The sequence below is a fragment of the Rhizobium sp. 01N48 genome (assembly GCF_056399145.1).
In genome coordinates this window covers 1-223,099 of sequence record NZ_JBFTQT010000009.1, presented here as the reverse complement: position 1 = coordinate 223,099, position 223,099 = coordinate 1, and the positions used below count along the sequence as shown (strand labels likewise).

General features: G+C 62.6%; 222 protein-coding genes, 2 tRNA genes and 2 pseudogenes (1 of these 226 cut by a window edge). 115 read left to right on the top strand and 111 right to left on the bottom strand.

Annotated features, from left to right (window positions below):
• From AC1DOG_RS18435 to AC1DOG_RS18425, 3 genes are all read right to left on the bottom strand, one after another.
• Window positions 1–236, bottom strand: partial view of an SDR family NAD(P)-dependent oxidoreductase gene (locus AC1DOG_RS18435; RefSeq protein WP_477930037.1) — the 5' end (the start) only. 532 nt of this gene lie to the left of the window's left edge; only the first 236 of its 768 coding nucleotides appear in the window; its start codon is at window positions 234–236; the stop codon falls past the left edge of the window.
• A gap of 309 nt (window positions 237–545) precedes the next feature.
• Window positions 546–797, bottom strand: coding sequence for an exodeoxyribonuclease VII small subunit (locus AC1DOG_RS18430; RefSeq protein ID WP_047507965.1), 252 nt, complete (start codon window positions 795–797; stop codon window positions 546–548).
• 2 nt (window positions 798–799) lie between these two features.
• Window positions 800–1,735 (bottom strand): histone deacetylase family protein, encoded by a 936-nt coding sequence (locus AC1DOG_RS18425; RefSeq protein WP_477930035.1) that lies wholly within the window; start codon window positions 1,733–1,735, stop codon window positions 800–802.
• A gap of 216 nt (window positions 1,736–1,951) precedes the next feature.
• Between AC1DOG_RS18425 and AC1DOG_RS18420 the strand changes: the two genes are divergently transcribed.
• Window positions 1,952–2,353: an acyl-CoA thioesterase gene (locus AC1DOG_RS18420; RefSeq protein ID WP_477930033.1), complete on the top strand. Its 402-nt coding sequence runs from the start codon at window positions 1,952–1,954 to the stop codon at window positions 2,351–2,353.
• A 2-nt stretch (window positions 2,354–2,355) separates the two neighbouring features.
• Here AC1DOG_RS18420 and AC1DOG_RS18415 read toward each other — a convergent pair whose 3' ends face one another.
• The 3 genes from AC1DOG_RS18415 to AC1DOG_RS18405 are packed head-to-tail and all read right to left on the bottom strand — an operon-like array spanning window position 2,356 to window position 4,226.
• On the bottom strand, window positions 2,356–2,919 hold the full coding sequence (locus AC1DOG_RS18415; RefSeq protein WP_018902054.1) for a biotin transporter BioY: 564 nt from the start codon (window positions 2,917–2,919) through the stop codon (window positions 2,356–2,358).
• Window positions 2,920–2,943: 24 nt separating this feature from the next.
• Window positions 2,944–3,552, bottom strand: coding sequence for an energy-coupling factor transporter transmembrane component T family protein (locus AC1DOG_RS18410; RefSeq protein WP_477930030.1), 609 nt, complete (start codon window positions 3,550–3,552; stop codon window positions 2,944–2,946).
• A complete protein-coding gene (locus tag AC1DOG_RS18405; protein WP_477930028.1) occupies window positions 3,552–4,226 on the bottom strand; it encodes an energy-coupling factor ABC transporter ATP-binding protein in 675 nt (224 codons plus the stop codon). The genes AC1DOG_RS18410 and AC1DOG_RS18405 overlap by 1 nt, the downstream gene beginning before the upstream one ends.
• Window positions 4,227–4,374: 148 nt before the next feature.
• On the opposite strand from AC1DOG_RS18405, the gene AC1DOG_RS18400 reads away from it, so the two are divergent.
• Complete coding sequence (locus AC1DOG_RS18400; RefSeq protein WP_477930026.1) at window positions 4,375–5,565, top strand: winged helix-turn-helix domain-containing protein; 1,191 nt, start codon at window positions 4,375–4,377, stop codon at window positions 5,563–5,565.
• A gap of 117 nt (window positions 5,566–5,682) precedes the next feature.
• Complete coding sequence (locus tag AC1DOG_RS18395; RefSeq protein WP_081620002.1) at window positions 5,683–6,036, top strand: KTSC domain-containing protein; 354 nt, start codon at window positions 5,683–5,685, stop codon at window positions 6,034–6,036.
• 51 nt (window positions 6,037–6,087) lie between these two features.
• Here AC1DOG_RS18395 and ribB read toward each other — a convergent pair whose 3' ends face one another.
• From ribB to AC1DOG_RS18380, 3 genes are all read right to left on the bottom strand, one after another.
• Window positions 6,088–7,188 carry a 3,4-dihydroxy-2-butanone-4-phosphate synthase gene (ribB, locus tag AC1DOG_RS18390; protein ID WP_477930024.1) on the bottom strand — a complete coding sequence of 367 codons (1,101 nt, stop codon included), beginning with the start codon at window positions 7,186–7,188 and terminating at the stop codon, window positions 6,088–6,090.
• A 10-nt stretch (window positions 7,189–7,198) separates the two neighbouring features.
• The gene (gene aroC / locus AC1DOG_RS18385) at window positions 7,199–8,296 is read right to left on the bottom strand and encodes a chorismate synthase (protein ID WP_209189443.1); all 1,098 of its coding nucleotides are present in this window, start codon (window positions 8,294–8,296) and stop codon (window positions 7,199–7,201) included.
• Between the two features lie 170 nt (window positions 8,297–8,466).
• Complete coding sequence (locus AC1DOG_RS18380) at window positions 8,467–11,598, bottom strand: EAL domain-containing protein (RefSeq protein ID WP_477930022.1); 3,132 nt, start codon at window positions 11,596–11,598, stop codon at window positions 8,467–8,469.
• Between the two features lie 285 nt (window positions 11,599–11,883).
• Between AC1DOG_RS18380 and AC1DOG_RS18375 the strand changes: the two genes are divergently transcribed.
• Window positions 11,884–12,144 carry a DUF1344 domain-containing protein gene (locus tag AC1DOG_RS18375; protein WP_018902046.1) on the top strand — a complete coding sequence of 87 codons (261 nt, stop codon included), beginning with the start codon at window positions 11,884–11,886 and terminating at the stop codon, window positions 12,142–12,144.
• Between the two features lie 21 nt (window positions 12,145–12,165).
• On the opposite strand, the gene AC1DOG_RS18370 is transcribed toward AC1DOG_RS18375, so the two are convergent.
• The 4 genes from AC1DOG_RS18370 to AC1DOG_RS18355 form a co-directional block, all read right to left on the bottom strand.
• A complete protein-coding gene (locus tag AC1DOG_RS18370; RefSeq protein ID WP_018902045.1) occupies window positions 12,166–12,756 on the bottom strand; it encodes a histidine phosphatase family protein in 591 nt (196 codons plus the stop codon).
• Between the two features lie 79 nt (window positions 12,757–12,835).
• Complete coding sequence (gene fabI, locus AC1DOG_RS18365) at window positions 12,836–13,654, bottom strand: enoyl-ACP reductase FabI (RefSeq protein WP_026283646.1); 819 nt, start codon at window positions 13,652–13,654, stop codon at window positions 12,836–12,838.
• Window positions 13,655–13,776: 122 nt separating this feature from the next.
• Window positions 13,777–14,994 (bottom strand): DnaJ C-terminal domain-containing protein, encoded by a 1,218-nt coding sequence (locus AC1DOG_RS18360; protein WP_477930019.1) that lies wholly within the window; start codon window positions 14,992–14,994, stop codon window positions 13,777–13,779.
• Between the two features lie 257 nt (window positions 14,995–15,251).
• Window positions 15,252–15,710 carry an RT0821/Lpp0805 family surface protein gene (locus AC1DOG_RS18355; protein WP_113200602.1) on the bottom strand — a complete coding sequence of 153 codons (459 nt, stop codon included), beginning with the start codon at window positions 15,708–15,710 and terminating at the stop codon, window positions 15,252–15,254.
• Between the two features lie 66 nt (window positions 15,711–15,776).
• Between AC1DOG_RS18355 and pdxH the strand changes: the two genes are divergently transcribed.
• Window positions 15,777–16,397, top strand: a complete 621-nt coding sequence (gene pdxH / locus AC1DOG_RS18350) for a pyridoxamine 5'-phosphate oxidase (RefSeq protein ID WP_477930017.1) — start codon at window positions 15,777–15,779, stop codon at window positions 16,395–16,397.
• 219 nt (window positions 16,398–16,616) lie between these two features.
• On the opposite strand, the gene AC1DOG_RS18345 is transcribed toward pdxH, so the two are convergent.
• Entirely contained in the window at window positions 16,617–17,666 is a 1,050-nt protein-coding gene (locus AC1DOG_RS18345) for a polysaccharide deacetylase family protein (RefSeq protein ID WP_477930015.1), read from the bottom strand.
• A 246-nt stretch (window positions 17,667–17,912) separates the two neighbouring features.
• On the opposite strand from AC1DOG_RS18345, the gene AC1DOG_RS18340 reads away from it, so the two are divergent.
• Both AC1DOG_RS18340 and AC1DOG_RS18335 read left to right on the top strand, forming a co-directional pair.
• Window positions 17,913–19,238: a D-alanyl-D-alanine carboxypeptidase gene (locus tag AC1DOG_RS18340; RefSeq protein WP_113008749.1), complete on the top strand. Its 1,326-nt coding sequence runs from the start codon at window positions 17,913–17,915 to the stop codon at window positions 19,236–19,238.
• Window positions 19,239–19,308: 70 nt separating this feature from the next.
• Window positions 19,309–19,620 carry a nucleoside triphosphate pyrophosphohydrolase family protein gene (locus tag AC1DOG_RS18335; RefSeq protein WP_018902038.1) on the top strand — a complete coding sequence of 104 codons (312 nt, stop codon included), beginning with the start codon at window positions 19,309–19,311 and terminating at the stop codon, window positions 19,618–19,620.
• A 3-nt stretch (window positions 19,621–19,623) separates the two neighbouring features.
• Here the strand turns inward: AC1DOG_RS18335 and AC1DOG_RS18330 are convergent, their stop codons facing one another.
• The 3 genes from AC1DOG_RS18330 to AC1DOG_RS18320 all read right to left on the bottom strand — a co-directional run bounded on the left by AC1DOG_RS18330 (window position 19,624) and on the right by AC1DOG_RS18320 (window position 22,294).
• Entirely contained in the window at window positions 19,624–20,121 is a 498-nt protein-coding gene (locus tag AC1DOG_RS18330) for a GNAT family N-acetyltransferase (RefSeq protein ID WP_477930013.1), read from the bottom strand.
• A gap of 14 nt (window positions 20,122–20,135) precedes the next feature.
• Window positions 20,136–21,551: a metalloprotease TldD gene (gene tldD, locus AC1DOG_RS18325; protein ID WP_111561897.1), complete on the bottom strand. Its 1,416-nt coding sequence runs from the start codon at window positions 21,549–21,551 to the stop codon at window positions 20,136–20,138.
• Between the two features lie 137 nt (window positions 21,552–21,688).
• Window positions 21,689–22,294: an invasion associated locus B family protein gene (locus AC1DOG_RS18320; RefSeq protein ID WP_018902035.1), complete on the bottom strand. Its 606-nt coding sequence runs from the start codon at window positions 22,292–22,294 to the stop codon at window positions 21,689–21,691.
• 337 nt (window positions 22,295–22,631) lie between these two features.
• Here AC1DOG_RS18320 and coxB point away from each other — a divergent pair, with 337 nt between their 5' ends.
• The 7 genes from coxB (at window position 22,632) to AC1DOG_RS18285 (ending at window position 29,085) form a co-directional block, all read left to right on the top strand.
• A complete protein-coding gene (coxB, locus tag AC1DOG_RS18315) occupies window positions 22,632–23,525 on the top strand; it encodes a cytochrome c oxidase subunit II (RefSeq protein ID WP_477930010.1) in 894 nt (297 codons plus the stop codon).
• Between the two features lie 17 nt (window positions 23,526–23,542).
• The gene (ctaD, locus tag AC1DOG_RS18310; protein ID WP_477930008.1) at window positions 23,543–25,243 is read left to right on the top strand and encodes a cytochrome c oxidase subunit I; all 1,701 of its coding nucleotides are present in this window, start codon (window positions 23,543–23,545) and stop codon (window positions 25,241–25,243) included.
• A gap of 71 nt (window positions 25,244–25,314) precedes the next feature.
• Window positions 25,315–26,271, top strand: coding sequence for a heme o synthase (locus tag AC1DOG_RS18305; RefSeq protein ID WP_047507921.1), 957 nt, complete (start codon window positions 25,315–25,317; stop codon window positions 26,269–26,271).
• Entirely contained in the window at window positions 26,268–26,396 is a 129-nt protein-coding gene (locus AC1DOG_RS18300) for a hypothetical protein (protein WP_280636991.1), read from the top strand. The genes AC1DOG_RS18305 and AC1DOG_RS18300 overlap by 4 nt, the downstream gene beginning before the upstream one ends.
• A gap of 9 nt (window positions 26,397–26,405) precedes the next feature.
• Window positions 26,406–27,011, top strand: coding sequence for a cytochrome c oxidase assembly protein (locus AC1DOG_RS18295; protein ID WP_113200609.1), 606 nt, complete (start codon window positions 26,406–26,408; stop codon window positions 27,009–27,011).
• Between the two features lie 57 nt (window positions 27,012–27,068).
• Entirely contained in the window at window positions 27,069–27,947 is an 879-nt protein-coding gene (locus AC1DOG_RS18290; protein ID WP_112945801.1) for a cytochrome c oxidase subunit 3, read from the top strand.
• A gap of 349 nt (window positions 27,948–28,296) precedes the next feature.
• On the top strand, window positions 28,297–29,085 hold the full coding sequence (locus AC1DOG_RS18285; RefSeq protein ID WP_477930006.1) for a glycosyltransferase family 2 protein: 789 nt from the start codon (window positions 28,297–28,299) through the stop codon (window positions 29,083–29,085).
• Between the two features lie 75 nt (window positions 29,086–29,160).
• Here the strand turns inward: AC1DOG_RS18285 and AC1DOG_RS18280 are convergent, their stop codons facing one another.
• Together AC1DOG_RS18280 and AC1DOG_RS18275 are read right to left on the bottom strand one after the other, a co-directional pair.
• Complete coding sequence (locus tag AC1DOG_RS18280) at window positions 29,161–29,382, bottom strand: hypothetical protein (protein ID WP_477930004.1); 222 nt, start codon at window positions 29,380–29,382, stop codon at window positions 29,161–29,163.
• Window positions 29,383–29,391: 9 nt separating this feature from the next.
• On the bottom strand, window positions 29,392–30,333 hold the full coding sequence (locus tag AC1DOG_RS18275; protein WP_477930002.1) for an AraC family transcriptional regulator: 942 nt from the start codon (window positions 30,331–30,333) through the stop codon (window positions 29,392–29,394).
• A 107-nt stretch (window positions 30,334–30,440) separates the two neighbouring features.
• Between AC1DOG_RS18275 and AC1DOG_RS18270 the strand changes: the two genes are divergently transcribed.
• The 4 genes from AC1DOG_RS18270 (at window position 30,441) to AC1DOG_RS18255 (ending at window position 35,364) form a co-directional block, all read left to right on the top strand.
• Window positions 30,441–31,643 carry an MFS transporter gene (locus tag AC1DOG_RS18270; protein WP_477930000.1) on the top strand — a complete coding sequence of 401 codons (1,203 nt, stop codon included), beginning with the start codon at window positions 30,441–30,443 and terminating at the stop codon, window positions 31,641–31,643.
• A 128-nt stretch (window positions 31,644–31,771) separates the two neighbouring features.
• Window positions 31,772–32,743 carry a DMT family transporter gene (locus AC1DOG_RS18265; RefSeq protein ID WP_477929998.1) on the top strand — a complete coding sequence of 324 codons (972 nt, stop codon included), beginning with the start codon at window positions 31,772–31,774 and terminating at the stop codon, window positions 32,741–32,743.
• Between the two features lie 103 nt (window positions 32,744–32,846).
• Window positions 32,847–34,301 carry a DUF1214 domain-containing protein gene (locus AC1DOG_RS18260; RefSeq protein WP_477929996.1) on the top strand — a complete coding sequence of 485 codons (1,455 nt, stop codon included), beginning with the start codon at window positions 32,847–32,849 and terminating at the stop codon, window positions 34,299–34,301.
• Between the two features lie 19 nt (window positions 34,302–34,320).
• Window positions 34,321–35,364 carry a DUF1254 domain-containing protein gene (locus AC1DOG_RS18255; protein WP_477929994.1) on the top strand — a complete coding sequence of 348 codons (1,044 nt, stop codon included), beginning with the start codon at window positions 34,321–34,323 and terminating at the stop codon, window positions 35,362–35,364.
• A 780-nt stretch (window positions 35,365–36,144) separates the two neighbouring features.
• On the opposite strand, the gene AC1DOG_RS18250 is transcribed toward AC1DOG_RS18255, so the two are convergent.
• Window positions 36,145–36,852: a nucleoside/nucleotide kinase family protein gene (locus AC1DOG_RS18250; RefSeq protein WP_477929992.1), complete on the bottom strand. Its 708-nt coding sequence runs from the start codon at window positions 36,850–36,852 to the stop codon at window positions 36,145–36,147.
• A gap of 177 nt (window positions 36,853–37,029) precedes the next feature.
• On the opposite strand from AC1DOG_RS18250, the gene AC1DOG_RS18245 reads away from it, so the two are divergent.
• Window positions 37,030–37,413 carry a glyoxalase superfamily protein gene (locus tag AC1DOG_RS18245; RefSeq protein ID WP_477929990.1) on the top strand — a complete coding sequence of 128 codons (384 nt, stop codon included), beginning with the start codon at window positions 37,030–37,032 and terminating at the stop codon, window positions 37,411–37,413.
• Between the two features lie 162 nt (window positions 37,414–37,575).
• Here the strand turns inward: AC1DOG_RS18245 and AC1DOG_RS18240 are convergent, their stop codons facing one another.
• Window positions 37,576–38,217 carry a chloramphenicol phosphotransferase CPT family protein gene (locus AC1DOG_RS18240; protein ID WP_477929988.1) on the bottom strand — a complete coding sequence of 214 codons (642 nt, stop codon included), beginning with the start codon at window positions 38,215–38,217 and terminating at the stop codon, window positions 37,576–37,578.
• 134 nt (window positions 38,218–38,351) lie between these two features.
• Here AC1DOG_RS18240 and AC1DOG_RS18235 point away from each other — a divergent pair, with 134 nt between their 5' ends.
• The 5 genes from AC1DOG_RS18235 to rnhA all read left to right on the top strand — a co-directional run bounded on the left by AC1DOG_RS18235 (window position 38,352) and on the right by rnhA (window position 42,328).
• Window positions 38,352–38,735 (top strand): DUF983 domain-containing protein, encoded by a 384-nt coding sequence (locus AC1DOG_RS18235; RefSeq protein WP_477929986.1) that lies wholly within the window; start codon window positions 38,352–38,354, stop codon window positions 38,733–38,735.
• A complete protein-coding gene (locus tag AC1DOG_RS18230; RefSeq protein WP_477929984.1) occupies window positions 38,704–39,483 on the top strand; it encodes an SURF1 family protein in 780 nt (259 codons plus the stop codon). Before AC1DOG_RS18235 ends, AC1DOG_RS18230 begins: the two co-directional genes overlap by 32 nt.
• Before the next feature lie 213 nt (window positions 39,484–39,696).
• Window positions 39,697–40,698: a 4-hydroxy-3-methylbut-2-enyl diphosphate reductase gene (gene ispH, locus AC1DOG_RS18225; protein WP_112534479.1), complete on the top strand. Its 1,002-nt coding sequence runs from the start codon at window positions 39,697–39,699 to the stop codon at window positions 40,696–40,698.
• 227 nt (window positions 40,699–40,925) lie between these two features.
• Window positions 40,926–41,891, top strand: a complete 966-nt coding sequence (locus AC1DOG_RS18220) for a homoserine kinase (protein ID WP_477929982.1) — start codon at window positions 40,926–40,928, stop codon at window positions 41,889–41,891.
• On the top strand, window positions 41,888–42,328 hold the full coding sequence (rnhA, locus tag AC1DOG_RS18215; RefSeq protein WP_018902017.1) for a ribonuclease HI: 441 nt from the start codon (window positions 41,888–41,890) through the stop codon (window positions 42,326–42,328). The genes AC1DOG_RS18220 and rnhA overlap by 4 nt, the downstream gene beginning before the upstream one ends.
• A 291-nt stretch (window positions 42,329–42,619) precedes the next feature.
• Here the strand turns inward: rnhA and AC1DOG_RS18210 are convergent, their stop codons facing one another.
• Entirely contained in the window at window positions 42,620–43,558 is a 939-nt protein-coding gene (locus tag AC1DOG_RS18210) for an AEC family transporter (RefSeq protein WP_477929980.1), read from the bottom strand.
• Between the two features lie 99 nt (window positions 43,559–43,657).
• On the opposite strand from AC1DOG_RS18210, the gene AC1DOG_RS18205 reads away from it, so the two are divergent.
• A complete protein-coding gene (locus AC1DOG_RS18205) occupies window positions 43,658–44,560 on the top strand; it encodes a LysR family transcriptional regulator (protein WP_477929978.1) in 903 nt (300 codons plus the stop codon).
• Window positions 44,561–44,766: 206 nt separating this feature from the next.
• On the opposite strand, the gene AC1DOG_RS18200 is transcribed toward AC1DOG_RS18205, so the two are convergent.
• Together AC1DOG_RS18200 and fdhA are read right to left on the bottom strand one after the other, a co-directional pair.
• Window positions 44,767–45,156, bottom strand: a complete 390-nt coding sequence (locus AC1DOG_RS18200) for a VOC family protein (RefSeq protein WP_477929976.1) — start codon at window positions 45,154–45,156, stop codon at window positions 44,767–44,769.
• Window positions 45,157–45,645: 489 nt separating this feature from the next.
• On the bottom strand, window positions 45,646–46,836 hold the full coding sequence (fdhA, locus tag AC1DOG_RS18195) for a formaldehyde dehydrogenase, glutathione-independent (protein ID WP_477929974.1): 1,191 nt from the start codon (window positions 46,834–46,836) through the stop codon (window positions 45,646–45,648).
• Window positions 46,837–47,081: 245 nt separating this feature from the next.
• On the opposite strand from fdhA, the gene AC1DOG_RS18190 reads away from it, so the two are divergent.
• Window positions 47,082–47,390 carry a Dabb family protein gene (locus AC1DOG_RS18190; RefSeq protein WP_026283108.1) on the top strand — a complete coding sequence of 103 codons (309 nt, stop codon included), beginning with the start codon at window positions 47,082–47,084 and terminating at the stop codon, window positions 47,388–47,390.
• A gap of 31 nt (window positions 47,391–47,421) precedes the next feature.
• Here the strand turns inward: AC1DOG_RS18190 and AC1DOG_RS18185 are convergent, their stop codons facing one another.
• From AC1DOG_RS18185 to AC1DOG_RS18160, 6 genes are all read right to left on the bottom strand, one after another.
• Complete coding sequence (locus AC1DOG_RS18185; RefSeq protein ID WP_477929972.1) at window positions 47,422–48,321, bottom strand: metal ABC transporter solute-binding protein, Zn/Mn family; 900 nt, start codon at window positions 48,319–48,321, stop codon at window positions 47,422–47,424.
• Window positions 48,322–48,336: 15 nt separating this feature from the next.
• The gene (locus AC1DOG_RS18180; RefSeq protein ID WP_112945783.1) at window positions 48,337–49,209 is read right to left on the bottom strand and encodes a metal ABC transporter permease; all 873 of its coding nucleotides are present in this window, start codon (window positions 49,207–49,209) and stop codon (window positions 48,337–48,339) included.
• On the bottom strand, window positions 49,206–49,946 hold the full coding sequence (locus AC1DOG_RS18175) for a metal ABC transporter ATP-binding protein (protein ID WP_477929970.1): 741 nt from the start codon (window positions 49,944–49,946) through the stop codon (window positions 49,206–49,208). Before AC1DOG_RS18175 ends, AC1DOG_RS18180 begins: the two co-directional genes overlap by 4 nt.
• Window positions 49,943–50,068 carry a hypothetical protein gene (locus tag AC1DOG_RS18170; RefSeq protein WP_477929968.1) on the bottom strand — a complete coding sequence of 42 codons (126 nt, stop codon included), beginning with the start codon at window positions 50,066–50,068 and terminating at the stop codon, window positions 49,943–49,945. The genes AC1DOG_RS18175 and AC1DOG_RS18170 overlap by 4 nt, the downstream gene beginning before the upstream one ends.
• A 472-nt stretch (window positions 50,069–50,540) precedes the next feature.
• Window positions 50,541–51,026, bottom strand: coding sequence for a peroxiredoxin (locus AC1DOG_RS18165; protein WP_018899065.1), 486 nt, complete (start codon window positions 51,024–51,026; stop codon window positions 50,541–50,543).
• A gap of 81 nt (window positions 51,027–51,107) precedes the next feature.
• A complete protein-coding gene (locus AC1DOG_RS18160; protein ID WP_477929966.1) occupies window positions 51,108–51,944 on the bottom strand; it encodes a protein-disulfide reductase DsbD domain-containing protein in 837 nt (278 codons plus the stop codon).
• Between the two features lie 139 nt (window positions 51,945–52,083).
• Between AC1DOG_RS18160 and AC1DOG_RS18155 the strand changes: the two genes are divergently transcribed.
• The 3 genes from AC1DOG_RS18155 to AC1DOG_RS18145 all read left to right on the top strand — a co-directional run bounded on the left by AC1DOG_RS18155 (window position 52,084) and on the right by AC1DOG_RS18145 (window position 54,134).
• On the top strand, window positions 52,084–52,689 hold the full coding sequence (locus AC1DOG_RS18155) for a YqgE/AlgH family protein (protein WP_018899063.1): 606 nt from the start codon (window positions 52,084–52,086) through the stop codon (window positions 52,687–52,689).
• 87 nt (window positions 52,690–52,776) lie between these two features.
• Window positions 52,777–52,968 carry a CsbD family protein gene (locus tag AC1DOG_RS18150; protein ID WP_111561915.1) on the top strand — a complete coding sequence of 64 codons (192 nt, stop codon included), beginning with the start codon at window positions 52,777–52,779 and terminating at the stop codon, window positions 52,966–52,968.
• A gap of 80 nt (window positions 52,969–53,048) precedes the next feature.
• Window positions 53,049–54,134 (top strand): zinc-binding metallopeptidase family protein, encoded by a 1,086-nt coding sequence (locus AC1DOG_RS18145; protein WP_477929963.1) that lies wholly within the window; start codon window positions 53,049–53,051, stop codon window positions 54,132–54,134.
• Between the two features lie 36 nt (window positions 54,135–54,170).
• Here AC1DOG_RS18145 and AC1DOG_RS18140 read toward each other — a convergent pair whose 3' ends face one another.
• Genes AC1DOG_RS18140 through thrC form a run of 4 tightly spaced genes read right to left on the bottom strand, consistent with a single transcriptional unit; the run spans window position 54,171 to window position 60,450 of the window.
• Window positions 54,171–57,083, bottom strand: a complete 2,913-nt coding sequence (locus AC1DOG_RS18140) for an EAL domain-containing protein (protein ID WP_477929961.1) — start codon at window positions 57,081–57,083, stop codon at window positions 54,171–54,173.
• Entirely contained in the window at window positions 57,080–57,694 is a 615-nt protein-coding gene (locus AC1DOG_RS18135; protein ID WP_018899059.1) for a GNAT family N-acetyltransferase, read from the bottom strand. The genes AC1DOG_RS18140 and AC1DOG_RS18135 overlap by 4 nt, the downstream gene beginning before the upstream one ends.
• Before the next feature lie 29 nt (window positions 57,695–57,723).
• Window positions 57,724–59,022, bottom strand: coding sequence for a M16 family metallopeptidase (locus AC1DOG_RS18130; protein ID WP_026283105.1), 1,299 nt, complete (start codon window positions 59,020–59,022; stop codon window positions 57,724–57,726).
• Between the two features lie 27 nt (window positions 59,023–59,049).
• Entirely contained in the window at window positions 59,050–60,450 is a 1,401-nt protein-coding gene (gene thrC / locus AC1DOG_RS18125) for a threonine synthase (protein ID WP_111561918.1), read from the bottom strand.
• A gap of 232 nt (window positions 60,451–60,682) precedes the next feature.
• Here thrC and AC1DOG_RS18120 point away from each other — a divergent pair, with 232 nt between their 5' ends.
• Window positions 60,683–61,342, top strand: coding sequence for a hypothetical protein (locus AC1DOG_RS18120; protein ID WP_477930061.1), 660 nt, complete (start codon window positions 60,683–60,685; stop codon window positions 61,340–61,342).
• Between the two features lie 268 nt (window positions 61,343–61,610).
• On the opposite strand, the gene AC1DOG_RS18115 is transcribed toward AC1DOG_RS18120, so the two are convergent.
• A complete protein-coding gene (locus tag AC1DOG_RS18115; protein WP_018899055.1) occupies window positions 61,611–62,300 on the bottom strand; it encodes an HAD family hydrolase in 690 nt (229 codons plus the stop codon).
• A 195-nt stretch (window positions 62,301–62,495) separates the two neighbouring features.
• Here AC1DOG_RS18115 and AC1DOG_RS18110 point away from each other — a divergent pair, with 195 nt between their 5' ends.
• The 3 genes from AC1DOG_RS18110 (at window position 62,496) to AC1DOG_RS18100 (ending at window position 64,374) form a co-directional block, all read left to right on the top strand.
• Window positions 62,496–63,167, top strand: a complete 672-nt coding sequence (locus tag AC1DOG_RS18110; protein ID WP_112982180.1) for a GntR family transcriptional regulator — start codon at window positions 62,496–62,498, stop codon at window positions 63,165–63,167.
• A 201-nt stretch (window positions 63,168–63,368) separates the two neighbouring features.
• Window positions 63,369–63,947, top strand: coding sequence for a biotin transporter BioY (locus AC1DOG_RS18105; RefSeq protein ID WP_477929957.1), 579 nt, complete (start codon window positions 63,369–63,371; stop codon window positions 63,945–63,947).
• Between the two features lies 1 nt (window position 63,948).
• Window positions 63,949–64,374, top strand: coding sequence for a DUF1284 domain-containing protein (locus AC1DOG_RS18100; RefSeq protein ID WP_477929955.1), 426 nt, complete (start codon window positions 63,949–63,951; stop codon window positions 64,372–64,374).
• A 77-nt stretch (window positions 64,375–64,451) separates the two neighbouring features.
• Here the strand turns inward: AC1DOG_RS18100 and AC1DOG_RS18095 are convergent, their stop codons facing one another.
• Window positions 64,452–65,150 carry an ArsR/SmtB family transcription factor gene (locus AC1DOG_RS18095; protein WP_477929953.1) on the bottom strand — a complete coding sequence of 233 codons (699 nt, stop codon included), beginning with the start codon at window positions 65,148–65,150 and terminating at the stop codon, window positions 64,452–64,454.
• A 101-nt stretch (window positions 65,151–65,251) separates the two neighbouring features.
• Here AC1DOG_RS18095 and AC1DOG_RS18090 point away from each other — a divergent pair, with 101 nt between their 5' ends.
• Together AC1DOG_RS18090 and AC1DOG_RS18085 are read left to right on the top strand one after the other, a co-directional pair.
• Complete coding sequence (locus tag AC1DOG_RS18090) at window positions 65,252–65,581, top strand: NIPSNAP family protein (protein WP_477929951.1); 330 nt, start codon at window positions 65,252–65,254, stop codon at window positions 65,579–65,581.
• Complete coding sequence (locus AC1DOG_RS18085; RefSeq protein ID WP_477929949.1) at window positions 65,578–65,931, top strand: antibiotic biosynthesis monooxygenase family protein; 354 nt, start codon at window positions 65,578–65,580, stop codon at window positions 65,929–65,931. The genes AC1DOG_RS18090 and AC1DOG_RS18085 overlap by 4 nt, the downstream gene beginning before the upstream one ends.
• A gap of 1 nt (window position 65,932) precedes the next feature.
• On the opposite strand, the gene AC1DOG_RS18080 is transcribed toward AC1DOG_RS18085, so the two are convergent.
• Window positions 65,933–66,379, bottom strand: a complete 447-nt coding sequence (locus tag AC1DOG_RS18080; RefSeq protein ID WP_477929947.1) for a hypothetical protein — start codon at window positions 66,377–66,379, stop codon at window positions 65,933–65,935.
• Between the two features lie 4 nt (window positions 66,380–66,383).
• Window positions 66,384–66,569 (bottom strand): hypothetical protein, encoded by a 186-nt coding sequence (locus AC1DOG_RS18075; protein WP_477929945.1) that lies wholly within the window; start codon window positions 66,567–66,569, stop codon window positions 66,384–66,386.
• 184 nt (window positions 66,570–66,753) lie between these two features.
• Here AC1DOG_RS18075 and AC1DOG_RS18070 point away from each other — a divergent pair, with 184 nt between their 5' ends.
• Window positions 66,754–67,884 carry a DNA methyltransferase gene (locus AC1DOG_RS18070; protein WP_477929944.1) on the top strand — a complete coding sequence of 377 codons (1,131 nt, stop codon included), beginning with the start codon at window positions 66,754–66,756 and terminating at the stop codon, window positions 67,882–67,884.
• A gap of 171 nt (window positions 67,885–68,055) precedes the next feature.
• On the opposite strand, the gene AC1DOG_RS18065 is transcribed toward AC1DOG_RS18070, so the two are convergent.
• From AC1DOG_RS18065 to mutY, 4 genes are all read right to left on the bottom strand, one after another.
• On the bottom strand, window positions 68,056–68,967 hold the full coding sequence (locus AC1DOG_RS18065) for a hypothetical protein (RefSeq protein WP_477929943.1): 912 nt from the start codon (window positions 68,965–68,967) through the stop codon (window positions 68,056–68,058).
• Window positions 68,968–69,211: 244 nt separating this feature from the next.
• Complete coding sequence (locus AC1DOG_RS18060) at window positions 69,212–69,577, bottom strand: nuclear transport factor 2 family protein (RefSeq protein WP_477929941.1); 366 nt, start codon at window positions 69,575–69,577, stop codon at window positions 69,212–69,214.
• 2 nt (window positions 69,578–69,579) lie between these two features.
• Window positions 69,580–70,188: an HAD family hydrolase gene (locus AC1DOG_RS18055; protein ID WP_477929939.1), complete on the bottom strand. Its 609-nt coding sequence runs from the start codon at window positions 70,186–70,188 to the stop codon at window positions 69,580–69,582.
• Complete coding sequence (gene mutY / locus AC1DOG_RS18050; RefSeq protein WP_477929937.1) at window positions 70,189–71,283, bottom strand: A/G-specific adenine glycosylase; 1,095 nt, start codon at window positions 71,281–71,283, stop codon at window positions 70,189–70,191.
• A gap of 97 nt (window positions 71,284–71,380) precedes the next feature.
• Here mutY and AC1DOG_RS18045 point away from each other — a divergent pair, with 97 nt between their 5' ends.
• From AC1DOG_RS18045 to ppdK, 5 genes are all read left to right on the top strand, one after another.
• The gene (locus AC1DOG_RS18045) at window positions 71,381–71,869 is read left to right on the top strand and encodes a DUF721 domain-containing protein (protein ID WP_111564363.1); all 489 of its coding nucleotides are present in this window, start codon (window positions 71,381–71,383) and stop codon (window positions 71,867–71,869) included.
• A 36-nt stretch (window positions 71,870–71,905) separates the two neighbouring features.
• Window positions 71,906–72,085 carry a hypothetical protein gene (locus tag AC1DOG_RS18040; protein ID WP_477929935.1) on the top strand — a complete coding sequence of 60 codons (180 nt, stop codon included), beginning with the start codon at window positions 71,906–71,908 and terminating at the stop codon, window positions 72,083–72,085.
• Window positions 72,086–72,250: 165 nt separating this feature from the next.
• Window positions 72,251–72,943, top strand: coding sequence for a DsbA family protein (locus AC1DOG_RS18035; protein ID WP_112944516.1), 693 nt, complete (start codon window positions 72,251–72,253; stop codon window positions 72,941–72,943).
• Between the two features lie 135 nt (window positions 72,944–73,078).
• A complete protein-coding gene (gene smc, locus AC1DOG_RS18030; protein WP_477929933.1) occupies window positions 73,079–76,540 on the top strand; it encodes a chromosome segregation protein SMC in 3,462 nt (1,153 codons plus the stop codon).
• A 395-nt stretch (window positions 76,541–76,935) separates the two neighbouring features.
• Entirely contained in the window at window positions 76,936–79,608 is a 2,673-nt protein-coding gene (gene ppdK / locus AC1DOG_RS18025; RefSeq protein ID WP_477929931.1) for a pyruvate, phosphate dikinase, read from the top strand.
• 3 nt (window positions 79,609–79,611) lie between these two features.
• On the opposite strand, the gene AC1DOG_RS18020 is transcribed toward ppdK, so the two are convergent.
• Window positions 79,612–79,887: a hypothetical protein gene (locus AC1DOG_RS18020; RefSeq protein ID WP_477929930.1), complete on the bottom strand. Its 276-nt coding sequence runs from the start codon at window positions 79,885–79,887 to the stop codon at window positions 79,612–79,614.
• 92 nt (window positions 79,888–79,979) lie between these two features.
• The gene (locus AC1DOG_RS18015) at window positions 79,980–80,177 is read right to left on the bottom strand and encodes a hypothetical protein (protein ID WP_477929929.1); all 198 of its coding nucleotides are present in this window, start codon (window positions 80,175–80,177) and stop codon (window positions 79,980–79,982) included.
• Between the two features lie 105 nt (window positions 80,178–80,282).
• On the opposite strand from AC1DOG_RS18015, the gene AC1DOG_RS18010 reads away from it, so the two are divergent.
• A complete protein-coding gene (locus AC1DOG_RS18010; protein WP_018899034.1) occupies window positions 80,283–80,528 on the top strand; it encodes a hypothetical protein in 246 nt (81 codons plus the stop codon).
• A 6-nt stretch (window positions 80,529–80,534) separates the two neighbouring features.
• Here the strand turns inward: AC1DOG_RS18010 and AC1DOG_RS18005 are convergent, their stop codons facing one another.
• Entirely contained in the window at window positions 80,535–80,921 is a 387-nt protein-coding gene (locus AC1DOG_RS18005; protein ID WP_477929927.1) for a hypothetical protein, read from the bottom strand.
• A gap of 243 nt (window positions 80,922–81,164) precedes the next feature.
• Between AC1DOG_RS18005 and AC1DOG_RS18000 the strand changes: the two genes are divergently transcribed.
• On the top strand, window positions 81,165–82,103 hold the full coding sequence (locus AC1DOG_RS18000) for a DUF1499 domain-containing protein (RefSeq protein ID WP_209232897.1): 939 nt from the start codon (window positions 81,165–81,167) through the stop codon (window positions 82,101–82,103).
• On the opposite strand, the gene AC1DOG_RS17995 is transcribed toward AC1DOG_RS18000, so the two are convergent.
• Genes AC1DOG_RS17995 through AC1DOG_RS17980 form a run of 4 tightly spaced genes read right to left on the bottom strand, consistent with a single transcriptional unit; the run spans window position 82,055 to window position 84,409 of the window.
• On the bottom strand, window positions 82,055–82,702 hold the full coding sequence (locus AC1DOG_RS17995) for a DUF4166 domain-containing protein (protein ID WP_477929925.1): 648 nt from the start codon (window positions 82,700–82,702) through the stop codon (window positions 82,055–82,057). The genes AC1DOG_RS18000 and AC1DOG_RS17995 overlap by 49 nt on opposite strands.
• A complete protein-coding gene (locus tag AC1DOG_RS17990) occupies window positions 82,699–83,148 on the bottom strand; it encodes a thiol-disulfide oxidoreductase DCC family protein (RefSeq protein ID WP_477929923.1) in 450 nt (149 codons plus the stop codon). The genes AC1DOG_RS17995 and AC1DOG_RS17990 overlap by 4 nt, the downstream gene beginning before the upstream one ends.
• A gap of 4 nt (window positions 83,149–83,152) precedes the next feature.
• Window positions 83,153–84,070: an MBL fold metallo-hydrolase gene (locus AC1DOG_RS17985; RefSeq protein WP_477930059.1), complete on the bottom strand. Its 918-nt coding sequence runs from the start codon at window positions 84,068–84,070 to the stop codon at window positions 83,153–83,155.
• A 42-nt stretch (window positions 84,071–84,112) separates the two neighbouring features.
• Entirely contained in the window at window positions 84,113–84,409 is a 297-nt protein-coding gene (locus AC1DOG_RS17980) for a cupin domain-containing protein (protein WP_477929921.1), read from the bottom strand.
• Window positions 84,410–84,596: 187 nt separating this feature from the next.
• Between AC1DOG_RS17980 and AC1DOG_RS17975 the strand changes: the two genes are divergently transcribed.
• Window positions 84,597–84,671, top strand: a tRNA-Gln gene (locus AC1DOG_RS17975).
• Window positions 84,672–84,814: 143 nt separating this feature from the next.
• On the opposite strand, the gene AC1DOG_RS17970 is transcribed toward AC1DOG_RS17975, so the two are convergent.
• Complete coding sequence (locus AC1DOG_RS17970; protein ID WP_477929919.1) at window positions 84,815–85,231, bottom strand: hypothetical protein; 417 nt, start codon at window positions 85,229–85,231, stop codon at window positions 84,815–84,817.
• 270 nt (window positions 85,232–85,501) lie between these two features.
• Here AC1DOG_RS17970 and AC1DOG_RS17965 point away from each other — a divergent pair.
• A tRNA-Pro gene (locus AC1DOG_RS17965) sits at window positions 85,502–85,578 on the top strand.
• Between the two features lie 128 nt (window positions 85,579–85,706).
• Here the strand turns inward: AC1DOG_RS17965 and AC1DOG_RS17960 are convergent.
• Window positions 85,707–87,881, bottom strand: coding sequence for an Ig-like domain-containing domain (locus AC1DOG_RS17960; protein WP_477929917.1), 2,175 nt, complete (start codon window positions 87,879–87,881; stop codon window positions 85,707–85,709).
• Between the two features lie 510 nt (window positions 87,882–88,391).
• On the opposite strand from AC1DOG_RS17960, the gene AC1DOG_RS17955 reads away from it, so the two are divergent.
• Both AC1DOG_RS17955 and AC1DOG_RS17950 read left to right on the top strand, forming a co-directional pair.
• On the top strand, window positions 88,392–89,210 hold the full coding sequence (locus AC1DOG_RS17955; RefSeq protein WP_112982161.1) for a bifunctional allantoicase/(S)-ureidoglycine aminohydrolase: 819 nt from the start codon (window positions 88,392–88,394) through the stop codon (window positions 89,208–89,210).
• 29 nt (window positions 89,211–89,239) lie between these two features.
• Window positions 89,240–89,764, top strand: coding sequence for a GNAT family N-acetyltransferase (locus AC1DOG_RS17950; protein ID WP_477929915.1), 525 nt, complete (start codon window positions 89,240–89,242; stop codon window positions 89,762–89,764).
• Window positions 89,765–89,983: 219 nt separating this feature from the next.
• Here the strand turns inward: AC1DOG_RS17950 and AC1DOG_RS17945 are convergent, their stop codons facing one another.
• The 4 genes from AC1DOG_RS17945 to AC1DOG_RS17930 all read right to left on the bottom strand — a co-directional run bounded on the left by AC1DOG_RS17945 (window position 89,984) and on the right by AC1DOG_RS17930 (window position 94,545).
• A complete protein-coding gene (locus AC1DOG_RS17945; RefSeq protein WP_477929913.1) occupies window positions 89,984–91,015 on the bottom strand; it encodes a DMT family transporter in 1,032 nt (343 codons plus the stop codon).
• A gap of 57 nt (window positions 91,016–91,072) precedes the next feature.
• Window positions 91,073–92,557: a sulfate adenylyltransferase subunit CysN gene (gene cysN, locus AC1DOG_RS17940; RefSeq protein WP_018899022.1), complete on the bottom strand. Its 1,485-nt coding sequence runs from the start codon at window positions 92,555–92,557 to the stop codon at window positions 91,073–91,075.
• Between the two features lies 1 nt (window position 92,558).
• Window positions 92,559–93,512: a sulfate adenylyltransferase subunit CysD gene (gene cysD, locus AC1DOG_RS17935; protein ID WP_111564372.1), complete on the bottom strand. Its 954-nt coding sequence runs from the start codon at window positions 93,510–93,512 to the stop codon at window positions 92,559–92,561.
• A 289-nt stretch (window positions 93,513–93,801) separates the two neighbouring features.
• Window positions 93,802–94,545 (bottom strand): phosphoadenylyl-sulfate reductase, encoded by a 744-nt coding sequence (locus AC1DOG_RS17930; RefSeq protein ID WP_477929910.1) that lies wholly within the window; start codon window positions 94,543–94,545, stop codon window positions 93,802–93,804.
• Window positions 94,546–94,957: 412 nt separating this feature from the next.
• Here AC1DOG_RS17930 and AC1DOG_RS17925 point away from each other — a divergent pair, with 412 nt between their 5' ends.
• The 3 genes from AC1DOG_RS17925 to AC1DOG_RS17915 all read left to right on the top strand — a co-directional run bounded on the left by AC1DOG_RS17925 (window position 94,958) and on the right by AC1DOG_RS17915 (window position 96,152).
• The gene (locus AC1DOG_RS17925; protein ID WP_026283096.1) at window positions 94,958–95,401 is read left to right on the top strand and encodes an RrF2 family transcriptional regulator; all 444 of its coding nucleotides are present in this window, start codon (window positions 94,958–94,960) and stop codon (window positions 95,399–95,401) included.
• Between the two features lie 170 nt (window positions 95,402–95,571).
• Window positions 95,572–95,847, top strand: coding sequence for a YlcI/YnfO family protein (locus tag AC1DOG_RS17920; RefSeq protein ID WP_477929907.1), 276 nt, complete (start codon window positions 95,572–95,574; stop codon window positions 95,845–95,847).
• A complete protein-coding gene (locus AC1DOG_RS17915; protein WP_477929905.1) occupies window positions 95,844–96,152 on the top strand; it encodes a type II toxin-antitoxin system RelE/ParE family toxin in 309 nt (102 codons plus the stop codon). The genes AC1DOG_RS17920 and AC1DOG_RS17915 overlap by 4 nt, the downstream gene beginning before the upstream one ends.
• A gap of 3 nt (window positions 96,153–96,155) precedes the next feature.
• Here AC1DOG_RS17915 and betA read toward each other — a convergent pair whose 3' ends face one another.
• The 3 genes from betA to betI all read right to left on the bottom strand — a co-directional run bounded on the left by betA (window position 96,156) and on the right by betI (window position 100,092).
• Window positions 96,156–97,808 carry a choline dehydrogenase gene (gene betA, locus AC1DOG_RS17910; protein WP_477929903.1) on the bottom strand — a complete coding sequence of 551 codons (1,653 nt, stop codon included), beginning with the start codon at window positions 97,806–97,808 and terminating at the stop codon, window positions 96,156–96,158.
• Between the two features lie 177 nt (window positions 97,809–97,985).
• Window positions 97,986–99,449: a betaine-aldehyde dehydrogenase gene (betB, locus tag AC1DOG_RS17905; RefSeq protein ID WP_477929901.1), complete on the bottom strand. Its 1,464-nt coding sequence runs from the start codon at window positions 99,447–99,449 to the stop codon at window positions 97,986–97,988.
• A 55-nt stretch (window positions 99,450–99,504) separates the two neighbouring features.
• A complete protein-coding gene (gene betI / locus AC1DOG_RS17900; RefSeq protein ID WP_477929899.1) occupies window positions 99,505–100,092 on the bottom strand; it encodes a transcriptional regulator BetI in 588 nt (195 codons plus the stop codon).
• A gap of 138 nt (window positions 100,093–100,230) precedes the next feature.
• On the opposite strand from betI, the gene AC1DOG_RS17895 reads away from it, so the two are divergent.
• From AC1DOG_RS17895 to AC1DOG_RS17880, 4 genes are all read left to right on the top strand, one after another.
• Complete coding sequence (locus tag AC1DOG_RS17895) at window positions 100,231–100,782, top strand: HdeD family acid-resistance protein (RefSeq protein WP_112982258.1); 552 nt, start codon at window positions 100,231–100,233, stop codon at window positions 100,780–100,782.
• A 236-nt stretch (window positions 100,783–101,018) separates the two neighbouring features.
• The gene (locus AC1DOG_RS17890) at window positions 101,019–101,246 is read left to right on the top strand and encodes a ribbon-helix-helix domain-containing protein (RefSeq protein ID WP_477929896.1); all 228 of its coding nucleotides are present in this window, start codon (window positions 101,019–101,021) and stop codon (window positions 101,244–101,246) included.
• A gap of 167 nt (window positions 101,247–101,413) precedes the next feature.
• A complete protein-coding gene (locus AC1DOG_RS17885; protein ID WP_477929894.1) occupies window positions 101,414–103,219 on the top strand; it encodes an EAL domain-containing protein in 1,806 nt (601 codons plus the stop codon).
• Between the two features lie 75 nt (window positions 103,220–103,294).
• A complete protein-coding gene (locus tag AC1DOG_RS17880) occupies window positions 103,295–104,290 on the top strand; it encodes an NAD(P)H-quinone oxidoreductase (protein WP_477929892.1) in 996 nt (331 codons plus the stop codon).
• 3 nt (window positions 104,291–104,293) lie between these two features.
• On the opposite strand, the gene AC1DOG_RS17875 is transcribed toward AC1DOG_RS17880, so the two are convergent.
• Window positions 104,294–105,739, bottom strand: coding sequence for an MFS transporter (locus AC1DOG_RS17875; protein WP_477929890.1), 1,446 nt, complete (start codon window positions 105,737–105,739; stop codon window positions 104,294–104,296).
• Between the two features lie 119 nt (window positions 105,740–105,858).
• Here AC1DOG_RS17875 and AC1DOG_RS17870 point away from each other — a divergent pair, with 119 nt between their 5' ends.
• The gene (locus tag AC1DOG_RS17870) at window positions 105,859–106,479 is read left to right on the top strand and encodes a helix-turn-helix transcriptional regulator (RefSeq protein ID WP_477929888.1); all 621 of its coding nucleotides are present in this window, start codon (window positions 105,859–105,861) and stop codon (window positions 106,477–106,479) included.
• On the opposite strand, the gene AC1DOG_RS17865 is transcribed toward AC1DOG_RS17870, so the two are convergent.
• Both AC1DOG_RS17865 and AC1DOG_RS17860 read right to left on the bottom strand, forming a co-directional pair.
• Window positions 106,466–107,689, bottom strand: coding sequence for an MFS transporter (locus tag AC1DOG_RS17865; protein WP_477929886.1), 1,224 nt, complete (start codon window positions 107,687–107,689; stop codon window positions 106,466–106,468). The two genes, AC1DOG_RS17870 and AC1DOG_RS17865, sit on opposite strands and share 14 nt — an antisense overlap.
• Window positions 107,690–107,788: 99 nt before the next feature.
• The gene (locus AC1DOG_RS17860) at window positions 107,789–108,526 is read right to left on the bottom strand and encodes a DUF3750 domain-containing protein (RefSeq protein ID WP_477929884.1); all 738 of its coding nucleotides are present in this window, start codon (window positions 108,524–108,526) and stop codon (window positions 107,789–107,791) included.
• A 155-nt stretch (window positions 108,527–108,681) separates the two neighbouring features.
• Between AC1DOG_RS17860 and AC1DOG_RS17855 the strand changes: the two genes are divergently transcribed.
• Window positions 108,682–109,689, top strand: a complete 1,008-nt coding sequence (locus tag AC1DOG_RS17855; protein WP_477929882.1) for an asparaginase — start codon at window positions 108,682–108,684, stop codon at window positions 109,687–109,689.
• A 140-nt stretch (window positions 109,690–109,829) separates the two neighbouring features.
• A complete protein-coding gene (locus tag AC1DOG_RS17850; protein ID WP_477929880.1) occupies window positions 109,830–110,579 on the top strand; it encodes a hypothetical protein in 750 nt (249 codons plus the stop codon).
• Here AC1DOG_RS17850 and AC1DOG_RS17845 read toward each other — a convergent pair.
• Window positions 110,554–111,309 (bottom strand): DeoR/GlpR family DNA-binding transcription regulator, encoded by a 756-nt coding sequence (locus AC1DOG_RS17845; protein ID WP_477929878.1) that lies wholly within the window; start codon window positions 111,307–111,309, stop codon window positions 110,554–110,556. The two genes, AC1DOG_RS17850 and AC1DOG_RS17845, sit on opposite strands and share 26 nt — an antisense overlap.
• Before the next feature lie 118 nt (window positions 111,310–111,427).
• On the opposite strand from AC1DOG_RS17845, the gene AC1DOG_RS17840 reads away from it, so the two are divergent.
• On the top strand, window positions 111,428–111,793 hold the full coding sequence (locus AC1DOG_RS17840) for a DUF4406 domain-containing protein (RefSeq protein ID WP_477929876.1): 366 nt from the start codon (window positions 111,428–111,430) through the stop codon (window positions 111,791–111,793).
• A gap of 97 nt (window positions 111,794–111,890) precedes the next feature.
• Complete coding sequence (locus tag AC1DOG_RS17835; protein WP_477929874.1) at window positions 111,891–112,511, top strand: glutathione S-transferase family protein; 621 nt, start codon at window positions 111,891–111,893, stop codon at window positions 112,509–112,511.
• A gap of 6 nt (window positions 112,512–112,517) precedes the next feature.
• Here AC1DOG_RS17835 and AC1DOG_RS17830 read toward each other — a convergent pair whose 3' ends face one another.
• The gene (locus AC1DOG_RS17830) at window positions 112,518–112,871 is read right to left on the bottom strand and encodes an MmcQ/YjbR family DNA-binding protein (RefSeq protein ID WP_477929872.1); all 354 of its coding nucleotides are present in this window, start codon (window positions 112,869–112,871) and stop codon (window positions 112,518–112,520) included.
• 381 nt (window positions 112,872–113,252) lie between these two features.
• On the opposite strand from AC1DOG_RS17830, the gene AC1DOG_RS17825 reads away from it, so the two are divergent.
• Window positions 113,253–114,149, top strand: coding sequence for a LysR substrate-binding domain-containing protein (locus AC1DOG_RS17825; RefSeq protein ID WP_477929870.1), 897 nt, complete (start codon window positions 113,253–113,255; stop codon window positions 114,147–114,149).
• Here the strand turns inward: AC1DOG_RS17825 and AC1DOG_RS17820 are convergent, their stop codons facing one another.
• A complete protein-coding gene (locus AC1DOG_RS17820; protein WP_477929868.1) occupies window positions 114,150–114,809 on the bottom strand; it encodes a glutathione S-transferase family protein in 660 nt (219 codons plus the stop codon). It abuts the gene before it with no gap.
• A gap of 159 nt (window positions 114,810–114,968) precedes the next feature.
• Window positions 114,969–116,357, bottom strand: a complete 1,389-nt coding sequence (locus AC1DOG_RS17815; RefSeq protein WP_477929866.1) for a TIGR03808 family TAT-translocated repetitive protein — start codon at window positions 116,355–116,357, stop codon at window positions 114,969–114,971.
• 211 nt (window positions 116,358–116,568) lie between these two features.
• Here AC1DOG_RS17815 and AC1DOG_RS17810 point away from each other — a divergent pair, with 211 nt between their 5' ends.
• The 5 genes from AC1DOG_RS17810 to AC1DOG_RS17790 all read left to right on the top strand — a co-directional run bounded on the left by AC1DOG_RS17810 (window position 116,569) and on the right by AC1DOG_RS17790 (window position 122,520).
• Window positions 116,569–117,579 carry a ligase-associated DNA damage response exonuclease gene (locus tag AC1DOG_RS17810; protein WP_477930057.1) on the top strand — a complete coding sequence of 337 codons (1,011 nt, stop codon included), beginning with the start codon at window positions 116,569–116,571 and terminating at the stop codon, window positions 117,577–117,579.
• A 382-nt stretch (window positions 117,580–117,961) separates the two neighbouring features.
• Window positions 117,962–119,587, top strand: a complete 1,626-nt coding sequence (locus tag AC1DOG_RS17805) for a cisplatin damage response ATP-dependent DNA ligase (protein WP_477929864.1) — start codon at window positions 117,962–117,964, stop codon at window positions 119,585–119,587.
• A 160-nt stretch (window positions 119,588–119,747) separates the two neighbouring features.
• On the top strand, window positions 119,748–120,680 hold the full coding sequence (locus AC1DOG_RS17800; protein WP_477929862.1) for an alpha/beta hydrolase family protein: 933 nt from the start codon (window positions 119,748–119,750) through the stop codon (window positions 120,678–120,680).
• Window positions 120,681–120,788: 108 nt separating this feature from the next.
• Window positions 120,789–121,625, top strand: a complete 837-nt coding sequence (locus AC1DOG_RS17795) for a L,D-transpeptidase (protein ID WP_047507767.1) — start codon at window positions 120,789–120,791, stop codon at window positions 121,623–121,625.
• Between the two features lie 169 nt (window positions 121,626–121,794).
• The gene (locus AC1DOG_RS17790) at window positions 121,795–122,520 is read left to right on the top strand and encodes a L,D-transpeptidase (RefSeq protein WP_047507765.1); all 726 of its coding nucleotides are present in this window, start codon (window positions 121,795–121,797) and stop codon (window positions 122,518–122,520) included.
• 85 nt (window positions 122,521–122,605) lie between these two features.
• Here AC1DOG_RS17790 and AC1DOG_RS17785 read toward each other — a convergent pair whose 3' ends face one another.
• Complete coding sequence (locus tag AC1DOG_RS17785; protein ID WP_477929859.1) at window positions 122,606–122,833, bottom strand: DUF1127 domain-containing protein; 228 nt, start codon at window positions 122,831–122,833, stop codon at window positions 122,606–122,608.
• Between the two features lie 96 nt (window positions 122,834–122,929).
• On the opposite strand from AC1DOG_RS17785, the gene AC1DOG_RS17780 reads away from it, so the two are divergent.
• Entirely contained in the window at window positions 122,930–123,709 is a 780-nt protein-coding gene (locus tag AC1DOG_RS17780) for a LysR family transcriptional regulator (RefSeq protein ID WP_477929857.1), read from the top strand.
• A gap of 32 nt (window positions 123,710–123,741) precedes the next feature.
• Here AC1DOG_RS17780 and AC1DOG_RS17775 read toward each other — a convergent pair whose 3' ends face one another.
• From AC1DOG_RS17775 to AC1DOG_RS17765, 3 genes are all read right to left on the bottom strand, one after another.
• The gene (locus AC1DOG_RS17775) at window positions 123,742–124,488 is read right to left on the bottom strand and encodes a class I SAM-dependent DNA methyltransferase (RefSeq protein ID WP_477929855.1); all 747 of its coding nucleotides are present in this window, start codon (window positions 124,486–124,488) and stop codon (window positions 123,742–123,744) included.
• Window positions 124,489–124,565: 77 nt separating this feature from the next.
• Window positions 124,566–125,276 (bottom strand): gamma-glutamylcyclotransferase, encoded by a 711-nt coding sequence (locus AC1DOG_RS17770; RefSeq protein WP_477929853.1) that lies wholly within the window; start codon window positions 125,274–125,276, stop codon window positions 124,566–124,568.
• A gap of 116 nt (window positions 125,277–125,392) precedes the next feature.
• Entirely contained in the window at window positions 125,393–125,875 is a 483-nt protein-coding gene (locus tag AC1DOG_RS17765; RefSeq protein WP_477929851.1) for a MarR family winged helix-turn-helix transcriptional regulator, read from the bottom strand.
• Window positions 125,876–125,994: 119 nt separating this feature from the next.
• Between AC1DOG_RS17765 and AC1DOG_RS17760 the strand changes: the two genes are divergently transcribed.
• The 4 genes from AC1DOG_RS17760 (at window position 125,995) to AC1DOG_RS17745 (ending at window position 129,387) form a co-directional block, all read left to right on the top strand.
• Window positions 125,995–126,417 (top strand): organic hydroperoxide resistance protein, encoded by a 423-nt coding sequence (locus tag AC1DOG_RS17760; RefSeq protein ID WP_018898985.1) that lies wholly within the window; start codon window positions 125,995–125,997, stop codon window positions 126,415–126,417.
• A 400-nt stretch (window positions 126,418–126,817) separates the two neighbouring features.
• Window positions 126,818–128,149, top strand: coding sequence for an MFS transporter (locus tag AC1DOG_RS17755; protein ID WP_477929849.1), 1,332 nt, complete (start codon window positions 126,818–126,820; stop codon window positions 128,147–128,149).
• Window positions 128,150–128,285: 136 nt separating this feature from the next.
• On the top strand, window positions 128,286–128,669 hold the full coding sequence (locus tag AC1DOG_RS17750; protein ID WP_477929847.1) for an antitoxin Xre/MbcA/ParS toxin-binding domain-containing protein: 384 nt from the start codon (window positions 128,286–128,288) through the stop codon (window positions 128,667–128,669).
• Window positions 128,629–129,387 carry an RES family NAD+ phosphorylase gene (locus AC1DOG_RS17745; RefSeq protein WP_477929845.1) on the top strand — a complete coding sequence of 253 codons (759 nt, stop codon included), beginning with the start codon at window positions 128,629–128,631 and terminating at the stop codon, window positions 129,385–129,387. The genes AC1DOG_RS17750 and AC1DOG_RS17745 overlap by 41 nt, the downstream gene beginning before the upstream one ends.
• On the opposite strand, the gene AC1DOG_RS17740 is transcribed toward AC1DOG_RS17745, so the two are convergent.
• Entirely contained in the window at window positions 129,384–129,830 is a 447-nt protein-coding gene (locus tag AC1DOG_RS17740; protein ID WP_477929843.1) for a MarR family winged helix-turn-helix transcriptional regulator, read from the bottom strand. The two genes, AC1DOG_RS17745 and AC1DOG_RS17740, sit on opposite strands and share 4 nt — an antisense overlap.
• Before the next feature lie 84 nt (window positions 129,831–129,914).
• On the opposite strand from AC1DOG_RS17740, the gene AC1DOG_RS17735 reads away from it, so the two are divergent.
• From AC1DOG_RS17735 to AC1DOG_RS17725, 3 genes are all read left to right on the top strand, one after another.
• Window positions 129,915–130,643, top strand: coding sequence for a DUF899 domain-containing protein (locus AC1DOG_RS17735; RefSeq protein WP_477929841.1), 729 nt, complete (start codon window positions 129,915–129,917; stop codon window positions 130,641–130,643).
• Window positions 130,644–130,733: 90 nt separating this feature from the next.
• Window positions 130,734–131,513, top strand: a complete 780-nt coding sequence (locus tag AC1DOG_RS17730; RefSeq protein WP_477929839.1) for a VOC family protein — start codon at window positions 130,734–130,736, stop codon at window positions 131,511–131,513.
• Between the two features lie 256 nt (window positions 131,514–131,769).
• The gene (locus tag AC1DOG_RS17725) at window positions 131,770–144,948 is read left to right on the top strand and encodes a T1SS-143 repeat domain-containing protein (protein WP_477929837.1); all 13,179 of its coding nucleotides are present in this window, start codon (window positions 131,770–131,772) and stop codon (window positions 144,946–144,948) included.
• Between the two features lie 551 nt (window positions 144,949–145,499).
• Here the strand turns inward: AC1DOG_RS17725 and AC1DOG_RS17720 are convergent.
• Window positions 145,500–146,123, bottom strand: coding sequence for a GGDEF domain-containing protein (locus AC1DOG_RS17720; RefSeq protein ID WP_477929835.1), 624 nt, complete (start codon window positions 146,121–146,123; stop codon window positions 145,500–145,502).
• A gap of 454 nt (window positions 146,124–146,577) precedes the next feature.
• On the opposite strand from AC1DOG_RS17720, the gene AC1DOG_RS17715 reads away from it, so the two are divergent.
• The 4 genes from AC1DOG_RS17715 to AC1DOG_RS17700 are packed head-to-tail and all read left to right on the top strand — an operon-like array spanning window position 146,578 to window position 152,337.
• Window positions 146,578–147,939 (top strand): TolC family outer membrane protein, encoded by a 1,362-nt coding sequence (locus tag AC1DOG_RS17715; protein ID WP_477930055.1) that lies wholly within the window; start codon window positions 146,578–146,580, stop codon window positions 147,937–147,939.
• Between the two features lie 20 nt (window positions 147,940–147,959).
• Window positions 147,960–150,389 carry a type I secretion system permease/ATPase gene (locus AC1DOG_RS17710; RefSeq protein ID WP_477929833.1) on the top strand — a complete coding sequence of 810 codons (2,430 nt, stop codon included), beginning with the start codon at window positions 147,960–147,962 and terminating at the stop codon, window positions 150,387–150,389.
• Window positions 150,386–151,675, top strand: a complete 1,290-nt coding sequence (locus AC1DOG_RS17705; protein ID WP_112944441.1) for an HlyD family type I secretion periplasmic adaptor subunit — start codon at window positions 150,386–150,388, stop codon at window positions 151,673–151,675. The genes AC1DOG_RS17710 and AC1DOG_RS17705 overlap by 4 nt, the downstream gene beginning before the upstream one ends.
• 2 nt (window positions 151,676–151,677) lie before the next feature.
• On the top strand, window positions 151,678–152,337 hold the full coding sequence (locus AC1DOG_RS17700) for a ribbon-helix-helix domain-containing protein (RefSeq protein ID WP_477929831.1): 660 nt from the start codon (window positions 151,678–151,680) through the stop codon (window positions 152,335–152,337).
• A 13-nt stretch (window positions 152,338–152,350) separates the two neighbouring features.
• Here the strand turns inward: AC1DOG_RS17700 and AC1DOG_RS17695 are convergent, their stop codons facing one another.
• From AC1DOG_RS17695 to AC1DOG_RS17685, 3 genes are all read right to left on the bottom strand, one after another.
• Window positions 152,351–152,743: a GFA family protein gene (locus AC1DOG_RS17695; protein ID WP_477929829.1), complete on the bottom strand. Its 393-nt coding sequence runs from the start codon at window positions 152,741–152,743 to the stop codon at window positions 152,351–152,353.
• A gap of 81 nt (window positions 152,744–152,824) precedes the next feature.
• Window positions 152,825–153,277 (bottom strand): hypothetical protein, encoded by a 453-nt coding sequence (locus tag AC1DOG_RS17690; RefSeq protein ID WP_112823254.1) that lies wholly within the window; start codon window positions 153,275–153,277, stop codon window positions 152,825–152,827.
• Between the two features lie 4 nt (window positions 153,278–153,281).
• Window positions 153,282–153,575, bottom strand: coding sequence for a type II toxin-antitoxin system Phd/YefM family antitoxin (locus tag AC1DOG_RS17685; RefSeq protein WP_477929827.1), 294 nt, complete (start codon window positions 153,573–153,575; stop codon window positions 153,282–153,284).
• Between the two features lie 167 nt (window positions 153,576–153,742).
• Here AC1DOG_RS17685 and AC1DOG_RS17680 point away from each other — a divergent pair, with 167 nt between their 5' ends.
• Both AC1DOG_RS17680 and AC1DOG_RS17675 read left to right on the top strand, forming a co-directional pair.
• Window positions 153,743–154,066 carry an ArsR/SmtB family transcription factor gene (locus AC1DOG_RS17680; protein WP_047507735.1) on the top strand — a complete coding sequence of 108 codons (324 nt, stop codon included), beginning with the start codon at window positions 153,743–153,745 and terminating at the stop codon, window positions 154,064–154,066.
• Window positions 154,067–154,070: 4 nt separating this feature from the next.
• Window positions 154,071–154,499: an SRPBCC family protein gene (locus AC1DOG_RS17675; protein ID WP_477929825.1), complete on the top strand. Its 429-nt coding sequence runs from the start codon at window positions 154,071–154,073 to the stop codon at window positions 154,497–154,499.
• Window positions 154,500–154,617: 118 nt separating this feature from the next.
• On the opposite strand, the gene AC1DOG_RS17670 is transcribed toward AC1DOG_RS17675, so the two are convergent.
• On the bottom strand, window positions 154,618–155,415 hold the full coding sequence (locus tag AC1DOG_RS17670) for a transglutaminase-like cysteine peptidase (protein ID WP_477929823.1): 798 nt from the start codon (window positions 155,413–155,415) through the stop codon (window positions 154,618–154,620).
• 413 nt (window positions 155,416–155,828) lie between these two features.
• Between AC1DOG_RS17670 and AC1DOG_RS17665 the strand changes: the two genes are divergently transcribed.
• From AC1DOG_RS17665 to AC1DOG_RS17655, 3 genes and pseudogenes are all read left to right on the top strand, one after another.
• Window positions 155,829–157,061 carry an ABC transporter substrate-binding protein gene (locus AC1DOG_RS17665; RefSeq protein ID WP_477929821.1) on the top strand — a complete coding sequence of 411 codons (1,233 nt, stop codon included), beginning with the start codon at window positions 155,829–155,831 and terminating at the stop codon, window positions 157,059–157,061.
• Between the two features lie 178 nt (window positions 157,062–157,239).
• Window positions 157,240–157,365: pseudogene (locus tag AC1DOG_RS17660) on the top strand (YccF domain-containing protein); the annotation flags it as partial.
• Between the two features lie 18 nt (window positions 157,366–157,383).
• Entirely contained in the window at window positions 157,384–157,671 is a 288-nt protein-coding gene (locus tag AC1DOG_RS17655) for a YccF domain-containing protein (protein WP_477930053.1), read from the top strand.
• A gap of 88 nt (window positions 157,672–157,759) precedes the next feature.
• On the opposite strand, the gene AC1DOG_RS17650 is transcribed toward AC1DOG_RS17655, so the two are convergent.
• The 3 genes from AC1DOG_RS17650 to AC1DOG_RS17640 form a co-directional block, all read right to left on the bottom strand.
• Window positions 157,760–159,286 carry an ABC-F family ATP-binding cassette domain-containing protein gene (locus tag AC1DOG_RS17650; protein ID WP_477929819.1) on the bottom strand — a complete coding sequence of 509 codons (1,527 nt, stop codon included), beginning with the start codon at window positions 159,284–159,286 and terminating at the stop codon, window positions 157,760–157,762.
• Between the two features lie 296 nt (window positions 159,287–159,582).
• Window positions 159,583–159,948, bottom strand: a complete 366-nt coding sequence (locus AC1DOG_RS17645; protein WP_112944433.1) for a hypothetical protein — start codon at window positions 159,946–159,948, stop codon at window positions 159,583–159,585.
• Between the two features lie 55 nt (window positions 159,949–160,003).
• Window positions 160,004–161,560, bottom strand: coding sequence for a helicase HerA-like C-terminal domain-containing protein (locus AC1DOG_RS17640; protein WP_477929817.1), 1,557 nt, complete (start codon window positions 161,558–161,560; stop codon window positions 160,004–160,006).
• A gap of 232 nt (window positions 161,561–161,792) precedes the next feature.
• On the opposite strand from AC1DOG_RS17640, the gene AC1DOG_RS17635 reads away from it, so the two are divergent.
• Window positions 161,793–162,188 (top strand): hypothetical protein, encoded by a 396-nt coding sequence (locus tag AC1DOG_RS17635; RefSeq protein ID WP_477929815.1) that lies wholly within the window; start codon window positions 161,793–161,795, stop codon window positions 162,186–162,188.
• A 245-nt stretch (window positions 162,189–162,433) separates the two neighbouring features.
• On the opposite strand, the gene AC1DOG_RS17630 is transcribed toward AC1DOG_RS17635, so the two are convergent.
• From AC1DOG_RS17630 to AC1DOG_RS17600, 7 genes are all read right to left on the bottom strand, one after another.
• Window positions 162,434–162,862, bottom strand: coding sequence for a hypothetical protein (locus AC1DOG_RS17630; protein ID WP_477929813.1), 429 nt, complete (start codon window positions 162,860–162,862; stop codon window positions 162,434–162,436).
• Window positions 162,863–163,052: 190 nt separating this feature from the next.
• Window positions 163,053–163,181: a hypothetical protein gene (locus AC1DOG_RS17625; RefSeq protein WP_018896989.1), complete on the bottom strand. Its 129-nt coding sequence runs from the start codon at window positions 163,179–163,181 to the stop codon at window positions 163,053–163,055.
• 441 nt (window positions 163,182–163,622) lie between these two features.
• Entirely contained in the window at window positions 163,623–165,146 is a 1,524-nt protein-coding gene (zwf, locus tag AC1DOG_RS17620; RefSeq protein ID WP_477929811.1) for a glucose-6-phosphate dehydrogenase, read from the bottom strand.
• A 61-nt stretch (window positions 165,147–165,207) separates the two neighbouring features.
• Window positions 165,208–165,498: a type II toxin-antitoxin system RelE/ParE family toxin gene (locus AC1DOG_RS17615; protein WP_477929809.1), complete on the bottom strand. Its 291-nt coding sequence runs from the start codon at window positions 165,496–165,498 to the stop codon at window positions 165,208–165,210.
• Window positions 165,495–165,776, bottom strand: coding sequence for a hypothetical protein (locus tag AC1DOG_RS17610; RefSeq protein ID WP_477929807.1), 282 nt, complete (start codon window positions 165,774–165,776; stop codon window positions 165,495–165,497). Before AC1DOG_RS17610 ends, AC1DOG_RS17615 begins: the two co-directional genes overlap by 4 nt.
• Window positions 165,777–165,853: 77 nt before the next feature.
• Window positions 165,854–166,624, bottom strand: a complete 771-nt coding sequence (gene tam / locus AC1DOG_RS17605; protein WP_477929805.1) for a trans-aconitate 2-methyltransferase — start codon at window positions 166,622–166,624, stop codon at window positions 165,854–165,856.
• Between the two features lie 18 nt (window positions 166,625–166,642).
• Window positions 166,643–168,202: a TerC family protein gene (locus tag AC1DOG_RS17600; RefSeq protein WP_018902479.1), complete on the bottom strand. Its 1,560-nt coding sequence runs from the start codon at window positions 168,200–168,202 to the stop codon at window positions 166,643–166,645.
• A gap of 469 nt (window positions 168,203–168,671) precedes the next feature.
• Here AC1DOG_RS17600 and AC1DOG_RS17595 point away from each other — a divergent pair, with 469 nt between their 5' ends.
• On the top strand, window positions 168,672–170,228 hold the full coding sequence (locus AC1DOG_RS17595) for an EF-hand domain-containing protein (RefSeq protein ID WP_477929803.1): 1,557 nt from the start codon (window positions 168,672–168,674) through the stop codon (window positions 170,226–170,228).
• Window positions 170,229–170,262: 34 nt separating this feature from the next.
• Here AC1DOG_RS17595 and AC1DOG_RS17590 read toward each other — a convergent pair whose 3' ends face one another.
• Together AC1DOG_RS17590 and AC1DOG_RS17585 are read right to left on the bottom strand one after the other, a co-directional pair.
• Window positions 170,263–170,697 carry a cupin domain-containing protein gene (locus tag AC1DOG_RS17590; protein ID WP_477929801.1) on the bottom strand — a complete coding sequence of 145 codons (435 nt, stop codon included), beginning with the start codon at window positions 170,695–170,697 and terminating at the stop codon, window positions 170,263–170,265.
• 152 nt (window positions 170,698–170,849) lie between these two features.
• Entirely contained in the window at window positions 170,850–171,899 is a 1,050-nt protein-coding gene (locus AC1DOG_RS17585; RefSeq protein WP_477929799.1) for a patatin-like phospholipase family protein, read from the bottom strand.
• 292 nt (window positions 171,900–172,191) lie between these two features.
• On the opposite strand from AC1DOG_RS17585, the gene AC1DOG_RS17580 reads away from it, so the two are divergent.
• Together AC1DOG_RS17580 and AC1DOG_RS17575 are read left to right on the top strand one after the other, a co-directional pair.
• On the top strand, window positions 172,192–173,079 hold the full coding sequence (locus AC1DOG_RS17580; protein ID WP_112979789.1) for a branched-chain amino acid aminotransferase: 888 nt from the start codon (window positions 172,192–172,194) through the stop codon (window positions 173,077–173,079).
• A 233-nt stretch (window positions 173,080–173,312) separates the two neighbouring features.
• Complete coding sequence (locus AC1DOG_RS17575; protein ID WP_477929797.1) at window positions 173,313–174,239, top strand: bestrophin family protein; 927 nt, start codon at window positions 173,313–173,315, stop codon at window positions 174,237–174,239.
• Here AC1DOG_RS17575 and AC1DOG_RS17570 read toward each other — a convergent pair.
• The gene (locus AC1DOG_RS17570; RefSeq protein WP_477929795.1) at window positions 174,166–175,479 is read right to left on the bottom strand and encodes a multidrug efflux MFS transporter; all 1,314 of its coding nucleotides are present in this window, start codon (window positions 175,477–175,479) and stop codon (window positions 174,166–174,168) included. The two genes, AC1DOG_RS17575 and AC1DOG_RS17570, sit on opposite strands and share 74 nt — an antisense overlap.
• Before the next feature lie 278 nt (window positions 175,480–175,757).
• On the opposite strand from AC1DOG_RS17570, the gene AC1DOG_RS17565 reads away from it, so the two are divergent.
• The gene (locus AC1DOG_RS17565; protein ID WP_477929793.1) at window positions 175,758–176,105 is read left to right on the top strand and encodes a nuclear transport factor 2 family protein; all 348 of its coding nucleotides are present in this window, start codon (window positions 175,758–175,760) and stop codon (window positions 176,103–176,105) included.
• 4 nt (window positions 176,106–176,109) lie between these two features.
• Here AC1DOG_RS17565 and AC1DOG_RS17560 read toward each other — a convergent pair whose 3' ends face one another.
• The 4 genes from AC1DOG_RS17560 to AC1DOG_RS17545 all read right to left on the bottom strand — a co-directional run bounded on the left by AC1DOG_RS17560 (window position 176,110) and on the right by AC1DOG_RS17545 (window position 178,370).
• Entirely contained in the window at window positions 176,110–176,613 is a 504-nt protein-coding gene (locus AC1DOG_RS17560; protein ID WP_477929791.1) for a hypothetical protein, read from the bottom strand.
• Window positions 176,614–176,710: 97 nt separating this feature from the next.
• The gene (locus AC1DOG_RS17555; RefSeq protein ID WP_477929789.1) at window positions 176,711–177,286 is read right to left on the bottom strand and encodes a TetR/AcrR family transcriptional regulator; all 576 of its coding nucleotides are present in this window, start codon (window positions 177,284–177,286) and stop codon (window positions 176,711–176,713) included.
• Between the two features lie 165 nt (window positions 177,287–177,451).
• Window positions 177,452–177,901 carry a M15 family metallopeptidase domain-containing protein gene (locus AC1DOG_RS17550; RefSeq protein ID WP_477929787.1) on the bottom strand — a complete coding sequence of 150 codons (450 nt, stop codon included), beginning with the start codon at window positions 177,899–177,901 and terminating at the stop codon, window positions 177,452–177,454.
• Window positions 177,902–178,037: 136 nt separating this feature from the next.
• Window positions 178,038–178,370, bottom strand: coding sequence for a hypothetical protein (locus tag AC1DOG_RS17545; protein ID WP_477929785.1), 333 nt, complete (start codon window positions 178,368–178,370; stop codon window positions 178,038–178,040).
• A gap of 254 nt (window positions 178,371–178,624) precedes the next feature.
• Here AC1DOG_RS17545 and AC1DOG_RS17540 point away from each other — a divergent pair, with 254 nt between their 5' ends.
• Window positions 178,625–179,227 carry a superoxide dismutase gene (locus AC1DOG_RS17540; RefSeq protein WP_037180608.1) on the top strand — a complete coding sequence of 201 codons (603 nt, stop codon included), beginning with the start codon at window positions 178,625–178,627 and terminating at the stop codon, window positions 179,225–179,227.
• A gap of 97 nt (window positions 179,228–179,324) precedes the next feature.
• Entirely contained in the window at window positions 179,325–180,173 is an 849-nt protein-coding gene (locus tag AC1DOG_RS17535) for a metallophosphoesterase (protein ID WP_477929783.1), read from the top strand.
• 22 nt (window positions 180,174–180,195) lie between these two features.
• Here the strand turns inward: AC1DOG_RS17535 and AC1DOG_RS17530 are convergent, their stop codons facing one another.
• On the bottom strand, window positions 180,196–181,110 hold the full coding sequence (locus AC1DOG_RS17530) for an AraC family transcriptional regulator (protein WP_477929781.1): 915 nt from the start codon (window positions 181,108–181,110) through the stop codon (window positions 180,196–180,198).
• Window positions 181,111–181,270: 160 nt separating this feature from the next.
• Between AC1DOG_RS17530 and AC1DOG_RS17525 the strand changes: the two genes are divergently transcribed.
• Window positions 181,271–182,050, top strand: coding sequence for an SDR family NAD(P)-dependent oxidoreductase (locus AC1DOG_RS17525; RefSeq protein WP_477929779.1), 780 nt, complete (start codon window positions 181,271–181,273; stop codon window positions 182,048–182,050).
• Window positions 182,051–182,095: 45 nt separating this feature from the next.
• On the opposite strand, the gene AC1DOG_RS17520 is transcribed toward AC1DOG_RS17525, so the two are convergent.
• Window positions 182,096–182,800: a helix-turn-helix transcriptional regulator gene (locus AC1DOG_RS17520; RefSeq protein ID WP_477929777.1), complete on the bottom strand. Its 705-nt coding sequence runs from the start codon at window positions 182,798–182,800 to the stop codon at window positions 182,096–182,098.
• Between the two features lie 128 nt (window positions 182,801–182,928).
• Here AC1DOG_RS17520 and AC1DOG_RS17515 point away from each other — a divergent pair, with 128 nt between their 5' ends.
• The 4 genes from AC1DOG_RS17515 (at window position 182,929) to AC1DOG_RS17500 (ending at window position 186,321) form a co-directional block, all read left to right on the top strand.
• The gene (locus tag AC1DOG_RS17515; protein WP_477929775.1) at window positions 182,929–183,567 is read left to right on the top strand and encodes a LysE family translocator; all 639 of its coding nucleotides are present in this window, start codon (window positions 182,929–182,931) and stop codon (window positions 183,565–183,567) included.
• Between the two features lie 141 nt (window positions 183,568–183,708).
• Window positions 183,709–184,161, top strand: a complete 453-nt coding sequence (locus AC1DOG_RS17510; protein ID WP_113196726.1) for a c-type cytochrome — start codon at window positions 183,709–183,711, stop codon at window positions 184,159–184,161.
• A gap of 128 nt (window positions 184,162–184,289) precedes the next feature.
• Window positions 184,290–185,204 (top strand): cytochrome c, encoded by a 915-nt coding sequence (locus tag AC1DOG_RS17505; RefSeq protein ID WP_477929773.1) that lies wholly within the window; start codon window positions 184,290–184,292, stop codon window positions 185,202–185,204.
• Between the two features lie 124 nt (window positions 185,205–185,328).
• A complete protein-coding gene (locus tag AC1DOG_RS17500; protein ID WP_477929771.1) occupies window positions 185,329–186,321 on the top strand; it encodes a phytanoyl-CoA dioxygenase family protein in 993 nt (330 codons plus the stop codon).
• A 51-nt stretch (window positions 186,322–186,372) separates the two neighbouring features.
• On the opposite strand, the gene AC1DOG_RS17495 is transcribed toward AC1DOG_RS17500, so the two are convergent.
• Complete coding sequence (locus AC1DOG_RS17495) at window positions 186,373–186,867, bottom strand: N-acetyltransferase family protein (RefSeq protein ID WP_477929769.1); 495 nt, start codon at window positions 186,865–186,867, stop codon at window positions 186,373–186,375.
• 532 nt (window positions 186,868–187,399) lie between these two features.
• Between AC1DOG_RS17495 and dmeR the strand changes: the two genes are divergently transcribed.
• From dmeR to AC1DOG_RS17475, 4 genes are all read left to right on the top strand, one after another.
• On the top strand, window positions 187,400–187,672 hold the full coding sequence (dmeR, locus tag AC1DOG_RS17490) for a Ni(II)/Co(II)-sensing transcriptional repressor DmeR (RefSeq protein WP_018902506.1): 273 nt from the start codon (window positions 187,400–187,402) through the stop codon (window positions 187,670–187,672).
• Between the two features lie 51 nt (window positions 187,673–187,723).
• Window positions 187,724–188,779, top strand: a complete 1,056-nt coding sequence (dmeF, locus tag AC1DOG_RS17485; RefSeq protein ID WP_477929767.1) for a CDF family Co(II)/Ni(II) efflux transporter DmeF — start codon at window positions 187,724–187,726, stop codon at window positions 188,777–188,779.
• A 157-nt stretch (window positions 188,780–188,936) separates the two neighbouring features.
• A complete protein-coding gene (gene bla, locus AC1DOG_RS17480) occupies window positions 188,937–189,824 on the top strand; it encodes a class A beta-lactamase (protein WP_477929765.1) in 888 nt (295 codons plus the stop codon).
• A gap of 272 nt (window positions 189,825–190,096) precedes the next feature.
• Window positions 190,097–190,315: a hypothetical protein gene (locus AC1DOG_RS17475; RefSeq protein ID WP_477929763.1), complete on the top strand. Its 219-nt coding sequence runs from the start codon at window positions 190,097–190,099 to the stop codon at window positions 190,313–190,315.
• Window positions 190,316–190,581: 266 nt separating this feature from the next.
• Here the strand turns inward: AC1DOG_RS17475 and AC1DOG_RS17470 are convergent, their stop codons facing one another.
• The 4 genes from AC1DOG_RS17470 to AC1DOG_RS17455 all read right to left on the bottom strand — a co-directional run bounded on the left by AC1DOG_RS17470 (window position 190,582) and on the right by AC1DOG_RS17455 (window position 195,933).
• Window positions 190,582–191,040 carry a hypothetical protein gene (locus AC1DOG_RS17470; protein ID WP_477929761.1) on the bottom strand — a complete coding sequence of 153 codons (459 nt, stop codon included), beginning with the start codon at window positions 191,038–191,040 and terminating at the stop codon, window positions 190,582–190,584.
• Window positions 191,041–191,186: 146 nt separating this feature from the next.
• Window positions 191,187–193,523 carry a glucose/quinate/shikimate family membrane-bound PQQ-dependent dehydrogenase gene (locus AC1DOG_RS17465; protein ID WP_477929759.1) on the bottom strand — a complete coding sequence of 779 codons (2,337 nt, stop codon included), beginning with the start codon at window positions 193,521–193,523 and terminating at the stop codon, window positions 191,187–191,189.
• A gap of 311 nt (window positions 193,524–193,834) precedes the next feature.
• Entirely contained in the window at window positions 193,835–195,331 is a 1,497-nt protein-coding gene (locus AC1DOG_RS17460; protein WP_477929757.1) for a protein adenylyltransferase SelO, read from the bottom strand.
• Between the two features lie 65 nt (window positions 195,332–195,396).
• Window positions 195,397–195,933: a hypothetical protein gene (locus tag AC1DOG_RS17455; RefSeq protein WP_477929755.1), complete on the bottom strand. Its 537-nt coding sequence runs from the start codon at window positions 195,931–195,933 to the stop codon at window positions 195,397–195,399.
• Window positions 195,934–196,214: 281 nt separating this feature from the next.
• Between AC1DOG_RS17455 and AC1DOG_RS17450 the strand changes: the two genes are divergently transcribed.
• The 4 genes from AC1DOG_RS17450 (at window position 196,215) to AC1DOG_RS17435 (ending at window position 199,454) form a co-directional block, all read left to right on the top strand.
• Window positions 196,215–197,174 carry a phosphatase PAP2 family protein gene (locus tag AC1DOG_RS17450; RefSeq protein ID WP_477929753.1) on the top strand — a complete coding sequence of 320 codons (960 nt, stop codon included), beginning with the start codon at window positions 196,215–196,217 and terminating at the stop codon, window positions 197,172–197,174.
• Window positions 197,175–197,261: 87 nt separating this feature from the next.
• Window positions 197,262–197,525, top strand: coding sequence for a type II toxin-antitoxin system ParD family antitoxin (locus AC1DOG_RS17445; RefSeq protein ID WP_018902515.1), 264 nt, complete (start codon window positions 197,262–197,264; stop codon window positions 197,523–197,525).
• A complete protein-coding gene (locus AC1DOG_RS17440) occupies window positions 197,522–197,836 on the top strand; it encodes a type II toxin-antitoxin system RelE/ParE family toxin (RefSeq protein WP_477929751.1) in 315 nt (104 codons plus the stop codon). Before AC1DOG_RS17445 ends, AC1DOG_RS17440 begins: the two co-directional genes overlap by 4 nt.
• Window positions 197,837–197,999: 163 nt before the next feature.
• Window positions 198,000–199,454, top strand: a complete 1,455-nt coding sequence (locus tag AC1DOG_RS17435; RefSeq protein ID WP_477930051.1) for a DHA2 family efflux MFS transporter permease subunit — start codon at window positions 198,000–198,002, stop codon at window positions 199,452–199,454.
• A 6-nt stretch (window positions 199,455–199,460) separates the two neighbouring features.
• Here AC1DOG_RS17435 and AC1DOG_RS17430 read toward each other — a convergent pair whose 3' ends face one another.
• Window positions 199,461–199,982, bottom strand: coding sequence for a DUF1697 domain-containing protein (locus tag AC1DOG_RS17430; RefSeq protein ID WP_477929749.1), 522 nt, complete (start codon window positions 199,980–199,982; stop codon window positions 199,461–199,463).
• A gap of 211 nt (window positions 199,983–200,193) precedes the next feature.
• Window positions 200,194–202,302 (bottom strand): S9 family peptidase, encoded by a 2,109-nt coding sequence (locus tag AC1DOG_RS17425; protein WP_477929747.1) that lies wholly within the window; start codon window positions 202,300–202,302, stop codon window positions 200,194–200,196.
• Window positions 202,303–202,584: 282 nt separating this feature from the next.
• On the opposite strand from AC1DOG_RS17425, the gene AC1DOG_RS17420 reads away from it, so the two are divergent.
• A complete protein-coding gene (locus AC1DOG_RS17420; protein ID WP_018902520.1) occupies window positions 202,585–202,989 on the top strand; it encodes a DUF930 domain-containing protein in 405 nt (134 codons plus the stop codon).
• Between the two features lie 84 nt (window positions 202,990–203,073).
• On the opposite strand, the gene AC1DOG_RS17415 is transcribed toward AC1DOG_RS17420, so the two are convergent.
• Entirely contained in the window at window positions 203,074–204,192 is a 1,119-nt protein-coding gene (locus AC1DOG_RS17415; protein ID WP_477929745.1) for an NADH:flavin oxidoreductase, read from the bottom strand.
• A 164-nt stretch (window positions 204,193–204,356) separates the two neighbouring features.
• Between AC1DOG_RS17415 and AC1DOG_RS17410 the strand changes: the two genes are divergently transcribed.
• Window positions 204,357–204,716 carry a winged helix-turn-helix transcriptional regulator gene (locus AC1DOG_RS17410; protein WP_477930049.1) on the top strand — a complete coding sequence of 120 codons (360 nt, stop codon included), beginning with the start codon at window positions 204,357–204,359 and terminating at the stop codon, window positions 204,714–204,716.
• A gap of 147 nt (window positions 204,717–204,863) precedes the next feature.
• The gene (locus tag AC1DOG_RS17405; protein WP_477929743.1) at window positions 204,864–205,763 is read left to right on the top strand and encodes a polysaccharide deacetylase family protein; all 900 of its coding nucleotides are present in this window, start codon (window positions 204,864–204,866) and stop codon (window positions 205,761–205,763) included.
• 300 nt (window positions 205,764–206,063) lie between these two features.
• Here AC1DOG_RS17405 and AC1DOG_RS17400 read toward each other — a convergent pair whose 3' ends face one another.
• The 3 genes from AC1DOG_RS17400 to AC1DOG_RS17390 all read right to left on the bottom strand — a co-directional run bounded on the left by AC1DOG_RS17400 (window position 206,064) and on the right by AC1DOG_RS17390 (window position 210,240).
• Window positions 206,064–207,353 carry an NAD(P)/FAD-dependent oxidoreductase gene (locus AC1DOG_RS17400; RefSeq protein ID WP_477929741.1) on the bottom strand — a complete coding sequence of 430 codons (1,290 nt, stop codon included), beginning with the start codon at window positions 207,351–207,353 and terminating at the stop codon, window positions 206,064–206,066.
• A gap of 7 nt (window positions 207,354–207,360) precedes the next feature.
• Entirely contained in the window at window positions 207,361–208,527 is a 1,167-nt protein-coding gene (locus AC1DOG_RS17395) for an AI-2E family transporter (RefSeq protein ID WP_477929739.1), read from the bottom strand.
• Window positions 208,528–208,728: 201 nt separating this feature from the next.
• Window positions 208,729–210,240, bottom strand: coding sequence for an MFS transporter (locus tag AC1DOG_RS17390; RefSeq protein ID WP_477930047.1), 1,512 nt, complete (start codon window positions 210,238–210,240; stop codon window positions 208,729–208,731).
• 228 nt (window positions 210,241–210,468) lie between these two features.
• Between AC1DOG_RS17390 and AC1DOG_RS17385 the strand changes: the two genes are divergently transcribed.
• A complete protein-coding gene (locus tag AC1DOG_RS17385; protein WP_477929737.1) occupies window positions 210,469–211,395 on the top strand; it encodes a LysR family transcriptional regulator in 927 nt (308 codons plus the stop codon).
• A 118-nt stretch (window positions 211,396–211,513) separates the two neighbouring features.
• Here AC1DOG_RS17385 and AC1DOG_RS17380 read toward each other — a convergent pair whose 3' ends face one another.
• Window positions 211,514–212,491, bottom strand: coding sequence for a VOC family protein (locus AC1DOG_RS17380; protein ID WP_477929735.1), 978 nt, complete (start codon window positions 212,489–212,491; stop codon window positions 211,514–211,516).
• A 245-nt stretch (window positions 212,492–212,736) separates the two neighbouring features.
• Here AC1DOG_RS17380 and AC1DOG_RS17375 point away from each other — a divergent pair, with 245 nt between their 5' ends.
• Window positions 212,737–213,156, top strand: a complete 420-nt coding sequence (locus AC1DOG_RS17375; RefSeq protein WP_477929733.1) for a universal stress protein — start codon at window positions 212,737–212,739, stop codon at window positions 213,154–213,156.
• A gap of 149 nt (window positions 213,157–213,305) precedes the next feature.
• On the top strand, window positions 213,306–213,977 hold the full coding sequence (trhA, locus tag AC1DOG_RS17370; RefSeq protein WP_018901178.1) for a PAQR family membrane homeostasis protein TrhA: 672 nt from the start codon (window positions 213,306–213,308) through the stop codon (window positions 213,975–213,977).
• Window positions 213,978–213,989: 12 nt separating this feature from the next.
• Here the strand turns inward: trhA and AC1DOG_RS17365 are convergent, their stop codons facing one another.
• A complete protein-coding gene (locus tag AC1DOG_RS17365) occupies window positions 213,990–214,556 on the bottom strand; it encodes a helix-turn-helix domain-containing protein (RefSeq protein ID WP_477929731.1) in 567 nt (188 codons plus the stop codon).
• Between the two features lie 26 nt (window positions 214,557–214,582).
• Here AC1DOG_RS17365 and AC1DOG_RS17360 point away from each other — a divergent pair, with 26 nt between their 5' ends.
• Complete coding sequence (locus AC1DOG_RS17360; protein ID WP_477929729.1) at window positions 214,583–215,089, top strand: N-acetyltransferase family protein; 507 nt, start codon at window positions 214,583–214,585, stop codon at window positions 215,087–215,089.
• Window positions 215,090–215,156: 67 nt separating this feature from the next.
• Here AC1DOG_RS17360 and msrB read toward each other — a convergent pair whose 3' ends face one another.
• On the bottom strand, window positions 215,157–215,567 hold the full coding sequence (gene msrB / locus AC1DOG_RS17355) for a peptide-methionine (R)-S-oxide reductase MsrB (protein ID WP_477929727.1): 411 nt from the start codon (window positions 215,565–215,567) through the stop codon (window positions 215,157–215,159).
• Between the two features lie 253 nt (window positions 215,568–215,820).
• Here msrB and AC1DOG_RS17350 point away from each other — a divergent pair, with 253 nt between their 5' ends.
• Both AC1DOG_RS17350 and AC1DOG_RS17345 read left to right on the top strand, forming a co-directional pair.
• On the top strand, window positions 215,821–217,050 hold the full coding sequence (locus AC1DOG_RS17350; protein ID WP_477929725.1) for an AAA family ATPase: 1,230 nt from the start codon (window positions 215,821–215,823) through the stop codon (window positions 217,048–217,050).
• Between the two features lie 59 nt (window positions 217,051–217,109).
• Window positions 217,110–217,613, top strand: coding sequence for a hypothetical protein (locus AC1DOG_RS17345; RefSeq protein WP_477929723.1), 504 nt, complete (start codon window positions 217,110–217,112; stop codon window positions 217,611–217,613).
• Between the two features lie 48 nt (window positions 217,614–217,661).
• Here the strand turns inward: AC1DOG_RS17345 and AC1DOG_RS17340 are convergent, their stop codons facing one another.
• Together AC1DOG_RS17340 and AC1DOG_RS17335 are read right to left on the bottom strand one after the other, a co-directional pair.
• Window positions 217,662–217,913, bottom strand: a complete 252-nt coding sequence (locus AC1DOG_RS17340) for a hypothetical protein (RefSeq protein WP_477929721.1) — start codon at window positions 217,911–217,913, stop codon at window positions 217,662–217,664.
• Between the two features lie 280 nt (window positions 217,914–218,193).
• The gene (locus AC1DOG_RS17335) at window positions 218,194–219,006 is read right to left on the bottom strand and encodes a class I SAM-dependent methyltransferase (protein ID WP_477929719.1); all 813 of its coding nucleotides are present in this window, start codon (window positions 219,004–219,006) and stop codon (window positions 218,194–218,196) included.
• A 237-nt stretch (window positions 219,007–219,243) separates the two neighbouring features.
• On the opposite strand from AC1DOG_RS17335, the gene AC1DOG_RS17330 reads away from it, so the two are divergent.
• The 4 genes from AC1DOG_RS17330 (at window position 219,244) to AC1DOG_RS17315 (ending at window position 222,785) form a co-directional block, all read left to right on the top strand.
• Window positions 219,244–219,459, top strand: a complete 216-nt coding sequence (locus AC1DOG_RS17330; protein WP_477929717.1) for a hypothetical protein — start codon at window positions 219,244–219,246, stop codon at window positions 219,457–219,459.
• Window positions 219,460–219,613: 154 nt separating this feature from the next.
• Window positions 219,614–221,992: a putative monovalent cation/H+ antiporter subunit A gene (locus AC1DOG_RS17325; RefSeq protein WP_477929715.1), complete on the top strand. Its 2,379-nt coding sequence runs from the start codon at window positions 219,614–219,616 to the stop codon at window positions 221,990–221,992.
• Window positions 221,989–222,408 (top strand): Na(+)/H(+) antiporter subunit B, encoded by a 420-nt coding sequence (locus AC1DOG_RS17320; protein ID WP_477929713.1) that lies wholly within the window; start codon window positions 221,989–221,991, stop codon window positions 222,406–222,408. Before AC1DOG_RS17325 ends, AC1DOG_RS17320 begins: the two co-directional genes overlap by 4 nt.
• Window positions 222,408–222,785 carry a Na+/H+ antiporter subunit C gene (locus tag AC1DOG_RS17315; protein WP_047507619.1) on the top strand — a complete coding sequence of 126 codons (378 nt, stop codon included), beginning with the start codon at window positions 222,408–222,410 and terminating at the stop codon, window positions 222,783–222,785. The genes AC1DOG_RS17320 and AC1DOG_RS17315 overlap by 1 nt, the downstream gene beginning before the upstream one ends.
• 185 nt (window positions 222,786–222,970) lie before the next feature.
• On the opposite strand, the pseudogene AC1DOG_RS17310 reads toward AC1DOG_RS17315, so the two are convergent.
• A pseudogene (locus AC1DOG_RS17310) lies at window positions 222,971–223,099 on the bottom strand (IS110 family transposase); the annotation flags it as partial.

The window sequence follows — 223,099 nt, the reverse complement described above, 5'->3', positions numbered from 1 at the left end:
TCGATGTCCGCGACCGTCGCGTTCACCGCCGTCTCGTCGGACACATCCGCCGTCCAGAAATCGGCCTCGCCACCTGCGGCGCGGATATCACGCACCGTCTCAGCCGCCGCGTCGCCATTGCGGTCGATGATCGCAACCTTCGCGCCCTCGGCCGCAAACAGCTTCGACGCCGCTCCGCCCATGCCGGTCGCCCCGCCCGAAATAATCGCGATCTTGCCCTTCAATCTATCCGTCATGCCGTCTCGTCCCCTCTGGTGTTTCGGGGATGATAGACCGCCATTTGGCGGATGGCCAAGGGGTTTAATGGGGTGTGAACAGGGAGGGTGCCATTGCCATTTTAGCGAGGCGCACGCAGTCGAACAAAGTCAGGTTCGCGGGCATCACACTTACCTCCCTCATTCCTGTGCTTGTCACAGGAATCCAGCCGACGCGCGTCCGCGCGGCGAAGAGAGCCTATTGCGATCAAGGACTTGATCGCGCTGGATCCCTGTGACGAGCACAGGGATGAGGGCGGAGTTGGGGCCGCGCACTACCGCTATACGCGCTCAAGCCCCGTCCAGCGGCTCCACCCCCTGCGGTTTTCCCGCGCGGTCGAGCCTGATCTTCTCAATCCGGTTCTCTGCAGCCGAGAGCAGCGTCTCGCAATGCTTCTTCAGCGCTTCGCCGCGCTCGTAGATCTCGATGGACTCGTCCAGCGCCACGTCGCCGCGTTCCAGCCGGGCGACGATGCTTTCGAGTTCGGCGACAGCCTTTTCGAAAGAGAGGCCGGAAACCTCCGGCTTGGCGTTGTCGGTCATGCTCAACCCTTCATCATTCTCAAAACATGCAGCCCGGCCGATTCGGCCAGGCCCTCCAGATCATAGCCGCCTTCCAGAAGGCTGACGACCCGGTTGCCGGCACTTTTGTCGGCCACTTCGAGCAGCCGCCCGGTCGCCCAGTCGAAGTCCTCGCCGACAAGGTTGATCTGCGCCAGCGGGTCGCGGTGATGCGCGTCGAAGCCGGCCGAAATGATGATGAGGTCGGGGCGGAAGTCGTTGAGCGCCGGCAGCACTCGGGATTTGAACGCCTCGCGGAAATGCTCGCTGCCGACATTGGGCGAAAGCGGCGCGTTGACGATCGTGTCGTGTGCGCCGGTTTCGTTCTTGGCGCCGCTGCCGGGATAGAGCGGCATCTGGTGCGTAGAGCAGAACAACACGGACGGATCGTCCCAGAAGATGTCCTGCGTGCCGTTGCCGTGGTGCACGTCCCAATCGACAATCGCGACGCGCTCGGCGCCGTGCCTAAGCTGGGCGTGGCGGGCGGCGATGGCGGCGTTGTTGAAGAAGCAGAAGCCCATCGCCTTGGACTTTTCGGCGTGGTGGCCGGGTGGCCTTGAAGCGACGAAGACATTGTCCGCCTTGCCTGTGAAGACGTCGTCGACCGCCGCCATCGCGCCGCCGATCCCCGTCAACGCCGCCTGCAGGCTTTTCGGGCTGGCATAGGTGTCGGCCTCGAGTTGGTTGATCTCGCCTTCTTCCTCCGGCACCTGCCGCATGACGGAAAAGAGATGCTCTTCCGGATGCGCCAGAAGCACGGCGTCTTCCGATGCCTGCGGCGCCTGCTGGCGGTCCAGCCGGTCGAAATGCGGATGCCCCAGCGCCACGTTCAGCGCCCGCAGCCGGTCGGATCGCTCGGGGTGGCCCTCGGGCGTGATGTGTTCCAGAAAGATCGGATGTTCGTAAAGGCGGGTGCTCATGCAATCACTCTATCTGCCGGCCTCGTCATGTTCCACAGCAGATGGGGTAGGGGCTCGCGATTTCAACAATCGTGCGCTGTCATACGCCTTTCGCGTTCATTTACATAATATTAGCAGGCGATTATTCTTGGGGGACTAAAGCAATTCCAGCAAAAGTGTAGCGCGGTTTTTCGTCCGGAATTGCGCAATAGCAAAGGCTGAGACTGGGGGAAATCGATGAACGCTGCGATGCGCTCCAACATTGTGCAGATCCACGTGCCGTTCCGCGATGTGGACATGAACGGCCAGATGTTCCTCGGCTCCTATATCTCCTATGCCGAATCCGCGCTGGCGAAATTCTGGTCCGAGCGACCCGACTTGGCGGACGAGCCACTCTATGTGGCGAGCAAGATCACCTGCATCCTGCATCGGCCTCTGCGCTACGACGAAATGGTGCTGTTTACCACTGCCGTCGACAAGATCGGCGTGCGCTCCGTCGGCTTCATCATCGCGGTGGATACGGGCGAAGAGCGCGCTGCCGAGGTCGAGATCGTCTGGCAGGCGCAGACGCGCGATGACAAGGCGCCGGTCCCGCTGCCTGAGGTGACGCGGGACTGGCTCTACGGTTTCATGAACTAGCTTTAGTTCTTGACGGGCAGCAGCGGATAGCCGGCCATGACCGCGCGGCCGACCAGTGCCGCAACGAAGGCCTTGATCACGTCACCGGGAATGAACGCCATCGAGCCGGTAAACGCAGCCTTGAGGCCGATCTGCGCGGCAAAGGCGAGATAGACGATGCCGAAGGCATAGAGCACGACGATCCCGCCCATCATGGCCGCGAAGAAGAAGCCGGTCAGCTGCATCCCGGCCGCCTGGCCGTGCTTCACCAGCCGTTCGCTGATATAACCGGTCGTGAAGGCGGCGAAGACCCAGCCGATCAGGAAGCCCGTGGTGGGTGCCGCAAATGCCGCCAGCCCGCCGCGACCGCCGGAGAGGACTGGCAGGCCGATGGCGACAAGCACCAGCACGATCAACACCGCCACCGTGCCGCGCCGGGCGCCGAGCACCACGCCGGCCATCATCACGCCAAGCGACTGCGCCGTGATCGGCACCGGAATGAAGCCGAGCGTGATCGGCGGCAGAATGCCGAGCGCGACGATGATGGCGGCAAACAGGGCGGACAGAACGAGGTCTCGGGTGCTCATGATGGCTCCGTGGTTCAATAGGTGCTAATTCACATGCCGCCGAATACCGCGCGCGTCAATCGCAGCCGCGATGTTATCAGCATCCTTCAGCGTCAGGATGATCAGCGGCACCAGCACGGTCGCCGGCCGCACCTTCAGCCCGCGCGCATGGTGCGCCTCGGCAATTGCGTGGTAACGGCCGATGATTTCAGGCACGAAGCGCACCACCAGCCCGACGGCAAGCCCGACATCGTCGGCCCGCACCAGGCCAAGCCGCTCCAGCGGTCGGGCGGCCAGCGTGATCTCGTCCATGAAGGCGGCGATCGTTGTGGTCGCGGTGACGCTCGCGGCAAACAGCATCAGCGCCGTCAGCCGAAGCAGCGCCACGACCGCGCCATGCCAGGGATTGAAGGCGAGGCTGAAAACGGCGACGATGAGAATGGTGAGAAGGATCGGCTTCAAGCGCGCAAGGGCTGCGCGAACCGGCATGCCGATGCCGAAATAGACGGCGCCGGTGGCGACGACGGCCACGGCCAGCAGCGCTATGTTGGCGGTGGTAAACAGCGCGATGCCGAGCACGGCAAGCACGATGAGCTTCACCCGCGCCGAGATCAGGTGCAGCCGGCTATTGCCCTCGACATAGAGCGATTGCATCAGGCCGCGAGCTCCCGGTAGCGGGCGATCGCCGCGGCGGCCGGCGCATCGGCTGCCAGTTGCCCCTGGTGAAACACCAGCACGCGCGGATAATCGGCGATCAGCTCCAGATCGTGGGTGATGACGATGGCGCTTTCGTGCAGGCTCTCGATCAGCCCCTGCACGAGGCCGCGGTTGCGCAGGTCGAGCTGGTTGGTCGGTTCGTCGAGAATGAGGATGTCGGGCCCGGTGGCGAGAACCGAACATAGGGCCGCCATCTGCAGTTCGCCACCGGAAAGCTCGTGCGCGCGCCGCTCGGCCAGATGCCCGGCGTTGAAGCGATCGAGCACCTCGGTCACCCTGGCCTCGATCGCGGCCTTCGCAAGCCCGCGGCTCTTCAGCCCGAAGGCGATATCATCGCGCACGACAGGCAGGATGATCTGGTTCTGCGGCGATTGGAAGATGAAGCCGACATCGCCGAGCGCTGCCTTCTCGTCCGACGTGTCGCGCCCGTTGACGATGACGCGGCCTGACGTCGGCTTGGTCAGCCCGTTGATCAGCCGCGCGAAGGTCGTCTTGCCGGAGCCGTTCAGCCCGATGATGGCGATGCGCTTTTCGGTGAGCTCGAGCGTCAGCGGCTGCAGCGCAGTCCGCGACCCGTAGCTGACGCCGGCGCTTTCGAAACGGATATTCACTGCGTCCCCCTGAGGTGAAGCGCCGTTCTATAAACGAATGCGGCCGGAGGGAAGATCAAAACGTGGGCTGTTGGAAGCCCATTGCATCCTCGCCCGAACCCGCCATATTCGGGTGGCTAGGAACATTTTCCGGATTATCATCGCTGCCATGACGAAGCTGATCTCCAATGCCGACGCCCGCCGCATCTTTCTGGCCAAGCAGGGCCTGAGTGCCCCGCCCAATCGCGTGCTCACCAAATCCGGCCTGCTGCAGCTGATCCACGATCTCGGCTTCGTGCAGATCGACAGCATCCAGTGGGTGGAGCGCGCCCATCACCAGATCCTCTTCTCGCGCAACCAGACCTACAAGCGCGAGCATCTGACGGCACTGCTCGAAAAGGATGGCGCGCTGTTCGAGCACTGGACGCACGACGCGTCCATCCTGCCGAGCAGCTACTTCCGCTATTGGAAGCACAAGTTCCGCCGCGAGGAGGAGGTCCTGGTGGATCGCTGGCGCAAATGGCGCGGCGAGGGCTTCGAGGACGCCTTCGACGAGACCTACGAGCGGGTGAGCCGCGACGGCGCCATCATGGCGCGCGAGATCAAGGCCGATGGCCACGTCTCCGGAGGCTGGTGGAACTGGCACCCCAACAAGACGGCGCTCGAATATTTCTGGCGCACCGGCAAGTTCGCCATCTCCGGCCGCTCGAATTTCCAGAAGGTCTATGATCTGGTCGAGCGCGTCATCCCGGCCGAGTTCCACGAGCCCGAGGTCAGCCGCGAGGAATTCGTGGATTGGGCCTGCCGCAGCGCGCTGACGAGGCTGGGCTTTGCCACCCATGGCGAGATAGCGGCCTTCTGGGCGCTGGTCTCGCCGGATGAGGCCAAGGGCTGGGTCGTCGCCCACCGCGATGAACTGACCGAGATCCTGATCGAGCCGGCACTGGGCGGCAAGCCGCGCCCCTCATGGGCCTTTACGGATTTCCTCGATACGCTCGACGAATACGCAGCAGCACCGCCGCGCATCCGGGTGCTCAGCCCCTTCGATCCGATGATCCGCGATCGCAACCGCACCGAACGCCTGTTCGGCTTCTTCTACCGCATCGAGATCTTTGTGCCCGAGCCCAAGCGGGAGTACGGCTATTACGTCTTTCCGCTGCTGGAAGGCGATCGCCTGATCGGCCGCATCGACATGAAGGCGGACCGCAAGAAGGGCTCGCTCGACGTCAAGCGCCTGTGGCTGGAGCCGGGCGTAAAACCCTCCGCCGGCCGCCTTGAAAAGCTCGCCGCAGAGCTCGATCGCGTCGCCCGGTTCGCCGGCGTGGAGCGGGTCGAGATGCTGGATGGTTGGCGCGGCTAAGCGATTGTCATCGTTGAGATAGTTCGTATTTTAGATGATTACCGCCTGTTAATCTTGACGGGGGTTTACCATGCTTCTTCGCGAACTTCTTAAGGACCGTTCGCCTACGATTGGAGCATGAAAACACGAGCGATCAGATACGCCGCATGGACGGCATGGAACAGCCTCGCCCGCAGGGTCAGAGCACTGATGCGTAACCGTCGCGACGCCCGCGCCGCGGCGACAGGTTCGATCGTTTCGTTGAGCGAACAGCGTGCGCGGATGAAGCCCGTTACCGTCAAGTCCGCCCTGATCGATGCGGTCTATTTCAGCCAGGAAGACGGCAGATTGCGTGTCTGCCTGAACAATGGCGAGGAACGCATGTTCGAAGGCGTGGCCGAAGCCCATGTCATCGCCATGGTGACGTCTGAATCGCCAGGCAAATATTACATGCAGAACGTCCGGACCCGCTTCAAGCGCATCGCCGCCTGATGACGGTTCAAACCGGCGGGCCTTACCCGCCGGCTGACGATATTATCAGGCTCAGCAGATCTCTGTTTCCGCGATCTTGATGCCGAAGCCTTCGAGGCCGACATAGTGGCGCTCGCTGCGGGTCAAGAGCTTGATCGAGCTGACGCCAAGATCCTTCAGGATCTGCGCGCCGAGACCGATTTCCAGCCATTCGCTTTCACGGTTCTGCGCTTCCGCATGGGCTTCGCGGCCCTGGCCCAGCGCCTTGCGGCCATTGTCCTGGTGACCGACGCCAACAGAACCTTCGCGCAGATAGACGATGACGCCGCGACCCTTCTCGGCGATCTTCTTCATGTAGTGATCGACGGAGCGCTTGCCGAACAGGTCATCCACCACGCTTTCCGTGTGCAGGCGCACCGGAATGTCGATGCCATCGCGGATATCGCCGAAGACGACGGCGAGATGCTGCATCGGATCCCAGGGCAGGGAGTAGCTGTGCGCCTTGGCCTTGCCGAACGGCGTCTCGACATCGAAGCTCGCCTGCAGCTGGATCAGCGTTTCCTTGCGCTGGCGATAGGCGATGAGGTCGGCGACGGAGACCAGTTTCAGGCCGTGCTCTTCGGCAAAGCTCGATACCTGCGGGCCGCGCATCACGCTGCCGGTGTCGTTGACCAACTCGCAGATCACGCCGATCGGCGGCAGGCCGGCGAGCTTGCAGAGATCGACGGCGGCCTCGGTATGGCCCGAGCGCATCAGCACGCCACCCTCGCGGGCGACCAGCGGGAAGATGTGGCCGGGACGCACGAAGTCGGAGGCGCCGACATTCGGGTTGGCGAGGTTGCGCACCGTCAGCGTGCGGTCGTCGGCGGAAATGCCCGTGGTCGTGCCGTGCTTGAAATCGACGGTGACGGTGAAGGCCGTCGTATGCGCGCTATCGTTCTCCGCGACCATGGCGTTGAGGCCGAGGCGCTTGGCTTCTTCCTTCGGCATCGGCGTGCAGACGATGCCCGAGGTATGGCGCACGATGAAGGCCATCTTTTCCGGCGTACAGTGAACAGCGGCAACGATAAGATCGCCTTCGTTCTCGCGGCCGTCGTCATCGACGACGACAACGATTTCGCCGGCCTCGAAGGCCCGGATAGCGTCTACGACGCGCTTCTGATCGTAAGGCATGGGAACGTTCCTATTTCAGCCGGCCGGTCTGGCCGCGGTCTCGAAGGTAGTGGTCGGCGATAGCGCAGGCGATCATCGCTTCGCCGATCGGCACGGCGCGGATGCCGACGCAGGGGTCGTGGCGACCCTTGGTGCGGATATCGACATTCTTGCCGTCGGCATCGATCGACTGGCGCTCGGTCAGGATCGACGAGGTCGGCTTGATCGCGAAGCGGGCAATGACAGGCTGACCGGTCGAAATGCCGCCAAGAATGCCGCCGGCATGATTGGACAGGAAAATCGGCTGGCCGTCATTGCCCATGCGCATTTCGTCGGCGTTTTCTTCACCGGTGATTTCGGCCGCCTCGAAGCCGTTGCCGATCTCGACGCCCTTGACGGCGTTGATCGACATCAGAAGCGACGCGATGTCCTGGTCGAGCTTGCCGTAGATCGGCGCGCCCAAACCGGCCGGAACGCCGTCGGCGACCACCTCGACCACGGCGCCGATCGACGAGCCCTTCTTGCGGATACCGTCGAGATACTCTTCCCAGACGGGCACGATCTCGGGATCCGGCGCGAAGAACGGGTTCTGGTCGACCTGGTCCCAATCCCAATTGTCGCGGTTGATCTTGTGTTTGCCGATCTGCACCAGCGCGCCGCGCACGCGAACGCCGGGAACGACCAGCCGCGCGATGCCGCCGGCCGCAACGCGTGCCGCTGTCTCGCGCGCAGACGAACGCCCGCCGCCGCGATAGTCGCGAATCCCGTATTTCAGATCATAGGTGTAGTCGGCATGGCCCGGCCGGTACTGGCGGGCGATCTCGCCGTAATCCTTGGAGCGCTGGTCGGTATTCTCGATCAGCATCGAAATCGGCGTGCCGGTCGAGATCATCGTCTCGCCGTCGGCATCGAACATCACGCCGGAGAGCACCTTGACGAGGTCATCCTCGCGGCGCTGCGTCACGAAGCGCGACTGGCCGGGCTTGCGCTTGTCGAGCCACACCTGAAGGTCTGCAAGCTTGAAACGCAGGCCGGGAGGGCAGCCGTCGACGACGCAGCCAAGCGCCGGTCCGTGGCTTTCGCCCCAGGTGGTTACGCGGAAGAGGTGACCGAATGTATTGTGTGACATATGCTCCGACCGGATCGCGCCGCCGGGCGTCCCCGGGCCGCGCCATTCTTTAAAAAGGCGCGACACTCATAGGCCAAAAGCCGAGAGGGCAAAAGGCTTTCTTTGCGCCAAACCGTCTCCATTGGGAAACGGTGTTTCCTCAAATCCGAGAACAACCGCGCAATGCCATACTACGAAGCGATGCGCCACGCCGTATGGGTGGCCGCTTCGGTGAAATCGTCGAAGGAGAGGGGGCGCGAGAAGGCGTAGCCCTGCAGCAGGTCGCAGCCGAGTTCGAGAAGCAGGCTGGCATGCGCGACGGTCTCGACGCCCTCGGCCACGGTCTCGACGCCGAGCGAGCGGGCGATGTCGATGATCGAGCGCACCAGCGCGCGTTCCTGCGCAGAGGTGATGATCGGCTGCACCAGCTGCCGGTCAATCTTCAGCCGCTTCGGCTTCAGCTTCAGAAGGCTGACGATTGAGGTGTGCCCCGTGCCGAAATCGTCGATCTCGATATCGATCCCGAGCGCCTTGATCTTATCGAGGTTCTCGGCGGCGACGTCCTCGCTCTCGTCGAGGAAGATCGATTCCACCAGCTCGAACGAGATCTCGCCCGGCCGGATCTGCAGCATGCGCAGCGAATCGGCCAGCGCATCGTCATGCAGGCGCCGGGCAGATACGTTGACCGAGACCTTGGGAACGGAAACGCCAAGCGCCGCCCACCGCATCTTGTCCTTCAGCGCGGTTTCGAGAACGATGCGGTCGAGCGTCTGCACGACGTTGATCTCTTCCGCGATCTTCAGGAACTTGTCAGGCGTCAGCAGACCGCGGGACGGATGCTGCCAGCGCACCAGCGCCTCGACGCCGGTCAGCTGCATGGTGCGGGCGCTGAACTGCGGCTGGTACCAGGTGGTGAACTCGCCGTTCTCGATGCCCGAGAGGATCTCGTCGGCCAGCCGCTTGTTGTTGATGATGTCGGCCTGCAGATTGTGATTGAAGAACTGGAACCGATTGCGGCCCTGGCTCTTGGCGCGGTAGAGCGCGATGTCGGCGTTGATCAGCACCTTGCGGGCATCGACGCGCATCCCGCTTGCCAGCGCAATCCCGATCGACACCCCGCAGCGGCAGGCAAACCCCTGGAAGTCGATCGGCTGGCGCATCTCCTCGACGATCCGGCCCGAGAGCGCCGACATCTCTGCGTCATTGGCATTGAGCGCCAGGATGACGAATTCGTCGCCGCCGATGCGCGCCACGATGTCGCTCGGCCGAATGCTGCGCGAGAGCACGCGGGAGGCATGCACCAGCATGGCGTCGCCCGCCGCGTGGCCCAGCGTGTCGTTGATCTCCTTGAAGCGGTCGAGGTCGATGTGCAGGATCGCGAACTTTTGCCTGGCGTGCTGGCCGGCCTCGGTCAGCTGCTCCAGCGCCTTGTCGAGCTTGCGGCGGTTGGCGAGCCCCGTCAGCGGATCGTGCAGCGAATTGTGCTCGATGCGGTTGTTGGCGAGTTCGAGCTCGATGTTCTTGCCGATCGCCTCGTCCTTCGCCGCCTTCAGCTCCGCCGTCATGAGCGCGTCTTCGGTGATGTCGAAGGCAACGCCGATGATCTTCAGCTGGCCGTTCGATGTCGCATGCACCTTTCCGGTCGAGCGCACATAGCGCATCGTCCCGTCCTCAGTCGGCACGCGACAGACGACGGTATGGGTATCGCCGACCTTCTTGAAGTACCGCGCGCTTTCGATCGCCAATGGACGGTCTTCCTCGAGCACGCAGGAGAGCCACGTCTCCTCGTTCATGAAGCCGGCGCGGGGCTCCAGCCCGTAGAGCTCGTGCATCCGGTCGTCCCAGAAGGAGCCGGCCTTGCCGAGCGTGGCCTCCCAGATGCCGCACTGGTAGGAATCGAGCGCCAGATCGAGCTTGCCGGAGAGCTCGGCGAGTTCGGCCTCGCGATGCGAGAGTTCGTCGAGCGCAAGTTCCAGCTCGGCGTTCTTGATGTCGCTGCTGTCTTTCGCGCGACGCAGCGTCTCGGCGGCAACCGCATCGGCGGTCACATCCCAGACGATGCCGATCGTGCGGATGGTGCCGGCTGCGTCGTGATAGACCGAGCCCACCGAGCGCAGATAGCGCGTGCTGCCGTCCGAAAGCTCGATCCGGTATTGCGTCGTGTAGGAAGAGCCGGATCGGCCATCCTTCAAGAGGTGGATCTTCGCCACCCGGCGATCGTCGGGAACGATCGTTTCCAGCCAGTCGTCGAGCGAGTAGCTGCCCTCGATCGCTTGCTTGCCGTGAAGTGCGGCGGCGCGCCCATCCCAAAACAGGCTCTGGCCACCATTCCTCAATTCCCAGATGCCGATGTTGGAAGTTTCCAGCGCCAGGTTGAGCCGCTGCGACAGCTCCAGCAGCGTCTCCTCGCGCTTTTCCAGCTGCCTGATATTCTTGTTGCGCTCGCCAAGCAGAAGGGTCGCGAAGAACACGGGAATGATGGTGAGGCAGGCGGCGGCCAAGATGATGAACCGCAACGTCTGCTGATTCTCTGGAGGGGCGGTCCAGCCGGTCTTTGGCGCCGCCGCGATCTCCCAGCGCCCGCCCGCGAATGTGATCTTGCGCGTCAGCGGCCGCTGTCCCAGCACCTCCGGCGAGCCGAAGAACGGCGAGACCGCGGCACCCGTGGTTCCGAGATCGCGCAGCGCGATGGAGAGGTGGTCGAGATGTGGATATTTCTCGCGGTTCTCGCTGTCGCGCGCCGGCTTCAGGCCGGTATTCTCGTAGAACATGTCGGCGTCAATGACTGCCTCAACCGCGCCCCAGACCCGCCGCTGGCCGTTCTCCTTGACGAAGACGGGAAAGAAGATCGCGAAAGTGTCCTTGCCGTCGAGCGTCCGGATCGGGCCATAGAACCGCGCCTGCTGGTTGCCGGTGGTGCGCGCCACCGACTGGCGATCCATCAGGAATTCGCGCACGTCGTGACCAAGCCGATCCTTGCCCTCCGTCGCCGGAAATACCGACTGCACGATGAAATCGGGGGCAACGGCGATATGCACGAAATGCGGGTTCTGTATCAGCAGCCAGTTGATCTGCCGCTCCATCTCCTCGGCATTCACCTTCGAGCTGATCGCGACCATGTTGGAGAGGTCGCGCACGATAGTGATGTCCATGTTGATCTGGGCGGTCACGCGCGCGCGAATAAGGCTGGTCTCGTTTTCCGTGCGGATCGTCAATTCGCGAAGATTAGTCGCCGTATTGGCGCGATCCAGGCTGAAACCGACGATGATGACGACGACAGCGACCAGGCAGGAAACCAGAAACGAGATATGGGTATTCCGCAAAGAACTCCGCGTTGCCTCGTTATGTTTCCTGCGGAATAGCAAAACCCCAGTCTCCCCGTTTCCCTATGACTGTAAGTAGCGGGTGTTAATTTACGATTTCTTACAGGTAGTATTGGGAACACGTTTTAAGTGTATGGCTATATTAACAAACCCTCTTGATTGTTGTTAAAATGCGCTTCATCAATTGGGCGGGAATGGTCACGGTTCAGGGCAAATTTCGCCATATTCGGGAGGCTATCTATGCACAATTGGATGTTTGAGTCGTGTTTTCGAAGGAATGCCGTTATGCGCTTCGTAGTTGCTACACTTTTGGCCACAGCGAGTTTTCTGTCGCCGATCAGCGGCTTTGCCGAGAGCGCGGACGTGGAAGCGACGATCAAGAACATCGACATGAGCAATCTCAGCCTCACGCTCGATGACGGCAAGACCTATCAGGCGTCGGAAGAATTCAATTTCGAAGGCTTGAAGGCAGGCGTGAAGGTCATCGTCTTCTACACGGAAGTCGACGGAAAGCGCGTCATCAACGATCTCGATATCGTACAGTAATTCGGCTGGCGCGAAGCAGGCTTAGATCCAGGCGATCTGCTTCGTGTCGGTCTCGATCTTGAGAATCCGATCCTGCGGAATCTCGCCCTCGGCCGCTTCATCCTTCGGCACGTTGGCAATCGTCCTGAACAGGCTGCGAATGACGCCGCCATGCGTGACGCAGACCGTCGGCCGGTCCACCTCGTTCAGCCAGGAAGCCACCCGCCACGACATGATCTCGTAGCTCTCGGCATCGGCACCCGGCGGAATGAAATCCCACTTGTTCAGATTGCGCTCGACGATCCGGTCCTTGGCTGTCGCCTTCAGTTCCTTGACCGTAAAGCCTTCCCAGTCACCGAACGACACTTCGACCAGGCGCTCGTCGGTGCGGTAGTCCTTGGGCGGGAGGTTCATTGCTTCGCGGGCTATCTCCATCGTCGCCCGCGTGCGCCCAAGCGGGCTCGCGATGAAATCGAATTCGATGCCTTCGACTTTCAGGATTTCCGCGAGGTTGATGCCGTTCTGGCGCGCCTGCTCACGACCGATGGCATTGAGCGGAATATCCTTTTGCCCCTGCAGGCGACGTTCCGCGTTCCAGTCTGTCTGGCCGTGACGAATGACGTAGATAAGCAATGATCGGCTCCATATTGCAAACGGCCCCTGATCGCTTCCGCGAGGAGGGGCCGCGAGCATGACTCATAAGAGAGTACGATCAGTCTTTTATGACGGAAATATCCGGCGCGTCCACAGCCTTCATGCCGATAACATGATAACCGCTGTCGGCGTGATGCACTTCGCCGGTGACGGAGCGCGACAGGTCCGAAAGCATGTAGAGGCCGACATCGCCGACTTCTTCGATGGTGACGGTGCGGCGCAGCGGCGCGTTGTATTCGTTCCACTTGAGAATGTAGCGGAAGTCGCCAATGCCCGACGCTGCAAGCGTCTTGATCGGGCCGGCCGAGATCGCGTTGACGCGGATGTTCTTCGGTCCGAGATCGACCGCCAGATACTTCACGCTGGCTTCAAGAGCTGCCTTGGCAACGCCCATGACGTTATAGTTCGGCATGACCTTTTCGGCGCCGTAATAGGTCAGCGTCAGCATCGAGCCGCCATCCGTCATCAGCTTCTCGGCGCGGCGTGCGACCGAGGTGAAGGAATAGACGGAGATCTGCATCGTCTTGGCGAAGTTGTCCGCCGAGGTGTCGACGTAACGGCCGGTGAGCTCGTCCTTGTCCGAAAAGCCGATCGCATGCACGATGAAGTCGATCTTGCCCCAGGTCTTCTCGATGTTGTCGAAAACCTCGTCGATCGATGCTTCATCGCTGACATCACAGTGTCCAGCAAGAATGCCACCGAGTTCAGCTGCCAGCGGCTCGACCCGCTTTTTCAGCGCATCGCCCTGATAAGTAAAGGCAACCTCGCCGCCCTGTGCATGAATAGCTTTGGCAATGCCCCACGCAATCGAACGATTGTTGGCAACGCCCATGATGACGCCGCGCTTGCCTGACATGAGGCCTTGTGCCTGAGCCATGTTTCGCCCCTTAGGTAAATTGATCGATCCTGCCTATGGCATAGCCGGCCAGCCGGTTCAAGATTGCTAGCAATCATCAACTGTTAGGGAACGTAACAAAGGGTGCTAATGTCACCCAAAATTCACAAAAACAGGCCGTTCTTCATAATTCTCATCAAATCCGTGACCTTATCGTCGGGCTTTTCCCACAGGATAATGCGCAGTTCGACCACCAGATCGCCCTTTCCGCCGTCCGATTTGGGCAATCCCTGACCTTCGAAGCGGATTGATTTGTCCGATCCCGACCATGCCGGCACGGTCACCGTCAGTGGTCCGTTCGGTCCGTCGATGCGTGCGTCGGTGCCGAGCACGGCGTTTTCGATGGTGACGGGAAGCACTGTGTGCAGGTCGAACCCGTCGACGGTGAAGTCGGCATGCGGGGCGATATGAATGTTGACGACCGCGTCGCCGCGCTGCATGCCCGTCAGCTTGTGACCCTGGCCCTTGAGGCGCACCGTGTGGCCCTCGGTGGTCCCCGGCGTCAGCGCGAAGCCGGCATCGCGGCCATCGCCGAGATCAACGTTCACCCAGGCGCCCTTCAAGATGTCCTCGATGGTCACTGTCGCGATTGCCAGCTGATCCGGCGCCTTCTCGGGCGCGGGGGCCGCGCCGCCGGTAAAGCGGCGTACGAATGAGGTGAGGAGGCTGAGCGGCTGCAGGACGGCAGCGCTCGCCGCCCCTGTCTCGTCCGCGCCGTGCTCGTCGTCTACTGTCTTGCCGAAGTCGCCGGCCTTGGCGCTCTCGGTAGTCTTATCTGTTTGCTTGTCGGCCTCGGCGCTCTCGGGCTCCGGCCGCTTGGCCCGGCTGGAAGCAAAGCCGCGCGTCCGTCCGCCACCGCTCGCCGTGCGCGCCTGGTTGCCGAAGATCCGCTCGATCATCTCTTCCGCGGGCTCGGCAGCACCTGCCTGCTGCTGTTGTTGCGGCTGCGGCTGCTTGGCGGCCGCCTTCTGTGCTGCAGCCCGTGCCAGCTCTTCCATCACCCGCTCGGCATTCTCCTGCGCCTGCTTGGCGCGGATCGCGGCTTCGCGCGCCGCCTGGCGCTGCGCCATGATGGTGTTTTCGTTCTGCTTCTCATTCTGCTTGGCTTCGGCTGCCCGCGCCGCGCTGTCGAAAAGACTGCGCTTCTTCGGGTCCTTCAGCGTGTCGTAGGCACGGCCGATCTCGGCGAAGCGCGCACCGGCCAGCGGGTCGCCCTGATTATGGTCAGGGTGCACCACCTTGGCCAAGTTGCGCCAAGCTGCCTTGATCTCGTCCTGCCCCGCATCGCGCCTGACGCCCAATATCTTATAAGGATCGCGCATGTTCCAAACCGCCCGGTGTCCAAATGCGAGGTGCCCTGTCCGGCACTCCGCAGCCCCGATTAAACTCATTTGGTGCGCCGAAGTTCGCTTCGCGTGCAGAAAATCTGCGCACATATGCGAACCACAGTCCCGCAAACTTGCTAATCAGTCCTTATTTGGCGTCAGGACACGCCACGGTTTCATGCGGAATGGTTATCTTTTGCTAAATCTGGAAACGAAGCCGAGCGCCGCCGTTAACGACTGCCTGAAAAGGCCGCTCAGCTCTCTGGCTGGAAGCTCAGAAGCTGCCAGTTGCCGCCGCCGACGAGGCAGGTCTTGCCGTAGAATTTCGAGATACCGACATAGGAGTGGCGCGTCGTCTTGAACTGACGGCAGACCTGGCCGGTGTCGTTGTTTTCGACGATCGTGTCGATCACGCCGGCGCTGCCGGTGGAAGCGTTCGCCCAGGGGAGGGGCCGTCCCTGCAGGCCGTTTATGTCGGCCGAGGTGACGGCATTACCCACGGTCATTTCGTCCGAGATGCTGTCGCTCGTCGGCGCCGGCTGCGGCACCGTGCCTGTGGCAACCGAACGGTCGACCTTGTTGCTGCTGAACATATCAAGCCCGCCGGCCACGCAGCCCGAGAGAGTAAGCACTGCCGTTCCGACAACGCAGATGGCCGCGCATTGGCGCATGAGGCCCTTTGTATGACGAACTGACTTTGCTATGACTTCCACCCTGTGTCCTGTCCAGTGGTTTTGGGCTGGGCAATTATCGAATAAACCCGGGGCATTTGAGCTAATATGTCGGAAAATGAGTTAACAACCAGTGACTTCACCGAGCAAAACGAGCCGTTCCAGCTCTTTGCGGATTGGCTGAAGGAAGCCGAAGCTTCCGAGATCAATGACCCGAATGCGGTGGCGCTTGCGACGGTCGATGAAGACGGCCTTCCCAATGTCCGCATGGTTCTCCTTAAGGGATTCGATCAAGACGGATTTGTGTTCTACACGAATTTCGAAAGTCAGAAAGGCCGCGAAATCCTCGGCCAGAAAAAAGCGGCCATGTGCTTCCACTGGAAGACGCTGCGGCGTCAGGTTCGGCTGCGCGGCCCGGTTGAAGTGGTGAGCGACGAAGAGGCCGACGCCTATTACAAGACCCGCGCCCGCGGCAGCCGCATCGGCGCCTGGGCGTCCAAGCAGTCGCGCCCGCTCGAAAGCCGCTTCGCGCTGGAGAAAGCCGTCGCCGAATACACCGCGCGCTATGCCATCGGTGAGATCCCGCGCCCGCAGCACTGGTCCGGCTTCCGCATTAAGCCGACCTCGATCGAGTTCTGGAAAGACCAGAAGTTCCGGCTCCACGACCGCATCGAGTTCCGCCGTGGCACGCCCGAGGGCGGCTGGGACAAGGTGCGGATGTATCCGTAAGCATCGCCTCGGTGGCGTCTGCGATCGCCCGTGCAAGGGCGCCACGAGGCCGTTGCTGCTGACATCGAAACGGAGCGCCGCGCAGTCACGGCGCTCCTCGCGCGAATTTTCATCCTAGGTTGAAAAGATCGTGCCCCCGAGGCGCTGGCGTCACCTGCAAATGGCACGCCGCCTCAAAAGAAAGTGATCGGTGGATAATCTGGCGTCGAGGGGCAGCCCTCAGCCGCGATTGCCCATCAGCTTCAACGGAATTCCCGAAGCAAGGCCGGAGACATAGCGCGGCTTCTGATAGAGCCCGTTGATCGATAGGCGCGGCAGATAGGTGGAGCGCTCAAGCGATTGCCGGCCGATCACGCCGGGCTGCGTCGTCACCGCCAGAGAAAAGCCGAGATCGCTGGCGATCGCCGCCTGCTGCTGCGTCACCGCCTCGCGCGTTCCATATGGATAGGCAAACGCATCAGGCCGGTGGCCGCTGATGACCTCGACATAATCCTGGGAGTGCGTCATCTCATCGCGAACCTCGGCGTCGGAGAGCCGCGCGACGGCACGGTGGCTGACGGTGTGGGCGCCGAGCGAGGCGAGCGGGCTGGCGTCCATGAGGTTGAGCTCCGGGGCGCCCATCACCAGATCGTCGACGATCTCGGTGGGGTCGATCCCGTGCGACCGCGCCAGCGCATCCACGGCCTCTACGGCAGACGTCTCCTCATGCGCATGAATATAGCGTGCGAAGCGGGCAAAGGCGCGGTGCTTGTCAGCGGGCGTCGCGGTGTCGATCGTCTCGGTGCCATCGCCGAAGTCGAAGCGCAGCCTGTCCTCGCGCCGCAAGAGCGCCGTCAGCGTCTCCCACCAGATCGTATGCGTCCGCTCCACCAGCCCCTTGGCCACGAAGATCGTGAACGGCGCCTCATGCCGCTCGAAGACGGGCATGGCGTAGACGAGATTGTTGCGATAGCCGTCGTCGAGCGTAAAGGCCGCGAAGGGCTGTGATGACTTGGGCTCGGCGAGCGCATCGGGAACATCAGCAAGCGACACGAATCGGTAGCCATCGCTCTTCAGCCGCGTCAGCACCGCGTCGAGAAAGTCCGGTGTGATCTCCAGATGCGCATTCGGCGAAAAGACGGAGGGCTCGTGGGGGCGAACGTGATGCAGCGTGAAGATCGCGCCCATACCGCGTGCGCCGCGCATCAGCCCGACCGAGCGCAGGAGGTTGGCCACCTCCAGCCCGCCAGTTATCGCGATCCGCTTTGCCAGCATTCTGGCGTTCATCATCTCCGCTCCGTTTGCGGGGTCGTGAGGAGGGCGACCCTAGCAAACGCGAGGTTAAGCCTTGCTGAATGCCGACTTTGCCTGAATTCTAATATTGCAGGGCGTGTTTTACGGTTTTTTCACCATAAAGGGTAAAATTTGACAAAAATGGTCCACGTTGCCGCAAAGTCGCGCCATATTGCGTCCATCTGTCTAAGAACGGGACAAAATTCGGGCGACGAGGGTCGGCTGTTCATCGAGGGGAAGTGCATGAGAAAGCTGTTGGCCGCGATTATAACCGCGACGTTGGTCGTTGCGGCGCCGTTGTCGGCTATGGCTGGCAGCGCTTCGCTCATCCTCGATGCGAGAACCGGCAAGGTTCTGTCGTCGGAAAACGCCGATGTCCTCAATCATCCCGCGTCTCTTACGAAGATGATGACGATCTACATGGCCTTTGAGGCCATTAATCGCGGCAAGATGAACTGGGATACCCCAATCGTCATGTCGAAATACGCGGCCTCCCGCCCGCCGACCAAGCTCGGCGCCAAGGCAGGAACGTCGATCACCGTGCGCGACGCGATCCTCGGCATGATCACAAAGTCGGCCAACGACGCCGCTGCCGCCATGGGCGAAAAGCTCGGCGGCTCTGAAAGCAATTTCGCCAGGCTGATGACGCAGAAGGCGCGCCAGCTTGGCATGAGCCGCACCACCTTCGTCAACGCGTCGGGCCTGCCGGATGGCCGCCAGATCACCACCGCCCGCGATATGTCGACGCTCGCCGTCGCCTTGATGAAGAATTATCCGCGCGAATATCGCCTGTTCTCGACCGCGAGCTTCAATTTCCGCGGCCGCCAGATTCGTGGCCACAACAACCTGATGTACCGCTACCAGGGCATGGACGGCATCAAGACCGGCTATACCAACGCTTCGGGCTTCAACCTCGTCAGCGCCGTCAAGGATGGCAACCGCCGTGTCGTCGGCGTGGTCCTCGGTGGCCGCACCGCCCGCAGCCGCGACGACAAGATGGCGGCCCTGCTCGACAAGGCCATGGGCCGCGCATCCTCTTCGGGTGGCGCCCGTCTGGTCGCAAGCGTCAATTCGCGAGAGCCTGTCGAAGTCGCCTCCGCGGCCGACGCCAGCGACCTGCCGGTTCCCGCATCCGCACCGCGTGTCGAGGATGTCGCCCCGGTCGCAGCACCCGAAATCGCCCGCAGCGAACTTGCACCGAAGGCGCTCGGCTATCTGAGCGACACCGTTCCGCAGGAGCGTCCCTCGGCGCTCGACGCCGTAACGCCGTCGGCAAAAATCGGCTCTGCAAAGCCACTCGCGTCCGTCGCCTCGACCGGCGACTGGTCGATCCAGATCTCGGCTGCCCCGAGCGACGAAGCCGCCCGCGCGCTTCTCGCCCAGGCCAAGTCCGAAGGCGGCGCCGCGCTGAAGTCGGCCAACCCCTATACGGAAGCCGTCGGCAAGGGCGCCAACAAGGTCTACCGCGCCCGCTTCGTCGGCTTCGAAAGCCGCGACGCAGCGACTTCAGCCTGCGACGCGCTGAAGAAGCGCTCCTACGACTGCATGCTACTCGGCGACCGCGGCTGATCCGCCAGCCATTCCGATTGGACATTGCTGCTGAATCAGGGTTCTCCTACGTAAACGAAAGGAGAACATGATGCTGGATGATCTTGCCCTGAAGTTCGAGCGGGCCTCGAGTGCCTATGCCGGAGAAAACGGCATCACCCGCGATGCCGACTGGTTTCTGCTGAAGCTCCAGGAAGAGATGGGCGAACTGACCCAGGCTTGGAACCGCGTCAGCGGGCGAGGGCGCCCCAAGGGCCGTTCCGGCGAAGACATGGCCCGCGACCTCGAAGACGAGGCCGCCGACGTGCTCGGCCACATCCTGCTTTTCGCGCACCAAAACGATCTCGATCTCGCGGCCGCGATCAAGCGCAAGTGGCTGTTTTCGCTGGATGAAGCTCTCTAAACCTCAGGCGGCGCTGAGGCTCAGCCTGTAGAACTTGCTGTCGACGGCCATGATGGGGAAGCTTGGCGGCAGCGTGCTCTTCTCGACTTCGACGAAGCCGTTCTTCTCGTAGAAGCGATGCGCCGCGAGAAACTTGTCCGTTGTGCCGAGATAGATATCGGCAAGCCCCTGCGCCTCTGCGTGCCGCACCAGCGCCGCAAGAAGCGCCGTGGCAACCCCACGTTCGCGGCCACGAAAATCCGCCGCCACGAACATCTTGCGAAGTGCCGCCCGGTCGTTGCCGATATCCTTCAGCCCGATCGTACCGACCACGGTGTCACCCGACGTCGCCACCCAGAACTGGCCCTTGCCCGACTGGTAGAAATCGGGAATGGCGGCCAGATCCGGCTGATCGGCGGCGGTGATCGCGATCCCGAACTCCTCGCTCTGGATCGGAAGGATGGTCGAGATCACGCCGTCCTTGTCTGACGGCGTGAAGGGGCGAATGCTGATATCGCTCATCGGGCAGCGCCGTCTTACGCCTGCGTGCCGCCCACCGTCACCTGGTCCATCCTCAGATGCGGCTGGCCGACGCCGACGGGAACCCACTGGCCGGCCTTGCCGCAATTGCCGATGCCGGTGTCGAGCTTCATGTCATTGCCGACCATGGAGATCCGCTGCATCGCATCCGGACCGTTGCCGATCAGCATGGCGCCCTTGACGGCCGGGCCGATCTTTCCGTTCTCGATCAGATAGGCCTCGGTGCAGCCGAACACGAACTTGCCGGAGGTGATGTCGACCTGGCCGCCGCCGAAGGAGACGGCATAGATGCCCTTCTTCACCGACGAGATGATTTCTTCCGGCGTCTTGTCGCCACCCAGCATGTAGGTGTTGGTCATACGCGGCATCGGCACATGCGCGTAGCCCTGCCGGCGGCCGTTGCCTGTCGGTTTCATGCCCATCAGCCGGGCGTTCTGCCGATCCTGCATGTAGCCCACCAGCTTGCCGTTTTCGATCAGCACGTTGTAGCCCGAAGGCGTGCCTTCGTCGTCGATGGTGATCGAGCCGCGACGGCTGTCGATCGTGCCGTCGTCGACCACGGTAACGCCGGGGGCGGCGACCATCTGGCCGAGCAGGCCGGCGAAGGCCGACGTCTTCTTGCGGTTGAAATCGCCTTCCAGCCCGTGGCCGACAGCCTCGTGCAGCATCACGCCTGGCCAGCCGGAGGAGAGCACCACGTCCATCGTGCCCGCAGGTGCATCGATCGCCTCGAGATTGACCAGCGCCTGGCGCAGCGCTTCATCGGCGCCATACTGCCAGTTGCCCTCGGCGATGAAATCGCCGAAGCCGATGCGTCCGCCGCTACCATAGGAGCCGCTTTCCTGGCGGTCGCCCTGGCCGACCATGACGGAGATGTTGATGCGCGTCATCGGGCGGATATCGCGGACCCGGTGACCGTCGGCGCGCAGAATATCGACCACCTGCCAACTGGCGGCGACCGAAGCCGTCACCTGCCTGACCTTGTCGTCCTTCCCGCGGAGATAGGCGTCGATGTCCTGCAGAACCTTCACTTTCTCCTCGAAGGTCGGCGAGCCGATCGGGTTTTCGTCGCTATAGAGCTTCTTGTTGGTGCCCTGCGGGGCCGCGGCATAGCTGCCGGTATAGCCGCGCGTCACTGCGCTCACTGCGTCGGCAGCCCGCTTCAGCGCCGAAACCGATAGATCGCCCGCATGCGCGTAACCGACCGCTTCACCGGCCACCGCGCGCAGGCCAAAACCCTGCTCGGTGTTGAAGCTGCCGCCCTTGAGCCGGCCATTGTCGAACATCAGCGATTCGGCCTGCGCGTGCTCGATGTAGAGCTCCCCGTCGTCGGCGCCGGAAAGGGCCTCGGCGACAAGCGAACGCATCTTCGCTTCGTCGGCGTCGAAAAGCGTCAGGAGATCGGTATTCATGTCATTATGCTCCGCTGCGGCAGGAAATGCTTCCTGCCGATGTAGGTCCCGGGGACGGTTCGAGCAAGTGTCGAATTCGTAAGGATCGCAAAAGCGATCAGACGCGGAGCTCAGGAGCCCTTGTCAGGCCCCTGTTATCAGGGAAGCGCGTCGTAGCCTTCGGCGAAGCCCTTCAGGTCGACAGGAATGCCGATACCCTCTTCAGGCGTCTGGAAGACGATGAAGGTGGCGCTGGCGCCGCTGCGGAAGGTCTTGAGCAGTTCGTCCTCGAGCACGACTTCGGCATAGCAGCCGTCGGCGAAGCAGCGAACGAAGTAGGCGCGGCCGATATCCTTGCCGTCGACATTAAGGCCGAGACCGTTGGGCAAAAGCACGCCGAGCGGTGCGAGCACGCGCAGAATCTTCGACTTGCGGTCGGCGGTCTTCAGCACGACCACCGAGAGGCCCACTTCCGGGCGGTCCTCGGCAATCACGTTCTGCATCAGCGCGCATTGCTCGGCCGAAGCGCCGGCCGGCTTGTCGCAGACCACGGACCACGCGCCGTGATTGGAGCGGACGGTGCCGGGCGCCTGCGGTTGCGTCTGTCCTGGTGTCGCCTGCGCGGCAGGGGCGCCGGGGGCGGGCTGTGCTGGCGCGGCCGGAGCTGGTGTCGGCGCCGGCGTCTGCGCGAAAGCCGGAGCGATCGCCGCGGCGGTAACACAAGCCGACAGCACGAACGGCCGCACTAGGGAACGGAAACCCATGAAAACCTCTGCAGTTCGAATCAGTGCCGCTAAGTTGGGGCGGGCCGTCCAAAATGAAAAGCCCCACCCGCTGAAAAGCCGGGGACTACGGCGGAAATGGGACGTTTCTTGATTATTCTTGGGAAGGGTGGCTGGCTCAAGCCAACATTTTCCGTATCATAAGGAAAATCATGGCATGTTTCGATGCGCCCGGAGGAGGGATCATCGGGGCGAAAATGCCGCACGGCCAAATGCTTTGGATTGTTGCGGCAAGTGTTAAACTGTGGTTTGAAGCGCATGAGGATGGCAAGGATTCTGCGTGCAGTGCACGCGGGTCAGCGCTCGAGGGAGATGAAACGTGATTAAGAAGGCCTATGCAGGCATGACCGCGATGGTCTGTCTGCTTTCTGCTTCCGGCAGTTATGCCGACCAACCGATGCCGTGGCAGGCCACTTTGCAGCCCGCCGCGACACCGATCATGCGCGATATTCACTGGTTCGAACAATATACGCTGTGGTTTATTGTTCCCGTGACACTCTTCGTGCTCGCTCTTCTTATCGTCGTCTGTCTTCGCTTCCGGGCCAGTGCGAACCCGGTGCCCTCCAAGACAAGCCATAACACGGCCATCGAGATCGCCTGGACCGTGGGACCGGTCCTGGTGCTGCTCTTCCTGGCGGTTCCGTCGTTCAATCTTTTGACCGCGCAGCTGACGCTTCCGGAAAACCCTGATGTCACCATCAAGGCGACCGCGACGCAGTGGCAGTGGAATTATGAATACGAGGGCTCGGGCGACAATCCGCTCGCCTTCGACAGCTATCTGCTGAAGGATCAGGATCGCGCCGCCGCCGGCAAGGAAGACAAGGCCAAGTATCCGCGCCTTCTCGCCGTTGACAACGAACTCGTGCTGCCGGTCAACAAGACGGTGCGTGTTCTCGTGACCGCGGCCCCGACCGACGTCATTCACGCCTTCGCGATGCCGTCCTTCGGCGTCAAGATCGATGCCGTGCCCGGCCGCCTGAACGAAACCTGGTTCCGCGCCGAGCGCGAGGGCCTGTTCTATGGCCAGTGTTCCGAACTCTGCGGCAAGGACCATGCGTTCATGCCGATCGCAATTCGCGTCGTTTCCGAGGACAAGTACAAGCAGTGGATGGCGTCCGCCGCCTCCGACCTGCCCGGTGCTTACAAGAACCTCATGGCTGAAACCGATGGTCCCGCAAAGACCCTCGATGTCGCCGAAAACGTCGCTCAGTAAAGGAAAAGGAACGGGACATGGCTGGACCTTCCGCACACGATCATTCGCATGATCACGATCATGGCGCGCACGCCCATGACGATGACCACCACGACCACTCGCACAAGCCGAGCTTCGTCAATCGCTGGCTCTTTTCGACCAACCATAAGGACATCGGCACGCTGTACCTGATCTTCGCGATCATGGCGGGCATCGTCGGCGGTGCGCTCTCCGTTGCCATGCGCATGGAGCTGCAGGAGCCCGGCATCCAGATCTTCCATGGCCTTGCCGCCATGGTCTACGGATACGAGGGCGATGCCGCCATCGACGGCGCCAAGCAGATGTTCAACATGTTCACCACAGCGCACGCGCTGATCATGATCTTCTTCATGGTCATGCCGGCGATGATCGGCGGTTTCGCCAACTGGATGGTGCCGATCATGATCGGCGCGCCTGACATGGCCTTCCCGCGCCTGAACAACATCTCCTTCTGGCTCATCGTTCCGGCCTTCATCCTGCTCATCATGTCGATGTTCGTCGAAGGCCCGGCTGGCGCTTATGGTGCCGGCGGCGGCTGGACCATGTATCCGCCGCTTTCCAGCACTGGTACGCCGGGTCCCGCGGTCGATCTCGCGATCTTCGCGCTCCACATCGCCGGCGCGTCGTCGATCTTGGGTGCCATCAACTTCATCACCACGATCCTGAACATGCGCGCTCCGGGCATGACGCTGCACAAGATGCCGCTCTTTGCCTGGTCGGTTCTGATCACCGCCTTCCTGCTGCTGCTGTCGCTCCCGGTTCTCGCCGGCGCCATCACCATGATGCTGACCGACCGCAACTTCGGCACCTCCTTCTTCGTGCCCGAGGGCGGCGGCGACCCGATCCTTTACCAGCACCTGTTCTGGTTCTTCGGTCACCCTGAAGTCTACATCCTGATCCTGCCCGGCTTCGGCATTGTGAGCCACATCATCTCGACCTTCTCCAAGAAGCCGATCTTCGGCTATCTCGGCATGGCCTACGCCATGGTCGCGATCGGCGCCGTCGGCTTCGTCGTCTGGGCCCACCACATGTACACGGTCGGTCTGTCGCTCGACGCGCAGCGCTACTTCGTCTTCGCAACGATGGTCATCGCCGTTCCGACGGGCGTGAAGATCTTCTCCTGGATCGCGACGATGTGGGGTGGCTCGATCACCTTCTCGACGCCGATGGTCTGGGCGATCGGCTTCATCTTCCTGTTCACGGTCGGTGGCGTCACCGGCGTGCAGCTGGCAAACGCCGGTCTCGACCGTTCGCTGCACGACACCTATTACGTCGTGGCGCACTTCCACTACGTTCTGTCGCTCGGCGCCGTCTTCGCCATCTTCGCCGGCTGGTACTACTGGTTCCCGAAGATGACCGGCTACATGTACAACGAGCTCATCGGCAAGCTGCACTTCTGGGTCATGTTCATCGGCGTCAACCTGGTGTTCTTCCCGCAGCACTTCCTCGGCCTCGCCGGCATGCCGCGCCGTTATATCGACTATCCGGATGCCTTCGCCGGCTGGAACTACGTGTCCTCGATCGGCTCCTACATTTCGGCCTTCGGCGTTCTGATCTTCCTCTTCGGCGTATTCGAAGCCTTCGCCAAGAAGCGCGTCGCCGGAGACAATCCGTGGGGTGAGGGTGCTACGACCCTCGAGTGGCAGCTTTCCTCGCCACCCCCTTATCACCAATGGGAACAGCTCCCGCGCATCAAGTAAATGGATGCGAGACATCGTGACCGCCGCCGGAGGAGCGCGGCGGTCACCGTTCAGTTTTCAGGACAATACCAATGACAGTCATCGACGATCGCAGCAGCCTAGGAGACGACAGCGAATTTCGCATGTCGGAAGCCAGCGCACGCGATTACTTCGAGCTTCTCAAGCCGCGCGTCATGTCGCTTGTGGTCTTCACCGCATTCGCCGGCCTGATCGTGGCGCCCGGCCACATCAACCCGATCATCGGCATCATCGCGGTGCTCTGCATTGCTGTTGGCGCTGGCGCATCCGGCGCGCTCAACATGTGGTATGACGCCGATATCGATGCGGTGATGACCCGCACCGCCAAGCGCCCGATCCCGGCCGGCCGTATCGCGCCCAACGAGGCGCTCGCCTTCGGCCTCGTGCTCTCCTGCTTTTCCGTGTCGATCCTCGGGCTCGCCGTCAATTGGCTCGCAGCCTCGATCCTCGCCTTCACCATCTTCTTCTACGCCGTCGTCTACACGATGTGGCTGAAGCGCTCGACGCCGCAAAACATCGTCATCGGCGGTGCGGCCGGCGCTTTCCCCCCGATGATCGGCTGGGCCTGCGTGACCGATAGCGTCACCATCGAAAGCACGGTCCTCTTCCTCATCATCTTCCTCTGGACGCCTGCTCATTTCTGGGCGCTGGCGCTGTTCAAGATGCGCGATTATCAATCCGTCGGCGTGCCGATGCTGCCCAATGTCTCGGGCGAGCGCACCACCAAGAACCAGATCGTCGTCTATGCCGTGCTGACTGCGTTCAGCGCCGTCGCGCCGACCTTCCTCGGCTTTGCCAGCACCGGCTATGGCGTCGTCGCCGGCCTGCTCAGCGCCGTCTTCGTCTACTGGTCCGTCATCTGCTGGCGCATGCCCGATGGCGACGAGAAGATGGTGCCGGCCAAGAAGCTCTTCGCCTATTCGATCTTCTACCTCTTCGCCATCTTCTCGGCGCTGATGTTTGACCGCCTGGCGTCGTTCCTGATGACGCATTGGGGAGCCGGCCTTTGATCGAGACCGTCAAGCTCACCGACGCCCAGCGCAAGTCCCGCCGCAACCGCAACGTTGCGCTCGGCCTCGTGCTGGCCGCTCTTGTCGTCATTTTCTACGCCATAACCATCGTGAAATTCACTTGAGGGCATGAGATGAGCGAAGCGCAAAGCACGCCGAGAAAGCCGCGCAACAATGGCGCCGTCGTTTTCATGTGCCTTGCCTTCGTCTTCGGCATGGGCGCGGCAAGCTATGCCGCCGTGCCGCTCTATCGCATGTTCTGTCAGCTGACCGGCTATAACGGCACGACGCAGCGCGTCGAGCAGGCCTCGACTGTCATCCTCGACCGCAAGATGCGCGTCACCTTCGACGCCAATGTCGCGCCGGGGCTGGATTGGGAGTTCAAGCCGGTGGAGCGCGAGGTCAATCCGCGCATCGGGGAAACGATCCAGGTGAATTTCACCGCCGTCAACAAGTCAGACAAGCCGCAGCGCGGCCAGGCCGTGTTCAACGTCACGCCGGGCGAGGCGGGTGTCTATTTCAACAAGGTGCAGTGCTTCTGCTTCAACGAGACCGAGCTCAAGCCGGGCGAGAAGCTGGAGATGCCTGTCGTCTTCTACATCGACGCCGATATCGTCAAGGCCGTGGAATCCAAGGATATCCACACGGTCACCTTGTCTTACACGTTCTATCCGAAGGAAGGACCGAAGCCGGTGGCTTCGCGCGAGGATGGAACGCAAACGCTTGAAAAGAAACTTTGATACTGGGTTCGTTTCCGGCTAAGCCGGAGCGGAGAGGATAGGTCCGGGGGAGTCCAAATGGCCGAAGCGCATCAGAAACATCACGATTATCACATCATAGATCCGAGCCCGTGGCCGCTTCTGGCCTCGATCGGCGCCTTCATCATGGCCTTTGGCGGCGTCGGCTTCATGCGCTACATCAATGGCGGCTCGCTGCACATCTTCGGCATCGAATGGGCCCATCCCTGGCTGTTCTTCATCGGCCTCGCCGTAGTGCTCTATGTGATGTTCGGCTGGTGGGCCGATACCGTCAAGGAAGCCCATGACGGCGCCCACACCCGCGTCGTCTCGCTGCACCTGCGCTACGGCATGATCATGTTCATCGCCTCGGAGGTGATGTTCTTCGTGGCCTGGTTCTGGGCCTATTTCGACGCCAGCCTCTATCCGCACGAAGCCATCCAGGCCTCGCGTCTGGCCTTCACCGGCGGTCAGTGGCCGCCGAAGGGCATCGAGGTGCTCGACCCCTGGCACCTGCCGATCTACAACACCGTCATCCTGCTGCTCTCGGGCACCACGGTCACCTGGGCGCACCACGCGCTGCTGCACAACGACCGCAAGGGCCTCATCCAGGGCCTGACGCTGACGGTGCTGCTCGGCGTCCTGTTCTCCAGCGTCCAGGCTTACGAATACGCCCACGCGCCGTTTGCCTTCAAGAACTCGATCTACGGCGCCACCTTCTTCATGGCGACCGGCTTCCACGGCTTCCACGTGCTCGTCGGCACGATCTTCCTGATCGTCTGCCTGATCCGCGCGCTCCGTGGCGATTTCACCCCCAAGCAACACTTCGGCTTCGAAGCCGCCGCCTGGTACTGGCACTTCGTCGACGTCGTCTGGCTCTTCCTGTTCTTCTCGATCTACGTCTGGGGCGGCTGGGGCGCACCGCTCGCGGCGGGGTGAGAGCCGCGGGATTGGATTGAAAAGGCGGCCGCAAGGCCTGCCACAGATGCAAATGCGGAGCCATCGAGAGATGGCTCCGCATTTTTTTTGTTTTCGGGGGGAGGGGGCGGCAGACTTTTCCGTTAGCGTCGTCTCCTGCCGAACGCCTCGGCAAGAGACGGCGAGATCAACAGTTCCACACAAGGCAACCGGCTTAGCGGTGGTAGCGTTGAATTGGCTGAAAAAAGGCAAGATACGACGCGCACGCGGTTTCGCGGCCACTTTGGAGCCCCAACTACACGCGCCGGCAAAGACCAACGGCGACCAGGGGGAACGGTCACACATCACTACAGGTTCGGCGAGGCTACCCATGCGTATCAAGCACTTCATTGTCACCTACAACAACAACGCTCTCCTGCACAAAGCCATCGAAAGCATATTCGCGACCGCAACGGATCACGACAGAGCAGTCTTCGTGATTTCAAACCATTCGAAGGACGAATATACCGGACCGCACCCTGTGACGGTTTTGCGTAATGCGACACGTCCCGATTTCTCGACAGGTCACCTCTCCCGAAACTGGAACCAGGCGATAATAAACGGCTTTGTCGATATCAAATCCCCGGATGCCGACCTTCTCATCCTGAGCCAGAATGACTGTGTTTTCGAAGCCGGTTATGTTGATCGATGCTTGGAGCTCCACACCAGGTATGACCTTGTCACCTATGGCATCGGCGACAACTGCGTCAGCTATTCGCCGAATGCAATCGCACGCATCGGCCTCTGGGACGAGCGTTTCTGCAATATCGGGTTTCAGGAGGCCGACTATTTTCTGCGTGCCGCAATCTACCTTGGCGACCGTGCTTCCATCAATGACGGCATACAACATGGGCGAGTACACAACCCGATTTCCGACGCTGCCTCGATCGTAAGGCCGGACGCGACCGGCTTTCAGCGGCGTGATGAAGCCCATCTTCAGTCAATGCGCTACCATGTTCAAAGCAGAGGACTATTCTTTGCGAAGTGGGATGCACAGCCGGAGAAGTGGGGTCCTGACTTCCGACAGGTTGCGCAGCGGCTGAACAACTTCATCTACTATCCGTATTTCGAGAAGAATGTCGAAACCCTGACCGAGCAGCGGTATCTCGCATTTTTCTGAAAATAGACGGTAAGGCGGATCACGCACTTGCGAACCGCCCATCACCCTCCGTCACGGCGCCAAATAAACGCCTAACTACGCCAATTCCTTGAGAATCAAAATCCGGTTCGCAGTCGCAAAGGCAATGGCTCCGTCCTGCTCGAGCGCCCGCAACACCGCTTTGATCTCCCCGGGCGCATATCCATCAACACCCAGCCGGTCGATCACATCCAGCAGGTTGATCGTCACGTCAGGCTTGGCCTTGAGCGCGCGCAGCCGTCCGATCAAGGCGTTTTCGGTATCGTCAAATCGACTCATGGAAGCACCTCAGCCGGCAATCGGCGCAACAGCACCATTCCGCTTCTCGCGAAAATGGCTCGGCGAAGCGCCGATCACCCGCTTGAACGCGCGGCCGAAGGACGCCTCGGAATCGTAGCCGAGCCGTTCGGCGACGGTCGCTACCCGCTGCCCCTCGCGCAGCCATTCATGGGCCTGGTGCATGCGCATCCGCGCCACGTAGCGCGCCGGCGTTTCGCCGACGACGCTGACGAAGCGCTGGGCAAAGCCGGAGCGTGACGCGCCCATGTGGCGGGCCAGTTCGTTCACGCTCCAGTCGTGCGCGGGATCGAGGTGGATCGCGGCGAGCACCCGCCCGACTTCCGGGTTGCGCACGGCGGCAAGCCAGCCGCTTGCGTCGCCGCAGCCATGCTCCACCCATGTGCGGATGATCGTGGCCGTCAGCACGTCGGCAAGGCGCGACAGGATGCCGCCGGCGCCCACGCGGTTCATCTCGACCTCCCGCATCATGGCGTCGAGAAGCGGCGGGATCGTCGGCTCGCTCTTCGCAAGATCGCTGGTGCGCATGACATCGGGCATCAGGTTGAGGAGCGGATGCCGCTTGTCGACATTGAAGCGCATGACCGCGAAAAAGATGAGGTTATTGCTGTCGGTGCATGGACATTGCAGGTCGACGATGCCATCGCAGAGCGGCTTGCGCGGCAGGCAGTCGACCGGGGTCGGCGAAATTCCCGGTTCGCTCGCCAGCACATGCGCGTCGCCGCGCGGCAAAAGCACGGCGTCGCCGGGGCGCATTTCCGTCCACTCGCCATCGGGTGCCTGCAGATAGGCGCTGCCCGCCGCCAGGAAGTGAAATCGCGCTTCCGCCTGCGCGGGATAAGCCGTGGCCCACGGCGCTGATGGCTGGCAGCGACCATATTCGACGCCATCGAGCCGCAGCCCGCGCAGCATCTCGGTCAATGGATCGGTCATATGGCCCTCCGGCAGGTTTGGACGAATTGTTATGCTTTATAGCTTTTCCAGCATGGAAACGCCAGATGCTTGAGCGTAGCCTCGCCGCAGAAATGACGGAGATGCATATGAACATTCACTCGGAGATCAACCATCCAGCCGCAAAGAGCGAGACACCTGCCGCATGGGCAGGCGTTGTTTCGCTGTCGCTTGGTGTATTTGGGCTCGTGACGGCGGAATTTCTACCCGCAAGCCTTCTGACGCCGATGTCGCATGACCTTGGCGTCAGCCTCGGCGCGGCCGGTCAATCGGTGACGGCGACAGCCGTGGTCGGCGCGCTGGCGGGCCCCGGCATCGTACTCGGCACAGCCCGCTTCGATCGCCGCTACACGCTTCTGGCGCTCACAAGCCTGCTCATCATCTCAAGCCTGATCGCTGCCACGGCAAACGGGCTCGTGACCTTGCTCCTGTCGCGCGCGCTGCTCGGCGTCGGGCTTGGCGGTTTCTGGGCGATGTCGCTGGCGCTTGCCATGCGTCTCGTGCCGGAGCGGCTGATGCCGCGCGCCATGGCGATCGTGATGACCGGCGTGTCCGCTGCAACCGTCTGTGCGGCGCCTGTCGGCGCCTGGGTCGGCGAGGCGTTCGGCTGGCGCGCGGCCTTCTGGATCACTTCGGTGCTTGGCGTCGTCGCATTCCTCGTCCAGGCGTTCACGCTTCCGGCCATGCCGCCGACAAGTTCGGGCGGCCTCGGTACGATGGCCGCGGTCCTGCGCCGCCCGGCCATCCGGCTCGGCCTCGTCACCATACTCTTTGTCGTCGCCGGTCATTTCGCGGGCTTCACCTTCATCCGCCCGTTTCTTGAAACGGTGCCGCATTTCGGCGTCGAGGCGATTTCCGGCATCCTTCTCGCCTTCGGCGTTGGCGGCTTTATCGGCAATATCGCCGGCGGCCTGATCGCCGAGCGCAACACGACGCTAGCCATGACGCTTGCCGCCTCAGGCATTGCCATCACCGCCTTCCTGCTTGCCTTCGCAGGCGAGGCGCCGGCGCTGGCTGCGGTCGCCACAGCCCTGTGGGGCTTTGCCTTCGGCGCATTGCCGGTCAGCGTCCAAAGCTTCATCACCGAGGCTGCCGCCGATGAGGCCGAAAGCGCCGGCGCCCTCATGCTGACGACGTTTCAGGTCGCGATTTCGAGCGGTGCCGTGCTTGGCGGGCTGATCGTCGATGTCCAGGGTGCCGCCGGCGTCTTTGTCTTCGCGGGCGTCGCGGCCCTGCTCGGTGCCACGCTGGTTGGCGTCGCCAGCCGCCGCAGGATGGTCGCCGCAGGCTGACAAAACCCGGTACTTGTTTGGCCCCGCGCAGTGATGAGCCGCGCGGGGCCGATCTTTGTCCGCGGTCGACCTTAGGCCGGCACCGCCATCATCTGTGCAGCGCAGGGGAATTGTGGCATAGTTGCCCCATGGCGATACATGTCTTGGCAGTCCATCGCGACACGGTCGGGGCGGAAAAGGGGGCGGGCGGTTCGCTTGCAGCCGCCTATTCCGTGGGTATCTTCTGCTGGCTGCTATCATCAGGCGTCTATATCGCCGCCAAATGGGTCTCTCCTGAAATGCCGCCCTGGGCGCTTTGCTTCTGGCGCGTGCTGATCGCCTGGGCGATCCTGATGCCGATCGTCTTCAGGCATTTCGGCGCCATGGTCGCGCTCGTGCGGGCGCGCGGTCTCGAACTGCTTGTTATCGGCGGCATCGGGCTCGCGATCTGCCAGGGCCTGATTTTCGTCGGCCTCGAACATGCCGACGCCACGACCGCCGGCATCATCATCGCCCTCATCCCGATCATCACCATGATCCTTGCCCGCTTCATTCTGGCCGAGCCGATGGGGCGCTTTCAGGTGATCGGATCGATCCTCGCCTTTGCCGGCATCGTGGTCATCATCATCAAGGGCAGCCCGGCCGCACTTTTGCGTCTCGATTTCAATCCCGGCGAATTGTGGATCGTCGCCGGCGCCTTCTGTTTCAGCCTCTACACGGTCCTGCTCCGACGGGCGAAATTCGACGTGAACCGCCTTGCGCTGCTGGTGCTGCTGCTGGGTGCCGCGGCGCTGACGGCGCTGCCCTTCTATCTGTTCGAGCTTATATCCGACGAACGCTCGACGCTGAACGCCAGCGGCCTCATCGCGCTTGCCTACGTCGCGATCCCCGGCGGCGCGATCATGTATTATCTCTTCAATCGCAGCATCGAGGCGCTGGGGGCGGCGAGGGCGGGCGTGCTGCTTTACATCCAGACGATCTTCATCGCCGTGCTCGCCTACCTCATCCTCGGCGAGCAGCTGCAACGCTACCATCTCGAAGGCGCAGCCCTCATTGTCGCCGGCCTGCTGCTGATCATCCTGCTGAAGCCACCGGCTAGCGTGGAGTCTAGCAAGGGCTGAGGACGGGTGTGGTAGGCTCTTTCGTTGGACCGTAGCAGCGGCTTGCGGTCGGCTCGCGGCCCCAAGCTGACATCTGTTTACGATACCATTTACCGTTGCGTACTTGTATTCCTCTCGCGCGCGATCCCAAACTCTCGCCGGATGTCGGCGGGAGAGCGCGATGAGAACACAAATCTTTCTGATTGCCGCGACCATGATGTTCGCCAGCACCCAAGCCGCATTCTCGATGGATGACATCGCGCGCCGAAGTGCGGAGCGGCGCGCGGCGGAGGTGGTGATTTGGGCGATGCCCGCCGTGAATGCCGACCTAATGCTGCAGGCATTCAGGAAGGCCGGTGGAGCTCCCAACCAGATCGCCTATTGGTCCCGCCTGCCATCGTGGAAGAACCAGACGCTGACGCCCAATCCCGACACTGTTTATTTCATGCCCTTCTTCGATACGAGCAAAGCGGGGCCGATGGTGCTGGAAATCCCTCCGGCCGATACGGGCTCGCTTACCGCCAACATCGACAATTTGTGGCAGGTGGCACTTGAGGATGCCGGTCCATCGGGAGCCGACAAGGGTAAGGGCGGAAAATATCTCATTCTGCCGCCCGGCTACTCCAAGCGGGTACCCAAAGGCTACATAGCGCTGAAGTCGGACACCTATGCAGGCTATGCCCTTATCCGTTCAACGCCGAAGACGGGCAGCGACGCGGACGTCGCCAAGGCCGTTGCCTACGGCAAGCGGGTGAAGCTCTATCCGCTCTCGTCGGCGGCGCGACCGGAGGAAACAAAATACGTTGATGTCATCGATACGCTGTTCGATGCGACGATCCCTTATGATCTGGCCTACTTCCAATCCCTTGATCGCGTCATCCAATCCGAGCCCTGGCTTGAGCGAGACCGGGCCATGATGGATGCCGTGCGGTCGCTGGGCATAGAGAAGGGGAAACAGTTCCAGCCGGACAAAGATATGTCCGCAGCGCTTGTGCAGGGTGCCAAGGACGCGCACGAATGGCTCGATTGGCAGCGAACCGTCGTCTTCGAGCCGTTTTACAGCGGCGCCAAATGGTTCGTTCCGGCCTTGCCGGATGTAATCCAGGGGCATTCCGACAACTTCGCGCGCAAGGACGTCTATCCGACGGACGCGAACGGCGTCACCTATTCAATGGGGTATGTCGGCATCAAGCGCCTCGGTGCCGGCCAGTTCTATCTGATGTCGATGACCGACGCCGCTGGTGCGCCGCTGGAAGGGAGCAAGGCTTACGAGTTGACGGTGCCGCCTCACGCGCCGGCCAGGCAATATTGGTCGGCCACTGTCTACGACAGCAAAACGCATGCTTTCATCCGCGAGGTGGACCGCTTCAGCCGTTCATCGAACAGCCCAGACATCAAGGCGAGTACCGATGGTTCGGTGGATGTCTACTTCGGTCCGGCCGCCCCACAAGGGCAGGAGAGCAACTGGGTTCCGACAAAGCCGGACCAGCGCTTCGAGGTTCTGTTCAGGCTCTACGGCCCGGAAAAGCCGTTCTTCGAAAAGAGCTGGGCGCTCCCGGACCTGGTCGCTGTTCCATAGATGATGACAGGAGAGACGAATGACCATCGCTACATTGCCGCGCATCATCGCTTTTGCTGGGTCTCTGGTGCTAATCGGTCAAACGACCGCTTCGGCGGACGAACCGGTGAAGGTGACCGCTGACAATTTCGTTCGCGCCGAATCCGACTCCTACATTGCGGTCGCGGCAAAACAGGCCGGAAATGTCGGCCGTTTTTTCCACTATCAGGAAGCGATGCCGATCGACAAGCAGACGGTCGTGCGCGCAAACCGGGATACGCTTTATTCGGCAGCGATTTTCGATCTCGACGCCGGCCCGGCGACGATCGCGCTGCCGGAGGCTGAAGGTCGCTTCATGTCCCTTCAGGTGATCAACCAGGACCATTACGTCGTCGGCAACGTCCACTATGGAGCAGGCTCCTACAAGATCGAACGCGAGCAGGCCGGCACCCGCTACGTGCTCGCGGCTGTCCGGACCCTGGTGAACCCGGAAGACCCCGCCGACGTGAAAAAGGTCCATGAACTGCAGGGCGCGATCAAGATCGAGCAGCCGGGCGGGCCGGGAAAGCTTGACCTGCCGCGATGGGATACGAAGAGCCAGAAAGAAGTGCACAACGCGCTCCTGATCCTTGCCTCCTCGCTTCCCGACACCAAACGCATGTTCGGCGACAAGGAGCATGTCGACCCGATCCGGCATCTGATCGGCACGGCTTCGGCCTGGGGCGGCAATCCGGAGACGGACGCGCTCTACCTGAACGTGACGCCCGCCAAGAACGACGGCAAAACCGTTTATGCCCTGACAGTGCCCGCGACTGTGCCGGTCAATGGCTTCTGGTCGATCAGCCGCTACGGCGAGGACGGCTACTTTCACAAGAACAAGCTCGACGCATATACCTTCAACAACATGACGGCCAAGAAGGAGGCGGATGGATCGACGATGATCCAATTTGGAGGATGCAACGCCGAAGCCGATAACTGCCTGCCCATCGAAAAAGGCTGGAACTACATGGTTCGCCTCTATCGGCCAGACGCCACCGTGCTCGACGGTTCCTGGACCTTCCCGACGGCCAAGCCGAAGGAGTGAGGCTCGCCGTCGGGCAAAGCACGGTATCCGGTTTGGTCTTCTTCGGCCAATATCGAGTGCAGGGATGACCGCTTGTCACGCGAAGCGGAAGATCGCAGTCGGATCGAAGCGGCCATAAGGATGGGCTCGGTCGAAAGCGGCGTAGTATCCCATCTATGATGCCCTCTTCGTGGAGCGTCTGTCTTGCAACTATATCCGGCGTACGCGTAGGATGTCTTGCCAGCGCGAATTGTTCTTCGGAGATCAAATGCCATCAGTTCGAATGTATTACCTGGAAAGGCACACTTCGGCCGCCCAGCTCCCGGCTAAACGTCTTCCATGAGCGTCTGGGAGCAGTGGAGCATTTTCTTGATTAGCCTTGTCGCTACATTTCCCGGTGGCACCCTCGGCGCGGCAGTAGCCGGAGGATCGTGGTGGAAAGGGGCAATCACCGTCACCGTGGGTGTTCCTTTGTCCATCGTCTTTTTCCTCTTTTTACCCGGGGCGAGTTGGCTCCCCTTTTGGCCCGCTGCCCAGCTAATATGCTCTGTCGCTATCGTTTGGATTTTGGGTATGATGCTCGCCATGTCCTCCCGTCACATTCTCGGCGCGGTCATTGGCTCGCTGCTATTGGGGGCCGTGGCCGCGGGTGCGAGCATTTGCTATATTTCCCTTCAACATTCCGCAAGCTTGTAGGAAGCTGGTCGAAGGGTTACCTCGACCACCCACCGCCCTTGTAATAGGCGGTAAATGACCGCTTCTGGCGCGAAGCGGCCGACCGGCCGATGTCGGCTGTCGGCCCTAACCGGTCGTCTGACGCCCTGACAATCTCCCATCTGATCTGATCGTCAGGACCGGGTGGGCGACGTCTTCGTTATTGAAAACCGCGTCGGCACTGACGGCAGGCGCACATAGGCTTTCATAGAGCCTATATGCGGGCTGGTATCGAACTGCATAAAGCTGGCGAGCAGCCTCGATGCCGCCTAGAAGCTGCGTGTCTCGTCCCACGCCGCGCTGCTCGGAAGTCGCCTCTGTGGTTTCGATGAAGATTGTCAAATCCCAATTTTCAACCAATTCCGGTCGCTGCAAGAATGTTCCATCCACAATCAGTATCGCGTCTGAGGGTGCCGTTTTCGCAGTCTGTTCAATGGCATGATCGTTCAGAAGATCAAAAGATGCTGTCCGGTACTCACGGCTTCCGCCCGCCCCGAGCGGCAATAGGAGCATAGAATTGATCGCGTCGAGGTTCCGCGCGTCATAATAGTAACCTTCAGCCGAATGCCGCCCTCTGGCGTACCGCTCCGCCCTCGGCCTGTGGAAGCCGTCGATTGATGTTCGAATTACATCACGGCCTTCTGCATTGAGAAGCTCGGCAATTTCATCCGCGAGTGTTGTCTTCCCCGAGGCCGTTCGCCCATCAATCGCAACTCTGATTGGTCGGGCTAAATGTATTGAGGCAATTGTTTTCGCAAATGATTTCAATACGGTGTCGCGAGTCGCAGGGGACAAGGCAAATTCCTCTTGTAAAATGCCCCCGTCTCTATGGCCCGTCTTTTACAGTTTTAAGTCACCTTGTCCGCTTTTGGCGCTTTGCAGACAATGCGCTCTCGTTTGCTCGGCCCCTTTGCAGGCACATGAAGCGACCTGTACACTCAGCCAGCGGATATCGAGGCAGCGGAGACTTGCATGAGCGAAATAGCCCTGACGTCCATCGTCCCGATCCTCTTCGTGCGTGATGTGCCGGCGAGCGCCCGATTCTTCAAAGAGAAACTCGGATTTGGCGTCGATTTCCTCCACGGTACGCCGCCGTTTTACGGCGCTGTGTCGCGCGGCGCGGCCTGCCTGCATCTTAGGTGTGTCAGCAAACCGAATTTTGCCGATCTGGCATCACGCGAGCTCTCGCTTATTCTCGCTACAATTGAGGTTTCGGACGTGCACGGGTTGTTTGAGGAGCTGCGCGGCCGCGGCGCGGAGTTTGCGCAGGAGCCAACCCGGCAGCCCTGGGGCGGAACGGACTTCCATGTCCGTGACCCGGATGGGAACGTGATCTCGTTCGTCGCCTACGAGTGATGGAACCGTAGCAGCAGTTGTGAAATGACCGCTTCCGGCGCTTAGCTGCCAATGCATTCCGAAACGTCTCCAGCCATGGGCGATGCCCCCGATAACCGAAGCTGCAGGGACATCGCTGAACACCGTCAAAGCGTTTCACAAATGAGCGGCTGCTTGCGTGCCCTACCGCGCTTCCGCGATCCGCTCGAACGCCGACGGCCGGGGTATCCCGAGGTCGAGCGTCTGCCGGATGATCTCGGCGCATTCCAGCGGCGTCAAAAGCGACGTATCCACTTCCAGATCGTAGATGCCCGGCTGGTGCACGTAGTCCTGCCAGCGCTGCACCGAATCGGGGATCGGGTCCTCGGCGCTTGCCTGGTCGTAGAGCCCCTCGCGGCCCGGCATGCGGATCTCGCGGCGGCGCATGATCGTATCGAGGGGACAATGAACGCCGACGAAGAGAACCGGAAAACCTTCCAGCCGGCGGGCGCAGTCGGTGAGGATGCCGAGCGGTTGCGAGTAGAAATCATGGTGCCCGAGATCGGCGACGACGTTGAGGCCGAGGCCGACATGGATGGCGATGGTCTCGTAGAGTGCGGCGTAGAAGAACGGCACCATCTCCTCGAGATCGGGCCGCTCGCCGCCGGGACGCAGGCCGATGCCGGGCAGATAGCGCTCCGGCGTCATGCCGTTATAGGCATCGACGCCGAGGTTCATCCACGGGCCGTCGAATTCGTCCTGGATCGCCTTGGCGATCGATGATTTTCCGCTGCGCGGTGCGCCGTTCAGAATGACGATCTGAGCGGCTGGGTTTTCCTCGGACATGTGTTTTCTTCTTTTGTTTGGCGCGAATCACTGAGGCGAAATCGCGCAGGCATTTCACTTCGCATTTCGATTAGATTATGGGTGACTTTAAGGCGGTGACTTCAGGCTGTGACTCACCGCGTCGGGAGGATAGCATGAACGAGGACAGCGCGCATTTCCCGCCTGTGGATCCTTTGAAAACAGGTCTGCGCGGCTGCTGCCCGCGCTGCGGCAATGGCAAGCTTTTCAATGGCTTGCTGGACTTGAAGCCGCGCTGCGCCGCCTGCGGTCTCGATTATGCCTTTGCCGACGCCGGCGATGGCCCGGCCGTCTTCGTCATCCTGATCGTCGGCTTCATCGTCATCGGCTCGGTGCTGTGGCTGGAAGTGAACTATGCGCCGCCGATCTGGCTGCACATCCTGCTCTTCGCGCCGCTGACGATCATCCTTTCGCTGCTGGCGCTGCGTTGGTGCAAGGGCATCCTCATCGCCATGCAATACCGCCACAATGCCCGTGAAGGACGTCTCTCCCGTGATTGATGCCACAGCCGCTGCCCCCCGCCGCACACGATCCGTTCTGACCGCCATCGCGGTCCTCGTAGCACTCGCCATCCTGATCGCGCTCGGCACCTGGCAGGTCGAGCGGCTGCACTGGAAGGAAGGCCTGCTCGCCGATATCGCCACGCGCCTCGCAGCCCCCGTAGTCCCGCTCTCCGATATCGAGGCCATGGCCGCCAAGGGTGAGGATATCGAATACCGCCGCGTCACCGCGACAGGCGTCTACGACAACAGCCGCGAACGCCACTTCTTCGCCACCTGGCGCGGCCAGACCGGTTTCTACGTCTACACGCCGCTGCAGCTTGCAGACGGCCGCTTCCTCTTCGTCAATCGCGGCTTCGTTCCCTACGACAACAAGGAACCGGAAATGCGCATGCAGGGCCAGTTGACGGGCGAGCAGACCGTCAACGGTCTCGCCCGCAGCAAACTATCAGGCAAGCCGTCCTGGATCGTGCCCGATAACGACGTCGCGAAGAACATCTTCTACTGGAAGGACCTCGACGTCATGGCCTCGAGCACCGGGCTCGACAAGGCCGCGGTCGTGCCTTTCTTCGTCGATGCCGACGACACGCCCAATCCCAAGGGAATGCCGATCGGCGGCGTCACCGAGGTCGACCTGCCCAACAACCACCTGCAATACGCTTTCACCTGGTATGGTCTCGCCGCCACGCTGGTCGTGATCGTCGTCGTCGCGCGCTTGCGCAAGCGCGGCAATCCGCCAGCGCAATAGTATCGCTTCAATTCGTGCCTATATTGGGCTAGAGGATCGATATCTGAGGCGCAGGCATCACAACCTCTCCCTCATTCCTGTGCTTGTCACAGGAATCCAGCTACGGCGCGTCTGCGCCGTGAAAAGACTCTCTTGCATTCACGGACGTGAATGCGCTGGATTCCTGTGACAAGCACAGGAATGAGGGCGTTGGGTAAGTAAGACAGGAACAGGATGAATATTGCGGCGAAACCTCCACTGACGATCAGGCTCTGCGGGCCGCGCGGCTTCTGCGCCGGCGTCGACCGGGCGATCCAGATCGTCGTTCTGGCGCTGAAATCCTATGGCGCACCCGTCTATGTCAGGCACGAGATCGTTCATAACCGCTATGTCGTCGAAGGTCTCGAAGCCAAGGGCGCCGTCTTCGTCGAGGAGCTGAACGAGATCCCGGAAGAGCATCGCGCCCAGCCGGTGGTCTTTTCCGCCCACGGCGTGCCGAAGTCGGTGCCCGAGGATGCGACCACACGTAACCTCTTCTATCTCGACGCCACATGCCCGCTGGTCTCCAAGGTCCACAAACAGGCCATGCGCCACAACAAGCTCGGCCGCCACGTGGTCCTGATCGGCCATGCCGGCCACCCGGAGGTGATCGGCACTATGGGCCAGCTCCCAGAGGGTGCCGTCTCGCTGGTCGAGACCATCGCCGACGTCGATCTCTACGAGCCCGTCGATCCCGACAATCTCGGCTATGTCACGCAGACGACGCTCTCGGTCGACGACACTGCCGGCGTCATCGCCCGCCTGCAGGAGCGCTTCCCGAACCTGACGGCGCCCTCGGCCGATTCGATCTGCTATGCCACGACAAACCGCCAGGAAGTCGTCAAGCAGGCGGCCCCCGGCTGCGATCTCTTCATCATCGTCGGCGCGCCCAATTCGTCCAACTCCAAGCGCCTCGTCGAAGTGGCGCTGAGGGCAGGGGCGAAGAAATCGATCCTGGTGCAACGCGCCTCCGAGCTCGATTGGGACGATATCGGCCACGTCGGCACGCTCGGCCTCTCTGCCGGCGCTTCTGCCCCCGAGGTCATCGTCAACGAGATCATCGAGGCTTTTCGCGCCCGGTTCGATGCCAAGGTCGAGCTTGCCGAGACCGTTCAGGAAAACGAGCACTTCCTCGTCAACCGCGAGCTGCGCGACATCGAGCTGACGACGGCGGATATGGCGTTCGTGAACGGGTAATCGGTGGTCGGAGAGTGGGCCACCCCCCTCTGTCCTGCCGGACATCTCCCCCACAAGGGGGGAGATTGGCTGGGGGCCACCGCTCGCTGCAAGATCAATTGTTTGGGGAAACCCCCACCACGGATCAATCTCCCCCCTTGTGGGGGAGATGCCCGGCAGGGCAGAGGGGGTATCATCTGCGCCGCCCGAAGCCGACCGAAGCATCAAACCGAAAACGAGAGCCCGCCTTGGCAGTCTACACCGATATCTCCGAAGACGATCTGAAGTGGTTCCTGACGGAATATGACGCCGGCACGCTGTTGTCCTACAAGGGCATCGCCGAGGGCGTCGAAAACAGCAACTTCCTGCTGCACACCTCGAAGGACCCGCTGATCCTGACGCTCTACGAAAAGCGCGTCGAGAAGACCGACCTGCCGTTCTTCCTCGGCCTGATGCAACATCTTTCCGCCCGCGGCCTGTCCTGCCCGCTGCCCTTGCCGCGCAAGGATGGCGCGCTGCTCGGCCAGCTGTCGGATCGCCCCGCGGCGCTGATCTCCTTCCTCGAAGGCATGTGGCTGCGCAAGCCGGAAGCCAGGCACTGCCGCGAAGTCGGCAAGGCGCTGGCCCGCATGCACATCGCCGGCGAAGGTTTCGACCTCAAGCGCCGCAACGCACTCTCCGTCGATGGCTGGCAGGTGCTGTGGGACAAGTCCGAAGCCCGCGCCGACGAGGTCGAGAAGGGCCTGCAGGCCGAAATCCGCGGCGAGCTCGATTTTCTCTCGGCGAACTGGCCGAAGGATCTCCCCTCCGGCGTCATCCACGCCGATCTCTTCCCCGACAACGTCTTCTTCCTGGGCGACGATCTCTCGGGCCTGATCGACTTCTACTTCGCCTGCAACGATCTCTTGGCCTACGACGTCTCGATCATCCTCAACGCCTGGTGCTTCGAAAAGGACGGCGCCTATAACATCACCAAGGGCATGGCCATGCTCGAGGGCTATACCAGCGTGCGGCCGCTCAGCGATGCCGAACTTCAGGCACTTCCGATCCTGTCGCGCGGCTCGGCGCTGCGCTTCTTCCTGACCCGCCTCTACGACTGGCTGATGACGCCCGAGGGCGCGATGGTGACGAAGAAGGACCCGCTCGAATACCTGCGCAAGCTGCGCTTCCACCGGCAGATCAAATCTGCCGCCGAATACGGGCTCACGCCATGAAGCACGTCGACATCTACACCGATGGCGCCTGCTCCGGAAATCCCGGCCCCGGCGGCTGGGGCGCGGTGCTGCGCTATGGCGAGGTCGAGAAAGAACTCTGCGGCGGCGAGGCGGAAACCACCAATAACCGCATGGAACTCTTGGCCGCCATTTCGGCGCTGACGGCGCTGAAAAGCGCCTGCGAGGTCGACCTCCACACCGACAGCAAATACGTCATGGACGGCATTTCGAAGTGGATCTTCGGCTGGAAGAAGAACGGCTGGAAGACGGCTGACAAGAAGCCGGTCAAGAACGGCGAACTCTGGCAGGCACTCGACGCCGCCAACCAGCGCCACAAGGTCAAGTGGCACTGGGTCAAGGGCCACGCCGGCCACCCGGAAAACGAACGCGCCGACGAGTTGGCTCGCAAGGGCATGGAGCCGTTCAAGAAGCGGTAGGCTTGCTCAACCTTCCCTTCTCCCAGCGGGGAGAAGGTGGCCCGAAGGGTTCAGGTGCAACTAGTTGCACCGGGGATGAGGGGGGCTCCGGGCTCCCGGCTATCCATTTAAATTTATTATCTTAAACACCCCGTATGCAGCCCCCTCATCTGCCTGCCGGCATCTTCTCCTCTGTGGGGAGAAGGGACTCGTTGCGGGCCGCTCGCTCCATCTTCCCTTCGCCCCATAGGGGAGAAGGTGCCCGAAGGGCGGATGAGGGGGCCACACGGCAAAACATTTCTTACCGGCCGCTCACCCCGCAACCGCCAGATACGCCGAAATCGTCCCAATCGACAGCACCGTCGAGGCCAGCACCACCCGCCCCGTCAAACTCGCCTCGCGCCCATAAAACTCCGCCAGCATGAACGGCCCGGTCCCCGTCGGCAGCGCCGCCAAGAGAACGCAGGTATGGACTGCAACCGGCGGCAGCTGCAGCAGCGGCCCGGCGATCACCCATGTCACCAAAGGCTGCGCAACCAGCTTCAGCCCGACCAGAATCCCCGCAGTCGCCGCCCGCTCGGTCGCAGCCCCGGCCTTCGATCCCGCCAGAAACAGCCCGAGCGCAATCAGCGCGCAGGGCGAAGCCGCGCCGCCGAGAAGTTTTAGAAACGCATGCACAGGCGCCGGCAGAGCCACGCCCGAGACCATGAACAGCGCCCCCACCACCGGCGCGATCAGAAGCGGGTTTTTGGCGAGCGACAGGAACGTCTTCATCGCGATATCGCGCCGCCGCGTCTCCGATTGCAGCCCGCCCTCGATCAAGACGATGGCGACGGCGAAGAGCACGCAGACGGTGACGATCGTCGCGATCAGGGTCGGCGCCATGCCGTTGTCGCCGACGATTGAGAGCACCAGCGGAAAGCCGACGAACCCCGTATTGGCGTAGCTGGCGTTCAGGCTGTCGATCGCCGCATCCGCCAGATGCCGCCCCTTCGCCATCCGCCACCAGAGCGTCGCGCAGAAGATGATGGCACAGCCCGACGTGAAGGCGAGGATGAAGCCCGGCTGCCAGATCTGCGTGAGCTTGGCATTCGCCATGATGTCGAAGAGCAGGGCAGGCAGCGCCAGATAGACCACCAGCCGGTTCACTTCGCGCGTCGCATTGGGGCCGAGCGCGTCCGTCTTGCGCGCGATCCATCCGGTCAGGATCAGCGCGAAGATGGGGAGCACGATGAGGAGATTGGTCAGCATTAGCAGGGAAACTCAAGTTGCAAAGACCATTGTCTAACCCCTGAGATCGATATAATCCAATGTCGATATCATCGCTGATTGATACCTCAGAGGTATGAAATGGATACGCGCCACATGCGCTATTTCGTGGCGCTCGCCGAGACGCTGCACTTCGGCCACGCGGCGGCGCGCATGAACATGAGCCAGCCGCCCTTCAGCCGGCAGATCGCCGCGATCGAGAAGACGCTCGGCGCTCGCCTCTTCGAGCGCAATTCCCGCAACGTCGCGCTGACGGCGGCGGGCAAGCATTTTCTCGAGGAGTGCCGCGCGGTGCTCGCCCATTTCGACGCCGCCTGCCGCGACGTGCTGCTGGTCGCATCCGGCGTGAAGGGCGAATTGAAGCTCGGCTTCATGATGAACGCCGCCTACAGCGTCGTCCCGGCGCTGGTGAGATTGTATTCCGAGGCGCGCCCCGATGTCCGCCTCGTGCTTGAGGAGCGCATACCGACGGATATCGAGGAGATGCTGATCGAAGGCCGCCTCGACGCCGCCGTCACCTTCGGCGGCAGCCCGGCCACCCATCTGCGTACCACGCTTCTCGCCCGCGACCGCCTGCGCCTGATCGTGCCGAGGGATCACCGCCTGGCTGAACTCGACATCGCCGGCCCAACCGATCTCGCCCCCGAACGCCTGATTGCCGCCCCCGCAAGCGTGACGCCGACGCTCCGCGACGCCATCCGCAACTACTGCGCCTCCCCAGGCGTCGTCCCGCATTTCGCCCTCGAACCCCGCCTGCAGCACACGATCATCCGCCTCGTCGCCGAAGGTCTGGGCATCGCGCTCATCCCACAGTCTTTGTGCGCGGACTTGGCGGAAGGGCTGGTTTCCCGGCCGATTGTGGATGCGCCGGAGTTCGACATCGTGCTCTGCGCCTCGGCTGCGTCGAGCAATCCGGCGGTGCCGGCGCTGTTTGAGGTGGCGGAGAGGTTGGATGGGGTGGGCAAGCGCGCCGAGGGAACTTGATCAAGCAGCTAACTCCGCGCCAGCCGCCCCCCTCATCCCCGGTGCAACTTGTTGCACCTGAACCCTTCGGGCCACCTTCTCCCCGCGGGGGAGAAGGGAAAAGCGGCACCCTTTGCGCCATCCCCCTCTCTCCTCGGGGAGAGGGTAGGGTGAGGGGGCCGCACGTTAGAACCGACGATCAGTCAATCGGGCTCATTGTCATAGGCCTAATCCCAAGCAGCGTTTTGGAGAACAACTCTGTAGCCGTCTGGGTCTTCGAAGGTTTTCCCGTTTCGATCCCAATAGGGATTAAACGCGGGAACAGGCGGGAACCCAGACGCGACCATGCGGTCGACGGATGCATTCCATTCAATCGGATCAGGTATATAGAAGACGATCAAGTTGTCTTCGGTCGGGGCACGGCCGACAGGGTGCCCTACCTTCTTCGTGAACTCGAAGTGATACGGAACCCCACGCTGGCCGACCATTATACCGTCAAAGCCATCGTGTCCCGCAAACTCATAGAGCAATTCAAGACCAAGACCGGCACAGTAGAACTGGCGGAGGGCTTCCAAATCATCACTTGGCCGCGCCACGCGAATTGTCAAAGGTTGCAAATCTCAGGTCCCTCGCATGTCATCGATCCCCAGCATTTAGAGATCGTGGCGGCTTGATCGTCAATGAATTGATCGCCGCTTAGGCCCGGCAGTGATCATCACCAGTCGATCACGTCGCGCATGCCAGCGTTACTCCGGGCAACCTCGCCTCCACAGGAACCAGGACACGATTGCAGACCGCCGAACGGGGCGCCGGAAGGTGTCAATAAATCTAAACTATTTACGAGGCAGCTTTTGGCGCCCCGTCCGAACCAGTGCCGTATCAACCGGGGGGATGAGCCCTGCCGGGGTAGAGGCATGTTGTTTTGTAAGGGGGAAGAAGTGACCAGCGACAGCGCCCTCGGCCCCCTCATCCGACCCTTCGGGCCACCTTCTCCCCGCGGGGGAGAAGGGAAAAGCGGCACCCTCTGTGCGATCTTCCCCTCTCCCCAGCGGGGAGAGGGTAGGGTGAGGGGGCCACACGCTAAAACGCTAGCCACCCCATATCCCTCAAGCCGCCTTCGCCACATCCCCATGCGGGTCGAGCACGAATTTCGTCGCCGCCCCGTGGTCGAAGCTCTCATAGCCCTGAACGGCCTCTTCGAGCGGGATCACCTTGGCATTGACGATATCGGCGATCGGCAGGCGGTCGTGGAGGATCGCCTGCATCAGCTGCCGGTTATACTTCAGCACCGGCGTCTGGCCGGTGTGGAAGGATTGCGCCTTCGCCCAGCCGAGCCCGAAGCGCAGCGACAGGTTGCCTGATTTGGCGGCGCTGTCGACGGCGCCGGGGTCCTCGGTCACGTAGAGGCCGGGAATGCCGATCGAGCCGGCGGCGCGGGTGATGTCCATCATCTGGTTCAACACGATCGCCGGCTGCTCGCCGCCCGAATGGCCGCGCGCCTCGAAGCCGACGGCGTCGATCGCGCTGTCCACCTCGTTGCTCCCTGTCACCTGCGCGATCATGTCGCCCAGCCGGTCGCTCTTCGACAGATCGATCGGCTCGAAGCCGACGCGGGCCGCATGCGCCAGGCGGTCCTTGTTGAAGTCGCCGATCATCACGACGGCAGCACCGAGGATCCGGGCAGAAGCCGCAGCCGCAAGCCCGACCGGGCCGGCGCCCGCGACATAGACGGTCGAGCCGACGCCGACGCCGGCGCGCACCGCGCCATGGAAGCCGGTCGGCAGGATGTCGGAGAGCATGGTGAGATCGCGGATCTTCTCCATCGCCCGGTCGCGATCCGGGATTTTCAGGAGGTTGAAGTCGGCATAGGGAATGGTCACGTAGCGGGCCTGGCCGCCGATCCAGCCGCCCATGTCGACATAGCCATAGGCGCCGCCAGCGCGCGAGGGGTTGACGGTGAGGCAGACGCCGGTGTCCTGCGACTTGCAGCAGCGGCAGCGGCCGCAGGCGACGTTAAACGGCACGGAGACGATGTCGCCGACCTCGAGCATCTCGACGTCGATGCCCTTTTCGATGATCTGGCCGGTGATTTCATGGCCGAGAACCAGCCCCGGCATCGCCGTGGTGCGGCCGCGCACCATGTGCTGGTCCGATCCGCAGATATTGGTCGAGATCACCTTCAGGATCACGCCATGCTCGATGCGGCGCCCATTGGGTGCCTCGAGCTTCGGATCATCGATGTCATGGATTTCGACAACGCCGGGCCGCATGTAGACGACGCCACGGTTCTTGCTCATTTTCATCTCCTCCGTTGAAAATGCTCATTTCCGCGCGGGCTCCTCTCCCTCGCGGTTATCGTCGCAGCTTAGAGGAGAATGTCGCCCACGTCGTCCCGTTTACGACGGTTTGTTTGCCCGAAATGGTCGCTGACGAAGAAGTGAGGAGAGGAGCGCGCGCACCGGGGAGGGCTAATCTTTGCATCTTGCCCGCAGCCGCATTCCCACTATGCTTTGCGGATAACAATATGTCGGGAGGCAACCATATGATCCTGCACTCAGTGCTGATGCGGCTGAAATCGGCCATCACGGGCGAAGAGAAGCAGTCCCTATTCGAGCAGATCGTCGCGCTGAAGCAGGTCATTCCGGGTATTCTGGATATCAAATACGGCCCGAACGTATCGCCCGAGGGCCTGCATGCCGGCTTCGTCGATGGCTTCGCCGTCACCTTCGAAAGCCCGGAGGCGCGCGACGCCTATCTGGTCCATCCCGAGCATGTCGCTGTCGGCGAGCGCATCGTCTCGTCGCTGGATGGCGGCCTCGGCGGCCTGATCGTCTTCGACCTGCAGGTCTGATCCCGCAGGTCGAACGTCTCGGTTTCCGTCGTCAGCTGCCCTTGCGCATGGCGGCGGAGATCTGGTCGACATTATAGCGGAACATCTTCTCATAGGTGGATGCCGGGCCCTTGGCATCCGACAGCGATTCCACATAGAGCTCGCCGCCGGGCTCAGCCCCCGTTGCCTTGGCGATCTGCTTGACGAGGCGCGGATCGTTGGAGTTCTCGAAGAAGTAGGTCTTCACGTGCTCGGCCTTGATCTGCTCGATCAGCTTGGCCACTTCAGCCGCCGACGCCTCGCTTTCGGTGGAGACGCCGAGCGGCGCCAGGAAGCTCACATGATACTCCCGGCCGAAATAGCCGAAGGCGTCATGGCTGGTCAGCACCTTGCGATGGTCCTCGGGGATATCCTTGAACTTCGCCTTGGCATAGGCGTCCATCTCGTCGAGCTTCTTGGTGTAAGCCGCGGCATTGGCCTTGAACGCCGCCGCATCGGCAGGATCGGCCGATGACAGAGCCTTCTCGATGTTGGCGACCCAGACCTTGACGCTGACGGGGCTGTTCCACACATGCGGATCGGTCACTGTCTTGCCGTCCTCTTCCATGGTGCGCGTCTTCACACCCTCGGAAACCGTCACCGGCGTGCCCTTGTAGCCCGATGCCGCGATCAGCCGGTCCATCCAGCCCTCAAGTCCTTCGCCGCTGACAAAGGTGACCTTGGCGGCCTTCAAGTTCTTGGCATCAGTGGGCGACGGCTCGAATTCATGGGGGTCGCCGTTCGGCCCGACGAGGCTCTTGACCTCGACATGGTCGCCGCCGACTTGGCTGACGACATCGGCGAGCACGGTGAACGAGGCCACGACATGAAGCGTTTCGGCCGAAGCCGGCATGGCCGAAAAGGCCATCAACGCGGGAAGCGAGGCGGCAAGAAGCAATCTTCTATGGGGCATAGAAGCATCCTTTGGTTAGCCCTTGAGATGGGCGCGGGGGAAGAGACGCCGGGCAAGGCCCGACGGTGCGAAGAAGATGGAAAAGCCGTAGATCGCCGCCGCCGTCATGATGATCGTCGGCCCGGAGGCGAGCTCGAAATGGTAGGAGGCGATCAGCCCGAAATAGCCGGATGCCGCGGCACTCGCCGCCGCCACCAGCATCATCGAGGGCAGGCTGCGTGACCAGAGCTGCGCGATCGCCGCCGGAAGCATCATCAGCCCCACCGCCATCAGCGTGCCGAGCGCCTGGAAGCTGGCGACGAGATTGAGCACGACAAGCAGCAGGAACAGGAAGTGATAGACCGGGCCGCGCCCGCCGATCGCCCTCAGAAAACTCGGGTCGAAGCACTCCGCGATCAGCGGCCGGTAAATCGCGGCAAGCACGATCAGCGTCAGCGTTGTGATCGCGCCGATCTGGTAAAGGGCAGGGGGATCGATGGCGAGAATGGTGCCGAACAGCACATGTAAGAGGTCGATATTGGACCCCCTCAGCGAGACGATCAGCACGCCGAGCGCCAGCGACGCGAGATAAAAGCTGGCAAAGCTCGCATCCTCCTGCAGCACCGTCACCCGGCTGACCGCACCCGACAGCAGCGCCACCGCGAGCCCCGCCACCAGCCCGCCGATCCCCATCGCCGTCAGCGAGAGCGAGCCGGCGACGAGATAGCCGATCGCGGCCCCCGGCAGGATCGCATGGCTCATCGCATCGCCCATCAGGCTCATGCGTCGCAGCATCAGGAACACGCCGATCGGCCCGGAACCGAGCCCGAGGCAGAGGCACGCGACCAGCGCCCGGCGCATGAAGCCGTAATCGACGAAGGGCGCGAAGAAGAGGTCGTAGATGGTCATGCGGAGGGCGCGCAGGCGTCTGCGTCCTCATCCCAGCGCTCGGCCATCGCCCTTGCTTTCAAAAGGTTCTCGGCCGACATCGCGGTGGCCGTCGGCCCCCAGTCGATCATCTCGCGGGCGAGCAGAAGCGTCTGCGGGAAATGCGCACGGATCTGCTCGAAGTCGTGCAGCACCGCCACGATAGTGCGCCCGTCGCCATGCCAGGTCAGGATCATCTCGATCAGGTCGCGGGTGGTGCGGGCGTCGATCGCGGTAAACGGTTCGTCGAGCAGGATCACCTTGGCATCCTGCAGCAACAGCCGCGCAAACAGCACCCGTTGCAATTGGCCTGATGACAACGACCCGATCTGCCGCCGCTCGAAGCCCTCCAGCCCGACCGCCGAAATCGCCTCACGCGCCTTCACCATCTCCGCGCCCGACACACGCCGAAACGCGCCCGCTTGCCGCCATGCGCCGAGCAGGACAGTATCGAGCACCGAGATCGGAAACCGCCTGTTGATGTCGGCCGCCTGCGGCAGATAGCCGAAATCGGTGCGCTGCAGCCGATGCTCGACACGCCCCTCGCTCGGCCGAAGCTCACCCATGATCGCCTTCAACAGCGTCGACTTGCCGGCACCATTCGGGCCGGCAATGGCCGTCAGGCTGCCGGCCGTGATCGCGCCGGAGACGTGGTGCACGGCCGGGTGCCGGTTATAGGCGACGGTGAGATTGGAAAGCCGGATCAGCTCTTCGCTCATGGCAGCACCACCGCCCATGCGATGGTGGTCCAGAGCAGGGCGGCGACGACAATGGCGCCGATCACGCGGCTCATTGCCGAGGTGCCCAGCAGGCCGGCGGCGAGATTGTTCAGGAGAGTCATTCGTCGGTACTCAGTATGTAATAACATTACGCAAGTAACGTTATAACGATAATTTTGACCGTGACGCAAGCGGCCGAGTTCGAAAATTTGGATGATCGAACGAGGTTTGTGGAAAATTGGGAAGAGGATTGGGGGATTAAGGGGGAGGACGCTGCCACGCTCTCGGAGCGTCCATTCACGTCGAGCCAGTTGCACCCGCAGCAGATACTCGGGACAAGCCCGAGTATGACGGTCGTGGGGATGAGCCGCTGCAACCTATTGCATCGCTAACACGTTGAAAAGGCGTCACTTCCCGCGTTTTTGACGTCATCATCGGCAAAGGTGCCGAGGATCTAAGCACGCCGCCCGGAACGCAACGGCGCAGCGAAAGCGGAAGGGCGCCAAGCGCCGTAACCCGCCACGGAAGCCAGCGCGTCAGCGCGGCCAAGCGCAGACCGAAACCACCACGCTCAGCCCCGCCGAAAACATCACATCAAAGCTGCTCGATCATCGTCGCAGCGCTCGAAACCGTCGCCTGACCAGGATTGTCCTCGACGTTGAGCGACTTCACTACGCCGTCCTCGACCAGCATCGAGTACCGCTTGGAGCGCACGCCGAGGCCGCCGCCGGAGAGGTCGGCGTCGAGGCCGATGGCCTTGGTGAAGGAGGCGTCCCAGTCGGGGAGGAAGTGGATCTTGCCCATGCCGCCGGACGACTGCGCCCAGGCGCCCATCACGTGCCAGTCGTTGACGGCAATGACCGCGATGTCATCGACGCCCTTGCCGAGAATGGTGTCGCGGTTTTCGAGATAGCCGGGCAGGTGGTTGAGCGAGCAGGTTGGCGTGAAAGCGCCAGGGACGGCGAAGAGCACCACGCGCTTGCCCTTGAACAGCGCCTCGGTCGTGGTCTCGACCGGACCGTCAGCCGTCTTTTCCTTGAAGGTTGCCGAAGGCAGCGTGTCGCCGATTGCAATGGTCATGGCTATCTCCTGGTTATGTTTGTGAGGCGCCGTGGGGCGCAGACGTTGAGATCAAGGGCAGGTGTGAATGATAGGATCGGCCTATTTGAAAGCAAGCGGGCTTTCGATGGCGCGGGCGCCGTCGATCACAAGCGCGCTCCAGCTCTTGCCCGATATGTCGTAATTCTTCGGCAGCTTGCCGATCGCAACCGTCGTCGTCAGCGACGTGCCATCGCGCTTGCTCATCAGCTGCTTGGTGAAGACATAGCCGCTCGGGCCGGCAATGACGACGTCGGGTGTCGTGTCGCCGATGTCGGGGAGCGTGATATTGAGCGTCAGCTCCTTCTGGTCGGCCGACAGCGTGTGCTTGGTCACCTTGAACTTGGAGGAGGGCGCCTCCGGCAGCCGTGCGTCGGCGGCGTCAAGAATGGCCTTTTCCTCCGGCTGCGATTGCCCCGCCGACGAAAGCGCGAGCGTGAAGTCGGCCTGGAAGGGCACGCAGATATCCTTGCAGATGCCGATGAAAGCCTGGGCTCTGATCTCTGTTGCGTCGCGCTTTGCCGACAGGGTCAGCGGCAGCGTCACCGGCGCGTCGTAGCCGATGTCGTCGAGCCTGTCGTCCTTGATGTGCTTTGGAATAGGGTAGCCGATCTTGTCGAGCGTCACGCCCGTCTCGGGCGCGATCGTGATCTGCGGGGGGATGCCGCTATTGCCCGGCTCGCGCCAATAGGTGATCCATCCGGCATTGGGTTCGATCTGCAGCCCGGCGCGGATCTTGCCGTGTTCATCGGGTGAGAGCGCCACCAGCCGCATCCGCCCGCCGGCATTGTCGACCCAGGCGCTGGTCCCGGCGTTCACCGAGGACAGGGTCGGCAAGAACAGGCCAGCGGTCGTGGCGAGGATGAGGACGAGGCGTCGTGTGTATGGGGCAAGGGTCATGCGGCAATGGTTATTCAAATCCGCTGCCCTTCGCCARCAGCCGCATCCGATTTAATTTTCATTTTCAGTTGATTGAAACAGGACATTGGCCCATGTTTCTCTTGTCGGCGCCTCGAGCGGTCTGGCATCAGGAGGTATCATGTCCCTGTCGACCCTGAAAAACAGACGTGAACGCGGCTTCTTCGACGGCCAGTTCCTGATCGCGATGCCCGGCGTATCGGACAGCAATTTCGCCCGCACGGTGATTTACGTCTGCGCCCATTCCGATGCCGGCGCCATGGGTTTCATCATCAATCGCTCTCAGGAGCTTTCGTTCACCGACGTGCTCATGCATCTCGACATGATCAAGAGCGACGAGGCGATCCTCATGCCGCCGCCATCTGGCGACCTGTCGATCCAGACGGGCGGCCCGGTGGAAAGCGGCCGTGGCTTCGTTCTGCATTCCGACGATTATCTCTGCGATTCCAGCATTCCCGTCAGCGACGATATCTGCATGACGGCGACGCTCGACATCATCCGCGCCATTGCCAAGGGCGAAGGGCCGAAGCGCGCCACCATGCTGCTCGGCTATGCCGGCTGGGGCGCCGGCCAGCTTGAGGCGGAGATCGCGAGCAATGGCTGGCTAAATTGCCCGGCCAACGACGCCCTCATCTTCGATCCCAATCTCGATGATAAATACGAGCGCGCGCTGGCCGGCATGGGCATTTCTGCGGCCATGCTCTCCACCGAAGCGGGCCACGCCTGAAGACGCAAAAATTCGCGGAACGAATAGCTGCGAACCACGTTCTCTTTTCGCACCGGGCACGAGGCCCGTACCAAAAGGAGACATCAGATGGGTAGCACCAGCGACAAGATTTCCGGCAAGGCCAACGAAATCGCCGGCAAGGCGAAGCAGGCTGTCGGCAAGGCGACCGGCGACAATTCCACCCGCGCCAAGGGCGCCGTCCAGGAAGCCAAGGGTAAAGCCCAGTCCGCCAAGGGCGATGCCAAAGGCAAGATCAAGGATGTCGTCGATCGCATGTGATCGAAAGCATCCCTGCAATGGCCCGTTGCGCATCCGCGCTGCGGGTCGTTTTGTATCAACACCACGCTATGGGGCGTTCCATGCGGCTTTTCGCCTGCGATAACTGCGATCAGGTCGTGCACTTCGACAACCGGCAATGCGTCCGCTGCAACCATCGCCTCGGCTTCCTGCCCGATGATCTCTCGATGCGCGCGCTTGAGCCGCGCGACGAGACGCTGTGGCAGCTGACATCGGACCCTCAGCGCGCGGTGCGCTTCTGCGCCAATGCCGGTCTCGACATTTGCAACTGGCTGGTGAATGCGGATGACGAAAATCCATTCTGCATCGCCTGCCGCTACAATCGCCTGGTGCCCAACACCCATACGCAGGAAGGGATCGATCGCTGGCGCCGCATCAGCCAGGCGCAACGCCATCTCTTCTATTCGCTGCTGCGCTGGCGCCTGCCGCCACCGGACCGTATCGAGGATCCGCAAGGCGGGCTGGTTTTCGACTTCCTCGAGGATGAAGTGCAGCTAGACGGCAACGTCATCCCCGCCATGACCGGCCACGACGAAGGCGTCATCGCCATCCGCGCCGCCGAGGCCGACGACATCACCCGCGAACTGGCCCGCGCCTCGATGAACGAGCCCTATAGAACGCTTCTTGGCCATTTTCGCCACGAGATCGGGCATTTCGTCTGGAACCGCCTGGTCCGCGACCGCGACGCCTTCGATGGCTTCCGCGCCGTCTTCGGCGATGAGCGCCAGGATTATGGCCAGGCGCTGCAGAACCATTATCAGAACGGCGCGCCCTTCGGCTGGCAGCAGAGTTTCATCAGCGCCTATGCGGCGGCCCACCCCTGGGAGGATTTCGCCGAGTGCTTCGCGCACTATCTGCACATCGTCGATACGCTGGAGACCGCGCGCGGCTTCGGCATCGCGATCGATCCGCGCGGCCATGAGGAAATGGCGTCCGAGGTGGATTTCAACCCTTATCGTGCAGCCAGCGCCGAGCAATTGGTCAGCGCCTGGGTGCCGCTATCGGTAGCCATCAACGCCATCCAGCGCAGCATGGGCCAGCCGGATTCCTACCCCTTCGTGCTGTCGAACGCTGTCGTCGAAAAGCTCGAATATCTGCACCGGCTGATCCAGGATCGCGTCGCCGAGCCACGGCAAGTCGCGGCCTGAACATCAGGTGCTTGAACCTTGGCGGCCTGAGAGACCTCAGGCGCGCCTGGTCAGCGGAAACCGCTCCTTCAGCAGCCGCAGCACCGATTCCGACGCCATCGGCGGGCCGAAGAGATAGCTCTGTCCGTAGGTGCAACCCATCTTCGCCAGCTCGATCGCATCCTCGTTGGACTCGATACCTTCGGCCACAACCTTCATCTCCAGCTCCCGCGCCATCGAGATCACCGAGCGCAGCACGGTCGACTTGCGGTCGCTGGTGTCGCAGACCAGCGTCTTGTCGAGCTTGATCGTGTCGAACGGGAAGCGGGTGAGGTATGAGAGCGAGGAGTAGCCGGTGCCGAAATCGTCTAGCGCCAGCCCAAGCCCGACCTCGCGGAGCTTGCCGAGCACCAGGCGCGCCTGTTCCGGGTTTTCCATCACCATCGTCTCGGTCAGCTCCAGCTTCAGCCGGGTCGGATCGCAATGGGTCTTGGCGAGAACCGAGCGCACGTCGTCATAGAGATCGTTGTTGAGAAGCTGGGCGCTCGAGAGATTGATCGACACGAAGATCGGCAGCTCGCCGGTCTGGCTTTCCCAGGCCATCAGGTCGTTGGTCGCCTGTTCGAGCGCGAAGACGCCGAGCATGTTGATGATGTCGGAAGCCTCGGCGATCGGAATGAACTCCGACGGCGGGATGTTGCCGCGCTTCGGATGCTCCCAGCGCATCAAGGCCTCGAAACCGGCGATCTCGACATCTTCCAGGCCGGCGATCGGCTGGTAGACCATCGACAGTTCCTTGCGCTCCAGCGCACGGCGGAGATCCGATTCCAGCTGCAGCCGGTCGGCGCCGAAGTCGCGGAAGGCGGGCTGGAACGGTTCGACGCGATTGCCGCCGGCGCGTTTCGCCCGGTACATCGCAAGCTCGGAATCGCTGAGCATCCCCGTCGCGTTCTCCTGCTGGTCGACGAAGGAGGCAAGCCCGATCGAGGCCGTCAGGATGATCTCGCGGTTGGCGAAGTTGATCGGCACCATGATCGCCTTGCTGATAGCGTCGGCGAAGTCGGCGATCTTGGCGGGGTCGCGCTCGGAAACCAGAATGAGGCCGAACTGGTCGCCGGAGAGACGCGCCAGCGTGTCCTGCGGCTTCAGCAGCCGGCGGAGACGGCGCGTCAGCGCGATCAGGATGTTGTCGCCGGCGGCCACGCCAAGCGCGTCGTTGACCAGCTTGTAGCGATCGATATCGATCACCATCACCGTCGGCCGCAGCGTATCGCCACCCGGCGCCAGCGCCAGCACGCCCTGCAGGCGGTCGAGGAACAGCTGGCGGTTCGGAAGGCCGGTCAGGTTGTCGTGCAGCGCGTCCTGCAGCAGCCGGTCGATCGAGTTCTTCTGCTCGGTCACGTCGATGACGGTGCCGACGCAGCGGATCACTTCGCCGTTGGAATCGAGCACCGGCCGGGCGCGGATCAGGAGCCAGTGGAAATGCCCGTCCTCGGCGCGGATGCGGAACTCGTGGTTCAGCCGGCCGCGGCGATGTTCGAGCAGCACGTCGAGCGTGGCGCGGAAGCGGTCGCGATCGTCAGGATGCAGGCGCGGCAGCCAGTTGCGGGCCGCACCATGCATCGTGCCGGGCGAAAGGCCGAGCTTGACCGAGACATCGGGGATGGTGACGACGCGGTCACGCGCCACGTCCCAGTCCCACACCATGTCGCCGGAGCCCGTCAGCGCCAGCGATTGCCGCTCGAGATCGGAGAACAGCCCCTGCTGGAACGTGCCGCCCGCAAAGGCGTGCTGCATGACGGTGAAGCCGATCAGAAGCACGATCAGCACCAGGCCGCCGCCGAGCGCCGGCTGGATGATGTCGTTGTCGAGCTGGCCGGTGATCGTCAGCCAGCCGCCGAACAGCCACACCAGGATCAGCGCCCAGGCGGGCACGAGCAGGATGGCGCGGTCATAGCGGTTGAGGCCGAGATAGATGATGAGCAGCAGGCCCAGCGTCGCGGTGAGCGCGAAGGACAGGCGGGCGATACCGGCGGCGATGGCGGGATCGTAGATCGCGACGCCGAAGAGCAGCGCCAGGCCGAGCACCCAGGCGAGCGTCACGTAGCCGAGATGCGTATGCCAGCGGTTGAGGTTGAGATAGGTGAACAGGAAGATGACGAAACTCGATGCCAGCGCCACTTCCGCGCAGGCGCGCCATATTCGCTGGTCCGCCGAAGCGATGCTGACGAGCTTACCGAGAAAACCGAAATCGACGCAGATGTAGCCGAGCACTGCCCAGGCGAGCGCGGCGGTTGCCGGCAGCATCGAGGTGCCCTTGACGACGAAAAGGATGGTGAGGAACACCGCCAGAAGGCCCGCAATCCCAAGCACGATGCCGCGATAGAGCGTGAACGCGTTGATCGTGTCCTTGTAGGCGTCAGGCTCCCACAGATAGATCTGCGGCAGTTCCGGCGTCGAAAGCTCGGCGACGAAGGTGATGACGGAGCCCGGGTTGAGCGTGATGCGGAAGACGTCGGAATCGTCGCTCGGCTGCCGGTCGAGCGCGAAGCCTTCGCTCGGCGTGATCGCGATGATGCGCTGCGAGCCGAGATCGGGCCAGAACAGCTTGGAATTCACCAGACGGAAATGCGGTGCGACGATGACGCGCTCCAGCTGTTCGTCGGAAACGTTGGCGAGCGCGAAGACCGCCCAGTCGCCCTGGTGGTTGCCGGAGCTCGATCGCACCTCGATGCGCCGGCGGATGCCGTCGGCGCCGGCCGCGGTCGAGACCTGGAAGGCCTCACCCTGGTTTGCGTAGATTTCGGTGGTCTTGGTCAGATCGAGCGCGGTGTCGTCGCGGGAAATCTTCACCGGTTCGGCCGCCTGCGCGACCCCTGCCATCAGCGCCAAAGCCGACAGGAAAAGCGCTGCGATCACCGCGACGAAACGTCCAGATGGTGATGGGTGCAGCATGCGTTTGTTGGTCATCGGCTGTCGGTTATCCTGCCTTTATCCGTATCGGTGGCGAGCAGTGAAAACATCACGTGATCATGCCACTGACCGTTGATCTTCAAGTATCCGCGCAGATAGCCTTCCCGCTGAAACCCGGCTTTTTCAAGCAGGCGGATGCTCCGAGCATTGTCTGGAATACAGGCTGCTTCGATACGGTGCAACTCAAGGCCTGCGAAGATGTAGGGTATAACCAATTGAAGTGCGGCGAACATATGGCCCTGGCCGGCATGTGCTTCGCCCATCCAGTAGCCGATCATGCAGCTCTGTGCCGCCCCGCGCCTGATATAGCCGATGGTGATGCCGCCAAGCAGCGTCATGTTTTCACGGTGGAAAAGCAGCAGCGGAACGGCCTGTCCCGACGCGTATTCCTGCTTGCCGCGAATGACGCGCGCCCGGTACGAGCCTTCTGTCAGCTCGTCGCGGCGCCAGGTCGGCTCCCAACGTTCGAGAAAGCCGCGGCTTGCCGACCGCAGCTTGTGCCACTGGTTGAAATCCTGATAGCGCGGCAGCCGCAGCACATAATTGGCGTCTTCGATTTCAACTGCTTCCGGCTGCCGAGACAGGAACCGAAACACCGATTTTGGCATCGATCACTCCCGGCAACGCGAATGCAGGTTCAAAGTACGGCTTGCTTGCCCTGTGGGGCAGGCGAGGTGAGCGACGCGGCGATGTCTTCCATCGGCGCCAGATGCTCCAGCGGGCCGATCGCCGACAGCGTCGGCACGGTGTCGAAGAACAGCCGGCCCGCAAGGTCGGTCAGGCGTTCGATGGTGATGCCTTCGAGCCGCTCCATCATTTCAGGATTGGAGATCGGCCGGCCGTAAAGCATCATCTGCCGCGCCACCTGGCCGGCACGCGCCGCCGGGCTTTCCTGGCCCATCAGCAACTGGGCGCGGATCTGTGCGCGGGCGCGCTCGATTTCCTTTTGGTCGATCGAGGTGGCCGACTTATGCAATTCGTCGATGATGACGGGCACCAGTTCCGGCAGGTTCTCGCCGCCGGTCGCGGCATGAATGCCGAAGATGCCGGTGTCGGAGAAGCCCCAATGGAAGGCATAGATCGAATAGCAGAGGCCGCGGATTTCGCGCACTTCCTGAAACAGTCGGGACGACATGCCGCCGCCGAGGATGTTGGCGAGGATCTGCGAACAGTAGAAGTCGCGCGCGTGATAGGCCTTGCCCTCGAAGCCGAGCAGGATCTGGGCGTCCATCAGGTCGCGCGTCTCGCGGATGTTGCCGCCGATATATTTGGCGGGGTCCATGACCGGCGTGGCACTCGGCGCGGTCGGCAGCGAGGCGAATCGCTCCTCGACCATGCGCACGAATTCGTCATGCTGCACGGCGCCGGCGGCGACCACGAACATGCGGTCGGTCGTGTAGTTGCGGCTGAGATAGCCGCGAATCTGCTGCGGCGTGAACGACACCACCGTCTGCGGCGTGCCGAGAATGGCGCGGCCGAGCGTCTGGTCGCGATAGGCGACTTCCGAAAACCGGTCGAATACCACATCATCGGGCGTGTCGTTGGCGGCGTTGATTTCCTGCAGGATGACCTGCTTCTCACGCTCCAGCTCTTCCTCTTCGAAAGCAGATTCGGTGAGGATGTCAGCCAGGATATCGACGGCGAGCGGCACGTGGTCCTTCAGGACGCGCGCGTAATAGGAGGTCGTTTCGGTCGAGGTTGCGGCGTTCACTTCGCCACCGACATCCTCGATCTGTTCGGCGATCTCGCGGGCGCTGCGGCGCGCGGTTCCCTTGAAGGCCATGTGTTCGAGCAGGTGGGCAATTCCATGCTCGTCTGTCGTCTCGTTGCGCGAACCTGATTTGATCCAGACCCCGAGTGCTGCACTTTCGAGATGCGGCATGGTCTGTGTCACTACTGTCAGCCCGGATTTGAGCCGGGTGCACTCAACTGTCATTGGCTATCTTTCTGCGCCTTCTGCCGATTAGGCCCGGGAATGCTCGTCGATAAATGTTTCTACCTCTTTGAGCTCGGGCTTAACGATCTGAAAGCGCTCCTCCTTGTCCATCAAATCAGCAAGCCACGTCGGAAGCGCGGGGTCAATACCGGATGCGGATTTTACGGCGGCGGGGAACTTAGCCGGATGCGCGGTGGCAAGCGTCACCATCGGCGAATTGGCCTTTTCATGCTTGTCGGCGACGAAAACGCCGATCGCCGAATGCGGATCGAGCAGATAGCCGGTCTTTTCGAGCGTGGTCTTGATCGTCTCGGCCACCTGCTTTTCGCTGGCGCGCCCGGCGCGGAAATCCTTCTTGATGAAGGACATGGCATCGGCGGAAATATCGAAACCGTTCGACTGCTTCAGGCTGTCCATGGCGGCGCGGACCTTCGAAGCGTCGCGGCCATAGGCCTCGAACAGCAGCCGTTCGAAGTTCGACGAAATCTGGATGTCCATCGACGGCGAGGTCGTCGCCTTGACGTCCTTCATCTCGTAGCGGCCGGTCTTGATGGTGCGCGCCATGATGTCGTTTTCGTTGGTGGCGACGACCAGCTTGCCGATCGGCAGGCCCATGCGCTTGGCGCAATAACCGGCGAATATATCGCCGAAATTGCCGGTCGGCACCGTGAACGAGACCTTGCGATCAGGTGCGCCGAGCGTGATCGCCGTCGTGAAGTAATAGACGATCTGCGCCATGATGCGCGCCCAGTTGATCGAGTTGACGCCCGAGAGCTTCACCTTGTCGCGGAACGCGCCGTCGTTGAACATCGCCTTCACGAGGTTCTGGCAATCGTCGAAATTGCCCTCGACGGCGAGCGCATGCACGTTCGACGCCGTCGACGTCGTCATCTGCCGCTGCTGAACCGGCGAAACCTTGCCATGCGGGAAGAGAATGAAGATGTCGGTGCGCTCGCGGCCGGCAAATGCGTCGATCGCCGCCCCGCCCGTGTCGCCCGAGGTAGCGCCGACGATGGTAGCGCGCTCGCCGCGCTTTTCCAGCGCATAGTCCATCAGCCGCGCCAGAAGCTGCATCGCCACATCCTTGAAGGCTAGCGTCGTGCCATGGAAGAGCTCCATCACGAAGCTGTTCGGGCCGGTTTGCACCAGGGGCGCGATCGCCGGATGGCGGAAGGTGCCGTAGGCTTCGTCGATCATCGCCCGAAACGTGTCGGCTGGAATTTCACCGTTGGTGAACGGCGACAGGATGGTGAAGGCGATATCCTGGTAGCTCTTGCCGCGCAGGGCCCGGATCTCCTTCTTGGAGAACTGCGGCCATTCGCGCGGCACATAGAGGCCACCGTCACGCGCCAGACCCGCCAGCAATGCATCGCAGAAACCGAGAGCAGGGGCTTTGCCGCGGGTCGAGATATATTCCACTGTCGTCATCCTTGATGTGCCGGCCTAGATAAAATCCGGATTGAAGAGAAAACCTGTGTCGCGCCGCCCTTTGGCCGCAGCTCTGGCCTTCGCCGGCTGCAATCCCGAAATGTGCATCAAAACAGTGCTTACCCAATCGATTTTTGTTTGCGCCGCTGATATAGACCATCGCAAACTGTCACGAAAGGCCCTGTTTTCACTCAGCAGGCCTGGCAAAAAACTTTGTGAAGAGGGTGGAATAATCGTGCTCGGCAAGGTCTCTCGTCTTATCGCTTCCGTATCCTTCGCGGCTGTTCTGGTCGGCTGCAACTCGCTCGGGATGGGCGGTGGCGAGACGAAGACGGCGGAAACGGCACCATCCGGCGCCACCGGCCAGATCATGCCGCTGTCGCCGGCCAACCCGTCCTCCAACGACCCGTCGATCGGCACCGCCACGACAGCATCCGGCAATACGGCGCGCGTCGTCCAGGGCGCTTGCCCGACCATCTACATGAAGGACTCCGAAGCGATCCTCTACCGCTACGCCGGCGGCGCCAAGACCGGAGAACCGGACAAGCTCTCCTTCCAGGCCTCGATCGGCAACTACACGCGCCAGTGCACGCTGAACGACCAGAACCTCGTCATGACCGTCGTGGCGCAGGTCCGCGTCGTCGCGGGCCCGGCCGGCACCGGCGGCAACGTCACGCTGCCGATCCGCATCTCCGTCTTCGATGGCGAAGACGCACTCTATTCCGAAGTCACCAACTTCCCCGCCCAGATCGACCCGACCGGCGCCACCCAGGTCCTGTTCCGCAAGGACGACATCAAGCTGCCCGTCGGCTCCGGCGCACTGGTCCGCGTCAACGTCGGCTTCGACCAGGGCGCGCCTGCCAAGGGCAAGGGCAAGAAGAAGTCCAGCTAACGGGGCTTTTGGGGTAGGGGGATCGCGTTTACCGTTGTATCGCGATTTCAAAGTTTGAGGTGGTGCCGTGTGGCCCCCTCATCCGCCTGCCGGCACCTTCTCCCCGCAGGGGAGAAGAGACTCGGGGCTGGCCGCTCGCTCCATCTTCCCTTCGCCCCATAGGGGAGAAGGTGGCCCGAAGGGTTCAGGTGCAGCTTGCTGCACCGGGGATGAGGGGGCTTCACGGCAAAACGCCTGAGCCCATTCCCTCAAACATATCAATCCAAACTCACGCCACGCCTTCCCACTCCGCCAGCGCCGCAACCACACCCGGCAGATCCACCATCCGCGAAATCACCGTCTCGGCACCCGCATCCGTCAACCGGTCGGCATGCGAGGGGTAGGTGTGCGAGGCGCCGGTGAAGCCGATCACACGCATGCCGGCGGCGCGCGCCGCATGGACGCCGTGCACGGAATCCTCGACCACCACGCAGCGCGACGGCGAAGCGCCCATCTGCTTGGCGCCGTGCAGGAAGATATCGGGCTTCGGCTTGACGCGATCGGCGCCGAGGTCCTTGGCCGAGAAGATGTTCGGCGCGAAGAACTGGCTGAGCCCCACCTTGGAGAGCATCATGGTCAGCCGCGCGCTTGACGAGTTCGAACAGATGCAGCGCTTCAGATCGATGCGCTTGATGGCCGCCTCGACGCCGGCGATCGCCTGCACGTCGGAGGCGAGCCGCATGTCGAGCAGCTTCTCGGACTTGTCGAGCAGCGAGGCAGAGAGCGGAATGCTGGCGTCGCGCTCCACTTCCATGAGGATGTTCTGCCAGGTCATGCCGGAGAATCGCTCGCCCATCTCCTCGATGCTGATCGGGTAGCCTGCCTCCGTCAGAAGCTTGGACTCGACGTCCGCCGCGATGATTTCGGAATCGACCAGAACGCCGTCGCAGTCGAAAAGGATGAGGTCGAAGCCATTCATGTCTATCAAGCCTTGTTGGGGGATGCTGCGGCTTTACACGATGCCTCGTTCGATCTCAACCGGCGGGGCGTCATGGCTGGTCTGCTGCGGCCGGGAGGCTAGGGTTGCGCGCGAGGAAATTGCCTGCGGATGCAGGCGCTTGTCGCCTCGACAAGCCATCTCGACAAGCCACGGCTCGCCCTCTAATGGATGAATATGGCCAAGGAACCGGAAGACACAATCGCAAGCCGCATCAGCCGCGTGCTCGCCGACCGCATCGTTCGCGGTGAACTGCCGGCCGGCTTCCGTCTGCGCCAGGATCATATCGCCGAGGAGTTCGGCGCCAGCCACGTGCCCGTGCGCGAAGCCTTCCGCCGCCTGGAGGCTCAGGGGCTGGCGATCAGCGAGCCACGCCGCGGCGTGCGCGTCGCCTCCTTCGATATCAAGGAGGTGCGCGAGGTGGCCGAGATGCGGGCGGCACTCGAAGTCCTGGCGCTGCGCCACGCCGCCAAGCATTTGACGCCTGCGATCCTCGATGCCGCCGAGGAGGCGACCCGCGAGGGTGATGCGGCGGCAGACGTTCACGCCTGGGAAGAGGCCAACCGCCGCTTCCATCGCCTGATCCTGACGCCCTGCAACATGAGCCGTCTGCTCGCCTCGATCGACGATCTCCACGCCGCCAGCGCTCGCTTTCTGTTTTCCGCCTGGCGTTCGGGCTGGGAGAAGCGCACCGACCACGACCACCGCGCCATCCTCGTGGCCTTGCGCCAGGGCAGGGCGGAAGAGGCGGCCGGCATCCTCGAACGCCACGTCCAGTGGATCGGCCGCGCGCCGAAATCCACCAACAAGGCTGGCGAAAACGGCGAAGCCTTCGCCATCGTCGGCTGATTTTCCAAAATTATAGATAATTTATAATCGGTGTGATTTGCCCGGAAAATCGCGCCTTTACGCCTGTTCTCATGGCTGATCGTGCACATGATCCCGTTTGACCACCGCACAATCGCATGGTGGCCGCTTGTCATCGCGAGAAATCTCTCGCATAAAATAGATGGGAATCAAAAATTATCTATAATTTTAGAAGGAGAGTTCATGTCCCTGTTCGATCAATCGTCCGACTTCCGTTTCGACCCATTGCGCCTCGCCGCCCGCCCGGCCGCCATCAAGGCCGTCTTCGTGCTGGCGGGCACGCTCATCCTGGCGCTCGCCTCGCAGATCTCGGTGCCGATGGTGCCGGTGCCGATCACCATGCAGACTTTCGCGGTGACGATGATCGGCGCGCTCTATGGCTGGCGTCTCGGCGCGGCGACGGTGCTCGCCTGGCTCGCTGAAGCAGCCATGGGCTTCCCGGTTCTGGCCGGTGGCGCCGGCGGTCTCGCCCCCTTCGCCGGCCCGACGGCAGGCTATCTCGCACCCTTCCCTGTCGTCGCGGCCCTTGCTGGCTGRCTTGCCGCGCGCGGCTGGACCGGCGACGCTGTGATCCGCAGCTTCGCCGCCCACTTCGCCGCCAATATCCTGTGCCTGGCGATCGGCGGCCTGTGGCTCGCAAACCTGCTCGGCATGGAAAAGGCCTGGCTGCTCGGCGTCGCTCCCTTCATTCTCGGCGCGGTGCTGAAATCGGCGCTGGCGGCAGCCGTGCTGAAGGGTATCAGGATCTATACCGGCCGCTGAAATGACAGTTCGCCTGCGCGCCCACCACCTGCTCTGCATGCTGACCTTCGTCGGTGAAGGCTACACGCCCGCCTTCACCGAGAACTACATCCGCATCGCCCGGCGCCTGTCGTCGGGCGAGGAGATCGAGCTGGTCGATGGCCCCGACGATATCTGCGCGCCGCTGCTCTCAGGAACGGCGGCGCATTGCCACAACGAAAGCGTAGTGGCGCGGGACAGGGCGGCGGCGCAAGCCGTCGGCCGTCTGTTGGGGATGGCGGTCTGGAAGGGCACCCGCATCTATCCCGACGCGGCACTGCTGAAACGCCTGCGCCGCAACTTCGCCCTCGGCACGATCCGCAGGGCTTGCGACGAGTGCGAATGGAGCGAACTCTGCAACGATATCGCCGAGCGCGGTTTCACCGATGTGCTGGTCGCGCCAAGCTGACGCATGTCTCCCGAAAGTGGTTCCCGGTTTCGGGACAAAGACCTGCGCAAAAACAAGCGCCTGAAGCGCGCCGCGCTTCAGGCCGCGACCGGCGTCTCCACCGGAAACAGCGCCAGGAACTGCCGCTCTCCATCAGGCGAAAAGATCACCGAGCGGCTGCCCGCCGTGCGCCGCGCCCATCCCCTGTCGAAGAAGCTCGCAAGCAGCGCCTTGCCGAGACTGCCCGCCAGATGCGCCCGCCGCTCGCTCCAGTCGAGGCAGGATCGGCAGAGCGGCCGCCGCGATGCCTTGAGGTCGGCGACATCAATCCCGATGCACTGGAACGTCTCCTCGCCCTTCGCGGTCAGCGCCAAGGCATCGCCGACGGCGTCGATCGCGCCCCTGGCAACGAGGCTATCCAGCATCCGCACGCCATAATCGCCGGCCAGATGGTCGTAGCAGATCCGCGCCTTGCGCAGCGCCGGCTCCTTCGGTCCCGGCTGGTGACGCAGATGACCGCGGCTCGCCGCAAAACCCATCATGCTTTCGATCAGCCGCGCCACTGTCTCGTCGGCAAGCGTGAAGTAGCGGTGCCGCCCCTGCTTGCGTGGAAGGAGCAGCCCGCCGGCCTCGAGCTTGGCGAGATGCGCACTCGCCGTCTGCAGCGTGATGCCGCCGACAGCGGCGAGCTCGGTCGCCGTCAGCGCTTTACCACCCGTCAGCGCGGCCAGCATGTTGGCGCGGGCGGGATCGCCGATCAGCGCGCCGATCTGGGCAATATCAGGTCCTTCCTTCACGGCTTACCTCCAACGGATGTCATCTTCCATACTTCGACCGTAGCCGAAGCATCTCCGTCCCGCAACATGGCAAAACCACCCTGCAATCAAGGAGAAAAAAGATGATCACCTGCTTCATCCGCTACGAAATCGACCCGTTCAAGAAGGATGCCTTCGCCGAATACGCGCGCAACTGGGGCCAGGCCATCCCGCGCAACGGAGCCGACCTCATCGGCTATTTCGCCCCGCACGAGGGTTCCGCAACCACGGCCTACGGCGTCTACAACATCGAAAGCCTCACCGCCTACGAAGCCTACCGCGCCCGCCTGGCCGCCGATCCGCTCGGCCGCGAGAACTATGAATTCGCAAGACGCGAACGCTTCATCCTCAAGGAAGACCGCATTTTCCTGAAGAACGTCTCGCTCCCCCACGCCGCAAAGGTGCTGCCATGATCGCCGTCATCTTCGAAGTCCTGCCCTATATGGGCGAGCGCCACACCTATCTCGACCTCGCCGGCGAGCTGCGCGCCGAATTGGAGAAGATGGATGGTTTCATCTCCATCGAGCGCTTCGAAAGCCTGACGATGCGCGGCAAGCTGCTGTCGCTCTCCTTCTGGCGCGACGAGGAAGCGGTCAAACGCTGGCGCAACCTCGAACACCACCGCGCCGCCCAGGCCGCCGGCCGCGGCGGCATCTTCGCCGATTACCGCCTGCGCATCGGCCATGTCGTGCGCGACTACGGGATGAACGAGCGGGACGAGGCGCCTGCGGATAGCCGGGCGGTGCATGATGTGGTGGGATAATTTACGTGCGCTTGGTGGCCTGCAATTGCTGCATCCGACGGCTGTCTTCGAGATGCCGCAGCAGATCTTGGAACCACCCTTTCGGCAGCACGCCAATCACGCAGCTGTCGAGATTGGGTCTGTCCGAAAGCCAGGAGGCGGGGCGCAGATCGGCGCCCGCCCACACGAAGACGTTCAGCTGGTCGGTGTAGATCCAGGAGGGGCTGTCATCGAGTCCAAGGTGCCTCTTGAGCTTCATCGGCACTTCCACAGCGCGTTGTGTGCCGAAAGGAGCGCTATGTGACATGCCTAGCACGTAGGTCAGGATTTCGTTGTCGCCTTGATCGCGGGAAAAGACGATCGCGGCCGGATAGACCTCGAAGCCATCCTCCCGATACTGGCTCTGGGAGCGCCACAGGAATTCGTAGGCGACCAGGCATCCAACAGGCGGACGAGGCGGTATCTTCAAGGGATCAGCCCGGCCGTTTCGAAGGGCTGAGCTTTCCATCCTCATCAAGATCGTCAAGTTCATAAGGCGCGTCGGTTTCAATGCGCGCGCTGCGGATCAGCCGAATTTCTTCATCGGTCAACTCTCCCGCCAGGATGCTCTTCCGGGAGGGTTGCTTGCCTGAGCTTTCGGCTGCCTTGGTTGATCGCATCGCGTGGTCGCTCCTGAGAATTCAATCATAGGCAATAGCCTGCAAAGCGGCAAGTGGGTGCCACGTGACGCGCGCCCCGGCGATTTTATTTTCCCGAAATCGTTCCCCGGTTCAGGCTTTGGTAACCAAGATGAGTAACCATAACAGACAGTAAAGAGCGTAATGTGTATGAGCGAGTTAAAACATGGCGTCTGTATTTCCGCTTGCCGATCTCAAGGCCTCCGCAAAGCCGGATTCCTGGATCGACACGATCATCAAGGGCGATTGCGTTGCCGCTCTTGAAGCCCTTCCGACCCATTCCGTAGACGTCATTTTCGCCGATCCGCCCTATAACCTGCAGCTCGGCGGCAATCTGCATCGTCCCGATCAGTCGCTGGTCGACGCGGTCGACGACGAATGGGACCAGTTCGCTTCCTTCGAAGCCTATGATGCTTTCACCCGCGCCTGGCTGCTCGCCTGCCGCCGCGTGCTGAAGCCGACGGGCACGCTCTGGGTCATCGGTTCCTATCACAATATCTTCCGCGTCGGCGCCACGCTGCAGGATCTGAACTTCTGGATCTTGAACGATATCGTCTGGCGCAAGACCAACCCGATGCCGAACTTCAAGGGCCGTCGTTTCCAGAACGCGCACGAGACGATGATCTGGGCAAGCCCGAACGCCAAGGCCAAGGGCTACACCTTCAACTACGATGCGCTGAAGGCCTCGAACGACGACGTGCAGATGCGCTCCGACTGGCTGTTCCCGATCTGCAACGGCCACGAGCGCCTGAAGGGCGAGGACGGCAAGAAGGTGCATCCGACGCAGAAGCCGGAAGCGCTGCTCGCCCGCGTCATCATGGCCTCTTCGAAGCCCGGCGACATCATCCTCGATCCGTTCTTCGGCTCGGGCACCACGGGCGCCGTCGCCAAGCGCCTCGGCCGCCACTTTGTCGGCATCGAGCGCGAGCAGGATTACATCGACGCGGCGTCTGCCCGCATCGAATCGGTCGAGCCGCTCGGCAAGGCGGAACTGACTGTTATGACCGGCAAGAAGCAGGAGGTCCGCGTGGCCTTCAATACGCTGGTCGAAAGCGGCCTCATCAAGCCCGGCCAGGTGCTGACCGACGCCAAGCGCCGTTATAGCGCGATCGTTCGTGCCGACGGCACGGTTACGGCGGGCGGCGAGGCGGGCTCGATCCACAGAATGGGCGCAAAGGTCCAGGGTTTCGACGCATGCAACGGATGGACGTTCTGGCACTTCGACGATGGGCAATCCCTGCGCCCGATCGACGATCTCAGGGCCGTCATCCGCAGTGATCTGGCAAACGCGGGCTGATCCGCGAAAGGCCCGATCGAGACTGCCGTCGACCGGTTTTTGTACCTCCAGTTGCGGAAGACGGCAAAAGGCGCCCGGGATCATACCCCGGGCGTCTTCAGTTCTGGACTTCCAAGACAACAAAAGACGCCCGGATCGCTCCGAGCGTCTTTTCAGTTTCAGCTTTATCGCTTAGCGGCGCAGTAACGCCATCCGCTCTTCATCCTCGTCGCGCTGGCGTCCGCCGATCGCGGCGGCGACACTGGCGATGAAGGCGCCGACGAACAGCGAGAGTGCACCGAACAGGGCAACCGCAGAAGCCGTCTTGCGGGCGCTATCCGCAGCCTCCTTGGCGGCAAGCTTGGCATCGTCGATGCGCTTCATGACGGCATCGACGCGTGCCTTGGCATCAGTCGAGGAAAGGCCGGTGCGGGCAGCAACCACCTGCTCGACAAAGGCCTGGTCGTCGGCCGAAAGCTTGCCGTCGACAATGCCGTTCACAAGCACGCGCGTCACCTGGGCATTGACCGCCTCATCACTCTGGTTGCCCGCTGCCGGCGCCGTATTGGCCGGGCGCAGCAACGCGTCGGTGAAATAGGCCGGCGAGAAGCCGCTCGTGCCATCGCTGGCGCTGACAGCCGCCCCGGCACCTGCGGCGCCGACTGCTCCAACCGCTGTTGCGGTGGCCTGCGTACCAGTGCTGATCACCGATGACAGCGCCGATCCCAGCAATCCGGCAACGACCACTGTTGCCAGCGCCCAGGAGAGGAAGCCATGCGCGGTATCGCGGAAGAAGACCTCGTAGGTGTGGACGCCAACCCATTTGGTGCGCAAACGGCCGGTGAGATAGCCGCCGAGTGCGGCCGAGACCCATTGCACGACGATCAGCCAGATCGCGGCAGTCGCGCCGATCGTGGTCAGCGAGGCGTTGTCATGCGACCAGGGCGATACCATGGTCAGACCAAGGCCGGAGCCGATCAGGATGAAGACCAGCGAGATCGCGGTGGCGGCCAGCGTTCCGGCGATGATCGGCCCCCAGCTGACGGCGGGTGCCGATGATTCCAGTGGTGCATCTGTCACCACGGTGGAGGAGGTAAAGGACATCGCCGACCCCCTAGTGCCAGAACAGCAGGATGATCAGGATCAGCGGGATCGGAACGCCCAGAAACCACAGCAAGATACCTCTACCCATCATAACCTCCCGTCAGCACGGCTGACTTATCGTTTGCTCGAAACCGCGTCATGCGCGGGTCCTCACAAAACCGTCAACGGCGCTGATTGTTCCTAAGGCGATGAGAGATTTACGGTTTCTCTTCGCGGGGGAGGGAGGTCCGGCAGCTTCTCCGGCTTAGAAGTCCTGATAGTCCTTCACGTCCACCCGCGTCACGCGTCCCTCTTCGTTGAAGGTGATCGTTTCCTCGCCCTCGCGCACCAGCGGCTTGCCGGTCTTGCTGTGGGTGGCGCGTACCGACCATACGGCGCGCCCGGCATAGGGGCTGACGCGCTCAACCAGCTTGTTGAAGGCTGTCTGGTCAGGATAGTCGTCGAAATATTTGCGAAACGCCGTCATGATCGCGTCGCGGCCCGAAAGACTGCCGACGCCGTTGGACACATAGGTCGCGTCCTCGGCGAAATAGTCCTCGATCATTTGATAATCGAGCCTGTTGATCGCGTCGTGAAACAGGGTGATTTCCTTGACTGGATCGAATGCCATGGTCAGACCCTCACGCCACGTTCTGCAAGATCGGCTCGCAGCTGCTCGGCGCCGGTGAAGAGCACCGCGTCCCATCCCGCCCTCTTGGCGCCTTCGATGTTGGGTGCCGAATCGTCGATGAAGATCGTCGTTGCCGGATTGAGGCCGAAGCTCTCGGTGTGCGCTTCGTAGATCGCGATGTCGGGCTTGATCAGGCCGATATCGCCCGAGACGGTAACGCCGCGCGGCTTGGTCAGGAAGGGGAAGCGCACCTGCGCCTCGCGGAACGTGTCGGAAGCGAAGTTCGTTAGCATCGTCACGTCGCGGCCTTCTGCGATCAGCCCTTCCATGATCGCGACGCTGTCGTCGTAGGAATGCGATACCATCTCGTGCCAGTGCTTGCGGAAGGCGCGGATATGCTCTTCGCGATCGGGATGCGTCTCGATCAAAAGCGCCTCGGCATCCGCCCATGTCCGGCCGCGATCCTGCTCGATGTTCCAGTCGTGGGTGCAGACATTGTCGAAGAACCACTGCCGCTCGGTCGCATCCGGAATGATGCGGCTGAAGGGAATATCAGGATCGTAATGGATAAGAACTTTTCCGATATCGAAAACGATATGATCAATAGGCATTTATCCGTCCTTGGACTGTTGAAACGCGCGTGGAATAGCCGATGTGATCGCTTTTTTCATGACTGTGGGCAATGCCTGCGCGTCAAGATTTGTAACCGGCTCCCACCATCCGTCATCCCCTTCGATCCTCGCGGGGATCGCCACGCGCCAGATCGAAAGCCTGAGCTCGAAATGAGTGAACACATGGGTGACGGTGCCCGAGGGTTGCCAGTCGGCCGGGAAGGGGGCGGCGTCCGCCGAGGTCTCGCCGTCGATCCGCGCCGTCCAGCCCGTCGTCGGCACCTCGGTCATGCCACCAAGCAACCCGCTCTCGATCCTGCGCCGCAACAGAACCTCACCATCAGCGGTTACCGCCACGAAGGCCGCGCCGACGCGAACGGGCTTCGCCTTCTTGGCAGCCTTGACCGGGAAATGCTCGGGATCGTGAAGCGCCAGCGCCTCGCACGATCCGTTGAAGGGACAGAGCGCGCATGCCGGCCGCTTCGGCGTACAGATCGTGGCGCCGAGATCCATCATTGCTTGGGCGAAATCGCCGGGCCGGTCCGCCGGCGTCAGCAGCGCCACCTTCTGTTTCATCAAGGGCTTGGCTGCAGGCAGCGGCGTCGAGATCGCATAGAGCCGCGAAATCACCCGCTCGATGTTGCCGTCCATCACGGCAGCCTGCCGGTTGAACGCGATCGCCGCCACCGCGGCTGCGGTATAATCGCCGATCCCCGGCAGCGCCTTCAGCCCTTCCTCGGTATCGGGAAACACGCCGCCATGATCGTACGCCACCGCCTCGGCGCATTTCTTCAGGTTGCGGGCACGTGCGTAGTAACCAAGCCCCGCCCATGCCGCCATCACGTCCTCGCTGGGTGCGGCGGCGAGATCATCAACCGTCGGCCAGCGCGCGAGGAATTTCAGGAAATAGGCTTTGACGGCTGGAACCGTGGTCTGCTGCAGCATGACCTCGGAAAGCCACACATGATAGGGATCGGCCTTGATCCCGCGTTTTGCCATCGGCGGCGAAACACGCCAGGGCAGGTCGCGATGATGGCGATCGTACCAGTCGAGCAGGGGCTTTGCGGAGGGCGCGGTGAGGGTCTTTAAGGTCATCATTTGCCGTGCGGAGGGGAAGTGCCCTATACTTGGCGAAGCATTGTCGCCCGATCAAGGCGGCGGCGCCCGATAGCGGCGGCATCCAAAGGTTTCCATGAGTTATCCACGCAAAGGTGAAAAACAGATCTCCGAACTGGCCAACGGCCTGATCGACCCCGTGCTTGCCAAGCGCGCCGGCATCAACACGGCGCTGCTCGGCTCCTGGGATGAGATCGCCGGCGAGGACTTCGCCGATTGCACCCGCCCGGAAAAGATCGCCTGGGCGCGCGGCGGCGATGACGGCAGCTTCCGCCCAGGCGTGCTTACCATCGCCTGCGAGGGCGCCCGAGCCCTGTTTCTGACACATGCGCAGGGCGAACTCATCCAGCGCATCAACAGCTTCTTCGGCTTTTCCGCCGTCCACCAGATCCGCATCGTCCAGAAGCCGGTCTCCCAAGCCTTCAAACGCTCCCGCACCCCGCCACCGCTGAAAGGCGAGGCGGCCCGCCGGCTGGAGGGGATGATGGAGGGTATCGACAATGAAAAGCTGCGCGAGGCGGTGAAGCGGTTGGGCACGGCAGTGTTGGGGAAGAAGGGGCGGTAGACATTTTACGGCTGCAAGCGTGGCGAGGAGATAAGAATGTCAAACAAGCGGTCATTTGGCACAACAGGCGAGACTACGCCTCTTTCGGATGAGGTGATGCGTAGAAAAATTCGCGAAGCAATCGACGACCCAAGGCCTGATATCGATGCCGAGGTCGGTTTCGATCGCATCGAGCGTCGCCATGCTGAGCGCATGAGACGCGAAGGCAAGGACTAAACGCCGCCTTCCGTGCCAAATAAAATCACCAGTTGCTTGCCACTCCCGCCCCTTCGTCCCATCAAGGTCACAATTGTTTGAAGAAACTCGTTCACGCGTGCCTTGTTCGCGGCCGTCAGCCGTTATATCGCACTTCCAGCCGCTACTCTCGTTTATGAGGAAATTATGCAGATGTCCGAAATGCAACTGACCAAGCGCCAGCTCCTGGGCGGCGTTGCTGCCGCGACCGCCAGCATGGCGGTTTTCAGCAGCGCCAATGCGGCTGTGGAAATTCCGAAGTCCGACGGCGATGTCGACATGGAAGCCGTGTTGAAGCCGGGCGCTCTGCCGGAAATGGTGCTGGGCAAGGACGACGCCAAGGTCACAATCGTCGAATACATGTCGATGACCTGCCCGCACTGCGCGCACTTCCACACGACGACTTTCGACGAGATCAAGAAGAAGTATGTCGACACCGGCAAGGCTCGCTTCATCATCCGCGAATTCCCCTTCGACCCGCGCGCCGCCGCAGCCTTCATGCTGGCTCGCTGCAATCCGTCCAAGCCTGAAGATCTGAGCACGCCGGAGCAGTATTTCCCGATGGTCTCGATGCTCTTCAAGCAGCAGCAGACCTGGGCCGCCGCCGAAGATGGCCGCGCCGCACTGCTCCAGATGTCCAAACTCGCTGGATTTAGTGAGGAAAGCTTCACGAAGTGCTTGACGAACCAGAAGCTGCTGGATGAAGTGAACGCGACGCGGGAACGGGGTTCCAAGGATTTCGGCGTCAACGCCACGCCGACTTTCCTCATCAACGGGAAGCGCTACTCTGGAGACATGTCGGTTGACATCATGTCGGCCCTTATCGACAGCCTGCTTTAAGCTGAGCCGTTCCTATAAGACGGGCGACGGCGGAAGCCGTGCGCCCGTTTTTTCGTTGCTTTTCCCTTCTCCCCCACGGGGAGAAGGTGGCCCGAAGGGTCGGATGAGGGGGCTCCGCGCTCCGAGGTCCACCACATGAAGTTCAACAAGCTCCGCCTCGTCGGCTTCAAATCCTTCGTCGAACCCGCCGAATTCGTCATCGAGCGCGGCCTGACCGGTGTCGTCGGGCCGAATGGTTGCGGCAAGTCCAATCTTGTCGAGGCACTTCGCTGGGTGATGGGCGAGAACTCGTACAAGAACATGCGCGCGTCGGGCATGGACGACGTGATCTTTTCCGGCTCCGGCAATCGCCCCGCCCGCAACACCGCCGAGGTGGCGCTCTATCTCGACAATGCCGACCGCACGGCGCCTGCCGGCTTCAACGACAGCGACGAGATCCAGGTGACGCGCCGCATCGAGCGCGAGCAGGGCTCGGTCTATCGCATCAATGGCAAGGAAAGCCGCGCCAAGGATGTGCAGCTGCTCTTTGCCGATGCCTCCACCGGCGCCCGCTCACCGTCGATGGTCGGGCAGGGGCGTATCGGCGAGCTGATCTCGGCCAAGCCGCAGGCCCGCCGCCAGTTGCTGGAAGAAGCAGCCGGCATTTCCGGCCTGCATTCGCGCCGCCACGAGGCCGAGCTTCGCCTGCGCGCCGCCGAAAGCAATCTCGAACGTCTCGACGACGTGACGTCGCAGCTCGAAAGCCAGATCGAGAGCCTGAAGCGGCAGGCCCGTCAGGCCAATCGCTTCAAGTCGCTCTCCGCCGATATTCGCGCTCGCGAGGCCATGCTCCTGCACATCCGCTGGGTGCAGGCCAAGGAGGCTGAAGCCGAGGCCGACAGCGCGCTGAACCAGGCCACCTCCATCGTCGCCGAAAAGGCGCAGATGCAGATGGAGGCCGCCAAGTCGCAAGGCATATCGAGCCTCAAGCTCCCTGAACTGCGCGAGGGCGAAGCCCGCGCCGCGGCCGCCCTGCAGCGCCTGCAGATCGCCAAGACCCAACTGGAAGAAGACGCCAACCGCATCCTGCGCCGCCGCGACGAGCTCACCCGCCGCCTGGCGCAGCTCTCGGAGGATATCCGTCGCGAGGAACGGCTCGTCGCCGACAACGCCGAGATCCTGCAGCGCCTCGATGCCGAGGAAGCCGAGATCAACGAGATCCTCGCCGATTCCGGCCGTTACGCGGAAGAGACCCGCGAGGCCTTCGAGGAAGCCGCCGCCAAGCTCGCCGACAGCGAGCGCATCTTCGCCGGCCTGACATCGGAACGCGCCGAGGCCGCCGCGGGCCGCAACCAGCTCGAACGCGCCATCCGCGATCTCTCCGATCGCAAGATGCGGCTCGAGCGCCAGATGGACGAGGCCAATCGCGAGCTGTCAGGCATCGGCGAGCGCATCGCGACGCTGCCCGATCCCGACGAGAAGCGCATGGTGGTCGAAGCAGGCGAAAGCGCTGTCGCCGAGGCGGAAGCCGCCATCCAGGCGGTCGAACAGGCGCTGGCCGCTGCCCGCCAGACGGAGGCGATGTCGCGCGCGCCGGTCGATCAGGCCCGCGCCCAGCTGAACGCCATCGAGACCGAAGCGCGCACCATTTCCCGCATGCTGGCATCCGGCGCCACCCCGGGCGAATTCGCGCCGGTCGCCGATGATCTCAAGGTCGATCGCGGTTTCGAGACCGCCGTGGGCGCTGCACTCGGTGACGATCTCGAATCCCCGCTCGACCCGAAGGCGCCCGCCCATTGGTCGGAGAACGGCGATGGCGCGGCCGATCCGGCGCTGCCCTCTGGCGTCACGCCACTGATCACCCATGTCCGCGCGCCGGCCGCTCTTGCTCGCCGCCTCAAGCAGATCGGCCTCGTCTCCGACGCCGATGCGCCGGGCCTGATGGCGAGCCTCAAGCCCGGCCAGCGCCTCGTCACCCGCGATGGCGCCGTCTATCGCTGGGATGGCCACGTCACCGGCGCCGATGCGCCGAGTGCCGCAGCACTCCGTCTCGCACAGAAGAACCGTCTCTCCGAGCTCGAGAGCGAAGCATCGATCGCTCGCGATGTGCTCACTGAGGCCGAAGAGCAACTGGCGATCGCGGCCGAAGCCATTTCGGGCGAGGAACATCGCCTGGCCGAAGCCCGCGATACCGCGCGCATGGCGGCGCGCCAGCTGGCGGAAGCCCGCGAGGCGCTGGCTGCTGCCGAGCGCGCCTCCGGCGATCTCATCCGTCGCCGCGATGTCATAGCCGAAGCCGTCAGCCAGCTGCAGAGCCAGCTTGAAGACATCGCCATCCAGGAAGAAAACGCCCGCATCGAGCTCGACGACGCGCCGGATCTCTCCGCACTCGACGAACGCCTGCGACTGCAGCAGGCCGATGTGGCGACCRATCGCGGCGCCCTTGCCGAAGCCCGTGCCCGCCACGAGAGCCTGAACCGCGAAAACGACGCCCGCCAGCGCCGCATCATCGCAATCGGCCAGGAGCGCGAGACCTGGCGCCAGCGCGCCGCAAGCGCCGAGGACCACATCGCGACGCTGCGCGACCGCGAGGAAGAGGCGCGCGAGGAAGCCGCCGATCTCGAAATGGCGCCGGACGAATTCGACGACAAGCGCCGTGGGCTGCTGAACGAGCTTCAGAAGGCTGACGACGCACGCCGCGCGGCCGCCGATCTGTTGGCAGAGGCTGAGCTGATGCAGCGCGATGTCGATCACAAGGCGGCGATTGCGCTGTCGGAGCTTGCCGAAAGCCGCGAACGCCGTGGCCGCGCCGAAGAGCGCCTGGTTTCGGCCCGCGAAAAGCGCGTGGAGGGCGAGGCGCGCATCCGCGAGGCGCTGAACGTTGCCCCGCACGAAGCATTCAGGTTGGCCGGTCTCGTCGCCATGCAGGCGATGCCTGATCTGCGCGAGGTTGAGCGTGAGCTTGAGCGGCTGAAGATGGAGCGCGAGCGGCTGGGCGCCGTCAACCTGCGCGCCGAGGAAGAGCAGAAGGAACTGAGCGACCGGCTGGCGGCGCTGATCAAGGAGCGCGACGACGTCATCGACGCGATCCGCAAGCTGCGCGGCGCCATCCAGAGCTTGAACCGCGAGGGTCGCGAGCGCCTGATCGCCGCCTTCGATGTGGTCAACACCCAGTTCCAGCGCCTCTTCACCCATCTGTTCGGTGGCGGCACGGCCGAGCTGCAGCTGATCGAATCCGACGATCCGCTGGAAGCGGGCCTCGAAATCCTCGCCCGCCCACCGGGCAAGAAGCCGCAGACCATGACGCTGCTCTCGGGCGGCGAGCAGGCGCTGACGGCGATGGCGCTGATCTTCGCGGTGTTTCTCACCAACCCGGCGCCGATCTGCGTGCTCGACGAAGTGGACGCACCGCTCGACGATCACAACGTCGAGCGCTACTGCAACCTGATGGACGAGATGGCGGCCTCCACCGAGACGCGCTTCGTCATCATCACCCACAACCCGATCACCATGGCCCGCATGAACCGCCTCTTCGGCGTGACGATGGCGGAACAGGGTGTGTCGCAGCTGGTCTCTGTCGACCTGCAAACTGCGGAACAATTGCGCGAGATCGCCTGAGGTCAAGGCGAAACACCCAAAAAAGGTCGCCTCTGAGTAGCTTTCTCACCCAATAAGGTGATGCCTTTTTACCCATCTTGCATTAGAAGAAACTGTATGTGCGGTCCGCGAGGATCGCGCCACCGGTTTTGCGTACAGATTGCCGTGCGCATGTGTTGAGGCTTCCTCCACGTTGTATCGGCATGCTGAACCCCCCGTCCGGTTTTCCTGGCCGGACGGAAATAAGGCTTTGCGGGACTTTGTTGCGGTCCCGCAAAGCTTTATTACTCTTCCTGAAAATTCAAACGGCTTGAATACGCGGATGTTGTGCACTGCAACATTTTGGCCGTATTTGTGCGATTTTCATTTTAACACCAAGGGATTAAGCTGATCCCGATTTTGGTGTTGGGGAGAGCATGACCAAGTGGGTCTATACATTCGGTAATGGCGCGGCGGAGGGGCGGGCGCTCGACCATGAAATGCTGGGCGGCAAGGGAGCCAATCTCGCCGAGATGTGCAGCCTCGGCCTGCCCGTTCCCCCCGGCTTGACCATCACCGCCGACGCCTGTTCCGCCTATTATCGCGACGGCCGCCGTATCTCGGAAGAGGTGCGCCAGCAGGTGCTGTCGGGCATATCGAGCATCGAGGCCGTCACCGGCCGCCGCTTCGGCGCTGGCGCTAGCCCACTGCTGCTGTCGGTCCGCTCAGGCGCGCGCGTGTCGATGCCGGGCATGATGGACACGGTGCTGAACCTAGGGCTCAACGACGAGACCGTCCAGGCGCTCGGCCACGATGCCGGCGACGCGCGCTTTGCCTGGGATAGCTACCGCCGCTTCATCCAGATGTACGCCGATGTCGTCATGGGGCTCGACAACGAGGTCTTCGAGGAAATCCTGGAAGACGAGAAGGCCCGCCACGGCTACGAATACGATACCGAGATGACCGCGAGCGAATGGCAGCACGTCGTCCATCTCTACAAGGCGGTGCTGGAAGAAGAACTCGGCGAGGAGTTCCCGCAGGATCCGCAGGTGCAGCTCTGGGGCGCTGTCGGTGCGGTGTTTTCGAGCTGGATGAGCGCCCGCTCCGTCACCTATCGCCATCTCCACAATATTCCCGAGAGCTGGGGCACCGCCGTCAATATCCAGGCCATGGTCTTCGGCAATCTCGGCAATTCGTCGGCCACGGGCGTGGCCTTCACCCGCAACCCGTCGACCGGCGAAAAGTCGCTTTACGGCGAGTTTCTGGTCAATGCCCAAGGCGAGGATGTCGTCGCCGGCATCCGCACGCCGCAGAGCATCACTGAAGAGGCCCGCATCTCCTCCGGCTCCGACCGGCCGTCGATGGAAAAGCTGATGCCGGAAGCCTTCAGGGAGTTCGTGGCGATCTGTGACCGTCTCGAGGCGCATTATCTCGACATGCAGGATATCGAGTTCACCATCGAGCGCGGCACGCTGTGGATGCTGCAGACGCGATCAGGCAAGCGCTCGACCCGCGCGGCGATGAAGATCGCCGTCGATATGGTGGATGAGAAGATGATCACCGAGGAGCAGGCGGTGCTGCGCATCGAGCCGTCCTCGCTCGATCAGCTGCTGCATCCGACCATCGACCCCCGCGTTGCGCGCGAGGTGATCGGCACCGGCCTTCCGGCATCGCCGGGTGCGGCATCCGGCGAGATCGTCTTTACTGCCGAAGAGGCTGTCATGGCGGAAGAGGAGGGGCGCAAGGTCATTCTGCTGCGCGTCGAGACCAGCCCGGAGGACATCCACGGCATGCATGCCGCCGAAGGCATTCTCACGACACGTGGCGGCATGACCAGCCATGCGGCCGTCGTTGCCCGCGGCATGGGCATCCCCTGCGTCGTCGGCGCCGGCACCATGCGCATCGATCTGCGCAACGAGCGGCTGATCGGCATGGGCGTGACGCTGAAGAAGGGCGATATCATCACCATCGACGGATCGGCCGGGCAGGTGCTGAAGGGCGAGGTGCCGATGGTGCAGCCGGCGCTCTCCGGCGATTTCGGCCGCATCATGGAATGGGCCGACCGCGTTCGCCGCATGACCGTGCGCACCAACGCCGATACGCCGGCGGATGCGCGCGCCGCTCGCTCCTTCGGCGCCGAGGGCATCGGCCTTTGCCGCACCGAGCACATGTTTTTCGAGGGCGAGCGCATCCATGTCATGCGCGAGATGATCCTGGCGGAAGACGAGGCCGGCCGCCGCACTGCGCTCGACAGGCTGCTCCCCATGCAGCGCGAGGATTTCGAGAGCCTCTTCAACGTCATGCACGGCCTGCCGGTGACGATCCGCCTGCTCGATCCGCCGTTGCACGAATTCCTGCCGAAGACCGACGAGGAAATCGCCGATGTCGCGGCCGCCATGAACATGGACGCAACAGCACTTCGCCAGCGCGTCGATGCGCTGCACGAGTTCAATCCGATGCTCGGCCATCGCGGCTGCCGTCTGGCCATCTCCTATCCCGAGATCGTCGAGATGCAGGCGCGCGCCATTTTCGAGGCAGCCGTCCATGCGGCACGCGAGACGGGCGCCGCCGTCGTGCCGGAGATCATGGTGCCGCTTGTGGGCCTTCGCTCCGAGCTCGATTACGTCAAGGATCGCATCGATGCCATCGCCCGCGACGTAATGACGGAAGCCGAGATGCAGATCGATTATTTGGTCGGCACGATGATCGAACTCCCTCGCGCGGCACTGCGCGCCCACATCATCGCCGAAGCCGCCGAATTCTTTTCCTTCGGCACCAACGACCTGACGCAGACCACCTTCGGCATTTCGCGCGACGACGCCTCGGCCTTCATCCCGACCTACCAGCGCAAGGGCATCATCGAGCATGACCCCTTCATCTCGCTGGATTTCGATGGTGTCGGCGAACTCATCCGCATCGCCACCGAGCGCGGCCGGCGAACCCGCGCCGACATGAAGCTCGGCATCTGCGGTGAACACGGCGGCGATCCGGCCTCGATCCATTTCTGCGAGGGCATAGGTCTCGACTACGTCTCTTGCTCGCCCTTCCGCGTGCCGATCGCCAGATTGGCGGCGGCGCAGGCGGCGATCAAGGAGAGGTCGCTTCGGTAGAGCTTATCGATAGCGATAGTAGGGGCCGCCGTAATAGGGGCCGCCCATGCGCCATGACATGTCCCGCATCACGTAGTCGCTGTCGGCCCGCATCTGCGCCTGCCGGTTGAGATCGATGCGTTGCAGGCAGGTAGCAAAGCCTTCGGTGCCGCGCTTGAAGCCATAACCCAAGCACTGCCGCTCATCGGCCGCGCGCCGCTCTTCCGGCGTCACCGTCTGGCAGGCCGAAAGGCCGATCGCAATCGCGGCGATGGTGAGCGTCAGCGGGAGAATACGCATGGTTTCATCTTCAACGGATTGATCTTGCTGGAAATAGCAGACGCCAAGCCCGCCCGGCCGTCAACACAAAACTCCGTCAGCCGCAAAACTTGTCACGCGGCGCCGACCGGATCGCCGATCGGCAAAAGCGCCGGATCGAGCGTCGGGTCGTTCGGGTTCTTGCTATCGCCGGGATCCTGGGCTGGCGTCAGCGGCGGCTTTTCCTGCACGCGGTCGGGAATGCCGGGTGTCGGCGTCGGGCCGCGCGGGGTCTCTGGCGTGGGCACGGGGATTGGGTCGCGATTGGGCATGATTGTCTCCTTTCAAGGGAAAACGATGCCCTCAAGCTTTGGTTCCGGCTTTCGCCCGGATGAGAACCGCTATAAGAAGACGCCTCACGGAAATGGAAGCGACTGATGGCACTGCGTGATCGATTCTCGAAAAAGCTGACCTGCCCGCAATGCGGCAATAGCGGCTTCGCCGAAGCCTCCGAGACGGACGATCCGAAGCGCAAGCATCCGGGCTTCAACATCGACCAGCTGCCGCGCGGACTTTTCGTCCAGCGCCAGACCAATTTTCAGGAAACCAGTGTGATCAAATGCGAATGCGGCCGCAAGTTCGCCTTCCGCACGCTGGCGGAAGCCGCCTCGGGCCGCGACTAAACGAGACTAGAACCGCTCAAGCACCTCGATAAACGCATCGGCGAACTGCGCGATATGGGCGGTCTCCGGCGCCGGGCTTTCCATGCGGATATCGGTGCCGTTCTGATCGAGCACCGCGAGCACGATCCGCATGTCCGTCGAAGCGGACGGGATGCGCAGCACCGCGATCCGCTTGCAATCATCGATCAGCCCTTCGGCCGGCAGATCGAACAGGAATTCGCCGCCGCCCTTGCCCGCCGCCGTGCGCACCGCATCGCAGAAGTCGCTGTCGCCATCATAGCTTTCGAGCGAAAGCTCGAGCTCCAGAAGCTCCATCGGCAGAAGCGGATCGCTCGCATCGGCCCCTGATAGCGTCGGCATGGGGCTTTCCACTGCAAGCTCGGATGCGATCATTGCTTTTCTCCTGTTCGTCCGTGACCGATGAACATGCTGCAACTGCGGGAAATCAACTCAATATCAGAAAATGCTCACGTAATCCATGCCCGCTTTGGTGGTCTAAAACGTGGCTTCATCGTGGATTGGACACGCTCGCGTAAGACAACAGTTTCAATTTAGGCGAATCTTGCACTAAACAAGTGCTTGGGCGATTTGCGCGTTCATGCGGGACGCGCCGCTTGCGACTAACCGGTAAGTTTGATGGCAATCCGTTTCGACCGCCCCATTTCCAGTGCCGCCCGCTTTTCCAGGCGGTTCGCGGCCTTTGCGCTGGTCTTGTGCCTGGCGGCGCTGATCGGTCATCGCTTCGCCGGCCTCGCCACGCCCTATCTCGTGCTCATCCTCATCGTCGCGACCGGCTTCAGCATCCTGGCCGCCGTGCTCGCCGCAGCCGGCCTGCGTAGCCTGTGGCTGACGGGCGCCGAGGGCGGCCATGATGCGCTGAAGGCGCTGATCTTCGCGGCATTGCCGCTCGTCATCGGCGGGCTGGCGGTCGAGCGCTATCTCAGCATGCCGGTCATCTATGACGTCTCCACCGATCCCGTCTCGGTGCCGGACTGGCTGAAGACCCCAAGCGCCGACCAGATCTGGCTGAAGCGGGTTCCGGTGACGCCGGAGGATCGCGAAAAGCAGCTCGAAGCCTATCCGGAACTGACAGGTCGTCGATACGACGGCGCCATCGACCGCGTGCTGGAAGCCGTCAAGAAGGTCGCCAAGTTGAACGGCATCCGCATCACGCGGGCTGAAGGCGACAGCGTGCCGACCCGCGACCCCGAGGACAAACCGGCGGCCAAGCCCCAGGCTCAGCCTCAAGCCCAGAACCAAGCCGCTGACAACACCGCCGTGCCCGACGAGGCCCCCGATGTCGTGCCCGTCCCGACGCCGCGCCCCTATGACGACGACGTCGCCCAGCTGATCCGCCGCGCCAACGGCGTGACGCTGCAGGGCGAGACGCGCACGCTGGTTCTCGGCCTGCGCTTCGACGTCATCATCCGGCTGCGCGAAGAGGCCGAGACCACCTTCGTCGACGTCCGCGTCGCCTCCCGCTACGGCCCCTCCGACCTCGGCTTCAGCGCCGATATCGCCGAGGATTACCTGAAGGCGCTGGACGCGGAACTGCTCGGCATCGCCGGCAGCTGATCCGTTTCCGGTGAAAGTGCAGCCGTCGGCACCAGCCACCCACGATAACGAACGATCAGGCCGACCAGCGGCGCCCTGACCTCGACATGAAAGCGGAAACGCCCGTCGCGTTCCTCCTCATGGACCGTGCCGCCCGGCGCCAGGGCCATCGGCATGGGCAACCCCAGAAACCGCCAGCCGCGCACCTGCAGCAGCAGCCGTCCATCCTCCACGACAAGCGCCATCAGGATCCGGAACGGGCCGAGATCCTCCGCCAGCAGCGGAGCTTCGGCGTTTCCGCCCGCCATCTGAACGCTGCGAAACACCTTGCCGCCGAAACGCCGCGTCCAGATCTCGATGCCATCCCGCGCCAGAAAATGAACCTCGACATCCGTCTCGGCCGCAGTCCTCGGGAAACCCGCAAGCGTGGCGGCGAGCCGGGCAAGCCAACCGCGACCGCGCTCGATATCGGCGCGCCCGTGCGCGGTGAGTTCATCGGAGACATCATGCAGCGCGGCGACGCAAGGCGGCAGCCGGTGCCAATCCGCGCCGAGCAGGCGGCGATAGAGCGGTGTACCGACGCGGAGCTCAAGCTGGGCGTTGCCGCGTCGGTCTGTCATCCGAGAAAGCGATCCCGTTGCGCCTTGGTCGGCACGAAGCAGCTTGCCCGCCGCCCGGCAATCCGCAGTCGGTTGCGCGCCACGAATTCGTAGAGCCGGTCTGCAAGCTTTCGCGGCAAAAGCCGGAATATCCTCACAGCCGACCATGGCGCACCGAGCCCGGCCACCATGCGGATCGAGCCGTCCGACTTGAAGAAGGCCCGCCCGCCTTCGATCAGGATATTGGTCTCGTAGTCGCGCTCGTTGAGCCCATAATGCCGGTAGAGCGCCTCGCCGAGCGGCGTCTGCGCGGCAAGAAAGCGATAGCGCTGGCGCTTGTCGTGCTTCAGCGCGAACTGCACCCAGGCCGAGCAGAACACGCATTCGCCATCGAATACGATCAGCGGTCTGTTGTCGGGGAAATCGGGAACGGCTGCATCCTTTCGATAGCTGTAGTCCGGCCGCATCGTCTCATCCTCTCCCGGCCATCCGATACGACCCCAAAAGCGCCGGCGGACCATCGGTCTCGATCTCGCCGCGCTCGATCAGATCCTCGATATGCGCCAGCACGGAAAGCGCTGCCGCGCCATGCAGCCGCGGATCCGTATCGCGGTAGATCACTTTCACCATGTCGGGGATGTTCGTATCGCCGGCCCTGATGCGCCCCAGCACCGCGCGCTCGCGCATCCGCCTATGCGTCTTCAGCGCCCGCATGAATGAGATCGGCTTGCGCACCGGGCCGCCATGGCCGGGCAAGAGCAGCCGGTCGCGCCTTGCGATCAGCTTGTCGAGCGAGGTCATATAGTCGGCCATCGAGCCATCCGGCGGCGCGACGATCGAGGTCGCCCAGGCCATGACGTGATCGGCCGAAAACAGGATGCCGGTGTCTTCAAGCGCGAACGCCATGTGATTGGCCGCATGCCCAGGCGTATGCACGCCTGTCAGCCGCCAGCCATCGCCCTCGATCGTCTCGCCGTCGGCAAGCGCGATATCGGGGCGGAACGACATGTCGGAGCTCTCGGCGAAGGGATTGGTCTCCCCCGCATGCAGCGGCCGCGCCGCCCGGTGCGGCCCTTCGGCGACGACGATAGCCCCCGTCGCCTCCTTGAGCCGGCGCGAGAGCGGCGAGTGGTCGCGATGCGTATGGGAGACGAGGATATGCGTGACCTCGCGACCCTCAAGTGCTGCCATCAGTGCCGAAAAATGCGCGTCGTCCTCCGGGCCGGGATCTATCACCGCGACCGAGCGGTCGCCGACGATGTAGCTGTTGGTGCCGTGAAAGGTGAACGCGCTCGGATTGTTGACCGTGATCCGCTGCACACCTGATGCCACCGGCACGGCCTGGCCATAGGCGGGCTCGAAGGCGCGATTGAAGTCTGGATTGGCCATGTCGTTCCTGCGGTCGTCCACTCGGTCGTATCCTGTAACGACCTACTTGTACTCGATCTCGATGAAGGACATCGGCTTGTCGCCGGCATTGACGACATTGTGTTCGGTGCCCGCATCGCGCCGATAGGCGGCACCCGCCGCGATATCCACCCGCCGGCTATCGCCGTTCTCCTCGATCAGGAACTGGCAATCCGTCATCGGCACCACGACATAGCCCATCCCATGCGTATGCACGCCGGTATCGGCACCGGGCTCGAAGTCCCAACGCGTGATCCTGACGACGGCGTCGTCGAGCAGAAGCGTGGCAAGGGCAGGCGGGCGGGCACGATACTGGCTCATTGTCACTCCGAAGCGCTATGGTCTTGGAAGAGACCTAGCATGCCGTCCGCCAAAGCGTGCAAAAAAGAGCACGCAGAGAAGAGCGCACAGAAATATGCTCGCCCCGAAACTTAATGATTGTGACGTTCACGGACCTTTGCTAATCAGGCGACGCAATTGGCAAGCGTTTCTCGCTGCCAGTCTCTGGTGGGGCGTCGCCAAGCGGTAAGGCACCGGTTTTTGGTACCGGCATTCCCAGGTTCGAATCCTGGCGCCCCAGCCACTGAGATAGTTTTCATCCAATAAATCCCTGAACGCGATCGCGCTTCAAGCGTGTTTGGTTTGTGTGGCGGCGACCGTGTCTCCGCCAAACAAAAAAGGCGGAACCTGCGTCCCGCCCTTCATGTCTCTTGCCGTCGCTGCGCCTTACTGCGCGGCCGGCTGGGCAGGCGCCAGGAATTCGGCGCAGTAGGAGGGGCCGTTCACGCCGGGGATGTCGCCGGCGACCTTGATGCTGCGGATCGTGTAGTCCGAGCTGGTGGTAATGGTAACCTGGCAGCGCAGGTACTGCTTGCGGGCGGACGAGATCTGCTTGCCGCGCTTGCCTTCTGCGCCATCGGCGTACTTCGCCGGAACGCTCACGGTCTTGTAGCCGCCCTTCCAGGTGTAGACGTTGCCGCTGCCATTGTCGGCATCGGTGAGCGGCGGGCCAAAGGCTGCGAAGAACTTGCCGGCGGACTGGCCGACCCAGCGGCTGGAGATCGGATCGGCGGCCGTTGGGATGGTCGTGCAGCCGGCCAAGGTGATTGCCAGCGCTGCGGCTGCGAAAGTGCGGAGTTTCATGGTGTCGTCCCTGGATTTGTCGCGCATTCGGCGGCGGGAATCACTGCCCCTGCAGCGTTTCAGCCTGTCCTGACCAGCGCTTTAGCGCGGAACCCGGCAAAAGAAAATCAGCTCTTTTTCGCGATTGCAAAATTTGCGGCGGGTGTGGCTTTTTGCTCGCGCGCAAGCCCGGGCGCGCTTGCCGCCGCCGCCGTCATAAAAATGCAACCCGCTTTGGATTTTGGTGCTTGCGCAAGCCGTTGGGCCGGTCTATAGAGGCGCCGCTGGTCACGGAGTGTAGCGCAGTCTGGTAGCGCACCACGTTCGGGACGTGGGGGTCGGAGGTTCGAATCCTCTCACTCCGACCAGCTGAAAATCCAGGCATTGCAGGATTTTCCATCCAATCCCGAATTTTCCGAATATCGCGCCCCATCGCAACGGACCGATTGCGGACCGCTTCGTCGTCCGCCCGCATCAGCCCGTTCGTATCCGGCTCTTACGGCGTGACCTGCACGGGCCGAGCATCCGGCGCCACATTGTCGGCGACCTTGTTGCCGTAGCTGGCGCGATAAATCCCGTCAGTTCCCGGGAAGAGCACGTATTCCACGCCTTTCACCACCGCCGTTTCGAGCGGAACGGGCGCGCCGTTGTGGGTGAGTTCCTGAAGTCGGCCGCGTTCGGTTGACGATGGCAGCATCGCCGTCAGCATGCCATGCGTTCGCTGATCGCCGACGATCGTGAAGGCGAGGCTTTCGCCGTCCCATTGCTGGTTGAGAATGTCCGTCCGCGACCTCCCGTCCATCCAGTCCAGCATCTGCCGCGCGGAGACCATGGGGACCTCGTATTTCTGCGCCAGTTCCATCAGGAATTTGTCGAACTCGTTGTGGAAGTCGTAGTGGGTTCCGAAGGCGCCGAAGAACTGTTCCGGCCCAAGCGCCCGCTGGATAAGCCCTTCGACGGCAGCACGATCGTCGTCGAAGATCTCGTCCACCAGATGCGTTTCCTGCTGATAGACATTGATCAGCTCGCCCTTCTCTGTGCTGAACCGCATGGGAATGCCCGAGCCTGTCAGGAAGCCGGTGCGGCCGTTCACCCAGGCCTTTGGCCAGTAATAGTAATTCATGTCGAAGCGAATGCCCCAGTCCCGGCCGATCTTGGCCTGGGAGGTGTAATCGCTCCACACGATGCAATGCAGCCGGCTCGCCTCTTGCACCGGGACATCGGGATAGGCGGCCCGGAAGCGCAGTATGTCTTTTGCAAAGGCAAGATCGAGAGAGGCCCTGGACCAGTTCTGGCAATAGGTGCTGGCATGCGAGCCGAGATCGAAGCCCGCTGCCGCGTAATCCTTGGCGGCATGCGCAGTCAGTCCCGATTCGGCGTAGAGCCAGGAGGTCGCACGCGCGCACTCCCATTTCGACACGTCGCAGTTCTTGTCGTCGAGAGAAAGCATGCGCTCGAAGGAATCGCGCGTGCCGCGTTCCGTTCCGTGGTCGTCGGCGGCCATGACGAGCACCGCCTTGTGGCGCTTCGGGAAATACCAGAAGCGGGGGATGGGCGCGCCGTCGCGCTGCAGGTGCTCGATCAGGTTCGTCAGCAATCGCATCTGCTCGTCGGCCTGGGGAACGTGCACGCGCGATATGTCGATATAGTCGGGCTGCGGGTCGGTGGCGGATTGGCCGTAGAAGAGATCGTTCGGCCGGATCGGCGCAAGTCCGTCGCGCTCCTGTCCCGCCCATTGCGGATTTCCCTGCCGGGTGAGAACGACCGACTGCGGCAGGTCGAAGGCGAATGCGGCAACTTCTCCCCCCGCTGTGCCGACGCTTCGAAGCGTCAGGGCCGGCATTGGGCTCTTGTCGGTATGGCTCGAAAGCGTGGCGAGCGTTTGCGTGTCGGCGCCGGTGGTGTAGCGATCGGCAGGACCGTGAAACCTGATATCCGCCACGAGCCCCTGTCCGGGCGGCTGCTGCGTGTCGACCGAGAGCTCTCCCTCGGCGATCGACGCGCCCGTCGTTTCGAGCCCAGCAAGCTCCGCGAGTTCCGCGGACGGCCGGATCGCGATCAGATGTCCGCCGCCATTGACCCAGCTCTCAAGCGCCGATGCCGCAGCGGCCGGCACAACGCCCGCGGTCATCACCAGCCGATGCTCGGCAAGGACCGTGGACTGCAGCGATGAGGCGCCGATCGTCAGGAAGTTCGTAAACCCCTCGGCTCGCAGGATTTCGGAAAGATAAGGTCCAAAGGGCGCATCCTCGCCAAGCACGAGCAGGATTGGCCCCCCGCGACCCTGGTCGAGCGGCGCCTTTTCCACAACGGAGAATGTCCAGTCATGAGCGGCCTTGCCCTGCAGCGAACTGCGCACCTGGATGTCGGCCTCCGGCAGCGGTTGGTAGCTGCGGAAGATCGCGGCGGTGCGCTGCTCGTTCACCTCCACGGCGCCGGCGATATCAGTCTTCGAGCCGTCGGGTTTGTGGGCAGATACGTCGAGCACCATCGCTCCCGGATCGACCGGTTGGCTGAAGGCTATCTGGATGCGCACGCCGGGAACGTTGACCGAGCCGGGAAGCGGATAGGTCGAAGCGACCTGCGGTTCCTCTTTCGATACCGCGGAAACGCCCACCGCAGCGGCTGCGACGAGCAGGCAAAAGACGACAGTTCCGATGATTTTCTTCACGGGCCGAATCTTCCTCGCTGTAATTTGCCTTGTCCACGTGATGCTTTGTCCACGTGATGCTCTGGCCGATCAAAGCCGGCCACGTCCTGCCGGGGCGACAGGGCCTCATCGAAAGGCGTCGTTTGCATACGCAAAGAAGAATTGTCCGTCGGCATCCCCGTTGCCGACGCTTACAAAAGACGCCCCGCTGAAACTGATATCTTGAGAAAAGCAGTTTTGAAATTACGCCCTTCGCAGATTGGCGTTACCGCTAATAGCTTATTTTTCAGCAATTACTGATTGTTTTTGATTGCCATTTTCAATGATTAGACGCTGAAAATCGCGCCAGAGTGGCGTGCGCCGCCGAGCTGACAACCTCTCCTGATCGCCAATCGGGGGAGGGTGTGTTTTCGGCCATCCCTGCCGCGCCATCGTCGATATCTGGAAAAACTCTTCCGCCAATCCGCATATTGCCTCGTTCGAATCCCGCGCTTAAAGCTTGTTGTCACAAATGTCATGAGAAGCGGACCGATGAGCAGAGATTACTATTCCAGCATGGGCGGCCTGCCGCCGCAGACCGATCTTTTGTCGAGCAAGGCGGTGTTCACGACGGCCTACGCCGTCATCCCGCGCAGCGTGATGACCGATATCGTCACCAGCTATCTGCCCCATTGGCAGGGCACGCGCGCCTGGGTGATCTCGCGCCCGATGACCGGCTTCTCCGAGACCTTCTCGCAATACATCATGGAAGTGCAGCCGGGCGGCGGCAGTGACCGGCCGGAGCCGGAAAAGCGCGCCGAGGGCGTGCTCTTCGTCGTCGATGGCGAGGTCACGGTCGATCACGAGGGCGCAACCCACGTGCTGCGCCCCGGCTCCTTCGCCTTCCTGCCGGCCGGCTCGAAATGGACGCTCTGGAACAAGGGTGCTGCTACGGCCAAGTTCCACTGGATCCGCAAGGCCTTCCAGCCGGTCGAAGGCCTGGAGCCGCCGCCGGCGCTTTTCACCCATGAAGATCAGAACCCGCCGCAGTCGATGCCCGATACCGACGACGTCTGGGCGACCACCCGCTTCATCGACCCGTCCGACCTGCGCTACGACATGCATGTGACCATCGTCACGCTCGAGCCCGGCGGCGTGATCCCCTTCATGGAAACCCATGTCATGGAGCACGGTCTTTACGTGCTCGAGGGCAGGGCGGTCTATCGGCTCAACAAGGATTGGGTCGAGGTCGAGGCCGGCGATTACATGTGGCTGCGCGCCTTCTGCCCGCAGGCCTGCTACGCCGGCGGCCCCGGCCGCTTCCGCTATCTGCTCTACAAGGACGTCAACCGGCACATGCCGCTGTTCTAGGCGGTGCGACGTTTGGGGAGGCAGCGTCGATGACGGCATCGATCGAGATCAGGCGGGCCGAAGCGGCGGATGCGGCGGCACTCAGCCATTTCGCCGCCCGCCTGTTCCGCGCCACCTATGGCGAGGATACGCCGGCCGCCGATCTCGAAGCCTATGTTACCAAGGCCTTCCGGCCGGACATTCAGGCCGACGAGATCGCCGACCCTGAGGCCGCCGTCTTCCTGGCAACGGATGGCGACACGCTTGCCGGCTACGCCTATCTCGTCGTCTCGCCATCCATCGCCGATGCCAGCCTGCTCAGCCGCATCTACATCGACGCCGCCTGGCGCGGCCAGGGCCTCGCCAACCGCCTGCTCGACGCTGTCGTGTCGGAATGTGCGGCGCGGGGCGTGGAGCGCCTGCAGTTGACGGTCTACGAGAAAAACGCCCGCGCCATCGCCTTCTACAACAAGGTCGGCTTCGTGCCGGTCGGCAGCACCACCTTCACGGTGGGCGATGATGTGCAGAGGGATATCCTCATGGAACGGGATGTGACTGCGCGGTTCGCCAACTAGCGCTGGCCAACCTCTCCACCCTCATTCCTGTCCTTGTGACAGGAATCCAGCCACGGCGCGTCTGCGCCGTGAAAGGACTCTATTGCATTCACGGACGTGAATGCGCTGGATCCCTGTGACATCGCCCGGACGAAGTCTGGGTACAGGGATGAGGGAGTGGTAAGCTGAGCCCAGCCAAGCAAAAGCAAGGCCGAACCGCCCCCGTCTCACATCGCCAAATCAGATATCGCTCGTCGCATACGGCCAGCGCCGCACAGCCTGCGCCGCCGTCATCCGCCGGATCTCCCCGCCACCGACGAGCCGCCGCAACACCCGACCATCGATCACAACAAGGCTGCTCATGATCAGCGCCATTCCCGCAAGCTCGAACATCCGCAGCCGCTCGCCGAGAAAGAGTGCGCCCAAGAGCGTTGCGCTCGCCGGCACCAGCAGCGTCACCAGCGAGGCGTTGGTGGCCCCGGCCGAGGCGATGAGGCTGAAGTAGAGGATGAAGGCGAGCGCCGTGCACAGAAGGCCGAGGATCGCGATCGCCAGCCATGTCGAGCCGCTTACGGGGATGATGTCATCAGGCGCGCAGAAGATCGCGACGACGGACAGCATGAGCAGGCTCGAGACCGTCAGCTGGCCGGTGGCGATCACCTCGGCGCCGATGCTGCGGAAGCGTCTCGCCAGCACCACGCCGAACGCATAGGAGATGGAGGCGCCGATGACGGCGAACTTCGCCCATAGCGGCCCGTCGAGATTGGAGATCAGGCCGGGGCCGATCAGCACCGCAGCACCGGCGATGCCGAGTGCGATGCCAGCGAGTGCCGCCATCGACAGCCTCTCGTCTTTCGCAAGCAGAGTGGCGACGAAGATCGTCCAAAGCGGCGTCGTTGCGTAGAAGATCGAGGCGAGGCCTGCGCCGATCTCGGTCTGCCCGGCGAATATCAGCGAGAAGGGGATCACGTTGTTCAGCAGCGCCAGGCCGAGGAAGCCGGCCGGGTGTGCCAGCGCCGGCGCGAAGGACAGGCCACGAAGCTTCAGCCAGAGATGCAGCGCCAGCGCCGCGATCGACACCCGGTAGAAGACGAGAGCCAGCGGCGAGATCTCGGAAACGGCGATCCGCCCGATGAAGAACGAACCGCCCCACAGCGCGCCGAGCACCAGCAGTCGGCTCCAATCGCGCGAGGACATCGCGCGCCCCGCCGTGGCAGGCACGACGATGCTGTGTGATGAGACGGGCCTTTCCGGTGTTGCGATGCCACGCATGCCCTTTGCCTCCCCAAAAGAAAACGGGGCCAATCGGCCCCGTCTCAACTCGTCATCTCAGATGTCGCCGCCGGCGTTGGTCCAGAGGTTGGCGGCCTCCGCCGCTGTCATCCGGCGCACCTCCGCCTCGTCGCGGCGGCTGGAAAACAGCTCGCTTGCCATGATCTGGTCGGCAAGGTCAGCTGGTAGCGACAGGATCACGCGACCGTCGCCGCTGTGAAGGCCGCCGAGTTCCGAACGCTTGCCCGTCACCATACCGCCGGCCACCGTGTTGTTGGTCTCCGGGTCGATCAGGATGAAGGCGCCCGAGGAGCGGTTCTGCTCATAGGGGTCGAAGATCGCCGCTTCGTCGAAGGTCAGGTGCACCTTGCCGATGGCGTTCATGTAGAGCGTCTCGGCCGAGGTCCAAGTGCCGGTCTTCAGCTGAAGCTGCGCGACGGGCTGAACCTGAACGCGCTGGCGGCGGCTGCCGCTTTTTAGCCAGTAGCGCTTTCCAGCCTCGATGCCCTCGGGCTGCAAGGCGACGATCTGGGCGTCGAAGGACAGACCCACCTGCGGCTGGCTGTCGATCGAAACGATCATGTCGCCGCGCGCAACGTCCACCTGGCGGTCTAGCACCAGCGTGATCGCATCGCCCGCGACCGCAGCGTTGCGCACGAGATCGAAGGTGACGATCTTGGTGACGTTGGCGACCATGCCCGACGGCAGGATCATGACACTGTCGCCCGGCTTCACAGAGCCGCCGGCAACCGTGCCCTGATAGCCGCGGAAGCTTTCTCCCGGGCGCGACACGCGCTGCACGGAGAGGCGGAAGCCGACCGTCTGCGACGAGCGCACGGTGGCAAGCTCCAGCGTTTCCACCAGCGTCGGGCCGGCATACCATGGCATCGAAGCCTCGCCGGAGTAGACGACGTTCTCACCCTTCAGCGCCGACATCGGGATCGCGGTGATCTGCTTGACGCCGAGCGAGAGCGCGAATTCGCGGAACTCGTGGACGATCTTGTCGAAACCGGCGCGATCATAGTTCGTGAGGTCGATCTTGTTGACCGCGAGCACGAATTGCTTGATCCCGAGCAGCGAGGCGATCGTCGCGTGACGGCGCGTCTGCTCGAGAATGCCGGCGCGGGCGTCGACCAGCAGGATGGCGAGGTCGGCAGTCGAGGCGCCGGTCGCCATGTTGCGGGTGTACTGCTCGTGGCCGGGCGTGTCGGCAACGATGAAGGAGCGCTTGTCGGTCGCGAAATAGCGATAGGCGACGTCGATTGTGATGCCCTGTTCACGCTCGGCCTGCAAGCCGTCGAGAAGCAGCGCGAAGTCGGGCAGGCCGAGATCGTTCTGCTTGCCGGTGGAATCGCGGCGCAGCGTCGCTGCCTGGTCTTCCTTGACGGCCTTGGTGTCCCAGAGCAGTCGGCCGATCAGCGTGGACTTTCCGTCATCGACGCTGCCGCAGGTGATGAGGCGCAACGGTCGCGTGTCGCGCACGGCCTGGGCGGGCTCGGCGGCGGGGGCGGCGATGGCGCTTGCTGTTGCTGCTGCAGTCATCTCAGAAATATCCTTCACGCTTCTTTTTCTCCATGGAGCCGGACTGGTCGCGGTCGATGGCGCGGCCCTGGCGTTCGGAGACAGTGGCAATTTCAAGTTCGGCGATAATGTCGTCCATCGTCGTTGCGGTGGACTTGATCGCGCCCGTCAGCGGGAAGCAGCCGAGCGTGCGGAAGCGGATGAAGTCTTCCTGCTTCGTCTCGCCGGGCAACAGCTCCAGGCGCGGATCGGTCGCATCGATCATCATGCCGTCGCGCTCGACATAGGGACGCTTGGCGGCGAAGTAGAGCGGCACGATCGGAATGTTTTCCGCCTGGATGTAGCGCCAGATGTCGACCTCGGTCCAGTTCGACAGCGGGAAGGCGCGCACGCTCTCGCCGCTGCGGATCTGGCCGTTATAGATGTTCCAGAGCTCGGGCCGCTGGTTGCGCGGATCCCAGCGGTGGTCGGGCGTGCGGAAGGAGTAGATGCGCTCCTTGGCGCGGGATGCTTCCTCGTCGCGCCGCGCGCCGCCGAATGCCGCGTCGAACTTGCCGGCGTCGAGCGCATTGCGCAGCGCTTCCGTCTTCATGATGTCGGTGTAGCGCGCCGAGCCGTATGTGAACGGCGTGATGTTTTCGGCCGCACCGCGCGGATTGATGTGCTCGATCAGGTCGAGATCATATTCCTTCACGATTTTGTCGCGGAAGGTGATCATCTCCGCGAACTTCCAGCCGGTGTTGACGTGGAGCAGCGGGAAGGGCACGCGGCCGGGATAGAAGGCCTTGCGCGCCAGATGCAACAGCACCGAGCTATCCTTGCCGATCGAGTAGAGCATCACGGGACGCTCGAACTCGGCTGCCACTTCGCGGAAGATATGAATGGATTCGTTTTCGAGCGCCTTCAGATGAGGGTCGAGCGGCGGCTTGGTGCTCTGCGGATTGCTGAGTTCCGTATCCGGACGGCTATCGGGCATGTCTTACTCCAGACTTCCAATTCCTTGGCGGGGGAGGCGGACCTCACCCTGTTTTCGTTTCGGCATCCGTCGCTGCGGCGCCAATTTCAATGTCCTGCCGTGCGGCCCCCTCATCCGCCTGCCGGCACCTTCTCCCCGTTGGGGAGAAGGGACGTGTCGCTGGCATCGTCGTCCCATCAACTGTCGGAGAGGGGCTGGGGTGCCCGCCGCTTGTCTCTTCTCCCCAACGGGGAGAAGGTGCCGGCAGGCGGATGAGGGGGCTCCGCACTCGAAGCCACCATCGTCAATTCTACTGCGCGATCGTCACCGCCGAAGCCTCTTCAGCCACGTGCAGGCCGCATTCGCGCGTCTGGTCCTGTTCCCACCACCAGCGGCCGGCGCGCTCGGGCTCGCCGGGCTTGATGGCGCGGGTACACGGCTCGCAGCCGATCGAGGGGTAACCGCGCGCATGCAGCGGGTTGATCGGCACGCTGTTGTCGGCGACATAAGCCTTGATGACATCGATGTCCCAATCGGCCAGCGGATTGACCTTCAGGAGATGGCGATCGGCGTCATATTCGGCAAACGGCGTTTCGGAGCGATTGGCCGATTGGCCGCGGCGCAGGCCGGTGATCCAGATGGTTGCCCCATTGAGCGCGCGCGCAAGCGGCTTCAGCTTGCGCACGCCACAACAGGCATGCCGGGCTTCGACGCTCTCGTAGAAACCGTTGAGGCCGTATTGCGCCGCATAGGCGTCGATATCGGCCTGATCGGGCTCGTAGCGGCTGATGTGGATGTCGTACTGCTTTTCCGTCTCGTCGATCAGGTTCAGCGTCTCGGCAAAGAGGCGGCCGGTCTGCAACGTCACGACGTCGATCGGCAGTCGGTGATTGCCGATCTCGGCGGTGATAACCTGGTCTTCGATACCAAGCGACGTGGTGAACACCACCCGCCCGCCAAGGCCGGCGACGAACGACAGGCGTTCCGCCAGAGATAGGCTTGCAAGCTTCGTGTTCAGCGTTTCCGCTTCTTCGATTGTATGAGCAACAGTCATGGGAATCCTGTCCTAGATGTTGACAGGAGTATCGCAGCTTGGGGATGGAGAGGACAGAAACAGGCGTTTCGAAAGCGGGCTGGAAAGGAGCAAATATCTCTCCCCGGCCGCTGCAATGCAGAAAAGCAGCCGCGCCGGCACGGATGGCCAGCGTCGCGCCCTAATCTCTATTGATTTAGTAGAGTTACACGTCGCCTGTCAATCGGAAATGTGATTTGATGCCTGTAGCGCCGCTTTTTCGGTTAAATTCGAAATTGCTGAATTGAGATCAAAAACAAGGCTGAAAAGCCTGTTTCTCAGGGGTTTTACGCGCTTGTTCAAACTATGTTCATCCAGCGCGTGAGATAGAAAGAAAAAGAAGAGTTCCGCCGGGCGCAATTAGTGTCCGCCGCTTGTGTGTCGATGGCTGAAAATGATTACGCAGAAGGCGAAATACGCGCTTAGGGCGCTCACCGTTCTGGCCGAGGCCGATGATGGCGAACCTGTGATGATCTCCGATATCGCGGCGCAGCAGAAGATCCCGAAGAAGTTCCTCGAGCAGATCCTTCTCGACCTAAAGCATCAGGGCATCGTCGTCAGCCGCCGCGGCAAGCAGGGCGGCTATCTGCTTCTGAAGCCGGCCGACATGATCACCTTCGGCGAAGTGCTGCGCATCATCGACGGCCCTATTGCCCCGCTGCCCTGCCTGTCGATCACCGCTTACCGCAAGTGCGACGATTGCGACGGCGAGCAGAACTGCGAAATCCGCCACGTCTTCGCCAAGGTGGCCGACGCCACCCGCAAGGTGCTGTTTTCCACCACCATCGCCGACGCCGTGGCGCCGCGCGGTGCCGAAGTCACGCGGATGCTGGCCTGAGGCACGCACTGGTCCTAGTGGGCCGGCTCTTCCTGATGTGACGCTTTCTCCGCCGCGCACGGTGCGGATATCGTACTTCGTCTGACGGTCTACTGATCGCCGAGGCGCAACTTGCTACATGTCGCGCGCTGCCGTATGATGCATCGCAATTGCAACGCGCGAGGTCGATCATGAAATCCGCAACGCTACCGTCTCTGCGTGTCGATCCAGAGCTACGTGCCGCCGCCGAAAGCGTCCTTGAGGAAGGCGAAACCCTATCCGCGTTCATGGAAGATTCGCTGCGTCGACACGTTCATTATCGGAGAACGCAGGCGGAGTTCATTGCGCGGGGTTTGGCGTCGAGAGAGGAAGCCAAGCGGACGGGTGAGTATTACAGCGCGGAATTCGTCCTCGCGGAACTGAAGGAAATGCTGGACGATGCTCTGGATAAAGATGCTGCGGAATGACTTACTCGGTCCGCTTAACGCGAAGGGCCAGGGAAAATATCAAGCGCCTCTACGAGTTTCTTCTGCAGCGAGATAAGCACGCTGCCAAGCGTGCCTATTCCGCTATCCAGAGAGGCATTGTCAGCCTCAGCCAGTTTCCGTTCAGCTGCCGAAAGGCTGATCTTAGTGAGGCTGGAGACGCTTTTCTACGGGAGATGCTGATCCCATTCGGGGATAGTGGCTATGTCATCCTTTTTGAAATCGAAGACAGCACAACCGTGACCATCCTCGCCGTCCGCCACCAGCGCGAAGACGATTACCACTAACCCCTACCGATCACTCACTTCCCAGCGCGGATTGATCCACGGCTCCTGGTTGGAGCGCGGCAGCGGCTGCTTGCCGAGAATGTGATCGGCGGCCTTCTCGCCGGTCATGATCGAGGGGCCGTTCAGGTTCCCATAGGTCACGTGCGGGAAGATCGATGAGTCTGCGACGCGCAAACCATCCACGCCGATAACCCGCGTCTCCGGATCGACCACCGCCATCGGATCGTCCTTGGCGCCCATCTTGCAGGTGCCGCAGGGGTGATAGGCGCTTTCCAGGTGCTCGCGCAGGAAGGCGTCGATCTCTTCGTCGGTCTGGACGTTCTCGCCCGGCTGGATCTCTGAGCCGCGATACTGGTCGAAAGCCTGCTGGCCGAAGATCTCGCGGGTGAGACGCACGCAGTGGCGGAACTTCTCCCAATCCTCTGGATGGCTCATATAGTTGAAGCGGATCAAGGGATCCGCCTTCGGGTCGGATGAGGCGAGCGTCACGTTCCCCCGCGATTTCGACAGGTTATAGCCGACATGCACCTGGAAACCGTGGCTCTTGGCCGCCGCCTTGCCGTCATAGCTGATCGCGACAGGCAGGAAGTGATACTGGATATCCGGTTGCTTGACGCCGGGGGCTGAGCGCAGGAAGGCGCAGGCCTCGAACTGGTTGGAGGTGCCGAGACCCGACTTGGTGAACATCCACTGCGCGCCGGCCACGCCCTGCCAGAACCAGGGAAGCCAGGAATAGAGCGAGACCGGCTTGGTCGAGACCTGCTGGAAGTAGAATTCCATATGGTCCTGCAGGTTGGCGCCAACACCAGGCCGGTCGGCCTTCACCTCGATCCCCATCTCCTTCAGATGCGCCGCCGGGCCGATGCCGGAGAGCATCAGCAGCTTCGGCGAATTGAACGACGAGGCCGAGACGATCACCTCGCGGTTCGCCTTGATCACCTCGACCTTGCAGCCACGCTCGATCTCGACGCCAACAGCCCGGCCGTTTTCGATCACGATCCTGCGGGCAAGGCCGTAGACCAGATCGACATTCGTCCGCTTCAGCGCCGGCTTCAGATATGCTGACGCAGCCGACCACCGGCGCCCCTGAAAGATCGTCTGCTCCATCAGCCCGAAGCCTTCCTGCTTCGAGCCGTTATAATCGTCCGTCGCCTCGAAGCCCGCCTGCTTGCCGGCCTCGATGAAGGCGTGGAACAGCGGGTTGCGGAAGCCGCCACGCTGCACATGCAGCGGCCCGTCGGTCCCGCGCCATCCCTCTTCGCCGCCGTGGCTGTGCTCCATCCGCTTGAAATAGGGGAGCACGTCGGCATAGGCCCAGCCATTGGCGCCGAGCGCCTCCCAGCGGTTGTAATCCTCCGCATGCCCGCGCACATAGACCATGCCGTTGATCGACGAAGACCCGCCGATCACCTTGCCGCGTGGCGCGGTGATGCGGCGGTTGTTGAGGTTCGGCTCGGGCTCGGAAAGATAGCCCCAATTGTAGCGCTTCATGCTCATCGGCCAGGCCAGAGCCGCCGGCATCTGGATAAACGGCCCGAAATCCGACCCGCCGGCCTCGATGACGATAACACTGTTCTTGCCGTCTTCCGACAGACGATAGGCAAGCGCCGAACCCGCCGAGCCGGAACCGATGATGACGAAATCTGCCTGCTGCATGATGAGCTCCATAGCTCGTGATGGTGTGTTTAAGACCCCGCCCCAAACCCCTCCCCACAAGGGGGAGGGGCTTAATCCGCTGCACTTTCCCAGCCCGTTTCAGCGCTGAGCGATTGCGGCAATCTAGCCCCTCCCCCTTGTGGGGAGGGGTTGGGGAGGGGTCTTTATCTCAAAGTCTCAATAAGGCGCCTGAACCGGCCCCATGCCGACATAAACCGTCTTCAGCTCCGAATAATGCTCCAGCGCAGCAATCGAGTTCTCGCGGCCGAAGCCTGACTGCTTGGAACCGCCGAAGGGGATTTCGACCGGGCAGAGATTATAGGTGTTGATCCACAGCGTGCCGGCTTCGAGAAGGTCGACCACCCGGTGGGCGCGGCTCATGTCGGAGGTGAAGACGCCGGCCGCCAGGCCGAATTCCGTGGCGTTGCCGCGCGCGATGACTTCCGCCTCGTCCTCGAAATCGAGCACGCACATCACAGGCCCGAAGATCTCCTCGCGGGCGATGGTCATCTCGTCGGTCACGTCGGAAAACACCGTCGGCTGCACATAATAGCCTTCGCCCGAGACATTGTTCGGAATGCCGCCGCCGACAACCAGCGTCGCGCCCTCGGCCTTGCCCTTCTCGATGTATTGGAGAACCTTCTCGCGCTGCGCCCAGGAGACCATCGGGCCGATCTGCGTCGCCTCGTTCATGGGGTCGCCGATCGCCATCGCCTCGGTGCGCGCCTTCAGCCGCTTCAGGAATTCGCTTTTGATATCCTTCTGCACGAAGACGCGGGTGCCGTTGGAGCAGACCTGGCCGGTCGAATAGAAGTTGCCGAGCATGGCGCCGCCGACGGCACTGTCGATATCGGCGTCGTCGAACACGATCAGCGGCGATTTCCCGCCGAGCTCCATCGTCACATGCTTGAGATTGCCGGCCGCTGCCGCCGCCACCTTGCGGCCGGTCGGCACCGAACCGGTCAGCGACACCTTGGCGGCATCTGGGTGGTTGACCAGCAGCGGCCCGGTATCGCGGTCACCCTGGATGACGTTGAAGAGCCCCTTGGGCAGGCCCGCCTCGATCAGGATCTCGGCGATCTTCAGCGCGCCGAGCGGCGTGTTCTCGGAGGGCTTGAAGACCATGGCGTTACCTGCGGCAAGCGCTGGTGCGGCCTTCCAGCAGGCGATCTGCTGCGGATAGTTCCAGGCGCCGATGCCGACGCAAACGCCGAGCGGCACGCGCTTGGTATAGGCGAAATCGCCGCCGAGCGGGATGTAGGAGCCGTTGAGGGCCGCCGCGATCACGCCGCCGAAGAACTCGAAGCTATCGGCGCCCGAGGTCGGGTCGGCGACGATGGTTTCCTGGATCGGCTTGCCGGTGTCGAGCGTTTCGAGCTCCGAGAGTTCGCGGTTGCGCTCCCGCATGATATCGGCGGCCCGCTTCAGGATACGGCCGCGCGCCGTCGGGCTCATCGCCGCCCATTCCGGCTGCGCGCGCTTGGCCGCGGCGATCGCCTTTTCGACGATGGCGGGCGTGGCCGCGTAAAGGCGCGCGATGATCTCGCCGGTCGCCGGATAAAGGCTTTCGATCACGGTGCCTGCATCGTCCTCGACATATTCGCCATCGATGAAGTGCGATGCTGTGGGCTGGGCTCTCATGGGTCTATCCTTTTAGCGGTTGGCTGCGGCAGAGTGGGGGAGGGCATCGATGCGGTCATCGCGCCGTCCCTCTTAGCTGTATCGTCACATAATCCTCCGTCAGCGCGATCGAGGCCTCGGCGCCGACACGCGTCGAGCCGAGACTCTGGCGGATGTAGAGCCCGTCGATCATCGCGGCCACGCCCTCGGCGATATGTTCCGCGACATCGGCTGGGCAGAGCGGCTTCAGATTGGCAACGAGGTTGGAGCGCAGGCGCCTCGAGTAGATGACGAGGAAGCGGCGCGTTTCTTCCGAGCGTTGCGCCTCGGCATAGAAGGCAAGCCAGGCGGCGATCGTCTGCGGCGCGAACTGGTCGGCGTGGAAGCTGACGCGGATCACCGCCGAAAGCCGCGCGCGGGGCGTGCAGGCTGCCTTCAAAGCCGTCACCGCGTCGTCGCGCAACTGCTTTAGAAGCGAGCGGATCGTCTCGATCAGCAACTGCTCCTTGCTGCCGAAATAGTGGTGCGCGAGGGCCGGTGAAACGCCGGCCTGCTTGGCGATTTCGGACATGGTGACGCTGAGCGAGCCGTGATCCCCGATCACGCGCAGCGCTGCATCGACGAGCGCCTTGCGGCGCATCGGTTCCATTCCGACTTTCGGCACGGTCTTTCTCCTGCAATACGGCCAGCATAATTTTGATTGACTGATCAATCAATAAAAATCTGATTGCCTTTTCCGTAAGATATCTCTTTCCATCCGCCGTTTCTGCGCCATACTCATTGAACAACCGGGAGGTGCATGATGACAGACATGTCCAATGAAATGCCTTCGTCCTCCGCGCTGCGGTCGAAATGGGTTTGGTTCGTGGTGCTCGGCGCGCTGCTGATCGTCTTCGGCGCCATCGCCGCCGCCAATGTCTTCCTCGCTACCGTCGTATCCGTCTATTACGTCGGCCTGCTTATGCTGGTCGGCGGCATCGTCTATCTCGCCCACGCCTTTCAGGTGCGCGAGTGGGAGCAGCTTTTGTTCTGGGCGCTGAGCGGTGTTCTCTATGTGCTGGCCGGCGTCTTCGCCTTCATGAATCCCATTCTGGCATCGGCGGCGCTCACGTTGTTTCTGGCCATGGCCTTGCTGGTGGCGGGCATCTTCCGCGTCTTCGTCGGCTGGCGCATGCGCCCGTCGAGGGGTTGGGGCTGGGTGCTCTTGAGCGGCCTGATCACGGCGCTCGCGGGCTTCGTCATCGTGCTCGGCTGGCCGGTCAACAGCCTGTGGATTCTCGGCCTGTTCCTCGCCTGCGATCTGCTGCTGCAGGGCTGGTCGATGCTCGCATTCGGCCTCGCCATCCGCCGCTGATTGTGCCCGCTATTCACAGCCTGTTCATCACGCACTGTTTCTTTTTTGACAAGAATGTGAGCGGGGACTAAAATTAGACAGATGGCAGAGGTCGCAAACGTGTGAAAGCGACGCTGCTCGAAGCCCAGCACCCGCGACCGGAAGGGCGGCCGAAGCGAGTGTGTATCCGTTCCTCGACCGGGCAGGCGTCTGCCCGACGAGGCGATGGGAGACCACGAGGCAATGGGAGTGATGTCATGCCGATGGTAACCGTTTCCATCTCTCCGCTGCAGGCGGCCGATATCCGCGCGGCGATCGACGATGGCACTTATGTTTCCAGCAGCGAGGTTGTGCGTGAAGCCCTCCGGCTGTGGGATGCCGCCCGCAAGGTCGATGGCCTGCCGAAAACGCGCGATTGCGCCCCCGCCGATGCCAGATGCGTCGCCGACATGTTCGCCGACCACGAGCATCGCCGCTCCGCCTGAAGGCGGGCATGTGCATCGCCGCCGCTTGGCGCGGCGGTGGCGGCATGCATTTGATAAAACGCCAGTTTTCACAAAAGCTTCACATTGGTGAAAGTGTTCGTTGACGCTTCGCCCATAGTCTCCGCGCGAAAAATTATAATTATAAATGCCGTATAGTGGAGAATGGCATGTCTTTGGCTGCCACCGTAGAACCCGCCCTTATTCGTCGCTACACCAGCGATCAAATCATTACCCTCGCCAAACTCGTTATCGAAAACGCCTTCCAGCCGATCGTCGAAGCCAGCACCGGTGTTGCCTTCGGCTATGAATCGCTGATGCGCGGCCAGGAGCGCCTGGGCTTCAATTCGCCGCTCGAAATTCTGGACGAGGCCCAGCGCGGCGATCAGCTGCTGCAACTCGAGCAGATGGTGGCGAGCCGCGCGCTCGCCAAGTTCGCGTCACTACCGAATTTCGCCACCGCGACGCTGTTCCTCAATCTCGATGTCCGCCTCATTCCGCATGGCGAGCAGCTGGTGGAAAACCTGCTGCAGCATCTGAAGCTCGCCAATATCCCGCCATCCTCGATCTGCTTCGAATTCTCCGAGCGCTTCGACAACACCTCGGTTCCCGAATTCGCCGCACTGGTGTCGCTGCTGCGCAAGCGCGGCTTCAAGCTGGCGATCGACGATTTCGGCGTCGGCCATGGCGAGATGAAGCTGCTCTGCGATCATCCGGTGGATTACCTGAAGATCGACCGCTACTTCATCGCCGATATCGATGGCAGCCCGCGCAAGCGTCACCTGTTGAAGAACATCGTCCACATCGCCCATGTGCTTGGCACCCGCGTGATTGCCGAGGGCATCGAGACCGAAGCCGAGTTCATCACCTGCCGCGAGTATGGTGTGGATCTCGTGCAGGGCTGGTTCATCTCGCGCCCGACCACGCATGTCTCCGAACTGGTGCCGTCATTCCCGCACCTTCAGGAACTCGGCAAGAGCAAGCGCAACAACCAGTCGCTCGACGAAATCCTCATCCGCAAGCAGATCGAAGTGTTGCCGACGGTATACGAGAACGACACGATCGACAGCGTCTTCGAGGTCTTCCGCCGCCATCCGCAGAATGCCTTCTTCCCGGTTCTGAACGCCAATGGCGAGCCGCGCGGCATCCTGCACGAGCGCCATCTCAAGGAATATATCTACCAGCCATTCGGCCGCGACCTCCTGAAGAACAAGGTCTATGAGCGCACCATCTCGCACTTCGTCGAAATGGCGCCGATCGTCGGGCTGGATTCCGATGCCGAGCAGCTGATGACCATCTTCGCCAACATGGAAGGCGCCAACTGCCTGTTGCTCACCGAAAACATGCGTTATGCCGGCGTCGTCTCCGCCGCCTCGCTGATCAAGGTGATGAACGAGAAGAAGCTGAAGACGGCGCAGGACCAGAACCCGCTGACCGGCATTCCCGGCAACCACGCCATCCGCGATTTCATGCGCGAGGCGAGCCGCGACAGCGACGAGACCCGTCACTTCTGCTATTGCGATTTCGACAACTTCAAGCCCTTCAACGATGCCTATGGCTTCCACCTCGGCGACCACGCGATCTCGCTCTTCGCAGCGCTGATGCGGCGCTACTTCTTCGCCGAGCGCCATTTCCTCGGCCATGTCGGCGGCGATGACTTCTTCATCGGCGTGCAGGGCTGGACCAAGGAGGAGCTCACGGAAATTCTCGATCGGTTGATCGGCGATTTCCACGACGATGCTCAGGATCTCTATTCCGAGATCGACCGCGCCGCCGGCCGCATCCGCGGCCACGACCGCGCCGGCGTCGAAGCCTTCTTCCCGCTGATGCGCTGCTCGATCGGCGTTCTGGAACTTCCCAAGGGCCTCGTCATAGACGACATCAGCCGCGTCTCCGCCGCCATTGCCCATATCAAGGCATTGGCCAAGGAAAGCGCGGAAGGTCTGGTCTTCCATCGGCTGGGCGAGGCGAATTGACGCTACGGCGTTTCCGCCCTTCTCAACGCGGCGGGGCTGAACTATCTCACTGCTATCCGAATGAGGAGACCGGTGATGTCTTTGCCTGCGCATATGCGTTTTGTCGATTTGCCCCGCTTCGGCGCCCCTGACGTGATGACCCTATCGAGCGGGCCGTTGCCCGTGGCGGGCGAGGGGCAGATCCTCGTGCGCACCCAGGCGATCGGCGTCAACCGTCCCGATGTCGCGCAGCGCCAGGGAACCTATCCGCCACCGAAGGACGCAAGCCCGATCCTCGGCCTTGAAATCGCAGGCGAAGTGGTCGCGATCGGCCCCGGCGTCAGCGGCTATACAGTCGGCGACAAGGTCTGCGGCCTCACCAATGGCGGCGCCTATGCCGAATATTGCCTCATTCCCTCAGGCCAGGCACTGCGCTTCCCGAGAGGTTATGATGCCGTCCAGGCGGCAGCACTCCCCGAAAACTACTTCACGGTCTGGGCCAACATGTTCCAGATGGCGGGCCTGACCGAAGGTGAGAAGGTGCTCATCCACGGCGGCACCAGCGGCATCGGCACAACCGCGATCCAGCTTGCCCGCGCCTTCGGCGCAGAGGTCTATGCGACCGCAGGCTCGCAGGAAAAATGCGACGCCTGCGTCAAGCTCGGCGCGAAGCGCGCCATCAACTACAAGACCGAGGATTTCGCCGAGGTGATCAAGGCCGAGACCGGCCAGGGCGTCGACATCATCCTCGATATGATCGGCGCCGCCTATTTCGAGAAGAACCTCGCCTCGCTGGCGAAGGACGGTTGCCTTTCGATCATCGCCTTCCTCGGCGGCGCGGTTGCCGAAACGGCCAACCTCGCGCCGATCATGGTCAAGCGGCTGACGGTGACGGGCTCCACGCTGCGCCCGCGCACGCCGGAAGAAAAGCGCGCCATCCGCGACGATCTCCTGTCGCAGGTCTGGCCGCTGCTCGACGAGGGCAAGCTTGCCCCCGTGATCCACAAGACCTTCGCCTTCGAGGATGTCGTCGAAGCCCACAAGCTGATGGAATCGAGCAGCCACATCGGCAAGATCATGCTGCGCGTCTGACGATCACGCCGCTTGTGTCGCTTGCGTCTCGTTGCCGGACTTCTGGATCGACAGCGAGATCAGGATCGTCACGATCCCGGGCAGCGCCATCAGCACGAACAGCCAATGCGCCGCGGATATGCCGCCGGCAACGCCGCCCGGCGCAAGCAGGCCGGTGCTGTTGACGATGACGCCCGCGAAGGCTGCGCCGAATGCGCTTCCGAGCGATTGCACGGTGGTGATTGCCGCCGAGGCCTTGTCCTGCTCCGATGTCGCGACGAGGCGCAGCACCTTGGTCACCAGATGTGCCCAGCCGAGCCCGACCCCAAACCCCATGAGGAACATGAAGACGACGGCCGGCGCGAGCAGTGCGATGCTGCCTGCCTGATTGTCTCGTGCCAGGAAGATCGCCAGCGCCGCGACCGCAACCGTCTCGATCACGCAGCCGATAACGATCGCGCGGCCGGCGCGGGGACCGGAGAACGAGGCGCTGAGGAACGCGGCCACCGTCCAGCCGAGCGCGACGAGCGCCGTGAGGTATCCCGATTCCAGCGGGCTGACATTGTGCAGGGATTGCAGGAAGTAGGGGATGTAGATGTCGCTGGTCAGCACCAGGATCAGCAGAAACATCATCAGGTAGACGCGAGAAATCGGCATGCTGAGCGTAACGGCGCCTGTCGGCAGCAGGCGGTTCTCACTTCGCCGCTCTATGCCAAGCATGGCGACCACGGCGATAAGCGATGCCGCAACCAGCAGCGCTTTCGATTGCGTCGCCTCGATTGTGCCGGCGATGCTGACCAGGAGCACGGCCGCCAGGAGCAGCGCGATCTGCGTGATCGGCGTGCGCCCGGGAGCCCGGTCGTCATGCGCCGACGGCAGCAGCACGGGCGCAAGGATAGCCATGAGCACGCTCACGGGAACGAGCAGCATGAATGCGTGGCGCCAGGTGCTGCCATCGGAGAACAGGCCGCCAAGGCTCGGGCCGAGCAGCGTCGCCACGCCCCAGATCGCCGCATAGAGCGTCGAGGCCTTGCGCCACAGGTGTTCGGGATAGGCAAAGCGGATGAATGCATAGGCAAGCCCGCCGAGTGCGCCGGCTCCAAATCCCTGCACGGCGCGTCCGGCCAGGATCACCTGCATCGAGGGAGCCAGCGCGCAGATCAGGCTGCCGGCCGCAAACATCAGTGCGCCGGCCACGTAAACCGTGCGCAGGCCGATGCCGCGCGGCCGCATGGCGACGAAGATGGATCCGAGCACGGCAGCCGCGACGAACAGCGTGGTGACCCACGAGAGCAGCTCCAGCCCGCCGATATCGCGCACGATCGATGGCGCGATGGTCGCCATGATATAGGCCTCGACCGCATAGAGCGTCACGCCGCCGCCGAGCATCAGCGTGGCTGCCAAGACCGGTCTGGAAAAGAGATGGAAGACGGAGGAGCGCTCCGTCGCGACGTCGTCGATGCTGCTCATGCGGAATGCCTTGAATGTTTCCTGGAACGTTTTTGGGAAAGTTTTTTACAAGTTATAGCTTGGAAAAAATACACGGCTGCGTTATTAAAGCAAGAACAAGCTTGGAAAAATATCAGCCTATGCGCCAATCATCAGCCAACCGAATTCTGATGCTGCTCAAGACCGAAGGGCCGCAACTCCTATCGGCCATCGGCGAGGCGCTGTCCATCTCCGGCGAGGCCGCGCGCCAGCAACTGGCGAAGATGGCCGAGGAGGGACTGGTAGAACCCGTTTCCGAGCCCGCGCCGGGCAGGGGCCGCCCCCGTCAGCTCTGGCACCTGACACCATCAGGCAACGCCCGCTTCCCGGACCGCCACGCCGAACTGACCGCGACGCTTCTCGCAACCATGGTCCAGAGCCTCGGCCCCCAGGCGCTCGACACCGTCATCGCCGCCCGCGAGGCCGAAACGTTGGCACGCTATCGCAGCGAGATCACGGCAGAAGATCTCCCCACCCGCGTCCGCCAGCTGGCAGGCATCCGCACCGACGAAGGCTACATGGCCGACAGCTGGCAGGAAGAGGACGGCTCGCTGCTATTGATCGAAAACCACTGCCCGATCTGCGCCGCCGCCACCGCCTGCGCCGGCTTCTGCCGCTCCGAACTCGAAACCTTCCGCAGCATCCTCGGTGCGGACGTCGAGCGCGAGGAACACATCCTCCACGGCGCCCGCCGCTGTGCGTATCGGATTAGCGGGGGCTAGCGGATTGCTGCAGCTGCTGCTTTTCAGCCTCCACGAATAGCAGCAGCAATATCGCGGCAACGCCGACACCGGCCGCCAGCAAGGCGGTTCCGGAATAGCTTGTGAAGCTTGTTCCCAGGGCGAAAATTCCCGCGCTGACGCCGTTCGCCGCAAAGGTATTGACCGAGATGAGGGATGTGCCGAGCCCTGGCCGATCGGCAATCAGGTCCTGTAGGTAGGTGATGGGCACGCTCAGGATCGCCGCGCAACCGCAGGCGTTGACGACGACGAGCGCATAGATTTGCCACGGCGCGGTAACGAGGCTGAGCATCACCAGATAGACGCAATAGATCAGCGTCCCGGTAGCCAGGATATGGACGCTGCGAAAACGCCGCTGCAATGCGCCCCACATCAGCATGAAGGGCATTTCCAGGAACGCGACCATGCCGGCTGTGATGCCCACATCCGCGACGCTGCCGCCGGCATCATGAGTGATGATCAGCGGCGACACCACGCTGCTCAACCGCTGCAGGCCCAGCATCATCGACAAGATGCCGACCCGCATCAGCACGCGCGGCGAGAAGACGCGCGCGAGCGAACTGAAGAAGCCAACCTGTTGCGAGGACAACGCATCTCGCTTTGGCTCTGCCTTCGCCAGGAAGAGGTACAGGCAGAAGCAGACGAGGCTTGCCAGCCCGGCAATGCCGTAGGCCGGCGTCATCGAGTGCGCGCTGACGAGATAGAGGCCGATCAAACCCGGCGCCAGCGCCCATGACCCGGAAAACAGCGCCCGTACCGTCGAAGTGATCGCGGCCGCCTTGCCGCGATCCATGGTGTTTGTTGCCGCGCGGATGCTCGCTAAAAGCACCGAATAGGTCGCGTTGCTGATCGGGATGAACAGCAGCACGCCGATCATGAAGGCGGCCGTGTTGCGGAACGCGTAGATCATCCCGAAGCCGATCATGCCGCTTACCGACAGTGCCAGCACCAGCAGCCTGCGGTCGCCGAGCTTGTCGGACCAGATGCCGAGCGTCAGGCTGGTCACGACATTGATAAGGGCGGCGGCGAAGATCAGTATCGAATAGGCGTGATCCGACATGCCGAGTTCGGTAATTCCGATGATGGATTGATACGGCATGGTTGAGGCATAGGTGAAGGCAAGCGTCACAAGCGTCAGCGACGGAATGCGTATTCGTTGATCGCGGAGAATGGACGAGAAGGCGGATGACATGCGGCGACTCCAGTTGCCGAAAGTCTAGACCCGCACCACCTGATTGCAACCTCGTGTCCGCGATGGCGTTCATTCAATTATGTGATCGATGTTTTGACCCTAAAGCCCGATACGCCCGATCGCCGGGATCTTCACTCCGGGATTGGCAACATCGATGCCGGCGACCAGGCCCATGAAGTGCACTTCGAAGCCGCTGCGCCGGCCGGCGGCGATGCCGATCAGGCCGTAGAGCGTCGCATGCATGTCGCGCCCGTCGGCATCGATCGCAAACATCCGCCCATCGCTGAGGTAGTCGCGCCCGACCGCATCGGGCGGCAGCACCGTGTCGAGATCGGGCACCGTGCGCAGCACATGCGCGACGAAGCTGTTGGAATTCGGCCCCGGATAGATCCGGTAGTCGCCGACGCCGGCATAGGGATAGGACTGGATCGCGGCCTCGACGGCCGGAATGAGCCTCTGGGCCTCGTCGCCCGAGATTTCCTTCACGATATGAGGCGTGTTGGAATACCAGTAGGCGTCCGCGACATAGTTGTTGCGGCGGATCGGCGAGCCCCAGCCTACCTTGTCGTAGCGATTGTAGGTCGCGTCGCCCTTGGCCTTGGTGACGATCCACGAGTGGCTGGCGACCGCGCCTTTCAGCCCGCCGGTGCTGGCCGACATGATGTAGATCTTGGCGTCGCCATTGGCATCAGCCCTAGGCAGCACGCCCGACGTGCCCCATTCGGCCTCCCGCCATGAGCTCGGATGGTTCTGCAGCGACCACCACCCGGCCGATGCCAGGGCCGGCAGCAGATAGACGACAAGGATGAGAAGAAGGAGCCGTTTGAGATGACGCATGAAACGCCGGGGACCTTTGCTGACGTGCGGTTGCGGTCAAGGATGTGACGAGCAAGATGGCGCAATTGCGCCGCTCTTTTTCAACATGAACCCGATTGCTTTATCGCGCCCATCATTTATGCGTGACAGCCTGTTCAGAATATCAGGATGAGCTCATGACCAATCCCGTCACCGTTGAAGTCACCCGCGGCGCGCGCGTCGAAAGCCGGCATCGCGGCGCCGTCATCGCGGTCGATGGCGACGGCAAGGTCGTCTTCTCGCTTGGTGATGTCGAAGCGCCCACCTTTCCGCGTTCGGCCTGCAAGGCGATGCAGGCGCTGCCGCTGGTCGAAAGCGGCGCCGCCGAGGCCTACGGTTTCGGCGACAAGGAACTGGCGCTCGCCTGCTCCTCGCACAATGGCGAGGACGAGCATGTCGCGGTCGCAGCCTCGATGCTGGCGCGCGCCGGCCGCGATGTCGAAACGCTCGAATGCGGCGGCCACTGGTCGTCGAGCCAGAAAGTGCTGATCCATCAGGCCCGCACGATGGAGAAGCCGACGGCGCTGCACAACAATTGCTCCGGCAAGCACTCCGGCTTCGTCTGCACCTGCGTCCACCAGGGCGTCGATCCCAAGGGCTATATCGGCTACGACCACCCGCTGCAGCGCGAAATCCGCGCCACCATGGAAAGCCTGACCGGCGCCGTGCTCGGCCACGACAATTGCGGCACCGACGGCTGCTCGATCCCGACTTACGCCGTGCCGCTGAAGGGGCTGGCCCATGGCTTCGCCAGGATGGCGACCGGCAACGGCCTGGAACCATTGCGCGCGAAAGCTTCGCGCCGGCTCTTCGATGCCTGCATGGCCGAGCCCTTCTATGTCGCCGGCACCGGCCGCTTCTGCACGAAGCTGATGCAGTTGGCCCCCGGCCACATCTTCGCGAAGACCGGTGCCGAGGGCGTCTTCTGCGCCGCCATTCCGGACCAGGGCATCTCGATCGCCGTCAAATGCGACGACGGCCACGCGCGCGCCGCCGAAAGCATGGTTGCCGCAGCCCTTGCCCGCTTCTTCGACAAGGATAGCGCCATCGGCGTCGGTCTGGCCGATCTCGCGACTTCAAGCATGCACAACTGGAATGGTATTCACGTCGGCGACATTCGCGCGGCGGCGGTACTCTCCGACTAAAGCGTGCCGGAACGATACATTCCAAATATCAAAGATAGTCGTCTCTAATATATGCGAAACTGAACCGGATGACGGCGCGTGCGCTTTTATCCGGTTAAGCTACTCTTGGCGCAGTACATCGATTGCCATGAGGGCAGGATATGTTTGCAGGCCGCTATCTCTGGTGGATGCTGATCGCTCTGGCGGTCTTCCTGTTCTTTGCCATGAGCTTCGATTACGTCACCTGGGCAACGGTCGCGACATCGAGTTGCGCGCGGGTGGCCGGCTCCTGCGGCCCGCTGATCCTCATGATGACCGGCACGATCAAGCCCATCGGCTACTACATCGCCGGCGGCATCATCCTCGTCATCACCTTCGCCCGCATTCGCCACATCGGCATGAGCTGGCTCTGGTGCCTCTTCGTGCTCGTCCTCTTTGGCGCCTCGGCGCCATTTCCGCTTCTGCTCGCCAATGTCTGGACCGGTCAGATGAACTCGGAAATGGTGATGGAGAACCTACCGGTGGCCTTCCCCTTCCTCGTGGTGTTCTGCACCTATATCGGCTGGTCGTTCGAGGATGGAGGGGGCAGGCCGCTCGGCCCCTGGCGCTGGCTGCGCGTCGCGATCCGGCTCTCGGCCCTGTATGGCGCCATGATAGCGCTCGCGCAGACACCCGCTTTCGCCTGGATGCCCGGCCGGCTGCTCGACATGCCCGCGCTCTCGGTCCTGCTGGCCAGCTGGCAGCCGAAGCTGGAGACGGCGCTCACGCTTGGCGCATTGGATGATCGGCTGGCCTATCTCGCCCTTGCCGTCTTCTCGACAGCACTCGCGGCAAGCCTGTTCGGCCCCCGTATCGAGACCCTTGGCGCCCGCCTGATGACGCCCTTCATGCTGAAAGGATCGCGCCGTTGAGGCTGCGATAGGGCGCAAGCTGCGCCTCGTCGATATCATCAGGCACGATCAATCCCGAGACGGAAGCGACCGGCAGAACCTGGCAGGCGGAGGCCCGGTCGAGCTTGTCCGCCGTCAGCAGCACATAGGTCTCGATCGCGCATCCCGCGATATGCCGCTTGAGCGCGGCCTCCTCGAAATCCCCCGTCGACAGCCCGTGCACCGGATGCGCCGCCGTCACGCCCAGAAAGAACAGGTCCGGCCGCAGCTGCGATATCGCGGCCATCGCGATGGCGCCGACGGCCACCATCGAATGCTTGTAGAGCTTGCCGCCGATCAGGATCACCTCGGCGCTCGGATGATGCTCGAGCTCTGCGGCGATCGTCGGGCTGTGGGTGACGATGGTGACCGATAGCCCGCGCGGCAGCTGTCGGGCGATCTCGGCCGTCGTCGTGCCGCCGTCGAGAAACACCAGCTGGCCCGGCTTGATCAGGCCGATCGCTCTTGCCGCAAGCCGCTGCTTGGCGTCCCGCGATACATCCTTGCGGGTCGTAAAATCGGGCAGCTCCGGCGAGAGCGGCATCGCGCCGCCATGCACGCGCTTCAAGAGCCCCTCGGCCGCCATCTCGCGAAGGTCGCGACGGATCGTGTCTTCCGACACCGAAAGGTCCTCCGCCACCCGCTTGGCGATCACCTGGCCGTCGCGGCGCAGCAGGTCGAGGATCAATGTCTTGCGTTGGGAGGTCAGCATAAGGCTCACGAAGTTGAATGAATTTTCTTGAGTTTGCACGAAATGATTCGACAATCAAGAAATATCATGCATTTTCACGCAATCCCGTGCATGAGACCGGGAGTTGAGGAGAAGAGACATGTTGATCTTGATTGCGGGCCCCTATCGTTCGGGAACCGGTGACGATCCGGCGAAGATGGCGGCCAACCTGCAGCGGCTGGAAGCGCCGTCGCACGCTTTGTTCGAGGCCGGCCATGTGCCGATGATCGGCGAATGGGTCGCCCTGCCGGTCTGGCATGCCGCCGGCGGCAAGAGCGTGGGCGATGATCTCTACGAGCGGATATTCCATCCCGCCGCCGGCCGCCTGCTGCAACTGTGCGAAGGCGTGCTGCGGCTGGAAGGCGAATCCAAGGGCGCCGACAACGATGTCCGCATCGCGAACGAACGCGGCATTCCCGTCTGGTACCGTCTGGAAGACGTGCCGGGCTGCGCCAAGGCCGCTTGAAGCTACGCCAGACAAACCGGGGAGGCCGCGCATGCGGTCTCTCTTTCTCTCTCGCAATCCGTCGTGCACGCTCTATGCTGACAAAACAGGAGTGGTCATGCTGACATTGTATTTCGCGCCCGGCGCATGTTCCCGCGCCAGCCTCATTGCGCTCGAGGAATCGGGCCTTCCCTTCGAAGCGAAGCGGGTCGATACCGCCAATGGCGAGCAGCGCTCCGAAGCCTATCGGGCAATCAATCCCAAGGGCCGCGTTCCGGCGCTTGCGACCGAAAAGGGCGTGCTCACCGAAACGCCGGCGATCCTCGCCTATATCGCCGCCATCGCGCCGGCGGCCGGCCTCGCGCCGCTCGACGACCCCTTCGAATTCGCCCGCCTGCAGGCCTTCAACAGCTACATCTGCTCGACGGTGCATGTGAACCACGCGCACGGCCGCCGCGCCAGCCGCTGGGCCGGTGACGTTGCGGCGCATGAGGCGATGAAGGCCAAGGTGCCCGAGACCATGGCAGAGAGCTTCGCGCTGATCGAAGACGGCATGTTCGCCGGTCCCTGGGTGATGGGCGAACGCTACTCCGTCGCCGATCCCTATCTCTTCGTCATGACCGGCTGGCTGCCGAGCGACGATGTCGACCCGGCGCGCTTCCCGAAGGTGGCTGACCACTACGCCCGCATGCTGGAGCGCCCGGCCGTGCAGCGCGCGCTCGCCCAAGAAAAGTCGTAAGCCGCGTCAACGCTGGTAATTTGCCGAAAGCTTCTTCGGCGCGCGCAGTCGCCACGCGCCGATCAGCCGATCCGTCAGTTCCGCATCGCCGATGACGTCGATGCGCACGGGCAGATACTGCCAGCCGACATAATGCGGTGTCTGAAAATAGATCTCGGGCGCCATCGAAAGGAGCGCCTCTTTCTCGTCGAGCGAAATCGAGATCACGATCGTCTCGTTGTCCTTCACGGCCACGAAGGACTTGCCGCCGACCTTCAGCGCGTGATTGCCGTAGGACGTACCTTCCTCGACGCCGGGCAGTTTCGCCTCGGCCACAAGCCGCAGCAGCCGCTTGAAGATCGCGTCGATATCCTCGGCCATGCATCCTCCCCGTCCTCGTCAGGGAGAGACTAGCAGATTTCGAAGCCTATGCGCAGAGCGCCAGTTCGGGCCGCTTAAGGCTTTGGTTGGACTGCTCGCAACGCTCAAGCGGCAGGTCCGCCAACTCCGTCAGCGACATCCGCGCAAGATCGGGATGGGAGAGCGGATCGCCTGCCGGGTCCGCCCTATAAGACGGTTCGACGGTCTCTTCGTTCAAGAAAAACTTTAGCCATTGCATCGGATGCCTCGCTTTCTCGGTCCCTGCCTGCGGTGGGTGGCCGCTTGGCAGACGGAAGATGCATGCGTGATGCTAGGCAATATCCTCCCGCAGCGGGGATGGATTCAATTGAGAATAACGGAATTCTGATATAGAAAATCTATATGAGAAACCTGAACTCGGTACATCTGAACGGCTTGCGCGCGCTTGAAGCGGTCGGACGGCTGGGCTCGCTGCAGGCGGCGGCCGAGGAGCTTGGCGTGTCGATCGGCGCGGTCAGCCAGCAGGTGATCAAGGCTGAAGCGCAGCTTGATCGAACGATCTTCGAGCGCACGCCAAAAGGCATGTTGGCGACCGAAGCGGGCGCTCCGCTGCTGGCAGCGCTGAATGAAGGCTTCGCGCATCTGTCGCGGGCAGTCGCGCTTGCGCAGCGCCGCGATGACAGCATCCTGACGATCTCGGTGGCGCCGGTCTTCGCCGCGCGCTGGCTGGTCTATCGCCTCGATCGCTTCGCCGAACACCACCCCGACATCAATCTGCGGATGGATGCGACCATGAAGCTGGTCGATCCGGCGCTCTGCGATGTCGATATCGGCATCCGCGTCGGCGATGGGCGCTGGCCTGATGTGAAGGCGGAACTGTTGTTGGAGCAGGAGGTGTTCCCGGTCTGCACGCTCGCTATGGCCGAGAGCCTGCGCGAACCCGCCGACCTCCTGGCGCTGCCTGCGATCATCGACGGTCGCGCGATGTTCGGCTGGGACGTCTGGATGCGCGCGGCGGGGCTTGAGGGGGCGGCGCTCGAAACCCGCCACGTCTTCAACGACGCCTCGCTCTGCCTTGACGCCGCCATCGCCGGGCAGGGGGTGATGCTCGCCTGGCAGACGCTGGCCGGCTATGCGCTGCAGCAGGGCCAGCTGGTCGCGCCCTTCGGCATTCGCGCCAAAACCGGCTTCGGCCACTATTTCGTGACCGCGCACAGGGTGCGCGAACCGAAGAAGGTCAGGGACTTCAAGGCCTGGATCCGCGCCGAGATGGCCGAGACCTTGAAGCTCTTTATCTGATCACACCGTCTCTTTGGACCGTGCCGCCTGCATGGCGATATAGGCCGGGCGGGCCTGGCAGCGCTTGATCCAGGCATCGACCTTGGGGTGCGCGTCGAACAGTGCCTGCTCCGATTGAGCATAGCGCAGCACTTCGGCAAGGTTGAGATCGGCGGCGGTGAAGCGGTTGCCGACGAGATAGTCGGTCGCACCAAGATGCTTCTCGAGCACCGCCAACGGCCGCTTCAGCGAGCGGCTGGCCACTGCGATGGTCGCACGGCCCTCGTCGGTGTCTTCCTTCTCGTTGTCGTAGGTCATCACCAGCTTGATCGTGTGGATCTCGACCTCGGTCGCCGCCCACATCGTCCACATGGTCAGAAGGCCGTCTTCCTCCACGCTCTCGCCGGCGAGCGAGCCGCCGTGCTTGCGGGCGAGATAGAGCGTGATCGCCAGCGATTCGTGCATCACGAGATCGCCGTCCTTGATGGCCGGGATCATGGCCATCGGATTGATGGCGACAAAATCCGGCGACAGCGTATTGACCGGCGCATCGGATGCCAGCGGGTTGTCGAGGCGCCGTGCCTGCAGCACGGGGACGGATTTGAACTCCAGTCCGAGCTCTTCCGCCATCCAGTAGACGCGCGAGGCGCGCGAGCGATAAACGCCGTAGATTGTCAGCATGATGATGTGCCCCTCTTAAAATCTGCCGCGAGCCTAGAGGGTAGGGCGATCAAGCGGAAGCTTTCAGGGCTGATGGGTCAATCAAAGCTTTTGATGGTGACTTAAGGCTCGTCGCATGTCGGTGCCGCAAAACCGCTGCACACTTTTGCGCGACATGCTTCACGACACGCGATTGCGCTCGACCGTCAGATGCGCGTAGCCGCCGGCGCCATCCGCCAGTTCTCCCGACACCTTCTTGTCCCATTCGAACCCGACCACCGCGCCCTCGGCCATATCCTGAAACACGTTGTCTGTAATGACGGCCGTTCCAGCCCCATCGACGACCGAGACCGCGCAGCCGACCGGCGCCTTGCGCACCACATTGCCCGTGACCACGAGATCGCGCATGTAGGGGCCCCAGCCGAGCTGCATGCCCCATCTTGGCGCACCCTCGATGATGTTGTTCGAAACCAGCGTATCGGCCTCGGCGGCAATGCCGATGCCGAAGCTCACATCCGGCTTGTAGGGGCCGTCGAGCTTCAGATTGCGCACGACATTCCCCGTAACGCTGGCAAGCCTGCCGCCCTTGTCGAAATTGGCGATCGAGATGCCGTTGGCGGCTCCGTCGATCATGTTGTTTGCGACCACGGCCCCCTCGAACTCGAATTCGACATAGATCGCCGTCTCGCCCGAGCGCCGGCACTGGTTGCCTGATATCTGCACGTCGGAGGCCGAGTTGGCGCGGATCGCGGTGAAGGCGCAGTCGGAGATGTGGTTGTTGGCGACCATGACATTGTCGGCGCGAAACAGGTTGATGCCGTTGCCGTTCTGCCCGGTCCCTCTATCGGTGGCACCGATCCTGTAGATCCGGTTGCCGCTGACGATGCTGTCATCGGCCGCCTTCTTCCAGCGATGGATCAGGATGCCGCCATTGCCGCAATCGAACACCTCGTTATTGGTCACCGATAGCCCCGAGGATTCCACCGCGTAGAGCCCTGATTGCGCGGCCCCCGATATGCGGCTGCGCTCGATCCGCCCGCCGCAGCGCTCCAGCTGCAGCCCATGCTTGCGGCTTCCCGAGATCTCGCAATTGTCGATCACGACGTCGTCGACGCCGGTGAATTGCACCAACGCGGATGCATTATCGCCAAGCCATCGGTTCTGCCCGTCGATCACGATATTGGAGAGCTCGATGCGCTTGACGTTCTCGGCGGTAAACAGCCGTCCGTCGCCGGTATAGACGATCCGCGATGCGCCCGGCACGCCGGTGATGCGCGTATTGTCGGGCAAGGTCAGGTTCGACACCTTGTAGACACCCGGCGGCAGGAACACCGGAACATTCTCCGCCGAGGCATCGTCGATCATCTTCTGCAGGCTGCTGCTCTTGCGATCGCCGGGATCGGGCGCGGCCTTGTATTTCACCGCGTCGATCGACCCGCGCAGATCCGGCTGTCGGCTCGCCGCGAAGGCGGGAGGCGCGAGCATGGCGACCGTGGAGCAGGCGGCAAGACGCAAGAGGTTGCGGCGGGACGCATGGGGGAGGGACGACAGAAGAGGCGATTTGTTCATGAGCTTCTACATGCAGGAACTGTGCCGCGATCTCTGTTCCGTTTCGGGACAGTCGACGCACGGCGGTTACGCTTTGTTAGCATGTTGGCGCCGCGTTGCTCCCGGCTCGCTGGAAGGCCATCGCGATACGAGACATCGGGCACGGCCTTCAACGCGGCATGTCGAATGCTGCCCTCTGGTTCTTCCGCCATTTGCCGCTATCTCTATGGCAATGAGATTTGACGCGCTGCTTTATCCCGCGCCCGAGGGGCTCTACTGCCCGCTGGGCCGATTTTATGTCGATCCGGTCAGGCCCGTGGAGCGCGCGCTGATCACGCATGGCCATTCCGATCACGCCCGCTCCGGCCACGGCCATGTGCTCGCCACCCGCCAGACGCTCGACATCATGCGCATCCGCTACGGCGAGGATTTTTGCGGCTCGGAGCAGGCCGCCGCCTTCGGCGAGGAGATATCGGTCAACGGCGTCAAGGTGAGCTTCCACCCCGCCGGCCATGTGCTCGGCTCCGCCCAGATCGCCATCGAAAAGGACGCGACGCGCATCGTCGTCTCGGGCGATTACAAGCGCCGCCCCGACCCGACCTGCGCGCCCTATGAACCTGTTGCCTGCGACGTCTTCATCACCGAGGCGACCTTCGGCCTGCCTGTCTTCCACCACCCGGATCCCGCGGGCGAAATGGCCAAGCTCTATGCGTCGCTGCGCCAGTTTCCCGAGCGCACCCACATGATCGGCGCCTATGCGCTCGGCAAGGCGCAGCGCGTCATCCGGCTCCTGCGCGACACCGGCTACGACCAGCCCATCTACATCCACGGCGCCATGGAGCGGCTCTGCGACTACTATGTCAGCCAAGGCATCGACCTCGGCGAACTGCGCCCGGCAACCGTCGAGGGACGCGACAAGTCGGCCTTCAAGGGCGCCGTCGTCGTCGGCCCTTCGTCGGCCTTCGCCGACCGCTGGGCCCGCCGCTTCAACGACCCGCTGCCTGCCTTCGCCTCCGGCTGGATGATGGTGCGCCAGCGCGCCAAGCAGGGCGGCGTCGAACTGCCGCTCGTGATCTCCGACCATTGCGACTGGCCGGAGCTGACGGATACGATTTCCGAGCTTCATCCGGCCGAGGTCTGGGTGACGCATGGCCGCGAGGAGGCGCTGGTGCGCTGGTGCGAATTGCAGGGCATCAAGGCCAAGCCGCTGCATCTGGTGGGGTATGAGGATGAGGCGGAGTGATGATGATGCGTGATCACGAAAACCCCTCCCCAACCCCTCCCCACAAGGGGGAGGGGCTTAGGGGCGGCAATGCCGGCGCACATCGCAACCTCGCAACTTGCGGAGCGGTTACCGCTCTTCCCGAGAGGCTTCCCCAGGCTAGCCCCTCCCCCTTGTGGGGAGGGGTTGGGGAGGGGTCTTCATCGCCGACCCGTGCCGCTTGCTCCCCCTTCGCCCCAGCGGGGAGAAGATGCCCGTCAGGGCAGATGAGGGGGGTGAGACGCGCAAGCGTCGAACAACAGCCCCACCCAAGACATAACCGTCCTGCCACGCCACCCCCTCATCCGACCCTTCGGGCCACCTTCTCCCCGCTGGGGCGAAGGGAAGAGCGGGGCAGCCACCCATGAAAGCCTTCGCCGACCTCCTCGACCGCCTGGTCCTGACACCATCCCGCAACGGCAAGCTCAAGCTGCTGACGGACTACTTCCGCGACACGCCCGACCCCGACCGCGGCTACGGCCTCGCGGCCATCGCCGGCACGCTCGATGTCCGCAACGTCAAGCCCGCCATGCTGCGCGAACTCGCGCTGGAGCGCATCGACGACGTGCTCTTCCGCTACTCCTACGATTACGTCGGCGATCTGGCGGAGACCATCTCGCTCGTCTGGGACAAAGAGCGCGACATAGAGCGCTCGGCGCTGGCGCAACCGAGGCTCGGCGAGGTGGTGGCTGAGATGAACTCGCTCGGCCGCACCGAGGTGCGCGGCTATGTCCGCGACCTGCTCGACCTGCTCGACGCCTCCGGCCGCTTCGCCTTCATCAAGCTCGCGACCGGCGCGCTGCGCATCGGCGTCTCGGCACGCCTCGCCAAGCAGGCGCTGTCCGATCTCGGTGAACCCGATGTGACCGAGATCGAAACCTTGTGGCACGGCCTGCAGCCGCCCTATGAGAGCCTGTTTGCCTGGCTGGAGGGCAAGGGTGGCAAGCCGGTGCTGGCGACGCCGGCGATCTTTCATTCGGTGATGCTGGCGAACCCGGTGGAAGAGGGCGATCTCACGCAGCTCGACCCGGTCGACTACGCCGCCGAGTGGAAATGGGACGGCATTCGCGTGCAGCTGTCGCGCGCCGGCGAGACCCGCAAGATCTACTCCCGCTCCGGTGACGACATCTCCGCCGCCTTTCCCGATATCGTCCAATCCATCAGCTTCGACGGCGTCATCGATGGCGAGCTTCTGGTCGGCGGTACCGCCCGCTCCAACAGCCCGACCCGCACCTTCTCCGACCTGCAGCAGCGCCTCAACCGCAAGACCGTGACGCAGAAGATGCAGGACGATTACCCCGCCTTCATAAGGGCTTACGACCTGTTGTTCGACGGCGAGGAGGATGTCCGCGCCAAAACCTATCTCGAACGCCGCGCTCGCTTGAGCGAAATCGTCGAACAAGCCCCGCACGAACGCTTCGACCTCTCCGCGCTGGTAGATTTCTCCTCATGGGAAGAACTCGACGACCTGCGCTCGACCCCGCCCGATCCTGTCATCGAAGGCGTGATGATCAAGCGCCGCGACAGCGTCTATCAGGCTGGACGGCTGAAGGGGCCGTGGTTCAAGTGGAAGCGCAACCCCTATAATGTCGACGCCGTTCTGATGTACGCGCAGCGCGGCCATGGAAAGCGCTCGAGCTACTATTCCGATTTCACCTTCGGCGTCTGGGCTGAAACGCCCGATGGCGAGCAGCTGGTGCCCGTCGGCAAGGCCTATTTCGGCTTTACCGACGCCGAGCTGGAAATCCTCGACAAGTTCGTGCGCAACAACACCACCGAACGCTTCGGCCCGGTGCGCGCCGTGCGCGCCGATAAGGATTTCGGCTTCGTGGTGGAAGTCGCTTTCGAAGGCATCAACCGCTCCAACCGCCACAAATCAGGCGTCGCCATGCGCTTCCCCCGCATCTCGCGCCTGCGGCAAGACAAGCCGTCCTACGAGGCCGACAGGCTGACGACGCTGGTGGCGATGATTGATGCGAAGGCGGGGTAGGGGCGGTCCTCAAGTCACCGTTTTCTCGATGATCTCTCGCCCATCTCGCATTTTCCTGATGCAAAATACATCCGACTGTGCATCCTCAACTGAATGTGTCTTGGCGTTGAAGCGTCGAGGGTGCAAGCATCTATCATGCCGGGGAAGACGGAAGAGTGATATGACATCAGACAACGACCAATCCTTTTCGCGCCAGCGCCGCCTGCTGCTGACCGGGCTCGCCGGCGCCCTCGTTCTTCCGGCTCTTCCAGGTGTCGCCAATGCCTTCGACGTTCCGCCCGAGCCGCGCCTGATCACCCGTGATTACGCCAAGGTGCGCAAGCGCTTCCGCACGCGGCTGCTCGAAAAGGGCCCGGCGCCCGACAAGTACGAGCCGCTCGATGCGCCTGCCAATGCCGAGAAGATCTTCTATCGCTCCGGCTATGGTGGCGAGCTGGAGCTGGTCGCCTGGGTGTCGAAGTACAAGCGCGAGCGCAAGGCCAAGCCCGGCATTCTCTTCCTGCATGGCGGCAATGCCATGGGCGTCGGCCACTGGAACCTGATGGGACCTTATATCGATGCCGGCTTTGTGGTGCTGATGCCGTCGGTGCGCGGCGAAAACGGCCAGGCGGGCAATTTCTCCGGCTTCTATGACGAGGTGGACGACGTGCTGTCTGCCGCTGATCGCCTTGCGCATCTGCCGGGTGTCGATGCGAACCGGCTGTTCATCGCCGGCCACAGCATCGGCGGCACGCTGACCATGCTCGCTTCTATGTCGACCCACAAGTTCCGCGCGGCAGCCCCGATCTCCGGCAATCCCGACGCCTTCCGCTTCTTCAATCGCTATCCGCAGGATATCCGCTTCGACGACGACAACACGCACGAGTTCGAGGTGCGCACGGCGCTGTGCTACGCCCAGAGCTTCAAGTGCCCGGTGCGCGTTGTCCACGGCACCGACGAATCGCATTTCAACGACCGCGCCGGCCTGCTCGCCAGCCGCGCGCGATCCGGCGGCGTTCGTATCGAGACGGATACGGCCAAGGGCGGCCACACCTCAGCCTTGCCCGAGGAGATCGAGCAGAGCATCCGCTTCTTCCACGGCGTGGCGGCTTAATCAGTCGCGTTAGGGCGCTGGCTGGCCGTCTTCGCCAGCTTCGCGCCAGCCGCGCATGCCATCCTCGCGACAGCTATAAATGTCGCTGATATCGATGAGGGTGGTTTCATGAAGGGTCTAAGCCGGTTGTCGGCCATGTCGGGGCTTGTGTTGGCGGCCCTGTCGCTTGGCGGCTGCAACATTCTCGTGCCCGATACCGGCGCCACCGATCCGGCCCGTTTCGTGCAGGAAACCTATCCTGTGTTCTACAAGCCGCCGGGCATCGATCCCGATCGCGTCCGGCCGATCAATGCGCCGATCCCGCAACGCCCCGGCGTCCCGGCGACGATCTACAACCAGACTTACGGCATCCCGGGCGCCACCCAGATGCGCACCTACGGCATGCCGTTGATCAATCCCGTCAGCGCCGCGATGTATGGCGAGGTGAGGGACAACGACTTCACGCTGCCTGCCATTCCCGTCAGCCGCGTCGATCCGGAATATATGCGGCAGGAGGTCGATTACCCCTCGACCGAAAAGCCGGGCACCATCGTCGTCAACACCAAGACCAAGCACCTCTATTTCATCGAGCCCAATGGCAAGGCCATGCGCTATGGCGTCGGTCTCGGCCGCGAAGGTTATGCCTGGTCGGGCCGTGGTGTCATCCAGTGGAAGCAGAAGTGGCCGCGCTGGACGCCGCCCGATGAGATGGTCAAGCGCCAGCCCGATGTCCGCTCGTTTTCGGCGGCAAACGGCGGCATGAACCCCGGCCTTGGAAATCCGCTCGGCGCGCGCGCCATGTATATCTTCAAGAACGGCGAGGATACGCTCTACCGAATCCACGGAACGCCCGATTGGGAGTCGATCGGCAAGTCCACCTCGTCGGGCTGCGTGCGCATGATGAACCAGGACGTCATCGATCTCTACGACCGTGTTTCCGCCAAGTCCGAGATCGTGGTGATGTAGCCGCGCAACAGGCGACGTGAGAACGTCGCCGCAAGCGGGCACACGTCTTCGTGAGGTTCTGGTTTATTTAGCATAACGGGATAGTTTCCTTGAATTGTGACTAGCGTTGAACAACCCTCCAGGAAACGACGTTCGCCGTTTCCGCGCTTAAGGAAAATTGACCCTCGTTATGAGCTTTGACAAATCCATATCCCGCCGCAACTTTCTATCGCTTTCAGCGGTAACTGCGGCATCGGCGCTGGCAGGGTGTGCCTCCACTTCGGGCACGAGCCCGTCGTACGGCCAGCCAATGGCATTCCCGAATCCGATCCGTGCCTTCCAGACGACGCCGGCGCCCACCGATGCCGAGCTCGCTGTCATGTACGGCCCGGTCGAGGATGGCGGCTTCCTCATTCCGCCGGTTCCCTACCAGCAGATCGATCCCCGCTACTATCGCCAGCAGGTCATCGATCCGACCGGCGAGCGCCCCGGCACCATCGTTGTCGATACCCCCTCGCGCTTCCTCTATCTCGTCCAGCCGGGCGGGACAGCAATGCGCTACGGCGTCGGCATCGGCCGCGAAGGCTTCGCCTGGCAGGGCGATGGCGTCATCCAGTGGCGTCAGAAGTGGCCGCGCTGGAAGCCACCGAATGAGATGGTCGCCCGTCAGCCGGAACTCGTGAAGTATTCGATCGAGAACGGCGGCATGGAGCCGGGCCTGAAGAACCCGCTCGGCGCCCGCGCGCTCTACATCTTCTCGGGCGGCCAGGACACGCTCTACCGCCTGCACGGCAATCCGGACTGGCGCTCGATCGGCAAAGCCGTATCGTCGGGCTGCGTGCGCCTGCTCAACCAGGACATCATCGACCTCTACGACCGCGTGCCGAACAAGGCGCCCATCGTCGTCAAGCAGTAAGTCACTGTCTTCGTCTCTCCCCGATCAGGGGAGAGACTTTTTGCGCTGGCCCCAAGGCTCCTTGGCTGTGCGCCCCAAGCGCTCCTCATCCCCAGAATGCCGATTTCGCCGCTTCCGTCATCGCTTCCGAGCGTGACACGCCGATATCCTTGAGTTCGTCATCGCTGAGTTCGCTGAGCGCCGCCCTGCCGCGTCGCTTACGGCAGCGTGTCTCGATGCTTTCGATAAGGTTTCGCGCGATCTCAGCAAGCGTTGCCAGTAGTGCCGGCACACGCGGCGGGCTTGCTCTTTCGTCCGATGTGTCGGTCGCCATCTCTTCTGTCTCCGTATTGGCCTGTTCCGACAATGCGCTGGATATATCCTGCAATGAAGCTTATGCGTCTTATGCAAACCATAAGAGAAACTTCGCATGGCATTCGGTTTCGATCAGCTGCAGACCTTCATTCATGTCGCCGAACTCGGAAGCTTCACGGCGGCCGCCGACAAGGCGGGCGTCACCCAGCCGGCGGTCAGCCTGCAGATCAAGCTCCTGGAACAGCGCCTCGGCGTCCGCCTGATCGAGCGCGTCGGGCGCCGCGCGCAGCCGACGGCGGCCGGTCTCGAATTTCTTGACCATGCGCGGCGGATCATGCGGGAACTCGCCGATGCCGAGGAAGCGATGACGCCGCACAGGAATGGCGAGAGTGGCCGCGTGCGCATCGGCAGCGGCGCCACCGCTTCCATCCACCTGCTGCCGCTGGCAATCTCGCGCGCCAGGAAGAAGATGCCCGGCCGCTCCTTCGAGGTCGAGGCATTCTATGACGACGAGCTGATGGTGGTTGCGCCGCGCGGCTCGGTCATCCCGCATGGCGGTCCGGACGCGGCCTTCGTCAACACCAAGCCGCTGCTGCTCTATGACGGCGGCAACACGAGGCGGACCATCGATGAATGGATGGGGCAGGCCGGTCTGGTCGCCCGCCCTGTCATGGAGTTCGGCAGCGTCGAGGCCATCAAGGAACTGGTGGCGGCAGGCCTCGGCTGGTCGATCCTGCCCGGCCTGGCGCTGAAGCGCGACCGCGCCGGCTTCCTCGAAACCGCACCCGTCAGCCCGCCGCTGGTGCGCAAGCTCGGAATGGTCGTGCGCCGCGACAAGCATCTGAGCCGGGGCCTGCGGGAAATGATGAAGTCACTGCGCGAGGCTGGGTCGTGAGACGCAGGTCGGTCTCATGATTTGTGAAAGCGTCAGGTCTTGTCGGCGCGAACGACGAGAAAGGGTGGTCTGCGCCGCTGGTCCGCAAGGCGCGGCCATCGATCGATATCGGCTTGATCAGGCATGGGCTCCAGCAGGCGGGTAATCGAGAATCCGCTGTCCAGCAATCCGTTGATATAGCTCGCCACCGTTCGGTGTTCTCGCGGAACGGTCAGCTCAAGCCAACGCGCGTCCCGATGACCCTCTTCACCGTAGCGGTCGACCGGCCATGCCTGCCTGACACCGTCGTCACCGGTTATCCATTCTCGAGTATGACAGGTGACGATTGGGTGTTCGACTGAGAAGATCAGGCAACCCTTGGGCTTCAGCGCTCGATAGATGACATCGACTAGCCGCTCGAAATTTCCAACGTAGTGCAATGCCAAGCTGCTCAGAATGACGTCGAATCCAAGCTCCGGAAGTTGCAGATCCTCAAGCGATTGCTGTTTGAATGCCAACTGCATGAGAGCGGCGCCGTGTTGTCGTGCCTGTTCCAGCATGCGCTGTGAGGAATCGATGCCGAGCACACTTACCGCGCCGAGTGTCGCCAGCTTTCGGCCCATGGCGCCTGCGCCACATCCGAGGTCTGCCACATCCGCTCCGGCGACATCTGGAAGAAGGGACAGAACCGCGGGTTCCTCAACGACTTCATTCAATCTGCCGGCACGCTGGCGCATTGCTTCATAGGCGGAGAAAAGTGCCGGATCATCATACAGTCCAGGCTGGCCACCGTTTGACATGCGCCCTCCTTGCGGGTGTTGGTGATGACCACCCTATCGTCTTACGGGTACTCGCATCGCCCGGCGTCGGCAAGCCTCTATGCCGTCGGCTCCGCGATCCCGTGGATCTGGCGGATCTCGGCGGCGACGAGCTCCTGCAGGCGCCAGAGGTTTCGGTCGTGGATGCCGAAATTCTCCAGATGCGTGACGGTGTTGTAGAGATATTCGGCGCAGGAGCCGACATAGCCGCAGGCGCGCGCCAGCGTGGCCGCCACCAGGGGCAGGGGCTGCTTGCGGTAGATGCGGTTGCCTGTTGGCCCGATCCAGAAACCCAGCGCCCGGGCCCGGCCTTCCGGCGTCTTCACCGGCAGCCACCTTATCGTGTCGATGTGCTCGCGGTCGCTGATCTCGCGGCGCAGCAGCCGAGAGATCTGCGCGGCCCGGTCTTCCTTGGGCAGCTGGTACATCATGCCGTCGCACTGCCCGCCGCGATCGAGCGCCATCATCAGGCCGGCCTGCTCGGGCGAGCCGCGCCAGCTCTTGATCTCCAGACAGAATGAGCGATGCCAGCCGAGAGCTGTCGCGCGGCTCTGGTCGACGAACTCGAATTCCGGTTTCCAGATCAGCGATCCGTAGGCGAAGACCCAGAGCGGCTCGTCGCCGCTCTCTTCCGTCAGCCGCTCGGTGAGCGAGGCGAAATCGTCGTCCGTCAGCGTCGTGCGGCGCGGATCCGGGCCGGGATCGACTTCTTCGCGATAGCAGAGTTGGACAAGATCGGGTGTGAGGCACATGGTGCGTGGTTTGGGCATGACATCTCGCAATTCCTCCCGACTGAACTGCGCGAACAGGCGTCGCGGCTATAAAATTCGCAAACTAACCGTCGGAGTCAACCCGTCTGTCGGTTCGGGTGAGGGGATCGGAGGCGTCAGCGCGTCTCGGTCAGATTGCCGCGCAGGCCCTGCAGCTTCTCGCGAATGTCGGCCATCTCTTCGAGCGTGCAGCCGATCGCCTGGCCGATCTCGCCCATGATGTCGTCCACCTGCGATCGCATCGCGTCGCCCTTAGATGTCAGCGTCACGATCACCTGCCGCTCGTCCTTGGGGTCGCGGGTGCGCACGATGAGCCCGCTCTGCTCGAGTCGCTTCAAAAGCGGAGACAGCGTGCCCGAATCGAGATTGAGCTGCTCGCCGATCGTCTTCACCGGCAGCGCCGATTTCTCCCACAAAACGAGCATGACGAGATATTGCGGATAGGTGAGGCCCACTCTGTCGAGGATCGGCTTGTAGGCGCGCGTGAAGGCATGCGCCGTCGAATAGACCGCGAAACAGAGCTGTCGCTCCAGCCGCTTTTCCTCTTCCGGAATTTTCATCGTCTTTGTCGCCGTTTGGGCCATATGCGCTTTGGTCATCGTCTTTCCCCGATACCGCATTGTCGTCTTTTCGGATTTCGAATGCAATTTGCAAAATTCACTTGCGTACAATTTAATTGCGCAATATACAAAATCCAACCCCAACGAAGGAGACTCACATGCCGATCCTCTACACAACCAAAGCTTCCGCCACCGGTGGCCGCGCAGGCCGCGCCGTTTCCGAAAACGGCGTTCTCGATGTTACGCTGACGGTTCCGAAGGAACTTGGCGGCGACGGCGCCACCGGCACCAATCCGGAACAGCTCTTCGCGGCCGGCTACTCGGCCTGCTTCCTCGGTGCCCTGAAATTTGTCGCGGGCCAGCAGAAGGTCAAGATTCCAGAAGACACGACCGTATCGGCCACCGTCGGCATCGGCCCGCGTGAAGATGGCGGCGGCTTCGGCATCGAAGTGGCGCTGACGGTCAACATTCCGGGCCTCGACAAGCCGACGGCCGAAAAGCTGGCCGCTGCCGCCCACATCGTCTGCCCCTACAGCCACGCCATGCGMACCTCCACGGAAGTGCCGGTGACCGTCGCCTGATCAGGCCGGACCCGATACCGATTGCCAAAGGCGTCGTGCTCTTCGGAGTGCGGCGCTTTTTTTGCTGTTTACGGGCGCGATTCAGCGTGGCTGGATTTTGAACATGTTCTAATATTCTGTTAAAGAATGCTCACTATCTCATCATACCAGTTGACGAGTGGTGGCTAATTTGACAGAAATATGTTGCTCGCTAGGGGAGGAGGCATGTCCGTTGGGGCTCGTGCAAGAAGGCGCATTCGGTAACGGGGCGCGATAAACTGCACAGGTGACGGACATAGGAGACCGACTTTCGCGGTAGGGCTAGAGATCAACATCCAGCATTCCCGACACAGCGGGGCTGCATAGCGCAAGTCGCACTCGTAGGCTCGATGGGCCGCAGCGGTCTTGTCGGGAGGACTATGTGAACGCGACGTTTAAACTATCAGACCAGGAACAGCAGGTCGAAAAATCGGCGATTCGCAAGATCTCCATTCGCCTGGTGCCCTTCATCGCATTGATGTTCTTCATCAACTTCCTCGATCGTACGGCAATCTCCTTTGCCGGCCCGAACGGGATGACGCAGGACCTCGGCATGACCGCGGCCCAGTTCGGCTTTGCCGCCGGCATCTTCTTCGTTGGCTACATCATTCTGGAAATCCCCAGCAACCTGGCGCTCCACAAATATGGCGCCCGCCGCTGGCTCGCCCGTATCATGGTGACCTGGGGCGTCGTTGCGATGCTCTTCACCTGGGTCAGCAGCGTTACCGGCCTCTATTCGCTGCGCTTCCTGCTCGGCGTTGCCGAGGCAGGCTTCTTCCCCGGCGCCATCCTCTATCTCAGCACCTGGGTTCCCGGCCGCCATCGCGCCAAGATCCTGGCGCTCTTCTATCTGGCCCAGCCGCTGACCACAGTTATCGGTGCGCCGATCGCTTCGCTGCTCATCCAGGCACACGGCCTGTTCGGCTACGAAGGCTGGCGCATCATGTTCTTCGGCGTCGCCGTTCCTGCGATCATCGTCGGCATCATCACCTGGTTCTACCTGCCCGACACCCCGACCGCCGCCAAGTGGCTGACCTCGGACGAGCGTGACTGGCTGAACCGCGAACTCGCCAAGGAAGAAGCAGGCAAGCTCTCCGGCCACGGCTCGATGACCCTGCAGGCTCTCAAGGACAAGCGCGTCTGGCTGCTTTCGGTCATCTACTTCGGCCTGATCTACGGCCTTTATGCACTGGCCTTCTTCCTGCCGACCATCATCGCAGGCTTCGAGACCAAGTTCGGCACCAAGTTCAACGTCTTCGACAAGGGTCTGATCACGGCGATCCCGTATCTGCCGGCCGCCGTCGCGCTGTTCTTCTGGAGCCGCGATGCGTCCAAGCGTGGCGTCCGCGCCTGGCACGTCGGCATCCCGGCTCTGGTCGGCGCGATCAGCATCCCGCTCGCGCTGCTGATGTCGTCCCCTGAGGCAACCGTCATCGCCATCACGCTGACCGCTTGCGCGATCTTCTCGGCGCTGCCGAACTTCTGGTCCTTCCCCTCGCGCTTCCTCACGGGTGCAGCCGCTGCCGCAGGCATCGCGCTCATCAACACCGTCGGCAACATCGCGGGCTTCGCGGCACCCTACATCACCGGTGCCGTCAAGGATGCCACGGGTCTCTACGAGATGCCGATGTTCATCGTCGGCGCCCTGATGCTGATCTCGGCCCTTCTGGCCTTCTCGATCGGCAAGACCATCAAGGACCCCTCGGCGAAGTAAGCCTAGCCGTCAAAACCATTGGCAACCCGGTCCGCACTCGCAGGCCGGGTTGTTTTCTTTTCGGGCGGAATTCCCGCCAATCATCTTTCCATTAGAAATAAAGTCGCTATATTGTTTCCAGGGAAAGGACTCCACCATGGCCATCGCCCATTCGCTACAAGGCACGCATCCCCAGGAAGCCGTCGTCATCACCAAGGCCGCCGTTGCCGCCGCCGAGCGCCTCGGCATCAGCGCCCGCACGCTGTCATCAGTGCTTGGCCTGTCGGAAGCCACCGTTTCGCGCATGAAGCGGCAGGACTACCTGCTTGAGCGCGGCTCGAAATCCTTTGAACTCGCCATCCTGCTCGTACGCCTGTTCCGCTCGCTCGATGCCATCGTCGGCGGTGACGAGGCGGTTGCGCGCTCATGGCTGCGCAACGCCAACACCGCGCTCGGCGCCACGCCGCTCGAAAAGATCGTCAGCATATCAGGATTGACCGATGTCCTCGCCTACCTGGACGCCCGCCGCGCTATCGTCTGAAGCGCGACCCGTCGCCAGCCGTTTCTGGCGATTGGTGGAGGCGCAGCATCAGATCTCGACCTTGAAGATCGTCGACACGCTGGAAGAGCAGGCCCTGCTCGAAACGCTGCTGGAAGAAAGCAAGCCGGTCCTGCCGCCGGAATGCAAGGGCCTCGACTATCTCCTGGCGACACCCTTCCGTTATGGCGCCATCTATCCCCACGGCTCGCGCTTCCGCCGGGCAGGGCGCACGCTCGGCGTCTACTACGCATCGGAAGCAGTCGAGACCGCGATATCGGAGATGGCCTTCTACCGGCTGCTGTTCTTCGTCGATTCCCCCGATACGCCGCTTCCCGCCAACGCCGCCGAATACACCGCCTTTGCCGCGGCCATCGAGACACCGCGCGCGATCGACCTCACCACGCCGCCGCTCGACCGCGACCATGCGATATGGAGCAATCCTGTAAGCTACGAGCCCTGCCAGGCGCTGGCCGATGCCGCCCGTGAGGCCGATTGTCAGGCGATCCTCTACGCATCGGTGCGCGATCCCGGCCATCGCCGCAACATCGCGCTGCTCACCGCCTCGGCCTTCGCCGCGCGCGATCCCGTCGAGCGCCAGACATGGCGCCTGCGCCTTTCCGCAACCGGCGTCCAGGCGCTCTGCGAATTTCCGAAGGCAAGAATTGGCTTTACCCGCGCCGATTTCGGCGGTGACCCGCGCATCGCGGCGCGGAGCTAGGCCAGCGCCTGAAGATCCTGCCGCAGTCGCTCGGCATTGCCCTCGGGCAACGTCTGTTCCAGCGCCGCATGCGTGCTTTCCCAGATCGGCAGCGCGGCGGCCAGCACGCGCATACCCTCGGGCGTCAGCCGCAGCAGCCGTCCACGCTTGTCCCTCGGGTTCGGAAAGACCTCGACCCAGCCGCGCCGCTGTAGCGGCTTCAGCGCCGCCGTCAGCGTCGTCTGGTCCATGGCGAGCAGCTTGGCGACTGGCCCCATGGGCGGCGGCTCCGGCCGGTTCAGCGACATCATCAGCGAGAATTGCCCATTGGTCAGCCCCGCCGGCCTCAGCGCATCGTCGAACAGCCGCGCCAAGGCCCTGGCGGCCCGTTGCGCATGCAGGCACAGGCACGTGTCGCGCACCAGAAGCGTCGTCGCGAAAGGAATCTCGGTAGCGTTTGACATGTCTAATTTCTATTGATATCAATATATGTAGTCAAGAAGAACGAAAATGGACCGTCTCGGTCGCGCCGGAGGAGGGCGCACACGATGCAGAACCAAGTCGTTTCCCGCGAAGAATGGCTCGAAGCCCGCCGCGCGCTGCTTCTCAAGGAGAAGGAAGCCACGCATCTGAGGGACAAGGTCAATGCCGAGCGCATGGCGCTTCCCTGGGTCAAGGTCGAGAAGGACTATGCCTTCGACACGCCCGATGGCAAGAGATCGCTCAGCGAGCTCTTCGATGGCCGCAGCCAGCTGATCATCTACCATTTCATGCTCGGTCCCGATTGGGAAGCCGGATGCCCCGGCTGCTCGTTCCTGTCCGACCATGTCGATGGCGCGCTGCCGCATCTGAACAACCACGATGTCAGCTGGGTCGCCGTTTCCCGCGCCCCCGTCGCCAAGATCGAAGCCTACAAGACCAGGATGGGCTGGAAGTTCCCCTGGGTATCCTCGGCATCGAGCGACTTCAACTTCGACTATCACGTGTCGTTCAGCCCGGAAGATCTCGGCAAGGACAAGGTATTCTACAACTTTACTTCGATCCCGCCGGAAGACGCCAATGACGAACTGCCGGGATTGAGCGCCTTCTACAGAAATGAGAAGGGCGAGATCTTCCACACCTACTCCAGCTATGCCCGCGGCCCGGAAGAGCTGATCGGCACTCTGATGATCCTCGACCGGGCGCCGAAGGGCCGCAACGAGGATTCGACGATGAACTTCGTCAAGCGCCACGACGAGTATGCTGAGGCGCCCAAGACGTCATCCTGCTGCCACTGACGCCTGAGATCATCAGTACCCGAGATCATGGGCGCCTGAGATCATCAGCGCCCACGTCGACGCAACGAAGAACGTGAAAGGGAGATCACGATGTCGGAGACCCACGGCAAGTTCATCTGGTGCGAATTGATGACGCCCGATACCAAGGGCGCCAAGGATTTCTACACGAAGGTCGTCGGCTGGACGGCGAGCGAAATGACCGTCCCCGGCATGCCGCCCTATAATATCTTCGAGGCCGATGGCGTCGGCCGCGCCGGCATGATGGTCTTTCCCGCCGAGCTCGAAGGCACGGGCATCCCGCCGAACTGGACCGGCTATGTCGCCGTCGACGATGTCGACCGGAGTGCCCGGGATTTCGCCGCCAATGGCGGCTCCGTCCGTCGTCCGCCGGAGGATATCCCAGAGATCGGCCGCTTCGCCGTGGTTGCCGACCCGCATGGCGCCGTGATCTGCATCATGACGCCGGCGCCGATGGAAAGCCCGCCGCCCGAGCCGGCGATGGGCGCCCCCGGCACGCTCGGCTGGAGCGAACTCTACGCCGGCGATGGCGGTGAGGCCTTCACCTTCTACGAAAAGCTCTTCGGCTGGACCAAGGACCATGATTTCGACATGGGCCCGATGGGCGTCTACCGCATCTTCGCCGAACACGGCACGCCTGTCGGCGGCATGATGACGAAGCCTGAGAATGTGCCGATGCCGGCCTGGGCCTATTACTTCAACGTGCCCGCCATCGATTCCGCCATCGAGCGGGTCAAGGCCGGCGGCGGCCAGGTCGTCAACGGTCCGATGGAGGTGCCCGGCGGCAGCTGGGTGATACAGGCGATCGACCCGCAGGGCGCCTTCTTCTGCCTCGTGGCGCCGGCCCGCTGAGGCCTCGCAAGCCCACTTGCAAGCAGCTGAAACACGCTCGAATCGGCCCCGGAAACGGGGCCGCTTTGCTGTGGCCGAATAGCCTCTATCGTTCTATTTTTATTATAATTTTACCGACTAAGCGGTTTTGCGGTTAACCGTTCTTAAACATTTCTGGGTGGATGCATAACCGGCTATATCGGCGCCTATAGGGCAGTATTGCTTTTGTATCTTCGGCGGAATTATTTGGCCTCAGTTTCTCATTGGGGTATTTTGTATGTCTATCGAAGATTCTCGCATCTCTGCCGTTGAAAATGAAAACGCATCGCATGACTTGATCTCCGATATTCATCAGGACGCCCGCCTGCAGACTTCCGCCCGTGATGGCGTCGAGGTCGCACAGGCCGGAACCACTCAGCCGAGCGACCAGCAGGGTGCCCAGTCGACTGAAACGACCGGCCGCTTGCCCGCAGCCCAGGAGACCGCTGCAGCCGCACCGGCAGGCCAGGTTGTCCCGGATCAGAACAACATCGCCCATCTGCCGGCCGGCACCGCCATCGACGATATCCACGTCCGCGGCAACGACCTCGTCCTCGTCCAGGCCGATGGCACCGAGATCGTCATCATCAACGGCGCGCTCCACGTCCCGACCTTCCTGCTCGGCGAAGTCGAGCTTCCCCAGCAGGCCGTGATCGCCGCGCTCGAGCAGAGCAACATCAACGTCGCCGCCGGCCCCGATGGCTCCTATTCCGCCAGCTCCTCGCCCTCGAGCTCCGGCGCCAACTTCCAGGACTCGATCCAGGGCAACGCCGGCGACCCGACGCAGCTCGCTTCGCTGCTGGCGGATACGCAGCAGGCGGACGCGACGCCCGAGCGCACGCCCGATCTGAACGACGATGTGCCGACTGCGCTTGCCAACGCCGTGGTTCTGCTCGACGACAGCTCGCTGCCTGGTGGCAACGGCGAAGCCACGCTCTTGAACACCACTGGCACGCTCGGCTTTCTCTCTGGCGCCGATGGTATCGGCTCCGTTCTGCTGACGGGCGCCGGTCTCGCCAACACAGCTGCCGGTGAAGGCTCCTTCTTCCAGACTGTGGGCGCCGACGGCCGCAGCATCGTGATCTCGCAGGTCCAGCATGGTACGAACGTCACCGTTCTGACCGTCACGCTGAGCGATACCACCTCCGGCATCTACACCATCGTCCAGAACGCCGCGATCCAGCACGCGCTCGGCCAGGGCGAAAACACCCAGGCCTTCACTATCGGGTACCAGGTCAAGGACAAGGACGGCGACGCGGCAAACGGCACACTGACACTGAACGTCAAGGACGACGTCATCGCCTGGAGCCCTTCCGAAGACAGCAATACGACAGTCAACGAGCACAATCTCGGCAACGGCGGCGAAACGCCGGTTCCGCTGCGCGAGGCCGTCTCCTCGTCATCCACGACTGCTTCCGGCGATCTTCACATCTCCTGGGGCGCCGACAACTACGACGTCGAAGGTGCCAATGATGGCGTCGGCCGCTCGCTCGTCTTCGCCTCGACTGAATCCGCGGTCACCTCGGCCCTGCCGCTAACGTCGAACGGCGTCGCGCTAACCTACGCCCTGTCGGAAGACGGCACCACGCTGACTGCAAGCGCAGGCAAGGAAACCATCTTCACGGTCAGCCTCAACGACGATGGCACCGGCAGCTACACCTTCACCCTGCAGGGCCCGCTGGATCATCCGGCCGCCGGCCAGGACAGCCTCGGCATCGGCTTCCATGTCGTCGCGACCGATTCCGACGGCGATCCGGCTAACGTCGACTTCACCGTTTCGGTTACCGACGACGTTCCCACCGCGCTCGGCCAGATCCGCACGCACTATGTCGAAGAAGAAGAACTCGCCGGCGGCAACGAGGACGACCGTCCCGGTCGTGGCTCGCCGGATGCCGATGGCTATTATCCGGGTCGCGGCCACCTCAACCCGACGACCAACGAGACGAGCGGTTCGCTCCACATCTCCTGGGGCTCCGACAACGGCAACGCCGTCGCCAACGGCGGCGTCGGCGGTCTCGGCGACCGTTCGGTTGTTTTTGATGCGGTCGATGGCTCGAAGGTTCTGACCACGGAAGAGGCCTCGGCTCTCTTTACGGTCAAGAGCGGCGAAACGACGCTCGATCTCGGCAGCCTGAAGTCTGGCGGCGAGACGCTTACCTACACGCTGTCGGAGAACGGTACGGTTCTGACCGCCAGCGCCGGCGAAAAGACCATCTTCACCGTAACGCTGACCGACACCGGTGCCGGTGGCTACAGCTTCGTACTGTCTGGCGTCCTTGATCACCCGGTCACGGCATCGGGCGCCCGCAATGAGGACGTCCTCTCGCTCGCCTTCAACGCCGTCGTGCGCGATGCCGATGGCGACCAGATCACCACGCATTTCACCATCGGCGTCATCGACGACAGCCCGATCGTCTCCGCGAACGGCGCCGTGCAGCTTGACGACGGCGCCTTCAAGGGCAACGGCGAACCTACCATCGCCAACACCACAGGCACGCTCGGCCACTCCTACGGTGCCGACGGCGTCGGCTCACTCGTCCTGACGACGGCAGGCTTCGCCGCGTCGGCCTCCGGCGAGGGTTCGTTCTTCCAGACGGTCTCGGAAGACGGCAGCCGCATCGTGATTTCGCAGATCCAGCACGGCACGGTGGTCAACGTTCTGAGCGTCGCGCTCGAAGACACGACTTCCGGCAAGTATACCGTCACCCAGCTGGCCCCCGTCCAGCATGCTGCCGGCAACGGCGAGGCCGACCAGTCGTTCACGATCGGCTACCGCGTCACGGATGGCGACGGCGACACCGCCAATGGCTCGCTGACCATCAACGTCAAGGACGACGTTATCTCTTGGACCAAGTCCGACAGCGCCAGCGTCAACGAAGACGACCTGCGTGGCGGCAACGATGCATGGCCGGAATCCACCAAGGTATCCGGCAATCTCAACATTTCCTGGGGCGCGGACAACTACGACAAGCCGGGCGCCAATGATGGTGCCGGCCGCTCGCTGGTCTTCCCAACGACGGGTGCCGAAAGCCACGCAGGCGTCGTCTCGGCCGTCGACAGCCTCGGCAATGCGATTGCGCTCACCTCCGAGGGGCAGGCGCTGAGCTACCGCCTGACCGATGGCGGCACCAAGCTGGTCGCAACCGCCCACGGCGAAACCATCTTCACCGTCACCATCAGCGATGACGGCACAGGCAAGTATAATTTCGAGCTACAGGGCTCGCTCGACCAGAACGTTCAGGGCGACGACGCGCTGAAGCTAACCTTCCACACGGTTGCGACCGATTCCGACGGCGACCCGAAGAATGTCGATTTCTCGATCTCCGTGGTCGACGACGTGCCGGTGGCGATTGGCCAGATCATCACCCGCTACGTAGAGGAAGAAGCGCTGAAGGGCGGCAACGAGGATACCTCGCCCGGCGTTGATGGCGATTACGAGTTCTTCGGCCACCACGTTGACGTCACCGGCAATTCGGCTGGTGGATCGCTCAACATCTTCTGGGGCTCCGACAGCGCCAACGCCGTGATCAATGGCGGCGTCGGCGGTCTCGGCGATCGCTCCGTGGTCTTCGGTACGGTCGTCGGCTCGACGGATCTGACGAACAGCGAAGCGGCCGCGATTTTCTCGATCAAGAGCGGCAACCAGACGATCTCACCCGCCAACCTGACCTCCGGCGGCGAGCATCTGACCTATACACTGTCGGCCAATGGAACGGTGCTAACCGCCTATGCCGGCAAGGACGTGGTCTTCACTGTCTCGCTCTCAGATACGGGTAGCGGTGGCTACAACTTCGTCCTGTCAGGCACGCTCGACCATCCGGTCAAGGCATCGGGTGCGGGCAATGAAGATGTCCTCTCGCTCTCCTTCAACGCCATCGTCCGCGACAGCGACGGCGACAAGATCACCACCAACTTCACGATCGGCGTCATCGATGACAGCCCGATCGTTTCATCCAACAACACGGTACAGCTCGACGACGATGCACTCCCGGGCGGTAACCCCGGCGGCAACGGCGACGATGCCAATGCCGTCAACGTCACCGGCACGTTGGCTCACTCCTATGGCGCCGATGGTGTCGGCTCGCTCCTGCTGACGGGCGCCGGTTTCGGCACGTCGGTTCGTGGAGAGGGCAACTATTCGCAGTCGGTCAGCGCCGACGGCAAGACGCTCGTCATCTCGCAGATCCAGCACGGCGCCTCGGTGGCCGTCCTGACCATCATGCTCGACGATACGACGTCGGGCAAATACACGGTCGTGCAGAACAACCCGGTCATGCACGACAGCGGCCGCAATGAAAACAACGAGATCTTCACCGTCACCTACCAGGTGAAGGACGGCGACGGCGACACGGCAAACGGCACGCTGACGATCAACGTCGACGACGACACACCGACGGTTTCGAACAACCCCACGGTCAGGCTCGACGACGACGCGCTGGCTGGCGGTAACGCCGGCGGTACGGGCGATGATGTCAATTCGCAGAATGTTACCGGTACGCTGGCCCATTCCTATGGTGCAGACGGCGCCGGCTCGACGCTGCTGACGGGGGCCACTTTCGAGGGCCGCAACTCTGGCGAGGGCAGCTACTCGCAGTCGCTGAGCCAGAACGGCAAGGTCCTGGCGATCTTCCAGGTCCAGGATGGTCATTCCGTGAAAGTTCTGACCATCACGCTCGACGACACGACGTCGGGCAAATATACGGTGGTGCAGAACAACCCGGTCCAGCACGCAACCGGCAACGATGAAAATAATGCAACCTTCACCGTCAACTACCAGGTGAAAGACGACGATGGAGACGCGGCAAACGGCACGCTGACGATCAACGTCGACGACGACACGCCGACCGTCTCCGAAAACGCCACCGTCAAGCTCGACGACGATGCGCTGTCCGGCGGCAATCCTGACGGCGTCGGCGATGACGTGAACGCACAGAACGTCACCGGTACGCTGGCTCATTCCTACGGTGCGGACGGCGCCGGTTCGGTCCTGCTGACGGGCGCCGGCTACGGCACCACGGCTTCTGGAGAGGGCAACTACTCGCAGTCAATCACCAACGGCGGCAAGACGCTCGTCATTTCGCAGATCCAGCACGGCGAAAAGGTCGCCGTCCTGACCGTCACGCTCAGCGACACCACATCAGGCAGCTACACGGTCGTTCAGAACCATGCTGTCATGCATGCGGCCGGCAATGACGAAAACAATGCGACATTCACCATCAACTACCAGGTGAAGGACGGCGATGGCGATCCTGCCAACGGCACGCTGTCCATCATCGTCAACGACGACACGCCGACGGTGTCTGCGAACGCGATGGTCGTTCTCGATGACGACACCTTCCCGGGCGGCAACCCCGGCGGCAACGGCGACACGGAAAATGCTGTAAACGTCACCGGCATCCTGGCGCACTCCTATGGCGCCGACGGCGCGGGCTCTGTTCTTTGGGCAAGCAGCATCGCCAGGATTGATCTTCCCTCGGGCTTCACGACCACGACGTCGACTGATGGCAAGGTCCTGACCGTGACGCAGATGCAGGGCACCACACCCGTTGTTGTTCTGGTTGCAACCATCACCAACACCACGACGGGCGCCTATTCGGTCGAGCAGAAAGCCCCGATCGACCACCGCGGCTCCAATCCCGGTATCGAAGACAATCTCGACTTCAAGCTCAGCTATATCGTCACTGACGGCGATTCCGACAAGGCAACCGGCCAGATCACGATCCGCGTCAACGACGACACACCGACGGTAGCAGCCAATGACGTCGTCAAGCTCGACGACGACGCCCTGAACGGCGGCAATGCTGGCGGGACGGGCGACGATGTCGACGCTGCAAACGTCAAGGGTATCCTGGCGCACTCCTACGGCGCAGATGGCGCCGGCTCGCTGCTCCTGACCGGCGCCGGCCTTGCGACGACAGCTTCGACCGAAGGCGCTTTCTCGCAGTCCCTGTCGAGCGACGGCAAGACGCTTGTCATCTCGCAGATCCAGCACGGCAGCGCCGTCACGGTTCTCACCGTCACGCTCGAAGACACGACGTCGGGCAAGTACACGGTGACGCAGAACCATGCGATCCAGCACGCTGCGGGTTCCGACGAAAACAACCAGACCTTCGAGATCAGCTATAATGTGAAGGACGGCGATGGCGATGTTGCTGGCGGCAAGCTGACGATCAGCGTCAATGACGACACCCCGACCATCGTGTCTCCGACGCTCGGCCACGCCGCCGAAGTCGGCTCCTCGCAGATCCTTGCCAACGGCACCTTCGAGCAGAACAGCCTTGCGACCGGCCAGAACGGCGTGGTCGAAGACGGCAGAGGCAACTACAGCTACAGCGCCCCGACCGGCTGGACCATCACCGGCGGCGTCGGCGGCCTGTTCGCACCGGCAACATCGATCGTTTCGGCTGAAGGTCACGATGGCGGCAACGTCGTCTGGCTGCGCGAAGGTGCAACGCTTGCCAGGGACACCGGCACGACGCTCGCCACGGGCCAAGTCTACTCGCTGCACTTCGACGTCGGCAACCGCGCCGACCAGGATTTTGGCGGCGGCATCGCCAAGCTGATCGCCACCAATGGCAACCAGACGGTCGTGCTCTCGCAGATCAGCCTGACGGAACCGGCCGACGGCAAGTGGGGTTCGATCGACCTGAACTCGCCCGTCATCGGCAGTGACTATGCCGGCTGGCAGCTGCGCGTTGAAATCACCCAGACGAGCGGCACTGGCAACCAGATCCTCATCGATGACGTCGAGCTGCGCCAGTTCACGCCGTCGGTCGCGACCGGCTCGCTCGGCATCAGCTGGGGTGCTGACAACAATGTCGACCTGCGCGGCGTCACCTTCGATACCCAGCAGCCGACGGGCCTGACCTCGAACGGCGATGCGATCCACTACACGCTCTCCGCCAACAACACGGTTCTGACGGCGATCTCCGCCGATGGCCGCACCATCTTCACGGTGGAGCTGTCGAAGGTGACGGGAGAATACAAGCTCACGCTTCTCGACACGCTCGATCATCAATCGGTGCCGCAGGGCGGCCTGCAGTTCGCCTTCACCGCGACCGACGCCGATGGCGATCCGGCTTCGAGCCACTTTGCGGTGGCTGTCGCCGACGACAAGCCGGTCGTATCCAACCCCACCGGTATCGCGCCGGGCGTATCCAACGCCGGCGTTGATGAAAGCGGCATCGTGGCAGCCGGTGGCCAGCCGGCAGGCACCAATGCCGGCCACGACAACGTCGCGACCGGTAACCTGTTGGTCAACTTCGGCGCAGACGGCTTCGGCTCCACGGCCTTCTCCGGCAAGTTCGATGTTCCGAACGGCAAGAGCGGTTCGCTGATTGCCGGCGGCGGGACCGCCGATAGCGGGCTCACCTCCGATGGTCGCACCGTCTTCTTCAGCCTCTCGGCCGACGCGCACACGATCGAAGGCCGCACCGCAAGCGGCGAAGTCATCCTGCGCGCCGTTCTCAACCAGGGCGACGCCGGCTGGAAGGTCACGCTGCTTGGCAATATCGACCACCAGCCGGGCGACTCCGGCCGTGGCGAAGGCCAGTCGCTGAACTTCACCGTTGTCGCTACCGATGGTGACGGCGACAGCGTCAACCTGACGCTCTCCACCCGCATCAACGACGACAAGCCCGTCATCGCGGCGCCTGCAGACACCGGCCACCTCGCCGAAAGCGGCCTGCCGTTCGTGTCTGTCGATGCCGGTTCGCTGCACGTCAATCTCGGCGCCGACAACAAGGCAACCCATGTCGAGATCGGTCTCGGCCCCGATGGCAAGCCCGTCATCAATGCCGGCCTGACCTCCGACGGCGTCGCGCTCGACTACCTCGTTCGTCCGACCAATGGCGGCGACCAGGAAATCGTTGCCTTCAAGCACGGTGACAGCGCCGACAACCCGGTCTTCATCATCGCCGTCGTTCGCGAAGGCAGCTTCGCGGCAACGCTTTACCAGAACCTCGACCACGCGCCGGGCAGCGACACGCTGACGCTCAACCTCGTCGCTCGCGTCTATGACGGCGACGGCGATTACGTCGATCAGAAGTTCTCGGTCGCAGTGGCCGACAGCCAGCCGACCATCACCGGCCCGCTGCAGAACGTGAACCTGCTGTCCAACGGCGACTTCACCGGCGGCACCTGGGCGCACGCCGAAAGCTGGGGCGCATGGGCGACCGAATCCACCGGCTGGAAGATCGAGGGCACCGCTCCCGGCCAGACCGGCGTTCAGCTCGAAAAGATCGTCGGAACCTACTTCGGTCTCGCCTCGTCCAACGGCCACCCGATGGTCGATCTCGGTGCCTCGCCGGGTAACGTCTCGATCTCGCAGAGCGTGACGGGCCTGACCGCCGGTGACAAGTACACGATCAGCTTCGAAGTTGGCTCTTCGGACTACAAATCGGCGGCGCTCGAGGTTCATTGGAACGACAAGGTCTACACCATTCCGGTGACCGGCCAGATGACGACAGTCACCTTCGATGTGACGGCCAATGGCGGCGCAAACACGCTGACCTTCAAGGAAGTCGGCAAGGCAGATGACAACACCGGCACCTATCTTGCCAATATCAGCCTGACGCATGGCGCAGCCGTTCCGGTCTTCACCGGTACGACCGTCGAAGACAGCGGCGAGATCAAGTTCAACCTGCATGCAGGCACGGACTTCAATTTCGGCGCCGACGAAAAGGGGTCCGTGGACTTCGACAAGTCGCATGTCACGATCTCCACGCCATCGGGCACGACGATCACACTCCCTGAGACCGCTTACAGCTACGATCAGAAGACCGGCGTCTTCACGATCAACCCCGGCTACAGCTTCGACGGCCTGAGCGCCGGCGAAGTCGCCAAGATCACCATCCCGTTCACCGTCACCGATGGCGACGGCGACAGCAAGTCGGCTGTTTACCAGCTGACGGTGACAGGCACGAACGACGCCGTCAGAAGCTCCGAGGGATTCCCGGAAACCGGCACGATCACCGAGTATCAGGCGACCGACGCCCGCGCCGGCTCGACCGGGGATCGCACCGTGTTCGACGCGCCTGCTGGCCATGCCGGCTATAATGGCGGCGGCTTCTGGATTTATGATGATCAGGGAGACAAGCACAGCGTGACGGTGACCGCCGGCGGGACCGGCTATCTCGGCACGCTGGTCGCTTCCGTCGGCGAGGAAACAGCCAATGACGGCGTCGGCTGGGTCGATTGGAAGTATCACGTCAACGACGCGACGCTGAACAAGCTCGCCGAAGGCGAGACCCGCACGGAAGTCTTCCACGTCACGGTCGATGACGGCCATGGCACGATGACGACCCGCGACATCACCGTCACGCTGGTCGGCACCAACGATAAGCCGGTCTTCGACATCACCGGAAACGTCGCGGCAGCGGTCACCGAGGATACGAGCCCGACGGCAACGGGCACGATCAACTTCACCGATGCCGACCTGATCGACACCCATGCCGCGACCGTAACGGCGCCGCAGGGCCCGACCTACGGCACCTTCACGCTCGGCGCCGTGACCGAAGCCGCCACGACGGAAGGCGGCAGCGTCGGCTGGACCTATACGCTGAACAGCTCGGCGCAGGCGCTGGCGGCAAATGAAACCCACGTCGAGACGTATACTGTCAAGATCGACGACGGCCATGGCGGCGTGATCAGCAAGGACGTACTCGTCACCATCACCGGCACCAACGATGCGCCGGTTGCCTCCGCCGATGTCGTCAACGTCAACGAGGATGCGACCGCCTCCGCGTCTGCCTTGACGGGAGTTCTCGCCAACGACACGGATGTCGATAACGGCGATAAGGCGGCTCTCGTGGTCAGCGCCGTCGGTGCAGGCACGTCCAATGCCGCATTGACCAGCATCACCTCCGTTGCTGCGGTGGTCATCCATGGCACCTACGGCGATCTCAGCATCAAGTCCGATGGCAGCTACAGCTATTCGCCGAACAACGGCGAAGCGCAGAAGCTGGCGCAAGGCGCGACTGCCGATGACGTCTTCACCTACACCGCAAAGGACCCCAGCGGCGCGACATCGAGCTCTACGCTGACATTCCACATCACCGGCACCAACGACGCGCCGACAGCCGTCGCCAATGTGGTCAACGTCACCGAGGACACCACGTATGCCGCCCTTGACCGCGCGGCCGGCGTGCTTGGCAACGACACCGACGTCGACAACGGCGAAACCGCAAAGCTTGTCGTGAGCGCGGTTGCTCCCGGCACGGCCGGCACCTTCGCCAGTGTCGCCTCCGACGTCGCGTTGATCGTCCACGGTACCTACGGCAATCTCAGCATCAAGTCCGATGGCAGCTACAGCTATTCGCCGAACAACGGCGAAGCGCAGAAGCTGGCTCAGGGCGCCACCGCCGATGACGTCTTCACCTACAAGGCGAAGGATCTTTCCGGTGCGGAATCCAGCTCGACGCTGACCTTCCACATCACCGGCACTGACGATCCGGCCGTCATCACGGGCGACGTCAACGGCTCCGTCACGGAAGCGAACGGCATTAATGCAGGTATTCCGGTTGCGACGGGCAATCTCCAGTTGACGGATGTCGACAACCCTGCCGACGTCTGGAAGCCCGTCACCGATGCCAAGGCGACCGCCTATGGCAGCTTCACGATCGACGACAAGGGCAATTGGCACTACCAGCTCGACAACGGCAACCCCGCGGTCAATGCGCTCAACAACGGCCAGCATCTGAGCGATAGCTTCACAGTGTACTCGCTGAACGGAGCGTCTCAGACTGTAAACATCCGGATCGACGGCGCGACCGATGTCTCGTTGCTTTCGGTGGTGGAGTCTGTGCCGACGACCGGTCGTTACGCATTCGCCGACAACAGCGATCTGCCGAACGTCATCAACTTCGCGGTATCGTCATTGTTCTCGGGTGGGAGCGGTCAGCTCAGCTATGCGTTCGAGAAGGTTTCTGCGACCGACTCCGACGATTGGCTCAACAAGGGCGTGACCGTCACTGGCAATCCGCGTGAATGGAACTTGGATGGCATCTTCCTTGATTCCGATGGCGATGCTGGCCTTTACGTCTACCGGGTCACGGCGACGGACAGCACCGGCGCGACGCAAACCAACTACGTCGCCTTCAACGCTATCGCCAGCTACGGCGAGGCGATCACCGTCACCAACAATGCCAGCGGCAACGGCAACAATAAAAACTCCTATGCCTACGCAAACAGCGACTTTGGGGATCTGATCACGATCGACCCCCATGCTCCTGACAAGACGCTCTCTGCCGGTGGCGGCCACGACGTCGTGATCGGCAATAGCGACGGCAACACCATCGACGGTGGTTCGGGCGATGATGCCATCTATGGCATGGCCGGCAATGACACGCTCTACGGCGGGTCGGGTGACGACTTCATCGACGGTGGTGACGGCAACGACACGATCGAAGGGGATTCGGGTGACGACGTTCTGCTTGGCGGCGCCGGCAACGACACGTTCAACTACACCATCGGCGATGGCAAGGACATCGTGGTTGGCGGAACAGGCACGGATACGCTAGCGATCACCGGAACCTCTTCCAACGATACCCTTGATGTCATCGTCTCCGGCGGCGTGATCACGCAGTTCGAAGGCGGTACGGTAAGCGGTGTCGAGATCGTGACAGCCAATCTTGGAAACGGCTCCGACACGCTGAGCTATGCCGGAACGACCGAAGCGATCACCATTGATCTGGCCGCAGGCACGGCGACCGGTTTCAACTCGATCTCCGGCATCGAAAACTTCGTCGGCGGTTCCAACACCGGCGACACGCTGAGGGTTGCTGGCGGTTTCATCAACACGAGCGACAGCCAGATCACCAGCATCGAAAACATCACCATGACATCCAGCGGCACGCTCGATGTCTCCAGGCAGTCGGAAAGCCTGACGATCAACGGCACGAGCGGCGTCGACAACATCTTTGCCGGCAAGGGCGGCGGTACGATCAATACCGGTTCGGGCGGTGGCAGCGTCGTCATCGATGCGACCAACGTCACCGGCAAGACCTGGGACATCAACCTCGGGCTGGATCGCGCCGCCGATACGATCGTGTTCAAGCACGGCAGCGTAGGCAGCGGCGACAATGCCATCGCAAACGTCTCGAACTTCGACGTCAGTGTTGATAAAATCGTGATCAAGGTAGACGACGCCGTTGTTACGGATGGCGCATTCGCACCGAACGTCGCGAACAATGCGAACGTCGTCGGCAAGGAGATCATTGCGATTACCGCGAACGTGACCGACTTCACGGCTGACGGCGCGAACGGACTTGTCGAACAGGCCGTGGCGGGAGCCATCGGCAAGATCGGGATCGGGACCTATACCGTGGTCGTTTATGGCGCAGCCGGAGCTGCGATCTATTCGATGTCGGTCACTAACAACGAGAGCGGAAACAACGGCAATCTCGTTGCGAGCGACTTCAGCATCGAACACGTCATGACACTTGCGGGCGTGGCTGTAGGAAGCCTGACGGCCAACAATTTCGCGAAGTTGCCGAATGGTATCGACCCCATCATCCTCGACCTCGACCACAACGGCATTGCCCTCACCACCCTCGAGCACGGCGTCTCCTTCGACATCAATGCCGATGGTCACCAGGACAAGATCGCCTGGACGGCGGGCACCGATGGCATCTTGGCTTATGACGTGGATGGCAACGGCAAGATCGACAATGGCAGCGAGATCTTCTCGCCGCACTTTGCCGGCGGCAATTATGTCGATGGTCTTCAGGCGCTGACAACGCTCGACAGCAACCACGATGGCAAGATCGATGCCAATGACGAGGCCTTCTCGAAGCTCACCATCTGGCAGGACCTGAACCACAATGGCATCAGCGATGCCGGCGAGCTTTCGAGCCTTGCCGATCACCAGATCGCCAGCCTGTCGCTCGATGCGCATGCTTCCGACAGCGCCATCAACGGTCAGGCGATCCTGGCCGATGGCAGCTACACGCTGACGGATGGCTCCACCGGCCACTTCGTCGAGGTTGCCTTCGATGCCACGCTCGGCAGTGCCGACGACAACCATGCCTACTCGCTGATCGGCAGCGATGGCGACGACGTTCTCTCGGGCGCCGGCGGCATGTATACGCTGACGGGTGGAGCGGGCGCCGATACCTTCGTGCTCGATGCCGACGCGCTTTCGGATGTGAAGATCGCCGACGTGATCACCGACTACAAGGCAGGCGAGGGCGACACGCTTGATGTGTCGAAGCTGCTCGACAGCCTGCTCGGCCACCAGGCCACCGAAGCCGAGGCGCTATCGAGCGTCAAGACGACGGTCCAGGGTGCCGACACGGTGGTCAGCGTCAACGCCAATGGCGGCTGGCACGACGTGGCGGTTCTCCAGAACACCACGGAAGCGGTCAAGATCCTGTTCGACGACAAGCACGACACCACCACCGCGCCGCATGTCGGCTAAGGGGTGACCGACAGGCGGAATGCTCCGCCTGACATGACAAGGGAAAAGGCGCGCGAGCGCCTTTTTCGCGTTTTGAGGGGCATGCGCGGGGTGAGGGGAGGCCGGCTCCCCATTGCCGTGCGATCGAGATACGGAGCATGGTCGGCAGGTCGGTCGTTGCGGCCAGCCTGATTGCGCCATCGGTCGATAGCGAATGAAACCAGGTGGACTGTTTCGCTTCGGATGGCGAGAAGCGTTGCGATACCAGTGGCTGATGAGGCACTTCGGATCTTGTTGGTGCGGCAGGTTTTCGCCGTTGTGGCAAGCCGCGGCGATTGCGATACGCCTCAAGCCTCAAGCCTCAAGCCTCAAGCCTCAAGCCTCAAGCCTCAAGCCTCAAGCCTCAAGCCTCAAGCCTCAAGCCTGCGTTCGTCGGTATTGACACCTGCGTCCGCCGTCATGCCACGGTCTGGCCGAAACCGCGATCCACGCACCAATCACTCCAAACGAAAAGAGGCGCCCGATGGCGCCTCAAGATCACGTCGCGATTGCTACCTTGTCCGCGTCAGCCCTCAGGCCGCAGGCAGTCGCGAGATCGGCACAGCGTCGTCCGCTTCGCCGCCACGGTCCATGGCCATTTCATCGGCCAGCTGGCGGATGTGGTTGAAGTCGGTCGGGCCGTCGAAGACCGCGCCGCCGAGACGGATGTCGAGCGAAAGCGGCGCGTCGCCGGCGGTGAATGCCGCCTGTTCGCAGCGGCGGCGGATGCGCATGCCGACATCCTGGGCGTTTTCGATCGTCGCGCCGGGCAGGAACACGCCGAGCTCGTTGGTCGCAAGCCGCGCGACCAGATCGCCGGAGCGCACCGACGACTGGGTGATCGCGGCAAGCGACTGCATCACGGTGTCGGCCCACTGCGGCCCGTAGCGGCGGCTGATCGCGTCGAGCGTGTCGATCACGACCGCGATCATCACGCCGCCGGCGTCAGTAGAGATTCGCTTGCGGCGGTCGATATAGTGTTCGACGGCGGCCGCGAAGGCTGTTCCGTTGAGCGTCTTGGTAACGCTGTCGTGCCGCTGAGAATAGTTAACGGCATCCTGCAGTTTTCTGAGCTCGTTATTCTTGATCTGCAGCATCATCAGCAGCGGAAATGCAACAAAGAGCGAAATAGCGGTGGCTCCGACGAATCCAACCAAAAATGGTCGCTCCGGCATCAGAAGGTTTAAGATAAGTAAAAAACCGACCGAGCAGGCCGCGAAGCAGATCGAAACGATCGCGGCGATGCGAAGAGCGGAAAGGTTTGTTGCGGATTGGTAACTCTGACGGAATTTCATCGCGGGGCAGGTCCCTGTGGAAGTAACGGCAGATAATCACGGACGGGAAAAGTTGGCGTTAAAAAACCCTGTAAAATTCTAGCTTTAGCTGGAGATGCTTGGGAATTAACCGTCTCCGCAGGAAAGACCTGTACCGGAATTGGAATGTGGAAAAATAGGTGTTACTTGTTTGCCGAATGAAAGCGTTCGGTATACGGGTTCACTCGGTGAATTTAGATGTTGAGGGGCATCCGTCTTGTTTAAAACCAAAAGCATAATTGCAGCATTGTCTGCCACTGTTGCTCTGAATTTCTCGTTCTTCGTCGACGCCAACGCCATGTCGTTGCAGCAAGCCATCGAAACGACGATGAAAACCAATCCGCAGATACTTCAGGCTGCGAAAGACAAAGAAGCAATCGAGTTTGAACTTCGTCAGGCGCGCGGGCTATACTTACCGTCGGTTGATCTGGAGAGCGGCATCGGCCGTCGCCGGTTGTCGAATTCCTCGACGGGCACGCTGAGCTCCGACCATGACTACCTGTCGCCAGGCGATGTCGGTGTCACGGTCACGCAGACGCTGTTTGATGGCGGCGCGCGCAAGTCGCAGGTCGATCAGCAGGCTTCGCGCGTCGATGGCGCCTCCTTCCGGGTCCTCGAGCGCTCCGAAGCGCTGGCGCTCGAAGTAACCCAGGATTATCTGGAATATATGCTGCAAAACCAGATCGTTGCCGCCGCGAAGGAAAACGTCTCCTTCCACACGGCGATGGTCGGCGATATCAATGAAAGCATCCAGGGCGGCGCGCTCACCGATGCCGACCGTCTTCAGGGCAGCGAACGTCTGCAGGCCGCCAAGGCCCGCATGCGCGAAGCGCTCGAAGAGCTGGAAGCAACGAAAATCCGCTTCATGAAGGCCGTCGGCCAGCCGATCGTCAATGCCCAGACCCCGCCGTCGGTCGCCAAGTATATCCCGAAGACGCTCGACGATGCACTGTTCGTCGCCAACAAGAACAGCCCGCGCATATTCTCGGCCAACGCCGATGTTGACGCGGCTGATGCCGGCGTTCGCGGCGCGCGCGCCAACTACCTGCCGAAGGTCAATCTCGAAGGTACGGCCCGCGTCGGTAACGACATCGATGGCGATGAAGGCAACACCAACGATTACCAGGTGCGCGTCGTCGCCCGCTGGAACCTTTATCGCGGCGGCATCGATGTCGCTCGCGAGCAGGAACAGATCCGCCGCGCCGGCGAAGAGCGTTACGCGCTCGCCCAGGTGCAGCGCGAGGTGAAGGAATCGGTGAGCTCCGCCTGGAACGAACGTGTCAGCCGCGGCGAACTGTCGGGCATCCTTGCCAAGCAGTCGTCGATCAACAACCAGCTGGTCGGTTCCTACCGCGAGCAGTTCAAGGTCGGCCAGCGCTCGCTGCTCGACGTGCTCGACGCGCAGAACACCCGCTTCAACACCAAGGTGCTGGCCGATACGGCCCGCGTTGCCTCGCTGTTTGCGGAATACAAGATCCTCGCCGCATCCGGCAATCTGCTTCAGACCATGAAGCTGAAGCCGCTGGACCAGGCAAAGCCTTACGCACGAGAAGAGTTCGCTGTTCCAGCGGCCGCTCAGAATCCCGGATATGCCGAAGTCGACTCTCATCAGAAGGCTGGCATGCCTATGGACCTGCTGGCGCCGATCCGGCAGCAGTAGTAGTCAGGTGACCATAGAACATGCGGAACGTTGCATCTGAGACGAACGGCAGCATGCCGCTTCAAACATTCAAGGCCGCGTTCAAATCCGTGGCAGCGTTCTATGGTCGACCAAGCTCCGATACGGTGCTCTTCTCCGGCCTGCCGGATGAGATCACCGAATCGCTTGAGGGCGATGATGTCGAGCAGATGGCCGAGCGCATCGGCCTTCAGGTCATCAAGCATCCGGAGCGCGATTGCCGGCTCGGCAATTTCGATTGTCCCGCCATCGTCGCCTTCGCCGATGGCGGCGTTCTCCCGCTTTTGGAGATGGCCGAGGACGGCTCCTACATCACCGACATCGTTCCCGTCGCCGGCGTTTCCTCGCGCCTGTCGCGCGAGGACCTGATTGCGCTGAAGCCCGAGACGGCCTTCGCCTTCACGCTCTATTATCAGAACGCCTCGGAAGAGGCGCTTGTTGGTAATGCCGTCGAGATCGAAAAGCGCCACTGGCTGGCAACGACGCTCGCGCCTTACTGGCGCACCTACGTCCGCGTCATGGTGGCCGCGCTCTTCATTAATCTGATCGCGCTCGGCTCGCCGCTGTTTACGATGAACGTCTATGACCGCGTTCTGCCCAACAAGGCGATCCCGACGCTGTGGGTTCTCGCCGCCGGCATCACGCTTGCCTATCTCTTTGATTTCCTGCTGAAAACAGCGCGCTCCTCGCTGATCGATTATGCCGGCCGCAAGGCCGATCTGCGCCTCTCTCAGATGCTCTTCGACAAGGTACTGAACTCGACACTGGCCTCGCGCCCGATGTCGACGGGCGAATATGCCAACCGCGTCACGCAGTATGAGTTCGTCCGCGAATTCTTCACCTCGAACACGATCGGCGTCATCATCGACAGCCTCTTCGTCTTCATCTTCCTCGCTGTCATCTATCTCATTTCCGGCTGGCTCGTGGTCATTCCCGCCGTCGCCTTCGTGCTCTCGGTCGTGATCGGTCTCTACGCCCAGGCCGCGATCGGCAAGCGCATGGCGACCGCCGCCAACGAGGCCTCGCGCCGCCAGTCGCTGCTGGTCGAAACCATCTCGACGATCGAGACGCTGAAGAGCCTGCGCGCCGAAGCCACCATGCTGCGCCGCTGGCAGGAGCTGACGAAATACTCCAGCCGCACCAGCGAAGAGATCAAGCACGTCTCCACCAACGCCATCAACATGACCATGTTCGTGCAGCAGATGGTGAGTGTCCTGATCGTCATCGCCGGCACCTATGAGTTCTCGGAAGGCCGCATCGCCATGGGCGCGATCGTCGCCACCGTCATGCTCGCAAGCCGCGCCGGCGCGCCGCTCGGCCAGATCGCCATGACGCTGGCGCGCTTCCGCCAGGCCACCATGTCGCTGCGCATCCTCGACAAGATCATGGAACAGCCCGATGACCGCCCCTCGACGGTCGGCTTCGTCAATCGCGAGATCACCCGCGGCGCCTTCTCTTTCCAGGATGTCTCGTTCCAGTATCCGGGCTCGGATTATCCCGTGATCAACAAGCTGTCCTTCAACGTCAATCCGGGCGAGCGCATCGGCATCATCGGCCGCATCGGCTCCGGCAAGACCACGCTGGGACGTCTGCTGGACGGCCTGTTTGCCCCGTCGGGCGGCCGCGTGCTGATCGATGGCGTCGATATCCGCCAGTATCACATGGCCGAAGTGCGCGCCAACGTCGCCGTCGCCGGCCAGTCCTCCGATCTGTTCTCCGGGACGGTGAAGGAGAACCTGCTGCTCGGCCGCGCCGACGCCACCGATGAGGACCTGCTCGAAGTCGCCCGCATGACTGGCGTCGACGAGTTCGTCGGCACCCATCCGCGCGGCTTCGACATGCCGGTTGGCGAGCGCGGCAGCAATCTGTCGAGCGGCCAGAAGCAGGCGCTCACCATCGCCCGTCTCTTGCTCACGCGCCCCAAGGTCGTGTTCCTCGACGAGCCCTCGGGCGCCATGGACCTCGCGACCGAGCGCAACCTGATCGCCCGCCTCTCCAAGGCCTTCGACCGCAAGACGACGCTGATCATCGCCACCCATCGCTACAGCATGCTGGATCTCGTCGACCGTCTGATCGTCATCGACAAGGGCCGCATCATTGCCGATGGTCCGAAGCAGGCCGTCATCGAAGCCATGCAGCGCAAGCCCGGCGCACCCGCGGCGGCCGTGGCCCCGCAGGCCGTGGCCCCGCAGGCGGTTGCTCCGGTCGCAAGGCAGGCTCCGGTCACGCCGGTCGCCATGTCCGTCGCCCCGGTCACCTCGGTCGCGCCGGCCCCCGCGGGCTCCGCCGCCATGCCGGTCGCGCAGGTGGCAACGGCTGCTCCTACCCACGCCCATCCGATGCCGGTCGCGTCAGTCGCCTCCGGCGCGCCTGTCGGCCCGGTGGCCGCTGCGAACGTGACGCCCATCGTACCGGGGGTTAAGCTGTCATGAAGAACAAGCACGACAACCCGCCCTTTCTCGCCCGCGCCATTCTCGGCCTTGTGGCGCTCGTCATCGCCAGCTTCGTTGCCTGGGCGGCCATCGCCAAGATCAACGAGATCGCCCGCGGCGAGGGCAAGGTCATTCCCGTCTCGAAGACCCAGATCATCCAGTCGTCCGAACCAGGCGTGGTCCAGCAGATCGCCGTCGTTCTCGGCCAGGTCGTGCGCAAGGGCCAACTCCTGGTCCAGCTCGACAACACCACCACCACTTCGACGCTCGGCGAATCGGTCGCCAAGGCCCGCGCGCTCGGCGCCAAGGTGGCGCGCCTGAAGCTCGAGGAAGAGGGCAAGTACGACGAGCCCTACAATTGCCCTGAGGATATTCTGGCCGTCGCCAAGGAAGTCTGCGCCAACGAGGCCCAGCTTTTCGCCGCCGATCGCGCCAGCTACACCAACAAGCTCGGCGTGCTGAAAGAGCGCGTCCGCCAGCGCGAAAACGAGCTCAGCGAGGCGCACGCCAATATCGACCGCCTGACGCAAAACATTGACGGCGCCCAGCGTCAGTACGACCTTATCAGCCCGCTCGCCAAGAAGAAGCTGGTGGCAGAAACCGAAGTCTTGAAGACCGAGCGCGATCTCACCGATCAGCAGGGACAGCTCAAGGTCTATCAGGAAAGCATCGATCGCCTGCAGGCCGCCGTGCAGGAAGCCAAGCTGCAGCTCGGCGATCTCGCGCTCGAACTGCGCCAGCAGGCGCTGACGGACAAGGCGCAGGCGCTGGCCGAGCTCTCTGTCGTCGACGAAACCGTGCGCGGCGCGTCCGATCGCGTCAAGCGCACCGACATCCGCTCGCCTGTTGATGGCATCGTCAACACGCTCGAGGTCAACACGATCGGCGCCTATGTCGATCCCGGCCGCGTCATCGCCGGCATCGTTCCGACGGCCGACACACTGCTCGTCGAAGCCAAGATCTCGCCGCGAGACGTCGCCTTCATCCGCCGTGGCCAGCCGGCCATCGTCAAGATCACCGCTTACGACTTCTCGATCTTCGGCGGCCTCGAAGGTATCGTCGAGAACATCTCGGCCGACAGTCTGGTGGAGAAGGAAAAGGGCGAGACCTACTATCTCGTGCAGGTCAAGACCGACAAGTCGGAGCTTTCACGCGACGGCAAGACCTATCCGATCATCCCGGGCATGGTCGCCTCCGTCGAGATCATGACCGGCAGCAAGACCGTGCTCAGCTATCTCATGAAGCCGATCAACAAGGCGCGCACCGAAGCGCTGACGGAGCGCTGACCATGCTGATCGTCAAGCCCGGAATTCAGGACGCAACCGATCTCGAACCGACCGACGAGCAACTGCCCGCGATCGACGCCGAAGAGATCGAGCCGCGTTTCCGGGCTGTCGCGGGTCGTGGCGGCGAGCGTCGCGGCATCCGGCTGGAGCGCATCTATTGGGACGGCCTCAGCCGCATGTCGGCCTCCGGCAAGATGTCGACCGCCGATCTCGTGCATTACACCGCTTCGCAGATGCCGGAATCCGGCAATCTCGCCTCGCTTCTGCGTGTTCTGAGCTTGAAATGGGCGCTGCGCCGGCTGGATACGGTCGAGGACATCTCCTCGCTCGCCAACGTCAACGCCATCATCCAGGCCTCGCCATCGCCGGCGATCCTTTTGACGCATGAGAAGAAGGTGCAGCTCTTCAACGACGCCTTCCTGTCGATGCTGCGCCAGCGCCTGCCGCTCGGCGATCTCGCGCAGCTGACCAAGAGCCTGCGCTTCTCGATCGACACTCAGATCGAGGAAGCCATCGCCACCCTGTCGCGCAACAAGGGCAAGACGCTGGCCACCGGCTTCACCATCGCCGTGGGCACCCAGACCATGAAGGGCCAGATCAACCTGGCTTTGGCGCCGACGCACGAGAAGTCGATGCTCATCGGCTATATCTCCCGCTACTGAAGCGAACCCCACCTCAATCCTCGAAACGCCCCGCCGCATCGCGGTCACGCTCGTATCGATGCTTCAACGGAAACGCCGGAAGCCACCCCTCGCGGCGAATGGTCCAAAGCTCATAGCTCGGCTGAAACTGATCCTTCTGATCAAGTGACCCGAGATTGACCTCGACCTCATCGCCGCTCCGTCCAAACACCGGCGAGCCACAGCGCGGGCAGAAAAACCGCCCGTTATACTCCCCCGTCTCCCCCTCGACCCGCACCGCATCTTCGGGAAAGATCGCCGAGGCATGAAACGGCGCCCCATGATGCTTGCGGCAATCCATGCAATGACAGATGCCGACCCGATAGGGTGCACCGGATACAGTCAAACGAACGCGGCCGCAGAGGCATCCGCCGGTAACTTCGCTCATCGCGTCTCTCCTCCCTCAGCTAATCCTGGAAGCCAAACGGCGTCGCCGCGCAAAAGTTCGCAATCGAGCAACAAGCCTTGGCTACAAGGTTCTCTTCGTCAGCCTCATGCGATCGAGCCTGTAGCTCTCATGGAAATGGTTCTTGACCAGATTGAACCAGTCTTCAGGCAATGCGCCGAGCACGCAGGTGTCTTCCACGATCCGGCGCTGGGATATCCATTGTGCCGGGCGCAGATCCGGACCGGGCCAGACGAAAGCATTGACCTCGTCGGTGTAGATCCATTGCGGTCTGGCATCGAGCCCGATGTGGTGGCGCAATTTCGCGGGCACCTCGAGCGCTCTGCGGCCTTCCGGTGGGCGCATATGGGAAATGCCGAGCGCATAGACGAATGTTGACCCGAGTTCGTCACGCGTCGATAGGATAAGCGCCGTCGGATAGACCTTCTCGCCGTCCTGCCGCGTCCTGGCCTTGCTGGCCCACAGATATTCGTAGGCGACGACATGACCAATGGGCGGCAGAGCGGGGATTTTCATCGCGTCATCGCCTCAGCTTGGGTGACGCGTCTTCCTCTTCGATATCGGGCAGGTCATCCAGATTGTAAGGCGTGTCGGTCTCCACGCGCGCCTGCATGATCTGATCCACTTCGCTTTCCGAAAGCGCGCCCACGGGAAGCGAAACCCTGAAACGCTCCCAAAGCTGATGAAACATGTCAGCCGAGACGAGATAGGCCGTTGGCCTGCCGTACTTGGTGATCTCGACCGGTGCCTGTTGGACCTTGTCGTGCCACTCGCCAAAATTCTTCTGAAACTCCGAAGCAGGGACACGTGGCATGCTGGCCTCCATTTTCCGTAACATGCACAAGATACACAAAATCGGGCCGTTTCTCAAATGCCGCAAAAAGTTTCAGGGGAGGGCGCTTTTCACCTCTGTAAAGATATTCACCCATGTGGTTGACTATCGCTTGGATATGGATATATTCAACCACATGGGTGAATGAAATGGATGAAGACGCACTGTCACGGATATTGAAGGCCGCGGGGGATACCACGCGGCGGCAGATCCTGACGCTCCTCGTGCAAGAGGGGCCTCTCAGGGTGACGGGGCTCGCTGCTCATTTCGACATGTCCCTGAATTCCGTCTCCAAGCACATCAAGGTTCTGGAGGAGGCGGGGCTGGTCACCCGGCGTACTTTGGGCCGCGAGCATTTCATTGCCGCGGAGCTTGAACCGCTGAGACTGACGGAAGACTGGTTCGCGCAACTGAAGTCGATATGGGAGCTGCGCCTGACGGCGTTGGAAGAGTTACTCGTTTCAAAGGAGTGAAGTCATGTCCGAACTTGAACTGACGGTAAACCGCAAGATCGCCGCCTCGCGCGAGAAGATTTTCAACGCTTGGCTCTCGCCGACAGCACTGGCCAAATTCATGAAGACGCCTTCAGGCAACTTCGATGCCCGAAATGTCACCACCGATCCGGTCAAGGGCGGCCGCTTCATGATCGTGATGGTCACACCGGAGCGCGAGATCCCGCATTCCGGCACCTATCTCGAAGTCGATCCCTATTCGCGCCTGTCCTTCACCTGGGAATCCCCGCATTCGCTGGATGACAGCGTCGTCACCATCGATCTCAAGGAGATCGGCCCCGAAACGACGGAGCTGACCCTGAAGCAGGTAAAATTCCGCAGCGAAGGCGCGCGCGACGGCCATATCCAGGGCTGGACCTCGATCCTCGGCGAACTCGACAAATATCTCGGCTAAGTCAGGGGACCGACATGAAAAAGCCGCCGGCAATGCAGCGCCGGCGGCTTCATTTCGCCTCGGTATCGAAGCGGGATGCGAGAGGAGGCCAGCCCCGGCCCTCGCCATTGCCTTCCAATCAGAAGGCAACACCTTCGCCAGGCGCGACCTTTTCGATCGGCATGGCAGATGCCATCTGGCTGCCGCCAACGCGCGAGCCATGCAGGTAGCCCTTGCCGCCGGCGATCGAATAGAGCGGCATGTAGTCGGGCAGGCGGCTGTCGGCGAGAACCTCGTCGCGCATGTTGTCGAGAATATAGTGGTTGCCGCCGGCCGAGACGGAGAGAACGGCGTGGTAGAAATGGCGCTTCTGGTCGAAGAGAACCACGACCGCCATGTCCTTAAGGTCGACGCCCTCGGCATTGAGTGCCGCCATCTTCAGGATCGCGAGATCCTCGCAATCGCCCTGCTGGCGCTTCAGCGTCTCGGAAGGCGTCGCCCAGTAATCGGCGACCTTGTAGGTGTCGATGTCGCGGGCATAGCGGATCGTGTGGTTGATCGTGGTGTTGATCGCGTTCATCTTGTCGCGCAGCGATGCCTGAGAGGTCTTGGCGAACGATGCCTTGACCGCCGTGACGGCGTCAGTGCACTTGCCAGCGCCGCAGGAAATGGCGGTGCCGCTGGTCATTTCGTCCAGCGAAGGCGCCAGCCGCTTCAGGGCTGCCAGGCGCTTGAAGGGGATCGCCACCGATCCGAACACGCCGCCATCATCGGGGCGCGCGGCGATCGAGGGGCGGGTTGCCGGCTTCACGGATGCGGTGGTCTCGGAGCTGAATGCGGCGGCCGCAACCGGCGCCGGCGTCTTCAGGGCCGCGAGATCGATCGAGCCGAAAGCCTGCGCGAGACCGCGTCCGGCGAGCGTGGCGAGGCGCGCCATGCCACCGACGCTGACAGCGCTTGCCGCCTGCTCGGCGATGCTTGTCGAAATATAGCTGGAGTAAGATGCGCCGTATGCTTCTGTATTATACAGAACAGAAGCCGATGCTTGATTGCAAGAAAAAGAAGAAAATGCCGAAAGAAGTGCGATAAAAGCGACTTTGTTTGTTTTTGTTATTTTGGTCACGGGACTTAATTTCTCCACTTGTTGGGAGAAATGTACCGATCAGCCATAAATATCGAGTTTGGAAGCGTGGATAAATTAGAACGAAGTTATCCGCTCAAAAAAGCTGAAAATTTTAGCTTTTCCGTCAACCAAGTTTGGGGGAAGGGTTTGCTTTCGCCAGATGCCTATGCAGATATGAAGCCGCGAAATGGCCGCTATAGACGGCCTGACAGGGTTTGGGGGAAGCAGTGATCGTTAAGGGCAGGGATGTGGCGCGTAGCGCGCATGGTTTACGCGGCGTCCGTCGCGCAGCCCACAAGGGGGCGCAAGCCGCCCGATCGCTCCTGCTTCTCTCCGTCGTCCTTTCCTGCACGGCGCTGGCAGCCTGCCAGTCCGACGTTGACGGCATCGCCAGGAACGTCAAGACCAACGACATCAAGCCGCCGTCGAGCGATGTCGAAGAAAGCTTCGGCGAAAACGGCGCCGAGATCACCTTGCTGATGCAGAAAGGCTCGAACGGGCTCTTCGAAGGGCCGTCGCGCGATGTGAGAGATGCCGCGGCCCTCGGCATCGGCGAACTCGGCGCCAACCAGGCATTCGTCAAGGTGATCGACGTTGCGAGCCCCGCTGCCGCGCCTGCCGCGGTGGCCGCCGCCAAGTCCAGAAGCTCGGCGATCCTTATCAGCTACCTGCCACCGGCGACCACGGCCGCCGTCGCCGCCATGCCGTCCGACCAGCGCCCGCCGCTCCTCAATCTCGGCCAGCCCGTGCCGGCAACATCAGGCAATGTCTACAATCTCGCATCGAGCGAGACCGACAGCGCGCTGGAAGGCCTGCGGACAGCCGCTGCCAGTGGCCACAAGAAGGTCGTCGTCTTTGCTGAGCGGAGTCTCCCGCAGACAGCCGATCTCAGGCTGGCCGACGCCATCCGCGCCTCCGGCGGCACCTTTCTTGGTATCACCAGATATGACCTGACGGATGCAGCTGCCGCTGCCGCCGTTCAGACGGCCAAGCCGCAGCTGCAGCAGGCCGATACGGTCCTCATCCTCGGCCGCACGGCGATCACCACCACCATCGAAGGGGCGATCAAGGCCGGCGGCCAGAGCAATCTCAATTTCGTCGGCACCAGCGCCTGGCCGCCGCAGACCTACCGCGAGCCGACCGCGAACGGCACGCTTATCGCCATGGTCGAGCCCGAGGCGACCTCGCTGATCTCGGAGCGCTACCAGCGCCACTACAAGCGCCCGCTCTCGGCCGATGCCGCCTACGGCTATGACGCCATCGCCATCGCGTCGGGCATCATCCGCACCAAGGGTCCGACGGGCCTCAACGCCGAGACGCTGACCAGCAAGGTCGGCTTCCGCGGCGTCACCGGCCTCTTTCGCCTGTCGCCATCGGGCCAGGTCGAGCGCCGCTTGAGCCTCTACGCCATCGGCGGCGGCAAGCTCAACGTGCTGGCTCAAGCGCCGGCTTCGTTCTGAAGCGAGCAACATTTCCCTGACGCGGACAGCACTTCGCCTTCGCCTGCGACGGGATAAACTTTGCGTGAATTGTAGATGTAAATTCTTCGCGCACAGATTGACGGCGGCGCGATGTATTGCTCATCTGGCCTTATAGATATGAGGGGATTTCATCATGCGTACTGGCGCGAATTTTCTATGGTTCATACTTGGCGGATGGGCATTGGCACTGATGTGGTGGTTCGCCGCCGCACTGATGACTATCTCAATTATCGGCTTGCCGTGGGCGCGCGCCTGCTGGGAGATCGGCTTGCTGAGCCTGTGGCCCTTCGGACGGGATGTCGTGTCGCATGCCGAACTCACCGGCAAAAGCAGCGCCGGGCTGACACTATTTCGATTGATCGCCAACATCATCTGGCTGCCATTCGGCGTCATCCTGGCGATCTCTCATGTTCTGCACGGCTGCCTGATGTTCGTGACGATCATCGGCATTCCGCTCGGCCTCCAGGACTTCAAGCTTGCGGGCATCTCGCTGTTTCCCGTTGGCAAGCGCGTGGTCACCAAGGAGCTGATGGCCGCCGCACGCTCCGCCAATGCGCAGGCACAGCTGGCGGCGCTTCGGCAGGGCTGATCGCGATCGACTAACGTTGCTGGCCGAGCGGCGGAAAATCGCATTCCGCCGCCCGACCTCGCTCTGACCTAAGCTAACGGCCGCCCGATCAGCCGGCCGTCGCGGCAGCGGCGAAGAAGCCTTCCGGGCTCTCCACTTCCACCAGTTTCCGGCCGTCGATCTGCCAGAAACGGTTGCCGACGTTGCGGATGAAGTCGCGGTCGTGCGAGACAAGCAGGCAGCTTGCCTGCTGCGCCATCAACTCGCTCTCCAGCGCCTCCTGGCCCTCGATGTCGAGATGGTTGGTCGGCTCGTCCAGCAGGTAGAAGTTCGGGTTGGTCAGCCGCAGCGCAAGCATCCCCAGCCGTGCCTTCTGCCCGCCCGAGAGGCGGCCGATCGGTTTGCCCTGCATCTCGATCGTCATGCCGGCGCCGGCAAGCAGAGCGCGGGCTCGGGCGTCTCCGACATCGAAGCGCCTGAGGATCATCCGCATCGGCGTCTCCTCGTCGATCAGCTCGTTCAGCGCCTGATCGCCATAGCCGAGCACCAGCGACGGCGTCGCCTTGATGCCCTCGACAGTTCCTTCGGCCTCCAGGATCGCACGGCGCAGCATCGTCACCATCCGGCTCTTGCCCATGCCATTGGCGCCCAGCAGAACGATACGGTCGCCCTGGCAGATGAACTGCTTGCCCGTCTTGAAGAGCGGCGTGCCATCCGGCCGTGCCACGATCGCATCCTCGAGCGTCACCAGCACCTTGGCGTGGGTGCCCCGATTGGCGAGCCGGATCGCGCCCGAAGAGCGCTCCAGATGCGCGGGCTTGGCCGCGTCCTCCAGCTTTTCCGCCCGCTGCTTCAGCTGCTTGGTCTTGACGACAAGCAGGTCGCTGCCGGAATTGATGCCGATATTGTTGAGCTTGGCGGCCTGCTGGCGCAGCTTCTCCGCCGTCTTCATGTCGCGCTGGTAACGCCGCTCGTCGGCCGCGTCGCTGTCGTCGAGCGCTGCCCGCGCCTCAGAGTACGGCAGCGAAAACAGCGCCGATTGCTCGGGCCTCAGAAACAGCGTCCGGTTCGTCGTGGCGTCGAGAAAGGCGCGGTCGTGGCTGGAGATGATGACGGGCATGTCGCGTGGCAGCGCGTTCAGCCAGTCCTCAAGCCGGGCGATCTTCGCAAGGTCGAGATGGTTGGTCGGCTCGTCGAGCAGAAGCACGTCCGGCTCGGTAACGGAGACGCGCGCCAGCATCGCCAGCCGCTGCCAGCCGCCGCTGAGCTGCCCCACCGGCCGCTCGCGCATGTCATCGGGCACATCGAGACCGGCAAGCACCATGTCGACCCGCCAGCTCTCGTTGAGCTGCTGGTCCTCCGGCAGCGCCTTCAGCACCGCCTCGTGCAGTGGCAGTGCGAGCAGGGCAGGCGGCACGTCCTGTTCGACATGGCCGATGGTGAGCCCGCGCGAGCGGGTGACATCGCCTTCGCTCGGCTCGATCGCACCGGACAGGCAGCGGAGCAGCGTGGACTTGCCGCGCCCATTGGCGGCAACAAGCCCGATGCGGTCGCCCGCGCCGATCGCAAGCGTGAGGTTGGAAAACAGCGGCTTGCCAAGGGTGATGCCGAGATTGCGGATATGGATTGTCGTCATGGTCTTGCTCTGGTCTTGCGAGCAGGCACAGGCGCGTCGCGGGCATCAGCCTTCATCGCGCGCGTATGCTCAAGCTCGGGGGATCTAGAAAAAATGCAGGCGAGCATAGGCTCACGGCTGCAGTGCCACGAGGGGCGGACCAGGAAGAGGGTGTCGAGAAACGGTCTCTGGTCAGCCCTGCAAACGCATTTGCAGGGCGTTGACGGGGCCACGCTGGCGATTGAATCGGAAATGTATCGTCACGCGCAACCCTCCTTTCTCAAGTATCTTGGCAATAGCATTGCAGCCGCGAAAATTCAACCGTGATGCTCGTGTACAGTGATCAGAAAGATCGCGTCGGCCTCGATCGCCTTCAGGATCACGCCGCCGTCGCTGCGATAGATTTGCAATTCCGAGAGTACGCCCGCGGCCGAAAACAGGATGATGTCGACAAGCGGCCCGTAGGGATCGGCGACCTCCTTGTCGTCGAAATAGCCGGACGCGACGGGGTGCGCCGGCAGGTCGGCGGGCCAATCGGTCCGGTCGCGCAGGCGAAGGCGCAGCGAGCCGGATGCGTCGATCTCGGCGGCGCGGTAGTGGTCGCAGTCCCAGGCTGGCGGCACCTCGCCGCGCGCGGCGTGGCGCGCCAGACGCTGGATGATCTGCTTTTCTGCGGGGTTCAACTCTCTCCAAATCAACGTCACGCGGTCGCTTCCGAAAAGGGTTGAGGGATCAGGGTTACCGTTTCAGGCTGCCGAGAATGCCGCGCACCAGCGCCCGCCCGACTTGCGTCGCCACGGTGCGCGCCACGCTCTTCATCGCCGCTTCCACCACCGTCTCGCGCTGGTAGCCGCCGGAGCGGGGGCGGCCTTGCGCCTGCTTCTCGTCCTTGTCGTCGTCGCCGAAGCCCGGCAGCGTCCAGCGGCCGGAGGCGCTTCCCTCGGCCGGCTGTGTCGGCTGCGCCTTCTTGGCAGCGTCGGAATCGGATGCCTTCTGCGCCCGCGCCGCCAGGATCTCGAAGGCGGATTCGCGGTCGACATCCTCGTCATAGACGCCGAGCACCGGGCTCTTGTCCATCACCTGCTGGCGCTCCTGGTCCGTCAGAGGCCCGACGCGGCCGGATGGCGGCCGCACCAGCGTGCGCTCGACGATCGACGGCGCGCCCTTGGCCTCCAGCGTCGACACCAGCGCCTCGCCGGTTCCAAGCGTGGTGATCACGGTGGCGCAGTCGAAGGCCGGGTTGGGGCGGAACGTATCGGCCGCCGTCTTCACCGCCTTCTGCTCGCGCGGCGTATAGGCGCGCAGCGCATGCTGCACGCGGTTGCCCAGCTGCGCCAGCACCGTCTCCGGCACGTCGAGCGGGTTCTGCGTGACGAAATAGACGCCGACGCCCTTGGAGCGGATCAGGCGCACCACCTGCTCGACACGCTCGACGAGCACCTTCGGCGCGTCGTTGAAGAGCAGATGCGCCTCGTCGAAGAAGAACACCAGCTTCGGCTTCTCCGGATCGCCCACTTCGGGCAGTTCCTCGAAGAGCTCCGACAAAAGCCAGAGCAGGAAGGTCGCGTAAAGCCGCGGGTTCATCATCAGCTTGTCGGCGGCGAGCACCGAGATAGTCCCGTAGCCGCGATTGTCTGATCGCATGATGTCGGTGATCTTCAGCGCCGGCTCGCCGAAGAAATGCTCGGCGCCCTGCTGCTCGAGCACCAAGAGAGCGCGCTGGATCGAGCCGACGGAGGCCTTGGAGATCAGCCCGTACTGGCTGGAAAGCTCGGTGGCGTTCTCGCCCATGTAGTTGAGCAGGGCCGAGAAATCCTTGAGGTCGAGCAGCGGCAGGCCGCCCTTGTCGGCGATCTTGAAGGCGATGTTGATGACACCTTCCTGCGGCTCCGACGCATCCATCAGCCGGGCGAGCAGGAGAGGGCCCATCTCGGCGATGGTGGTGCGCACCCGGTGGCCCTTTTCGCCGAACAGGTCCCAGAAGATCACGGGGAACTGGTCCGCCTCGTAATCGTCGAAACCGATCTGCTCGGCCCGCTTGGTCATCCAGTCCTGGGGCTGGCCCTTCATGGCAATGCCGGAGAGATCGCCCTTGATGTCGGCGCAGAAGACGGGAACGCCGGCTCTCGCGAAGCCTTCGGCCAGCACCTGCAGCGTCACCGTCTTCCCGGTGCCGGTGGCGCCGGTCACCAGTCCGTGGCGGTTGCCGTATTTGAGTTCCAGATATTCGGGGGTGTTGATACTGTCATCAGGGTTGCGGCTGGTACCGATGTAGATCTTGCCATCCTCGAGCATGCGAAAGGTCTCCCTGCCGGCGACGGACGCCGATTGCGTCAAAATGCGGAGAGCATAATCCGCATGTTCATTGTAATATGGTTTGACTGTTATAAGCAGGGACCGCAATGCCGACAACTGTCTGCATTAAAAGGAAAACTGGATAAGCGATGATCGTGTCGCGGATGCCTTGAGTTGCCACTCGAAGTCGATTAACGTTGACGTTAACGTCAATAAAACCAGGAGGATGACGATGAATGAAATCGTGGATCAGATAGCCGCACGGGTCGGCATTCCGGCCGAAGTGGCCGAAAAGGCGCTCGGCATGATGCTTGGGTTTCTCCAGCGCGAAGCGGCCGACGGCCCGGTCGCCAAGATGATCGAAGCCATTCCGGGCGCCTCCGATCTGGTCGCCCAGTATAACGGCGCCGGCGAAACCGGCGGCGGCGGCCTTCTCGGCAGCATCATGGGCGCGCTTGGCGGCGGCGGCATCATGGCGCTCGGCCAGCAGCTGATGTCCGAAGGCCTCGGCATGGGCGAGATCACCTCGCTCGCCAAGGAAACCCTTTCAATTGCCGAACAGCACGCCGGCAAGGAAACCGTCGACGAGGTCGTCGCCTCGGTACCGGGGCTCAGCCAGTTCGTTTGATGGGTTGATTGATGATGCAGCGGGCGGATTTTCCGCCCGTTTTGCTGTGGGGTGGATGGTGAGGTGGGCGTTGTGCCGTGCAGCCCCCTCATCCGCCTGCCGGCACCTTCTCCCCGTTGGGGCGAAGGGAAGAGGGAGCGAGCGGCCGGCTCCGAGTCTCTTCTCCCCCACGGGGAGAAGGTGCCGGCAGGCGGATGAGGGGGCCGCGCACGCCAAGGGTTGCGACCACCCAAACCCAACAAACCCTACTGCGTCACCTCAATCAACTGCATCCACACGGCCGCCTGATCCCGCGCCGTCTGCCGATCGGCCTCATCCAGCACGTTGCCACCACAGAACGTCTCCACCGCGGCCCGGTCACTCTCCGCCGTCGCCGCATGCTTCGCGCCAACCATCACATGCCGCCAAGCGCAGCCCAAAACCTTGTCTTCGACGATGGCCGTATCGCACCCCGTGCTGAAGCACAGCGCGACCGCCCTCTGGCTCTCATAACCCCCACCAACCGCACGCGCATAAGTCACCGCCCACCCCGCACGCGTATCCCGGCATCCGGCCGGACTAGCGCTCAAATCACACGATGTCGTGGCGACGTAATCCTTCGCCGGCGGGAAGTCGGGGAATTCGGCGAGGTTGACGCATCCGCAAGCCAGAAGTGCTGCCGCAAACCACTGCAATATCGCCTCCCGCCGTTGCGCGACCACACTGCTTGCTGGGAGACATCGGACGATAGCTCACGACAGGCCAAATCAGTGATGAATGCCAAATCAGTCGTGATTGTATGTGTTATCGCCGCTCGCCGAAAGTGGGTTTCGGCCCGGAAAATCGATCCTGGCGCGGTCCTGGTTCAGGCGGCCGAATGGGGTGTCAGTGCTTGCTTTTTGTCTCGCGGGCAAGCTTCAGGATGACGTCATCAGCCGCGTCGGCGAGGGCCATGGCGATTTCGGCGGCTTTCCACCCTCTCTTCTCTCCGTCACGGATAAGTTCGAAGAGCATGGGCTCGAATTCGGACCGGCAGGTCTCCATTCGTTGGTCTGAATTGGATCGATTCTTGGAAGACTGAATATCCGTCATCATCAATACCCCAGATTAGAGGGTAGATTTAGCAAGGCCGCTGAAGAGCGCAAGTAAATATGTTAATCGGTCATTAACAATTCGATTTTTTTGCCTGACATAAGCAAAAAAACAACTAGGAACCCAAGAAGGGCCCGTCGGGGTGAGACGGGCCCCCGCCTTCTTTGTCGCACTGGAAAAGCAACTCTGTCAGCAGTAAAAGCTTGGATCCCAGGAAGTAACCGGTCAACTTCTACCTTTTTTGTACTTGGTACCGCCTTTCAGCGGCGAAGCGAGCCGTTTCCCGTAAATATTATGGGTTTATTTCGGAAGGTCGGCGCGTGAGCATGGTTGTTCCGGATATACTAACATAAGAGTGTATTTTTATTCATGTGCGCTTTTTGGGTTGTGTAGAATAACGCCCAGCTCGTGCCATTGCCGGCCATCTTTTCGGATCAGCTCGTCGGCGCAGGTCGGCCCCATGCTTCCCGGCAGGTAGGGCTCCGGCTGGTCGTGGTTTGTGCCCCAGAGATCGAGGAAGGGCTGCACGGCGGCCCAGCCCGCCTCGATGCCGTCGGCGCGCTGAAACAGCGTCTGGTCGCCGATGAAGAGATCGTAGAGCAGGGACTCGTAGCCGGTCATCTTGCCGATATCGAACTTGTCGGCATAGCGGAAGTCGAGCGAGACAGGCACAGTATCGACCGAAAGCCCCGGCGATTTGATGGAGAGCTCGACGCTCAAGCCCTCATCCGGCTGCACCTGGATGACCAGCCGGTTCGGCGGCAGGCTGCGCTTGATGTCGGTCTCGCGAAACTGCGCGAAGGGCACCTGACGGAAAGTAACGACGATCTCTGTATCGCGCGCCTTCATCGCCTTGCCGGTCCGGAGATAGAACGGCACACCCGCCCAGCGCCATGTATCGACATAGAGCTTCAGCGCCACGAATGTCTCGGTCCTGGTGTCGGGCGAGACGTCCTTGGTCTCGCGGAAGGCGGTGACCGGGTTGCCGTTAAGCGGCCCGCTCGTATAGACGCCGCGCACGCCATGCTCGGCCGCTTCCTCGGGCGTATAGATCCTGAGCGCGCTCAAGGCCTTGCTCTTTTCGCTGCGGATCACCTCGGCCCCGAACCCGTTCGGCGCCTCCATGGCGATCATGGCCAGCAGCTGGAACAGATGGTTCGGCACCATGTCGCGCAGCGCGCCCGTCGCGTCGTAGAACTTGCCGCGGCTGCCGACATCGACCGTCTCGGCCGCTGTGATCTGCACATGGTCGATATAGTTGTTGTTCCACAGCGCCTCGATCATCATGTTGGCGAAGCGGGTGGTCAGGATGTTCTGCACCGTCTCCTTTCCGAGGAAGTGATCGAGCCGGTAAACCTGGCTTTCCGAGACCTTGGAGAGGATGCGCGCATTGAGCGCCTTGGCCGAGGCAAGATCGGTTCCGAACGGCTTCTCGATGGCGATCCGCCGAAACGCGCTGTTGGTCTCCTGGGTCAGCCCGTGTTCGGAAAGCTTCTCCACGATCGTCCCGAAGAATTGCGGCGGCACGGCAAGATAGAAGGCGGCATTGCCGCTTTGTGCCTTCTCGAGCCGCGCCTTGATGTCGAGATAGATCTCGTCCCTGGTGAAATCGCCAGACGTATAGGCGATCCGCTTGCTGAGGCTCTTCCAACCATCACTTTCGGCATGCGCCCCGCCGTCATCGAGCGTCTTCAGGAAATCATCAAGCCGCGCCACCAGCATCGCATCGTCACCCGGCTCGATGCCGACGCCGAGAATGCGGAGATCCTCGCCGGTGAGCCCGCTCTGCGTGAGATTGATGATCGCGGGAACAAGCAGCCGCCGGGTGAGGTCTCCGGTGGCTCCGAAGATGACAAGCGTGACCGGCGGGCTGGGAGCTGCGTCCATGATGATCTCCTTGATATGGGAGTGGGAAGATAGAGCGGGTGGATGGGGTGCCAAGCGGGGGCTACGCTGGCGGATCGACAGGCGGCCATTGTCGCGCCGTGTGGAGAAGTGTGAGTATCCAGATTGTGCCGTCGTCGATTTCATAGACGAGGCGATAGTGCGGATGCGGAATGACTTCGCGGGTACCGGCCACCGTTCCTGGACGCCCAAGATAGGGAACGTTTGAAAGCCTGCGTGCCGCCTCGCTGAAAAGATTATCCATGYGGAGCGCGGCGGATGGGTTATCGGCGGCAATGAATTGGACAATGGATAGACGATCGAGCTCGGCTTGCGGGCTCCAGGCAACCTTCACAGGCCACCATTCTCGATTTGTTTGCGGAGCGCTGCGAATGTTGCCTCAACGGCTTCGTTCGAGCGTCCTTTTCCTGCGGCGATCGATTGCCGGGCAACGGCCACCTTGGATTCCAGAAAACTGGCGTACTCCGGCGAGACATGCTGTTGTTCTACATAGTCGCGAACCAGATCAGAGACGATTTCGCCCGCAGCCCGGTTCTCTGCCTTGGCGGCAGCGAGAAATTCGGCGTGCAGCTCAGGATCGAGCGTGATTTCGACGACAGCATTCTTGGCCACGGCCAACCTCCATCTCTGCACCAAAGATATAGCTGAGACGGCGCCCCCACAAGATGAAAGACGCCATCTTCCAACGTCTACCCCTTCACCGCCACCATGAATATCCGCGGAAACCTCAGCAACACCCGCCCGTCGGACATCTCGGGATAAGCCTTCTCCACCCGCCCGAGATAATCCGCCAGAAACGCCTCGCGATGCAGATCGCCGGCATGGTCCAGATAAGGCCTCAGCCCAGTGCCCTTGACCCACTCGACGATCGCTGCCGCATCCGCCATCGGGTGGTTGTAGGCGGTGTGCCAGATGTCGACGCGTTTGGCCTTGCCGATCAGGCGGGAGTAATAGGTGGACGGTGGTGGCAGCGGATTGCGGCGGACGCTTTTGGCCTCGAAGGCGGCCTTCCAGGGGCCGGCATGGGCGGTCTCTTCCATCAAGAGATGCGTCGGCTCGGTCAGGTTGTCGGGCATCTGCACGGCAAGCGCGCCACCCGGCTTCAGGCCATCCATCAGCCGGTCGAAGATATCGAGATGATTGGGCAGCCACTGGAAGACGGCGTTGGCGAAGAGGAGATCGACCGGCTCCTTCGGCTGCCATGTCGCAAGATCGGCCTCTAGGAAATCGGTGCCGGGCAGCCGCTTGCGGGCGGCCTCCAGCATGTTGAGATCGCTGTCGAGCCCGCTAACGCCGGAAGCGCCGTAGCGGTCGATGATCAGCTCCGTCGAGTTGCCCGGGCCGCAGCCGAGATCGACGGCGCGCTCGATGCGCTCCATCGGCACCTGCGCCAAGAGATCACGCGCCGGGCGCGTCCGTTCGTCCTCGAATTTCACATACTGGCTTGCCGACCATGCCATGTCGTCTTTCTCCCTCTTTTAGTCTGCGTCTTCGATACGCTTGATCCTGATCTTGTCGATGTTGCGGCCATCGAGCGATACCACTTCGAATGTCAGTTCCTCGAAGCGGATCGTCTCGCCCTGATGCGGCAGGTGTCCCAGCCGCCACAGGATGAAGCCCGCCAGCGTCGAGAACCGGTCGCCTTCGTCCACAAGGTCGACATCGACAAGCTTCGAAGCGTGGCGGATGTCGATCCAGCCGTCGACCGTCAGCGAGCCGTCCTCGCCGCGCTCGATCGAAAGCTTCTCCTCGTCCTCGTCGGGAAACTCGCCGGCGATTGCCTCGAGCAGGTCGGTGGGCGTCACCATGCCTTCGAGATCACCGTACTCGTCGAGCACGATGGCGACCGCTTCGCTGGAATGGCGCAGCTGTTCCATCAGCTTCAGCGCGCTGATGCTCTCATGCACCACGAAGGGCTCGCGGATCGAGCGCTCGACATTGATCGATCCATCGACGATCAGGTCGCGCAGCAGATCGCGGGCACTGGCGACGCCGATGAAATTGTCGAGGCTCCCGCGGGCAACCGGAAAGCGCGAATGGCCGAGATCGACGATGCGGCGCTGCAGTTCCGCCTCAGGCGCGTCGAGATCCAGCCAGTCGATATCGATGCGCGGCGTCATGATCGATTTGGCCGAGCGGTCGGCCAGCGTCAGCACGCCCTGGATCATGTCCTTCTCCTCGTTGGAGAACACGTCCTCTTCGGCCGCCTGTTCTGCGATATGTTCCGCCGTCGGCCCGAGCGTCACCTGCGGCCGCCTGCCGCCGAGCAGGCCGAGCACGGCGTCGGCGGTGCGTTCGCGGATGTTGGTGGGCGTGATCAGCCGCTCGCGATTGTGCCGCGCCAGCTGGTTCAGCGATTCGATGATGACCGAGAAGCCGATCGCCGCGTAGAGATAGCCCTTGGGCAGGTGCACCCCGAAGCCCTCGATGATCAGCGAGAAACCGATCATCATCAGGAAGCCCAGGCAGAGGATGACGACCGTCGGATGCTTGTTGACGAAGCTCGTCAGCGGCTTCGAGAGCAGCAGCATGACGCCGATGGCAATCACGACGGCGATCATCATCACAGGCAGGTGCTGCACCATGCCGACGGCGGTGATCACGCTATCGAGCGAGAAGATCGCGTCGAGCACGACGATCTGCACGATGACCTGCCAGAAGACGGCATGCACCACCTTCTTCTCCGATGTCTCGACATGGCCTTCCAGCCGTTCGTGCAGCTCCATCGTGCCCTTGAAGAGCAGGAAGACGCCGCCGATCAACAGAATGATGTCGCGGCCGGAGAAGCTGAACTCCATGACCGAGAAGATCGGCGTCGTCAGCGTCACGATCCAGGCGATCGAGGCGAGCAAGCCGAGACGGATGAACAGTGCGAGCCCCAAGCCGACGAGGCGCGCGCGGTCACGCTGATGCGGCGGCAACTTGTCGGCGAGAATGGCGATAAACACGAGATTGTCGATGCCGAGAACGATCTCGAGCACGATCAGGGTTGCGAGACCCACCCAGGCGGAGGGGTCGGACATCCAGTCGAAGAACATCAATGGTGTAACGCGGCCACGTTGACGGGACCGCTCCTTTTGCGATGAAAATATGAAAGGCGGATGACGGCGGCCGCAAGCAGCCGGCGATCGAACTCCGCGATGGATAAGAAAAGAGCCGCTCTGAAAGCGGCTATATCAGGCCAGCCACCGATGCGGCGAACAGTGCGCCATCTACAGCCATCCCCATCGCCATCAGCGGACATGTCGCTGGAAGACGGGGTGGAGCTGGTACTGGAAGGGTCACTGTCAGGCATGCTTCAATTTTGAAGGGTAAAGTGACCAAGCGCAAGAGGGCAGCGTCTGAAATTGTTGCCCAAGATTGTCGAGATGCACGTCCGATCACAGTGTCTGTGCTCGTCTTCAGCGGGCCTTTAGAGCGCTTCCACCGCATTCTTAGGGATTTGCGAAAGGGAAACTTCATCTATCGGTAGTTACAAAATCCGTAAGATATCGTGCGAGGATTGCAATGGTCAGACGTTATCAGCCCTCCCTAAAGAAAGCCTCCGCGATCGTGTCGCTGGCCGGCGTTGCCCTGGCAGGCCTTGCCGATGCCTCGGCCCAAACGCCGCCACCGCCGCCATCAGTGCCGCCCAGCGTGCTTGTCGAAAGCATTCGCGACTATCGCGAGGCCTATCTCGCACAGGTCTTCTCCGTGTTTCGTATCTATAGCGGCCCGGACCAGATTCTGACGGCAGAGGATATCGAACGGGCGCGCAACATTGCGGCGGCGGCCGCGCGCGCAAACGTCATGCAGGAGTTTTTTGCCGCCGACCTCAACGACGACGGCCGCGTCACGCATGAGGAATTGGCGGCGGTCAATCGGAAACGGCCGGGAGTGTCACCGTTCGAGGTCGTGGGCGCCCATGATGACGGTGTGATCACCCTCGAGGAGGCGAACGCGGCCGCAAGGGCCGGCCCTGCCCAGGCACGGGACTACGGCGTCGGCGCGATGCTGATCCGCCTGCTTGATCTTGACCCAAACAAGGATGGGAAGCTGACGGCCGACGAGCTGGAAGCGCAGGCCCGCGCCGCCTTTGCTCTCTACGATAAAGATGGCGACGGCACGCTGTCGGCAACCGAAATGCGGGCGCTGACGACCGCCAGGACCGCCGGCATGCGCGAGCGCGCGGCCGAAGAGCAGATGGCGTCATGCAAACTTCCGGCTGCCGGCGCTGCCGATACCATTTTCCATGTTCGAAGCTACGAGGCCGGCGCCCTTTCCGATGTCACGGTTGCCGGGCAGGACGGCGTGACCGAAACCAGCGAGCTCAACATCGAAGCGGGCGATACGCCGCTTTACATCGTCGCATCCTCCTACACCGCTATGATCTGGCGTGTGACAGGCCATGTCGAGCGCGTCAGCCGCATCGTCGTCTCTTCGCCCGCCGGCGCCGGTGCCGTCGGCCTGCCGAAAGAGAAAGTGACGGCCATCAGCTCGCCGGGCTGCCTGCGCTATCAGTCGGCAGCCGTCGCGTCGGGAAGCCAGCAGTTGGCTGCGCTGGGAAAGGCGCTCGGCAAGCCGGTGGACGCGATCATCGATGCCTATACGCTGCCGAAGGCGATGATTCCGTCGGATGGCGTCGCGCCGCGCGATCTGAAGCCCGGGCGAAAAGCCGCGTTGCGCTCGACCGTCGCGTTTTCGGCGGGAGGCTTGAAGAATGTCGATGCCGCCACCTATCGCTCCTTCATGCGCTTCAATCCCTCCGGCCTGATCAGGATCGATCCCGCCGATGTGGTCTCCAACGGCAAGGCGCAGCGCTATGACGTTCTGCCGCAGGAGGCGGGATTGCTGCAATTGCTGATGAGCGGATCGCTGCAGACGCCGCGGCCAGGGCTCTATACGATCGACAAGCCGATCGCCCGCTTCCCCGCAGGGCTCGCTGGTGCGCATCAGGTCCGGTTCGTTCTTGCTGAAGGGGTTCCGCGTCCGGCCGGCAATCCCGGACATTCGACGCTTGTCCGGGCCGATGGCTCGGTGTTCACGCCCGAGGAGCTGCGGCTTCCGGAGTTCATAAGAGAGTGACGGCCCGGGCTTGACCCGCGCCGTCTTGGCCTGATCAGGCCGCCAGGATGCGCGTGCTGTCGCTGTTGGCGACGACGGTCAACAGGTCGCGGGTGCGCGATTCGGCGGCTTCGAAGAAGTCTGCCATGTCGCTGTCGATCGTTGCCGAAAACCGTGCGGTTTCAGGGCCACGGTTGGAGTAGCCATGCGCCTGATCGGCCTCGATGCGGACGATATCGCCGGCGGTGGCTTCGAATTCTTCCAGTCCCTGGTCCGTCATCCGACGGATGATCAGACAGCCTTCGATGATGCGCAGGATCTCGGGGCTTTCGTGGCGATGAAGCGGCGTACGGCCGCCCGCGGGCACCGTGACGTCGAAGATGTTCAGCCAGGTTCCTTCAAGCCGCGTGTGCCGCTCGAGCTGGCCTTCCGGCGCAAAGCCGGCCTGTGCGCCCTCGGGCGCATGGGTGTTCACAAATGAGTTGGACATGATGTCTCGCTTTTCTTTTTCTTAGCGGCGAGCGCGATAGACCTTTAGCCGGAGAATGGCAACCCGCTAAAATGCAAGGCTCCGATGCACAGATCGGAACCCACGAAATCAGCGGGTTTTCAGGCGATTGATCACCGCATCGTGTTTGGCCGTTATTGGTTCGCCAGGATGCGTTTCGCGATTTCGTCGAGCGCCACCGCATTTTCCTTGATGATCGACGCGGCGATTGCCTTCAGCGCCTTGATGTTTTCCGGCGATGCGTCGTCCAGCGCATCATTCTCCTTGGCGCTCAGCTGCCGGTCGAGACGGAAATAGCTGAGTGAGGCGGCGTTCTCCTTCGTCACGACGGTCGAGTAGTTGATCTTGGTGCCGGGCGGATTGAGCAGCGCATTCGCCTGATAGGAGGCGGTGCTGGCCTGACCCTGCATCAGGATCGAGATCAGCGGCGTGTCATGAGACGGCTGCATCCAGCCGAGAATGCCCCAGCCCTTGGCCTCTTGATAGGCGAAGGGTCGATTCTGCTGGCCGGTGCCGAGCGACAGGAAGACGAACTCGTCATTGCCCCAGTTCTGCTTGCGCGCCTCCACATAGGCCGCAAGGATAGGATCGTTGGCGAAGACGCCGCCGTCGATCAAGGGCACGAAGCGCTTGTCCTTGTTCTTCTCGCCAATTCTTTCGATCAGCGCCGGCGGAAAATAGGTGGGCGCCGCCGATGTCGCCCGCGCCGCTTCCCAGTAGCGGAAATTGCTGTTCTCCTTGTCGGTGTTTGCCATGAACAGTGCTTGCCGCTGCTTTATGTCGTAGGCTGTGATCAGCACCTTGGAGAGCCCGTTGTCGAGCGTCGCCATGCCGAGCTTCTTCTGCAGTCGGTCTTCAAGCGCGTCGGGCTTGTAGCGCGGATCATTGATGCCGAAGGGGTTGATGAGCCCGAGCACCGGGTTCTGCTTGAATATCTCGTCGCCCTCATCGGCATAGAGCTCCAGCAGATCTGCCGGCGTGCATGCGGCCTTGTGCGACCCATCCGGATGCGGGCAGGTCAGCCCCGCCGCGATGATGCCGCCGGTGGATGTGCCGGCGATCATGTCGAACGCCTTATAAAGCGGCAGCCCATTCAGCCGCGCGGCGAGATCCACCAGGATGGCCGCCGGGATGATCCCGCGAATGCCGCCACCATCGATCGAAAGAATAAAACGCTTTGCCATGCTCCCCTCCATGCCGGTTCATCCGGTTGAGGGAAGTATGTGGCTTAAACTAAAGACTGCAACAAACTGAAACGCTCGCGCTGATTGAGGGCGGTTGTACGCATGTACCTCACCGCACCCATGAGTTTCGCTGATACACCCATCGCCGCCGCTCAAGGCACGCGCATGAATATTGCAGCCGACAGTGGTCGCGCATGCCGTTTCTTGCTTAGCCTCCGCCGCGACATATTTCTCCTTGACCCCGTCCGCGCGCGGGGTTTTGTCTCCCTGCAATTGATTGAAGGAGAAACGCATGGCCGTCGATACATCGCCCCGTTCCAACACCTGGACCTATGTCGAGGGAGAGTGGCTGACCGGCAACCCGCCGCTGATCGGGCCGACTTCGCATGCCATGTGGCTGGCCTCCACCGTCTTCGACGGCGCCCGCTGGTTCGATGGCATCGCGCCGGATCTCGACCTGCATTGCCAGCGCATCAACCGCTCCGCCGTCAACATGGGCCTGAAGCCGGTGAAGACCGCCGAAGAGATCGAGGCGCTCGCCTGGGAAGGCATCAAGAAGTTCGACGGCAAGACGCCGATCTATATCAAGCCGATGTACTGGGGCGAGCATGGCTCTGCCGGCAGCGTCGTCACCGTCGATGGCGACAGCACGCGCTTCGCGCTCTGCCTTTTCGAAGCCCCGCTCGGCAATAACAAGCCGAACTCGCTCACCGTCTCGCCCTTCCGCCGTCCGTCGCCTGAAACCGCGATGACCGACGCCAAGGCCGGCTCGCTCTATCCGAACAGCGGCCGCGCGATCGCGGAAGCGAGAAGCCGCGGCTTCGACAATGCACTGATGCGCGACATGAACGGCAATGTCGCAGAGACCGCGTCCTCCAACGTGTTCCTCGTCAAGGACGGCGTCGTCAAGACCCCTGTCGCCAACCGCACCTTCCTCGCCGGCATCACCCGCGCGCGCGTCATCGGCCTTTTGCGCCAGGCCGGCTTCGAGGTTCGCGAGGAGACGCTTTCGGTCGACGACTTCATGGCGGCCGACGAGATCTTCACCTCCGGCAACTACTCCAAGGTCGTCGGCGTCAACCGCCTCGACGGCCGCGAACTGCAGGAAGGCCCGGTCACCCGCAAGGCGCTCGAAATCTACATGAACTGGGCATTTGGTCGCAGCGCAAGCGACAGCTGATTGGGTGTAGAGGTGGCCGCGAGTGTGGCCCCCCTCATCCCCGGCGCAACTTGTTGTGCCTGACCTGCCGGCACCTTCTCCCCGTCGGGGAGAAGGGGAGATGCCGCAACGTCGCCAATCCTCCTCTCCCCTCGGGGAGAGGGTGGCCGAGCGTAGCGGAGGCCGGGTGAGGGGGCCACACGCACTACGTTGAAAGTCGTCATCACTCCCACTCCAGCCTGGTCCCCCGCATCATGATCGTGCGCCCCCGCCCAACCCTCTTTCGCCTCTTCTTCATCCTCCGCGGCTCGATCATCAAGCGTGTCCTGCCGCAGATCATCCTCACCGCCGTGCTCTCCTCGCTGGTGGTGCTCTGTCACACCCTGTGGCCGGGCGTCCTGCCGGTCTTCAACGGCGCCCCCTTCGCGCTGCTCGGTATCGCGCTGTCGATCTTCCTTGGTTTCCGCAACAACGCCTGCTACGACCGCTGGTGGGAAGCGCGCCGGCAATGGGGCGTCATCGTCTTCTCCGCCCGCCATTTCGCCCGCCAGACCCTGATTCTCGAAACGATGTCTGGCGAAGCCGGCAAAGACGCCCGCAAACGCGTGCTGACACTCGTCATCGCCTTCGTTCAGTCGCTCGTCCCGCACCTGCGCACCGGCATCTCCCGCCACAAGGTCGAACGCCTGCTGCCTGACGATATCAACGCCCACTACGTCGCCAGCCGCAACCCGCCCGAAGCGCTGTCGCTGGAAATCGCCCGCGAACTCGCCGATCTCCGCGCCAAGGGCATGCTGACCGACATCAGCTACCAGATGCTCGACCGCACGCTGGCCGACCTCACGCTCGCCCAGGCCTCCTGCGAGCGCATCCGCTGGACGCCGGTCCCCTTCGGCTACACGCTGCTCCTGCACCGCACGGCCCATCTCTTCTGCCTGATGCTGCCCTTCGGCTTCGACGACGTGCTCGGCTGGTTCATGCCCTTCGGCACCGCACTCGTCGCCTACACCTTCTTCGGCCTCGACGCGCTCGGCGACGAACTGGAGGAGCCCTTCGGCAAGCAACCCAACGCACTCCCCATCGAGGCGATCGCCGACACGGTCGAGATTAATGTGCGCGAGGCGATGGGCGAGAAGGACCTGCCGCCGCTGCCGGTGGCGGTGGATTATTTGTTGATGTAGGGGTGCGGCTTAAGCCGCATCCCCCCCTCGGCCGCACCATCCAAGAATACGCCGCCCCGGCAATGAGCAGCACGCAGGTGCCCAGAAACACCGCCCGCATGCCGATATGCCCGCCGACGAAGCCGCCAAGCAGCGGCCCCGCGACCTGGCCGACATATTGCGAGGAGACCGACCATCCGAGAATGCTGCCGGCCGCGCTGTCGGGGACGCTGTGGCGGATGACGGCGGAGATGCAGGGGAGCAGGCCGCCGAGTGCCACGCCCATCAGGAAACGCAGCACGATCAGCTGCCATGATGAGGTGACGAAAGCCTGCGGGATCAGCAGCAGGCCGGCAATGCCGAGCGCGCCGGCGATGACAGGCCAGTGGCCGATCCTGTCCGCGAGCTTGCCCAGCCGCGAGGCCGAGAGGATGCTGCCGAGTGCCGCCGCCGACATGACGATGCCGGCGATGATGGTGACCCGCGCTGCGTCGTCCACCAGCTGCGCGACATAGACGGTGATGATCGGCTCGATCGACATGTTGGCGAGCATCAACAGCATGCCGGTGAAGAGCATGGCGATGACAGGCCGCTTGTCCGGGATCGAGGCCCAGCCGCCGCTCTGCTTGGCGGCCTTCTTGCGGGCGGGGGATTTCTCCTCCTTGATCAGGAAGAGGGTGGCGAGAAACGCGAGAAAGATCATCGCGCCGGCGGCGAGAAACGTGCCGCGAATGCCGATCAGGGGCGGCAGCACGCCGCCGATCAGCGGCCCGACCAGATTGCCCGCCATGATGCCCGATGCCAGCGTTCCCAGCGCCCAGGCGGAACGGTCCTTCGGCGTCTGCGTCGCCACCAGCACCATCGAGCCGGACGAGTAACCGCCCGCCAGCCCGACGAAGAGCCGCAGCGCCACCAGCTGCCAGACGTTTCCGGCCATGCCCATCAGCGAGATCGCAACGGTCATGCCGAGGCTCGCGCGCACCAGCATCAGCTTGCGCCCATAGATATCGCCGAGCCGTCCCCAGAGCGGCGCCACGAATGCGGCGGCGAAGAAGGTGGCGCCATAGGCGATCCCCGACCACTGCACGATCGCGGCATGGTCGCTGACGCCGAGCTCCTCGACATAGAGCGGCAGGAAGGGAAGAAGCAGCGTCATCGCCACGATGGTCGTGAACGAGCCGACAAGCGAAACCGCCAGATTGCGTTTCCAATGGATCGAGCCTGGTTCGGCTGCGGCTGCATCCGCGGTCTTGTCACTCATGTCAGTGCCTTCTTCATCATCGATCGTCCATGCCGGAGACAAAGGTGGCGCTGATGTCGATCACAGGCCGATCAGACCGGGCGAGGGCCGGGCGGGCAGATAAGGAAAGACAGGAGAGCCTTCCGTTTCCGGTGGCACGCCATTGGTATAGCCCCGCTGCCGACAGGCCATCAAGGACGGATCATGGGCCAATCGGTTCGCTCGACGTCGGATTCCTGCTGATAGGGCTGGCCTTTTGCTTGGGCGACCGCAGTTTCCGAACGAGGAGGATAACCGACATGACGGATCAAACCGACACCAGGCGCGAGAAAACAGTCCGCGCCCTCTACGCCGCCTATATCGATGGCAGCAGGGATATCGTCGCTGCCATGCTGGCCGAGGATTTCACCTTCTCCAGCCCGCGCGACGATCATATCGACCGCGACGCCTATTTCGCGCGCTGCTGGCCGGTGCCGCCGCCCTTCCGCACTATGGAGATCGAGCATCTCGGCCTGTCAGGCGACGAGGCCGTGGTGCGCTACCGCGCCGTCAAAAACGATGGCGGAGCGTTCCGCAATATGGAAACGCTCCGCTTCAGGGGCGACAGGCTTGCCGCCGTCGAGGTCTATTTCGGCCGCGATGCCTGAGGCCTTACGCGACCACCCGCCGCGCCTGTCCGCGCGAGACGAGGAAAGCCTGCGCCAGGCTGCCCGCCGCAAACAGCACCACCCATACCAGCAGGGCCGTCTGCACCGGCGGCGAATCCGGGCCGTTGCCGATCGGGTGCGAGGGCGGCAGGCGCGAGAGGGTCTCGTTGATCCCGGGCACCCAGAGCAGGAAATAGGTGAAGGAGAAGCCGAGGTTCCTGAGATAGGGGATCAGCCGCCCGAGGAAGCCGAGCTTCGGCAGCACGAGACAGATGGCGGAGACGACAAGCACGATGATCGCAAGCGCATGGCCGGGATTGAAGCCGCCGGTGGACGACAGGCCGAAGGCGCTGATGGCGGAAAGCGCAAGCGTTGCGAGGTAGACCTTGCCGACCGTCGTTTCCGGGCGAATGGCCCGATATTTGGCGAAGCTGTAGAGCCCAGCGACGGCGGGGACGATGCTGATGGCGGTGTGGATCTCACCGAGAAGCGAAAGCGGATTGGCCATGTCTGTTTCCTTTTGTGAACCGACTAGTCGGTCGGTCTGTAGGGCAAATGAGGGGCAAAGAAATGCGCATGCACGTCATGTCTGAGATAGTAGCGATTTAGCCGGTCAGCCTCTGCAGCGCCGGCTCTGTAATGCTTGCATAAAGTTCCGCGTCGCCACCGGCGACCCGCGCCGCCAGCATCGCGCCATGCACCGTGGCGACGAGAATGCGGGCGCTGCGCCCAGCATTCTCGGCACTCGTCAGCTCGCCTTTCTTCAGCCCCTCGTCGATGAAGCCGGTGAGCCTTGCGATCAGCTCGTCGAAATGCGCCTTTACCTGCTCGGCGACCTCCGGCGGCAGGCTCGGCAGTTCGGCGGCGAGAAGGGCGGCTATGCAGAAGGGTGCGTTGTTGTCGCGGATGCATTGTTCCCAGAAACCGACATAGCCGGCAAGCCGCCTGTCTGCGCGCGGTTCATGTGCGGCCATCGCCCCCATGCCATCCTCGGTCGCCTGCCTGTAGCGGGCGATCACCGCGACCGCGAGATCGGCCTTGCCGGGAAAATGATGATGGATCGTCGCCTTGCCGACGCCGACCACCGCGGAGATGTCGGCGTAGCTGAAGGCGTTGTAGCCGCGGCTGACGATCAGCGCCTGCGCGGTGTCGAGAATGCGTGTGTATGTATCCGATGCCATGAGCGGATATCTACCGACTAGTTGGTCGGTCGTCAACGGGGCGCACGGAAACGTGACTGCGGGCTGAAGCTGGCATTGCCTTTTTAGGCGAGGGGCAGGGCACGCCGCCGGCGTGGACACGGCACCGTCACGGACGCCACCACTGCCCACTTCCACCCGCCAACGTCAATCCTCGTAAAGCTTCGATTTCTTCGCCCAGTCGCGCCAAGGATGCAGCTCGAAATGCGGCATGTCCCAACCGTCGCGGATATCGCCGTTCATGTCCCAGTCGCCGCCCCAGCGCAGCTTCAGCGGCTTGCCATCGGGGCCTTCCAGGCCAAGCTGCTCCGGCAGCGGCAGGATCACTTCGGAGAGGTGGATGAAGGCCTTCTTGTTCTTCCAGTCGTAAGGCGCCGGAAACAGGTCGAAGGCGATCGCGGGTACATAATTGTGGGCGGACTTGCCGAAATGCACCTTCGAGAACCCCCCATTGAAGGCCCGCTCCTGCGCATCGCGCCCGCGCGTCGAATCGAGCACCTTGAAATCCACCTCACGGATCGCCGCCTGGGCGATCGCCTGCAGATGCGGATGGCATTTCGCAAGGGCGGCAAGCGATGCGCTGCTGAAATGAAACATGACATCCTCCCATGCCGCGCCATCTATGGGCCGGCGTCGGAAGGTTAGCGAAAGAGAGGTTGCGCGTACACAAATCTGGTGCAATCTTTGATTGCGCAAAGAGCGACGGTGTGGCTGAAAACAGGGGGGCGACGCTTCACTCGTCCGGCAGGATCCCCATCCGCTCGGTCTCGAGTTCCGTGCCTAGCTCCACCGCCTTGGTCTTCTTGTCGTAGATGCAGAAGTAGCTGACGAAGCCGTTGGCGCCCTTCGGCTTGCCGGTCACCAGCGCCATGCCGAAATTCTCGCTGCCGAAAGGATCGACCACTGCATGCGGCAGCTCCACCTGCGCGCGCGCCGCCATCTCGCATTTTCCCTGCACCTCGGCGGCGAAGTCCTGCCAGGCGTCGCCCGAGGAGGCCAAGGCGATGCCGCTCGCAGTCAGAAAAGCCGCGGTGAAGACGGCCGCAAAGCCGATCGGATGGAGCATAGGGTGCCCGGTAACGCCAAGCCTCATACTGAGCCCTCGCACATTTTTGGCCCTCGCGCCCAAGCTTGGAAGGCCATGCCATAAAGCACTGTCATCATGATTGATTTGCGCCTTGCATGCCAAGCCCTTAGCGCGGTTAAATTTTCTTCCACAGCGGTCTTTTTTGACATTTCGCAGGTTGCCTCACCAAGCTTGCGCTCCTATGTTCCCGCACACCTGCCGATTACGCAAACTATTGCCAAAAGGAGACGACCATGGCTTTTGAATTGCCTGAACTTCCCTACGATTACGAAGCGCTGCAGCCTTTCATGTCGAAGGAAACCCTGGAGTTCCACCACGACAAGCACCACAAGGCTTATGTCGACAACGGCAACAAGCTTGCGGCGGAAGCCGGTCTCGCCGACCTCTCGCTCGAAGAAGTCGTCAAGAAGTCCTTCGGCACCAATGCCGGCCTCTTCAACAACGCTGCCCAGCACTACAACCACGTCCATTTCTGGAAGTGGATGAAGAAGGGCGGCGGCGGCAACAAGCTGCCTTCCAAGCTCGAAGCGGCCATCAATTCCGATCTCGGCGGCTATGACAAGTTCAAGGCCGATTTCGTCGCTGCCGGCACCACCCAGTTCGGCTCCGGCTGGGCCTGGGTTTCCGTCAAGAACGGCAAGCTCGAAATCTCCAAGACCCCGAACGGCGAAAACCCGCTCGTCCACGGCGCCACCCCGATCCTCGGCGTCGACGTCTGGGAACACTCCTACTACATCGACTACCGCAACGCCCGTCCGAAGTACCTCGAAGCATTCGTCGACAGCCTGATCAACTGGGACTACGTCCTGGAACGCTACGAAGCCGCAACCAAGTAAGCCGGTTTTGAGAGAGTGATGAGAGCACCCGGTGGAGACGCCGGGTGTTTTTGTTTTGTGTCACATCCCTGTCACCCACCCCACCTAATCCGGCACCATGACCCAATCGCTCCCCCTGTTCCGCTTCGGCATCGTCGCCGACCCGCAATATGCCGCCCGCGAGCCGCATGCCGGCATGGATCGTTATTACGAAAACAGCCTCGCCAAGCTGAAAGCCGCGATCGAGATGTTCAACGCGGAGGATCTGAGCTTCGTCATCACGCTGGGCGACATCATCGACCGCGACTTCAAAAGCTTCGATATCATCCTGCCGGTCTATGACGCCCTGAAGCACGACAATCTCTTCCTGCTCGGCAACCACGACTTCGCCGTAGCACCCGAGCACCTGGAAAACGTCGCCGCGCGCCTCGGCATGCCGGCGCCCTATTACAGCCTCGCCAATCACGGCTGGCGCTTCATCATGCTCGATGGCAACGAAGTCAGCACCTTCGCCCCGCCGGAGGGCCATCCCTACCGCGAGATCGCAGCTGAAAAGCTCGCCGAACTCAGGGCCGCCGGCGCCATCAACGCCGAAGCCTGGAACGCCATGATCAGCGACCGCCAGTTCGACTGGCTGAAAAATGAGATCGAAGACGCCGCCGAGCGCGGCGAACGCGTCATCGTCATGAACCACTACCCGGTCTACCCGCCCAACCAGCACGATTGCTGGGACCGCGAACGCATGATCGAATTGCTGACAAAAAGCCCCAACGTCATGGCCTATTTCAACGGCCACAACCATGTCGGCAACTACGGCGCGGTCGACGGCTGCCACTTCGTCAATTTCAAGGGCATGGTCGACACCGAGACCGAAAACACCTTCGCCATCATCGACGTCCACGACGATCGCATCGAGATCCGCGGCTTCGGCCGTGAGGAGAGCAGGGTGCTGGCGCTGAGGGGCTAGACCTAAGCGGTCCCAGCAGCCCCTAAGCCGCCGCCGTCTCCATCGGCGACGCTCTCATCTCGCTCACATCCCGCTTCGGCGGCGTGCCGAACATGCGGGTATATTCGCGGCTGAACTGCGAGGCGCTTTCGTAGCCCACCTGGTAGGCGGCGCTTGCGACGTTGGCGCCGTCGGTGACCATCAGCCGGCGCGCTTCGAGCAGGCGCATGTGCTTCTGGTATTGCAGCGGCGTCATCGAGGTCAGCGTCTTGAAATGCTGGTGGAACGAGGATGGGCTCATGCGCGCCACGGCCGCCAGTTCGTCGATCCTCACGGGCTCGGCGAAATTGTCGCGTAGCCGGTAGATCGCATCGCTCATCCGCCGCGCATGGCTGCCGGGAAGCGCCAGCTTGCAGATCTCGCGGCCGTTCGGCCCGGTCAGCAGCCAATAGCAGATCTCCCGCATGATCGAGCGCGCCAGCACCGGGATGGCCTTTGGCGTCTCCATGAGGTTGAGCAGCCGGCGCACGCAGTCCTGCAGCGCTTCGTCGAAATCCTGCACGAAGACGCAGGCGATGCCGTCGCCGGATGGCTTCGGCGGGTTTTCGAGATCGTCCATCACCTCGCGCATCAGGGCCGGATCGAAATCGATGTTGAGGCCGAGATAGGGTTGTTCGGGGCTCGCCTCGACGATCTGGCCGGAGGCGGGGAGTTCGACCGTGACGATCAGCAGCTGGTTCTCGCCATATTCGAGAACCCGGTCGCCGCTCAAGATCCGCTTGGCGCCCTGCAGCACCACGCAGATGGTCGGCCGGTAGATGCGGTGATGCGGTATCACCGGCTGGCTGACGCGCGAGATCGCCAACCCCGGCACGGGCACCGGCATGGCAAACGACCCATCGCCGCCGCCGACCGCATCGATATAGCGCGCCACCATGTCCTTCAGCGCTTCCGCCATGCTGCTCTCCATCAAAACCACTGGGAGTGATCTTAGATCACTGGCTTCAGGCTGCAAGCTGATTGGAGGAATAGGCAAGAAATTCGAGAGTTCCGGCATTCAGCAAAGAGGGCGTGCGGGCGTAGCATCAGGCCATCGAATGAGCCCCAAGGAGCCTGTCATGTCGAGTGAAAACCAAGAAAATTCAAGGAATAAGATCGCCATCATCACCGGCGGTGGTCGTGGCCTCGGCCGCAACACCGTGATCAGCCTCGCCAGGCGCGGCGTCAATGTCATCCTGACCTACAACACGAATAAGGCAGAAGCCGAAGACGCCGTCGCCGAGATCGAGGCAGCAGGCGCCAAGGCCGTCGCCCTCCAGCTCGACACCGGCAATTCAGCCTCCTTCGACGCCTTCGTCGCAAGCGTCCGCCAGGCGCTCGAAGCCTTCGGAGCCAAGGATTTCGACTATCTCGTCAACAATGCAGGCACCAGCTACCACGCCTCCATCGCCGAAACGACCGAGGAAGCCTTCGACGGCCTCGTCAATGTCCACCTGAAGGGCGTCTTCTTCCTGACCCAGAAGCTTCTGCCGCTGATGGCCGATGGCGGCCGCATCATCAACATCTCAAGCGGCCTTGCCCGCTTCAGCGTTCCCGGAAGCTCGGCCTATGCGGCCATGAAGGGCGCGATCGAGGTCTTCACCCGCTACCTCGCCAAGGAACTCGGCGCCCGCGGCATCACCGCCAACACGGTCGCGCCCGGTGCTGTCATGACCGATTTCAGCGGCGGCATCGTTCGCGACAATCCTGTTGTCAACAAGATGGTCTCCGACATGACGGCGCTCGGCCGCCCCGGCGTCGCCGACGATATCGGCCCGATGATCGCCTCGCTGCTGGCTGACGACAATCGCTGGGTCAACGGCCAGCGCATCGAAGTCTCCGGCGGCGCCGCCCTCTGAGGATGAAAAACGGCCGTCCCCGCGATCCCAGTCGCGGGGACGGTATCAGATGGCCGAAACGGCAGCCGGCGTCTGCGTCCACCCCGAGGTCCAGAGCGTCCGCAAACGGTCGCCTTCGCCCTTGAAGAAGCCTTCGGCCTCCACGCAGCGCTCGACCCGGTCGCTGCGGAAGTTGCGGATCGCCTCGCGCAGTTCGCACCAGGCGACGATGTTCGAGCTCTGCGAGTAATAAATGAGCGCGATCGGCCGGATCGTGCGCTGGCTGTCCCGGCCGAACTCGTCGCGATAATCGAGCGTCAGCTTCCGCTCGTCGCGGATGGCGCCGCGCACCAGCGAGAGGTCCAGCCCCTCCGGCGAGGGCGCGATCGTGCCCCAGGCATAGAGCGCCTTTCCCTCCATGGCCTCTCGCAGCGGTGCCGGCACGGCACCTGAAATCTTCTGGTTCACCCGTTTGGCTGCCTGCTTCAGCGCCGCGTCGCCGGTCCGCTCCACCAGCGCCAGCGACAGCACGATCGCCTCCATCTCCTCGATCGAAAACATCAGCGGCGGCAGGTCGAAGCCGGGCCTCAGAATATAGCCGATGCCGCGTCCGCCCTCGATCGGCACGCGCATCGCCTGCAGCGCCGCGATGTCGCGATAGATCGAGCGAACCGTCACCTCGAGCGCCTCGGCCATGACGGCAGCCGTCACCGGCCGCTTTGCCAGCCGCAGCAGCTGGATGATCTCGAAAAGCCGGGACGCCTTGCGCATATCCTCTCCTCCACTAAACGCTCCTGACACTACACTGTCAGTTGGGCCGTCGTACAGATCACCATATCGAATTGAAATTCAACACTATCCGCAAGCTTTGCATCGCGGATCGACGATGGGCAACTGACATGACCTACAGCGAAAACCTCTGGCTCTATTTCACCCTTCTTTTCGGCATCATCATCGTCCCGGGCATGGACATGCTCTTCGTGCTCGCCAATTCGTTGACCTCTGGCCGGCGCGCCGGAATGGCGGCGACGGCGGGCATCATGGCGGGCGGGGCAGTGCATTCGCTCTATGGCGCGATCGGCGTCGGCCTTTTGGCGACGCTTCTGCCCGCGCTCTTCAATCCGTTGCTCTTCATCGGCGCCGCCTACATGGCCTGGATCGGCTACACGCTGATCGCAAGCTCGATCACGGTCTCATCCGTCGAAGGCGGCGCGAGCGGCTCCGGCTGGCGCGCCTTCCGCCAGGGCGCCATCACCTGCCTCATCAATCCGAAGGCCTATCTCTTCATGCTGGCGGTCTATCCGCAGTTCCTGAAGCCCATCTACGGGCCGATGTGGCTGCAGGGCATCGTCATGGGGCTGATGACCATGGCGACCCAGGCGGCGATCTACGGCACCGTGGCCGTCACCGCCTCGCGCAGCCGCACGCTGCTGATCTCCAACCCCAGCGCCACCATCCTCGTCGGCCGCATCGCCGGTGGCCTTTTGGTGGCGATCGCGATCCTTACCGCCTGGCACGGCTGGCGGGCGCCGGCGTGAAAAGCGAGAAAGCCGCAAATTCCTGAATTTATTACGCTCTCACCCACTTGTTACTTTTTAGCTGAGATTAATTTGCCATCATGCCCGCGTAAAACGAAGCGCCGGGCTTCGAAAATCTCGGTATCGAAGAGGAGTGGAGATATGAGAGTAAAAGCAATCGTCGCGGCCGTTCTGGTCGCCGGCATGGGGGTCACGTCGGTGTTGGCGGCCGGAGAGGGCACGCATGACGCACGCGTTGCCATGATGAAGAAGATCGGCGGCGCCACCGGTGCGCTCTCGGGCATCGCCAAGGGCGACAAGCCCTACGACGCCGAAGCCGTGAAGGCGGCGCTGACCACGATCTCGGAAACCGCCAAGGCCTTCCCGGATCAGTTCGGACCAGGCACGGAAAACGCATCCGCCGATTCTGAGGCGAGCCCGAAGATCTGGGAAAACATGGATGACTTCAAGGCCCGCTCGGCAAAGCTCGGCACGGATGCCGACACGCTGCTCGCCCAGCTTCCCGCAGATGCCGCAGGCGTCGGCGCCGGCCTGAAGACGCTTGGCGCCAATTGCGGCGGCTGTCATCAGAACTACCGCGTGAAAAAGGAATAGGTCTCTCCCTTCCGTTCGTCTGGGGTGATCCTCCCTCGGGCGATCCGCATCTACGATCCGCCTGGCCTTGCCCGCCGGGCGGATCGCTTTATGTCCAGTAAGCGTCAAGGACGATGGGAGAGCAGTGCATGTTTCGCAGGTTTATCAGGTTCGTTCTCTGTCTCGTCGGCGTCGCCGTGGTCGGTGGCGCCGTCTTCTACCTGGTAACCGCACCCAACCCGCTGCCGGAGAGCCATTGGGCAAACCTCGGCGCGCCCGATGTCAAGAACGGTGAAATGGTCTTTTGGGCCGGTGGCTGCGTCAGCTGTCACGCGGCGCCGGGGGCTGAAGGCGATGCAAAGCTGACGCTGTCTGGCGGGCTGGCGCTGAAGAGCCCCTTCGGCACCTTCCATGTCCCCAACATCTCGCCTGACGAGCAGGCCGGCATCGGCAACTGGACGCTCGCGCAATTCGGCAATGCCATGAAGCGCGGCGTGGCGCCCAATGGCGCGCATCTCTACCCGTCCTTCCCCTATGCCTCCTACACGCGGATGACCGACAAGGACGTCAATGACCTCTACGCCTACATGAAGACCCTGCCGAAGAGCAGCAACGTCGCGCCGCCGCATGAGCTGCCATTCCCGTTCAACATCCGGCTGGCGCTCGGCGGCTGGAAGTTCCTCTATTTCAACGACAGTCCGCGCGTCGTGCTCGCCAATGCCGACGAGAAGGTCAGGCGCGGCCAGTATCTGGTCGAGGGCCTCGGCCATTGCGGCGAATGTCACACCCCGCGCGATGCGCTGGGTGGCCTGAGGCCCGATCTGTGGCTCGCCGGCGCTCCCAATCCCGAAGGTGAGGGCACCATCCCCAACATCACGCCGGGCTCAAAAGCCATCGGCGAATGGAGCGAGGCCGACATCGCCAATTACCTCGAAACCGGCTTCACGCCCGATTTCGATTCGGCCGGCGGATCGATGACCGAGGTGCAGCAGAACGTCGCTCACCTACCCAAGGCTGATCTTGAGGCGATTGCCGCCTACCTGAAGGCGGTGCCTGGTCATTAAGGGTATAAATACCCCAAAATTGCCGCATTGCAGCATTTATTAGCAATTTCGACTGAATGCCCCGCAGTGGCACATGCCGCTGCCCAATGACGATCCTCAAACGTCTTGCGAAAGGCCAGCTGAAATGCACAGCTCCTCAGTATCTCCCGCCAGTGGCGCGGCCTCGAACGCCTCCGCCAATGATCTCGAAGCGGTCGCGCGCAAGGGCGGCAAGCTCAAGCGCATGGCGGTCCGCATCCCCACCTATATGGCCGATATCCGCGAGAACCCGGCCTGGCTGCCGATGTTCCTCCTCGCCCGCACCATTCCCGGCCGCCGCGCCCACTGGCTGACGGCCAAGAAGAGCAACGGCGCGATCGACAACTTGCCCACGATCTTTGACGGTGTGAACGCCGAAACCGCCGTCGATGCGCTGAACAGAGACGGCATCTTCCCCGACCTGCAGCTGCCGCCCGATATCACGCGGGAGATATCCGCCTTCGGCCACGCCACCCCGTGCTTCGGCAATTTCGACCGCAGAATAGAATTCACCGCATCGGACCACCGCGCCACCGAAGACAGGCTCGGCCGACCGATCCTCTCCGGTCACCATTTCGAGCGGGCGCTGGATTGCCCGGCGGTTCTGACCGTGCAGCGCGATCCGCTCTTGTCGGAGATCGCCCGCCGCTATCTCGGCGCCCAGGCGCAACTGATCACCACCCGCACATGGTGGAGCTTCCCGACCAAGGCCAGCGAAGCCGACCGCAGCCTTGCCTCGCTCGACAAGTATCACTTCGATCTCGACGACTGGCGGATGCTGAAGTTCTTCTTCTATCTCGTGGATGTGGATCAAGGCACCGGCCCGCACGTCTTCGTCCGTGGCAGCCACAACAAGCGCCGCATGAAGCACCAGCTGACACTGCAGGTCGGCCATCCCGCTGACGAGATCATCGATTATTACGGCAAGGACAGCCCGATCACGCTGACAGGCAAGGCCGGCTCCGGCTTCGTCGAAGACCCCTTCGGCTTCCACATGGGAACCGTCGCCACCGAAAAACCGCGCCTGATGATGGAAATCGGCTTCGGCGTCTCCAAACCCTCCCGCCGCCGCTTCCACGGCGAACCGGTGCTGCGCTAGGGAGCGCAGCCACCGATGCGATCAGAGGCGCCATAAAGGGGCGGGTGGCGCCTAAGCCAGCGCCTGCAGATAGCGCATGCCGGTCACCGGGCGCGGGATGAAGTCCATGTGTTCGTAGAAGCGGTGCGCCTGGATATTGCCCGTCGCGGCGCTGACCGAGAGGTAGCCGCAGCCGGCATTGCGGGCGGTATCGCGGGCGCGGTTGACGAGATGCTGGCCGACCCCGTGGCCGCGATGGCCGTCACGCACGAAGAGATGGTGCAGATCCATGCCGCGCGCGCCTTCCTGTGCGCGGTAGAGCGGCACGAGGATGGCGTAGCCGATCAGGCCTTCGTCGGTTTCCGCAACGAGAGCGGTAATCCAGGGCAGGAGGCCGAACAGGTCGCGCTCCAGCTGCTCAGGCGTCGAGCCGGCGGCGTCGCCGTGGTGCTTGGCGAGCAGCGCGATCATGTCGTTGAGTTCGGGCAGGTCGCGCGGCTTGGCGGCGCGGATATTGATCACCGGCGGGCGGATCAATGAGATTTCGCTGTCTTCGATGTCGGTCATGTCTTTGCGTCCCGGTCTGGCGTTTCGTGGTGTTCTGCCGTCAGGACGCTTGAGATACAACAAAGCCGCCTGACGGCGGCTTGTTGACAATAAGATCTGTCCAGCCGCCCTTTACAGGTACAGCCAAAAATACGAGCAGGAGATGTGCGCGTTCTTGATCATGGTGAGATGAATCATCCAGAACGCGCCTTTTGTCAATGGCCTCTTTTGTCAGGGCAGTTGCTCATCGGTAAAAGACCCTCTCTGGCCTGCCGGCCATCTCCCCCACAAGGGGGGAGAAGACTCGTGGCGCGCGTCTGCCTCAATTGGGCTCGGCCGATGTGGCTGGGTTAAGCCCTCCCCCTTGTGGGGAGGGTTGGGGAGGGGTCTTTTGTTCATGCGATTCTCTGCCCGCCCTTACGCCACCGTCTCGCCAATCGCGCAGCGTCTGCCCTCGCAAACCTCTCCCACCACTTCGTCGACAGAGCCGAGTAGGCTTCCCAAACGCCTTCTCTCCTGATAGGGTACCCCCCTATCCTATATCGAGAAGATGATGTCCCACACCCAGCACAACAAGAAAAAGCTCATCGCTCGCATCAACCGGCTGAAGGGCCAGATGGATGCGGTGGAGCGGGCGCTTGAGGCCGAAAAGCCCTGCGGCGAAATCCTGCAGCTGCTTTCCTCCATTCGCGGCGCGCTCAATGGGCTGACCGGCGAGGTGCTGGATGATCATCTGCACGAGCATGTGCTGCACGCTGCCGACGAGAAGGCGCGCAGCGAGGCCGTCGAGGAAATTTCCGAGGTTCTGAGAACCTACATCCGCTGATGCGCCTGAGGGCGCCAGACCACTGACGAGATCACTGACAAGGAGCGTGCGATGAGCGCACAGACAAACAACCTGCAGCACGAGCACGTCTTCCTCGGCGAGGACCATGACCGCAACACCCGCCGCATCTGGCTCGTCATCGCGCTGACCGCATCGATGATGGTGGCCGAGATCGCCGCCGGCACGTGGTACGGCTCGATGGCGCTGGTCGCCGATGGCTGGCACATGTCGACCCATGCGAGCGCCATGCTGATCTCGGCGGTCGCCTATCTCTACGCCCGCCACCAGGCCCACAATCCGCGCTTCACCTTCGGCACCGGCAAGCTCGGCGATCTCGCCGGTTTCGCCAGCGCCATCATCCTGGCGCTGATCGCGCTGCTGATGGCCTATGAAAGCGTGGTGCGCATCGCCAACCCGGTTCCGATCAGCTTCTCTCAGGCGATCGGCGTCGCCGTCCTCGGCCTCGCCGTCAATGTGCTGAGCGCCTGGCTGCTGAAGGACGACCACCATCACCACGGCCACGCGCATGGCCATGGCCATGGGAGCCACGCGCCCCACGGTGATCACGGCTCCCATGCCCACCACGGTGATCACGCCCATCACGGAGATCATGCGCCCCACGGCTCCCATGCCCACCACGGCGACCACGCCAGCCACGCCCCGCGCGCCACCGACAACAACATGCGCGCCGCCTATGTCCACGTCATCGCCGACGCGCTGACATCAGTGCTCGCCATCGCCGCACTTCTGCTCGGCAGCCTCTACGGCTGGCTCTGGCTCGATCCGCTGATGGGCATCGTCGGCGGCGTCATCATCGCGCAATGGGCCTGGGGCCTGATGAAGGCATCCGGCGCCGTCCTGCTCGACACCCTTCCCGCCGCGGGCGAGCTGCCCAAGGCGATCCGCAAGGTGGTCGAGACCGATGGCGACGAGATCACCGACCTGCACGTCTGGCAGGTCGGCCCCGGTCACCATGCGGCCATCGTCGCGGTCGCCACATCGGCCCCCCGCGCGCCATCCTTCTACAAGGAGAAGCTCGCGACGCTTGGCCAATTGTCGCATGTGACGGTCGAGGTCACGCAGATGGCGGCCAAAAAGGCCGCCTGACGCTCGTGATGCCAGAGAAGGGCTTGATGCCGGGAATGCGAATCTGAAAGATCAATGCTTTCCGATGGCGAAGGCGGCGGGCGACGCAAGCGGGCCACAATCCCGCTTTAACCCGGTTCTCATTGATGCCTTCATCGATTCTGGCAGAGGTCTTTTCATGCATCCCTTTTCGATCCGCCGCCGCACGCTGCTCGGCTCCGCTTTGCTCGCCCCGGCGTTGTTCCTGCCGGGGATCGTCCCCGCCGAAGACAGCGACGACGAGATCGACCGCCGTATCGGCGCGCTGGAAAAGCAGATCGGCGGGCGCATCGGCGTGTCGGTCATCGATACCGAGACCAACATCTCCTTCGGCTATCGCGAAACCGAGACCTTCCCGATGTTCTCCACCTTCAAGGTGCTGGCCGCCGCCATGGTGCTGTCACGCGTCGACAAGGGCGAGGAAAATCTCGAACGTCGCGTGGTCTACGAGAAGGAGCAGCTCATCGCCTACTCGCCCGAGACCGAGAAGCACGTCGGCGGCGAGGGCATGAGCGTCGGCGATCTCTGCAAGGCGGCGATCACGCTGAGCGACAATACCGCGGCCAATCTCATCCTCGAAAGCCTCGGCGGCCCGAAGGAACTGACCAACTGGCTGCGCACGCTCGGCGACGGCTCCACCCGCCTCGACCGCATCGAGCCCGACCTCAACGACATCGCCAAGGACGACCCGCGCGACACCACCACGCCCGATGCCATGCTCGACACGCTCGGCAACATCGCGCTCGGCTCGGTGCTGTCGGAGCCCTCGCAAAAGACGCTGATCGAGTGGATGGTCGCCAATACCACGGGCAACGAACGCCTGCGCACCGGCCTGCCGGAAACCTGGAAGATCGGCGACAAGACCGGCACCGGCAAGAACGGCTCCGCCGCCGACATCGCCATCTGCTGGCCCCCCGGCCACGGCCCCATCCTGATCGCCGTCTACGTCACCAACGCGACGGTGGCGACCGCCGAGATCAATCCGGTATTCGGCGAGGTGGGGCGGATCGTGGCGGAGATGGTGTGAGCGGGCGGGCGGAAATCGAGATTAAGATCAATAGGATGCGGCAGAAAAGTGAATCTTGCTCGCATCTCATTGAATCAGTCTCTTAACAGTTGGCTCCACCCTTGAGTTGCAGCCGAAGCGCCCCCATCCTCTCCCCTCATTCTCGCCCTTGTGGCGGGAATCCAGCCGACGCGCGTCCGCGCGGCGAGGAGACTCTTCTTTGGCTAGGTGCTGGGATCAGGTCATTCACGGCGCAGACGCGCCGTGGCTGGATTCCTGTCACAAGGACAGGAATGAGGGTGGAGTTTGTGGCGCTGGGAGAGTCCTATCGCAGCGGCAGCAAGCATGGGCCGCGATCATCGTCTCCAATCAGCTTTTACGGCAACATCCCCTCACACCGCGCCGATATCCGCGGCGGCAGTCTCGCCCTTGTCGTCATTCCCGGCCAGATGGAGCTCACTTCGTCGGTGATCCGCTTGAATCAATCTCTCAACCTCAAGCACCACCGCTGACCATTAGCCGAAGCGCCCCCATCCTCTCCCTCATTCTCGCCCTTGTGGCGGGAATCCAGCCGACGCGCGTCGCGCGGCGAGGAGACTCTTCTTCTTCGGTGAAATGCTGGGAGCAGGTCATTCACGGCGCAGACGCGCCGTGGCTGGATTCCTGTCACAAGGACAGGAATGAGGGCGGAGTTTGTGGCGCCCGGAGAGGCCTATCGCGGCGGCTGCAAGCATGGGCCGCGATCTCCCGTCCCAGCAACATCAACTCGCCGCCCCCCTCACACCGCGCCGACATCCGACGCAGCACTCTCGCCCTTGTCGTCATTGCCCGTCAGCTGTCGTTTCACCTCGTCGGCGATCTGCTTTTCGATCGCCGCGCGGTCGTCCATCGACATCCCCTTCAGGCTGTCTTCGGTCATCCCGAGGCTGTCGAGCACCTGCTTGCGGATGCGTTCGGCGAGCGTCATGTTGGCGAGGTCGCTGAATTCGCTGACGACGGCGTCGTGGCGGGCTTTGGCCTCGTCTTCCACACCTGACATCGTCTGACTTTCGTCGGTCGCCTGCAGCGCCCACATGGTGCTGGAGATCGAGGGCGGCGTCGTGCTGGGCGCAAGCGATGCGCCGCTCTGGCGAACGCTGTCTTCGATCGTCATCGGCTGCTGCTTGTTGCGCTGGCCGGATTGCTGGAAAAGATTGCCCAAGCCATAAGTGCTCGAGATGCTGTCGCCGATCTTCATGAAAATTCCCCCTGAGACAATGCACGGAAGAATTGCGTCGAAAGCCTGCGCCAGCCTTTCGTTGTCATAATCGTGGCTGTGCCATCAGAGGCCCAAACGCAAAATGGCCGCCCGGAGGCGGCCATTTCGGTGGTCGTTGAAGCTGCTTAGGGCAGCGTGTAGGCGATGACGTAGTCGCCCGGCTTGGTGCCGATCGATCCGTGTCCGCCGGCCACCATCACGACATACTGCTTGTTGTCCGAGGTGGTGTAGGTCATCGGCGTCGACTGGCCGCCGGCCGGCAGGCGGGCCTGCCACAGCTGCTTGCCGTTGGTCACGTCGTAGGCGCGTAGGTAATCGTCGACCGCGGCACCAAGGAAGGCAACGCCGCCCTTGGTGATGATCGGGCCGCCGATGCCGGGAACGCCGAGCTTGAAGGGCATCGGCAGCGGGCTCATGTCGCGAACCGTGCCGTTCACCAGCTTGTAGGCGGTCTTGCCCGTGGTGAGATCGGCGCCGGCGACGTAACCCCATGGCGGTGCCTGGCAGGGAATGCCGAGCGGGCCGAGGAACGGACCCATGACCACACCATAAGGCGCGCCGTCATTACGGTTCAGGCCCTGTTCGCTGCCCTTTTCGCCTGCACCCTTCGGCGGGATGTCGGCTGCGGGTACCAGACGCGAGGTGAAGGCCAGATAGGTCGGCATGCCGAACATGATCTGCCGTTCCGGATCGACCGCGACCGAGCCCCAGTTGAAGGTGCCGAAATTGCCTGGATAGACGATCGTGCCTTCGAGCGACGGCGGCGTATAGCGGCCTTCATACTTGTAGCGGTGGAACTCGATGCGGCACGCGAGCTGGTCGAACAGCGACACGCCCCACATGTTCTTCTCCTGCAGCGGTGGCGGCGAGAAGGTCAGGTCGGAGATCGGCTGCGTCGGGGAAGCATGATCCTCGGGGATCGTGCCCTGCGGCGCGGGGATTTCCTTGAACGGAATGATCGCCTCGCCGGTGCGGCGGTCGAGCACGTAGAGGTCGCCCTGCTTGGTGGGCGCCACGAGTGCCGGAACGACGGTACCGTCAGCCTTCTTCATGTCGAAGAGCACGGGCTGTGCTGGAACGTCCATGTCCCACAGGTCGTGGTGCACGAACTGCTGGACCCAGCGCAGCTGGCCGGTCTTCATGTCCAGAGCCACGACCGACGACGAGAATTTCTCGACATTGGCGCTTCTGTTCATGCCGAGCTGGTCGGGCACCTGGTTGCCGAGCGGCACGTAGATCAGGCCGAGACCTTCGTCAGCGGACAGGACCGACCAGCTGTTCGGCGAGTTCGTCGTGTAGGTCTGGCCCTCGGGCAGAGGCGTCGTGACGTCGGGGTTGCCCGAATCCCAGTTCCAGACCAGCGCGCCGGTGTGGATGTCGAAGGCGCGGATGACGCCGGACTGCTCCTGGGTGGAGTAGTTGTCGTTGACGGCGCCGCCGATGATCAGCTTGCCGTCGATCGCCACCGGCGGCGAGGTCGAGTAGTAGTAGCCGGCGGGGTTGTACTTCATGCCCTTTTCGAGGTGCAGCGTGCCCTGGTCGGCGAAATCGGTGCAGACCTTGCCGTCGAGCGCATCGAGCGCGATCAGGCGGGCATCGGCGGTCGGCATGTAGACGCGGTCGACGCAGGGCGCGCCGGCAGCCGCTGCCGTATCGTGGTAGTAGGTAACGCCACGGCACGTCTGGTGCTGCCGGTCCGGGTTCATGCCGGAATTGGCGTCGAACTTCCACTTTTCCTTGCCGGTCTCGGCATCGAGCGCGATGGCAAGGTTGTGTGGCGTGCAGATGTAGAGCGTATCGCCAACCTTGAGCGGCGTGACCTGGTAGGTCGTCTCGCCGACGTCATCCGGCCGCTTCACGTCGCCGGTCTGGTAGCGCCAAACCTCTTTCAGGTCCTTGACGTTGCTGACGTTGACCTGCTCCAGCGGCGAATAGCGCTGGCCGAAGGGCGTGCGGCCGTACTGGTGCCACTCGCCGTCGGTCACCGTGCCGCCGAATGTCGTGGTGCCGGTCATGGCCGTCGGCAGGCTGCCGTTCTGGTCATGCGGGTCCGTCGTCATCGAATAGCCGGCGACCACGATCGCGATCAGAACCGGAATGGCGAGCGGCCATGGGCTGGCCGGGTAGGGCGCGCCCGTCGTGCCGGAGAAGCCGAGCGGACGGCGGATCCAGGGCGTAAGCAGCCACAGGCCGAGCAGGATGATCAGGCCGCCGCGCGGTCCGAGCTGCCACCAGTCGAAGCCGACTTCGTTGATCGCCCAGACGAGCGAAACGACGACGAGCACGGCATAGACCCAAATGGCCGACGCCTTGCGCTTCAGAAGCAGCGCAGCGGTCAGCAGGAACATGATGCCTGCGAAGAGATAGAAGAAGTTACCACCGAGCAGCACGAGCCAGAGCCCGCCTCCGCCGAGTGCCAATCCTATCAGAATGAAGAGGATGGATGTTAAGACGATCGCCATCAGGCCGGTCTCCAACTGAAATGCATAAAGCTCCCGAGGGGGCCCGGGAGTGGTCAGGAATGCACGCAAACGGCGAACAGGACATTTTGCCGCAAGCGTCATCAGCGGAAATAGAGCGACCCCATCTGCCTTTCAACCGCCACAATATGGGGGGGCTGGAAGTGGCTAAAATATGCGACAGAATCCGGATTTGCGGGTGAGCGTTGAACCTGGGCTTTGGCTGCCGTCACGAAAAAGCCATGAAACCCAGGCGTTTGGCCGCGACAAAACGTCAGAGCCGCGCTAGCGTCCTGGTAGAGGAAATCGGAACGTCACGTCCCGCAGAATGTCTGCAGCACGCGCTCCTCGGGCTCGGGCGGCTGCATGTAGGCGGTAAACTCCGCGTGATCCGCATAAGGCCTGGCGAGAACGTCGAGCAGCGCTTCGAACAGCGAGAAATCCGCATCCTCGACGGCGGCTACGATCGCCTGCTCGATGCGGTGATTACGCGGGATGAAGGCGGGGTTGACGCCAAGCATCGCCGCGTTGCGTTCGTTCTGAGTTGTCGTCTCGCGCGTCAGACGCTCCCGCCAGCGCACCAGCCATTCCTTCGCCGCCGTGCTGTCGCTGAACGTCTCCAGAAACGCGTCTTCGGCACTGTCGTCGGCCGCCAGATGCGACAGCCGCCGGAACGTCAGCGTAAAATCCGCCTGGCCGGCCTGCATCACCGAAAGCAGCGACTGGATCAGCGAGAGATCGTCGTCTTCTACGCCAGCAAGACCGATCTTCTCGCGCATCCCCCGCATCCAGTGCAGCTGGAAGCGCTCTCCATAATCTTTGATGACGACATTGGCGATCTCCACCGCCTTGTCCTGATCGGCGTCAATCAGCGGCAGTAGCGTTTCTCCAAGCCGCGCCAGGTTCCATTGCCCGATACCGGGCTGGCTGGCATAGGCATAGCGCCCGTTCTGGTCGATCGAGGAAAACACCGTGCTGGGATCATAGGCATCCATGAAGGCGCAGGGGCCGAAATCGATCGTCTCGCCCGAAACGGTCATGTTGTCGGTGTTCATGACGCCATGGATGAAGCCGACATGCAGCCACTTGGCGATCAGCGCCGCCTGCCGTTCGGCAATAGACTCGAACAGCGCGATATAGGGATTGGCCCCGTCCTTCAGCTCGGGATAGTGCCGGTCGATGACGTAATCGGCGAGCGCCCGAACGCCATCGGTATCGCCGCGCGCCGCAAAGAACTGGAAGGTGCCAACCCGGATATGGCTCGCCGCCACGCGGGTAAAGACAGCACCCGGCAGGATCTGCTCGCGATAAACAGGCTGCCCCGTCGAGACCGCCGCCAGCGCCCGCGTCGCCGGCACGCCGAGCGCATGCATCGCTTCGCTGACGATATATTCGCGCAGCACCGGCCCGAGCGCCGCGCGCCCGTCACCCCGCCGCGAAAACGGTGTCGCGCCAGCACCCTTCAACTGGATATCGCGGCGCCGGCCTTTGACGTCGATCACCTCGCCAAGCAGGATCGCCCGCCCGTCGCCCAATTGCGGCACGAAGCTGCCGAACTGATGTCCCGCATAGGCCATCGCCAGAGGATCTGCGCCCTCAGGCACGAGATTACCGGAAAAGATCGCGGCCCCATCGCGCTTCAGAAGCTCGACATCGAGTCCGAGCTCTCGAGCCAGCGGCTCATTGAACTTGATCAGCCACGGCTCGGCGGCCGAGGACGGCGCCTGCCGGGCAAAGAAATTCTGCGGCAACCGCGCATAGCTGTTGTCGAAGGGGAAGGGGCGTGACGTCTGTGCGGGTGCAATGGTCATAGGCTTTAGGTAGGGCTCAGGCCCCGCCGGCGCAAGCGCTCAAGCGCCGTGTGTTGGCCGGAAATTCACCGGTTGCGCCCGCCGCCGCCGCCGCCACCGCCGCCTCCACCTCCGCCATGGCCACCGCCTCCACCGCCATTGCCACCGCCACCATGCCCACCCCCGCCGCCGCCCTTGCCACCCCCACCGCCGCCGCCCTTGCCACGGCCATTGCGGGAAGACGCCTGCGTGCCTTTGCCGGTGTCGTCAGGGAATTCGACCTCCGCCGTGGAGTTGACGACCGTGTTTGCCCGGTAGGGAACGATGTTTGCCGCGCCCAATTCACCCTCGGTCTTCTGGCAAGTGTAGCGGGTGCTGCCGCCATTGCGGATCAGGACGTCGTTGCCGCCCTTGCTTTTGACGAACGTCATGTCGTGGCCAACGAGCCGCGCGCTTTTCTTGCCGAGCCTCTCGCTCTTCATCTGGTAAAAGGTGCCATTGACGCTGAGGACCGATTTCTCCCAGTACACATCGACCGAGGGACTGCCGCCGCATTTCTGATAGGCTTGGGCTGTGCCCGCCATAAGAACGGCCGCTGCCGCCGCGATGAGATATAGACGCACCTGCCCCTCTCTCCCATTTTCGCCGAAGGCCAAGGCCCCGCGGCGCTCCTCTGATGCAAGCTTGAGCGCGTTAGCCAGGAAATCAATTCGGAAATAGGAAGTAGCGACGGGCGGCGATTACCGCAGGCCTAGGCAACGCGGCTATCGCCGACAGGATCATCGAACATGGTGGGGTAGTAAATTGTCACGTTATGCAGCCAATTGAAGATTTCCTCTTAACTCTCTCCTTAAGTTCGTTTGCTACTGGTTCCAAATGTCCGACATGGATGTTCGAGGTTGCAATGAGCGATGGTAATCCGAAGCGCATCGTGGAGATGCTCGTTGTTGGGGCCTACATCTCCACCTTTGGTCTTGCTGCGGTCAGCGGGCTTGCCATCGACCTTCTCGGCCTCGCGCCTATCGCCGCCTGTGCCGCCGCGTTCCTGCTGATTGGCCTTCTGTGTAAACGTTTTGGCATGCCGCGCGTGCGGGATGGCACAGTGTGCGTGGTCTACGGGCTGTTGCTTACGCCACCGATTGCGCTTTCCACCTATCTTGCCATTCGGTTGAACATGCCTTTCCAAGATCGCAATCTGGCGTCGCTGGATGCGGCGCTCGGCTTTGACTGGCACTATGTCATTGGTCTCGTAGATAAATCTCCGGTACTTTCGACTATCTTCAATGTCGCATACGCGACGTTTTCATATCAGCTTCTGTTCTGGCCGCTGCTGCTTGCTATCTTCGGTCACAAAACGCGGGCATATGTCATGGTGGCGAGCTTCGCAGTCATTTGCTTTCTGGCCAGCATCATTTCCATCTGGACGCCTGCGGTCGGCGCCTACGCTTACTATCGCTTCGACGACGGCATGCTCAAAAATCTCGATGCGTTTTACGGCTACGATTTCCTGGATGAGTTCAAAGCGGTTCGCGAGGACAGCAATTTCGTCTGGAATCTCGCGACCAGCAAAGGCATTTTGACCTTCCCCTCCGTTCATGCGGCTGTGGCTCTCCTATGCGCGTGGGCCGCGTGGCCTCTCAAGGCGTTGAGGTATCCGGCGATTATCTTGAACGTCGCAATGGCCTGCTCCGCAGTTGCCACCGCCGGTCATTACGCAATCGATATCGTCGCCGGTTGCGCGTTGGCGATAGTCTCGATTGCTCTTATTGTCCGTGTAAGCCGTCTCAATCGCGTGCCGGCTGCTGAGGGTGCTCTGATGTCTTGGACACGGCCTCTTTCGATGGTTCACAAGCGCTTGAGATGACGAGGTAGGACCGCGCGCCGATTGCTGGCGGCTGACCGCAGTGGTAGGATTAAATCGCACCTCCACACGCAAACGCGGGAGCCACACATGGAAAAGCTCAGCATCACGCTACCGACTGAAATGGTCGATGTGATCAATGCCGAGATCGATGCAGGCGCCTTCGCCTCGACCAGCGAAGTCATCCGCGCCGCCATGCGTGCCTGGATGCGCCAGGAGGAAGAGCACAAGGAACGCATCGCCGCCATAAGGGCGCGTGTGCAGGAATCGCTCGATGATCCCAGGCCGAGCTTGAGCCTTGAGGAAATTGATGACTGGCTGGAGACGCTTGCGGTCGAGCCGAGCCGGCAATGAAGGCTTACGGTGTCACGTTCCGCGGAGCGGCGCAACGCGACCTGAAAACGATCTTCGACTATGTTCTCGAGCGAAGCGGCAGTCGGCAAACGGCCGTTTTGTATCTCAAGCGATTGCGGGATCGCTGCAGCCGCATAGGCGACGCCCCATTTGGCGGCGTTGCGCGACCTGATCTTGGTGCTGATTTGCGCCTAGCTGTTTTCGAGCGCAGCATCGTCATTCTCTACCGTGTCGAGGCCGAAACCATCCTCATCACCAACATCTTCTCCGGCGGTCGCGACTACGAAACGTTGATGCGCGATCATCGCTGATACACCCATACGCTGAGCTCACATCAGCCTTGCCATTTCAGCATAGCCCCGCCACATTTGCGGGCGTATATAAAAACTTCATTCACCCTTGGCGCCATGCCATTTCATGCCCGCGGCGATTGCCTTCGCGCTTGAGCCGCGTATTCGCGAGCGATCCCTGACGATGTCGGATCAGATCTACCAGGCGGCTGTCGTTGGACGCCCGCAACTCAATTTCCGCTTGATTGCGATGATCGTCGCCAGCGCCATGTTCATGGAGCAGCTGGACGCCACGGTTCTGGCCACCGCACTTCCCACCATGGCGCGCGATTTCGGCGTCAGCGCACCGTCGATGAGTATCGCGCTGACATCCTATCTGCTCAGCCTCGCCATCTTCATCCCGGCAAGCGGCCTGATCGCCGATCGCTTCGGCTCGCGCACCGTCTTCCGCTGGGCCATCGTCGTCTTCGTTCTCGGCTCGATCTGTTGCGCGCTCTCGCCCAATCTCTGGTGTCTCGTGTTTGCCCGCCTGCTGCAGGGTCTCGGCGGCGCCATGATGATGCCGGTCGGCCGGCTCGTGCTTTTGCGCAGCGTCGCCCGTAAGGACATGGTCAATGCCATGTCTTGGCTGCTGGTGCCGGCGCTGATCGGCCCGATCCTCGGCCCACCTGTTGGCGGGATGATCGTCACCTATCTCGATTGGCGCTGGATCTTCTACATCAATGTGCCGATCGGCATCCTCGGCTTCGCTCTGGTCTCGATCTTCATCGAGAATTTCAAGGGCGAGACGAAGAAGCGCTTCGACACCATCGGCTTTATCCTGTCTGGCATCGCGCTCGGTTCGCTGCTTTTCGGCTTCGAGAGTTCCAGCCGTCCCGGCGAGGGGATGTTCGCGCTGTTCCTGATCGCGATCGGCGTGCTCTTCGGGATTGCCTATCTCAAGCACGCGCGAAAGCACCCAGCGCCGATCATGGATTTCTCGCTGATGAGGGTGCCGAGCTTCGGTACCTCTGTYATCGCCGGCTCGCTCACACGCATCACTCAGGGCGCGCAACCCTTCCTGCTACCGCTCTATTTCCAGCTCGGCTTCGGTCTCTCCGCCGCCAAGGCCGGCCAGCTGGTGACGGCAGCGGCCATCGGCTCCATGGCGATGAAGGCCTTCGCGCCAAGGATCCTGCGCCGCTTCGGCTTCCGCAACGCGCTGGTCTTCAACGGCTTCACCGCCACCTTCGGCTACGCGCTCTGCGCCTTCTTCCGGCCCGATTGGCCACTCGGCTTGATCTTCGCCGTGCTCGTCATGTGCGGCTTCTTCATGTCGTTCCAGTTCACCGCCTACAACACGGTCGCCTATGACGCGATCGAGCGCGACCGTATGAGCGCCGCCACGAGCTTTTACGTTACCTTCCAGCAGCTGATGCTGTCGCTCGGCATCTGCGTCGGCGCCTTCGTGCTGCATGTCTCGATGTCGGCAACCGGCAGCGGCGACACGCCGCAACTGCACGACTTCTCCGCCGCCTTCCTGTTCGTGACCGCGGTCTCGCTCACCGCCACCTTCTGGAACCTGCGCTTCTCGCGCACGGCCGGCGCCGATATCAGCGGTCACGGCGGCAACAAGGCTGCAGCGCACGCCGAGCATTGAGGGCGGTTAGCTATCTTCCATCTCGGCCGCCATTTCGGCGAGCTTGCGAACGGTATTGATGTTGCGCGAGGTGCCGGCATTGAGCGCCGGCAGCTTCAGCTTCGATTTGCCGGAACCGATGGGATAGTGCACATAGATCTCCCGCCCATCGACGACAGCCTCCTCTCCGTCAGGCGCCACCATCCTGTCGAGCGCATCCTTAGGCGCAGTCTCGTGCAGGAAGCTGACGATGAGAAAACTCGGCTTGGCATCGGGAAAGGGCGCTCTAGCGACGATCGCCTCCATCTCCTTGCGGCTGCGCACCATCACGCCTGGCTTCTTGCCCAGCACCTCGCCGAGTGCGTCATCCAACGTGCGTGCGACATCGGCCTCGTTGGCGTCTGCGCGAAACAGCACGTTGCCGCTCTGGATGTAGGTCTTGACGTCGGTAAAGCCGAGCTTCTCGCAGATCGCCTTCAGCTCCGTCATGGGGAGCTTGCCGGTGCCGCCGACATTGATGGCGCGCAGTAGGGCGATGTAGACCGGCATTGGGGGCTCCTTCCGTTGGCGGAGGAGCAAGGATTACCCCCCTCTGTCCTGCCGGACATCTCCCCCACAAGGGGGGAGATCGGCCAGCGGTTAGGTTTGCGCCAGACAATCAAGGTTGGAGCGAGCGGCCGCTCCCAGCCAATCTCCCCCCTTGTGGGGGAGATGCCCGGCAGGGCAGAGGGGGGTAACCCGTCGGCACCCCGCCAGCGGATTACATCTTCCCCGCCACCTTCACCGCAAACGCATACTCGAACGCAACCTCCTCCAGCCGCTGAAACCGCCCCGACGCTCCGCCGTGGCCCGCGTCCATGTTGGTCTTCAGCAACACCGGCGCGCCGCTGGTCGACTTGTCGCGCAGCTTCGCCACCCACTTGGTCGGCTCCCAATAGGTCACGCGCGGGTCGGTGAGGCCGCTCAGCGCCAGGATCGGCGGGTAGGGTTTGGCTTCCACATTGTCGTAGGGCGAATATGCGGCGATCTGGCCGTATTCCTCGCGGCTGTCGATCGGGTTGCCCCATTCCGGCCATTCCGGCGGGGTCAGCGGCAGCGTGTCGTCGAGCATGGTGTTCAACACGTCGACGAAGGGAACGGCGGCGATGACGCCGGCAAATTTTTCCGGCGCCATGTTTGAGATCGCTCCCATCAGCATGCCGCCGGCCGAGCCGCCCTCGGCGATGATGTTGGCGTAAGAGGTGAACTTCTGTTGATTCAGATAGTCGGCCGCCGCGATGAAGTCCTTGAAGGTGTTGGTCTTCTTCTCCATCTTGCCGTCTTCGTACCACGCAAAGCCCTTGTCCTTGCCGCCGCGGATATGGGCGATGGCATAGACGAAGCCGCGGTCGACGAGCGACAGGCAGTTGGTGTTGAAGCTCGCCGGAATGGTCACGCCATAGGCGCCGTAGCCGTAGAGCAGGCAAGGGGCCGAGCCGTCGAGCGGCGTGTCCTTGCGATAGAGCAGCGTCACGGGCACCTCGACGCCATCCCAACCAGGCGCGAAGACGCGGCGGGTGACATAGTCGTCGACAGTGTGGCCCGAGGGCACTTCCTGCGTCTTCAACAGCGTGCGCTCGCGCGTCACCATGTTGTAGTCGTAGAGCTGCGATGGCGTCGTCATCGAGGAGTAGGAGAAGCGGATCACGTCGCTGTCGTACTCGGCCGCACCCTGCAGGCCGAGCGAATAGGCCTCTTCCGCAAAGCCGATCGCGTGCTCCTCGCCGGTCGCCCGGTCCCGGATCATGATCTGCGGCAGGCCGTCCTTGCGCTCCAGCCAGAGCAGGTGGTGGGCATAGGCCATGTGGCTGATGATGAGCGTGCCCGGCTTGTGCGGCACCACCTCGCGCCAGTTCTCCTTGCCTGGATTATCGACCGGCGCTTCCATGATCTTGAAATCCTTGGCGTCGCCGTCGTTGGTCAGGATGTAGAACACCTCGCCGCCCTCGGTCAGCGTGTACTCGATACCCTCCTCGCGCTCCGCCACCATCTTCGGCTTGGCGGTAAGGTCGCTGGTCGGGATCAGCAGATATTCCGAGGTCTCGTGGTCGTGAATGTCGATATAGATGAAGTCGTCGAGCAGCGAGCCGCCGACGCCCATGAAGAAGCCCGCATCTTCTTCCTCATAGACCAGCCGGTCTTCCGATTGCGGCGTGCCGATGATGTGGTGGAACACCTTCGACGGGCGGTGGTTCTCGTCGAGCGCCGAGTAGAAGAAGCTCTTGCCGTCGGGCGCCCAGGCGCCGCCGCCGCCGGTGTTCTCGATCAGATCAGGCAGGTCCTCGCCGGTCTTGAGGTCGCGAACCTTCAGCGTGTAGAACTCCGAGCCCTTGTCATCATAGCCCCAGATACCGCGATCGTGATCGGTGGAGTGGTCGATGCCGGCCAGCCGGAAGTAGGCCTTGCCCTCGGCTTCCTTGTCGCCGTCGAGCAGCACGGTGCGCTGGCTCTCATCCTTGATGTCGGCGTCGCGCGGGATGCGGAAATAGCGCGGCTGCTCGCCGCCGGTCACGAAGAAGGTGCCGTAGGCAAACGGTCCGTCCTTCATCGGGATCGAGCTGTCGTCTTCCTTGATACGCCCGCGCATCTCGGCAAACAGCGTCTTCTGTAGCGGCTTGGTGTCTTCCATCGCCGCGTTCATATAGGCGTTCTCCGCTTCCAGATGCCTGCGGATTTCGGGATCGAGGATCGAGGGATCCTTGAACATCGCCTGCCAGTTGTCGGCGCGCAGCCAGGAGTAATCGTCCGTGCGGGTGATGCCATGGCGCGTGTCGGAATGCGGCTTCTTCGGCGCAACGGGCGGGTTCGGCAGGTTCTTGAAGACGGACAAGGGGAGCTCCGGGGTCGGCATTTCAGGTTGTGAAGAGATAGAGACGCAAGCGCTCTCGATCAAGCGGCAAAAGCCACGCGCAAGAGTGCCATGCGACGCTCGCTAAATGGTGACTGTGCAAAACCCAAGCAATCCTCACCTTGCCTTGATGTGACCACAATATTTAAGAAAGTCCGCTCCCATCGTGCGGAATTCTGCCATGGCCGGGCGGCCTCTAAGGTTGCCCTTACTGAGCCGGCCGCGCAGCATTCCGGAATGAGCTTGCAAAGGATTTCTTCAGTAATGCCGAAACGTATCGCCCTCGTTCTGACCGCTCTCAGCCTTGCCGCCTCCGCCTTTGCACCCACCGCATTCGCCGTCGACCCCGCAATCAAGAAGCAGCTCGAAAAGCTCGACCCCGCGACGCGCCTCGAACAGAGCTGCGACACCGAGGCGATGAGCCGCATCAACAAGGACGCCACCGGCTACAAGCCGGACAAGGTGATCGCCTACACCTTCAAGGACCCGGTCCCGAGCGACGATCGCCTGGAAGCGCCGGGCGCGGTCTTCCGCAGCAAGGGCGATTGGTATCACCTGTCCTACAGCTGCATCACCGGCCCGCAGCACATCAATGTGCGCGAGCTGAGCTACCAGATCGGCGACAAGGTTCCGCGCGACAAGTGGACCAAATATTACCTCTACGATTGAGCGGCCACGAGCCTCTCGTCCAGACCAACGCAAAACGGCGGCTCCTGATGGAGCCGCCGTTTCGCATTCGTGTCGCTGGACAGCCTAGACCAGTTCGCTGAACGCGGCTGCCGTGAACGGGCGCATGTTTTCATTGTCGCCGGTGCGCACCTTGGTCACCCATTGCGGATCGCTCAGGATCGCGCGGCCGACGGCGATCAGGTCGAACTCCTCGCGCTCCATGCGTCGCACCAGATTGTCGAGCCCGACGACGCTCGAGCTCTCGCCGCCGAATGCCGCCATGAAATCGCCGGAAAGGCCGACAGAGCCGACGCTGATGGTCGCGGCACCCGTGAGCTTCTTCGCCCAGCCGGCGAAATTCAGCCCCTGTTCGCCGTCGATCTCGGGGAACTCGGGCTCCCAGAAGCGGCGCTGCGAGCAGTGCAGCACATCCACGCCGGCTTCCACCAGCGGCATCAGCCAGTCGGTCATTGCATCAGGCGTTTCGGCAAGCCGCGCCTTGTAGTCCTGCTGCTTCCACTGGCTGAGACGCATGATGATCGGATAATCGTGACCGACGGCCTCGCGCATCGCCTTCACCACATCGGCGGCGAAGCGGGCGCGTTCCTTCAGCGTCGCGCCGCCATAGCGGTCGGTGCGCTTGTTGGTGCCGTCCCAGAAGAACTGGTCGATCAGATAGCCATGCGCGCCGTGGATCTCGAAGGTGTCAAAGCCGAGCCGCTTGGCGTCGGCTGCGGCCCGCGCATAGGCTGATATCGTGTCGGCGATGTCTTCCTCGCTCATCGCTTCGCCGCGCGGCGTTTCCGGCGCAAGCAGGCCGGACGGGCTTTCGACGCCGCTCGCCGGCCAGTCGCCTGCGGGGTGCGCGACCGAGCCGACATGCCAGATCTGCGGCCCCATCTTGCCGCCCTTGTCGTGAACCGTCTTGATCACCTTGCTCCAGCCGGCAAGCGACTTCTCGCCGTGGAAGAAGGGGATGCGCTCATGGTTGCTGGCCGCCGGTCGGTCGATGACGGTGCCTTCCGAAAGGATCAGTCCGACGCCGTCTTCGGCGCGGCGGCGATAATAGGCCTCGACGTCGGCCCCCGGAACGCCCTCGGGCGCGAAGGTCCGCGTCATCGGCGCCATGACGATACGGTTCTTGAGCGCGAGCGATTTGATCTTGAACGGCGCAAACAGCGCGTTGACGTCAGCTGCATTCATTACGGGCAAACTCCTGTAGAAAGGTGGCGCGCCTTAAGTATATTCTATATACCTAGTGTCAATGAGGCACTGCGGAGCGCCTAGGTAGCATCGAGGAAACCGCCATGAACGAACATCGGCCGATCTCAGCCCCCGTCAATTGCCGCGCGGACCGCCCCGACGCGATCGAGCAGAGCTTCGTCGTCGATTGCCCGAGCCGGCTCTTGTTTGAGCAGATCGCCGACAAATGGTCGATGATGATCCTGACCGTGCTCGATCGCGGGCCGCTACGCTTCAACGCCATCAAGCGCCAGCTCGGCGGCATCACCCAGAAGGCGCTGACCCAGACACTGCGCCGCCTGGAGCGCAACGGGCTCGTCACGCGCGAAGTCATTCCCGTCTCGCCGGTGGCGGTCGAATACCGCATCAGCCCGCTCGGCCGTTCGCTGCAGACGCCGTTCAAGGCGCTCTACGCCTGGACCGTCGACTACCTGCCGGATGTGGAAAAAGCCCGCGCCGCCTTCGACGAACGTTCGGCCGGCTGATCATGCCTTGCCGTTAAGCCACGACTTATTTATCGACAGAAACAGCGATGCGCCGAACCGGCCGTAAATTTGCCGCGGAAGCGGCCGATGCGATCATTATACGGCTGCTGCCATCTGAACTCGGTTTGAACTCCACGGTCCCGGCATATGAAAAATCTCGTCCTCGCCTCGGCGCTGCTCCTTGCCCCGGTCGCAATTGCCGCTGCCGGGCAAACGGCGACAATCCAGCCCGTCGTTGCGGCCACCATGCCTGCGCCCGTTGTCCCGCTATCGTCGGCCCCAGGGACCGCAGACACGGCACCGAAGTCCACCCCGAAGGCCGTGGCCAAGGCTCCTGCGCCCAAGCAGACGCCGCCCAAGCAGACATCATCCACGAAGCTCGTCGAGCCGCACCTTCGCGTCGCCCGTTCCGATATCAAGGGCCATGCCCGCGTGGCGCTCACCTTCGACGCCTGCATGGGCAAGGCCGACGAGCGTATCCTCTCGGTGCTGGTGTCTGAACGCATCCCGGCCACGATCTTCGTCACCGCCCGCTGGCTGAAGCACAATCCGCAAGCGCTGCAGGTCATGCTCGCCAATCCCGATCTGTTCGAACTGGAAAATCACGGCCAGAACCATATCCCCGCCGTCGACAAGCCGGTGTCGATCTACGGCATCGCGTCCGCCGGTTCTCCCGAGGCCGTGCGCCTCGAGGTTCAGGGCGGCGCCGACGCCATGCTCGCCTCCGGCATCCCGGCCCCCCGCTGGTTCCGCGGCTCGACCGCCAAATACGACCTCTCTTCGATCGCCCAGATCCGCGCCATGGGCTACCGCATCGCCGGCTACTCGGTAAACGGCGACGGCGGCTCGCTTCTTGGTGCTGCGATCACCGAAAAACGCATCTCCTCCGCCAAGGACGGCGACGTCGTCATCTCCCACATCAACCAGCCGACGCACGCGGCCGGCGAGGGGGTGGCGAAAGCGATCTTGGATCTGAAGGCCAAGGGCACGGAGTTCGTGCGGCTGCAGGATGTCAAGGATCGTGGGGATGATGATACGACGGAGTAGGGTGGCTCTCTACTGGCGTTGGCTTTGGCGCGGGAGCACGGGTCGCTAGATCCGAGTGCGTGTTACCCCCCTCTGTCCTGCCGGACATCTCCCCCACAAGGGGGGAGATCGACTCGTGACGTGCTTCCCATCCAAACGTTGATGTCGGAGCGAGCGGCCAAGCCCAGCCAATCTCCCCACCTGTGGGGGAGATGCCCGGCAGGGCAGAGGGGGGTATCCCACGGCACAACCCGGCGAGCGGATATCTAGTCAAAACCCAACGAGTGGCTCCGAGCATAACCTAAGCCCAGCCAACCCACTCTACCGCACCACCATCTCCACCCTTGCCGTCTCATCCCGCCGCGAACCACCGCCCGGCCCATCCCGATCCATCGCGAAATCATCGAACCAATCGCGATACGTCCCCGACATCATCGCCCCGATCACCTGCGTCGCCAGATACGAGAACGTGATCCCATTCCCGCCATAGCCATAAGCCCCATAGACATGCGGCAGCGAAGGCACAGGCCCAATCAGTGGCAACCCGTCGACCGTCTCGCCGAAGGTGCCGCACCACGCCGTTGCGACGCGGGTGTCGGCGCGGGGCCAGATCAGTTTCATCTTCTCGCGGATGGTCATGATCTTCTCCGGCGCCTTCGCGTCGCGCGCCGCCGGATCGACCGTGTCGTCATCCTCGCCGCCGACCACGATCCGGCCGTCATGCGTGGTGCGCATGTAGAGATAGGGGTGGCTGTCTTCCCAGATCAGCGCCTGGTCGCGCCACAGCGTGCCCGGCTCCTGCGGCACGGTCGCCATCGCCCAGCTCGACGTCGTGCGGTGCAGTTTCGGCATCGCGATATCAGGCAGGCTGTAGCCGGTGGCGAGCACCGCCGTCTTCGCCTCGATCACGAAGCCACCGTCGGTTTCCGCCGTCACGCGATTGCCCTCGCTGTGTAGCCGCGTCACGGACGCATCGATGAGCCGCGCGCCATCCTTGGCAGCCATCCGCAGCAGCGCCCAGGTGAGGAGCAATGGATCGGCCTCCGCCGAGCCGCGCGACAGGATGCCGGCGTCGCGGTCGATTTCGAATTCGGTGAAGAGATCGCAATGTTCGAGATAGCGGCTTGGAAGCCCGGCGCGCTGTCTGAGTTCGGCCTCGACCGCGAGATCGCGCGCGCCCTCGTGATTCCCAGTGAGATAAAGCGACCGGCGCGGCTGGAAGGCGCAGTCGATGCGATAGGCGGCAATCAGCTTGGCGAGACCGGATACAGCCGCCGCACTGCGCCTGTAGATCCCGACGGCGCGCTCGAAGCCGTAGAATTGCTCGAGCTCCGTCAGCGTCTTGTCGATCTCCCATTGCAGCATCGCGGTGCTGGCAGCGGTGCTTCCCAGCCCCGGATGCTCGCGGTCGACGATCGCAACCGACATGCCGCGCTCGGCCAGATGCTGGCCCATCAGCGCGCCGGTCACGCCGCCGCCAATGACGAGGGCATCGACCTGCAGATGATCGGTGAGCGGTGCGAAGACGGGGCGGCTCACGCCGTTGCCCCAGGGCGAGCGGCCGCTGGTCAATCGATCCTGGCTCAGGTTCTTCAGCTCTATCTCGGACATGGCGGCCTCACTTCGGCAGTTGCGGCTGCTGCTTTTCTTCGATGAACAGCTCGTCGATGATAGTCATGACGATCAGCGACAGAGGCAGCGCCAGCATAGCGCCGACGGCGCCCCACATCCAGGTCCAGAACAGAATGGCGAGGAACACCACGAAGGCGTTGATCTCCAGCCGCCGTCCCATCACCGCCGGGAAGATCAGGTTCTCCATCAGCAGGTGGACGGTGAAGAAGGCCGCTGCCGGGATCAGCCCGACGACGAGCGCATCATGCGTGATGATACCGGCAATCGCGATCGCGAGCGTCATCATCGTGATCCCGAGATAGGGGATGAAGCTCGAGAGAAATGCGAAGAAGCCCCAGAGCACCGGCGACGGCAAACCGCCGGCATAGGCGATGATGGTCATGACGACGCCGAGGCAGGCGTAGATGACGGAGGCGGTGGCGAAGTAGAAGCCCAGCACCTGCTCGACGCTGCTGATGACGCGGATGGCGGCGAGCCGCTGCGAGCGCTCGCGAAACACCATGATGATCGACTTGCGCAGACTGACGCGGCCCATCAGGAAGAGCAGAAGTGCGGCGAAGAAGATCAGCGCCTGCACCAGGGCCGGCGTCAGGTTCGCTGTCACGAGATGCAGGATGTTGCCGGTATTCTCCAGGAGCTTCTCCGCCGACATCGGGCCGCTCTGGAAAGTTTCGGGCGTGATATGCAGCCACTTGATGCGCTCGAGATAGGGCATCAGCCGGTTCGCCGTCTTCTCGGCAAAGTCCGGTCCCTCGTTGGCAAGCGTCGTCAGCGGGCCTGCAAGCGAATTGGCGACGAGGAAAATGATGAGCGCTACCGCCGAGGACAGGATTACGGCGTTGGTGATGCGGGGCACGCCGAGCTTCGTCAGCTTCTCCGCCAGCATCCCGAGGATCATGCCGACGACAATGGCAAGCGTCAGCGGGATCAGAACCAGCGACATCATGTAGACGGCCGAAAGAGCGAGGATCACGAAGATGCCGATGATCGCCCAGGCCATTGAAATGTCGAGGCCATCCTTCTCCACCCGCCGCACCGGCGCCTGTATTATGGCTTCCTCTGCGTCAGTCATGTTTTTCGCCCATGAACTGACCCGCCGCTCTCCGATTGCGATCTTGCTCGCCTGTTTGCGAATGCCGTTGGCAATACCCATGAATAGTCATTCCCCGGAAGCCCCTGTGCTTCGCACCTAGAACGCCGCGAAACTCATTCCGGTTCCGCCTGTGTCAAAGCAGGAATGCCGAATTCTCGCCTCATCTGAGGCGCATCATCAGGAACGCAACGGCGGGGAGGCAGGGCCGCTGCGTTTCGTGCCCGATCGGAGCACCGTCGCGGCCCTGCCAGATCCGATATGTCAGCCTGCCGGACTGTCACAAACGGCGGCTTCCGAGACTGTCTCCGGCTCCTTGCGGCCGAGAAACGCCACCACCACGACCGCTGTGAAAATCGTGATGCTCGCGAGCAGGATGAGCAGCGTGCTGAAGGCCTGCGCATAGTTCAGCGCCAGCGCCTCGCGACCCATGTGAGGCATCGCAAGAGCGGCCGCGCCGAGATCGCCGGTCACCAGCCGCTGCGCCGCCCGCGCCGCCTCTTCACCTGACCCACCAAGACCTGACCCAAGCCGGGCGCCAACCAGCGCCGAAAGCACCGCGCTGACGATGGCGAGCGCCACCCCTTCGCCGGCAACGCGGGTCGTGCTGAAAATCCCCGTCGCCATGCCGGCCCGCTCTTTCGGCACGACGCTGACGGCAAGCCCGTCCATCACGCCCCAGGGCAGGCTGATGCCGATGCCGATCGTCAGAAGCGGCCCGATCAGAAGCAGCGGCTGCGAGGCCGGTACGCCGGCCGGAATGGTCGACAGCCAGAACAGCCCGCCTGCGGTGATCAGCAGCCCGACGCCGCAGATGACGGCAGCCGTGAACCAGCGCGTCAAGACGCCGGCGACGACGGGCAGCACCAGCAACGGCCCGGATAGCGCGATCATCATCTGCCCGGCGCCCACCTCGCTCATGCCGTCGATACCGATGAAGCGCACGGGAAGCAGGATGAGCAGCACCACGAAGGCGTAAGCCGGCGCGGCGGCCAGAAGCTGCACGCCGACGAAGCGCGGATAGCGAAACAGCGTCAGGTCGAGCATCGGCCGCGCCGTTCTCCGCTCGATCAGCCAGAAGCCTGCCAAAAGTGCTGCCGATGCGACAAGCAGAGCCACGACTGACACGCTGCCCCAGCCATTCTCCGGCGCCAGCAGCACGCCATAGGTGAACAGCGCCAATGCCAGCGTGAAGCTTGCCGCACCCGGCCAGTCGGGCCCCTTGGCTTCCGGATCGCGCGTCTCGTGCAGGAAGGCGGCGCCCAGAGCAAAGGCGATCGTGCCCAGCGCCACGACAAGCGCGAAGATCGCCGGCCAGCCGAAGCTGTCGACCATCAGGCCGGAGGCGATCGGTCCGAAGGCGAGGCCGACGCCGAAGCTGGAGCCGACGATGCTGAAGGCCCTCATCCGCGCATTGCCCTCGAACTCCTGCGCCAGCGCCGCCATGCCGCCGGAAAAGGCGGCCGCCGCACCCATGCCCTGCAACGCCCTGAGGATGTCGAACCAGACGATATCGGGGGCGAAGGCGAGGCCTGCCGAAAACAGCAGGAAGGCCACGAGGCCCATGAGAAAGGTGCGCTTGCGGCCATAGCTGTCGGCGAGCGCACCTGATGCCATCAGGCTGCTGCCGAAGGTCAGCATGAAGGCATTGGTCACCCAGTTGAGCGCGATCGGGCTGCCACCGAGATCGCGGCTGATCGCCGGCAGCGCCACCGCCGGTCCGGTGAAAGTCAGCGGCATGGCGGCAGCCGCCGCGCAGATGCCGATCAAGGCCATGATCTTCCTGATGTTGCCGGCTTGGCTTGCGCCGGTGGCGCCAAGCGGTGTCGAGAGTTGTCGTGTCATGAGATATCCGCCTGTGTGAAAGGTGAAGCGCGGCGATAGCGGGAGGCCTATCGCCCAAAGCACAGACAAGATAAATTCGCTTCAATATTGCGATAAGTGGCCTATGATGCCGTTCATCGTGGAAAAATTCGCTCGAATAGAAAGAGTGGAAAGCGCAACATGGATCAGCTCAGCGGCTTGTCGGCCTTCGTGAAAACCGCCGATCTCGGCAGCTTCGTCGCCGCCGGGCGTGTGCTTGGCCTGTCGGCGTCCGCGGTCGGCAAGGCGGTGACGACGCTGGAGCGGCAGGTCGGCGTGCGGCTCTTCCAGCGCTCGACGCGCAGTATTCGGCTGACGGAGGAGGGGCGGCTGTTTCACGAGCGCTGCCGCCGCGTGCTTGACGATCTCGAGGATGCGCAGGCGTCGCTGGCAGCGGCCGTCGCCACCCCGCGCGGCCGGTTGCGCCTCAGCCTGCCGCTGGTCAGCTATCATCTTCTTTTGCCCGTCGTGCCCGGCTTCGTTCGCCTCTATCCCGAAGTGGAACTCGATCTCGATTTCAACGACCGCATCGTCGATCTGATCGACGAGGGTGTCGATGTGGCGATCCGCAGTGGTGACCTGCAGGATTCCCGGCTCATGTCGCGGGCGCTGCGGCCGTTTCGCATGCTGCTCTGCGCAGCACCGGATTACCTGGAGGCGCACGGCACGCCGAAGACTCCGGCCGATCTCGCCGGCCACGCCGCCATCCGCTTTCGCTTTCCCAACAGCGGCAAGCTGCAGGACTGGCCGCTTTCCATGCCATCAGGCGCGCCGGAGCTGGCGATCCGCAGCCTGCTCGTCTGCAACAACATGGAAGCGTTGGGCGGCGCGGTGGAGGCCGGCCTTGGCATCGGCTGCATGCCGGATTTCCTGGCCCGCCGGCGGCTGGCGGAGGGCCGCCTGCGCACCGTGCTCGACGATCATATCGATGGCCCCGGCCAGTTCCACATGCTCTGGCCCTCGAACCGGCATTTGTCGCCCAAGGTCCGCGTGCTGGTCGATTACCTCACCGAAACCCTCTTCGCCGACCACTTCGAAAGCCCCGCCGCACCGGCATGGCCGACGTGAGGGGCGGAATGCTGATAGAAGGCGGGCGCTGACACAACCTCTCCCTCATCCCGGCACAAGGCCGGGATGAGGGTGGAGTATGTGTGGCGCTATTTCAAATAGTCGCAGTATTCCCTGATCAGGCCGACAACGTCAGCCCGATCCCCCACGGGTCGCGCAGGAACACGCCGCCGTCGCGCTTCTCGCTCTTGATCTCGAGTTCGTCGAGCTTGGCGACGGCCTTGTCAAGCGCTGCGGTATCGTTGAAGCGCAGCGCGTAGTCGGAAAGCCCGGTCATCGCCTCGGTGCGGGCGCCCGCGCCGCGGCTGTTCCAGATGTTGGCGGCGACATGGTGGTGGTAGTCGCCGGTGGCAAAGAAGCTGGCGCCCGGATAGCGCGCCATGATCTTCAGGCCGAGTACGTCGCGATAGAACTGGTCGGCCTCGGGAATATTGCCGACCTGCAGGTGGATGTGGCCGATCGCCGAACCCTCAACCATGCCGGTCCACGTATCCTCAGGCGCGCTCTCGTAGAGCGCCTGCAGGTCGAGCCGGTGGGTCGCCATTTCCACCTGGCCGTCCTGGTGGAATTTCCATTGCATCGGCGAGCGGTCGGAATAGATCTCGATGCCGTTGCCCTCGGGGTCGGAGAGATAGATCGCCTCGCTGACCAGATGGTCGGACGCGCCGTCGAGAACCACATTGTTGTGCGCGGCATGGCGCAACCAGCGCGCCAGTTCGGTGCGCGATGGCATGAGGAAAGCGGTGTGGAAGAGGCCTGCGGCGTTGCGCGGCGCGGTGCGCACATCCTTGCCTGTCGTCAGCGTCAGAAGCGGCGTTTCGCCAACGCCTAGCACTTCGCCGCTCGCCGTCTTCTCGATGACCTTTAGCCCGAGCATCGACTGGTAGAAGGCCGAAACGGTCGCAAGGTCGGTCACGACGAGATGCGAGTGATCGACATAGGCAGGGCGCGTCAGCGCGTAGGAAGTCTGTGTGGTGGTCATCTTAGGGTCTCCTGCCCGGGATAAGGAGGGCGTACCGGCGCCGGCAGCAAAGATGCTGCCTTCGGGCAGCAAACTGCTGCCCATAGCGATGCCAAGGAAGGTTCGCCGGTGCATGCGTGTGATGGGTCCTCTGGCCGCTGTACTTGCATCCTATATGGCGCATCGCGATTGTTCACAGAAGTCCCATTTTTGACGATGAAGCGTTCGATATCCATTGACGACTTCCGCGCGTGATCTTGATCCCGATCGAGGCGCCAGCTTGATCCCGATCGAGCTATCGGCTTGATCTCAATCAAAGCGCCATATGTATTTCAGGAGGATATTGTCACCATTACATGCAGTCATAGAGGAGTTGCATCATGTACAGGAAGATCATCGTCGCGGTCGAAATCGGCGCGCTCGCAAACGGGGAAATGACCTTTCGCAAGGCCGCCTCGCTGCTCGATAGCGGTGGCGAGATCATCCTGCTCAACGTCGTCGAGGATATCCCGACCTATCTCGGCGTCGATATCCCCGTCGATCTCGTCGAAAACGCCGCCAAGGATGCTGAGGAGAAGCTGCAGGGCCTGATCGTCAGCACCGGCATTCCCGCCCGCGTCGAAATCAGCCACGGCCGGCCGGCAAGCGGCATCATCGCCTCGGCCGAGGCCAACCAGGCCGACCTCATCATCCTCTCTTCGCACATGCCCGATTTCAGCAACTACTTCATCGGCGCCACCGCCGACCGCGTCGTGCGCCATGCCAAATGCTCGGTGCTGGTCGATCGCCGCAAGGCGTGAGCACAAGCCTATAAAAGGGAGGCGGAGATGCGGGAGGCTGCCACGGCCTCCCGTCTCATCCGGCTTCACGAAGATTTATACCGGACACACAGCGCTTGTGTTGCGCGCAAACCATTTCGATGCGACGATCCCGGTCTAACGAATGGGGCATGGTCTGCATGGGCGAGTTCAACGGCATCCGCTGGGCTTACGACAAATACGAGCTGATCGCTGATGGCATCGTCCACGGCATCGGGCTGGCGCTCGCGCTGGTCGGTGCTACCGTGCTGATCTTCTACGCCACCGTCTGGTCCTCGCATGGCGAACTCGCCGCCGCCTGGATCTACAGCCTCGGCCTGGTGCTGACGCTCGGCATCTCGTTCTCCTACAACGCCTGGCCGGTCTCGCGCACCAAGTGGTTCCTGCGCCGGCTCGATCACTCCTCGATCTTCATCCTGATCGCCGCCACCTATACCCCATTCCTCGAGCGCGGCGCCGACAATCCGCTGCTTCTCGGCATGCTCATCGGCATCTGGGCCGTGGCCTTCATGGGCGTATTCCTGAAATGCGTCTTCCCCGGCCGCTACGACCGGCTGGCGATCCTCCTCTATCTCGCCATGGGCTGGAGCGGCGTCATGGTCGCAGGGCCCGTCGCCGAGCGTATCCCCTATGCCTCGATGCTCCTGATCGTCATCGGCGGCATCATCTATTCGCTCGGCGTGATCTTTCACGTCTGGGAAAAGCTGCGCTTCCAGAACGCCATCTGGCACGGCTTCGTCGTCGCGGCTGCGGCGGTCCATTACACCGCGGTGCTCACCTGTTTCAGCATGAGCCCGGCCTAGGCTCATGGAACCTCATCCAGTCTTCGTCAGCGTCACCACATAGCGGCAGGTCTCATTACCGTCGTTGCGGAATTCGCAATCCACCGCCGGCCCAAGCAGCAGGCAGTCGCCTCTCTCAAGCGCATGCACGATCTCGCCCTCGACGAAGGTGAGCGCCCCCTCGGTCACCCAGATGCATTGCCGCAGAAACACGAAGGATGCGGCCGGGTAGGCGACGCGGGCGCCTGAGGGCAGTGCAACCTCGATGATATCGAACGGGCTGCCATCCGGCGAAACATGTCGCCGCGTATACCCCGTTTCCGGATCGGTCCAAAGCGGCTGGTCTTCGCGCCGGCTCAGCCGTTGGCTGCCCGCCTCGGCGCGCGCAATCAGCGACGACACGGTCAGCCCGAAGGCGCCGCAGAGCTTGCCCAGCAGCGAGGCCGTCGGGCTGCTCTCGCCGCGCTCCACCTTGTGGATCATCGCCCGCGATACGCCGGAGTGGTCCGAAAGGTCGCTCAGCGACCATCCCCGCAATTCCCGCTCGGCGCGGACGCGATCGCCTAGACAGCGGTCGAAATTGTCTGATATAGTGGACATAGTGAATTTATAGTGGATAGACCATCATGACGCAAGCCACCCTCATCCGCGACGCCAGCGAGGCCGATCTGGCCGCGATCCGCGACATCTACAATCACGCGGTGGAGCACACGACGGCGATCTGGAACGAAACGGTGGTCGATCTCGACAACCGCCGGGAATGGTTCGCCATGCGCCGCGCCCGCGGCTTCCCGGTTCTGGTCGCCGAGAAGGACGGCAAGATCGCCGGCTACGCCTCCTATGGCGACTGGCGCGCCTTCGAGGGCTTCCGTCACACGGTCGAGCATTCCGTCTATGTCGAAAAGGACCACCAGGGGGCGGGTATCGGCAAGCAGCTGATGACGGCACTGATCAAGCGCGCCGGCGAAAACGGCATCCACGTCATGATCGCCGGCATCGAAGCCGGCAACCAGGCCTCCATCGCGCTGCACGAAAAACTAGGCTTCCGCAACGGCGGCACCTTCCACGAAGTCGGCATCAAGTTCGGCCGCTGGCTGGACCTGACGTTCATGGAATTGCGGGTGCCGGGCTGAGTCACACCACAAACGCAAAACGCCCGCCACGGTCTCCCGCGGCGGGCGTTTTGCAATAGTCACCCGATCACTTGTCCGGCGTAAACACCATCGAGTGGCCGTTTATGCAGTAGCGCAGGCCTGTTGGCGGTGGGCCGTCGGGGAAGACGTGGCCGAGATGGGCCTCGCAATTGCCGCAGCGGATTTCGATGCGCACCATGCCATGGCTGGTATCGCGATATTCGGTCACCGCATCTGGCGAAACCGCCTCGAAATAGCTCGGCCAGCCGCAGCCGGCGTCGAACTTGGTGTCGGAACGAAACAGCGGCGCGTCGCAGCAAACACAGCTGTAAAGCCCCGTTTCGAATGAATCCCAGTAAGGCCCGGTAAAGGCCCGTTCGGTGCCGTGCTGGCGGGTGATGCGGTACTGCTCGGGGGTGAGCTGTTCCTTCCACTCGGCATCGGTCTTGTGAACCTTGGCGATCGTCGTATCGGCCATGGAGTGCTCCTTTCACGCAGCTGTGGCTTGCGGCGAGTGTTTTTTGATTTCTTCGGCAATGTGGTGCTGTTGACGCAAACGATCAAGGGCAGGGCGGAGGCCGGAGAAGGTTGCGTAGAGCCGTTTATTTGACACCGCCTTTGATCGTGTAGTGAGCGCGCACCTCGATCAACAGAGCGATATCGCTTCATCAAGTCGACAAACCGACGAAATATTGTTAAATATAGCGGCACGAGTAATTATGAGGTGTCCTGTGCTCTATAAACTGGAGGTCGAGAATTTTTTCTCGATCCGCGATCGACAGGTGCTTGATCTGACGGTGGATGTAAAAGTCCCCGATCCGGAGGGCCGCTATGCGCCCATCTTCAAGGGAGCGGAGGTGCGGGCGCCGAAGGTGGTGGCACTTTATGGCGCCAACGCTTCGGGCAAAACCACGATATTGCGCGCACTCGAGTTCGTTGTGACGATGATCCGCGATAGCGTAACACGTACGGCGCCGGGTTTCGCCGGCATCGAGCGGTTTAACGATGAAGCGTCCGCCAATCGGCCGATTCGGTTTGCGGTCGAGCTGGGTGGTATCACAAGCCTGACCCCAGAAGCCCTTGAGCGGGCCAACAAGGGCGAAAATGTCGAGCATGGCACTTATCGTTACGAGCTGGAAATTGAGCTACGCGATGGTATTGCAGTGGGGATCGCGTCAGAAGCCCTACGACAAAAGCCGACCGGTCAAGGCAAATGGCAACGTGTCTACGAGCGCAATGCCGAGGGCAAGGTGAAGGACTCAAAGACCTTCAGCCTTTCCGGTTTTCAGCATCTGGTCAAAACACTCGCTGGCAATCACACGGTGCTATCCTCTTTCGCCAAATTCCAGCACCCGGCCGCGCAGATACTGGTTGATATGGCGCGCAAGGCGTTCTTCCACATCGATCCGGCGCATTCGTTCGCGGATCGCGACGTCATTGATTATTTGAAGAGCCAGCCAGGCGTGGTCTCGCGGCTGAAGGATGAACTAGGCCGTATCGATGTCGGCGTGGAAGGTCTACGCTTTCAGCATACGGACAACGGGTCAGTGTTATTGTTCAAACATGCGGGCCTTGCGATAGAAATGCCTTGGCTGATGGAAAGTCACGGCACACGGGCCTTTATCAAGATATTCCCGTTTATTATCGGCGCACTCGATGCGGGTGGCATTGCTGTCATCGACGAAATGGATGCTGCCATTCACCCGACCATCCTGCCTGAACTGGTGCGCTGGCTATATACAGTTTCGGGACGTAACAGCTTGGATGCGCAGCTCTGGCTTTCCTGCCATTCGGCCTCTTTGCTCGATGATCTGAATAAAGAAGAAATTGTGATCTGCGAGAAAGACCGACAGGGCCGCACCCATCTCTACAGCCTGATGGACATAAAGGTTCGCCGTGACGAGAACCACTACCGCAAATATTTGAGCGGCGCTTACGGAGGGGTTCCAAACTTCGGATGAGCCGGCGTCGCCCGCCCCACATCGAACTTCGCCGTCCGGTGTATGTCGGTTGCGAAGGTATGTCAGAGGTTGGTTATGCCAGCCTTTTACAGAACCTGATCCGTGACGCGAATTTGCCCGTGCACCTGCATGTTGAACAGCTGGGGCCAGGGGCCGGCGATCCGCTGTCGCGCATCGAAATGGCTGTTTCGCGCATAGGCCGGCTCCAAAGCACACGAGGTGCGCCCAAAGAGCGGTTTGCGCTCTTGGATTTTGACCAAGCCGAGAACGACCTCCAGCGCGCCGCGCAAGCGCGCACGCTCGCGAGTAAAAACGGGATTACTATCGTTTGGCAGCGGCCCTGTTTCGAAGCAGTGCTGTTGCGACATATGGTCGGTAAGGCGGCCAATCGTCCGCCAGACACGCCGGGGGCGATTAGGGCGCTAGAAAAGGATTGGCCCGAATACCGAAAGCCCATGTCCGCCGCCGATCTTGCGCGCCGGATTGATCGGGCCGGAGTCTTGCGTGCGGCGGGTGTCGAGCCGGATCTGCAAGGCTTACTACGCTGCATCGGGTTGATTTAACACTAGTTTCTATTGGCTGATGTGCCCCAGGTGACTGGGGACGATCGATCAAACCACGGCCCGCTGCGCCTCGATATACCCTCTCAGCTTGGCGACCAGCGCGGCTTCGCCGTCGCCGGATTTCTCTGCCTCGCTCCACGAATAGCCCATGCAGGCCGGGCGGTGGCGCTTGTCCTGCGGCTCGGTCAGATAGCGCGGCATGATATGCGCGTGCAGGGCAGGCTCCGCATTGCCCCAGATCTCGTAGTTCACCCGGGCGCAACCGGTCGAGGAAAGCAGCGCGTCGCCGGCAAGCGCCATGTCGCCGAGAAAGGCGGCGCGCGCTTCGGGGGGAGAGATCGTTTAGGCTGGGCACGACGGGATCCGCCAAGAGCAGGCAGTAGCCGGGCAGCGGCTGCACATCGCCGATCACAAGCCAGCCTGAACGCATGCGGCAGATCACATAAGGGTTGGTGCCCGCCCGCGCCATCGCCACGCGCTCTTCGATAAGGTTCATTGCGATTCCCTAAAGGATTGATTCCGTTTGCATCTTCCTATGATCAGAAGAGACTGGGCCGCGCAATGGCTGGATGAGGCAAACCTACCCCGAAGCCAGGATCACATGCGCCTGGATCTTGGCGGCGATCTCGCCGTTGCCATGCTTGCTCGCGAGCGCCTCCTCCGCCGCCCTGGTAGCAGCCTCGAGCTTCGCAGGGTTTCGTGCCTCGATCTCGCCGCGCAAGGGCGTTCCCTGGCAATAGGCGACCGCCACCTCGCGGGCGGACGGCGCGCGGCTGATATCGGCGCGCGTGTCGATCTCGATCTCGCGAAAGCCGGCGCGCGCGAGGTCGTCGCGGATCTGGTTGCGGTCGTGATAGCCGTGCGGTGTGCGTTCCGCGAAGCGTGGCGGATCCTCGGGAAACACGGTGGCCAGCGCCTTGGTCACGTCGTCGGCGAAGACATTCGTCTCGATCCGGTCCCAGACACTGAACAGAAGCCGGCCGTTTGGCTTGAGCACCCGCCGTGCCTCGCGATAGGCGGCCGGTCGATCCGGAAAGAACATCGCCCCGAACTGGCAGCAGACGAGGTCGAAACTCGCATCCTGGAAGGGGAGCGCCATGGCATCGGCCTGTCGCCAGACGACACGGTCGTCGGCCGGCTCGTGCAAGCGGGCGTAGTCGAGCATGGCCTGGTTGAGATCGGTCGCGATGTAGGTCGCGCCGGGTGGGAGCAGTGGCGCCAGCGCCCGGGTCACGGCGCCGGTGCCGGCCGCGATCTCGAGCACCGCCTTCGGCTTGAGGGCTGCGGCCCGTCGCGCTAGGTCGGCGGCATAGGACGCGAAAATCAGGGGCACCATGTGGCGGTCGTAATTTTCCGGAACGGAGCCGGCAAAGATCTTGTCCGCTTCCAGCATCGCCTCATCCTCCCTTTGCGACGATCGGCATTTGCTATTGTCGCAGACTACCACGAAACGGCGTCTGCCGCTCGTCTCAAGCTCGGCTGCGGCGCCCCTCATCGCATCGCCCGTTCGGATGAACGCCGGCTCATCATAAGAGCCAGCTAATGTCGGCCCGCATCCTGACTATACTTGATGAAACGCAAGCATCGGGCCCAATCATCGGGGCAATGGAAAGCATCGGGGGGTGCTGAGATGAGCGATACGATTGTTGTCACCGCCTATTGCGCGATCTCGAGTGTCTTCATGCTGATGACGGCGCTTGAAGGCTGGGCCGTCAGGGGCGGATGGACGCTGGCGCGCGGCTTCGGCCTTGCCGCCTGTTCGCTCTGGCCGCTGTTGCTGACCGCGTTTTTCCTGCATGCGCTGCTCGCGCCAAGACGTATGCCGCGTCTGACGAGAGCCGGCTGATCAATCCTCTTTGCGCCGCCATCCGTCCCCGCGCGCGATGCGTCCAAACCCTCATTTGGCCGATCAAAGCTTGAGATGGCGGCGCTCTTCTTCTAAACCTTGAGGCATCTGATTTGCTTCGGATTCGCGGATTTCGAGGGGTAGGGGAGGCTGGATGGCCGATGGCACGGCATTGACGTTTGCGGCACTGTGCCTGCCATTTCTTGGCGCCGTCCTTGCACCGTTTCTCGTTCGCGCATTCGGCCACAACGCCGCCTGGCTGCTGGCGCTGGCGCCGCTTCTCGCTTTCCTGCGCTTCGCAAGCCTTCTGCCCGAAATCGCCGCTGGCACCGTCATTCGCGGCGGCTATGCCTGGGCGCCGAGCCTCAATCTCGATTTCGCCTGGATGCTCGATGGCCTGTCGGTCACCTTCGCGCTGCTCATCACGGGCATCGGCACGCTGGTCGTGCTTTACGCCGGCGGTTATCTGAAGGGCCATCCCGATCTCGGCCGCTTCTTCTCCTTCATCTTCCTGTTCATGGGCGCGATGCTCGGTCTTGTCGTCTCCGACAATTTCCTGATGCTCTTCGTCTTCTGGGAGCTGACGTCGATCACCTCCTTCCTGCTGATCGGCTTCGATCATCGCCGCGAGGCCTCGCGCCGCGCAGCATTGCAGGCGCTGGTCATCACCGGCGGCGGCGGATTGCTGTTACTCGCGGGGCTCCTGATGATTTGGAGCACGACAGGCGCGTCCGAGCTTTCGGTGCTGCTGCAATCGGGCGATCTGCTGCGCGCCAACCCCTATTACATGCCGATCCTGTTGCTCATCCTCGGCGGCGCCTTCACCAAATCGGCGCAATATCCCTTCCACGCCTGGCTGCCCAACGCCATGGAAGCGCCGACGCCTGTTTCGGCCTATCTGCATTCGGCAACCATGGTCAAAGCCGGCGTCTATCTCTTGATGCGCCTCAATCCTGTCATGGGCGGCACGACGCCCTGGATGTTCATCCTGCCGCTCTTCGGCGGCGTCACGCTTGTGGTCGGCGCGCTGCTCGCCATCCGCCAGACCGACCTGAAGCTGAAGCTCGCTTACACCACGGTGTCCTCGCTCGGCCTCTTGGTGCTGCTCACCGGCTTCTGCTCCGATTACGCCATCGCGGCGGCGGTGCTTTATCTGGTCGCCCACGCGCTGTTCAAGGGCGCGCTGTTCATGGTTTCAGGGATCATCGACCACGAGACCGGCACCCGCGACGTTACCCGGCTGAGCGGGCTGAGAACGGCAATGCCGCTCACCTTCGCGATCGCGCTCGCCGCCGCCCTCTCGATGGGCGGCCTCCCTCCTTTCGCGGGCTTCCTCGCCAAGGAGGAGATCTACGCGGCTCTTGCCCATGGCGATCCGCGCTCGATCCGCTTCGCGGTTCTGGTGATTGCCGCCAACGTGCTGATGTTCGCCATCGCCTTCGCCGTCGCCCTGAAACCCTTCCTCGGCGCCCCGGTCGAAACACCCAGGCACCCGCACGAAGCCCCGCCGCTTCTCTGGCTCGGCCCCGCCGTGCTGGCCATGCTCGGCCTTCTCGCGGCGCTGTTTTCGGCGACGACGCACCGCTTCATCTCCTCGCCGATGGCCTCGTCCGTCCGGGGCGTGGCGACCACGATCGAGAGTTCGCTCGCGCCGCATATCGGGCTGCCGCTGCTCCTGTCGCTCTTCACCATCGCCCTTGGGGTCGCCGTCTACTGGCAGCTCGATCGCGCCCGCGCGCTGATGGCGGCGCTGTTGCAGAAATTGGGCCCCGGGCCGGATCAGGGCTTCGACAACGCCATATCGGGCCTCGTATCCTTCTCCGTGCGCATCACCCGCATCCTGCAGCCCGGCCGGCTGGAGATCTACGTCACCTGTACCTTCATCGCGGTCGCCGCCACCCTGCTCCTGCCACTCTGGCTGTTCGGCGAGGGGCCGTCGCTGCCGGCATGGCCGGCGGGCGTGCAGATCCATGAATGGGGCGTCTTCCTGCTCGCAGTCATCGGCCTCGTCGCCGTCATCATCGCCCGCGACCGGCTGACGGCGATCGTCTCGCTCGGCATCCAGGGCTTTGCCGTGGCGCTGATCTTCCTGCTCTTCGGCGCGCCGGATCTCGCCTTCACCCAGTTCATGGTGGAAACCCTATCGGTCGTCATCCTCGCGCTGGTCATGACGCGGCTGCGCCTATCGCACACCGATCCGCGCCCCATCAGGCAGATGCTCTTCGACGGCGCGGTGGCGCTTGCCTGCGGCGTGGGCCTCACGCTGCTGTTGATGAAGGCGACCGAGGCGCCGTTCAGCGCCACGCTCAGCGATTTCTTCAACACCTATTCGAAAACCATCGCCCACGGCGCCAATGTCGTGAACGTCATCATCGTCGATTTCCGCGGCACCGACACGCTCGGCGAGATCGCCGTCGTCGCCATGACCGGCCTGGCCATCCTGGCGCTGATCCGCGTCAGGGCAGGGGTCGAGCGCAAGCTTGCCGCAAACGACCCCGATGCGCCCGATGATCTCGGAGTGGAGCGCCCATGAACACGCTGATCTCCCGCACCATCGCCCCCGTGCTGACGGCGCTGATGCTGCTCTTCTCCGTCTTCGTGCTGCTGCGCGGCCATAATGAGCCCGGCGGCGGCTTCATCGGCGGGCTGATCGCGGCATCCGCCTTGGCGATCTTCGGCATCATCAGGGGCACCGGCGCCGTGCGCCGCGCCATCGTCTTCCACCCGCTATCGATCGCGGGCGCCGGCCTTTTGATGTCCTCTCTGGCCGGCCTCATCTCGATCCTTTTCGCCGTGCCCTTCATGACCGGCCTCTGGATCTACCCCAGCATTGCCGGCGTCGAGGTGCCGTTGTCATCGGTCATGCTGTTCGATATCGGCGTCTATCTCGTCGTGGTCGGCGCGGTCACCTCGATCGCGCTGTCGCTGGAAGAGCGGGAGGTCGAATGATGGAGCCGCTTTTCGCCGTTCTCGTCGGCCTGTTCTTCACCGCCGCCGTCTATCTGATGCTGTCGAAATTCTCGATCCGCATCATGCTTGGCATCGCCATCCTCGGCAACGCCGTCAACCTGCTGCTCTTCACATCGGGCCGCCTGACCCGCGAAGTACCGCCGATCATCCCCGACGGCCTCGACGCGCTGCCTTCGGGGGCAGCCAACCCGCTGCCGCAGGCGCTGATCCTGACGGCGATCGTCATCTCCTTTTCGCTGCTCGCCTTCCTGCTGGTACTGACCTACCGCGCCTATCAGGACATCGGCACTGACAACACCGACGAGATGCGGGTCGCCGAGCCAGATGAACCGACGTTGCCGCCGGTGGGGTATTGAGGATGGTGCGCGTTGTGCCGTGGGTTACCCCCCTCTGCCCTGCCGGGCATCTCCCCCACAAGGGGGGAGATCGACTCGTTGCCACGGCATCCCCAAACATTGACGGTAAAACGAGCGGCCGAGCCCAGCCAATCTCCCCCCTTGTGGGGGAGATGCCCGGCAGGRCAGAGCGACTGTCTTGCCGGTCAAGCGTTTTGCCATGGTTTGTTGTCCCTGATGATGGCGTTGAGAATGGTGAGCAGCTTGCGCATGGCGGCAACTATGGCCGCCTTCTTGGTCTTGCCGGCTTCGACCAATCTGTTTCGGAAGGCCTT

Coding starts and splice junctions, on each gene's coding strand:
- AC1DOG_RS18430 (WP_047507965.1), bottom strand. CDS start 797: ATGACCGACAACGCCAAGCCGGAGGTTTCCGGCCTCTCTTTCGAAAAG.
- AC1DOG_RS18425 (WP_477930035.1), bottom strand. CDS start 1,735: ATGAGCACCCGCCTTTACGAACATCCGATCTTTCTGGAACACATCACG.
- AC1DOG_RS18420 (WP_477930033.1), top strand. CDS start 1,952: ATGAACGCTGCGATGCGCTCCAACATTGTGCAGATCCACGTGCCGTTC.
- AC1DOG_RS18415 (WP_018902054.1), bottom strand. CDS start 2,919: ATGAGCACCCGAGACCTCGTTCTGTCCGCCCTGTTTGCCGCCATCATC.
- AC1DOG_RS18410 (WP_477930030.1), bottom strand. CDS start 3,552: ATGCAATCGCTCTATGTCGAGGGCAATAGCCGGCTGCACCTGATCTCG.
- AC1DOG_RS18400 (WP_477930026.1), top strand. CDS start 4,375: ATGACGAAGCTGATCTCCAATGCCGACGCCCGCCGCATCTTTCTGGCC.
- AC1DOG_RS18395 (WP_081620002.1), top strand. CDS start 5,683: ATGAAAACACGAGCGATCAGATACGCCGCATGGACGGCATGGAACAGC.
- ribB (WP_477930024.1), bottom strand. CDS start 7,188: ATGCCTTACGATCAGAAGCGCGTCGTAGACGCTATCCGGGCCTTCGAG.
- aroC (WP_209189443.1), bottom strand. CDS start 8,296: ATGTCACACAATACATTCGGTCACCTCTTCCGCGTAACCACCTGGGGC.
- AC1DOG_RS18375 (WP_018902046.1), top strand. CDS start 11,884: ATGCGCTTCGTAGTTGCTACACTTTTGGCCACAGCGAGTTTTCTGTCG.
- fabI (WP_026283646.1), bottom strand. CDS start 13,654: ATGGCTCAGGCACAAGGCCTCATGTCAGGCAAGCGCGGCGTCATCATG.
- AC1DOG_RS18360 (WP_477930019.1), bottom strand. CDS start 14,994: ATGCGCGATCCTTATAAGATATTGGGCGTCAGGCGCGATGCGGGGCAG.
- pdxH (WP_477930017.1), top strand. CDS start 15,777: ATGTCGGAAAATGAGTTAACAACCAGTGACTTCACCGAGCAAAACGAG.
- AC1DOG_RS18345 (WP_477930015.1), bottom strand. CDS start 17,666: ATGATGAACGCCAGAATGCTGGCAAAGCGGATCGCGATAACTGGCGGG.
- AC1DOG_RS18340 (WP_113008749.1), top strand. CDS start 17,913: ATGAGAAAGCTGTTGGCCGCGATTATAACCGCGACGTTGGTCGTTGCG.
- AC1DOG_RS18335 (WP_018902038.1), top strand. CDS start 19,309: ATGCTGGATGATCTTGCCCTGAAGTTCGAGCGGGCCTCGAGTGCCTAT.
- AC1DOG_RS18330 (WP_477930013.1), bottom strand. CDS start 20,121: ATGAGCGATATCAGCATTCGCCCCTTCACGCCGTCAGACAAGGACGGC.
- tldD (WP_111561897.1), bottom strand. CDS start 21,551: ATGAATACCGATCTCCTGACGCTTTTCGACGCCGACGAAGCGAAGATG.
- AC1DOG_RS18320 (WP_018902035.1), bottom strand. CDS start 22,294: ATGGGTTTCCGTTCCCTAGTGCGGCCGTTCGTGCTGTCGGCTTGTGTT.
- ctaD (WP_477930008.1), top strand. CDS start 23,543: ATGGCTGGACCTTCCGCACACGATCATTCGCATGATCACGATCATGGC.
- AC1DOG_RS18305 (WP_047507921.1), top strand. CDS start 25,315: ATGACAGTCATCGACGATCGCAGCAGCCTAGGAGACGACAGCGAATTT.
- AC1DOG_RS18295 (WP_113200609.1), top strand. CDS start 26,406: ATGAGCGAAGCGCAAAGCACGCCGAGAAAGCCGCGCAACAATGGCGCC.
- AC1DOG_RS18290 (WP_112945801.1), top strand. CDS start 27,069: ATGGCCGAAGCGCATCAGAAACATCACGATTATCACATCATAGATCCG.
- AC1DOG_RS18285 (WP_477930006.1), top strand. CDS start 28,297: ATGCGTATCAAGCACTTCATTGTCACCTACAACAACAACGCTCTCCTG.
- AC1DOG_RS18280 (WP_477930004.1), bottom strand. CDS start 29,382: ATGAGTCGATTTGACGATACCGAAAACGCCTTGATCGGACGGCTGCGC.
- AC1DOG_RS18275 (WP_477930002.1), bottom strand. CDS start 30,333: ATGACCGATCCATTGACCGAGATGCTGCGCGGGCTGCGGCTCGATGGC.
- AC1DOG_RS18270 (WP_477930000.1), top strand. CDS start 30,441: ATGAACATTCACTCGGAGATCAACCATCCAGCCGCAAAGAGCGAGACA.
- AC1DOG_RS18265 (WP_477929998.1), top strand. CDS start 31,772: ATGGCGATACATGTCTTGGCAGTCCATCGCGACACGGTCGGGGCGGAA.
- AC1DOG_RS18255 (WP_477929994.1), top strand. CDS start 34,321: ATGACCATCGCTACATTGCCGCGCATCATCGCTTTTGCTGGGTCTCTG.
- AC1DOG_RS18245 (WP_477929990.1), top strand. CDS start 37,030: ATGAGCGAAATAGCCCTGACGTCCATCGTCCCGATCCTCTTCGTGCGT.
- AC1DOG_RS18240 (WP_477929988.1), bottom strand. CDS start 38,217: ATGTCCGAGGAAAACCCAGCCGCTCAGATCGTCATTCTGAACGGCGCA.
- AC1DOG_RS18235 (WP_477929986.1), top strand. CDS start 38,352: ATGAACGAGGACAGCGCGCATTTCCCGCCTGTGGATCCTTTGAAAACA.
- AC1DOG_RS18230 (WP_477929984.1), top strand. CDS start 38,704: ATGCCCGTGAAGGACGTCTCTCCCGTGATTGATGCCACAGCCGCTGCC.
- ispH (WP_112534479.1), top strand. CDS start 39,697: ATGAATATTGCGGCGAAACCTCCACTGACGATCAGGCTCTGCGGGCCG.
- rnhA (WP_018902017.1), top strand. CDS start 41,888: ATGAAGCACGTCGACATCTACACCGATGGCGCCTGCTCCGGAAATCCC.
- AC1DOG_RS18210 (WP_477929980.1), bottom strand. CDS start 43,558: ATGCTGACCAATCTCCTCATCGTGCTCCCCATCTTCGCGCTGATCCTG.
- AC1DOG_RS18205 (WP_477929978.1), top strand. CDS start 43,658: ATGGATACGCGCCACATGCGCTATTTCGTGGCGCTCGCCGAGACGCTG.
- fdhA (WP_477929974.1), bottom strand. CDS start 46,836: ATGAGCAAGAACCGTGGCGTCGTCTACATGCGGCCCGGCGTTGTCGAA.
- AC1DOG_RS18190 (WP_026283108.1), top strand. CDS start 47,082: ATGATCCTGCACTCAGTGCTGATGCGGCTGAAATCGGCCATCACGGGC.
- AC1DOG_RS18185 (WP_477929972.1), bottom strand. CDS start 48,321: ATGCCCCATAGAAGATTGCTTCTTGCCGCCTCGCTTCCCGCGTTGATG.
- AC1DOG_RS18180 (WP_112945783.1), bottom strand. CDS start 49,209: ATGACCATCTACGACCTCTTCTTCGCGCCCTTCGTCGATTACGGCTTC.
- AC1DOG_RS18175 (WP_477929970.1), bottom strand. CDS start 49,946: ATGAGCGAAGAGCTGATCCGGCTTTCCAATCTCACCGTCGCCTATAAC.
- AC1DOG_RS18170 (WP_477929968.1), bottom strand. CDS start 50,068: ATGACTCTCCTGAACAATCTCGCCGCCGGCCTGCTGGGCACCTCGGCA.
- AC1DOG_RS18165 (WP_018899065.1), bottom strand. CDS start 51,026: ATGACCATTGCAATCGGCGACACGCTGCCTTCGGCAACCTTCAAGGAA.
- AC1DOG_RS18160 (WP_477929966.1), bottom strand. CDS start 51,944: ATGACCCTTGCCCCATACACACGACGCCTCGTCCTCATCCTCGCCACG.
- AC1DOG_RS18155 (WP_018899063.1), top strand. CDS start 52,084: ATGTCCCTGTCGACCCTGAAAAACAGACGTGAACGCGGCTTCTTCGAC.
- AC1DOG_RS18150 (WP_111561915.1), top strand. CDS start 52,777: ATGGGTAGCACCAGCGACAAGATTTCCGGCAAGGCCAACGAAATCGCC.
- AC1DOG_RS18145 (WP_477929963.1), top strand. CDS start 53,049: ATGCGGCTTTTCGCCTGCGATAACTGCGATCAGGTCGTGCACTTCGAC.
- AC1DOG_RS18140 (WP_477929961.1), bottom strand. CDS start 57,083: ATGACCAACAAACGCATGCTGCACCCATCACCATCTGGACGTTTCGTC.
- AC1DOG_RS18135 (WP_018899059.1), bottom strand. CDS start 57,694: ATGCCAAAATCGGTGTTTCGGTTCCTGTCTCGGCAGCCGGAAGCAGTT.
- AC1DOG_RS18130 (WP_026283105.1), bottom strand. CDS start 59,022: ATGACAGTTGAGTGCACCCGGCTCAAATCCGGGCTGACAGTAGTGACA.
- thrC (WP_111561918.1), bottom strand. CDS start 60,450: ATGACGACAGTGGAATATATCTCGACCCGCGGCAAAGCCCCTGCTCTC.
- AC1DOG_RS18115 (WP_018899055.1), bottom strand. CDS start 62,300: ATGAATGGCTTCGACCTCATCCTTTTCGACTGCGACGGCGTTCTGGTC.
- AC1DOG_RS18110 (WP_112982180.1), top strand. CDS start 62,496: ATGGCCAAGGAACCGGAAGACACAATCGCAAGCCGCATCAGCCGCGTG.
- AC1DOG_RS18100 (WP_477929955.1), top strand. CDS start 63,949: ATGACAGTTCGCCTGCGCGCCCACCACCTGCTCTGCATGCTGACCTTC.
- AC1DOG_RS18090 (WP_477929951.1), top strand. CDS start 65,252: ATGATCACCTGCTTCATCCGCTACGAAATCGACCCGTTCAAGAAGGAT.
- AC1DOG_RS18085 (WP_477929949.1), top strand. CDS start 65,578: ATGATCGCCGTCATCTTCGAAGTCCTGCCCTATATGGGCGAGCGCCAC.
- AC1DOG_RS18075 (WP_477929945.1), bottom strand. CDS start 66,569: ATGCGATCAACCAAGGCAGCCGAAAGCTCAGGCAAGCAACCCTCCCGG.
- AC1DOG_RS18070 (WP_477929944.1), top strand. CDS start 66,754: ATGGCGTCTGTATTTCCGCTTGCCGATCTCAAGGCCTCCGCAAAGCCG.
- AC1DOG_RS18065 (WP_477929943.1), bottom strand. CDS start 68,967: ATGTCCTTTACCTCCTCCACCGTGGTGACAGATGCACCACTGGAATCA.
- AC1DOG_RS18060 (WP_477929941.1), bottom strand. CDS start 69,577: ATGGCATTCGATCCAGTCAAGGAAATCACCCTGTTTCACGACGCGATC.
- AC1DOG_RS18055 (WP_477929939.1), bottom strand. CDS start 70,188: ATGCCTATTGATCATATCGTTTTCGATATCGGAAAAGTTCTTATCCAT.
- mutY (WP_477929937.1), bottom strand. CDS start 71,283: ATGACCTTAAAGACCCTCACCGCGCCCTCCGCAAAGCCCCTGCTCGAC.
- AC1DOG_RS18045 (WP_111564363.1), top strand. CDS start 71,381: ATGAGTTATCCACGCAAAGGTGAAAAACAGATCTCCGAACTGGCCAAC.
- AC1DOG_RS18040 (WP_477929935.1), top strand. CDS start 71,906: ATGTCAAACAAGCGGTCATTTGGCACAACAGGCGAGACTACGCCTCTT.
- AC1DOG_RS18035 (WP_112944516.1), top strand. CDS start 72,251: ATGCAGATGTCCGAAATGCAACTGACCAAGCGCCAGCTCCTGGGCGGC.
- ppdK (WP_477929931.1), top strand. CDS start 76,936: ATGACCAAGTGGGTCTATACATTCGGTAATGGCGCGGCGGAGGGGCGG.
- AC1DOG_RS18020 (WP_477929930.1), bottom strand. CDS start 79,887: ATGCGTATTCTCCCGCTGACGCTCACCATCGCCGCGATTGCGATCGGC.
- AC1DOG_RS18015 (WP_477929929.1), bottom strand. CDS start 80,177: ATGCCCAATCGCGACCCAATCCCCGTGCCCACGCCAGAGACCCCGCGC.
- AC1DOG_RS18010 (WP_018899034.1), top strand. CDS start 80,283: ATGGCACTGCGTGATCGATTCTCGAAAAAGCTGACCTGCCCGCAATGC.
- AC1DOG_RS18005 (WP_477929927.1), bottom strand. CDS start 80,921: ATGATCGCATCCGAGCTTGCAGTGGAAAGCCCCATGCCGACGCTATCA.
- AC1DOG_RS18000 (WP_209232897.1), top strand. CDS start 81,165: ATGGCAATCCGTTTCGACCGCCCCATTTCCAGTGCCGCCCGCTTTTCC.
- AC1DOG_RS17995 (WP_477929925.1), bottom strand. CDS start 82,702: ATGACAGACCGACGCGGCAACGCCCAGCTTGAGCTCCGCGTCGGTACA.
- AC1DOG_RS17990 (WP_477929923.1), bottom strand. CDS start 83,148: ATGCGGCCGGACTACAGCTATCGAAAGGATGCAGCCGTTCCCGATTTC.
- AC1DOG_RS17985 (WP_477930059.1), bottom strand. CDS start 84,070: ATGGCCAATCCAGACTTCAATCGCGCCTTCGAGCCCGCCTATGGCCAG.
- AC1DOG_RS17980 (WP_477929921.1), bottom strand. CDS start 84,409: ATGAGCCAGTATCGTGCCCGCCCGCCTGCCCTTGCCACGCTTCTGCTC.
- AC1DOG_RS17970 (WP_477929919.1), bottom strand. CDS start 85,231: ATGAAACTCCGCACTTTCGCAGCCGCAGCGCTGGCAATCACCTTGGCC.
- AC1DOG_RS17955 (WP_112982161.1), top strand. CDS start 88,392: ATGAGCAGAGATTACTATTCCAGCATGGGCGGCCTGCCGCCGCAGACC.
- AC1DOG_RS17950 (WP_477929915.1), top strand. CDS start 89,240: ATGACGGCATCGATCGAGATCAGGCGGGCCGAAGCGGCGGATGCGGCG.
- AC1DOG_RS17945 (WP_477929913.1), bottom strand. CDS start 91,015: ATGCGTGGCATCGCAACACCGGAAAGGCCCGTCTCATCACACAGCATC.
- cysN (WP_018899022.1), bottom strand. CDS start 92,557: ATGACTGCAGCAGCAACAGCAAGCGCCATCGCCGCCCCCGCCGCCGAG.
- cysD (WP_111564372.1), bottom strand. CDS start 93,512: ATGCCCGATAGCCGTCCGGATACGGAACTCAGCAATCCGCAGAGCACC.
- AC1DOG_RS17930 (WP_477929910.1), bottom strand. CDS start 94,545: ATGACTGTTGCTCATACAATCGAAGAAGCGGAAACGCTGAACACGAAG.
- AC1DOG_RS17925 (WP_026283096.1), top strand. CDS start 94,958: ATGATTACGCAGAAGGCGAAATACGCGCTTAGGGCGCTCACCGTTCTG.
- AC1DOG_RS17920 (WP_477929907.1), top strand. CDS start 95,572: ATGAAATCCGCAACGCTACCGTCTCTGCGTGTCGATCCAGAGCTACGT.
- AC1DOG_RS17915 (WP_477929905.1), top strand. CDS start 95,844: ATGACTTACTCGGTCCGCTTAACGCGAAGGGCCAGGGAAAATATCAAG.
- betA (WP_477929903.1), bottom strand. CDS start 97,808: ATGCAGCAGGCAGATTTCGTCATCATCGGTTCCGGCTCGGCGGGTTCG.
- betB (WP_477929901.1), bottom strand. CDS start 99,449: ATGAGAGCCCAGCCCACAGCATCGCACTTCATCGATGGCGAATATGTC.
- AC1DOG_RS17895 (WP_112982258.1), top strand. CDS start 100,231: ATGACAGACATGTCCAATGAAATGCCTTCGTCCTCCGCGCTGCGGTCG.
- AC1DOG_RS17890 (WP_477929896.1), top strand. CDS start 101,019: ATGCCGATGGTAACCGTTTCCATCTCTCCGCTGCAGGCGGCCGATATC.
- AC1DOG_RS17885 (WP_477929894.1), top strand. CDS start 101,414: ATGTCTTTGGCTGCCACCGTAGAACCCGCCCTTATTCGTCGCTACACC.
- AC1DOG_RS17880 (WP_477929892.1), top strand. CDS start 103,295: ATGTCTTTGCCTGCGCATATGCGTTTTGTCGATTTGCCCCGCTTCGGC.
- AC1DOG_RS17875 (WP_477929890.1), bottom strand. CDS start 105,739: ATGAGCAGCATCGACGACGTCGCGACGGAGCGCTCCTCCGTCTTCCAT.
- AC1DOG_RS17870 (WP_477929888.1), top strand. CDS start 105,859: ATGCGCCAATCATCAGCCAACCGAATTCTGATGCTGCTCAAGACCGAA.
- AC1DOG_RS17865 (WP_477929886.1), bottom strand. CDS start 107,689: ATGTCATCCGCCTTCTCGTCCATTCTCCGCGATCAACGAATACGCATT.
- AC1DOG_RS17860 (WP_477929884.1), bottom strand. CDS start 108,526: ATGCGTCATCTCAAACGGCTCCTTCTTCTCATCCTTGTCGTCTATCTG.
- AC1DOG_RS17855 (WP_477929882.1), top strand. CDS start 108,682: ATGACCAATCCCGTCACCGTTGAAGTCACCCGCGGCGCGCGCGTCGAA.
- AC1DOG_RS17850 (WP_477929880.1), top strand. CDS start 109,830: ATGTTTGCAGGCCGCTATCTCTGGTGGATGCTGATCGCTCTGGCGGTC.
- AC1DOG_RS17845 (WP_477929878.1), bottom strand. CDS start 111,309: ATGCTGACCTCCCAACGCAAGACATTGATCCTCGACCTGCTGCGCCGC.
- AC1DOG_RS17840 (WP_477929876.1), top strand. CDS start 111,428: ATGTTGATCTTGATTGCGGGCCCCTATCGTTCGGGAACCGGTGACGAT.
- AC1DOG_RS17835 (WP_477929874.1), top strand. CDS start 111,891: ATGCTGACATTGTATTTCGCGCCCGGCGCATGTTCCCGCGCCAGCCTC.
- AC1DOG_RS17830 (WP_477929872.1), bottom strand. CDS start 112,871: ATGGCCGAGGATATCGACGCGATCTTCAAGCGGCTGCTGCGGCTTGTG.
- AC1DOG_RS17825 (WP_477929870.1), top strand. CDS start 113,253: ATGAGAAACCTGAACTCGGTACATCTGAACGGCTTGCGCGCGCTTGAA.
- AC1DOG_RS17820 (WP_477929868.1), bottom strand. CDS start 114,809: ATGCTGACAATCTACGGCGTTTATCGCTCGCGCGCCTCGCGCGTCTAC.
- AC1DOG_RS17815 (WP_477929866.1), bottom strand. CDS start 116,357: ATGAACAAATCGCCTCTTCTGTCGTCCCTCCCCCATGCGTCCCGCCGC.
- AC1DOG_RS17810 (WP_477930057.1), top strand. CDS start 116,569: ATGAGATTTGACGCGCTGCTTTATCCCGCGCCCGAGGGGCTCTACTGC.
- AC1DOG_RS17805 (WP_477929864.1), top strand. CDS start 117,962: ATGAAAGCCTTCGCCGACCTCCTCGACCGCCTGGTCCTGACACCATCC.
- AC1DOG_RS17800 (WP_477929862.1), top strand. CDS start 119,748: ATGACATCAGACAACGACCAATCCTTTTCGCGCCAGCGCCGCCTGCTG.
- AC1DOG_RS17795 (WP_047507767.1), top strand. CDS start 120,789: ATGAAGGGTCTAAGCCGGTTGTCGGCCATGTCGGGGCTTGTGTTGGCG.
- AC1DOG_RS17790 (WP_047507765.1), top strand. CDS start 121,795: ATGAGCTTTGACAAATCCATATCCCGCCGCAACTTTCTATCGCTTTCA.
- AC1DOG_RS17785 (WP_477929859.1), bottom strand. CDS start 122,833: ATGGCGACCGACACATCGGACGAAAGAGCAAGCCCGCCGCGTGTGCCG.
- AC1DOG_RS17780 (WP_477929857.1), top strand. CDS start 122,930: ATGGCATTCGGTTTCGATCAGCTGCAGACCTTCATTCATGTCGCCGAA.
- AC1DOG_RS17775 (WP_477929855.1), bottom strand. CDS start 124,488: ATGTCAAACGGTGGCCAGCCTGGACTGTATGATGATCCGGCACTTTTC.
- AC1DOG_RS17770 (WP_477929853.1), bottom strand. CDS start 125,276: ATGCCCAAACCACGCACCATGTGCCTCACACCCGATCTTGTCCAACTC.
- AC1DOG_RS17765 (WP_477929851.1), bottom strand. CDS start 125,875: ATGACCAAAGCGCATATGGCCCAAACGGCGACAAAGACGATGAAAATT.
- AC1DOG_RS17750 (WP_477929847.1), top strand. CDS start 128,286: ATGGCCATCGCCCATTCGCTACAAGGCACGCATCCCCAGGAAGCCGTC.
- AC1DOG_RS17745 (WP_477929845.1), top strand. CDS start 128,629: ATGTCCTCGCCTACCTGGACGCCCGCCGCGCTATCGTCTGAAGCGCGA.
- AC1DOG_RS17740 (WP_477929843.1), bottom strand. CDS start 129,830: ATGTCAAACGCTACCGAGATTCCTTTCGCGACGACGCTTCTGGTGCGC.
- AC1DOG_RS17735 (WP_477929841.1), top strand. CDS start 129,915: ATGCAGAACCAAGTCGTTTCCCGCGAAGAATGGCTCGAAGCCCGCCGC.
- AC1DOG_RS17730 (WP_477929839.1), top strand. CDS start 130,734: ATGTCGGAGACCCACGGCAAGTTCATCTGGTGCGAATTGATGACGCCC.
- AC1DOG_RS17725 (WP_477929837.1), top strand. CDS start 131,770: ATGTCTATCGAAGATTCTCGCATCTCTGCCGTTGAAAATGAAAACGCA.
- AC1DOG_RS17715 (WP_477930055.1), top strand. CDS start 146,578: ATGTCGTTGCAGCAAGCCATCGAAACGACGATGAAAACCAATCCGCAG.
- AC1DOG_RS17710 (WP_477929833.1), top strand. CDS start 147,960: ATGCGGAACGTTGCATCTGAGACGAACGGCAGCATGCCGCTTCAAACA.
- AC1DOG_RS17705 (WP_112944441.1), top strand. CDS start 150,386: ATGAAGAACAAGCACGACAACCCGCCCTTTCTCGCCCGCGCCATTCTC.
- AC1DOG_RS17700 (WP_477929831.1), top strand. CDS start 151,678: ATGCTGATCGTCAAGCCCGGAATTCAGGACGCAACCGATCTCGAACCG.
- AC1DOG_RS17695 (WP_477929829.1), bottom strand. CDS start 152,743: ATGAGCGAAGTTACCGGCGGATGCCTCTGCGGCCGCGTTCGTTTGACT.
- AC1DOG_RS17690 (WP_112823254.1), bottom strand. CDS start 153,277: ATGAAAATCCCCGCTCTGCCGCCCATTGGTCATGTCGTCGCCTACGAA.
- AC1DOG_RS17685 (WP_477929827.1), bottom strand. CDS start 153,575: ATGCCACGTGTCCCTGCTTCGGAGTTTCAGAAGAATTTTGGCGAGTGG.
- AC1DOG_RS17680 (WP_047507735.1), top strand. CDS start 153,743: ATGGATGAAGACGCACTGTCACGGATATTGAAGGCCGCGGGGGATACC.
- AC1DOG_RS17675 (WP_477929825.1), top strand. CDS start 154,071: ATGTCCGAACTTGAACTGACGGTAAACCGCAAGATCGCCGCCTCGCGC.
- AC1DOG_RS17670 (WP_477929823.1), bottom strand. CDS start 155,415: ATGGCGCGCCTCGCCACGCTCGCCGGACGCGGTCTCGCGCAGGCTTTC.
- AC1DOG_RS17650 (WP_477929819.1), bottom strand. CDS start 159,286: ATGACGACAATCCATATCCGCAATCTCGGCATCACCCTTGGCAAGCCG.
- AC1DOG_RS17640 (WP_477929817.1), bottom strand. CDS start 161,560: ATGCTCGAGGATGGCAAGATCTACATCGGTACCAGCCGCAACCCTGAT.
- AC1DOG_RS17635 (WP_477929815.1), top strand. CDS start 161,793: ATGAATGAAATCGTGGATCAGATAGCCGCACGGGTCGGCATTCCGGCC.
- AC1DOG_RS17625 (WP_018896989.1), bottom strand. CDS start 163,181: ATGCTCTTCGAACTTATCCGTGACGGAGAGAAGAGAGGGTGGAAAGCC.
- zwf (WP_477929811.1), bottom strand. CDS start 165,146: ATGGACGCAGCTCCCAGCCCGCCGGTCACGCTTGTCATCTTCGGAGCC.
- tam (WP_477929805.1), bottom strand. CDS start 166,624: ATGGCATGGTCGGCAAGCCAGTATGTGAAATTCGAGGACGAACGGACG.
- AC1DOG_RS17600 (WP_018902479.1), bottom strand. CDS start 168,202: ATGTTCTTCGACTGGATGTCCGACCCCTCCGCCTGGGTGGGTCTCGCA.
- AC1DOG_RS17595 (WP_477929803.1), top strand. CDS start 168,672: ATGGTCAGACGTTATCAGCCCTCCCTAAAGAAAGCCTCCGCGATCGTG.
- AC1DOG_RS17590 (WP_477929801.1), bottom strand. CDS start 170,697: ATGTCCAACTCATTTGTGAACACCCATGCGCCCGAGGGCGCACAGGCC.
- AC1DOG_RS17585 (WP_477929799.1), bottom strand. CDS start 171,899: ATGGCAAAGCGTTTTATTCTTTCGATCGATGGTGGCGGCATTCGCGGG.
- AC1DOG_RS17580 (WP_112979789.1), top strand. CDS start 172,192: ATGGCCGTCGATACATCGCCCCGTTCCAACACCTGGACCTATGTCGAG.
- AC1DOG_RS17575 (WP_477929797.1), top strand. CDS start 173,313: ATGATCGTGCGCCCCCGCCCAACCCTCTTTCGCCTCTTCTTCATCCTC.
- AC1DOG_RS17570 (WP_477929795.1), bottom strand. CDS start 175,479: ATGAGTGACAAGACCGCGGATGCAGCCGCAGCCGAACCAGGCTCGATC.
- AC1DOG_RS17565 (WP_477929793.1), top strand. CDS start 175,758: ATGACGGATCAAACCGACACCAGGCGCGAGAAAACAGTCCGCGCCCTC.
- AC1DOG_RS17560 (WP_477929791.1), bottom strand. CDS start 176,613: ATGGCCAATCCGCTTTCGCTTCTCGGTGAGATCCACACCGCCATCAGC.
- AC1DOG_RS17555 (WP_477929789.1), bottom strand. CDS start 177,286: ATGGCATCGGATACATACACACGCATTCTCGACACCGCGCAGGCGCTG.
- AC1DOG_RS17550 (WP_477929787.1), bottom strand. CDS start 177,901: ATGTTTCATTTCAGCAGCGCATCGCTTGCCGCCCTTGCGAAATGCCAT.
- AC1DOG_RS17545 (WP_477929785.1), bottom strand. CDS start 178,370: ATGCTCCATCCGATCGGCTTTGCGGCCGTCTTCACCGCGGCTTTTCTG.
- AC1DOG_RS17540 (WP_037180608.1), top strand. CDS start 178,625: ATGGCTTTTGAATTGCCTGAACTTCCCTACGATTACGAAGCGCTGCAG.
- AC1DOG_RS17535 (WP_477929783.1), top strand. CDS start 179,325: ATGACCCAATCGCTCCCCCTGTTCCGCTTCGGCATCGTCGCCGACCCG.
- AC1DOG_RS17530 (WP_477929781.1), bottom strand. CDS start 181,110: ATGGCGGAAGCGCTGAAGGACATGGTGGCGCGCTATATCGATGCGGTC.
- AC1DOG_RS17525 (WP_477929779.1), top strand. CDS start 181,271: ATGTCGAGTGAAAACCAAGAAAATTCAAGGAATAAGATCGCCATCATC.
- AC1DOG_RS17520 (WP_477929777.1), bottom strand. CDS start 182,800: ATGCGCAAGGCGTCCCGGCTTTTCGAGATCATCCAGCTGCTGCGGCTG.
- AC1DOG_RS17515 (WP_477929775.1), top strand. CDS start 182,929: ATGACCTACAGCGAAAACCTCTGGCTCTATTTCACCCTTCTTTTCGGC.
- AC1DOG_RS17510 (WP_113196726.1), top strand. CDS start 183,709: ATGAGAGTAAAAGCAATCGTCGCGGCCGTTCTGGTCGCCGGCATGGGG.
- AC1DOG_RS17505 (WP_477929773.1), top strand. CDS start 184,290: ATGTTTCGCAGGTTTATCAGGTTCGTTCTCTGTCTCGTCGGCGTCGCC.
- AC1DOG_RS17500 (WP_477929771.1), top strand. CDS start 185,329: ATGCACAGCTCCTCAGTATCTCCCGCCAGTGGCGCGGCCTCGAACGCC.
- AC1DOG_RS17495 (WP_477929769.1), bottom strand. CDS start 186,867: ATGACCGACATCGAAGACAGCGAAATCTCATTGATCCGCCCGCCGGTG.
- dmeR (WP_018902506.1), top strand. CDS start 187,400: ATGTCCCACACCCAGCACAACAAGAAAAAGCTCATCGCTCGCATCAAC.
- dmeF (WP_477929767.1), top strand. CDS start 187,724: ATGAGCGCACAGACAAACAACCTGCAGCACGAGCACGTCTTCCTCGGC.
- bla (WP_477929765.1), top strand. CDS start 188,937: ATGCATCCCTTTTCGATCCGCCGCCGCACGCTGCTCGGCTCCGCTTTG.
- AC1DOG_RS17475 (WP_477929763.1), top strand. CDS start 190,097: ATGAGGGTGGAGTTTGTGGCGCTGGGAGAGTCCTATCGCAGCGGCAGC.
- AC1DOG_RS17470 (WP_477929761.1), bottom strand. CDS start 191,040: ATGAAGATCGGCGACAGCATCTCGAGCACTTATGGCTTGGGCAATCTT.
- AC1DOG_RS17465 (WP_477929759.1), bottom strand. CDS start 193,523: ATGGCGATCGTCTTAACATCCATCCTCTTCATTCTGATAGGATTGGCA.
- AC1DOG_RS17460 (WP_477929757.1), bottom strand. CDS start 195,331: ATGACCATTGCACCCGCACAGACGTCACGCCCCTTCCCCTTCGACAAC.
- AC1DOG_RS17450 (WP_477929753.1), top strand. CDS start 196,215: ATGAGCGATGGTAATCCGAAGCGCATCGTGGAGATGCTCGTTGTTGGG.
- AC1DOG_RS17445 (WP_018902515.1), top strand. CDS start 197,262: ATGGAAAAGCTCAGCATCACGCTACCGACTGAAATGGTCGATGTGATC.
- AC1DOG_RS17440 (WP_477929751.1), top strand. CDS start 197,522: ATGAAGGCTTACGGTGTCACGTTCCGCGGAGCGGCGCAACGCGACCTG.
- AC1DOG_RS17430 (WP_477929749.1), bottom strand. CDS start 199,982: ATGCCGGTCTACATCGCCCTACTGCGCGCCATCAATGTCGGCGGCACC.
- AC1DOG_RS17420 (WP_018902520.1), top strand. CDS start 202,585: ATGCCGAAACGTATCGCCCTCGTTCTGACCGCTCTCAGCCTTGCCGCC.
- AC1DOG_RS17415 (WP_477929745.1), bottom strand. CDS start 204,192: ATGAATGCAGCTGACGTCAACGCGCTGTTTGCGCCGTTCAAGATCAAA.
- AC1DOG_RS17405 (WP_477929743.1), top strand. CDS start 204,864: ATGAAAAATCTCGTCCTCGCCTCGGCGCTGCTCCTTGCCCCGGTCGCA.
- AC1DOG_RS17400 (WP_477929741.1), bottom strand. CDS start 207,353: ATGTCCGAGATAGAGCTGAAGAACCTGAGCCAGGATCGATTGACCAGC.
- AC1DOG_RS17395 (WP_477929739.1), bottom strand. CDS start 208,527: ATGGGTATTGCCAACGGCATTCGCAAACAGGCGAGCAAGATCGCAATC.
- AC1DOG_RS17390 (WP_477930047.1), bottom strand. CDS start 210,240: ATGGCCTTGATCGGCATCTGCGCGGCGGCTGCCGCCATGCCGCTGACT.
- AC1DOG_RS17385 (WP_477929737.1), top strand. CDS start 210,469: ATGGATCAGCTCAGCGGCTTGTCGGCCTTCGTGAAAACCGCCGATCTC.
- AC1DOG_RS17380 (WP_477929735.1), bottom strand. CDS start 212,491: ATGCACCGGCGAACCTTCCTTGGCATCGCTATGGGCAGCAGTTTGCTG.
- AC1DOG_RS17375 (WP_477929733.1), top strand. CDS start 212,737: ATGTACAGGAAGATCATCGTCGCGGTCGAAATCGGCGCGCTCGCAAAC.
- trhA (WP_018901178.1), top strand. CDS start 213,306: ATGGTCTGCATGGGCGAGTTCAACGGCATCCGCTGGGCTTACGACAAA.
- AC1DOG_RS17365 (WP_477929731.1), bottom strand. CDS start 214,556: ATGTCCACTATATCAGACAATTTCGACCGCTGTCTAGGCGATCGCGTC.
- AC1DOG_RS17360 (WP_477929729.1), top strand. CDS start 214,583: ATGACGCAAGCCACCCTCATCCGCGACGCCAGCGAGGCCGATCTGGCC.
- msrB (WP_477929727.1), bottom strand. CDS start 215,567: ATGGCCGATACGACGATCGCCAAGGTTCACAAGACCGATGCCGAGTGG.
- AC1DOG_RS17345 (WP_477929723.1), top strand. CDS start 217,110: ATGTCAGAGGTTGGTTATGCCAGCCTTTTACAGAACCTGATCCGTGAC.
- AC1DOG_RS17340 (WP_477929721.1), bottom strand. CDS start 217,913: ATGGCGCTTGCCGGCGACGCGCTGCTTTCCTCGACCGGTTGCGCCCGG.
- AC1DOG_RS17335 (WP_477929719.1), bottom strand. CDS start 219,006: ATGCTGGAAGCGGACAAGATCTTTGCCGGCTCCGTTCCGGAAAATTAC.
- AC1DOG_RS17330 (WP_477929717.1), top strand. CDS start 219,244: ATGAGCGATACGATTGTTGTCACCGCCTATTGCGCGATCTCGAGTGTC.
- AC1DOG_RS17325 (WP_477929715.1), top strand. CDS start 219,614: ATGGCCGATGGCACGGCATTGACGTTTGCGGCACTGTGCCTGCCATTT.
- AC1DOG_RS17320 (WP_477929713.1), top strand. CDS start 221,989: ATGAACACGCTGATCTCCCGCACCATCGCCCCCGTGCTGACGGCGCTG.
- AC1DOG_RS17315 (WP_047507619.1), top strand. CDS start 222,408: ATGGAGCCGCTTTTCGCCGTTCTCGTCGGCCTGTTCTTCACCGCCGCC.